This window comes from Streptomyces sp. GQFP (genome assembly GCF_021545335.1).
Taxonomy (GTDB): Bacteria; Actinomycetota; Actinomycetes; order Streptomycetales; family Streptomycetaceae; genus Streptomyces.
In genome coordinates this window covers 5722946-5949515 of the sequence record NZ_CP089312.1, presented here as the reverse complement: position 1 = coordinate 5949515, position 226570 = coordinate 5722946, and the positions used below count along the sequence as shown (strand labels likewise).

217 protein-coding genes and 5 pseudogenes are annotated in these 226570 nt (G+C 70.0%); 99 read left to right on the top strand and 123 right to left on the bottom strand.

Going from position 1 to position 226570, the window contains the following annotated elements:
• Window positions 1-287: 287 nt before the first annotated feature.
• Entirely contained in the window at window positions 288-1316 is a 1029-nt protein-coding gene (locus LUX31_RS26690; RefSeq protein ID WP_235477771.1) for an NAD-dependent epimerase/dehydratase family protein, read from the bottom strand.
• Between the two features lie 48 nt (window positions 1317-1364).
• On the opposite strand from LUX31_RS26690, the gene LUX31_RS26685 reads away from it, so the two are divergent.
• Both LUX31_RS26685 and LUX31_RS26680 read left to right on the top strand, forming a co-directional pair.
• Window positions 1365-1808 (top strand): NUDIX hydrolase, encoded by a 444-nt coding sequence (locus LUX31_RS26685; protein ID WP_235477769.1) that lies wholly within the window; start codon window positions 1365-1367, stop codon window positions 1806-1808.
• Between the two features lie 42 nt (window positions 1809-1850).
• Complete coding sequence (locus LUX31_RS26680; protein ID WP_235477767.1) at window positions 1851-2294, top strand: NUDIX hydrolase; 444 nt, start codon at window positions 1851-1853, stop codon at window positions 2292-2294.
• A gap of 64 nt (window positions 2295-2358) precedes the next feature.
• Here LUX31_RS26680 and LUX31_RS26675 read toward each other — a convergent pair whose 3' ends face one another.
• The gene (locus LUX31_RS26675; RefSeq protein ID WP_235480064.1) at window positions 2359-3117 is read right to left on the bottom strand and encodes an SDR family NAD(P)-dependent oxidoreductase; all 759 of its coding nucleotides are present in this window, start codon (window positions 3115-3117) and stop codon (window positions 2359-2361) included.
• 125 nt (window positions 3118-3242) lie between these two features.
• On the opposite strand from LUX31_RS26675, the gene LUX31_RS26670 reads away from it, so the two are divergent.
• From LUX31_RS26670 to LUX31_RS26655, 4 genes are all read left to right on the top strand, one after another.
• Window positions 3243-3851 carry a TetR/AcrR family transcriptional regulator gene (locus tag LUX31_RS26670; RefSeq protein ID WP_235477761.1) on the top strand — a complete coding sequence of 203 codons (609 nt, stop codon included), beginning with the start codon at window positions 3243-3245 and terminating at the stop codon, window positions 3849-3851.
• Between the two features lie 72 nt (window positions 3852-3923).
• Complete coding sequence (locus LUX31_RS26665) at window positions 3924-5063, top strand: ABC transporter substrate-binding protein (protein WP_235480063.1); 1140 nt, start codon at window positions 3924-3926, stop codon at window positions 5061-5063.
• Between the two features lie 52 nt (window positions 5064-5115).
• Entirely contained in the window at window positions 5116-5550 is a 435-nt protein-coding gene (locus LUX31_RS26660) for a VOC family protein (RefSeq protein WP_235477760.1), read from the top strand.
• A 434-nt stretch (window positions 5551-5984) separates the two neighbouring features.
• Complete coding sequence (locus tag LUX31_RS26655; protein ID WP_235480062.1) at window positions 5985-7703, top strand: ATP-binding cassette domain-containing protein; 1719 nt, start codon at window positions 5985-5987, stop codon at window positions 7701-7703.
• Between the two features lie 288 nt (window positions 7704-7991).
• Here LUX31_RS26655 and LUX31_RS26650 read toward each other — a convergent pair whose 3' ends face one another.
• Complete coding sequence (locus tag LUX31_RS26650) at window positions 7992-9371, bottom strand: IS1380 family transposase (protein WP_235477757.1); 1380 nt, start codon at window positions 9369-9371, stop codon at window positions 7992-7994.
• 427 nt (window positions 9372-9798) lie between these two features.
• Window positions 9799-10886, bottom strand: a protein-coding gene (locus LUX31_RS37975) for an IS630 family transposase (RefSeq protein WP_443046074.1) whose coding sequence is annotated in 2 segments (ribosomal slippage) — window positions 9799-10416 and window positions 10419-10886 — 1086 coding nt in all. Because the reading frame shifts where the segments join, the coding sequence is not laid out codon by codon here.
• Between the two features lie 246 nt (window positions 10887-11132).
• Between LUX31_RS37975 and LUX31_RS26635 the strand changes: the two genes are divergently transcribed.
• Window positions 11133-11462: a hypothetical protein gene (locus LUX31_RS26635; protein ID WP_235477751.1), complete on the top strand. Its 330-nt coding sequence runs from the start codon at window positions 11133-11135 to the stop codon at window positions 11460-11462.
• On the opposite strand, the gene LUX31_RS26630 is transcribed toward LUX31_RS26635, so the two are convergent.
• From LUX31_RS26630 to LUX31_RS26620, 3 genes are read right to left on the bottom strand one after another with little or no spacing between them, the layout of a single operon-like run.
• On the bottom strand, window positions 11459-12118 hold the full coding sequence (locus LUX31_RS26630; protein WP_235477749.1) for a hypothetical protein: 660 nt from the start codon (window positions 12116-12118) through the stop codon (window positions 11459-11461). The genes LUX31_RS26635 and LUX31_RS26630 overlap by 4 nt on opposite strands.
• 32 nt (window positions 12119-12150) lie before the next feature.
• On the bottom strand, window positions 12151-15144 hold the full coding sequence (locus tag LUX31_RS26625; protein WP_235477747.1) for a transglycosylase SLT domain-containing protein: 2994 nt from the start codon (window positions 15142-15144) through the stop codon (window positions 12151-12153).
• A gap of 9 nt (window positions 15145-15153) precedes the next feature.
• Window positions 15154-15684: a DUF2690 domain-containing protein gene (locus LUX31_RS26620; RefSeq protein ID WP_268828266.1), complete on the bottom strand. Its 531-nt coding sequence runs from the start codon at window positions 15682-15684 to the stop codon at window positions 15154-15156.
• A gap of 140 nt (window positions 15685-15824) precedes the next feature.
• On the opposite strand from LUX31_RS26620, the pseudogene LUX31_RS26615 reads away from it, so the two are divergent.
• Window positions 15825-17019, top strand: a pseudogene (locus LUX31_RS26615) (ABC transporter transmembrane domain-containing protein); the annotation flags it as partial.
• A 458-nt stretch (window positions 17020-17477) separates the two neighbouring features.
• On the opposite strand, the gene LUX31_RS26610 reads toward LUX31_RS26615, so the two are convergent.
• The 3 genes from LUX31_RS26610 to LUX31_RS26600 form a co-directional block, all read right to left on the bottom strand.
• Window positions 17478-18122 (bottom strand): nucleoside deaminase, encoded by a 645-nt coding sequence (locus tag LUX31_RS26610; RefSeq protein ID WP_235477745.1) that lies wholly within the window; start codon window positions 18120-18122, stop codon window positions 17478-17480.
• Between the two features lie 116 nt (window positions 18123-18238).
• Window positions 18239-20851, bottom strand: a complete 2613-nt coding sequence (locus LUX31_RS26605) for a bifunctional FO biosynthesis protein CofGH (protein ID WP_235477744.1) — start codon at window positions 20849-20851, stop codon at window positions 18239-18241.
• Between the two features lie 116 nt (window positions 20852-20967).
• Window positions 20968-21813: an LLM class F420-dependent oxidoreductase gene (locus tag LUX31_RS26600; protein ID WP_235477741.1), complete on the bottom strand. Its 846-nt coding sequence runs from the start codon at window positions 21811-21813 to the stop codon at window positions 20968-20970.
• Window positions 21814-22057: 244 nt separating this feature from the next.
• Here LUX31_RS26600 and LUX31_RS26595 point away from each other — a divergent pair, with 244 nt between their 5' ends.
• Window positions 22058-23587, top strand: a complete 1530-nt coding sequence (locus LUX31_RS26595) for a CehA/McbA family metallohydrolase (RefSeq protein ID WP_235477740.1) — start codon at window positions 22058-22060, stop codon at window positions 23585-23587.
• Window positions 23588-23602: 15 nt separating this feature from the next.
• Here LUX31_RS26595 and LUX31_RS26590 read toward each other — a convergent pair whose 3' ends face one another.
• A complete protein-coding gene (locus LUX31_RS26590) occupies window positions 23603-24625 on the bottom strand; it encodes an LAETG motif-containing sortase-dependent surface protein (protein ID WP_235477737.1) in 1023 nt (340 codons plus the stop codon).
• Window positions 24626-24769: 144 nt separating this feature from the next.
• On the bottom strand, window positions 24770-25588 hold the full coding sequence (locus LUX31_RS26585) for an endonuclease/exonuclease/phosphatase family protein (RefSeq protein ID WP_235477735.1): 819 nt from the start codon (window positions 25586-25588) through the stop codon (window positions 24770-24772).
• Window positions 25589-25690: 102 nt separating this feature from the next.
• Between LUX31_RS26585 and LUX31_RS26580 the strand changes: the two genes are divergently transcribed.
• Window positions 25691-26086 (top strand): nitroreductase family deazaflavin-dependent oxidoreductase, encoded by a 396-nt coding sequence (locus LUX31_RS26580; protein WP_235477732.1) that lies wholly within the window; start codon window positions 25691-25693, stop codon window positions 26084-26086.
• 152 nt (window positions 26087-26238) lie between these two features.
• On the opposite strand, the gene LUX31_RS26575 is transcribed toward LUX31_RS26580, so the two are convergent.
• Together LUX31_RS26575 and LUX31_RS26570 are read right to left on the bottom strand one after the other, a co-directional pair.
• Window positions 26239-26649, bottom strand: coding sequence for a type II toxin-antitoxin system VapC family toxin (locus tag LUX31_RS26575; RefSeq protein WP_235477730.1), 411 nt, complete (start codon window positions 26647-26649; stop codon window positions 26239-26241).
• Window positions 26646-26921, bottom strand: coding sequence for a hypothetical protein (locus tag LUX31_RS26570; RefSeq protein WP_235477728.1), 276 nt, complete (start codon window positions 26919-26921; stop codon window positions 26646-26648). Before LUX31_RS26570 ends, LUX31_RS26575 begins: the two co-directional genes overlap by 4 nt.
• Window positions 26922-27082: 161 nt before the next feature.
• Between LUX31_RS26570 and LUX31_RS26565 the strand changes: the two genes are divergently transcribed.
• The gene (locus LUX31_RS26565) at window positions 27083-27397 is read left to right on the top strand and encodes a MazG-like family protein (protein WP_235477726.1); all 315 of its coding nucleotides are present in this window, start codon (window positions 27083-27085) and stop codon (window positions 27395-27397) included.
• 63 nt (window positions 27398-27460) lie between these two features.
• Here the strand turns inward: LUX31_RS26565 and LUX31_RS26560 are convergent, their stop codons facing one another.
• The 3 genes from LUX31_RS26560 to LUX31_RS26550 all read right to left on the bottom strand — a co-directional run bounded on the left by LUX31_RS26560 (window position 27461) and on the right by LUX31_RS26550 (window position 28535).
• Window positions 27461-27742 carry a hypothetical protein gene (locus LUX31_RS26560; RefSeq protein WP_235477724.1) on the bottom strand — a complete coding sequence of 94 codons (282 nt, stop codon included), beginning with the start codon at window positions 27740-27742 and terminating at the stop codon, window positions 27461-27463.
• The gene (locus LUX31_RS26555) at window positions 27739-28014 is read right to left on the bottom strand and encodes a hypothetical protein (protein WP_235477723.1); all 276 of its coding nucleotides are present in this window, start codon (window positions 28012-28014) and stop codon (window positions 27739-27741) included. Before LUX31_RS26555 ends, LUX31_RS26560 begins: the two co-directional genes overlap by 4 nt.
• Window positions 28015-28088: 74 nt before the next feature.
• Window positions 28089-28535 carry an ATP-binding protein gene (locus LUX31_RS26550; protein ID WP_235477721.1) on the bottom strand — a complete coding sequence of 149 codons (447 nt, stop codon included), beginning with the start codon at window positions 28533-28535 and terminating at the stop codon, window positions 28089-28091.
• Window positions 28536-28740: 205 nt separating this feature from the next.
• On the opposite strand from LUX31_RS26550, the gene LUX31_RS26545 reads away from it, so the two are divergent.
• Window positions 28741-29595: a helix-turn-helix domain-containing protein gene (locus tag LUX31_RS26545; RefSeq protein ID WP_235477719.1), complete on the top strand. Its 855-nt coding sequence runs from the start codon at window positions 28741-28743 to the stop codon at window positions 29593-29595.
• A 10-nt stretch (window positions 29596-29605) separates the two neighbouring features.
• Window positions 29606-29782 (top strand): DUF397 domain-containing protein, encoded by a 177-nt coding sequence (locus LUX31_RS26540; protein ID WP_235477717.1) that lies wholly within the window; start codon window positions 29606-29608, stop codon window positions 29780-29782.
• On the opposite strand, the gene LUX31_RS26535 is transcribed toward LUX31_RS26540, so the two are convergent.
• Complete coding sequence (locus tag LUX31_RS26535) at window positions 29772-31319, bottom strand: PucR family transcriptional regulator (RefSeq protein ID WP_235477716.1); 1548 nt, start codon at window positions 31317-31319, stop codon at window positions 29772-29774. The two genes, LUX31_RS26540 and LUX31_RS26535, sit on opposite strands and share 11 nt — an antisense overlap.
• Window positions 31320-31538: 219 nt before the next feature.
• On the opposite strand from LUX31_RS26535, the gene LUX31_RS26530 reads away from it, so the two are divergent.
• From LUX31_RS26530 to LUX31_RS26515, 4 genes are all read left to right on the top strand, one after another.
• Window positions 31539-33002: a sodium:solute symporter gene (locus LUX31_RS26530; RefSeq protein ID WP_235477715.1), complete on the top strand. Its 1464-nt coding sequence runs from the start codon at window positions 31539-31541 to the stop codon at window positions 33000-33002.
• Between the two features lie 72 nt (window positions 33003-33074).
• A complete protein-coding gene (locus LUX31_RS26525; protein ID WP_235477714.1) occupies window positions 33075-33866 on the top strand; it encodes a class II aldolase/adducin family protein in 792 nt (263 codons plus the stop codon).
• Window positions 33867-33917: 51 nt separating this feature from the next.
• Window positions 33918-34148 (top strand): hypothetical protein, encoded by a 231-nt coding sequence (locus LUX31_RS26520; RefSeq protein ID WP_235477713.1) that lies wholly within the window; start codon window positions 33918-33920, stop codon window positions 34146-34148.
• Window positions 34145-34444: a type II toxin-antitoxin system PemK/MazF family toxin gene (locus LUX31_RS26515; RefSeq protein ID WP_235477712.1), complete on the top strand. Its 300-nt coding sequence runs from the start codon at window positions 34145-34147 to the stop codon at window positions 34442-34444. The genes LUX31_RS26520 and LUX31_RS26515 overlap by 4 nt, the downstream gene beginning before the upstream one ends.
• A 63-nt stretch (window positions 34445-34507) precedes the next feature.
• Here LUX31_RS26515 and LUX31_RS26510 read toward each other — a convergent pair whose 3' ends face one another.
• Window positions 34508-35245: an ANTAR domain-containing protein gene (locus LUX31_RS26510; RefSeq protein ID WP_235477711.1), complete on the bottom strand. Its 738-nt coding sequence runs from the start codon at window positions 35243-35245 to the stop codon at window positions 34508-34510.
• 287 nt (window positions 35246-35532) lie between these two features.
• Between LUX31_RS26510 and LUX31_RS26505 the strand changes: the two genes are divergently transcribed.
• Together LUX31_RS26505 and LUX31_RS26500 are read left to right on the top strand one after the other, a co-directional pair.
• Entirely contained in the window at window positions 35533-35880 is a 348-nt protein-coding gene (locus tag LUX31_RS26505; RefSeq protein ID WP_235477707.1) for an STAS domain-containing protein, read from the top strand.
• The gene (locus LUX31_RS26500) at window positions 35877-36833 is read left to right on the top strand and encodes an anti-sigma factor RsbA family regulatory protein (RefSeq protein WP_235477705.1); all 957 of its coding nucleotides are present in this window, start codon (window positions 35877-35879) and stop codon (window positions 36831-36833) included. The genes LUX31_RS26505 and LUX31_RS26500 overlap by 4 nt, the downstream gene beginning before the upstream one ends.
• Window positions 36834-37170: 337 nt before the next feature.
• Here the strand turns inward: LUX31_RS26500 and LUX31_RS26495 are convergent, their stop codons facing one another.
• Window positions 37171-41043, bottom strand: a complete 3873-nt coding sequence (locus tag LUX31_RS26495; RefSeq protein ID WP_235480060.1) for an nSTAND1 domain-containing NTPase — start codon at window positions 41041-41043, stop codon at window positions 37171-37173.
• A gap of 166 nt (window positions 41044-41209) precedes the next feature.
• Between LUX31_RS26495 and LUX31_RS26490 the strand changes: the two genes are divergently transcribed.
• On the top strand, window positions 41210-41644 hold the full coding sequence (locus LUX31_RS26490; RefSeq protein WP_235477704.1) for a hypothetical protein: 435 nt from the start codon (window positions 41210-41212) through the stop codon (window positions 41642-41644).
• 65 nt (window positions 41645-41709) lie between these two features.
• Here the strand turns inward: LUX31_RS26490 and LUX31_RS26485 are convergent, their stop codons facing one another.
• From LUX31_RS26485 to LUX31_RS26465, 5 genes are all read right to left on the bottom strand, one after another.
• Entirely contained in the window at window positions 41710-42807 is a 1098-nt protein-coding gene (locus LUX31_RS26485; protein WP_235477702.1) for a hypothetical protein, read from the bottom strand.
• Window positions 42808-42933: 126 nt separating this feature from the next.
• Complete coding sequence (locus tag LUX31_RS26480) at window positions 42934-44385, bottom strand: aldehyde dehydrogenase family protein (RefSeq protein WP_235477700.1); 1452 nt, start codon at window positions 44383-44385, stop codon at window positions 42934-42936.
• The gene (locus tag LUX31_RS26475; RefSeq protein WP_235477698.1) at window positions 44382-46115 is read right to left on the bottom strand and encodes an N-acyl-D-amino-acid deacylase family protein; all 1734 of its coding nucleotides are present in this window, start codon (window positions 46113-46115) and stop codon (window positions 44382-44384) included. The genes LUX31_RS26480 and LUX31_RS26475 overlap by 4 nt, the downstream gene beginning before the upstream one ends.
• 97 nt (window positions 46116-46212) lie before the next feature.
• The gene (locus LUX31_RS26470) at window positions 46213-47331 is read right to left on the bottom strand and encodes an LLM class flavin-dependent oxidoreductase (RefSeq protein WP_235477697.1); all 1119 of its coding nucleotides are present in this window, start codon (window positions 47329-47331) and stop codon (window positions 46213-46215) included.
• Between the two features lie 133 nt (window positions 47332-47464).
• Window positions 47465-48241 carry an SDR family NAD(P)-dependent oxidoreductase gene (locus tag LUX31_RS26465; protein WP_235477695.1) on the bottom strand — a complete coding sequence of 259 codons (777 nt, stop codon included), beginning with the start codon at window positions 48239-48241 and terminating at the stop codon, window positions 47465-47467.
• Window positions 48242-48462: 221 nt separating this feature from the next.
• Here LUX31_RS26465 and LUX31_RS26460 point away from each other — a divergent pair, with 221 nt between their 5' ends.
• Window positions 48463-49203, top strand: coding sequence for a hypothetical protein (locus LUX31_RS26460; protein WP_235477688.1), 741 nt, complete (start codon window positions 48463-48465; stop codon window positions 49201-49203).
• 113 nt (window positions 49204-49316) lie between these two features.
• Entirely contained in the window at window positions 49317-50108 is a 792-nt protein-coding gene (locus LUX31_RS26455; RefSeq protein WP_235477687.1) for a hypothetical protein, read from the top strand.
• 60 nt (window positions 50109-50168) lie between these two features.
• Here the strand turns inward: LUX31_RS26455 and LUX31_RS26450 are convergent, their stop codons facing one another.
• Window positions 50169-50885: a helix-turn-helix transcriptional regulator gene (locus LUX31_RS26450; RefSeq protein WP_235477678.1), complete on the bottom strand. Its 717-nt coding sequence runs from the start codon at window positions 50883-50885 to the stop codon at window positions 50169-50171.
• A 125-nt stretch (window positions 50886-51010) separates the two neighbouring features.
• The gene (locus LUX31_RS26445; RefSeq protein ID WP_235477677.1) at window positions 51011-51988 is read right to left on the bottom strand and encodes an LLM class F420-dependent oxidoreductase; all 978 of its coding nucleotides are present in this window, start codon (window positions 51986-51988) and stop codon (window positions 51011-51013) included.
• Window positions 51989-52249: 261 nt separating this feature from the next.
• On the opposite strand from LUX31_RS26445, the gene LUX31_RS26440 reads away from it, so the two are divergent.
• Together LUX31_RS26440 and LUX31_RS26435 are read left to right on the top strand one after the other, a co-directional pair.
• Window positions 52250-52963 (top strand): hypothetical protein, encoded by a 714-nt coding sequence (locus LUX31_RS26440; RefSeq protein WP_235477676.1) that lies wholly within the window; start codon window positions 52250-52252, stop codon window positions 52961-52963.
• 95 nt (window positions 52964-53058) lie between these two features.
• Window positions 53059-53979 (top strand): transporter substrate-binding domain-containing protein, encoded by a 921-nt coding sequence (locus tag LUX31_RS26435; protein WP_235477674.1) that lies wholly within the window; start codon window positions 53059-53061, stop codon window positions 53977-53979.
• A gap of 20 nt (window positions 53980-53999) precedes the next feature.
• Here the strand turns inward: LUX31_RS26435 and LUX31_RS26430 are convergent, their stop codons facing one another.
• The 4 genes from LUX31_RS26430 to LUX31_RS26415 all read right to left on the bottom strand — a co-directional run bounded on the left by LUX31_RS26430 (window position 54000) and on the right by LUX31_RS26415 (window position 59361).
• The gene (locus LUX31_RS26430) at window positions 54000-56297 is read right to left on the bottom strand and encodes a hypothetical protein (protein ID WP_235477673.1); all 2298 of its coding nucleotides are present in this window, start codon (window positions 56295-56297) and stop codon (window positions 54000-54002) included.
• Window positions 56298-57140, bottom strand: a complete 843-nt coding sequence (locus tag LUX31_RS26425; protein ID WP_235477667.1) for a hypothetical protein — start codon at window positions 57138-57140, stop codon at window positions 56298-56300.
• A gap of 2 nt (window positions 57141-57142) precedes the next feature.
• Window positions 57143-57985 (bottom strand): vWA domain-containing protein, encoded by an 843-nt coding sequence (locus LUX31_RS26420; RefSeq protein ID WP_235477665.1) that lies wholly within the window; start codon window positions 57983-57985, stop codon window positions 57143-57145.
• 116 nt (window positions 57986-58101) lie between these two features.
• The gene (locus tag LUX31_RS26415) at window positions 58102-59361 is read right to left on the bottom strand and encodes an amidohydrolase family protein (RefSeq protein ID WP_235477657.1); all 1260 of its coding nucleotides are present in this window, start codon (window positions 59359-59361) and stop codon (window positions 58102-58104) included.
• A gap of 200 nt (window positions 59362-59561) precedes the next feature.
• Between LUX31_RS26415 and LUX31_RS26410 the strand changes: the two genes are divergently transcribed.
• Together LUX31_RS26410 and LUX31_RS26405 are read left to right on the top strand one after the other, a co-directional pair.
• Complete coding sequence (locus LUX31_RS26410) at window positions 59562-62573, top strand: AfsR/SARP family transcriptional regulator (RefSeq protein WP_235477655.1); 3012 nt, start codon at window positions 59562-59564, stop codon at window positions 62571-62573.
• Window positions 62574-62794: 221 nt separating this feature from the next.
• Window positions 62795-62995 carry a hypothetical protein gene (locus LUX31_RS26405; RefSeq protein ID WP_235480208.1) on the top strand — a complete coding sequence of 67 codons (201 nt, stop codon included), beginning with the start codon at window positions 62795-62797 and terminating at the stop codon, window positions 62993-62995.
• A gap of 375 nt (window positions 62996-63370) precedes the next feature.
• Here the strand turns inward: LUX31_RS26405 and LUX31_RS37715 are convergent.
• Window positions 63371-63610: pseudogene (locus LUX31_RS37715) on the bottom strand (ATP-binding protein); the annotation flags it as partial.
• 68 nt (window positions 63611-63678) lie between these two features.
• Window positions 63679-63906, bottom strand: coding sequence for a hypothetical protein (locus tag LUX31_RS26395; protein WP_235477654.1), 228 nt, complete (start codon window positions 63904-63906; stop codon window positions 63679-63681).
• Window positions 63907-64037: 131 nt separating this feature from the next.
• On the opposite strand from LUX31_RS26395, the gene LUX31_RS26390 reads away from it, so the two are divergent.
• Together LUX31_RS26390 and LUX31_RS26385 are read left to right on the top strand one after the other, a co-directional pair.
• Window positions 64038-64889, top strand: a complete 852-nt coding sequence (locus tag LUX31_RS26390; protein ID WP_235477652.1) for a helix-turn-helix domain-containing protein — start codon at window positions 64038-64040, stop codon at window positions 64887-64889.
• Window positions 64870-65076, top strand: coding sequence for a DUF397 domain-containing protein (locus tag LUX31_RS26385; protein ID WP_235477651.1), 207 nt, complete (start codon window positions 64870-64872; stop codon window positions 65074-65076). Before LUX31_RS26390 ends, LUX31_RS26385 begins: the two co-directional genes overlap by 20 nt.
• Here LUX31_RS26385 and LUX31_RS26380 read toward each other — a convergent pair.
• The gene (locus LUX31_RS26380; protein ID WP_235477649.1) at window positions 65057-65878 is read right to left on the bottom strand and encodes a helix-turn-helix domain-containing protein; all 822 of its coding nucleotides are present in this window, start codon (window positions 65876-65878) and stop codon (window positions 65057-65059) included. The two genes, LUX31_RS26385 and LUX31_RS26380, sit on opposite strands and share 20 nt — an antisense overlap.
• Entirely contained in the window at window positions 65875-66672 is a 798-nt protein-coding gene (locus LUX31_RS26375) for a peptidoglycan-binding protein (RefSeq protein ID WP_235477647.1), read from the bottom strand. The genes LUX31_RS26380 and LUX31_RS26375 overlap by 4 nt, the downstream gene beginning before the upstream one ends.
• A gap of 313 nt (window positions 66673-66985) precedes the next feature.
• On the opposite strand from LUX31_RS26375, the gene LUX31_RS26370 reads away from it, so the two are divergent.
• Complete coding sequence (locus tag LUX31_RS26370) at window positions 66986-67453, top strand: peptidoglycan-binding domain-containing protein (protein ID WP_235477645.1); 468 nt, start codon at window positions 66986-66988, stop codon at window positions 67451-67453.
• A 202-nt stretch (window positions 67454-67655) separates the two neighbouring features.
• On the top strand, window positions 67656-67856 hold the full coding sequence (locus LUX31_RS26365; protein WP_235477640.1) for a peptidoglycan-binding domain-containing protein: 201 nt from the start codon (window positions 67656-67658) through the stop codon (window positions 67854-67856).
• 152 nt (window positions 67857-68008) lie between these two features.
• On the opposite strand, the gene LUX31_RS26360 is transcribed toward LUX31_RS26365, so the two are convergent.
• The 7 genes from LUX31_RS26360 to LUX31_RS26330 all read right to left on the bottom strand — a co-directional run bounded on the left by LUX31_RS26360 (window position 68009) and on the right by LUX31_RS26330 (window position 72880).
• Window positions 68009-68608: a DinB family protein gene (locus LUX31_RS26360; protein WP_235480059.1), complete on the bottom strand. Its 600-nt coding sequence runs from the start codon at window positions 68606-68608 to the stop codon at window positions 68009-68011.
• 159 nt (window positions 68609-68767) lie between these two features.
• Window positions 68768-69019 carry a hypothetical protein gene (locus tag LUX31_RS26355; protein ID WP_235477639.1) on the bottom strand — a complete coding sequence of 84 codons (252 nt, stop codon included), beginning with the start codon at window positions 69017-69019 and terminating at the stop codon, window positions 68768-68770.
• 56 nt (window positions 69020-69075) lie between these two features.
• Window positions 69076-69543, bottom strand: a complete 468-nt coding sequence (locus LUX31_RS26350; RefSeq protein WP_235477638.1) for a PIN domain-containing protein — start codon at window positions 69541-69543, stop codon at window positions 69076-69078.
• Window positions 69536-69820 (bottom strand): type II toxin-antitoxin system Phd/YefM family antitoxin, encoded by a 285-nt coding sequence (locus LUX31_RS26345; protein WP_235477636.1) that lies wholly within the window; start codon window positions 69818-69820, stop codon window positions 69536-69538. Before LUX31_RS26345 ends, LUX31_RS26350 begins: the two co-directional genes overlap by 8 nt.
• 459 nt (window positions 69821-70279) lie before the next feature.
• Window positions 70280-70498: a hypothetical protein gene (locus LUX31_RS26340; protein ID WP_235477633.1), complete on the bottom strand. Its 219-nt coding sequence runs from the start codon at window positions 70496-70498 to the stop codon at window positions 70280-70282.
• A 47-nt stretch (window positions 70499-70545) separates the two neighbouring features.
• The gene (locus LUX31_RS26335) at window positions 70546-71220 is read right to left on the bottom strand and encodes a 2-phosphosulfolactate phosphatase (protein WP_235480058.1); all 675 of its coding nucleotides are present in this window, start codon (window positions 71218-71220) and stop codon (window positions 70546-70548) included.
• 52 nt (window positions 71221-71272) lie between these two features.
• A complete protein-coding gene (locus LUX31_RS26330; protein ID WP_235477630.1) occupies window positions 71273-72880 on the bottom strand; it encodes a FadD3 family acyl-CoA ligase in 1608 nt (535 codons plus the stop codon).
• 114 nt (window positions 72881-72994) lie between these two features.
• On the opposite strand from LUX31_RS26330, the gene LUX31_RS26325 reads away from it, so the two are divergent.
• The 14 genes from LUX31_RS26325 (at window position 72995) to LUX31_RS26260 (ending at window position 84327) form a co-directional block, all read left to right on the top strand.
• Entirely contained in the window at window positions 72995-74152 is a 1158-nt protein-coding gene (locus tag LUX31_RS26325) for a lipid-transfer protein (RefSeq protein WP_235477629.1), read from the top strand.
• 41 nt (window positions 74153-74193) lie between these two features.
• The gene (locus LUX31_RS26320; RefSeq protein WP_235477626.1) at window positions 74194-74610 is read left to right on the top strand and encodes a Zn-ribbon domain-containing OB-fold protein; all 417 of its coding nucleotides are present in this window, start codon (window positions 74194-74196) and stop codon (window positions 74608-74610) included.
• Complete coding sequence (locus LUX31_RS26315) at window positions 74607-75401, top strand: enoyl-CoA hydratase/isomerase family protein (protein WP_235477625.1); 795 nt, start codon at window positions 74607-74609, stop codon at window positions 75399-75401. The genes LUX31_RS26320 and LUX31_RS26315 overlap by 4 nt, the downstream gene beginning before the upstream one ends.
• 53 nt (window positions 75402-75454) lie before the next feature.
• Window positions 75455-76414, top strand: coding sequence for an alpha/beta fold hydrolase (locus LUX31_RS26310; protein WP_235480057.1), 960 nt, complete (start codon window positions 75455-75457; stop codon window positions 76412-76414).
• A 292-nt stretch (window positions 76415-76706) separates the two neighbouring features.
• Window positions 76707-77057 carry a CU044_2847 family protein gene (locus LUX31_RS26305; protein ID WP_235477623.1) on the top strand — a complete coding sequence of 117 codons (351 nt, stop codon included), beginning with the start codon at window positions 76707-76709 and terminating at the stop codon, window positions 77055-77057.
• Window positions 77047-78504 carry a trypsin-like peptidase domain-containing protein gene (locus LUX31_RS26300; RefSeq protein ID WP_235477621.1) on the top strand — a complete coding sequence of 486 codons (1458 nt, stop codon included), beginning with the start codon at window positions 77047-77049 and terminating at the stop codon, window positions 78502-78504. Before LUX31_RS26305 ends, LUX31_RS26300 begins: the two co-directional genes overlap by 11 nt.
• Window positions 78501-79376 carry a hypothetical protein gene (locus tag LUX31_RS26295; protein WP_235477616.1) on the top strand — a complete coding sequence of 292 codons (876 nt, stop codon included), beginning with the start codon at window positions 78501-78503 and terminating at the stop codon, window positions 79374-79376. The genes LUX31_RS26300 and LUX31_RS26295 overlap by 4 nt, the downstream gene beginning before the upstream one ends.
• Window positions 79373-79831, top strand: a complete 459-nt coding sequence (locus tag LUX31_RS26290; RefSeq protein ID WP_235477608.1) for a hypothetical protein — start codon at window positions 79373-79375, stop codon at window positions 79829-79831. Before LUX31_RS26295 ends, LUX31_RS26290 begins: the two co-directional genes overlap by 4 nt.
• Window positions 79828-80877, top strand: coding sequence for a hypothetical protein (locus LUX31_RS26285; protein WP_235477604.1), 1050 nt, complete (start codon window positions 79828-79830; stop codon window positions 80875-80877). The genes LUX31_RS26290 and LUX31_RS26285 overlap by 4 nt, the downstream gene beginning before the upstream one ends.
• Before the next feature lie 207 nt (window positions 80878-81084).
• Window positions 81085-81468 carry a Tat pathway signal sequence domain protein gene (locus LUX31_RS26280; RefSeq protein ID WP_235480056.1) on the top strand — a complete coding sequence of 128 codons (384 nt, stop codon included), beginning with the start codon at window positions 81085-81087 and terminating at the stop codon, window positions 81466-81468.
• On the top strand, window positions 81465-82109 hold the full coding sequence (locus LUX31_RS26275; protein ID WP_235477603.1) for a class F sortase: 645 nt from the start codon (window positions 81465-81467) through the stop codon (window positions 82107-82109). The genes LUX31_RS26280 and LUX31_RS26275 overlap by 4 nt, the downstream gene beginning before the upstream one ends.
• A 134-nt stretch (window positions 82110-82243) precedes the next feature.
• The gene (locus tag LUX31_RS26270; protein ID WP_235477602.1) at window positions 82244-82735 is read left to right on the top strand and encodes an RNA polymerase sigma factor; all 492 of its coding nucleotides are present in this window, start codon (window positions 82244-82246) and stop codon (window positions 82733-82735) included.
• Window positions 82719-83261 (top strand): hypothetical protein, encoded by a 543-nt coding sequence (locus LUX31_RS26265; RefSeq protein ID WP_235477601.1) that lies wholly within the window; start codon window positions 82719-82721, stop codon window positions 83259-83261. Before LUX31_RS26270 ends, LUX31_RS26265 begins: the two co-directional genes overlap by 17 nt.
• A gap of 79 nt (window positions 83262-83340) precedes the next feature.
• On the top strand, window positions 83341-84327 hold the full coding sequence (locus LUX31_RS26260) for a helix-turn-helix domain-containing protein (RefSeq protein ID WP_235477600.1): 987 nt from the start codon (window positions 83341-83343) through the stop codon (window positions 84325-84327).
• A 150-nt stretch (window positions 84328-84477) separates the two neighbouring features.
• On the opposite strand, the gene LUX31_RS26255 is transcribed toward LUX31_RS26260, so the two are convergent.
• Window positions 84478-86739, bottom strand: a complete 2262-nt coding sequence (locus tag LUX31_RS26255) for a spherulation-specific family 4 protein (RefSeq protein WP_235477599.1) — start codon at window positions 86737-86739, stop codon at window positions 84478-84480.
• Between the two features lie 579 nt (window positions 86740-87318).
• Between LUX31_RS26255 and LUX31_RS26245 the strand changes: the two genes are divergently transcribed.
• Window positions 87319-87810 (top strand): tautomerase family protein, encoded by a 492-nt coding sequence (locus LUX31_RS26245; protein ID WP_235477598.1) that lies wholly within the window; start codon window positions 87319-87321, stop codon window positions 87808-87810.
• Between the two features lie 39 nt (window positions 87811-87849).
• On the opposite strand, the gene LUX31_RS26240 is transcribed toward LUX31_RS26245, so the two are convergent.
• Window positions 87850-88482 carry an NADAR family protein gene (locus LUX31_RS26240; protein WP_235480055.1) on the bottom strand — a complete coding sequence of 211 codons (633 nt, stop codon included), beginning with the start codon at window positions 88480-88482 and terminating at the stop codon, window positions 87850-87852.
• 40 nt (window positions 88483-88522) lie between these two features.
• On the opposite strand from LUX31_RS26240, the gene LUX31_RS26235 reads away from it, so the two are divergent.
• Entirely contained in the window at window positions 88523-89650 is a 1128-nt protein-coding gene (locus LUX31_RS26235) for an AAA family ATPase (protein WP_235477597.1), read from the top strand.
• A gap of 11 nt (window positions 89651-89661) precedes the next feature.
• The gene (locus LUX31_RS26230) at window positions 89662-90342 is read left to right on the top strand and encodes a DUF4276 family protein (RefSeq protein ID WP_235477596.1); all 681 of its coding nucleotides are present in this window, start codon (window positions 89662-89664) and stop codon (window positions 90340-90342) included.
• Window positions 90343-90659: 317 nt separating this feature from the next.
• Here the strand turns inward: LUX31_RS26230 and LUX31_RS26225 are convergent, their stop codons facing one another.
• Together LUX31_RS26225 and LUX31_RS26220 are read right to left on the bottom strand one after the other, a co-directional pair.
• On the bottom strand, window positions 90660-91013 hold the full coding sequence (locus LUX31_RS26225) for a hypothetical protein (protein WP_235477595.1): 354 nt from the start codon (window positions 91011-91013) through the stop codon (window positions 90660-90662).
• 134 nt (window positions 91014-91147) lie between these two features.
• On the bottom strand, window positions 91148-91825 hold the full coding sequence (locus LUX31_RS26220; RefSeq protein ID WP_235477594.1) for a TetR/AcrR family transcriptional regulator: 678 nt from the start codon (window positions 91823-91825) through the stop codon (window positions 91148-91150).
• A gap of 130 nt (window positions 91826-91955) precedes the next feature.
• Here LUX31_RS26220 and LUX31_RS26215 point away from each other — a divergent pair, with 130 nt between their 5' ends.
• A complete protein-coding gene (locus LUX31_RS26215; RefSeq protein ID WP_235477593.1) occupies window positions 91956-93119 on the top strand; it encodes an FAD-dependent oxidoreductase in 1164 nt (387 codons plus the stop codon).
• 35 nt (window positions 93120-93154) lie between these two features.
• Here the strand turns inward: LUX31_RS26215 and LUX31_RS26210 are convergent, their stop codons facing one another.
• Window positions 93155-94003 carry a PIG-L family deacetylase gene (locus tag LUX31_RS26210; RefSeq protein ID WP_235477592.1) on the bottom strand — a complete coding sequence of 283 codons (849 nt, stop codon included), beginning with the start codon at window positions 94001-94003 and terminating at the stop codon, window positions 93155-93157.
• Window positions 94004-94444: 441 nt separating this feature from the next.
• On the opposite strand from LUX31_RS26210, the gene LUX31_RS26205 reads away from it, so the two are divergent.
• Window positions 94445-97573: an ATP-binding protein gene (locus LUX31_RS26205; RefSeq protein WP_235477589.1), complete on the top strand. Its 3129-nt coding sequence runs from the start codon at window positions 94445-94447 to the stop codon at window positions 97571-97573.
• On the opposite strand, the gene LUX31_RS26200 is transcribed toward LUX31_RS26205, so the two are convergent.
• The 4 genes from LUX31_RS26200 to LUX31_RS26185 all read right to left on the bottom strand — a co-directional run bounded on the left by LUX31_RS26200 (window position 97554) and on the right by LUX31_RS26185 (window position 102875).
• Window positions 97554-98348, bottom strand: coding sequence for an ABC transporter permease (locus LUX31_RS26200; RefSeq protein ID WP_235477588.1), 795 nt, complete (start codon window positions 98346-98348; stop codon window positions 97554-97556). The two genes, LUX31_RS26205 and LUX31_RS26200, sit on opposite strands and share 20 nt — an antisense overlap.
• Entirely contained in the window at window positions 98345-99319 is a 975-nt protein-coding gene (locus LUX31_RS26195) for an ATP-binding cassette domain-containing protein (RefSeq protein WP_235477587.1), read from the bottom strand. Before LUX31_RS26195 ends, LUX31_RS26200 begins: the two co-directional genes overlap by 4 nt.
• 222 nt (window positions 99320-99541) lie before the next feature.
• Window positions 99542-101923, bottom strand: a complete 2382-nt coding sequence (locus tag LUX31_RS26190; RefSeq protein WP_235477585.1) for an outer membrane protein assembly factor BamB family protein — start codon at window positions 101921-101923, stop codon at window positions 99542-99544.
• 232 nt (window positions 101924-102155) lie between these two features.
• Entirely contained in the window at window positions 102156-102875 is a 720-nt protein-coding gene (locus tag LUX31_RS26185; RefSeq protein WP_235477584.1) for a VOC family protein, read from the bottom strand.
• 202 nt (window positions 102876-103077) lie between these two features.
• On the opposite strand from LUX31_RS26185, the gene LUX31_RS26180 reads away from it, so the two are divergent.
• A complete protein-coding gene (locus LUX31_RS26180) occupies window positions 103078-103725 on the top strand; it encodes a TetR family transcriptional regulator (protein ID WP_105972865.1) in 648 nt (215 codons plus the stop codon).
• A 132-nt stretch (window positions 103726-103857) separates the two neighbouring features.
• On the opposite strand, the gene LUX31_RS26175 is transcribed toward LUX31_RS26180, so the two are convergent.
• Window positions 103858-104346, bottom strand: a complete 489-nt coding sequence (locus LUX31_RS26175; protein ID WP_235477581.1) for a nitroreductase family deazaflavin-dependent oxidoreductase — start codon at window positions 104344-104346, stop codon at window positions 103858-103860.
• Window positions 104346-105641 carry an acyl-CoA dehydrogenase family protein gene (locus tag LUX31_RS26170; RefSeq protein ID WP_235477577.1) on the bottom strand — a complete coding sequence of 432 codons (1296 nt, stop codon included), beginning with the start codon at window positions 105639-105641 and terminating at the stop codon, window positions 104346-104348. Before LUX31_RS26170 ends, LUX31_RS26175 begins: the two co-directional genes overlap by 1 nt.
• A gap of 142 nt (window positions 105642-105783) precedes the next feature.
• Between LUX31_RS26170 and LUX31_RS26165 the strand changes: the two genes are divergently transcribed.
• Window positions 105784-106956 (top strand): thiolase C-terminal domain-containing protein, encoded by a 1173-nt coding sequence (locus LUX31_RS26165; RefSeq protein WP_235477576.1) that lies wholly within the window; start codon window positions 105784-105786, stop codon window positions 106954-106956.
• Window positions 106957-106977: 21 nt separating this feature from the next.
• On the opposite strand, the gene LUX31_RS26160 is transcribed toward LUX31_RS26165, so the two are convergent.
• Together LUX31_RS26160 and LUX31_RS26155 are read right to left on the bottom strand one after the other, a co-directional pair.
• Window positions 106978-108177 (bottom strand): esterase-like activity of phytase family protein, encoded by a 1200-nt coding sequence (locus LUX31_RS26160; protein ID WP_235477564.1) that lies wholly within the window; start codon window positions 108175-108177, stop codon window positions 106978-106980.
• Window positions 108178-108267: 90 nt separating this feature from the next.
• On the bottom strand, window positions 108268-108792 hold the full coding sequence (locus LUX31_RS26155; RefSeq protein ID WP_235477561.1) for a cysteine hydrolase family protein: 525 nt from the start codon (window positions 108790-108792) through the stop codon (window positions 108268-108270).
• A 128-nt stretch (window positions 108793-108920) separates the two neighbouring features.
• Here LUX31_RS26155 and LUX31_RS26150 point away from each other — a divergent pair, with 128 nt between their 5' ends.
• On the top strand, window positions 108921-109493 hold the full coding sequence (locus LUX31_RS26150; protein WP_235477559.1) for a TetR/AcrR family transcriptional regulator: 573 nt from the start codon (window positions 108921-108923) through the stop codon (window positions 109491-109493).
• A 122-nt stretch (window positions 109494-109615) separates the two neighbouring features.
• On the opposite strand, the gene LUX31_RS26145 is transcribed toward LUX31_RS26150, so the two are convergent.
• Window positions 109616-110026, bottom strand: a complete 411-nt coding sequence (locus LUX31_RS26145) for a Fur family transcriptional regulator (RefSeq protein WP_235480054.1) — start codon at window positions 110024-110026, stop codon at window positions 109616-109618.
• Window positions 110027-110313: 287 nt separating this feature from the next.
• Between LUX31_RS26145 and katG the strand changes: the two genes are divergently transcribed.
• On the top strand, window positions 110314-112536 hold the full coding sequence (katG, locus tag LUX31_RS26140) for a catalase/peroxidase HPI (protein ID WP_235477558.1): 2223 nt from the start codon (window positions 110314-110316) through the stop codon (window positions 112534-112536).
• 78 nt (window positions 112537-112614) lie between these two features.
• On the top strand, window positions 112615-113286 hold the full coding sequence (locus tag LUX31_RS26135; protein ID WP_235477553.1) for a pyridoxine/pyridoxamine 5'-phosphate oxidase: 672 nt from the start codon (window positions 112615-112617) through the stop codon (window positions 113284-113286).
• Here LUX31_RS26135 and LUX31_RS26130 read toward each other — a convergent pair.
• Together LUX31_RS26130 and LUX31_RS26125 are read right to left on the bottom strand one after the other, a co-directional pair.
• Entirely contained in the window at window positions 113264-113893 is a 630-nt protein-coding gene (locus LUX31_RS26130) for a GNAT family N-acetyltransferase (protein ID WP_235477551.1), read from the bottom strand. The two genes, LUX31_RS26135 and LUX31_RS26130, sit on opposite strands and share 23 nt — an antisense overlap.
• Window positions 113894-113897: 4 nt before the next feature.
• Window positions 113898-114338, bottom strand: a complete 441-nt coding sequence (locus tag LUX31_RS26125) for a Zn-ribbon domain-containing OB-fold protein (RefSeq protein WP_235477548.1) — start codon at window positions 114336-114338, stop codon at window positions 113898-113900.
• 189 nt (window positions 114339-114527) lie between these two features.
• On the opposite strand from LUX31_RS26125, the gene LUX31_RS26120 reads away from it, so the two are divergent.
• The 4 genes from LUX31_RS26120 (at window position 114528) to LUX31_RS26105 (ending at window position 119786) form a co-directional block, all read left to right on the top strand.
• On the top strand, window positions 114528-115706 hold the full coding sequence (locus LUX31_RS26120; RefSeq protein WP_235477546.1) for a flavin-containing monooxygenase: 1179 nt from the start codon (window positions 114528-114530) through the stop codon (window positions 115704-115706).
• A 204-nt stretch (window positions 115707-115910) separates the two neighbouring features.
• Complete coding sequence (locus LUX31_RS26115; RefSeq protein WP_235477545.1) at window positions 115911-118172, top strand: acetate--CoA ligase family protein; 2262 nt, start codon at window positions 115911-115913, stop codon at window positions 118170-118172.
• 40 nt (window positions 118173-118212) lie between these two features.
• Window positions 118213-119061 carry an enoyl-CoA hydratase/isomerase family protein gene (locus LUX31_RS26110; protein ID WP_235477543.1) on the top strand — a complete coding sequence of 283 codons (849 nt, stop codon included), beginning with the start codon at window positions 118213-118215 and terminating at the stop codon, window positions 119059-119061.
• Between the two features lie 50 nt (window positions 119062-119111).
• Window positions 119112-119786, top strand: a complete 675-nt coding sequence (locus LUX31_RS26105; RefSeq protein WP_235477542.1) for a flavin reductase family protein — start codon at window positions 119112-119114, stop codon at window positions 119784-119786.
• Here LUX31_RS26105 and LUX31_RS26100 read toward each other — a convergent pair.
• From LUX31_RS26100 to LUX31_RS26090, 3 genes are all read right to left on the bottom strand, one after another.
• A complete protein-coding gene (locus tag LUX31_RS26100) occupies window positions 119755-120819 on the bottom strand; it encodes a methyltransferase (RefSeq protein WP_235477540.1) in 1065 nt (354 codons plus the stop codon). The two genes, LUX31_RS26105 and LUX31_RS26100, sit on opposite strands and share 32 nt — an antisense overlap.
• 239 nt (window positions 120820-121058) lie before the next feature.
• Entirely contained in the window at window positions 121059-121250 is a 192-nt protein-coding gene (locus LUX31_RS26095) for a hypothetical protein (RefSeq protein WP_235477538.1), read from the bottom strand.
• Window positions 121247-121609: a hypothetical protein gene (locus tag LUX31_RS26090; protein WP_235477536.1), complete on the bottom strand. Its 363-nt coding sequence runs from the start codon at window positions 121607-121609 to the stop codon at window positions 121247-121249. Before LUX31_RS26090 ends, LUX31_RS26095 begins: the two co-directional genes overlap by 4 nt.
• A gap of 218 nt (window positions 121610-121827) precedes the next feature.
• Here LUX31_RS26090 and LUX31_RS26085 point away from each other — a divergent pair, with 218 nt between their 5' ends.
• From LUX31_RS26085 to LUX31_RS26075, 3 genes are all read left to right on the top strand, one after another.
• The gene (locus LUX31_RS26085) at window positions 121828-122601 is read left to right on the top strand and encodes a GntR family transcriptional regulator (RefSeq protein ID WP_235477534.1); all 774 of its coding nucleotides are present in this window, start codon (window positions 121828-121830) and stop codon (window positions 122599-122601) included.
• A 25-nt stretch (window positions 122602-122626) separates the two neighbouring features.
• Window positions 122627-123172 (top strand): GNAT family N-acetyltransferase, encoded by a 546-nt coding sequence (locus LUX31_RS26080; protein WP_235477532.1) that lies wholly within the window; start codon window positions 122627-122629, stop codon window positions 123170-123172.
• A gap of 122 nt (window positions 123173-123294) precedes the next feature.
• Window positions 123295-124041 carry a nucleotidyltransferase domain-containing protein gene (locus LUX31_RS26075; RefSeq protein ID WP_235477531.1) on the top strand — a complete coding sequence of 249 codons (747 nt, stop codon included), beginning with the start codon at window positions 123295-123297 and terminating at the stop codon, window positions 124039-124041.
• 30 nt (window positions 124042-124071) lie between these two features.
• Here the strand turns inward: LUX31_RS26075 and LUX31_RS26070 are convergent, their stop codons facing one another.
• Window positions 124072-125406 carry an MFS transporter gene (locus tag LUX31_RS26070; protein ID WP_235477528.1) on the bottom strand — a complete coding sequence of 445 codons (1335 nt, stop codon included), beginning with the start codon at window positions 125404-125406 and terminating at the stop codon, window positions 124072-124074.
• A gap of 71 nt (window positions 125407-125477) precedes the next feature.
• On the opposite strand from LUX31_RS26070, the gene LUX31_RS26065 reads away from it, so the two are divergent.
• A complete protein-coding gene (locus tag LUX31_RS26065; protein WP_235477526.1) occupies window positions 125478-126554 on the top strand; it encodes a GlxA family transcriptional regulator in 1077 nt (358 codons plus the stop codon).
• On the opposite strand, the gene LUX31_RS26060 is transcribed toward LUX31_RS26065, so the two are convergent.
• From LUX31_RS26060 to LUX31_RS26045, 4 genes are all read right to left on the bottom strand, one after another.
• On the bottom strand, window positions 126453-127784 hold the full coding sequence (locus tag LUX31_RS26060; protein ID WP_235477522.1) for an MFS transporter: 1332 nt from the start codon (window positions 127782-127784) through the stop codon (window positions 126453-126455). The genes LUX31_RS26065 and LUX31_RS26060 overlap by 102 nt on opposite strands.
• A gap of 140 nt (window positions 127785-127924) precedes the next feature.
• On the bottom strand, window positions 127925-128974 hold the full coding sequence (locus tag LUX31_RS26055) for a Zn-dependent alcohol dehydrogenase (RefSeq protein ID WP_235477521.1): 1050 nt from the start codon (window positions 128972-128974) through the stop codon (window positions 127925-127927).
• Window positions 128974-130155 carry an acyl-CoA dehydrogenase family protein gene (locus tag LUX31_RS26050; RefSeq protein WP_235480053.1) on the bottom strand — a complete coding sequence of 394 codons (1182 nt, stop codon included), beginning with the start codon at window positions 130153-130155 and terminating at the stop codon, window positions 128974-128976. Before LUX31_RS26050 ends, LUX31_RS26055 begins: the two co-directional genes overlap by 1 nt.
• A gap of 106 nt (window positions 130156-130261) precedes the next feature.
• The gene (locus tag LUX31_RS26045; RefSeq protein ID WP_235477520.1) at window positions 130262-131176 is read right to left on the bottom strand and encodes an SDR family oxidoreductase; all 915 of its coding nucleotides are present in this window, start codon (window positions 131174-131176) and stop codon (window positions 130262-130264) included.
• A gap of 88 nt (window positions 131177-131264) precedes the next feature.
• On the opposite strand from LUX31_RS26045, the gene LUX31_RS26040 reads away from it, so the two are divergent.
• Complete coding sequence (locus LUX31_RS26040) at window positions 131265-132200, top strand: cyclase family protein (protein WP_235477518.1); 936 nt, start codon at window positions 131265-131267, stop codon at window positions 132198-132200.
• Between the two features lie 375 nt (window positions 132201-132575).
• On the opposite strand, the gene LUX31_RS26035 is transcribed toward LUX31_RS26040, so the two are convergent.
• The 4 genes from LUX31_RS26035 to LUX31_RS26020 all read right to left on the bottom strand — a co-directional run bounded on the left by LUX31_RS26035 (window position 132576) and on the right by LUX31_RS26020 (window position 136904).
• On the bottom strand, window positions 132576-133133 hold the full coding sequence (locus tag LUX31_RS26035; protein WP_235477516.1) for an ATP-binding protein: 558 nt from the start codon (window positions 133131-133133) through the stop codon (window positions 132576-132578).
• A gap of 536 nt (window positions 133134-133669) precedes the next feature.
• Window positions 133670-134572, bottom strand: coding sequence for an acyl-CoA dehydrogenase family protein (locus tag LUX31_RS26030; RefSeq protein WP_235477514.1), 903 nt, complete (start codon window positions 134570-134572; stop codon window positions 133670-133672).
• Between the two features lie 8 nt (window positions 134573-134580).
• Window positions 134581-135711 carry an acyl-CoA dehydrogenase family protein gene (locus LUX31_RS26025; protein WP_235477506.1) on the bottom strand — a complete coding sequence of 377 codons (1131 nt, stop codon included), beginning with the start codon at window positions 135709-135711 and terminating at the stop codon, window positions 134581-134583.
• On the bottom strand, window positions 135711-136904 hold the full coding sequence (locus LUX31_RS26020; RefSeq protein ID WP_235477504.1) for an amidohydrolase family protein: 1194 nt from the start codon (window positions 136902-136904) through the stop codon (window positions 135711-135713). The genes LUX31_RS26025 and LUX31_RS26020 overlap by 1 nt, the downstream gene beginning before the upstream one ends.
• 169 nt (window positions 136905-137073) lie before the next feature.
• Between LUX31_RS26020 and LUX31_RS26015 the strand changes: the two genes are divergently transcribed.
• A complete protein-coding gene (locus LUX31_RS26015) occupies window positions 137074-138621 on the top strand; it encodes a class I adenylate-forming enzyme family protein (RefSeq protein WP_235477502.1) in 1548 nt (515 codons plus the stop codon).
• Here LUX31_RS26015 and LUX31_RS26010 read toward each other — a convergent pair.
• Window positions 138573-139112: an EF-hand domain-containing protein gene (locus tag LUX31_RS26010; protein WP_235477497.1), complete on the bottom strand. Its 540-nt coding sequence runs from the start codon at window positions 139110-139112 to the stop codon at window positions 138573-138575. The two genes, LUX31_RS26015 and LUX31_RS26010, sit on opposite strands and share 49 nt — an antisense overlap.
• Before the next feature lie 211 nt (window positions 139113-139323).
• Window positions 139324-139725 (bottom strand): STAS domain-containing protein, encoded by a 402-nt coding sequence (locus tag LUX31_RS26005; RefSeq protein WP_235477494.1) that lies wholly within the window; start codon window positions 139723-139725, stop codon window positions 139324-139326.
• A 388-nt stretch (window positions 139726-140113) separates the two neighbouring features.
• On the opposite strand from LUX31_RS26005, the gene LUX31_RS26000 reads away from it, so the two are divergent.
• Together LUX31_RS26000 and LUX31_RS25995 are read left to right on the top strand one after the other, a co-directional pair.
• Window positions 140114-140716 (top strand): sigma-70 family RNA polymerase sigma factor, encoded by a 603-nt coding sequence (locus LUX31_RS26000; protein WP_235477491.1) that lies wholly within the window; start codon window positions 140114-140116, stop codon window positions 140714-140716.
• The gene (locus tag LUX31_RS25995) at window positions 140713-142035 is read left to right on the top strand and encodes a zf-HC2 domain-containing protein (protein ID WP_235477490.1); all 1323 of its coding nucleotides are present in this window, start codon (window positions 140713-140715) and stop codon (window positions 142033-142035) included. Before LUX31_RS26000 ends, LUX31_RS25995 begins: the two co-directional genes overlap by 4 nt.
• Window positions 142036-142129: 94 nt before the next feature.
• On the opposite strand, the gene LUX31_RS25990 is transcribed toward LUX31_RS25995, so the two are convergent.
• The 5 genes and pseudogenes from LUX31_RS25990 to LUX31_RS25970 form a co-directional block, all read right to left on the bottom strand.
• Window positions 142130-143386, bottom strand: a complete 1257-nt coding sequence (locus LUX31_RS25990) for a glycoside hydrolase family 16 protein (protein WP_235477489.1) — start codon at window positions 143384-143386, stop codon at window positions 142130-142132.
• Between the two features lie 217 nt (window positions 143387-143603).
• Window positions 143604-143852: a hypothetical protein gene (locus tag LUX31_RS25985; RefSeq protein WP_235477488.1), complete on the bottom strand. Its 249-nt coding sequence runs from the start codon at window positions 143850-143852 to the stop codon at window positions 143604-143606.
• On the bottom strand, window positions 143849-144064 hold the full coding sequence (locus tag LUX31_RS25980) for a hypothetical protein (RefSeq protein ID WP_235477487.1): 216 nt from the start codon (window positions 144062-144064) through the stop codon (window positions 143849-143851). Before LUX31_RS25980 ends, LUX31_RS25985 begins: the two co-directional genes overlap by 4 nt.
• A gap of 210 nt (window positions 144065-144274) precedes the next feature.
• Window positions 144275-144670 (bottom strand): annotated as a pseudogene (locus LUX31_RS25975) (NUDIX hydrolase); the annotation flags it as partial.
• Between the two features lie 169 nt (window positions 144671-144839).
• Window positions 144840-145960 (bottom strand): annotated as a pseudogene (locus tag LUX31_RS25970) (adenosylhomocysteinase).
• 246 nt (window positions 145961-146206) lie between these two features.
• On the opposite strand from LUX31_RS25970, the gene LUX31_RS25965 reads away from it, so the two are divergent.
• Window positions 146207-147013 (top strand): GntR family transcriptional regulator, encoded by an 807-nt coding sequence (locus tag LUX31_RS25965; RefSeq protein WP_235477485.1) that lies wholly within the window; start codon window positions 146207-146209, stop codon window positions 147011-147013.
• Entirely contained in the window at window positions 147010-147678 is a 669-nt protein-coding gene (locus LUX31_RS25960; protein WP_235477482.1) for a YdcF family protein, read from the top strand. The genes LUX31_RS25965 and LUX31_RS25960 overlap by 4 nt, the downstream gene beginning before the upstream one ends.
• A gap of 65 nt (window positions 147679-147743) precedes the next feature.
• Here the strand turns inward: LUX31_RS25960 and LUX31_RS25955 are convergent, their stop codons facing one another.
• The 5 genes from LUX31_RS25955 to LUX31_RS25935 form a co-directional block, all read right to left on the bottom strand.
• On the bottom strand, window positions 147744-148307 hold the full coding sequence (locus LUX31_RS25955; protein ID WP_235477480.1) for a dihydrofolate reductase family protein: 564 nt from the start codon (window positions 148305-148307) through the stop codon (window positions 147744-147746).
• A gap of 57 nt (window positions 148308-148364) precedes the next feature.
• Window positions 148365-148949, bottom strand: coding sequence for a dihydrofolate reductase family protein (locus LUX31_RS25950; protein ID WP_235477477.1), 585 nt, complete (start codon window positions 148947-148949; stop codon window positions 148365-148367).
• A gap of 73 nt (window positions 148950-149022) precedes the next feature.
• Window positions 149023-149976: an endonuclease/exonuclease/phosphatase family protein gene (locus tag LUX31_RS25945; RefSeq protein WP_443046073.1), complete on the bottom strand. Its 954-nt coding sequence runs from the start codon at window positions 149974-149976 to the stop codon at window positions 149023-149025.
• A 94-nt stretch (window positions 149977-150070) separates the two neighbouring features.
• Window positions 150071-150976, bottom strand: a complete 906-nt coding sequence (gene purU / locus LUX31_RS25940; RefSeq protein ID WP_235477475.1) for a formyltetrahydrofolate deformylase — start codon at window positions 150974-150976, stop codon at window positions 150071-150073.
• A 67-nt stretch (window positions 150977-151043) separates the two neighbouring features.
• Window positions 151044-151544, bottom strand: coding sequence for an SCO4402 family protein (locus tag LUX31_RS25935; RefSeq protein WP_235477467.1), 501 nt, complete (start codon window positions 151542-151544; stop codon window positions 151044-151046).
• Window positions 151545-151661: 117 nt separating this feature from the next.
• Here LUX31_RS25935 and LUX31_RS25930 point away from each other — a divergent pair, with 117 nt between their 5' ends.
• Entirely contained in the window at window positions 151662-152966 is a 1305-nt protein-coding gene (locus LUX31_RS25930) for an ABC transporter substrate-binding protein (protein WP_235480051.1), read from the top strand.
• A 42-nt stretch (window positions 152967-153008) separates the two neighbouring features.
• On the opposite strand, the gene LUX31_RS25925 is transcribed toward LUX31_RS25930, so the two are convergent.
• Window positions 153009-155108: a hypothetical protein gene (locus tag LUX31_RS25925; RefSeq protein ID WP_235477464.1), complete on the bottom strand. Its 2100-nt coding sequence runs from the start codon at window positions 155106-155108 to the stop codon at window positions 153009-153011.
• Window positions 155109-155260: 152 nt separating this feature from the next.
• Window positions 155261-156646 carry a transcriptional regulator gene (locus LUX31_RS25920; protein WP_235477461.1) on the bottom strand — a complete coding sequence of 462 codons (1386 nt, stop codon included), beginning with the start codon at window positions 156644-156646 and terminating at the stop codon, window positions 155261-155263.
• Window positions 156647-156952: 306 nt separating this feature from the next.
• On the opposite strand from LUX31_RS25920, the gene LUX31_RS25915 reads away from it, so the two are divergent.
• The 5 genes from LUX31_RS25915 to LUX31_RS25895 all read left to right on the top strand — a co-directional run bounded on the left by LUX31_RS25915 (window position 156953) and on the right by LUX31_RS25895 (window position 161497).
• Window positions 156953-157606, top strand: a complete 654-nt coding sequence (locus LUX31_RS25915) for a bifunctional DNA primase/polymerase (RefSeq protein ID WP_235477456.1) — start codon at window positions 156953-156955, stop codon at window positions 157604-157606.
• Window positions 157607-157728: 122 nt separating this feature from the next.
• Entirely contained in the window at window positions 157729-158505 is a 777-nt protein-coding gene (locus LUX31_RS25910) for an ABC transporter ATP-binding protein (protein WP_235477454.1), read from the top strand.
• Window positions 158502-160136, top strand: a complete 1635-nt coding sequence (locus LUX31_RS25905; RefSeq protein WP_235477453.1) for a transporter — start codon at window positions 158502-158504, stop codon at window positions 160134-160136. The genes LUX31_RS25910 and LUX31_RS25905 overlap by 4 nt, the downstream gene beginning before the upstream one ends.
• A gap of 84 nt (window positions 160137-160220) precedes the next feature.
• Window positions 160221-161033: a hypothetical protein gene (locus LUX31_RS25900; protein ID WP_235477450.1), complete on the top strand. Its 813-nt coding sequence runs from the start codon at window positions 160221-160223 to the stop codon at window positions 161031-161033.
• Between the two features lie 5 nt (window positions 161034-161038).
• Window positions 161039-161497 carry a hypothetical protein gene (locus LUX31_RS25895; RefSeq protein ID WP_235477448.1) on the top strand — a complete coding sequence of 153 codons (459 nt, stop codon included), beginning with the start codon at window positions 161039-161041 and terminating at the stop codon, window positions 161495-161497.
• A gap of 294 nt (window positions 161498-161791) precedes the next feature.
• On the opposite strand, the gene LUX31_RS25890 is transcribed toward LUX31_RS25895, so the two are convergent.
• Together LUX31_RS25890 and LUX31_RS25885 are read right to left on the bottom strand one after the other, a co-directional pair.
• Entirely contained in the window at window positions 161792-162700 is a 909-nt protein-coding gene (locus LUX31_RS25890; protein ID WP_235477447.1) for an alpha/beta fold hydrolase, read from the bottom strand.
• A gap of 543 nt (window positions 162701-163243) precedes the next feature.
• Window positions 163244-163936, bottom strand: a complete 693-nt coding sequence (locus LUX31_RS25885; RefSeq protein WP_235477446.1) for a metal-dependent transcriptional regulator — start codon at window positions 163934-163936, stop codon at window positions 163244-163246.
• 271 nt (window positions 163937-164207) lie between these two features.
• Between LUX31_RS25885 and LUX31_RS25880 the strand changes: the two genes are divergently transcribed.
• Window positions 164208-164975: an SIS domain-containing protein gene (locus LUX31_RS25880; protein WP_235477444.1), complete on the top strand. Its 768-nt coding sequence runs from the start codon at window positions 164208-164210 to the stop codon at window positions 164973-164975.
• 116 nt (window positions 164976-165091) lie between these two features.
• On the opposite strand, the gene LUX31_RS25875 is transcribed toward LUX31_RS25880, so the two are convergent.
• Window positions 165092-166570 (bottom strand): PAS domain-containing protein, encoded by a 1479-nt coding sequence (locus LUX31_RS25875; RefSeq protein WP_235477443.1) that lies wholly within the window; start codon window positions 166568-166570, stop codon window positions 165092-165094.
• A 208-nt stretch (window positions 166571-166778) separates the two neighbouring features.
• On the bottom strand, window positions 166779-167258 hold the full coding sequence (locus tag LUX31_RS25870) for a GNAT family N-acetyltransferase (protein WP_235477442.1): 480 nt from the start codon (window positions 167256-167258) through the stop codon (window positions 166779-166781).
• 68 nt (window positions 167259-167326) lie between these two features.
• Between LUX31_RS25870 and LUX31_RS25865 the strand changes: the two genes are divergently transcribed.
• On the top strand, window positions 167327-167767 hold the full coding sequence (locus LUX31_RS25865) for a GNAT family N-acetyltransferase (RefSeq protein WP_235477441.1): 441 nt from the start codon (window positions 167327-167329) through the stop codon (window positions 167765-167767).
• 23 nt (window positions 167768-167790) lie between these two features.
• Window positions 167791-168360, top strand: coding sequence for a YrhB domain-containing protein (locus LUX31_RS25860; protein ID WP_235480050.1), 570 nt, complete (start codon window positions 167791-167793; stop codon window positions 168358-168360).
• Here the strand turns inward: LUX31_RS25860 and LUX31_RS25855 are convergent.
• On the bottom strand, window positions 168350-168757 hold the full coding sequence (locus LUX31_RS25855) for a RidA family protein (protein ID WP_235477438.1): 408 nt from the start codon (window positions 168755-168757) through the stop codon (window positions 168350-168352). The two genes, LUX31_RS25860 and LUX31_RS25855, sit on opposite strands and share 11 nt — an antisense overlap.
• A 102-nt stretch (window positions 168758-168859) precedes the next feature.
• Here LUX31_RS25855 and LUX31_RS25850 point away from each other — a divergent pair, with 102 nt between their 5' ends.
• Entirely contained in the window at window positions 168860-169240 is a 381-nt protein-coding gene (locus tag LUX31_RS25850; RefSeq protein ID WP_235477435.1) for a winged helix-turn-helix transcriptional regulator, read from the top strand.
• A 60-nt stretch (window positions 169241-169300) separates the two neighbouring features.
• Here the strand turns inward: LUX31_RS25850 and LUX31_RS25845 are convergent, their stop codons facing one another.
• Window positions 169301-169711 carry a hypothetical protein gene (locus LUX31_RS25845; RefSeq protein ID WP_235477434.1) on the bottom strand — a complete coding sequence of 137 codons (411 nt, stop codon included), beginning with the start codon at window positions 169709-169711 and terminating at the stop codon, window positions 169301-169303.
• Window positions 169712-169991: 280 nt separating this feature from the next.
• On the opposite strand from LUX31_RS25845, the gene iscB reads away from it, so the two are divergent.
• Entirely contained in the window at window positions 169992-171101 is a 1110-nt protein-coding gene (gene iscB, locus LUX31_RS25840; RefSeq protein ID WP_328285695.1) for an RNA-guided endonuclease IscB, read from the top strand.
• A gap of 812 nt (window positions 171102-171913) precedes the next feature.
• Entirely contained in the window at window positions 171914-172420 is a 507-nt protein-coding gene (locus LUX31_RS25835; protein WP_235477430.1) for a hypothetical protein, read from the top strand.
• Window position 172421: 1 nt separating this feature from the next.
• On the opposite strand, the gene LUX31_RS25830 is transcribed toward LUX31_RS25835, so the two are convergent.
• Window positions 172422-173042: a lipoprotein gene (locus LUX31_RS25830; protein ID WP_235477428.1), complete on the bottom strand. Its 621-nt coding sequence runs from the start codon at window positions 173040-173042 to the stop codon at window positions 172422-172424.
• A 58-nt stretch (window positions 173043-173100) separates the two neighbouring features.
• The gene (locus LUX31_RS25825; protein ID WP_235477426.1) at window positions 173101-174201 is read right to left on the bottom strand and encodes a citrate synthase 2; all 1101 of its coding nucleotides are present in this window, start codon (window positions 174199-174201) and stop codon (window positions 173101-173103) included.
• Between the two features lie 214 nt (window positions 174202-174415).
• On the opposite strand from LUX31_RS25825, the gene pdxH reads away from it, so the two are divergent.
• Entirely contained in the window at window positions 174416-175123 is a 708-nt protein-coding gene (gene pdxH, locus LUX31_RS25820; protein ID WP_235477424.1) for a pyridoxamine 5'-phosphate oxidase, read from the top strand.
• Window positions 175124-175146: 23 nt separating this feature from the next.
• Here pdxH and LUX31_RS25815 read toward each other — a convergent pair whose 3' ends face one another.
• From LUX31_RS25815 to LUX31_RS25780, 8 genes are all read right to left on the bottom strand, one after another.
• A complete protein-coding gene (locus LUX31_RS25815; protein WP_235477422.1) occupies window positions 175147-175749 on the bottom strand; it encodes a TetR/AcrR family transcriptional regulator in 603 nt (200 codons plus the stop codon).
• Window positions 175737-176471, bottom strand: coding sequence for an enoyl-CoA hydratase family protein (locus tag LUX31_RS25810; RefSeq protein WP_235477421.1), 735 nt, complete (start codon window positions 176469-176471; stop codon window positions 175737-175739). Before LUX31_RS25810 ends, LUX31_RS25815 begins: the two co-directional genes overlap by 13 nt.
• Window positions 176468-178039, bottom strand: a complete 1572-nt coding sequence (locus tag LUX31_RS25805) for a 4-coumarate--CoA ligase family protein (RefSeq protein WP_235477420.1) — start codon at window positions 178037-178039, stop codon at window positions 176468-176470. Before LUX31_RS25805 ends, LUX31_RS25810 begins: the two co-directional genes overlap by 4 nt.
• 36 nt (window positions 178040-178075) lie before the next feature.
• Complete coding sequence (locus LUX31_RS25800; protein WP_235477418.1) at window positions 178076-179239, bottom strand: acyl-CoA dehydrogenase family protein; 1164 nt, start codon at window positions 179237-179239, stop codon at window positions 178076-178078.
• A gap of 133 nt (window positions 179240-179372) precedes the next feature.
• A complete protein-coding gene (locus LUX31_RS25795; protein WP_235477417.1) occupies window positions 179373-181220 on the bottom strand; it encodes an acetyl/propionyl/methylcrotonyl-CoA carboxylase subunit alpha in 1848 nt (615 codons plus the stop codon).
• 8 nt (window positions 181221-181228) lie between these two features.
• The gene (locus tag LUX31_RS25790) at window positions 181229-182827 is read right to left on the bottom strand and encodes an acyl-CoA carboxylase subunit beta (RefSeq protein WP_235477415.1); all 1599 of its coding nucleotides are present in this window, start codon (window positions 182825-182827) and stop codon (window positions 181229-181231) included.
• On the bottom strand, window positions 182824-184521 hold the full coding sequence (locus tag LUX31_RS25785) for an acyclic terpene utilization AtuA family protein (RefSeq protein WP_268828203.1): 1698 nt from the start codon (window positions 184519-184521) through the stop codon (window positions 182824-182826). Before LUX31_RS25785 ends, LUX31_RS25790 begins: the two co-directional genes overlap by 4 nt.
• Window positions 184518-185324, bottom strand: coding sequence for a TIGR03084 family metal-binding protein (locus LUX31_RS25780; RefSeq protein WP_235477413.1), 807 nt, complete (start codon window positions 185322-185324; stop codon window positions 184518-184520). The genes LUX31_RS25785 and LUX31_RS25780 overlap by 4 nt, the downstream gene beginning before the upstream one ends.
• Before the next feature lie 179 nt (window positions 185325-185503).
• Here LUX31_RS25780 and LUX31_RS25775 point away from each other — a divergent pair, with 179 nt between their 5' ends.
• Both LUX31_RS25775 and LUX31_RS25770 read left to right on the top strand, forming a co-directional pair.
• Window positions 185504-186622, top strand: coding sequence for a DUF4037 domain-containing protein (locus tag LUX31_RS25775; RefSeq protein WP_235477412.1), 1119 nt, complete (start codon window positions 185504-185506; stop codon window positions 186620-186622).
• A gap of 37 nt (window positions 186623-186659) precedes the next feature.
• Window positions 186660-187487, top strand: coding sequence for a class I SAM-dependent DNA methyltransferase (locus LUX31_RS25770; protein ID WP_443046003.1), 828 nt, complete (start codon window positions 186660-186662; stop codon window positions 187485-187487).
• A 17-nt stretch (window positions 187488-187504) separates the two neighbouring features.
• Here LUX31_RS25770 and LUX31_RS25765 read toward each other — a convergent pair whose 3' ends face one another.
• Both LUX31_RS25765 and LUX31_RS25760 read right to left on the bottom strand, forming a co-directional pair.
• Entirely contained in the window at window positions 187505-187981 is a 477-nt protein-coding gene (locus LUX31_RS25765; protein ID WP_235477411.1) for a hypothetical protein, read from the bottom strand.
• A gap of 41 nt (window positions 187982-188022) precedes the next feature.
• Complete coding sequence (locus LUX31_RS25760; protein WP_235477410.1) at window positions 188023-188673, bottom strand: TetR/AcrR family transcriptional regulator; 651 nt, start codon at window positions 188671-188673, stop codon at window positions 188023-188025.
• A 180-nt stretch (window positions 188674-188853) separates the two neighbouring features.
• Here LUX31_RS25760 and LUX31_RS25755 point away from each other — a divergent pair, with 180 nt between their 5' ends.
• A complete protein-coding gene (locus LUX31_RS25755; protein WP_235477409.1) occupies window positions 188854-189312 on the top strand; it encodes a TIGR03618 family F420-dependent PPOX class oxidoreductase in 459 nt (152 codons plus the stop codon).
• A gap of 29 nt (window positions 189313-189341) precedes the next feature.
• Here the strand turns inward: LUX31_RS25755 and LUX31_RS25750 are convergent, their stop codons facing one another.
• On the bottom strand, window positions 189342-190403 hold the full coding sequence (locus tag LUX31_RS25750; RefSeq protein WP_235477408.1) for an EamA family transporter: 1062 nt from the start codon (window positions 190401-190403) through the stop codon (window positions 189342-189344).
• A gap of 161 nt (window positions 190404-190564) precedes the next feature.
• Complete coding sequence (locus LUX31_RS25745; RefSeq protein WP_235477407.1) at window positions 190565-190825, bottom strand: GntR family transcriptional regulator; 261 nt, start codon at window positions 190823-190825, stop codon at window positions 190565-190567.
• Window positions 190826-190985: 160 nt separating this feature from the next.
• On the opposite strand from LUX31_RS25745, the gene LUX31_RS25740 reads away from it, so the two are divergent.
• Together LUX31_RS25740 and LUX31_RS25735 are read left to right on the top strand one after the other, a co-directional pair.
• Window positions 190986-191297, top strand: a complete 312-nt coding sequence (locus LUX31_RS25740) for a hypothetical protein (protein ID WP_235480047.1) — start codon at window positions 190986-190988, stop codon at window positions 191295-191297.
• Window positions 191297-191593, top strand: coding sequence for a hypothetical protein (locus LUX31_RS25735; protein WP_235477406.1), 297 nt, complete (start codon window positions 191297-191299; stop codon window positions 191591-191593). Before LUX31_RS25740 ends, LUX31_RS25735 begins: the two co-directional genes overlap by 1 nt.
• 81 nt (window positions 191594-191674) lie before the next feature.
• Here the strand turns inward: LUX31_RS25735 and LUX31_RS25730 are convergent, their stop codons facing one another.
• Together LUX31_RS25730 and LUX31_RS25725 are read right to left on the bottom strand one after the other, a co-directional pair.
• Complete coding sequence (locus LUX31_RS25730) at window positions 191675-192469, bottom strand: metallophosphoesterase family protein (RefSeq protein ID WP_235477405.1); 795 nt, start codon at window positions 192467-192469, stop codon at window positions 191675-191677.
• A complete protein-coding gene (locus LUX31_RS25725) occupies window positions 192466-195297 on the bottom strand; it encodes an FAD-binding and (Fe-S)-binding domain-containing protein (protein ID WP_235477404.1) in 2832 nt (943 codons plus the stop codon). The genes LUX31_RS25730 and LUX31_RS25725 overlap by 4 nt, the downstream gene beginning before the upstream one ends.
• Before the next feature lie 229 nt (window positions 195298-195526).
• On the opposite strand from LUX31_RS25725, the gene LUX31_RS25720 reads away from it, so the two are divergent.
• The 7 genes from LUX31_RS25720 (at window position 195527) to serC (ending at window position 205918) form a co-directional block, all read left to right on the top strand.
• The gene (locus tag LUX31_RS25720) at window positions 195527-197752 is read left to right on the top strand and encodes an ATP-binding protein (RefSeq protein ID WP_235477403.1); all 2226 of its coding nucleotides are present in this window, start codon (window positions 195527-195529) and stop codon (window positions 197750-197752) included.
• Window positions 197752-198222, top strand: coding sequence for a roadblock/LC7 domain-containing protein (locus tag LUX31_RS25715; RefSeq protein ID WP_235477398.1), 471 nt, complete (start codon window positions 197752-197754; stop codon window positions 198220-198222). The genes LUX31_RS25720 and LUX31_RS25715 overlap by 1 nt, the downstream gene beginning before the upstream one ends.
• Window positions 198219-198587: a DUF742 domain-containing protein gene (locus LUX31_RS25710; protein WP_235477397.1), complete on the top strand. Its 369-nt coding sequence runs from the start codon at window positions 198219-198221 to the stop codon at window positions 198585-198587. Before LUX31_RS25715 ends, LUX31_RS25710 begins: the two co-directional genes overlap by 4 nt.
• Window positions 198588-198753: 166 nt before the next feature.
• The gene (locus tag LUX31_RS25705; protein ID WP_443046072.1) at window positions 198754-199341 is read left to right on the top strand and encodes a GTP-binding protein; all 588 of its coding nucleotides are present in this window, start codon (window positions 198754-198756) and stop codon (window positions 199339-199341) included.
• Window positions 199338-200558: a cytochrome P450 gene (locus LUX31_RS25700; RefSeq protein ID WP_235477395.1), complete on the top strand. Its 1221-nt coding sequence runs from the start codon at window positions 199338-199340 to the stop codon at window positions 200556-200558. Before LUX31_RS25705 ends, LUX31_RS25700 begins: the two co-directional genes overlap by 4 nt.
• A 473-nt stretch (window positions 200559-201031) precedes the next feature.
• Window positions 201032-204637 (top strand): NACHT domain-containing protein, encoded by a 3606-nt coding sequence (locus LUX31_RS25695; protein ID WP_235477393.1) that lies wholly within the window; start codon window positions 201032-201034, stop codon window positions 204635-204637.
• A gap of 162 nt (window positions 204638-204799) precedes the next feature.
• Entirely contained in the window at window positions 204800-205918 is a 1119-nt protein-coding gene (gene serC / locus LUX31_RS25690; protein WP_235477385.1) for a phosphoserine transaminase, read from the top strand.
• Window positions 205919-205965: 47 nt separating this feature from the next.
• Here the strand turns inward: serC and LUX31_RS25685 are convergent, their stop codons facing one another.
• Complete coding sequence (locus LUX31_RS25685; RefSeq protein WP_235477384.1) at window positions 205966-206142, bottom strand: hypothetical protein; 177 nt, start codon at window positions 206140-206142, stop codon at window positions 205966-205968.
• Between the two features lie 272 nt (window positions 206143-206414).
• A complete protein-coding gene (locus LUX31_RS25680; protein ID WP_235477382.1) occupies window positions 206415-206822 on the bottom strand; it encodes an ATP-binding protein in 408 nt (135 codons plus the stop codon).
• Between the two features lie 202 nt (window positions 206823-207024).
• Between LUX31_RS25680 and LUX31_RS25675 the strand changes: the two genes are divergently transcribed.
• Complete coding sequence (locus tag LUX31_RS25675; protein ID WP_235477380.1) at window positions 207025-207909, top strand: helix-turn-helix domain-containing protein; 885 nt, start codon at window positions 207025-207027, stop codon at window positions 207907-207909.
• Window positions 207910-207915: 6 nt separating this feature from the next.
• Window positions 207916-208146, top strand: a complete 231-nt coding sequence (locus LUX31_RS25670; protein ID WP_235477379.1) for a DUF397 domain-containing protein — start codon at window positions 207916-207918, stop codon at window positions 208144-208146.
• On the opposite strand, the gene LUX31_RS37540 is transcribed toward LUX31_RS25670, so the two are convergent.
• The 3 genes and pseudogenes from LUX31_RS37540 to LUX31_RS25660 form a co-directional block, all read right to left on the bottom strand.
• Window positions 208133-208528, bottom strand: coding sequence for a hypothetical protein (locus LUX31_RS37540; protein ID WP_268828202.1), 396 nt, complete (start codon window positions 208526-208528; stop codon window positions 208133-208135). The two genes, LUX31_RS25670 and LUX31_RS37540, sit on opposite strands and share 14 nt — an antisense overlap.
• Complete coding sequence (locus LUX31_RS37535) at window positions 208459-209202, bottom strand: adenosine deaminase family protein (RefSeq protein WP_268828201.1); 744 nt, start codon at window positions 209200-209202, stop codon at window positions 208459-208461. The genes LUX31_RS37540 and LUX31_RS37535 overlap by 70 nt, the downstream gene beginning before the upstream one ends.
• A gap of 20 nt (window positions 209203-209222) precedes the next feature.
• Window positions 209223-209456, bottom strand: a pseudogene (locus LUX31_RS25660) (cellulose binding domain-containing protein); the annotation flags it as partial.
• Window positions 209457-210251: 795 nt separating this feature from the next.
• Between LUX31_RS25660 and LUX31_RS25655 the strand changes: the two are divergent.
• Window positions 210252-210662, top strand: coding sequence for a hypothetical protein (locus LUX31_RS25655; protein ID WP_235477377.1), 411 nt, complete (start codon window positions 210252-210254; stop codon window positions 210660-210662).
• A 29-nt stretch (window positions 210663-210691) separates the two neighbouring features.
• Here the strand turns inward: LUX31_RS25655 and LUX31_RS25650 are convergent, their stop codons facing one another.
• The 3 genes from LUX31_RS25650 to LUX31_RS25640 all read right to left on the bottom strand — a co-directional run bounded on the left by LUX31_RS25650 (window position 210692) and on the right by LUX31_RS25640 (window position 212983).
• Complete coding sequence (locus tag LUX31_RS25650; RefSeq protein WP_235477376.1) at window positions 210692-210940, bottom strand: hypothetical protein; 249 nt, start codon at window positions 210938-210940, stop codon at window positions 210692-210694.
• Between the two features lie 208 nt (window positions 210941-211148).
• Window positions 211149-211994: an ABC transporter permease gene (locus tag LUX31_RS25645; protein ID WP_235480045.1), complete on the bottom strand. Its 846-nt coding sequence runs from the start codon at window positions 211992-211994 to the stop codon at window positions 211149-211151.
• Window positions 211995-211999: 5 nt separating this feature from the next.
• Window positions 212000-212983, bottom strand: coding sequence for an ATP-binding cassette domain-containing protein (locus tag LUX31_RS25640; protein WP_235477374.1), 984 nt, complete (start codon window positions 212981-212983; stop codon window positions 212000-212002).
• A 124-nt stretch (window positions 212984-213107) separates the two neighbouring features.
• On the opposite strand from LUX31_RS25640, the gene LUX31_RS25635 reads away from it, so the two are divergent.
• Window positions 213108-213881, top strand: coding sequence for a TetR/AcrR family transcriptional regulator (locus LUX31_RS25635; RefSeq protein ID WP_235477373.1), 774 nt, complete (start codon window positions 213108-213110; stop codon window positions 213879-213881).
• Window positions 213882-213912: 31 nt separating this feature from the next.
• Window positions 213913-214362 carry a PPOX class F420-dependent oxidoreductase gene (locus tag LUX31_RS25630; protein WP_235477368.1) on the top strand — a complete coding sequence of 150 codons (450 nt, stop codon included), beginning with the start codon at window positions 213913-213915 and terminating at the stop codon, window positions 214360-214362.
• A 62-nt stretch (window positions 214363-214424) separates the two neighbouring features.
• Here the strand turns inward: LUX31_RS25630 and LUX31_RS25625 are convergent, their stop codons facing one another.
• From LUX31_RS25625 to LUX31_RS25595, 7 genes are all read right to left on the bottom strand, one after another.
• Complete coding sequence (locus LUX31_RS25625) at window positions 214425-215642, bottom strand: ABC transporter permease (protein ID WP_235477366.1); 1218 nt, start codon at window positions 215640-215642, stop codon at window positions 214425-214427.
• Window positions 215639-216337: an ABC transporter ATP-binding protein gene (locus LUX31_RS25620; protein WP_235477365.1), complete on the bottom strand. Its 699-nt coding sequence runs from the start codon at window positions 216335-216337 to the stop codon at window positions 215639-215641. Before LUX31_RS25620 ends, LUX31_RS25625 begins: the two co-directional genes overlap by 4 nt.
• A complete protein-coding gene (locus LUX31_RS25615; protein ID WP_235477364.1) occupies window positions 216334-217506 on the bottom strand; it encodes a peptidoglycan-binding protein in 1173 nt (390 codons plus the stop codon). The genes LUX31_RS25620 and LUX31_RS25615 overlap by 4 nt, the downstream gene beginning before the upstream one ends.
• Window positions 217503-218111 (bottom strand): hypothetical protein, encoded by a 609-nt coding sequence (locus LUX31_RS25610; protein ID WP_235477363.1) that lies wholly within the window; start codon window positions 218109-218111, stop codon window positions 217503-217505. Before LUX31_RS25610 ends, LUX31_RS25615 begins: the two co-directional genes overlap by 4 nt.
• A 61-nt stretch (window positions 218112-218172) precedes the next feature.
• Complete coding sequence (locus LUX31_RS25605; protein ID WP_235477362.1) at window positions 218173-219783, bottom strand: sensor histidine kinase; 1611 nt, start codon at window positions 219781-219783, stop codon at window positions 218173-218175.
• 26 nt (window positions 219784-219809) lie between these two features.
• Window positions 219810-220505, bottom strand: a complete 696-nt coding sequence (locus tag LUX31_RS25600; protein ID WP_235477361.1) for a response regulator transcription factor — start codon at window positions 220503-220505, stop codon at window positions 219810-219812.
• A 94-nt stretch (window positions 220506-220599) separates the two neighbouring features.
• Window positions 220600-221580 carry a WD40 repeat domain-containing protein gene (locus LUX31_RS25595; RefSeq protein WP_235477360.1) on the bottom strand — a complete coding sequence of 327 codons (981 nt, stop codon included), beginning with the start codon at window positions 221578-221580 and terminating at the stop codon, window positions 220600-220602.
• A 189-nt stretch (window positions 221581-221769) separates the two neighbouring features.
• On the opposite strand from LUX31_RS25595, the gene LUX31_RS25590 reads away from it, so the two are divergent.
• On the top strand, window positions 221770-222453 hold the full coding sequence (locus tag LUX31_RS25590; protein WP_235477358.1) for a GDSL-type esterase/lipase family protein: 684 nt from the start codon (window positions 221770-221772) through the stop codon (window positions 222451-222453).
• 34 nt (window positions 222454-222487) lie between these two features.
• Here LUX31_RS25590 and LUX31_RS25585 read toward each other — a convergent pair whose 3' ends face one another.
• Window positions 222488-224569, bottom strand: coding sequence for a M36 family metallopeptidase (locus tag LUX31_RS25585; protein ID WP_235477352.1), 2082 nt, complete (start codon window positions 224567-224569; stop codon window positions 222488-222490).
• 58 nt (window positions 224570-224627) lie between these two features.
• The gene (locus LUX31_RS25580; RefSeq protein WP_235477351.1) at window positions 224628-226322 is read right to left on the bottom strand and encodes a M28 family metallopeptidase; all 1695 of its coding nucleotides are present in this window, start codon (window positions 226320-226322) and stop codon (window positions 224628-224630) included.
• Window positions 226323-226570: the final 248 nt, after the last annotated feature.

The window sequence follows — 226570 nt, the reverse complement described above, 5'->3', positions numbered from 1 at the left end:
GACGCGGGGAGCAGCGATGCGCTGGTACCGGGGCAGGCCAGGCAGCGGGACCATCCCTGCGCCTGCGGGGATAGTCCCGCTGTCGCGAAGCCGTAGCCCGACCCGGTCCTGGTCGCCGCACCCGCACCGAACCCTCCTACCACCCACCGGAGTTCAAGCCCCAACGATCACAATCGGAGAGCGAGAGGCATCTGACCCTTCAGTCGCCGAGCACCGCCTCCCGCGCAGCCCAGCACCAACTCGGCGCAGCAGCCGGGGCGGTAGCGGCTCTGGAGGGCTGAGCCCTCTCAGTTGGTCGAGGAGGGCAGGGCCGCGAGGATCTTGGCCTCTTTCTCGGGGGCGAGGCCGTGTTCGGCCCAGCGCGGGTGGTCCACCGGTCGGCCGTCGCCTCGCAGCCATGTCCACGTGTCCGCAATCGTCTCGGTGAGCGGGCGGCACCGCAGTCCGGCCGCCACGGCGCGGCCGGCGTTCACCGACCACACGCCCGTGTGCGTACGCCAGAGAGGCAGCTCGGTCCATTGCCGCACCTCATGCTCGGCGAGTACTTCCGGCTCCGCCCACACCGGGTGGGCGTCCGCTTCCGTGACGGTGAAGCAGGCGTGCAAGAAGTCACCGAAGGTGATCCCCTCCGGGTGGGCCACGTTGTAAGCGCCGCTCGTAACTGCGGCTGCCTGGTCCACGGCGAACGCCGCGACATCGCGTACGTCGACCGGTTGGATGAGCCGGTCGCCCGGAGCAGGCACCAGAACCGGTCCGCCGCGATGGGCACGGTTCAGCCACCACGGCAGCCGACCCACGTACTCACCGGGCCCGAGAATGACTCCTGGCCGTAGGAACACCGCCCGGCCGTCAAAGGCCTCGGCAACCGCCCGCTCCCCACCGGCCTTCTGAAACCCGTACTTGGTGGGCGAACCGTCCGCGCCGGTGTAGCCGAAGGAGGCGTCAGCGTCCGACGGGCACTCCAGTACGTCGGACGCCTCCGTCAGCGTGCGGTGCGGCCAACCCGCATACACCGACACGGTGGAGACATGCACCCACCTGGACGTCGCTTCACGCAGAGCCTGTGCGGCCAAACGCACGTCACGCGGCGGCAGTTCGGAACTCGACGTATCGATCACGGCGTCCCAAGGGCCTTCGTCGGCAAGCCGGTGGAGGTCCGCCCCTACCGTCCGGTCCCCACGAACCGGCCGTGCCCCTGGCACGTCCTGCCCCGACCGGCCACGGTTGAACGTCGTCACGTCCCAGCCGCGCCGCAGCGCCTCCTCGACGATGCCCTTACCCAGGAACCACGTACCGCCCAAGACCAGAACCCTCATACCCAAGATCCTGCCTTCTGTCGGAGTGGGCCGCTACGCTCCCGGGCCATGACCGCCCCATCCCGGCCGGAGGCTGTGCGCGACGCCTCCGTGATCGTGGCCCGAGCCGCTGACGGCACGGTCGCCGTCCTCGCCGCCGAGTTCCCCCGGCACGGCGGCGAGTACGTGTTCCTCCCCGGGGGACGCAGAGAGCCCGGCGAGACGCCGGAGGAGTGCGCGCGGCGCGAGTTGCGCGAGGAGGCCGGCGTCACCGCCCGGACCTGGCGGTCCCTCGGCTCGTACGCCATCACCCTGAACTCCGCCGCCCGCATCCACCTCTTCCTCGCCGGAGGTCTCACCTGCGGCCCGCAGCAACTCACGCCCAGCGAAGCGGACTTCAAGCTCATGTGGTGGCCGATGCCCGACGCGATCCGGGCCGCCACCGAGGGACGCTTTCTGCTGCAAGGGGGCCCACTGGCACTGCTGCTGGCCCAGCAGGCCACCGCAGCCTGACAGGAACGAATCCCCGCCTGACAGGAACAAATCCCCGGAGCCATGAGCGAACACCCCGCACAACCCACCATCGACACCCACGTCATCCTCCGCGACGGCGACATGATCCTCATGTCGCAGCGCGGCAGCCCCTACGGCCGCTTCCGATGGCACATGCCCTCGGGCAAGCTCGACAAGGGCGAGCCCTTGAGTGCGGGAGCTGCCCGGGAGTTGTTCGAGGAGACGGGCGTGACCGTCGACCCCGCCCGCCTTCGCCTCGTACACGTCGTGCATCACCATCAGGGCGGGGAGGGCGAGCGGATCGGCTTCTTCTTCGAGGCCACGGAGTGGGAGGGAGCGCCCCGCAACCGGGAACCCGAGAAGTGTCTCGCCCTCGAATGGTTCAGCGTGCACGAACTGCCCGACGACATCATCGAGTATCCCGAAGCCGGCCTGCTCGGCTACCTGAACGGCGTCAACCGCCTTACCGAGCACGGCTGGGGGTAGGTGTCGGGGCAGGAGGCTCCGCTCCCGGGCCATGGCTGAGACATCGGCGGACGCCGCCCGCAGGTCAGATCTGGTTCTCGCCGCCGTCGACGTACAGGTTGGCCCCGAGGACGTAGCTGCTCTGCTCGGAGGCCAGGAAGGCCACCACCGCGGCGACTTCCTCCGGTCGCCCCATCCGGCCCATCGCCACGCCTGCGGCGAGACTCACCTTGGCGTCGGCCGCCTTCTCCTCGCCGAAGACGGTCGTGATTCCGGGGGTGTCGACCGGGCCCGGTGAGACCGCGTTGACCCGGATGCCGCGGCCCTTGAGTTCATTGGCCCAGGTCCGCGCGTACGACCGGACAGCGGCCTTGGACGCCGCGTACGCACCGAACGCCTCCGTGCCGTTGTCGGCGGCGGTGGAGGCGTTCAGGATCACCGAGGCGCCGTCGTTGAGCAGTGGCAGTGCCTTCTGCACGGTGAACAGGGTGCCCCGCACGTTGACCCCGAAGATCTGGTCGACGTGGTCCTCGGTGGTCTGTTCCAGACTCGCGAACGAGAAGCTCGCCGCGTTCGCGAAGACCACGTCCAGCCCCCGGCCCCGGGCGCGGACCGCGTCGTACAGCCGATCCAGGTCCGCCAGGTCCGAGATGTCACCCGCCACCGCGGTGGCCCGTCCCGAGCCGATGGCCGCGATGGCCGCGACGGCCGCGTCCAGCTCGGTCTTGCGCCGACCGGTGACGAACACGTGCGCACCCTCGGCCGCCAGCCGTAAGGCGGTGGCCAGGCCGATCCCGGTGCCGCCACCGGTGACTACGGCGGTCTTGCCCTCAAGCTGTCCCATGCTGCCCATACCAATGACCTCCACAAAGTTCAGTACCGATCGGTACCGATTGCCGACGAATGAGACCGTAGCACCTCCGGGCCGACTTTCGCACCGACCAGTACAGAAGAGGTAGGATCGACCGCATGGAGAACCAGCCGAAGGCGCCGATCGGCCGACCCAGGGGCTTCGACGCCGACGAGGCCCTCGAACGCGCCGTGCACGTCTTCTGGGAACAGGGCTACGAAGGCGCCAGCCTCACCGACCTCACCAACGCCATGGGCATCACCCGCACCAGCATGTACGCGGCCTTCGGCAACAAGGAGGAGCTGTTCCGCAAGGCGCTGGACCGCTACACCGAGGGCCCCGCCTCGTACGCGGCCCGAGCCCTGCGGGAGGTGACCGCCCGGCAGGTGGCAACGGCCTTCCTGGACGGCTCCGTCCGGGCCAGCACCCGCCCCGGCTGCCCCACCGGGTGCCTCGGCGTCCAAGGCGCCCTCGCGGTCGGCGAACCGGGACGCGGCGCCCGCGACACCCTCAGCGCCTGGCGCGACGAGGCCGTCTCCTGTCTCGGGCACCGGTTCCAACAAGCCGTCGACGAAGGCGACCTGCCCCCGGACACCGATCCCGGACTGCTCGCCCGTTACCTCATGACCGTGGCGAACGGCATCGCCGTCCAAGCCGCCGGCGGCGCCACTCGCGACGACCTCCAGCGGGTGGCCGACATGGCCCTGCGGAACTGGCCGCCCGCCTGAACCACCAGGACCCACACCCATCGGCAGATAACCGGTTGCCTGTTGGCGATGGTGGTCGATGCAATGACCGGCATGGTCACCCCGGCTCGTCCGAACGCGCCCTCAGCCGCCGCAGAGCGGACCGACGGATCACCCGTCCGTATCGGCGCTCTCGCTCCACTGACCCGACCCGGCTGGGTCGAGGCCGGTCAACACCTGCTCTCCGGGCTGGAGTTGGGCGTTCGCGACGTCAACGACTCCGGCGGTGTCGGCGGCAGACCGCTCGAGTTGGTGGTCCGGGACACCGCCGCCGATCCGCAGCGGGCCACCGCTGCCGTGGACGAGCTGACCCGACTCGGCGTCGCCGCCCTCGCCGGCGAGTACCACAGCGTCGTCGCCCGCGCCGCTGCCGAGCGGTCCGACGCCCTCGGCCTGCCGTACCTCTGCTCCTCGGCCGTACTCGACGCGCTCACCGAACAGCCGACGGACTGGGTCGCGCGGCTCTCCCCGCCGCAGTTCCGCGGCTGGCAGGTCAACGCGGACTTCCTTCTCTGCGCGGGGCATCGCCGTATCGCCGTGGCGGTCCAGCCGAGTGTGTACTGGGCATCCGGGACGCGCATCCTGCGGGACCACCTCGCTCCACGCGGCGGCAGCGTCGTCGAAATCGACATGAGCGCGCTCACGCCCGCGGACATGTGCGACGAACTGCTCCGCAGTCGTACGACAGCCCTTCTGCTGCTCGTCGGGCACCCGGAGCCCGCCGTGCCGATCGTCCAGGCCGTCCGCCGCGACCAGCGTCTCGCCGGGATCCTGATCGGTGCCCCGGCCGGGCAGCCGGAGTTCACCGAATGGGCGGCGCTGCTGGGCGAGGACGGCGCCGGGGTGCCGTTCCTGCGCTATCTGCCCGAGACCCTCACCCCACTCGGGGCACGAGTCGAGAAGGTCCTGCGCGAACGGCTGGGCTCCGCTCCCTCCTTCGTCGCCTTCGAGGGGTACGACACCGTCATCGTCCTCGCCGAACTGTTCCGTTCTCACGGCACGGGCCGACCGGCACTCCCTGCCGTAGCGTCCTGGGCGAGCGTCGCGGTCGAGGGCACCCGTGGGCGGATCCAGTTCTCCCGTACGCCGGGCAGCAGCGTGTGGCAGTGGGACCGGCCGCCCGTCCAGGTCGTCGATCGAGAGCCGGCCAAGCCCGATGAACCCGCTCGCTTTCGGATCCTGCATGCCGGGTGAGACAGCCAGGCACTACACCGAATCCCCTGAACCCCCTTGTTAAGGTGCGCCGATGTCATCGATCAGGAAGATCCAAGTCACCTTCGACTGCGCGGAGCCCGAGCGCGTCGCCCGCTTCTGGTGCGAGGTGCTGGGGTACGTCGTCCCGCCGGCCCCGGAGGGGTTCGCGACTTGGGCCGATTACGAGCACTCCCTGCCTCCCGAGCGGCAGGGTGCGGGGTACGTCTGCAGTGATCCCACGGGCGTCGGCCCGCGACTGTATTTCCAGCGCGTCCCCGAGGGCAAGGTCGTCAAGAACCGGGTGCATCTCGACGTGCGGGTCGGCACCGGGCTCGTCGGTGCAGAGCGGCTCGCCGCACTCGAAGCCGAGTGTGCGCGGCTGATCCCCCTCGGGGCGACACGTGAGCGGCTGCTGGTCGCCGACGAGTACAACGAGTCGTGCCTCGTGATGCTCGACGTCGAGGGCAACGAGTTCTGCCTCGACTGAGACCCGCCTGGGCCGCCTGGCCCGCCTGGCCCGCCTGGCCCCTCTGGCCCCCCTGCCCCACACACATCGACCCCGGCGTTTCGGCCATCCCCGGACCCGGGGTCGATCCGTGTCCCCCAAGGGTCGATGCATCGTCCACTCGGCGTGCGTCGCGCGATCGTACGGAATCCGCTCCGTCTCAAATACGTGTGTTCGATATCGCGGCTGCTTTCGTTGACCCGTGCGTCGTCAGTTCGTCTCGTTCACAACGACCGTGCAGGGGAGTGCAGTTGACATCCGTTGACGAGGACGCCAAAAACATCCGAACCGAGATTCCCCCACCGCCACCCGCAGAGATCGTCTACAGCGGCGAGCACTCGATCAACCCGCTGGGCAACGTGTCCTTCCGACAGCTGTGCGCCAAGTTGCCGTCCGTGCTGCGGGGCATCGCGCGGATGGCCTGGCAGCTCGACCGGACCGCCGTGGTCCTGCTCCTGGCCTGCCAGGTGGTCACCGGCGTGGCCGCGGCGGTCCTGCTGGCCGCCACCGGTCGTGCCATGCAGCCGATCCTGGGCGCCGGCTCCGTTTCGGACCGGCTCCACCAGGCCGTGCCCGCCCTGCTCGTGGTGGCGGGTGCCGCCGCCTGCGGAAGGGTCGCCGGCGCTGTGGCCTCGTACGCCGACCGGAGGATCACACCGCCGCTCACGACGCGCGCCGACACCGCCCTGGTCGAGGCGGTCTGCCGGGTCGAGGCCGCCGCGTACGCGCAGGACGGCTTCGCCGACCGGCAGGAAGCGGCGGAGATGGGGGTGGTGCGTACGCACGTCATGGTCAATGACGCCCAGCGGTTCATGTCGGCCCTGATCAGGATGGTCGCGGCCAGCGGAGTGCTGTCGGTGCTGCATCCGCTGCTGGTGCCGCTGCTCGTCCTGGCCGTGCTGCCCGCGGGCGTCGGCGCCGTGCTCTCCGCCCGCGTCGACTACGAGATGCACTACGCGAACGTCGCCGACCGCAACGTCCGTCACATGATGCGCTGGTGGGCCACGACACCCAAGCACGGTGACGAGGTCCGCGCCAACGGCATGACCGGCTACCTGCTGTTCTGGTACCGCGCGCTGTCCGAACGTATCGACCGACGGCTACGGGCCGTCGCCCCGCGCACCCTGGGCATCGCGCTGGTGTCCTCCCTGGTCGGCGGGCTCTTCCTCGTGCTGACCTGGGCGGCGCTCGCCTGGCTGGCCGTGACGGGGCGGATCGACCTCGCTGTCGCCGCCCTGGCCGTCGTCGCCGTGCAGACCACCCTGGCCGCGCTGTCCCAGGTCGTCGTCAACGGCGCCGCCCTCTTCCACACCAGCCTCTACCTGACCGACATGCAGGCCTTCCTCGACGACGCGGCCCAACGCGCCCCTCAGCGCGGTGAGTTGGGCGTCAGCCTCCCGGTCGAGGAGATCCGTCTCGACGAGGCGGTGTACCAGTACCCGGGCAAGGAGCGCCCCGCCGTCGACGGGGTGTCGCTCACCTTCCGCCGGGGCGAGATCGTCGGCGAGAACGGCTCGGGCAAGTCGACCCTGCTCCGCCTGATCACCGGGATCTACCTGGCCGACAAGGGGAAGGTGACCTGGAACGGGGCGGATCTGGCAGGGGTGGACCAGGATGCGGTGTGGGCGTGCACCGGACTCGTCCCGCAGCTCTTCGCGCAGTGGCCGTTGCGCGTACGGGAGAACGTGACCCTCGGCCAGCCCCGCTCCGAGGACGACGCTCCCGTGTGGGAGGCCGTCGACGCCGTGGGCATGCGCGAAGCCGTCGAGGATCTCCCGAACGGGATGGAGACCCTGCTCGCCCGCGAGGTGTTCGGCGGCGCCGAGCTGTCCGGCGGTCAGTGGCAGCGGCTGGCCTGCTCACGGGCCCTGTACCGCCTGCCGCAACTCCTGATCCTGGACGAACCGACCTCGCAGATGGACCCGCGCGGTGAGCACAAGATCTTCGAGGAGATCAAACGTGTCGCCGCCGACCGCATCACAATCGTCGTGACCCACCAGCTGGAGAACACGAAGATCGCCGACCGCGTGGTCGTGATGGAACACGGACGAGTGACCGAACAGGGCGAGTACGAGGATCTCGTCCACGCCGACGGTCTCTTCGCGGAACTCCTGCGCCTCGCCAAGGACCGGTAGGCCTCACCGAGAAACGTGTAGGTTCCGCATTCCGATGGACACTGCCCATGTGAAGTGGACAGCGATTGGGCACTTTCGCCATTCGGTGGGCACTGACTGCGGTCAGTACTCAGGTTGAACTCGTAGCCTCGATCTTTCGTGACGGTCCGCCGACGGAGTCGGCGGACCGTTTCGCTTTCGGTGGCTGAGGATGGGCAGGCCGACAGCCCGAGTGTCGTGTCGGGTGGGCGCCGGGTTCCACTTTCCCGGTGTGGTGGTGCGGATCGTTGGGGTGGTCGGTGTGGCTGGTCAGCCGGGGCTCGGCAAGGCATTGAGCCGGTCGATTGCCCGGGTGATCTCGTCGGTCCAGGGCCATCGCGCAGTGAAGCGGAGCCAGCGGCGGCGGCCGGTGCTCACGAGCTGGGCGGCGGCGCAGAACAGCCTCAGACGGAGCTTCTTGGGTTCCCAGCGGCGGGCCTCGCCGGTCAGCGCGAGCATCGGCATCCAGGCGAGGAGGTCGAGTGCGAGGGAGACGATCTCCAGCCAGATCCGGTTCTGTGCGGTGTCGTGCAGGGGCAGGTTGCGCAGGCCGGTGGCGCGGGCGCCTCGGATGCGGTCCTCACAGCGGGCCCGGCGGCGGTGACGCAGTTCGAGGTCGGCGAGCTGGCCGTCTCTTGTGTTGGTCGCGAAGCAGGTCAGCCGCAGCCCGTCAAGGTCGGTGAAGCGCAACTGGGCGCCGGGGTGCGGCCGTTCCTTGCGGACGACCAGCCGCATCCCCTTCGGCCACGTGTTCAGGTCGGGCATGTCGGTGATCTCCGCGACCCAGGTGCCGGGCCGCTCGGTGCCGCCCGCGTCATAGGCCGGTGTCCACGCCTTCTTCGGAATCTTCAGGACAGACTGGTGGAGGGCGTCGGTGATGGTCATTCCGACGGAATACGACAGCCACCGGCCGGGCCTGGAGAGCCAGTCGAGGAAGGCGTGGGTGCCGCCGGCGGAGTCGGTGCGGATCAACGTCTGCCGGCCCCGCCGTAGGTGTCGGGGCAGTTGAGCCAGGGCGAGCCGGGTGGTTTCGATGTGATCGGTGGCGGTGTTGGAGCCTGCGTTGCCGGGCCGCAGCAGGGCAGCCACTGGCTCTCCGGACCCGGCTGGGCCGTGGTCGACGAACGCCACCAGCGGGTGATGGCCGAAGGTCTTCTTCCAGGTCGGGGTGGCATCCTGCTTCTCAGAGTGCGCCAGGACCAGTACGCCGTCGATGTCCACGGTCACCTGGCCGTCGGCGGCCGGACTGTCCGCACCGGCCAACTCCCAGACCCGCGACCGTACTTCTGCCCGCGCCGACCGGATCGCGGTGAGTGTCTTCGGCCCGGCTGCGGCGAGAGCGTCGACGAGACGGGAGACCGTCGGATCGGAGGCCACCGGGCCGAACACGTCAGGCTCGGCCCGCATCATGCCGATGTCGGCCAGGCAGTCGCCGCCGAGCGCGACGGCCAGGGCCACATCCAGCAGGATCTTGCCCGGATCATGCACCGTTCGCGGCTTGCGCCACGGCGCCATTGCCGCCGATACCGCGGTGGCCAGACCGGACGTGCGGACCGTCTCGACCAGCAGCACCGCCCCGGCCTGAGAGACCGTCCCGCGGCCACCGCCCTCGACGCGGACACACGGGTACAACCCGATACGCTTACTCACCTGGAAAGTGCCTCCGACGGGCGCGGGAACGAGGGCCTAGACAATCCTCATTCTCGCAGGTCAGGGGCATTTTCCGCTCTTCTGACCAGCCGTCGGACAACGTGCTCAGGTGACTCCGCGAGGTTGGCTACGCGGATTCCATCACGCGATGGTGATGAGGCAAACGACCCTGACCGCACCCCGGGTCCCGTTCTTTACCGTGCGGGCGACCTCATCACTGCGAGCATAGACGGACACGCGACGGCGATCGGGGAGTGCTCAGGGCAAGATCGTACGCCCGCTTCACCTGAGGGGTGCTTCTCTCCTCGCACCCAACCGGACGCTCGACAAGTGCCGATGCCGCTGGTCAGGAGTACTTCTCCCAGCTGTGATCAAGTCGCGGACCGCCCAGTTCGTGAAAGCCCGAGGGTAGTGTCTGCCCGAGCGATCACCAGGGTTCGATGATCAGGCCGGTCCCGGAGAGGCAGCCGTCGATCAGGTGGGGTCTGAACTGGATCTTCTTCAGCTTGCGTTTGACGATGCGGACGAGGCCGCTGAGGTCGGGGGCGACGAAGTTGGCGATGGCGCGTTTGAGGAGCGACCACACGCCTTCGGCGGGGTTCAACTCCGGTGCGTAGGACGGCATCTGGAAGATCCGTAACCAGTCCGCGTGTTCCTCGGCGAAGGCGACGAGTTCCTTGGCGAGGTGGACGTTGAGGTTGTCCCAGCACCACACCAGTGGGGCGTGGAGCTGCTGGTGGGCGGTGATGATCAGGTCGCGGTACTCGTGCCAGGCGAACGTCTTCGGCTCGCCCTTGCGGCCGTGGTGGACGTGCAGCCGGTAGAAGAAGTGCGGGCGGCTGCCGGGCCGGTAGCAGACGGCACCGGCGATGTTGACCCGGCCGTTTCCCCGACCTCGCACCCGCACCACCGGGCGTGCTCCGCGCAGTGCCCAGGTACGGCCTTTCGGAGGCCTCAGCCCCTGGCCTGCCTCGTCCTCGAAGCAGATATAGGCGCCCAGGTTGGCCGCTGTCCTTTTAACCGCGGCCACACCTCGTCCTTCCACATCTCGATGGCCGCCTCGTCGCGCTCGATCGCGTGGCGCACCGAGACCTGGCAGGACCAGCCGTGCCGTTTCAGCAGTTTGGCCACCCCCTGGATCGTGTAGCCCTTGTGGAACAACCTGCCGATCAGCGTCTTGATCCGGCCCAGCGTCCACCGCTGGTCGTCACTGAAGCCGTGGGCCAGCGGCCCCCGCTTCAGCTCCGCCTCCAGCCGGTCCCACTCCCGCACCGACAGCCGCTCGCGCGACACTGGCCCCTTCGACTTCAGCGCGGCGATCCCGCCCTCGCGCCACACCTTGCGCCACCGCCGCACCGTCCGCTCCGTGACCCGCAGATCCGCCGCGATCAGCATGGCCTCATCACCACGCTCGAACCGCTGAGCCGCCTCCAGCCTCAGCTGTTCCCGCTTCTCCTGCTCGGCGGGCGTATACCCGCCCCGACGATCCGGTCGCTGATGCGTGGGCGGCGGCAGCCCAGCGGATGGGTCGGCACGTAGGCCGATCGCGCAGGCAGCAGGGCGGCGAATTGGCCCCAGAGTGGTTCGGTCAGCCATGGGTAACCTGCGACCTCACCCACAAGACCAAGACTGCGCATCGTCGCCCGACCCCAGCGCTGCGCACAAAGCCCGGATTCTGACGTTTCTGCAGGAGCCAGTGCCAACGAACTCGCGGAACCTACAATAGAATGCGCCTCCGGCAATCTACGCAGAAGAGGAACCGTGAAGAAGGCGCGCATATGTCTCGTATTCACGTGCATTCTCCTGGCCGCCGCATGTGGGGGAAGTGGCACGGCCGTCGACACGTCTCAACTGTCAGACCAGGAGAAGGAATGGGTCGAGTATTCCTACGCCCACGAGAAGAACGACGAGACGAAACGGGCATGGGAAGAACTGTCCGCCGAAGGCGTCAAGTCCTACCTTGAGCGGCAGCTCCCCACTCTGTGCGGGGACACTGCCTCACTCATGAAGAGCCTCAAGGAAGCCGGCTATGAAGCGGGCGAAGCCCAGGACTACAAGGAGAAGGTCGACGACCTCCTCTGCTCGCCCTAGGCCACCGCACCTCCAAGGATCCGCAGCGAGTACTTGTCGTAGGCCCGGTGCAGAACCATCACCACCGGTCCCGAGACGAGCACCCCGCTCACCACGTACTCCTTCTTGTTTCCCGTCGCGGCGACTCTCTTCTCATACAGGGAATCGGTCTCCCTTTTCGCCTGTTTCAGCCACGAAGAGGCCTTTTCGTGGTCGACTCCCGTCGCATCGAGTGCGGTGCAGGCAGCGAGGAAGCCATCGGATTGATCCGATTCATCCGTGCCGGTTCTGCACAGCAGCGACGACAGGTTCTCGCCATCGACATATCCGGCGGAGATCGTCATCCCGTTCTCGCCGCGCCCGTTGACATAGGTTCTGTTCTTTCCGTCGGGCATCTCCTGCTCGACGGGCTTGTCCAGCTTGAGCTTCCAGTCTTTCGAGAGGCCGGCGAGGAATTCCTCGCCGGTGTATCCGGCGGCCATGGTGTCCGCCGCCCCGAAGGTGGGCCGCTTGTCGCTGGTCACCGCGTGTTTCGGCAGATCGGCGGCGCGCGGCACGATCCGTGTCTTCGACGGCACCGGGCTCGGCGCCGCTGACTTCGTCAGGTCGGGCGCCGCCGTATCGGAGTCGTTGCGGGTGCAGGAGACGGCTCCCGCCGTGCCGATGACGAGAGTCATCAGGACGGCGGGAACGCGGAGGGCTGGGCGCATCACGCTCCACCGTCGACCAGGGCGCACGGGCCGGGTTCGGCGGTGCTGTACGGAACGAAGGCGATCGCGTCGAACACCACGTTGTCGTCTCCGGTGCCGGCGTCGTGGAGGTTGTCCGCCTCGATATAGCCGCCCTTCCAGAAGGAGAACGTGCCCATCTCGAACCAGGTCTCCTGGCCGTTGCTGCGGGTCGCCTGATTGACCCGGCAGTAGTCGGCCTCCGCGCCGAACGCGTTGTCGCCCGGGATGAAGCGGTACCGGACGGTCGCCTCCGCGCCGTGGCTGGGCAGGTGGAGGTAGACCTTGTAGCGCTGACCGCCGAACGTGTCCCCGGAGGGGAGGTCGGACTGGTTGACCTGCCAGCGGCCGGTGATCTTGTGGAAGTAGTCGGTGTCGGGGTAGTTGTGCGTGAAGTAGACGTGGTGGTCGTACCCGGCGCCGAGCTGGTGCAGGTCGATGGGGGCGATGTAGGGGGTGGCGCGGTAGGTGTAGTCGTCCCTCTCCATGGTGATGTTGTCACCGGTCTGGAGGGTGAACTTGCCGTCGTCGGCGCCCTCGAAGTCCCCGCATCCATAGGTGTCTTCGTGCTCGCCGAGGTCGTCGACGATGATCGCGTTGGTGTAGACGCTCGGGTGGTCGATGCACGGGCCGTGGCCGTACTTGCTCTCAAGGGCGGGCTCCGACGAGCCGAGCGTGTATCTCAGCGCCTCCGTACTGGAGTTGGCGCTGCTCTGCGAGCCGATCCAGCTCACGCTGCCGCTCCAGTAGCACGCCGAGTCCCAGCTCGGGCACGGGTCGGCCGCGTCCGGGTCGCACGCGTTGGACGAGTCGCAGAACGCGTCGAGCGGGGCGGCCGTGACGACGTTGAACGGCATGGTCGGCTTGACGTACGAGGCCACGCCGTCCCAGGTCATCTGCGGGACTTCCGCCCAGCCCAGGATCTTCTCCTGGTAGGTCCAGTCGCCGGGGTGGGAGGCGTCGTCGTAGCTGTCGCGCAGGAACGGCTGCCGGTCGGCCGGGTAGTTGGGCTTGATCGGGTTGTTGAAGTAGCCCAGGCCCACCGAACCGGAGGTGTAGACGCCGGAGTTGTAGCCCCACAGCGCCATGTACCAGTTCTCGATGTAGTCCGGGCTGCCGTTGTTCGCATTCATGCCCAGGGCCTTGAGCTGGTTCCACTTCTCGGCCAGGATGCTCAGCCCGGCTGCGATGTTCGCCGCGTAGTCGGTGGTGACGGCGCCGGCGTGCAGGGTGTCGAGCTGCTCGCCGTGGAGTTCGGACATGCCGGTCGTCACCTGGGCGATGCCGTAACCGCAGTCGGCGCTGCCCCGCCTGGGGTAGTCGTGGATGCCGTTGAGGTTGCCGTACCAGTCGGACTTGGTGACGTTGCCCGAGTCGCCGTTCACGGAGTGCCAGGACGCCTGCTTGAAGTTGGACTCCTGGGCGAGGATACCGAGCATGACCTGGGCGGGAATCTCACCTCCGCCGGTCAGACCCGGCTTGGGGAACAGGCCCTGCGGGGTGTAGGCGCCCAGGCCCGTGTCGTGCCAGTCCGCCGGGCGGGACACCGTCAGCTCTCCGTGCACGGCCTGGTCGACCGCCCACTCCACCTGGTTCGCACTGGCCTGGAGGGCCTGGCGCTTGGGGTCATTGCGCTTGACGATGCAGGGGGTTTCCATGTCCGCGAGCTTGCCGACGACCTGCGCACCGTCTCCGGACAGGCACTGTGATTCCGGGCCGCCCTCACCGCAGGTGAGCGGGTCGTCGTCATCGCCTGTGGCCGCGGCGAACGCGGCCGGGTCCAGCGACAGCGAGGAGTCCGCCTGCGGCCGCTCGCGGTCGGCGTCCACGAGGGTGCTGGCCTTCGCCCCGGTCTTGACCGCCGTAGCCTTGACGGTCAGGGATCCGACGCCCTCGTTCGACGGCGAGCCGAGGGTGCTGGTGACGCCCTTCATCTGCTCGGAGAACACCGAGTTGGTCACCAGGTGGCCCTGGCGGGAGATGCCGACGACACGGCCGTCCACCGGGTGCTTGGCGAGCCCCGGCGCCTTGCTGGTGTCGATGTCCGCCACGTCGCCGACGACCGCGTCGCCGTCGGCCAGCGGGAGGAGTTTGACGTCCCCCTTCGGGGCGCGGCCGAGTTCGGTGAAGTCCCCGCCGTCGTAACGGGAGATGACGCTGCTGTCGCCGTCGACGGTGCCGATGTCGACGGTGCCGTTCTTGGAGGCGGTCAGCGCGAACATCGGGCCCGGTACCGCGGCGAGCTTGCGGGCGGAGAGCTTCTTGCCGTTGGTCTTCAGGTCGACGAGGTTGCCGCCGAGGACGCCGACGGTGCCCTTCTGGGTGGGCGTGACGTGGGTCAGGTAGCCGTCGACGGTACGGCGGGAGGTCACCGTTCCGGTGGGCGCGTCGACCGAGATCACGGTCGTGTCGCCGACGGAGGTGTCGGTGGCCGAGCTGGAGGCGAACGCCACCTCGTCGCCCGTTCCGCAACCCGGTGTGAAGTAGGCCAGTTGGACCCGGTCGGGAACCTCGGTGACCTTGCCGTCGGAGAGCCGGATCACCGCGGCGAAGGCACCGTTGTCATACGCTCCGGGCTGGTTGGACCAGACCGACGGGGCGTAGACGGCCGCCGCGTAGTTCCCTGATCCGGTGGTGCAGACGTAGCCCGTCCAGGGGCCGACCTCGGACAGGTCCGTACGGTTGAGGCGGGCGATCTCGTAGAAGGAGAACCCGTCGCTCTCCTTCGCCGCGAGGATGTGCAGTCCCTCGGCGTCGCCGGTGGCCTGGACGATCGCGTCCGATGACGAGGCGTAGCCCGATCCGAGCTCCTTGCCGGGTGCGGAGAACATGCGGGGTGCCGTGCCGTCAGCGGCGGCCGTCTGCACCGGGGTGTCCGGGGAAGCCAGCGGGAGTAGCGCGGCGGAGGCCGCCAGCACGCTCAGGGCTATCAGCGGATTCGTGGAGAAGAATCTCCGGAGACGTCTTCTGCGCATCTTCTCCCCCTACAGCCAGTCGGTGCACGAGCCGTGCACGGTCGGGAGGCTCGCGTCGTTGTTGTTGACGATGTACCTCAGCGGCATGGGGTCGTACTGCGCGTCGACGTCGTTCCAACACGCCTTCGCCGACGTCTTCTTCCAGTTCTGCATCTTGGTGTAGGCGCCTGCCACGCCGTCGGCGAGAAGGCCCGTCGTGTCGGCTTGCTGGACGCCGCCTTCGGGATCACGTGTCGTCCACAGCGTCCCGTACACATAGTCGGGCGACGTGTCGAGATCGCGTGAGATCTTCGCCCACACCCCCTGGCACATGTACGACCACATCAGCCGTATCACGACCGACCCGTCCGGCTCGGTGACCTGCTGAAGAAGCTCGGCGTCGTCGTCACACCCCATTTCGATGGGGTCCTTGCCCGAACAGGTGGCTCGGAAGCAGCCGACCGCGGCTGCCGGGGATGCCTGAATTCCTTGGAACGCTCCGGCCAGCAGCGTCAGTGCGACCGCTGCCGGCCCCCATCTGCGTATGCCGTGCACACACATCACCTCCGTGTTGTCCGATACATGACATATCAATACATGGCAAATTCGATTGCGCCGTTCATGAGCCACCCATCAAGTTCCCGCAGGAACGCACAAACTGGTGGCGAGTTCACCAAGTCGTCTACGCAGGGGGACAACAGGTGATCGACGCGTACGAGGATCCCGGCACGCCCGACAGCCGTGGCGGCCGGCGGTATCTGTGGTGGCTGGTGCGATGTCAGCTGGGCCGGTCCGCCGCCGAGGCGGTGCTGGCCAGCGTGTGGATGGTACTGCTGGCCGCGACGCCGTGCCTGATGGCGAAGGCGATCGACGAGGGCCTGGAGCCGGGAGACTTCCCGGTCCTCGCGGGATGGTCGGCCACGCTCTTCGCGGTGGGGGCGTTCAACGCGTGGCTGAGCATCATGCGGCACCGCACGATGACCCGGGGGCGGATGGACGCCAACTTCCGCACGGTCACGGTGGTCGTCGGGCACGCGGTGCGGCTGGGTGCCGCGCTGTCGCGGCGCGCGGGGCCGGGGAGGTCGTCACGATCGGGGTGGGCGACGTGCAGACGATCAGCCAGGCCCTGACCGTGGTCGGGCCCGGGGTGGGCGCGGTCATCGCCTATCTGGCGGTCGCGGCCCTGCTGGTGTCGGTCTCGCCGCTCATCGCCGCCGTGGTGCTGCTCGGGATCCCGACGATCGTCATGCTCGTCGGCCCGCTCCTCACCCGGCTCCAGGGCACCGAGACGGAGTAGCGGGAACGCCAGGGCGCGCTCACCGCCCGCATCGCCGACCTCGCGGGCGGGCTGCGCGTCCTCAACGGCCTCGGCGGCAAAGGCCTGTTCGCCAACGCCTTCCACCGGGACTCGCAGCGCCTGCGGGCGCAGGGCTACCGCGTGGGCGCGGTGACCAAATGGGTCCAGGCCCTCGGCGTCGGCCTACCCACACTGTTCCTCGCCGTGGTGACCTGGCTCGCGGCCCGGCTGACCGCCCAAGGGGACATCACCATAGGCGAGTTGGTGTCGGTCTACGGCTATGTCGCGGTCCTGGTGGGCCCGGTGGCCTTCTGGGTCGAGTGCGGCTACCAGCTCAGCCGGGGCGTGGTGGCGGCGCGGAGGGTCGTACGCTTCCTGCGCCTGGCACCACTGGAAGACACCGGCACCCGGGACGCCCCCGCCGAACCGTCGGTACTCCACGACCCCGAGTCGGGGGTACGAGTGCTGCCGGGCCGCCTGACGGCACTGGCCGGCGCAAGCCCCGCAGACACGGCGACGGTGATCGACCGCCTGGGCAGATACACCCCGTCGACGGCGACGTGGGGCGGGTCCCGCTGGACGAGATCGCGTTGACGCGTCAGGCGGCCATCTTCTTCTTGAAGCGGATACCCCTCATGACATCTCCATCCATCGATCACCGGTAGTGGGGGGATCTTCACAGACAGGCGGATGTCATGACCATGAAGTGACGTGATCGAGACCTGCCCGGGTTCGTCACGTGGGGCCGAGGGCTCGGAGGGGTGACCGAAGTGCCAGGTTCTGCATTCCGGCTCTCCGGTCGCTGCCGCCCCGCCTCCGGCGCGAACCACTGCACGGCCTATTCGATGGGCAAGCGTCATCACCCTGGGTAACCTGCGACCTCACCCACAAGACCAAGATTGCGCATCGTCGCCCGACCCCAGCGCTGCGCACAAAGCCCGGATTCTGGCGTTTCTGCAGGAGCCAGTGCCAACGAACTCGCGGAACCTACAGAACGGTAGACCTCACCGAGAAACGGTAGGAGGAACGGTTCCCGCCCTCGGCCGGACCATGGTCATCAGGACACGTTCGCCGAGGGCGCGGCCAGAAGTTGCTCGCGCAGGCGCTGCGCCTCCTCGAACAGGGCGTTCGTGCGGTTGGCCAGCACTCCGCCCAGCAGCAGTTCCGGGGTGTAGAGGGACCGCGCGGCGGCGGCCACCTCCCTTGCGGTCAGGGCGATCTGGCTGATGTCGGTGCGGCGGATCTCGTCGATCGAGCTGGCCCAGACGACGCGCCGTAGATCCGCCCACGCCATCGCGCTCATGCACATCGAGCAGGGTTCGCCAGTGGTGTAGAGGGTGGTGTCGGCCCAGCCCTGGTTGCCGTTCCGGCGTACGTAGTCGTTCATGGCGACCACCTCGCCGTGGAACATCGGGTTGTCCGCCCCGGTGTTGACCCCGCTCCCCAGCACCTCGCCGCTGCGCGTGCCGACGATCACCGCGCCGAACGGCCAATAGGCGTTCTTCCGGGCCTGCTCGATGGCCAGCCGCATGTACCGCTCATGCGTGAACCGCTCATCCGTGCGGACCTGGCTCTCCGGAACCTCGGAGCGCGGAACCTCAGAGCGCGGAACCTCGGGGCGCGGAAGCGCGAACGGCACCGCGGCCGCCCCCGCCGCCGCACTCCCCCACCGACCCAGGAACCGACGCCTGCTCGAGTCCACACGCTTCTCCTCGCCTGATGCCGATGATGCCGATGATGTCGACCGCGTCGCACGGCAGCCGAGTCATCACAGTCATCCCAGACGGTCCCCCGTCGCGCCCGGATTCACACGCCCCCTCACTCCAACACAGGCAACAGCTCCGGCAGATGCCCGTCCGAAACAGCCGCCGCCTGCTGCCGTTCCTCCGAGACCTCCCCGTAGAGGGTGGTCCGGGGCCGGGCCGGGCGTCCCGCCGCCTCGGCCACCGCGATCAGATCCTTGACCGACTTGTACGAGCCGTACGACGACCCCGCCATCCGCGAAATCGTCTCCTCCATCAGCGTGCCGCCCAGGTCGTTCGCGCCCGAGCGGAGCATCTCCGCCGCGCCCTCGGTACCCAACTTCACCCAGCTGGTCTGGATGTTGGGGATGTGCGTGTGCAGGAGGAGGCGGGCCATGGCGATGACCGCCCGGTTGTCGCGCATCGTCGGGCCGGGGCGGGCGATGCCGGCCAGGTACACCGGCGCGTTGGTGTGGATGAAGGGGAGCGTCACGAACTCCGTGAAGCCGCCCGTCTGTTGCTGGATACGGGCCAGCGTGCGGAAGTGGCCGAGCCAGTGGCGGGGCTGGTCCACGTGGCCGTACATCATCGTCGAGGACGAGCGGATGCCCAGCTCGTGAGCCGTCGTGACGACCTCGATCCACGTCGCCGTCGGCAGCTTGCCCTTCGTCAGGACCCAGCGGACCTCGTCGTCGAGGATCTCCGCCGCCGTGCCGGGGATCGTGTCGAGGCCCGCTTCCTTCGCGGCCGTCAGCCACTCGCGGATCGACATCCCGGTGCGGGTCGCGCCGTTCACCACCTCCATCGGCGAGAAGGCGTGTACGTGCATCCCGGGCACCTTCTCCTTCACCGCGCGCGCGATGTCGAAGTACGCCGTACCCGGCAGGTCGGGGTGGATGCCGCCCTGCATACAGACCTCAACTGCCCCGACATCCCAGGCCTGTTGGGCGCGGTCCGCCACCTGGTCCAGCGACAGCGTGTACGCGTCGGCGTCCGTGCGGCGCTGGGCGAAGGCGCAGAAACGGCAGCCGGTGTAACAGACGTTGGTGAAGTTGATGTTCCGCGTGACGATGTAGGTGACGTCGTCCCCGACCGCCGACTTCCGTACGTCGTCGGCGACTTGGCACAGAGCGTCCAGCGCAGGGCCGTCCGCGTGGAAGAGCGCCAGCGCCTCGTCGTCCGTCAGGCGCGTGGGGTCGTCGGCCGCCGTCGCCAGCGCCGACCGTACGTCCGTGTCGATGCGCTCCGGGACCATCCCGGGCGCCGCCGCCTCCCGCAGGGCGCCCCAGTCGCCGTACACCTCGTCGAAGTCGTCGCGCCGGTCGGACGTACGGCCGTCGGTGTCGATCGTGGAGTGCAGATCCGTACGGCCCGACGCCACGAACACCTCCTCCGGCTCCTGCCACGGGTGCCCCTCGACGACCGCGTCCTCGCACGCGAGGCCCGACTCCGGGTCGGCCAGTGCCCGTACGTGCGGGAGGAGGCGCGGGTCCAGCCACGGCTCGCCCCGCTGCACGAACTCCGGGTACACGCAGAGGCGTTCGCGCAGTTCGAAGCCAACTGCCGCCGATTTGGCGGCCAGTTCCTCGATCTGGGGCCACGGGCGTTCCGGGTTGACGTGGTCGATGGTGAGCGGGGAGACCCCGCCCCAGTCGTCGATACCGGCGGCGATCAGGCGCTCGTACTCGGAGTCGACCAGGTTGGGCGGAGCCTGCAAGCACGCGCTGGGGCCCAGCAACAGCCTCGCCACCGCCACCGTCGCGACCAGCTCGTCCAGTTCCGCGTCCGGCATTCCGCGCATCGCGGTGTCCGGCTTGGCGCGGAAGTTCTGGATGATCAGTTCCTGGATGGAGTGGTATGCGCGGGACACGCGGCGCAGGGCGAAGAGCGACTCCGCTCGCTCCTCGTACGTCTCTCCGATGCCGATCAGGATCCCCGAAGTGAAGGGGACGGAGGACCGGCCCGCGTCCTCCAACACCCGTAGCCGTACGGCGGGTTCCTTGTCCGGGGAGCCGTAGTGCGGGCCTCCCGGCTCGGACCAGAGGCGGGTGGCCGTCGTCTCCAGCATCATGCCCATGCTCGGGGCGACGGGCTTCAGACGCTGGAAGTCGGTCCAGGACATCACCCCGGGGTTGAGGTGGGGCAGCAGGCCCGTCTCCTCCAGGATGCGGATCGAGATGGCGCGGACGTACGCGATCGTGTCGTCGTAGCCGTGCGCGTCGAGCCACTCGCGTGCCTCGGGCCAGCGGTCCTCGGGCTTGTCGCCGAGGGTGATCAGCGCTTCCTTGCAGCCGAGGGCGGCGCCGCGGCGGGCCACGTCCAGGACCTCGTCGGGGGACATGAACATGCCGTGTCCGGCCCGGCGGAGCTTGCCGGGCACGGTCACGAAGGTGCAGTAGTGGCACTTGTCACGGCAGAGGCGGGTGAGGGGGATGAAGACGCTCTTCGAGTACGTGATGACGCCGGGGCGGCCCGCCGCCTCCAGGCCGGCGTTCCGGACGCGGGCCGCGGACGCCGTGAGGTCGTCGAGGGCCTCGCCGCGGGCCTGGAGCAGCACGGCCGCCTCGCCGACGTCGAGGGCGACGCCGTCACGGGCGCGTTTCAGGGCGCGACGCATGGAGTTCTCGGTCGGGCCGGTGGCGCCGGGGCGCTCGGTGGGGCCGGTTCCGGAGGTCTCGGGAGTCGTCATCCTTCGAGCATACGATCGATGTGATCAGGTCTTACAGGGACCGCCCTGTCCGTTCGGGCGGCCGAACGTTACAGGGCGGCACTGGCGAGACCACGTAGACCTATAGCCCTACAGCCCTACAGATAGTCCGCGTACCCGTCCAGCAGGCTCAGCGCCTCCGCCTCACCGACCGGCGGCAGCTGCACCACGGCCTCCTCGATCCCGAGGTCGGCGTAGTGCGCGAGCTTGCCCGGGGTGGGCTGGATGGCGTACGGGACGACCTGGAGGGCGGCCGGGTCGCGGCCCGCGTCCGCCCACACCGACCGCAGCACGGGCAGCGACTCGGTCAGGCCGCGCCCGCCGATCGGCAGCCAGCCGTCGGCGTACTCGCTGATGTGCGCGAACAGTTTCGGCCCCGCCGTGCCGCCGATCAGGGTGCGGGGGCCGACGACCGGCCCGCGCGGCTTCTGCACCGGCTTGGGATACGCCGTACTCGCCCGCACACTCCCGAACTCGCCCTCGTACGCGGTCGGTTCGTCCGACCACAGGGCGCGCATCAGCGCCATCCGGTCGCGGATCAGCGCGCGCCGCGTACGCCACTCGACACCATGGTCGGCGGCTTCCTCTACGTTCCAGCCGTAGCCGAGGCCGAGGGTGAAACGGCCGCCGGAGAGGTGGTCGAGGGTCGCGATCTGCTTGGCGAGGTCGATCGGGTCGTGCTGGGCGACGAGCGTGATGCCCGTGCCGAGGGCGAGCCGCTCGGTGACGGCGGCGGCCTGGCCGAGCGCGACGAAGGGGTCGAGCGTACGGCCGTACTCGGGCGGCAGGTCGCCGCCCGCCGGGTACGGGGTGGTCCGCTCGACCGGGATGTGCGTGTGCTCGGGCAGGTACAGCCCGGCGAACCCGCGCTGTTCCAGCTCACGGGCGAGGCGGGTCGGGGTGATCGTCTCGTCGGTGAGGAAGATCGTGACGGCTAGGCGCATATCCATATCTGTACCGGGCGGCACGCCGTCTGTCCATACCGACCAGTCGGCATTGCCCGGCGACGGGGGTTCGGGACGGCTGTGCGCCGCGCGCTCGAAAGACGGCGATATCCGAGCGATACCCCTGTCTTGTACGGGCGTTCACCCCGGGCCACGAGAGTGGCTATGAAGGTGCTACACGCCACCACTGCGTCACCCACGTCACATCGCCCACGTCATACCCCGACACTCTGGGAGCAGCAGCATGTGCGAAGACGACCACGGATCCGGACTCGGCAGACGCGCCCTCTTCGTGACGGGAGCCGCCGCCGCGCTTACGTTGGGAAGCGTGACCTTCTCCGATGGCAACCCGGCGGCCGCGACCCCCGGCACCGAGACGAAGACGGTACGGGGCACGCTGCCCACCGGCTCCCCCGACTTCGTCTATCTCCCCGTCGAAATCCCTGAGGGCGTACGGGAGTTGAAGGTCGCGTACAGCTACGACCGCCCGTCCGTCCCGGCCGGCACCGCGGGCAACGCGCTCGACATCGGTGTCTTCGACCAGCGCGGCACGGAGCTGGGCGGCAAGGGCTTCCGGGGCTGGTCGGGCGGGGCGCGCACGGAGTTCTTCGTCCGCGCGGACGACGCCACCCCCGGCTACATCCCCGGCCCGGTGAAGGCCGGCACCTGGCACATCGCGCTGGGCCCCTACACGGTCTCCCCTCAGGGCCTCTCGTACGAGATCACCATCACGCTGGCCTACGGCGAGCCCGGCGAGGTCGTCGACCCGGTGTACCCGCCCGAGCGGGCGAAGGGGCGGGGCCGGGCCTGGTACCGGGGCGACTGCCACCTGCACTCCTGGTACTCGGACGGCCGCCGTACCCCGGCGGAACTCGCGGCTCTCGCCCGGGCGGCGGGCCTGGACTTCATCAACTCCTCGGAGCACAACACGCAGTCGGCACACGCCCATTGGGCCGACGAGGCGGGTGACGACCTCCTCATCATGCTGGGCGAGGAGGTGACGACCCGCAACGGTCACGTCGTCGCGCTCGGCATCGACCCGGGCACCTTCGTGGACTGGCGCTACCGGGCCCGCGACAACCGCTTCGGCAAGTACGCGCGCCAGATCCGGAAGGCGGGCGGCCTGGTCGTCCCGGCCCACCCGCACGCCACCTGCGTCGGCTGCAACTGGAAGTTCGGCTTCAACGACGCGGACGCGGTGGAGGTGTGGAACGGCTCCTACTCGCCCGAGGACGAGGTCGCGCTGGCGGACTGGGACGGCATGCTGGTCGCCTCTGTACGGGAGGGCGCGGGCGGCCGGGACTGGATTCCGGCCATGGGCAACAGCGACGCCCACCGCGACCCCGACCCGGTGGGCGTCCCCCAGACGGTGGTCCTGGCCGACGACCTGACCCGGGAGGCGATCCAGGAGGGCCTGAAGGCAGGACGCTCCTACGTAGCCGAGTCCAAGTCGGTCAACCTCGCCCTTACGGCGTCCGGTCCGAAGGGCGAACACGCGGACATCGGGGGCCGGTTGAAGGTCGCGAAGGACGCCCCGGTGACGGTCCGCCTGGAGGTGTCCGGCGCCCCGCGCTGCACGGTCCGCTTCGTGACGGACCAGGGCGTGCTGTTCACCAGCGCGGTCCTGCCCGTCTCGGGCGAGGGGGTCGTGGAGTGGCGTACGACGGCTCAGTACGCGGCGTACGTCCGGGCGGAGGTGCGGCACGAGGCCGTACTGGCACCTCTGCCCGGGGCGTTGGCGGCGTTCACGAACCCGATCTTCCTGGGCCGGTAGCAGGGTCGGGTTCGGTCAGGAAGCCTCGGTGCCGGACCTGCGACGCCGTACGACGTACACGGCACCGGCGCCGAGACCCACGGCCACGGCGCCGACGCCCGCGATCACCGGGAGGGCGGAGGAGGAGCCGGTGTGGGCGAGGTCGCCGGTGGGGGTGGGGTCGGGGGTGACCGGTGAGGTGGTGCCGGTCTGGGGGGTGGGGGTGTTGCCGCCGGTTCCGGTGGTCGGCGTGGAGGTGGGCGCGGAGGTGGCTCCGCCGTCGCCGTTCCCGGTGTCCGTGCCGGGCTTGTGGATGGTGAAGAGCCACTTGTCCCCGTACGAGCACACACCCTGGCCGCCGCCGGCCCGGGCCTGTAGATCGCCGGACCCGATGTTCTCGTGTTCGAGCTCGGGAAAGCGGCCGTAGGGGATGTTCTTGCCGACCTGTACACGCATGGCGATCTTCGTCGTCTTGTGCGGGGCCACGTCGTAGGTGCCGAGCAGCAGGCCGCCGATCTGCACCTCGTTCCACCAGACACCCTTCCAGGTACGGGACTTGGCGTCCCACTCCTGGAGATCGAAGTACTCCAGCACCTCCTTCTGTTGTTCCGGGTCGGGCGCGTTGTCGAGCGCCCATCTCCGCAACTGGACTTCGACGCCCTTGAGAGCGACGTCGGAGCGGTTCTCCAGCTTGAACGTGATATTGCGCCAAACGCTGTCCGCGACGAGCTTGTTGGTCTCGGCGGAAATGGCGGTTTTCAGGATCTTGTCGTCCTTGCCCGGCTCGCTGGGGCATTCCTGCCCCCCATCGGCGGGCGGCTCGGACACGGACAGGGAGGCGGGCACCGACGGTGAGGCACTCGCCGAGGACGACGCGGACTCCGATCCGGACGGGGACGGCGACGCGGACTCACTCGACGCCGGCGCCGAGGCCGACGGACTCGGCGAATCCGTGGCGTACGCGGCGGTCGTCGCGACCGTCCCCGACAGCAGCGCCGCAGGGATCAGCGCGGCGGCTACCACCGCGGCAGGGCGCGCCAAGGCACGGCGGGATCTCATGAAGTGGCCCCCGGTGAAAGGAAGTTGGCAGCGTGAAGCGCACGTTCTCGCGCACGTTCTCGCGCAAGTTCTACTGACACCGGTGTGACCGCTGTGGCGGCCCGATGGTTGTGCCGGGAGGTCGAGCCCGGCACAACTCACGGCTCAGGCGGACGCCAGATCCGCCACCACCGCCGCGTGATCGGACGGCCAGATGCCCTCCACGGCCCCGTGCCCGGCCCGCTCCACCTTGCGCACATGCCCGAGCCCGCCCCGCCCCGGAGGCCCGACGAAGACGTAGTCGATCCGCACGCTGGGCCCGAACCCGGCGGCGACGTACGGGTTGGCGGCGTCCCAGGTAGCGGCGGGGGCCGCCGGATCGGCCAGTTCCCAGGCGTCGAGAAAGACCTGCCCCGGAACAGCCGGGGCCGTCTTGTAACCACCGAACAGCCGGATCTCGTCGGAGTCGGGCCAGGCGTTGAAGTCGCCGGTGATGACGGGCGGGAAGGCGGTGCCGTCACGCCGTTTCGCCACGAACTCCGCGAGGGCGGTGACCTGTTGGCAGCGGACCGCCGAGGCGTGGGACGCGGAGGTGAGGTGGGTGGTGAAGAAGGGCACGTGATGGCCGGGGGCGGCGAGGCGCGCGTAGAGCGCAAGCCGTCCGTCGTCCAACTCCTCCGGCGCCGGCAACCTCATCGCCTCGCTCTCGACGACGGGCCAGCGACTCAGCACCGCGTTCCCGACGTCGACCTTCGCGCCCCCGATACGCCGCTGCCAGCGCTCGGGGGCACCGGAAGGAGCCCAGGTCCAGTGCAGACCGAGCTCATCTGCAAGCCAGGCGGCAAGATTCTCCCCGCCACATTCCCAGACCTCCTGCAGCCCGACGACATCCGGCCGCAGATCCCGTAACACGGACAGAATCGCCTTCTGCCGCGCCTCCCAGGGCCCGAACCGCCACCACAGGTTCCAGGTCACCACGCGCATACTCGCCACCGCCCACCCATCTCACCCAGCTCTTGCCCCTCTGGGAGACCATTCAAGAGCACGCGACAGCAGCGGCACGAGAGCAGGAGGCACAAGACCAATATGTCCCGCTTCACAGAGTTCAGATTCAAGGCCGCCATCACCTTCCAGCGCCGCATCGGCAACCCCGTCACCCGCCGCCTCCCCTTCCAGACCCTCCTGGAGACCACGGGCCGCACGTCCGGGCTCCCCCGCATCACCCCGCTGGGAGGCCGCCGCATCGGCAACGAGTTCTGGCTGGTCTCGGAGTTCGGCGAGAAGTCCCAGTACGTACGCAACATCAAGGCGAACCCGAAGGTGCGGGTGCGGGTCGGGGGGCGGTGGCATTCGGGTACGGCACATCTGCTGCCGGACGACGATCCGCTCGCCCGGCTGCGGACCCTGCCGAAGGTCAACAGCACGGGCGTACGGACGATGGGGACGAATCTGCTGACGGTACGGGTGGATCTGGAGGGCTGAACCTACGTCGGCCGCACTCCGCCCGCAGGAAGGGCGCGGCCGTCCACGACCACTACCGCAACCACCCCCTGCTTTTTCGCAGGTAATCGGCAGTTATGTGCTCCGCTGGCGTCCGTACTTGTTGCCGTCAGGAGTACAGACCGCTGGTCGGGCTACGGCAGGAGTGTCAACGCGGGGACGTGGGCGGGCTTGACGACGCTGAAGTGCCGCCGGTCGAGGGTGGCTACCCGGTCCACGCCGAAGCGCTCGGCCACCGCGATGACCGAGGCGTCGACCCCGCCGAGCGGGAAGTCGGCGTACTGGAGGACCAGCTCACCCATGCGCGTCAGGTCGGTGGGAGTGAGGTGGACCAGCTCGAATGTTCCCCGTGCGACCTCGGCGAGGAACGCCGCTTCGACCTGGGGCCAACGCTCCAGCAGCCAGCAGACCTCGGTCAAGACCGGGCTGGGCAGCAGACGGCGGCCGGTCAGCGACGTCAGCAGTGAGGCGCACTCCGGGTGACGCCGGTCGGCCGCGTTGAGCGCCGCGGCCAGGGGTCCGGTGTCCAGGACCGTGGCGATCACTCCGAGTCGCCGAAGCGCTCGCGCATCCGCTCTCGGATGTAGTCGTCGTGCCGTTCAGCCAGATCCTCTGGGCCGTTCACGCTGCCGATCAGAGCCAGCAGCCCGGCCGGGACCGACTCCTCGTCCTCGTTCGCGTCGACTGCCGACAGTGACTGGGCAACCTGGGACAGTTCCTCGTCCTGGTTGACGAGCAGGCGCAGGCGTCGCACCTGGGTCGGGGAGAGGCGGTCCACCAGGTGGTGCATGTCCTCGTAGTCGAATGCAGCGGTCACGCCAGCAGTCTAGGACGGCCCTGCGGCCCTGGACAGCTGGATCGGCAGAGGTTCACCCCCCACTGGCGTGCGGGCAGTCGCCCGAGGATTGCTGAGCGGCCTCGGTCAGCGCTCTTTTCTGACCCGAACTCCTATACGCACAACCCCGTTTAGAGAACCTGATGGATGCACACACCTGGGACCTCGTCGACCGGCTCCGAGACTGGCTCGACGCCGAGAGCCCGGTGACAGGCGACATCGCGACGGCCATGCGCGTCCTCAAGATCGGCGAGGAGTTCGGCGAGGTCGCCGAAGCCCTGCACGGAGTGATGGGGACGAACCCCAGGAAGGGTGAAAGCCATACGTGGCAGGACGTCCAGGAAGAACTCTGCGACGTCGCGATCACCACCCTGATCGCGCTCGCGACGCTCACCCCGGACGCGCAGAAGGTGTTCGAGGCCAAGCTCCAGCGCATCGCCGACCGCTCGCTCACCTGACCTCAGGACCGGCCACCACTGGTGGCCTGCGCAGCCGCCGAGGGTCCGACCCTTCCGGGGTACTCAGTCCACCACCTGTGGATCCCGGAAGTAGAAGACGACGGTCACCCCCATGCCCGGCGTGTGCGTGTACACGACGGTGATCGCCTCCGCCGAGTCGCGAGCGAGGGGTGTCGTGTACGTGTACTCCACGGAAGGAGGGCGCCAGCCCGGAATCTCGCGGCCGGCCGCCGGGTCCCGCCCGATCACCGCGAGCGCGTCCCGTACGACTTCCCGCTCCCCCTCCGTCAGGTCGCCGAACACCTTCCTCGCGGGTTCGGCCTCCTCCAAGGGAACCTCGTTCACGTACCGCCGCCCCCGCCGCGAGCTTCCTCAAGGGCCGTCATGATCTCCGGCGAGTTCCTGATCCGAACCCGGTGGCGGTAGGCCCTGATCACGGCGGCGAGACCCTTGAAGTCATTGGTCGGGGAAGCCCCGATGGCAGCCGCCAGCTCCTCCTCGAACCGCTCCCGGTCCCCCGGGAAGCCGTAACGGCTGAGCGCACTGCGCAGGTCGTCCACGGTCCGGATCTGTGGGAGCGGCATCTCTCCCCAGGCATGCTCGGGCTGTGCGCTCATGATCTGCTCCTGATGAACGGGCGTGGCTCCACTTCTCAGTATGGCGCCGCTCACGGAAGGCCGACAGGGCGTGATCACCCGGTCACCTCCGTCGGTCCGCAGTCGGCCCACAGCATCTTCCCGCCCTTCGACGCCCCCAGCTCCCGCAGCACCGACACCCCCCACGAGTCCGCACACGCCCGTACGAGATGCAGCCCGCGTCCGCCTTCGGAGTCGTCCGGGGGTACGGCGGCGGGGGCGCCGCCCTCGCGGAAGCCGGGCGGGACCCGGGGATCCGTGTCCCACACCGCGACCCGGAGCCGGTCGGGTTCCGTGGCGAGGAGGCGGAGCATGTACGGGCCCCTGGTGTGGAGTTGGGCGTTGGTGAGCAGTTCGGAGGCGAGGAGTTCTGCGGTGGGGGTGAGGTGGGTGAGGTCGTGGGCGGCCAGGACTGTGCGCAGGGTCGCGCGGGCGATGCCCGGTGCGCGGGGATCGTGCGGGAGCTGGAGGGCGTAGGCCCAGGACGGCGATACGGTGGCCATCGGAAGTCTCCGATCACGCAGGGGAGTTGGATGGTGTTGCCCAGTGACCGTGGCCGCTCCGTCGAGCGGGGTGCTTCTGGGCGGGGGCGCCTAGAGATGAAGATAGGGGTTCCGCAAAGGTGCTTTGCTGGATTCCGAAGGATCTCAGCTCTTTATCCCTCATGTGGGTGACGGACCCCTTCAGCGCGCGCGGCAAGGAGACGACATGACGACACGGCCCACTCAGACGGCCCGACGTGTCCGGCTCGCGACGGAGCTGCGCAAACTCCGGGAGCGGGCGGGGATGACCGCGACGGAGACAGCGCCACTGCTGGGCACCAGTTCCGGTCAACTCAGCAATGTGGAGTCCGCCCGATTCGGAGTGAGCCCCGACCGCGTCCGCGCGATGGCCCGCCTCTACTCGTGCACGGACCAGGCCTACATCGACGCCCTCGCCAGCATGGCCGGCGAGAGGACTCGGGGCTGGTGGTGGGAGTCGTACCGCGAAGTGCTGCCGTCGGGGTTGCTCGCCCTCGCTGAACTGGAGCACCACGCAACCGCCCTGCGCACCGCCTTCACCTCACACATCCCCGGAATGCTCCAGACCGCCGAGCACGCCCGCGAGATCTTCCGGCACGTGATCCCGGCACCCACCCCGCCCGAGGTCGAGCACCGGGTCTCGTACCGCGTCAAACGGCAGGACGTCGTATACCGGGCCGACCCGAATCCGTACAGCACCGTCATCCATGAGGCCGCCCTGCACATGAGGGTCGGCGGCCGTGATGTGGCTCGCGCGCAGCTCCGGCATCTGCTCGACATGAGCGAGCGGGATCACATCACCCTGCGGGTGCTGCCGTTCGACGTCGGCGCGTTCCCCGGGTCGGGACAGTCCATCAACTACCTGTGCGGGCCCGTACCGCAGCTGGACACGGTCCAACTCGACCAGTTCCACGGCCCCATGCTGCTGGATGCCGAGGCCCATCTGGAGAAGTACCGGCGCCTCCTGGACACTGTCGAGGCTGTCGCCCTCGGCCCGGAGAAGTCCCGGGACCTGATCCTTGCCATCGCCCAGAACCTGTAGAGGAGCCCTCATGTCCCAGCACGTCTGGACGAAGTCGTCCCACTGCCAGGAAGGCGAGGCCTGCGTCCACATATCCGTCACCGCCGAAACGGTCCTCCTCTCCGATTCAGCGACCCCCTCCCCCACATCCATCCTCACCACCACCCACCCCGCCTTCGCCGCCCTCATCCGCATGCTCAGGAAGTAGCGTCAGGCTCCAACCACTGCAGCGCGAACCACAGTTCCATCCGTACGCCGGGATCCTGGAGGTCGACTCCCAGCGCCTCGCCCACCCTGGCCAAGCGGTGCCGCACCGTGTTGCGGTGGACCTGGAGACTCGCGGCCGTGCGGTCCCAGCTGCCGTGGAGGGTCAGCCAGGTGTGGAGGGTGTCCAGGAGGACCTGGGCGCCCGGGGTGCCCGCCTCGGCGAGTGGGGCGAAGCGGGTGCGGGCCAGGTCGCGGGCGTCGGCCGGGGGGACCAGGGCGTGGACCGTCAGCGGGTCCTCCGTGTGGACGGCGGCCGGTAGCTGCGCGGCCAGCGCGCGTTGTAGGGCTCGTTCCGCCTGGCGGTCGGCCTGGGGGAGGTTCGAGGCGGATACGGGCGTGCTGAAACCCAACGTCCAGCCCAGTTCCGCCACTTGGGCGGGAGCCTCGGGGCGAGCGTCCGGTTCGCCGGGGATCAGGGCCTTCAGGTCGGAGCCGTCCACGTACAAGTACGGGGTGCCCAAGGCCGTTCCCAGGGTGGCTAGTTGGGCCGGGTCCTCGCCCGGGGAGACCGAGCGTGCGTGGCGGCCGTGGACCACTGTCCAGTGGCCGGCATCGAGGGCGGGGGCTACCTCCGCCGGGGTCGCTCCCAGCATCAGCCGTACCAGCGCGCCCGCGCCTCGGGTGTCGGTGCCCAGGGCGTGCCGGGGGCTCGTCAGCAGGGCCAGCAGGACTGTCGCCGTGCTGGTGATCTGGCGGTGGACCGGGGTCGGGGCCGTGGTGGTGGCCTGGCCGAGGGCGAGGGTCGTAGTGGTGGCGGTGCCGTCGGGGCCTGGCAGGGTGTGGACCGTCAGGTGGGTTCCGGTCCGGTGGTCGGCCGCCGCGGATCGGGCGGCGCCGCGTGTGCGTACGGCCAGGTCGCGCAGGCGTTCCGGGGTGGGGGACGCCGGTCGGGGGCCCGCGCTGAAGAGTTCGCTGCCGTGGGCGTCGTAGAGGACCGCCCAGGCGCCGGCGTGCGCGGCGAGCCGGTCGAGGACGGCCCGTAGCGCGTCCGGCCTGGCCGCTGCCGTGGCCAGCGCCGACTGCGCCCGGGAGATCTCCCGCAGTTCGCGGGTGCGGACCTCGGCGATCGCCGTGTACGTGGCCTGACCGACCGCCACGAACGGGGTGGACGGCGGGATGCGCAGGAGTGGGAGGCCGTGGCGGTCGCAGGCGGCGACCAGGTCGGGCGGCACCTCCTCGTACACGGGGGCCACGCCGAATCCGAGCGCGCTCACGCCGGTGGCGGCGACCTGTCGTACGTACGTGTCGATGCCGTCGGCGTCGCGAGGCAGCCGTACACCCGCGGTGAGGAGCAGCTCGCCGACCACCAGATACGGTGCCGGGTTCTCGATCTCCGTCGTGCCGACCGTACTCACGCGACGGTCCTCGGCGGGGCCCGCGATCTGGCGCAGGCCCAGGGCGGGATCGGCGAGCAGTGCGCTCAGCGGTACGGACGGCTGTTCGGACGGCCGTTCGGACGACCGTTCGGGCTCGGTCATCAGGAGACGTCCTCTCTCGCGCGAGTGACGGAATCATCCAATGGAATTCTCCATATTGGATGAATCCGCCACTTCGGCACCAGTACCGCCCGCCGCTATCGTCGTGCCACCTACAGGGCACCACCCCCGCCTTTGCCCCCCGCATCCCCCTTTTCCGGCCCGGCCCGCACCCGGTCGCCGACATCCCCTCCCCTCTCCCCTCGTTCCCCGGAGGATCTGATGACCGTCGACTACCTCGTCATGGCCGCATACCTGCTCGGCATCGTCGGTGTCGGCTGGTGGGGCAAGAAACGTGCCGCCTCCAAGAGCGACTTCCTCGTCGCCGGCCGGCGGCTGGGCCCGCTCATGTACACCGGGACGATGGCCGCCGTCGTTCTCGGCGGCGCCTCCACCATCGGTGGCGTACGGCTCGGCTACACGTACGGGATATCCGGCGCCGCCATGGTCTTCGCCATCGGGCTCGGGCTGCTGGCCCTGAGCGTGTTCTTCTCCGCCCGTATCGCGCGCCTCAAGGTCTACACCGTCGCCGAGATGCTCTCCCTGCGCTACGGCGACACCGCCGCCGTGATCTCCGGCGTCGTGATGTGGATCTACACGCTCATGCTGGTCGTGACCTCCACGATCGCGTACGCCAGTGTCTTCGACGTCCTGTTCGACGTGCCGAGCTGGGTCGCGGTGCTCATCGGCGGGACGATCGTCGTCGGCTACTCGGCGCTCGGCGGGATGTGGTCCATCACGCTCACCGACATGGTGCAGTTCGTGGTCAAGAGCCTCGGGGTGCTCGTCCTGCTGCTGCCCATCGCCGTGGTCAAGGCGGGAGGATTCTCCGCCATGGCCGACAAGCTGCCGGACGGCTTCCTCTCCCCGACCTCCATCGGCGGCCAGACCATCTTCACCTTCGTCCTGATCTACACCTTCGGCATGCTCATCGGGCAGGACATCTGGCAGCGGGTCTTCACCGCCCGCTCGGACAGGGTCGCCGCCTGGGGCGGTACGGTCGCCGGCGTCTACTGCCTGGTCTACGCCCTGGCCGGAGCCGTCATCGGCATGGCCACCAAGACCCTCTACCCGAGCCTCGCCGCCGCCGACCAGGCGTTCGCCACGATCGTCCAGCACGCCCTGCCCACCGGGGTCAGGGGCCTGGTCCTGGCCGCCGCGCTCTCCGCGATGATGTCCACGGCGAGCGGCGCGCTGATCGCCTCCGCGACCGTCGCCAACAACGACATCTGGGCGCGGCTGAGCCGACGTACGAGCTCCGGTACGACGGGTTCGGAGGACGGCGACGAGATCAGTGCCAACCGGCTCGCCATCGTCGTCCTCGGGGTGGCCGCCATGGCCATCGCCTGTGTCCTCGGCGATGTCATCGAAGCCCTCACCGTCGCCTACAACCTGCTCGTCGGCGGGCTGCTCGTGCCCATCCTCGGCGGGCTGCTCTGGAAGCGCGGGAACCTCCAGGGTGCGATGGCCTCGATGATCGCGGGCGGTACGACGGTCATCGCCTTCATGGTGACCGACGGGCTCCTCGCCAACGAGCCGATCTACTACGGCCTGTTGGCCGGCCTCGTCGCCTACGTGGCCGTCAGCCTCCTGACCGAGCCGACCGAGGAAGCCGTCGTCGAGGCATGGCACCGCCGCCTGGCGGGCGAACCGGCCCCGGCCGCACCGGAGTTGAGCGTGGCTTGACCGGCCGGTACCGGAAGCCCCCCCCTTGAACCACCCGCACCCGCACGTGCCGCACCTCAGCGAAAGGTCCCCATGTCCGGCCCCGCCGTCTCCCCGGTCTCCCCGGTCTCCCCGGTCTCCCCGGAAGAACTGCGCCTGCGCCGCGAACTCGCCGCGGTCTACCGCCTCGTGGCGCACTTCCGGATGACCGACCTGATCTTCACGCACATCTCCGTCCGGCTCCCCGGCCCGGAGCAGCACTTCCTCATCAACCCGTACGGCCTCCTCTTCGAGGAGATCACCGCGTCGAACCTCGTCCGGATCGACCTGGACGGCCACCCCGTCGGCGAGAGCCCCCACCCGGTCAACCCCGCCGGCTTCGTCATCCACAGCGCGATCCACGCGGCCCGGTCCGACGCCCACTGTGTCCTGCACACCCACACCAGGGCGGGCTGCGCCGTCGCGGCCCAGGAGCACGGGCTGCTCCCCCTGAACCAGATCTCCATGGAGTTCTACGGCAGGCTCGGCTACCACGACTACGAGGGCGTCGCCCTGAACCTGGCCGAACAGAAGCGCCTGGTCGCCGACCTCGGCGGCCACCCGGCGATGATCCTGCGCAACCACGGCCTGCTCACGGTCGGCGAGACCCCGGCCCAGGCGTTCCTGCGCATGTACTACCTGGACAAGGCCTGCGAGATCCAGACCACGGCCACCGCGTCCGGCACCCCGCTCGTCATCCCCAGCCCCGACATCTGCGAACTCACCGCCCGCCAGCTCACGGGCGAGGACGACAGCTCGGACCTCCAGGACGACCAGGCGTACGCCCTGGCCTGGTCGGCCCTGCTCCGGCTGGTGGAGCGCATCGCCCCCGACTACACGGACTGACCCGGGGTCGAGGACATGATGGGGACACATGACGTTGCGTATGATGCCCATATGACGGTGAACATGACGATGAGCCTGCCCGACGAAGTGGCCGCCTTCGTGAAGGCCAAGGGGAACGCCTCCGCGTACACCGCCCGGATACTGCGTCGCGAGATGCTCGCCGAGGAACTGGCGAAGTCCGCGCGAGTGCGGGCCGAGGCCGGAATCGTGACCACTGCCGCGGAGCCCGCCGAAACCGAGGACGCCACCTTGGAGCGCTGGGCGCGGGTGGCGGGCCGATGAAGCGTGGGCACGTCTACCAGCTCACTCTCGCCGGCCGCCCCGCACACGTCCTGGTGATCTCCTCCGACGCCCTGAACGCGCAGAACAAGACCGCCACCTGCGCACTGATCTACCCGCAGCAGGTACGCGAGGCGACACTCGTCGACATTCCTGTCAGCGTTCCCTCCTCGGGCACCATCGTGCTGGGCGAGTTCCGCACCCTGTCCGGCGCGCGCTTCACCGAGGACCTGGGGAAGGTGGACGAGCGGGTCATGGAAGCCGTCGAAATCGGACTGCGCGCCATCTTCGGCCTGTAGCAGCGGACGGCCTGCCCTTTTCCGGCGGTCTTTCCAACGGCTTTCCAACGGCCTTTCCAACGGTCAGGACACGCGCCGCTGCTGCCGATCCACCGCGTCCCGCAGTGCCGTGCGTACGGGCTCCGTGGGAGCGGGGCCGCCGGTGCTCACCGTCACGAGGGCCTCGGCGACGTCGCGGAGTTTGGTGTTCGCGTGCTGGGAGGCGTCGCGCAGGGTGTCCCAGGCCTGGTCGGCGGTGCAGGACTCGACGGCCATGAGGATCCCTCGGGCCTGGTCGATGACCGGGCGGGACGCCATGGCCTGCTCCAGTTGCTGAACCTGCTCCTGGAGCCTCTCCACCTGTTCCGCCCGCTCCGCGGCCACCGCCGACAGCCCCTGGTCGGAGCGCAGGGAGGCGAGCAGTCGGCCCGTGTCCGGGGGCGGTTGATCGGAGGCGGGCCCCGCGGGGTCGGATTCGGTCGCCGGGACCGACAGGCCGGTGATCTCCAGGATGCGGCGGGGCTGGCCGGTCCAGTTGACGGTCCGCAGGGAGATGCCGGCGAGGCCGCTGTAGTCCTCCAGGCGTTCCAGGAACTGCAGCCCGGCGGTGTCCATGAAGGTGACCTCGGCCATGTCCAGGACCAGCCCGTCCGTCCCGCCGGGGAGCTTGCCCAGGACGGGGTCGAGCACCGTGGTGCAGCCGTGGACGATCTCCCCGCTCGGTACCAGGACCGCGGTGCTGCCACGCGTCTCGGTACGGATCGTCAACGGCCCCTCGGCGCCGGACAGTAAGAAGGGACTGGTAGCGGTCGGGGCAGACATGTACTCACCTCGGGTCTCGATCCAGATGCGCTGTCGGGGTCCGCACCTTCCTGCACTGCGCGGCTCTGGCGTTGCCCGCGGCCGTCGTGCTCTGGCTCCTGCCCCGTCCGATACGACCTACTCCGGATCCGGTGTGGAGACACGGGGCCGGTCTTCCTGTCCGTGCCTGCCCGAGCGTCGCCGACACGGCAGCGTAATACTGGGGTGGGAGCGACGGCGGGATATGGGAGAGCCAACCGGCATACGGGGGTGGGTGCGTGGACAGTTTGCGGCAGGTGAATGCCTCGGTGCCGGAACCGGAACCGGCTCCGGCCGAGAGCGCGTTACTGCTGTGCCCGTTGCCGGACCGAGCGGGGTGGCGGGCGGTCGGTGAGGTCACCTCGGCCACATGTCCGGCCTGGGAGCAGGCGTTGGGGCAGTCGACCCTTCGTACCGAGATCGTGTGGCACCTGGAGATGTCCGCCGTGACCTTCGTCGATGTCGCCGGTGTCTCGGCCCTCGCCATGACCGCTCAGGACCTTCCGGACCTGCCGGCCGGGCGGCGCATCGTGGTCGAACGGCCGCCTGCCACACTGCGAAGGCTGCTGGAAATGTTCTGGCCGGAGCTGTCCGTGATCGAGGTGGTGACGCGATGACCGCCCCGCGGACCCCCGAGCCGGCCACCGAGCCGTTCGTGCATCCCGCCCTGTTCTACCGGGGCGAGGAGGAGTACCTGGACGGCACGGTGCCGTTCATCCGCGAGGGACTGAAGGCGGGCCTGCCGGTGGCGGTCGCCGTGCCCGGGCGGCAGTTGGCCCTGCTCAGGGAGGGCCTGGACGGGGATGCCGCGTCCGTGTACTTCGTCGACATGACCGAGGCGGGCCGCAACCCGGGCCGGATCATCCCGAGGGTGCTGCGCGCGTTCGCCGACGCCCACCCCCGGACCCACGTACGGATCATCGGGGAGCCGATCTGGCCCGGCCGCAGCAGCGTCGAGTACCCGGCGTGCGTGCAGCACGAGGCGCTGATCAACCTGGCCTTCCAGGGCCGGGACGTGACCATCCTCTGCCCGTACGACGCCGAGCACCTCGACGAGAAGGTGCTCACCGACGCTTACGCCACCCACCCGGTGATCGTCTCCGGCGGAAGCGGAACTTGGCGGCCCAGTCCCTCGTACGCGCCCGGGGAGGTCATCGCCCACTACAACCGGCCGTTCCCGGCGGCTCCCGCGTCGGCCGAGCCCCAGTTGTTCGGCGTCGACGAGCTGCCGGCCGTCAGGCACCACGCCGTCGCGCGGGCGGCGCGGCTGGGCCTGTCCGGCGTACGACTGGACGATCTCGCCCTGGCCGTGGCCGAGTTGACCACCAACAGCGTGGTGCACGGCGGCGGCTCAGGCAGCCTGCGGATCTGGGCCGAGGACGGCCAGGTGGTGTGCGAGGTCCGCGACCGGGGCCGGCTGACCGATCCGCTCGCCGGGCGCCGCCCCGCCGCCCGGGACCAGCGGGGCGGACGCGGCCTGCTGCTGGTGCACACCGTCACGGACCTGGTCCGGACCCACACCGGCTCCGACGGTACGGCCGTCCGCGTCCACCTCCGCATCGGCCGCTAGCCGGACGCTCGACGCCGTATCCCCGCCGAAGGTTGCGCGGGGCGCTGTTGCGGACATCACGGGTGAATTTGACCAATCGTTCCTCGTCGTCGTCCGGTGCTCGGCGCCTCGCTCACCGCCTGTCCGCTCGCCTGCCTCACCGGATGCGGCGCGGCCCCATGACAGCGGCCGAACGTCTCGGTGGTCCGGCTGCCGGATCGCACCTGGCCGCCGGAAACGACGTACGGCTGTTACAGGGATGCGGAACGCGTGGTCGTACGGGCTTCGGCCGGCGACGGACACCTTTCGGCGGACCCGCACCGCGGGAGAGGCAAGGTGGCGCAGAGCCCTGAGTGGCTCAGTCGCACGGCTTTCGGTAGTCGAAGTCCGGGAGCCGGCGTCGCCAGCCCTCGCGGGTGAGCGGTGCGCCGGATGTCGCGCAGGTCCGGGCCGCCGCGGCTGTCGCGTCCGCCGACCACAGGCGCACCACGCTGCCGCTCGCGGTCAGGACGCGCCGCCCGCCCTCCGTCGGCGCGGCCCCGGTGAAACTCTCGCCGGGGGCGCGCAGGGTCACCCGTACGACGGGACGGTGCGGATCGATCACGTTCCACAGGGCGGCGGTGCCGTCCTCGGCGGCGCTGAGCAGCGTGCGTCCGTCGGCGGCGAAGGTCACGCGGGTGACATAGCGGGTGTGCCGGCGCGGTGGCTCCGGCAGTTTCCGCGGCTCGCGCAGCGGTCGGCGCGGGTCGACACGCCACAGCTGGACCGCCCCGTCCTGCCCGCCGGACGCGAGCAGCCCGCTCCGCGGCCCGGCGAACGCCACTGCCGTCACGATCCCTTCGTGGGCGGGCAGTTCGTGCAAGGGGACCTCACGCATCGGCAGTCGGCGCGTGGGGTGTCCATCGCGGCCAGCGGGGTGTCCGTCGCCGTCCCACACCCGCACCTTTCCGTCGCTCTCCGCCGTGGCGACCAGCCGGCCGCCGAGGCCGAAGGCGACATCGCTCACGCCTGCCGTGGAGGGCGTGGTCAGGTCGGCCCGCCGTAGCAGGGTGGCGTCGGGCCGGACGTCCCACAGGAAGGTGTGGTCGTCGTAGCTCGCGCTGGCCAGACGGGTGCCGTGCGGTGCGAAGGCGAGCGCGGTGACGTCCTCGTCATGGGCTTCAAGCCTGTCCAGCAAACGGGGACGGGTCGGCCGGGTCACGTCCCACAGCAGTACCCGCCCGTCGGCCGTGCCCGTGGCCAGCCGCCGTCCGGCCGGGTCGAAGGCCACCGCCGACACCCCACCCGCGTGCTCCAGTCGCCCTGCCTGCTTCGGGCGTTCGGGAACGGAGACATCCCACAGCCGGGCCGTGCCGTCGGTGGACGCGGTCGCGGCGAAGCCCCGTCCGTCGTGCGTGGCCACGTCGGTGACAGCGCCGGTGTGCCCCAGAAGGACGGGCAACGGAAACCGCCATGCGTGGGCCGTGCCGCCCGCGTCGGCTCCGGTGAACAACGTGGCCCCGTCCGGCGACCAGGCCAGCGACTGCAACGGCGTCGGATGCTCCAGCGTGAGCAGTACGGTTCCTGTCAGCGGGTCCCGCAGCAGCAGCGCTCCGCCGCTCGCCGCCTCGGCGAGGAGGGAGCCGTCCGGGCTGTAGGCCATCCCGGCGGCGAAGTTACCGGCATGCTCCCCCTCGGTCCGGGTCCGGCAGACACCGCGCCGGTCCAGCGCGCACATCCACAGGGAGCCGTCGTCGAGACCGATGGCGAGCCGACGGCCGTCCGGCGCCAGCGCGGCCTCGGTCACCCGACGCCCGGGGAACGACACCGTGTCCGCGTGGGCGTACCGGCCGTCCGCCCGCCGCGCCCACACCACCGCCGCGCCCGCCCCGTCCGTCCCGTCCCCGGTGGCGATCAGGGAACCCTCGCGGCTGACCGACACGGAGACCAGGTTCTTCCGTCCCGCGTCGAGCCCTGGCAGCGGGGCCGGCCGGGCCGGGTCGCTCAGATCCCATCGCCGCAGCACGCCGTCGGCACAGGCCACCGCCACGGTCCGGCCGTCGCGGGCGACCCGTACGTCGCGCCCGCCGCCCACCGCCCACAGCAGCGGGCCGGGGGTCGGCCGCAGGGAGCCGTGCGTACGCCAGACCCGGATCTCCCGGCTGTCCGCGATCACAAGGGCCCGCCCGCCATCGCCATCGGCCTCACCCGCACCGGCGAACGCCATCCCGTACACCACGCGCGGTGGCCGGAACCTCAGCTGAGCCTCGACACGCGCCCGCGTCCGGGTCAGGGGCTGCCGCCAGATGCGTACGAGACCTTCGCGTGTGCCCAGTGCCACCGTCCCGCCGGGGCCGAACGCGATCGCCGACACCTTGTCGCCGTTGCCCCGCAGCGGGACGGGATACGGCAGCCCGGAGTTGCCGCTCACGGCGTCCCGCGCCTGCGGCGCCCCGGGATCCTCTCGGTACGCGGCGACGGCGAGCGTCGCGGCCAGCGCCGGGTCGGCGGAGCGGAGCGCGCCCGCACCCTCCGCCAACGCGACGGCCCGCGCGGCCCGTTGCCCACGGTCGGCGGCCTTCCCCTCCCGGACCGCCACCGCGCGCTGGTCGACGGCGACCACGGCGACGAGTACGACCACCACCACGAGCCCGATCAGGGCGGCCAGGGCCCGCCGCAGGCGCCGCAGTCCGCGTCTCGCCTCCCGGTCGCTCGCCGCGAGGAAGGCCTGCTCCCGCTCGTCCGCCCGTCCCGGGTGATCGGCGGCCCACTGGGCGGCGACGCTCAACACGGCGCCCTGCCACAGGAGTTCGGACCGCCGTCCATGCCGTTCCCAGGCCTCGGCTGCCTCCGTGAGCCGTTGCCGGGTGCGCAGTCCCGCCCGGTCGGCGTCGATCCAACCGGCCAGCCGTGGCCAGGCCCGCAGCAGGGCCTCGTGGGTGATCTCCACCCGTGCGCTGTCCACGGTGAGCAGCCGGGCCCGGGTGAACGCCTCCAGCGCCGGCCCGGCCTCCTCCCCCAGCGCGGAGCGCTCGACACACCGCCGGCTGTCCCCGCCCTCCTCCCCCACCTGCACCATGCGCAGGATCAACTCCCGGGCGGCGGCCCGGTCTTCGGGACGCAGATCGAGATACGTGCGCTCGGCGGTGGTCGCGACCGCACCCCGGATTCCGCCCGTGCGTCGATAGCCCTCGACGGTGAGCCGACGGCCGGTGCGCTGCTGCCAGGTCGCGAGCAGGGCGTGCGAGAGCAGGGGCAGGGCGCCCGGGTCGTAGCCGTGTCCGCCCGGGTCGAGGTCGTGCAGCAGTACGGCGAGCAGGCCGGGCTCCAGTTCGGTGCCCGCCAGTGCCGCAGGGCGCTCGACCGTCTCCGCGAGTTCGCTGCGGCTCATCGCACCGAGCGCCAGGGGCCGCCGTTGCAGGGCCCGCACCAGCCCCGGGTGGGTGAGGCAGCGGTCGAAGAAGTCCGCGCGCACGGCCAGGACGGCCAGCGGCAGCGCACACAGCACATCGAGATACGCGGCGCGCTCGGTCTCGTCCTCGCACAGGGTGAACACCTCTTCCAACTGGTCGACGACCAGCAGGACATGCTCGGTCCCGGGTGGTACGGACCCGGCCCGGACGCGTTCGGTGAGTGTTCGTACGTCCGTCGTCCCGAGCGGCTCGGTCAGCGCGCGGACGAGGGCGTCCACCGGGCGGGCGGTGGGCGTCACGACGACACACCGCCACCGCCCGTCCGACGCACCGGGGGACACCAGGGGATCGCCCGGCGGCGCGGGCAGTTCGCCCCGCGCGACCGCCGGCAGCAGCCCCGCCCGCAGCAGCGACGACTTGCCCGAACCCGACGCACCGAACACGACGACGGGCCCGCCGCCACGCACGGCCGACGCCACCCGGTCCACCAGGTCGGTGGTGGCCGCCGTACGGCCGAAGAACCAGCGCGTGTCCCCGACCCCGAAGTGGGCGAGCCCACGGTACGGGCAGGGCGTCGCGCGCTGGCCGGGCAGCGCGGCGGGTGTCTCGCACAGCGTCCGCAGTTCGCCATCGGCGTCGAGAGCGATGTCGATGGCGACCGCCATGGCGAGATGAGCGCGCTTGCGGCCGTGCTCGACGTTCGAGAGATGCCCCTTGCTGTACTTCGTCAGCCGCGCCAACTCCGCCAGTGACACTCCGCGCTCGTTCCGAATCCGCCGCAGGGCCTTGCCGAAGGCCTCGCCCCCCGTCTTCTCCTCCACCGCGTTCCCCCAGGTCATCACGTGTATTCCGGTACCCCGGAAAGTGGGATACGGGCCGCTCCTAGCGTGCACCGCAGCGGCTGGGCAGTGTGGTGTCAGCGGGCCGGATCAGCACTTTGAGTGACGGTCTTCTGCGGCCCGCGAGACGGCGACCGATCCATCCGACAGAAACGGAGACTTCAGCATGCGTACGACAACCCCCGGAAGGTTCAAGGCGGCGGCCCTGTTCGCGGCGGCGACGCTGGCGGCGCTCACGGCGGCGACCGCCCCGGCGCCGGCGCTGGCCGAGGCCCCGGCGGCACCGGCCGCGGCACGCAAGGCCTGTGCGAACGTGGGCGGCGAGAAGAGCGGAGCCAGGGCCGTCACGGCCACCTTCCACAACCGCTCGGTGACCGTGAAGGCCACCGTGAGCGACCACCAGACCGGCTCGACACGGCTGCATGTGAAGGCCATCCAGGGCAGCAACGTCACCGACTACCAGACCAGCGTCTGGGTCAACGACGACGACCGCAAGGTCTCGATGAACCTGGCCGCGGACTCTCCCGGCGGAGCGTCCGCCATCGAGTACTGGACCGAGTCGACGTACGGCACCAGCGGCCACCGCGTCTGCACCCGCTGACCCGGCCGACAGGCCCGGCCGTACGTGCCTTCCAGGCACGTACGGCCGGGCCGTCCCCGCACCGCCTACACCCAGTCGGTCATCCGGAACACGCCCAACATGTCCTGCTCACGGTGGGCCTTTGTGTTGCTGCCCGGGTAGAACGACGTCTCCACACCGACCCAGCCACGGAACTTCCCGTTGTCGTCCAGCACTTGCAGCATCGGCTTCACATGGGAGTTGCCCGAGTGACAGGTCTGTCCGTGTTCCATCGCCAGGCAGGAGCACCAGTGCCAGAGGGTGTCCCGTCGGTCGTGGGCACCGATCCGGGCGAGGTAGTACTGGATGGTGATGTCGATCTTGCGGTCACCGTCCCAGCCGTGGTGCGGACAGCCCGTCCCACCGCAGACGTTCCGCGAACCGGCCGCCTCCCGCAGGGTCATGCAGTAGCTCGGGTTGTCGCACCGGGTGAACTTGGAGTGCGAGAACACCGATCCCGACGCCCTGGGCGAATGATGCGCCGCCGGCCCCTTGTTGCGCCACGACATCCCCTCCAGACGGATCTCCCCGTCGTGCTGCCGCACACTGTCCATCGCCCGCCTGCTGCTGAGTTCGGCCTTGCTGCCGTAGCCGTAACCCGCGTTCGCCCGGGTCGAGTACAGCTGGTCGAGCCGTGTCAGCGTGGGCCTGCTCAGCACCTCCCACTGCTCGGTCCACGCACTCGCCCCGACGCTCCACTTGATCCACAGAACCCGGGCGGCCCTGCCGTGCACGGTCTGGTCCCGCAGCTCGTAGACGCCGGACCGCTTGTCCGTGGCCCCGTCCCGGAATCCGGCCACCGTCTTGACCGGGCAGTTCCGGCGTGCGGCCGTGTCCCACACGCCTCCGGGAGCGCACTTGACGTCCGGAGTGACCCCGGCGTTCACCCGCTCACTCGGCCGGCTCTGCCGCCACAGGCGCATCTCGGCCCGTACGGTCGAGTCCGCGGCGTTGAATCTGTACGTTCCCAGCCGCATCCAGCTGTCCCGGATCCCGGGTTTGAGGTGGGCGGTGGCGACGACGAAGTTCGCTCTGCCGCCGGGCAGTTCGGCCTCGGCCCGGCTGCTGCCCCGACTGGGGGAGGCCGCCGCGGGCAGGGCCGCCACGACGAGTACGGCGGCGAGAAGGTTACGAAGGGTACGCATCACCCCGTCGACGGTGGTCCATCACCCCCGTGCCCGGCGGGTAGACACGGGGTACGTCACCCGGCGCCCCGAAGTACCCGCACGGCTCACCTCGCGCGGACGCGCCCCCGGCACTCCCCTCCACGCTCACCCCGCCCAGACCACCGCCTGCACCTCCCCGTACGCGTGCAGCGCGTACGACCCCACATCGCGCCCCACCCCGCTCCGCTTGAACCCCCCGAACGGCGCCTCCATGTTCCGCCCGACGGTGTTCACACCCACGCCCCCGGCCCGCAGCCGCCGCGCGACGCGAAACGCACGTGCCACATCCCCCGACCAGACGTAGTCGATGAGCCCGTACTCACTGTCGTTCGCCAGCGCGACGCCCTCCTCCTCGTCGTCGAAGGGGATGACCGTCACCACCGGCCCGAAGATCTCCTCACGGGCCACCCGCATGTCGTTCGTGCAGTCGGCCAGCAGCGTCGGGGCCACATAGAACCCCCGGTCGCGCGAAGGCCGTTCACCGCCCGCGACGACCACCGCGCCCTCTTTCCGGCCCAGTTCGACATACGCCTCGACCCGGTCCCGATGCGCGGCCGAGATCACCGGCCCGACCACCGTGCCCGCCGCACGCGGGTCACCCACCTTCAACTGACCGGCGTAGGCCGCCAGTTGCTCCACGACCTGCCCGTACACGCCCCGCTGCGCGAGCACCCGCGTAGGCGCCGTACAGATCTGGCCGCTGTAGAACGAGAACGTCGTGCCGATGCCCAAGACTGCGGACCTGACATCCGCGTCGTCGAAGACGAGTGCCGCGCCCTTCCCGCCCAGCTCCATCAACTGGCGTTTCATACCACGCCCGCACACCTCGGCGATCCGCTGCCCGACTGCCGTCGACCCGGTGAAGCTGACCATGTCGACGTCCGGCGAGTCCACGACCGCCTCGCCGACCCCGACGCCCCGCCCACTGATCACGTTCACGACACCCGGCGGCGCACCCGCCGCCTCCAGCGCCTCCGCCATCCGGTACACCGACAGCGGGTCCTGCGGCGCGGGCTTCACGATCACCGTGTTGCCCATCGCCAGCGCGGGCGCGATCTTGCCTGCCGGGTTGGCCCAGGGGTTGTTGTACGAGGTGATGCAGGTGACCACGCCCACCGGCTGGCGTACGGCCAGCGCGCCCATCACCGCCGCCTTGCCGAACGGTCCCCCCTCGTTGACCTGCGGTGGGATCGCCCACTCGGCCGGCTCCACCTTCGCGTACCGGCGGAACCGGGCCGCGCCCACGCCCACCTGCATCCCGCGCGCGGTCGCGGTCGTGGCGCCGGTCTCCGCCTGGGCGAGGGCGGCGTACGGCGCCAGGTGGCTCTGGATGATGTCCGCCGCCCGCCCCAGTACCGCCGCCCGCTCCTCCGCCGGCATCCGGGACCACGGCTCGAAGGCCTCGCGAGCCGCCGCGGCGGCGGCGTGCGCCTGATCCCGCGAGGCCTCCGGCGCCAACCCGACGACTTCCTCCGTCGCCGGGTCGATCACCTCGTAGTGCCCGTCGGCCGGTTCCACCCACGAGCCCCCGACGAACAGCCGCTGTCCGTCGGTCACTTGGTACTCACCGTGGCCGTGTCCCGCCCGGAGCGGAGCACCTTGCCCGGCACCGCACCCGTGACCGCGTCCCCACGGATCGCCTCAACCCCGTTGACCCACACGGCGGTTATCCCGATCGCCTTCGAGTCGAGACGCGGACTGTCGCCCGGCAGGTCGTGCACCAGGGTGGCCTTGCCGGCGTCGACGCGCTCCGGGTCGAAGAGGACCAGGTCCGCATGGAAGCCCTCCTCGATACGTCCCCTCTCACGCAGGCCGAACAGCCGCGCCGGCTCGTCGGTCAGCATCTGCACCGCCCGCTCCAGCGGCACGAGTTGCCGCCCTCGCAGACAGTCGCCGAGGAACCGGGTCGTGTACGGGGCCCCGCACATGCGGTCCAGGTGCGCACCCGCGTCGGAGCCGCCGAGGAGCACGTCCTCGTGCCGCCAGGTCTCGGCGCGCAGCGCCCAGGACGCCGGGTCGTTGTCGGTCGGCATGGGCCACAGGACCGTACGGAGTTCGTCGGCCACACAGATCTCGACGAGGCAGGAGAAGGGGTCCAGGCCGCGTTCGGCGGCGATGTCCTGCACGACCCGGCCGGTGAGGCCCTCGTTCGCCGCGCTGTAGGTGTCCCCGATGACATACCGCCCGAAGTCCGTCAGCCGCCGGAAAACCCCGGCCTCCTCGCTCTGCGCCCGCCGGACCATCTCCGCCCGTACGGCAGGGTCCCCGAGTTGGGCGATCCGCTCGGGAACCGGGAGCCCCAGCACCGGCCCCCACCCGGGGATCAGGTTCAGCGCGCAGAAGGTGCCGAGGGACATGTTCATCGGCGTGAGGATGGGCATCGTGAGGGCGACGACCCGGCCACCCGCCTTACGGGCACGCTCACTTGCCTCCAGCTGGCGGGGTACGCGGGCCGGTACGGCCGAGTCGATCGTGAGCACGTTCCAGTTCAGCGGACGTCCGGCGACCGCGCTCATCTCGACGAACAGATCGATCTCGTCGTCACTGAACTGGTCGAGGCACCCGGCGACGATCGCCTCGATCTGCGTACCCTCGTGCTCGCCAACCGCCCTGGACAGCGCGATGAGTTCGGCGGGCAGCGCGTGCCGGGACGCCACCGGCTTGCCGTCCCCGTCGGAGTGCGTGGACGACTGCGTGGTGGAGAACCCCCAGGCACCGGCGTCCATGGCCTCATGGAACAGCCGCAACATATCGGCGAGTTGAGCCTCAGTGGGCTGCCCACCCACCGCATCGGCTCCCATCACATACCGCCGCAGCGCACAATGCCCCACCATGAACCCGGCGTTGACCGCGATCCGCCCTTCGAGAGCATCCAGATACTCCCCGAAACCACTCCAACTCCAGGGCGCCCCCTCCTCCAACGCCACCAACGACATCCCCTCGACCTTGGACATCATCCGCCGCGTGTAGTCGGCGTCGTCGGGGCGGGACGGGTTCAGGGGCGCAAGGGTGAAGCCACAGTTACCGGCGGCAACGGTGGTCACCCCATGATTCAGGGAGGGCGTGGCATACGGATCCCAGAAGAGCTGAGCATCGTAGTGCGTATGCGGATCGACGAACCCGGGCGCCAACACCAACCCGGCGGCATCTTCGACGGTCCTGGCGTCCTCGGTGACCTGGGGCCCGATGACCGCGATGCGACCATCCCGCAGCCCCACATCAGCGACGTAGGCAGGGCGACCGGTCCCGTCAACGACGGTAACCCCTCGGATCAGATGATCAAGCAAGGCTGCACTCCTCTCTTACCTGCGCTGGACGCGCCCGATAGGGGCGCGGGGAACTGCGCGAACAACCCCCACGCACCCGCACCCGCCAACGAGCCCCTCAAGCCACCCCTCGGAACCGCGAAGTCCGATGCACAGGATCCGTATCAATCTTCGGAATCACGTGCTCCCCAACCAGCCTGATCGTCTGGAGCGTGTCCTCCCGAGAGATCCCAATAGGCATCCCAAAACTCAACTGGTCGGCGCCAGCCTGCTCCCACCGCTTGCACTGCGTCAGCACCTCATCCGGATCCCCACAGATCAACAACTCCTCGGCGATGAGCAGTTCGATGATCTCCTCGTTGAACTCCGGCAACGTCTCCGGCCACACAGGGAACCCCTCGGGACGAGGAAACGTGTCGTGGTACCGGAACAGCAGCGACTGCAGATAGTGCAGCCCACCGCCGGCGGCAATCCGCACCGCCTCCGCGTGCGTGGGCGCGCACACCGCCGTCGACGTCACCATCACGTTGTCGTTGACGAACTCCCCGACCGGCTCGGCGTCCACGATCGCCGTCTTGTACTGATCCAGCACCCACTCCATGTCGGAGACCTTCTGCACGCTGAAGCCGAGCACGCCCAGCCCCTTGCGCGCGGCCATGCCGTACGAGGGCGGCGAGCCGGCGGCGTACCACATCGCGGGGTGCGAGGGCCCGTACGGCTTGGGGAGGATCTTGCGCGGCGGCAGCGCCCAGTGCTTGCCCTGGAAGCCGACGTACTCGTCCTGCATCCACATCTTGGGGAACTCGGCGATCGTCTCCTCCCAGAGTTCCTTCGTGTGGTTCATGTCCGTGATGCCGGGCATGAAGCCGAGGATCTCGTGGGAGCCGGCGCCCCGGCCGGTGCCGAACTCGAAGCGATTGCCGGTGAGATGGTCGAGCATGGCGACCTTCTCGGCCACCTTCACCGGGTGGTTGACCGGGGCGAGCGGGTTGAAGATGCCGGAACCGAGGTGGATGCGCTCGGTGGCGTGGGCGAGGTAGCCGAGGTAGACGTCGCTGGCGGAGAGGTGCGAGTACTCCTCCAGGAAGTGGTGTTCGGTCACCCAGGCGTACTTGAAGCCCGACTTGTCGGCCTCGATGACGTACTCGGTCTCCTCCAGCAGCGCCTTGTGCTCCGCGAGCGGATCGGTCTCGGCCCGCTTGCCCACGTATCCCTGTACAAAGAGCCCGAATTCCAAGGAGGTTCACCGTCCCCAGTAACCGTTCCCGACGTATCTGACGTAGCGTCAGATTTGTTAGGACGACTGTTCCACCGGCCCATGTGACCGTCAATAGCTGACGGTCAGTCAGCTAGGGGTGGATGGGGGACGGTCAGACGACGGAGACGCCCGCGAGCCACCCCCCGTCGATCACGAACGGCTGCCCGGTGATGTACGAGGAGTCCTCCGAGGTGAGGAACAGCGCGAGCCGCGCCACCTCCTCGGGTCGCCCGATCCGCCCCAGCGGCACGAGCTTGCGGTACAGCTTGTCCAGGCCCCGCGAGGCACCCTCGGCGTCCGCGGCCGGGTCCAGTACGGCCGGGTTGGACATCGCGGTGTCGATCGCGCCGGGGCACATGGCGTTGACCCGTATCTTCCGGCGCGCGAGCTCCAGCGCGGCGACCCGGGTGAGCCCGACGATGGCGTGCTTGCTCGCCGCGTACGCCCCGACCGTCGCCATCCCGGTCACCCCGGTGTACGAGGCGGTGTTGACGATCGTGCCGCCGCCGGCGTCGGCGATGCGCGGCGCGACCGTCTTCACGCCGAGGAAGCAGCCGACCTGGTTGACCTGCACGACCTGCATGAACTCGTCGAGGGGGGTGTCGAGAAGGGTGTTGAAGCGGAGGATGCCGGCGTTGTTGACCAGCCCGTCGATCCGGCCGTACGCCTTCTCGGCGGCGGCGACCGCGGCCTGCCAGCCCGCCTCCTCGCGCACGTCGAGATGGACGTACAGCGCGCCCAACTCCTTGGCCAGCGCCTCCCCTTGATCGTCGAGCACATCCGCCACGACCACCCGCGCACCCTCCGCGACGAAGAGCCGCGCCTCCTGCTCCCCCTGGCCGCGTGCCGCGCCGGTGACGAGTACGACCCGTCCGTCGAGCTTGCCCATGCGGAACCCCTTTCGCAGGCGGGCATCGTATCGCCGTATCTGACGATGCGTCAGACCTGATGAACGCATGTGCCGTGTGTCTTGTGTGCGGGAGCACACACCAAGTAACTGGGGAGTAGGGATATTTGACCCTGTCGCGGGCTCACAGGTCACGCCAATAATCCTTCACGACCGGGTAAAGCAATCACCAAGTACCTCAAGTAACCCCAGGACGGAGCGGCATGGCCAAGAGGCGACTGAAGAACAAGAAGGTACGGCTCGTGGCGATCGGGTCGGCGCTCGCGACCGGTGGCGTGATCATCACCCTCCTTCCGTCGGCGAACGCGGCCGAGGAGAAGACACCCGAGCAGATCATCACGCTGTGCAACAGGGCCAAGGTACTCAACGGTAAACAGCAGTCCATCAACGACTTTGGTGGCCACCCGATCGCCGGCCCGAATTTCGAGTCTGACAACTGCGATTTCGTCGAGACGAATTTCGAGACCTTCGACGGCCCCACGGAGAAGGCCTCGATCGACTTCCCCAACTGCGAACCGAACGCCACCGAACCGGCGAAGGTTTCCATCACATGGAAATCCACCGTGGCCCAGGGCTCGGGCAAGTACACCGCGACCCAACAGGGCGCCGGCGGCGGACTCTTCGGATTTCTGAGCGGGGCCTGGCTCAAGCACAAGGGGACGACCGACATGACCGTGAAGTCGGTGACCGCCGGCGACACGGAGAACCGGGAGGTTCCGGTCGGCAAGGTCATGCACCTGGAGTTCACGCCGAAAATGCAGCGCATGACCGGCGAATGGCGGGTGCGGATCGACGCCAACCCCGGAAGCTTCGCCGTGAACCCCTCCCCGGAGCAGAACTTCGTCGCGTCGGAACTCGTCGAAGGGCCCGCGATCCTGCCGGGCGCCGCCGGGGCGGCGGGCATCGCGGACGGCGTGATCAAGCCGGTCCTGACCGACTGCTGACGACGCCTTCCCATGTCCCGCGCTTCCCCCCACAGCTCCCCCGACCTCACCCGACCCCTCCTCCCACCTGCACCGACACCCTCAACTCCCCCTTCCCCGCAAGGAGACGCACGATGACACGCACCGGCCGCAAGGGACATCACCGGAGCAAGAAGAAGCGCATCGTCATGGCCATGGCCCCGCTCGTGGTCGTCGCGGTGGCCGTTCCGCTGATGAACCAGGCGGGTGCCGCCACCCCCTCCGAGGTGACCAAGGACTGCGCGGAGAACTCCAACAAGCTGGACAACTGCGAGTTCGTCGACGTCCAGTTCAGGAACAACAGCCTGGGCCCGAACCTGCGCGTTTCCACGCCCACCGACAACTGCGGTTCCACGAGCGCCCTCTCGAAGAGCTTCAGTGTGTCCGCGTCGGTGACGAGGTCCATCACACTGGAGGACGGTTTCACCGCTTCCGCCGATTCGAAGCTGGGGAACTCCTTCTTCGAGATCGGCGCCAAGTTCAACACGACGGAGATCAACCTCAAGCGGGACGACACCGGAACCGGATTCGACTTCTCCCGGACCGACACCGTGAAACCCAACCACATCGGTTTCTTCATGTGGTCGGAGAAACGGACCGACGTGAGCGGATTCCTCAGGGCCACGTACAAGGAGGAGCAGGACGGCCAGAAGGTGTTCTTCTCGCCGAGCGAGGGCGGCGCGAGCGTGCACGTCTTCTATCCGCAACTCCTGAAGAACGGCACCCCGGACGGCCGCCTCTGGCTGCGCAACGTCGAGTGCGGAACTCCCCAGGCGAACGGAATCCTGAACTCGGAGAACAGCGTCAGGGCGGAACCCGGATTCGGCGAGGGCGGCGAGAACGTCACGGACGTCGAAATCCCGCTGTCGGAGATTCCGGCGCCGTAGCGAAACCCGAGAGGGAATCGGCAGCCCACAGGGCGACCCCGACTGTTCTCACATGTGTTCTCACATGCGAACAGCCGGGGTCGCCCCCAGCCATCGCAGCACCGCGTCCGTACTCCCCCGGGCGTCCAGCTTGGCGTAGATGTTGCTGAGGTTGTTGCGGACGGTCTTCTCGCTCAGCCGCAGCCGCAGCCCGATCTCCTGGGCGCCCAGGCCGGTCGACAGCAGCTCCATGATCTGCCGCTCGCGCGGCGAGAGCAGGTTCCGCAGCCGTTCCATCGCGTCCCCGGCGACGGCCGCGACACCGGACCCGGCCCCGGCCCCGGATGCCTTCTGGACGCCCTCCCGCAGGGCCGCGCACGCGACCGGCGAGAGGTAGGTGTGCCCGACCGTGGCCGCCATGACCGCCGAGGCGAGCATGCAGATGCAGTAGTCGCCCTCGACCAGATAGCCGGCCCCGCCCCGGAACACCTCGATCACGGTCTCGGTGTCCCGCCGGGGACTGACGACGATCACCGGCACGCTCACGGCCCCCATGGCACTCAGCAGCACCGGAAACGCGCTCGCCGGCTCCTCGCAGCGCAGGACGACGACGTCCACGGCGCCCTCCTCCCGCAGCTCGCGATAGGGCGGCGTCACGTGCAACGCCCGTCCCACGTACGGGTCTTCGGGGTCCGGCCAGCCCTGGTGCGGCCACTCCCCCTCGGCGCAGGCGAGGGCGACGGACAGCCTGGACGGGGACGAGGGCGACGAGTGCTCGACTAACCGGGAAGTGCGCACCGTGCATGTCCTTTCGCCGGAACCATGACGTACGTACGTGTGTGCGTTCATACGTACGCGGCCCCGCAGGGACATGTTCAAAGATTCAAAGAAAACCGGTCAGGCTGTCAGACAGGTGGTCGCTTTCAGCCACCCACCAGCAGCGGAGCCACGTCCGCCCCGAACTCGCCCATCTGGTCGGTGAGTTCGGCAAGACTCCGACTCCGAAAACGCACCTGGATCTGGTGGACACCCATCGCTCCGTACGCCCGCAGCGACTCGGCGAGTACCTCCGGCGTCCCGCTGATCGTCCGCCGCCCGACATCCCACCCGGGCTCACCGACGTACAGCGGCTCGGTGATGGCCCCGATGCTGAACGGCCCCTGCAGACCGGCCTCTTCGCGCATCCGCCGAATCCGGCCGATCTGCTCCCGGAGCCGGTCACGCGGATCGCCCTGCGGCAGCCAGCCGTCGCCCTTGAGCGCGGCACGCCGTACGGCGGCGGGCGACGACCCACCGACCCACAGGGGCACGCGCTCCTGAGCCGGCCGCGGCCGCTGCCCCAGCCCCTCGAAGTCGAACAACTTCCCATGATGCTCAGGGAATTCATCCGCCCCCAGCGCGGCCCGCAAGGCGTCGATCGTCTCGTCGAGCACGGCACCCCGCCGATCGAAGTCGACCCCCAGCACCTCGAACTCCTCCTGCACGTGACCTGCCCCGACCCCGAGGATCAGACGCCCGCCGGAGAGGTGGTCGAGGGTGGCGTACTGCTTGGCGGTGAGAAGGGGGTGACGCAGACCCACGACAGCCACATGGCTGAGCAGCCGGACGCGCTCGGTGACGGCGGCGAGGTGGGCGAGGGTGGCGACGGGGTCGTACCAGACGGTGCTCATCGCGGGGGCGAGGCGGCGCGGGATGGCGACGTGATCGCAGGTCGCGAGGTAGGCGAAACCGGAGGTGTCGGCAGTGCGGGCGATGGTGAGGAGGTCGGCGGGGCCGGCCGAGGCCTCCCAGGGTTCGGTGTAGAGGGTGGACTGGGACTGGATGGGGAGTTGCATGCCGTAGCGGAGGTGTGCGGTGGGGGCCACAGGAAGGGCACCTTCCCTGATCTGACGGTTCGTCATGTACGAACGCCGACATCATGGTCGGTGCTGACGCCTCATCAGACAAGGGGTGGTATTGCTCTCCACCCAGAGATGTCGCGCGGGACGAATCAAGGGAAAAGGACGATCGACTGCGCACTTCGCTCCGAAAATATCCGCTTTTTGTTCATCTTCATCTGGATTCAGGATAGTTATCCTGCTCCATCGCAGGTAACGGCTATTGTCCGCATACGTTTCTGACTTATTCGTCCTACAGAGTGCGGCCCTCGCGGAGAACAAGCCATGATCACACGGCGTCCAGGCTCACCCCGGCACATCGCCAGCCGCACCCCGCACCCGGCGACGGAACAGACGGCGCCCGATCCCTCGCCCAGCCCGCCGCCGCCCTGGTTGCTGCTCGTGCTGGCCTTCGCCGCAGCGACCCTGCTGGCCACCTCCTCGTATCTCTGGGTCGACTGGGGCACACCGGAGGAACGCACGCAGTACGGCACCGTCAGCCTCACGGTCGCCGGAGTGCTGCTGGGCATGCTGGTGAACGTCTTTCTGCAGCTGCCGGTGAAGTCCCTCACCGCCCACATCCTCGCCCTCGCCCTCATGTGCACCGCCGGTGGACTCGTCATCGCCTACATCAAGAACCACCAGCCCATCGACGTGACCGACAAGGTCGTCCTCGGCGAAAGGGGACAGACCGTCGAGGTCCACCCCGACGACGTCTTCGACCTCTCCGTGCCGCTGCCGGAGGAGCGAGACCGCTTGGAGCTGACCCTCAGCGGGAGGGATCTCGATCCGGGGAACGGCTCGGACTGCCTGCCCGGCAGCAAGCTGCACCTCACCGGGGACGGCCTTCCCAGGGACGGGAAGTCCGTCCGGCTCGGCAAGGTCACGAAGGTATCGATCAGCCAGGTGCACGGCACCGTACGGCTCGAAGCCAAACTGACGGCCGATCCCGAGTGCCGCATCCTCATCAATCCGAGTCACGCGGTCATCGACTCCTGACGGGCCCGCGCACGCCACCCGTCCATCCGCCCACTGTGCCCGTTCCCCTCCGTACGCACCCGGTCCGAATCTCGCCACCAAAGGATCCGCCACCCATGCGCCTCGTCACACGTCTGCGCCTTGCCGCCGTGTCCTTCGCCGTGCTCGCCACCGCGTCCTGCTTCGGCCGGGTCGACGACCCCGGCGCGGCGACGCCGTCGGCTCCCGCACCGTCGAACGCCACGTCGACCGCCGCATCGGGCCGGGGCGGTCCGGCCTTCCCCAAGAATGTCGACATCGGTGTCAAGATCGATCAGCCCGGCTTCAGCCAGCTCAACACATCGGCGCACGAGTACTCCGGCTTCGAGCCCGAACTGGCCAAATACCTCGGCAAGCACCTCGGCTTCGCCCCGAACCTCGAAGGTGTGACGTCGAAGAAACGCGAGGAGTGGCTTATCAGCGGCGTCGTCCAGCTCGTGATCGCGACCTACACCATCACGGCGGAGCGGCTGAAGGAGGTCGACTTCGTGGGGCCCTATCTGCAGACCCGGCAGGGCCTGTTGGTACGTGCCGACGACACGGAGATCAAGACCCGGGCGGACACAGCGGGACAGCAGATCTGCACGGTGAGCGGCTCCACGTCGGATCCCGCGATGGGTAATCCGTTCAAGGATGCCGAGTTCTCCTACGAACAGGACTACAAGGCCTGCGTCAAGCAACTCCGGGACGGCAACGTCGACGCCGTCTGGACGGACCGGGTCATCCTCTACGGATTCACCAAGGCCTACGACGACGTCCGCGTCGTGGACAAGATCAAGGTGGGCAAGATCCAGCGGTACGGCATCGGCCTGCCCAAGCATCAGAAGGCACAGTGCGAACGACTGGCCGAGCAACTGCAGAAGTTCCTGGACGACGAGTGGCTCTCCAACTTCGAGGATCGCTTCCCGAACATCGTCGACGCCGAGCCGAACACCTACGAACCGTCGTACAAGCCCGCCGACGGAGATGTCGACACCTACACGGTGTGTACGCCCTAGGGTGGCGGAGCTACCCGGGATCACCGCCCGACAACCAAGAACCGCACATACCTCCCCGCCCCCAAAACCCCCCGAGCCTCCCTCCGAGCCCCCGCCAACTCCCCCACCACCCGCGCCCGTTCCACCTCCGCCCCCGCCAACTGCTTCTGGCGTTGGAGGAGTTCCGCCCGTTTGCGCTGGGTGTCCATGGCTCGCTGCTGGCGTTGGGTGGTGAGGCGGGCTCGTTCGTCGGTGATGCGGCGTTGCAGGGCGGACTTCTTCTGCTGGGACTCCGCCTCGGCCTGTTTGATCTCCGCCCTGTGGGTTCGGCGGAGCGTGGCGATGTCCGTCTTGATCTGGGCCTTCGTCGTCGCGGGCACCGTCGTCGGTGCGGTCGCCCTGGCCCGGCGTTCCAGGCCCTGACGCCAGTCGCTCAGCGCCGTGGCACGGGCCTCGCCGATGCCGGGCACCCGTACCCGCTGGCCGCCGGGACGCACCAGGAACACGACGGACGGGTTGTACGAGAAGTCCACGCCGATGAAGTCCGCGGCTGAACGGATGCCCGCGTCCTGGAGCGCCCGGACCATCTTGGCGCCCATGTTGCTGAGCGACAGCGCCTCCTGGATCGGCGTCCGACGCAGCCTGTCCTGGATGTGCGCCCTGATCGCGGGCTCCAGCGCCTTGTCGAGCAGCCGCCGCTCCTTCGCCGCCAGCCCGGCCAGCTGCTGCTGCGCCTGGTCCGTACGCCGGTTCAGGTCCATGGTGATACGGGACTGGCCGTCGCGCAGCTCGATCTGCAGGGCCTGGATGCGCTGGTCGGAGGCCGTGTTGTCCTTGGCGAGGGCCTCGTCGAGGGCCCGGATCTCCTTCTCCAGGCGCTCGTACGCGCTCGCCGGGTCGGCCAGCTCACGGGAGCGGCGTTTCAGTTCGCGTACGCGCTTCCGCGCCGCCCGGTACTCGGGGCGCCGACGTCGGCCGAGCCCCACCAGCGCGGCGGAGGTGAGCAGGGCCACGCCCTGTGCCGCGGGCAGGACGTCCACGGGCTGGGCGGCGGCGAGGACCAGCGCACCCGGGGTGGAGGTGCTGAGCAGCGCGCCGACGGCCGCGAACAGGTCACCGGCGCCGCGCCCGGCGAAGCCGGCCCGTCCCCCGGCTCCGGCGGCGGGCTGCTGGGCCGGCGTCGGGGTGGCCACGCGGCCCACCATCCACGCCGGGACCCCGGAAGCGGGAGTCGGCGTCGCGGACGCAGGCGGCGTCCAGGACGTGACCGTGGGGCGGCTGCCATTCAGGCCGGCCCCATGCCCATGCCCATTCGCACTCGCCCCCGGCCCCGTCCGTTGGCCCGGTATCCGCACCGCGTCCGCCGTCAGCGGGGGCAGGGCCGACGCCGACTTGCCGAGGAAGCTCTTGACCCGGCTCGCCATGTCCCGTACCCGCCGGTCCGGGTGGGTCAGCAGGACCGGCCAGGCCAAGGACGTCGCCGGTTCCTTGAAGTCCGCCTCGGAGAGGATCAGGAACTCGCCGTGTCTGTCGTGGAGTTGGGTCCACAGGCCGGGGTCGGTGGCCACGGCGAGCAGGGCCAGTTCGATGGTCCAGGCGGAGAAGCGGTCCATGGCGGGGCCGAAGTCGGCGGCCGTACGGGTGGGCGACTGGTAGTTGCGGTGGCCGTTCTCGGTCGCCTGTTCGCCGCGCAGGGCGGGGACGTACATGCCGTCGTAGTCGACGAGGCGGAAGGTGCCGTCGGCGGCCACGAGGAGGTTGCCGTGCTGGAGGTCGCCGTGGGCGATGCCGTGTTTCTCCAGGTCGGCGGTCATGGCCAGGAAGCGGTCGGCGAGGGCGTGCAGGGCGGCCGGGTCGTGGAGGTTGCGTTCGATCCAGCTGATGAGTCCGGTGCCCTGTATCCAGGTCATCTTGACCGCCGGGTACCACTCCCGCCCGACCAGGACGCCCTGTTCGAGGAAGTCGAACCCGACCGGCCACGGCTGGGACAGGCCGCCCGCGCCGATGCCGCCAAGGCCGCTGAGCGCCGCGCTGATGGCGGCGTAGCGCTTGCCGAGCGTCGGGCTGTCCCGGGTGAAGCACTTGAGCGCGTACCGCTGTCCGCTCCTCGCGGTGACGGAGAAGACGCTGGCGAAGTTCCCGGAGATCGCCTTCGGGCCCAGTACCGGGCTCTGTTGGACCGTGCCGTGCTTCAAGTCGGGGTCGCTGAAGCACAGTTCGGGGTGTTGCAGGGCCTCCGCGTAGTTCGCTCCCGTCGGGAACTTCCGGGCCGAGCCGGTTCCGGGGACGGGAACAGGTCCGGGTACGGGTCCGGGGGCACCGCCGGGGGGCACCGCCACCTACGCCTCCGCTCCCACCCTCGCGCGGACGAGCGTCACGTCGTCGTTGCGCATCCGGGCGCGCGCCCGCTGGTCGTCCACCCACTCGGCGAAGTCCTGCTGGTCGAAGTGCGCGAAGGCCGGGAGGGCGGCCGTGGACGCGCTCGCCAGCAGCCAGGCCGCCAACGCGTCCGTCGCGAGCAGGAGTTCGTCGCCGGGCAGCAGTTCGCCCCAGGCCACCCGCATCCGTTCCGCGACCAGTTCCACGTCGTGGTTGCGGCTGCCGAGCAGTTGGGGAGTGATCCCGAACTCCTCGACCGTACTCAGCGGGAAGGACTCCAGGAGACGTCCGTTCCGCAGTTGGAAGAGGCAGCTGTCGCCGAGCGCGAACGCGTACCAGAACCAGCGGGTCGTGCCGTCCTCCAGGACCGTGGCCCGGATCTCGGCGCCCAACACCGTGGCGAACGCGCCCTTCTCCAGGCCGGGTTGCTCGTACCAGGCGATGGGCCTGCCCTGGGCGGCGCGCTCGGCCTGGTAGCGGGTGAGGAAGGCGTCCCAGTGCAGTGCGGAGCGGTCCATCAAGTCCCGTACGAACGTGGGCAGTTCCTGCCACCAGTCACCGGCGAGGCGCATCGACTCGACGGTGTCCTGGACCAGGAGCCCGGCCCAGTCGCGGGCCAGCAGGCTCTCCGAGGCGCCGTCGGACACCGAGGCGTACAGCGACGCGACGGCCCGTCCGGCGCCGTCGACACCCGGCTCGCCGGACTGCCAGCAGTACGCGGCGTCCTCGTACTCCTGGGCGCTGCTGCCCGACTTCTGCGTCCACCACCACTGCGCCCGCGGCAGCGCCGGGATGTCCCCCATGGTCAGCGCAGCTCCGTCGCACGGGTGCCGATGTCGAGGAACTCCACGATCGAGACGATGTCGGCGTTGTAGACGAAGCCCCGGGTGGTCTCGCCGACGCGGTGGCCCTGCGAGGCGGCGTACGAACGCATGTGGCTGGGCAGGACGCTGGACATCTGGAACAGCAACTTCGCGTACGTGTCCGGCAGTTGGTCTTCGCTGTCCGGGAAGGTGATGGGGGCGCCGCCGGTGCCGGAGACGTGCAGGTTGAAGAGGAGGACCGGGCCGTCGGCGGTGGCGTGCGAGGCGAGGCCGATGGCCGCGCTGGTCGGGTCGCCGTCGGTGGACTCGCCGTCGGTGAGGTTGAGGACGATGGGCGGGAAGCCGCTGGGGTGGGTGTCGACCCAGTTCCTGACCAGGGTGTCCGCGTAGCCGAGGGCGCGGGTCATGGGCGTACCGCCGTTGGTGACCGGGTCCATCCACACCGGGAACTGCACGGACGTCTCGACCAGCCCGCCGGCGCCGTCCGGCACCTTCTTCGTACGGCTCTCCACCCGCGCCGGGTTGTTGGCGACCTCGCTCAGCGGAACGAGGTCGCGCCCTGCGAGGACACCCTGGTAGGCGGAGCCGACGTGGTTGTGGCCGTAGCCGATGACGGCGACGTGGAAGTAGTCGCGTACGCCTTCCTCCTTGGCGCACTTGACCGACAGCTCCGTCAACAGCCGGTTGATGGCGCCCGCCACCACCTCGGCCCGTGGCTGTGTCGTCTCACCGCTCTCCATCGGGTCGCTCATGGAGGCGGACTGGTCCACCAGGAAGATGAAGCAGCCCGGGTTCGTCCGGCTGATCTCTGCGGTGTACGGCAACGGACGCCCCCGTGTTTCCCTGGTCAACGCGTGCACAGTCAACGCATGCGCACAAGTCGGTTACTTGTCCCCCAAAGAGAATTCACGGTACCGGACACCCTGCCCCTGTCATGCGGCTACGCGGAATTCCCGGCGCTGCCCGGATCCCACAGCCCGTCCGGCGTCAGCCCCAGCAGCTCGATCGCGTTGCCTCGTACGATCCGCTCCACGACCTCGGGGTCCAGATGCCCCATCTGCCGCTCGCCGACCTCCCTGGAGCCGGGCCAAGTGGAGTCGGAGTGGGGGTAGTCGGTCTCGTAGAGGACGTTGCCGACGCCGATCGAGTCGAGGTTCTTCAGCCCGAAGGCGTCGTCGAAGAAGCAGCCGTAGACGTGCTCGGCGAACAGTTCGGACGGCGGCCGGTGGACCTTGTCGGCGACTCCGCCCCAGCCCCGGTTCTCCTCCCAGACCACGTCCGCGCGCTCCAGGATGTACGGGATCCAGCCGATCTGGCCCTCCGCGTACATGATCCTCAGCTGCGGGAAGCGTTCGAACTTGCCGCTCATCAGCCAGTCGACCATCGAGAAGCAGCAGTTGGCGAAGGTGATGGTGGAGCCGACGGCGGGCGGGGCGTCGGCGGACGTGGACGGCATCCGGCTGGACGAGCCGATGTGCATCGCGATGACCGTGCCCGTCTCGGCGCAGGCCGCGAGGAAGGGGTCCCATTCGTCGCCGTGGACCGAGGGCAGCCCGAGGTGTGGCGGGATCTCGGAGAAGGCGACCGCGCGGACACCCCGGGCCGCGTTGCGCCGGACCTCGGCCGCCGCCAACTCGGCGTCCCACAGCGGGATCAGGGTGAGCGGGATGAGCCTGCCCCGCGCCTGCGGGCCGCACCACTCCTCCACCATCCAGTCGTTGTACGCGCGTACGCCGAGCAGTCCGAGTTCGTGGTCCTTGGCCTCGGTGAAGGTCTGGCCGCAGAAGCGCGGGAAGGTGGGGAAGCAGACGGCGGACTGGACGTGGTTGATGTCCATGTCGGCCAGTCGCTGCGGGACGTCGTACGAACCGGGACGCATCTGCTCGTACGTGATGACTTCGAGCTTGATCTCGTCGCGGTCGTAGCCGACGGCGGTGTCGAGGCGGGTGAGGGGGCGGTGCAGGTTCTCGTAGATCCACCAGTCGCCGATCGGCCCGTCGTCGCCGGGCTGCCCCATGACGGGCTTGAACCGGCCGCCCAGGAAGGACATTTCCTTCAGGGGCGCGCGGACTATGCGCGGGCCGATGTCCAGGTACTTCTTCGGGAGCCGGTCCTGCCAGACGCCCGGGGGCTCCACGGTGTGGTCGTCCACCGAGATGATCTTCGGAAAGGTGCTCGTCGTCTCCGCAGTCGTCTTCATACCAGGCACGGTAGCGCTGATCTGACGAACCGTCAGCTGACTGGCCACCCGTCCCTTTCTGTTGGACCCTGTGCGAAGACAGTGTGAGAACTCTGTGGTACCTCGTGCGCCGAGCTGTGATCGCTGTCTCGACAGCTGACGCATAGGCCAGGGACAAGGCAAACTGCTCTCCTGGTCATGAAGTTCGGCAGGGAGCGGCGATGGGTGACGTACCGGCTGTACCGCGGGTGCCGGCACAGCGGGATCCCAGGGACACTCCGGTGAACCCCTCGGCGGGTTCCCCAACGGCACTGCGCTTCAGCGTGCTCGGGCCGGTACGGGCCTGGCGCGACGAGGAACAGCTGCCCACCGGTTCCCCGCAGCAACGGGCGCTGCTGGCCGCGCTGCTGCTGCGCGAGGGCCGGACGGCCACGGCGGCCGAGCTGATCGACGCCCTGTGGGGCGAGGAGTCGCCGTCGCAGGCGCTGGCGGCGGTACGGACGTACGCCTCGCGGCTGCGGAAGATCCTGGGCTCCGGCGTGCTGCTGAGCGAGTCCACCGGATACGCCATCCGTTCGCTGCCCGAGGGCGCGCTCGATCTGGCGGTGGCGCAGGACCTCGCCACGGAGGCGGAGAAGGCGAAGAACTCCGGGGACCTGTGCCATGCCCGGGACGTCCTGAACAAGGTCCTCGACCTGTGGGACGGGGAGCCGCTGGCGGGCGTGCCGGGCCCCTACGCGGACGCGCAGCGCGTGCGGTTGGAGGAGTGGCGGCTCCAACTCCTCGAATCCCGCCTCGACATGGACCTGGAGCAGGGCTGCCACGCCGAGTCCATCAGCGAGTTGACCGCCCTGACGGCGGCGCATCCCCTCCGTGAGCGGCTGCGCGAACTGCTGATGCTGGCCCTGTACCGCAGCGGCCGGCAGGCCGAGGCGCTGGCGGTGTACGCGGACACGCGCAGGCTCCTCGCGGACGAGCTGGGCGTCGATCCGCGCCCCGGCCTCAAGGAGTTGCAGCGACGCATCCTCAAGGCGGACCCGAGCCTCGCCGAACCCTCCGCCCCGCTCGCGCCCGAGCCCGCCCCGGCCCCTGTACGTCCCGCCCAACTCCCGGCGACGGTCTCGGACTTCACGGGCCGCGCCGCGTTCGTCTCCGAGCTGAGCAAGGTCCTGTCGTCCGCGTCCTCCGCGTCGCCGACGCAGGGCCGGGTGATGGCGGTGTCGGCGCTGGCGGGTATCGGCGGCGTGGGCAAGACGACCCTGGCGGTGCATGTGGCCCACCAGGCCCGTGCCGCCTTCCCCGACGGGCAGTTGTACATCGACCTCCAGGGCGCCGGAACGCAGGCGGCGGAACCGGAGACGGTCCTGGGCGCCTTCCTGCGCGCCCTCGGCACGGCCGACTCGGCGATCCCGGACTCGCTGGAGGAGCGCGCGGCCCTGTACCGCTCGCTGCTGGACGGCCGCCGGGTCCTGGTCCTGCTGGACAACGCCCGCGACGCGGCCCAGGTACGTCCGCTGCTGCCGGGCACGGAGGGCTGCGCGGCCCTGGTCACCTCCCGGGTACGGATGGTGGACCTGGCCGGCGCCCATCTCGTCGACCTGGACGTCATGTCCCCTGAGGAAGCACTCCAGTTGTTCACGCGGATCGTGGGCGAGGAGCGGGTCGCGGCCGAGCGCAAGGCCGCCCTGGACGTGGTGGCGGCCTGCGGTTTCCTGCCGCTGGCGATCAGGATCGCGGCGTCCCGGCTGGCGGCGCGCCGGACCTGGACGGTGTCGGTCCTGGCGGAGAAGCTGGCGGACGAGCGCCGCCGCCTGGACGAACTCCAGGCCGGCGACCTCGCCGTGAAGGCGACCTTCGAGCTGGGCTACGGCGCCCTGGACCGCCAACAGGCCCGCGCCTTCCGCCTGTTGGGCCTGGCCGACGGCCCCGACATCTCGCTCGCGGCGGCGGCGGCCGTACTGGGCCTGCCCGTCGAGGAGGCGGAGGAGATCCTGGAGTCCCTGGTGGACACCTCACTCCTGGAGTCGGCGGCGCCGGGCCGCTACCGCTACCACGACCTCGTACGCCTCTACGCGCGTGCCTGCGCCGAACGCGACGAACACCCGCCGGGCGAACAGGAGTCGGCGATGTCGCGGCTCCTCGACTTCTACCTGGCGACGGTGGCGGCGACGTACCGCATCCAGCGCCCGGAGGACAAGCTGGTCGACCACCTGGAGCACGCGGAGTACCCGGGCCTGACGTTCGCCGACCGGCACGCGGCGCAGGACTGGGTGCACGCGGAGGCGGTGTGCGTGCTGGCCTGCGTACGGCAGTCCGCGAGCCGGCCGCACGCGCTGCGCCGCGCCGCCGATGTCCTGTGGGTGGCGGTGGAGTTGGCCGAGTCGGGCACCAACTCCCGGGAGTACGAGGCGGTGGCGGCGATCGTGCGGGACGCGGCCCGGGCGGCGGACTCCCCGCGCACCGAGGCGCGCGCCCTCACCACCCTGGCCTTCGTGCACCACGTCTCCGGGAGCGACTTCGACTCGGCCGTCCAGGAGTCGGAGCGGGCAACGGAGTTGGCGCTCGCGGCGGACGACCAGTACACCGCGTGCTGGTCGTCCAACATCAGCGGCATCGTCGCGCTCTACCAGAGCCGGCACGACGCGGGCGAGGCCCACTTCACCCGCGCCATCGAGAACTACCGCGCCTGCGCGGACCGCCCCGGCGAGGCCAGCGCCCTGTGCAACCTGTCCCGCATCCACCTCGCCACCGGCCGCACCGACAGCGCGGTCGCCCTGGCCGAGCGGGGCACGGCGATGTACGACGCGATGGGCCACACGGTACGTGGCGCCAACGGCCGTTACGCGCTGGGCCTGGCGCTGACCCAGAGCGGCCGGTTGACGGAGGCCGCCGACCATCTCGACGAAGCCCTACGGGTGTTCAGGGACAGCCGACAGCGCCTGTGGGAGGGCATGACCCTGTTCCGCCTGGCCGAGGTGGATCTCGCGGCGGCCCGGTCGGCACACGCGGCGACCAACGCCGAGCAGGCGCTGACGGTACTGCGCGGCATCGGCGGGGAGTGGCGCCGCGGAAACGTCCTCACGGTCCTGGGCCGGGCCCTGCACGGCATAGGTCAGCTGGACCGCGCCCAGGTGTGCTGGAAGGACGCGCTCGGCATCTTCGAGTCGCTGGGAGCGCCGGAGGGGGACGCGGTACGGGAGCTGCTGGGGCAGCCGACGCGTACGAACCGCTGAAGGTTGCCTGGACAAACCCGACTGTGAGCGGCGTTCATCGTTCGTTTATCGCGGTCCGGCAGTCTCGTCCCTGTCGAGCCGTCGCGTCGGGGGGCAGGCGGAACGACAGGGGGGCCGGACCTCTTAAGGTGAACCGGCCCTGGGCCCGTCCCACGATCCACGGGGGAATCGAGGGGCGGGCCCGTCCAGTCCACCGGTCACCATTCAGGGGAGACAGCAAGATGAGCGACGAGAACACGACGGACGACGTCCACGCGACGACGGAGCCGGCGACCGTGACGACGCTGGGCGACGTACACGCGACGACCGAACCGGCCAAGGAGACGAAGGCCACGGCGACGATCCTGGGCGACGTCCACGCCACGACGGAACCGGCCACGGCCACGACGGACGACGTCCACGCGACGGACGAGACGGCCTGAGCCACCGGCTCCGGGCTCCAACAGACGTACACCTGCACGGGGAACGACCGCGGCGGCGCGGAGGGGGAGCCGTCGCGGTCGTGGTGTTTGCGGGGCGGTCACCTGTCCGGCGGTACGAAGGCCCGGTGCGCGGTTCCCGGCCCCGCGCTCGGCGAAGACACGGCCGGCTTCCCGCCGTTCCCTCTCTGCCGCGGCCAACTCCTCCTCAGTGACCGGACCGCCCTTCTCCTCCATCCACGCCACCAGCTCCCCCAGCCGCTCCTGTTCCCGTCGGCGCTCCATGGCCTGCGGAACACCGGCGCCGGCCAGCTCACACCACACAGTCTTGCCCACGGCGTCCACCTCCACGCCCCACCGCACCGCCAACGCCCCGAGCAACGCCAGCCCGCGCCCCGACTCGTCGGCTCCTGTCGCGCTGAGCAGCACCGGAAGGGCTCGCGGGTCGGGATCACCCACCTCCACCCGAATACGAGCGCCGTCCACACAGCCCACCCGCACGGAAACGGGCGTCCCCTCCCCCATGTGCCGGATGACGTTTCCGACCAGCTCGGTGACGCACAACTGAACGTCTCCGCACACCTGTTCGCAAGCTTCGTCCCCGAACCACTCCCGCACCGCGCCCCGAAGCTCGGGCACGGCCTTGGCGACGGCCAGCAGTTCGGCACCGAAGTGCGTCGCCGCGTTCACTGCCCGGCCGCGTTCCGCAGCACGGCGGCCAGCTTCCGCGCGGTGTCCACGTTGCAGCCGCCCAGCGCGACCAGCCCCCTCGGCGTCCGGTAACTCCCCGCGAAACTCACCAGATCGATCCTCAGGGACGGCAGGGTGATCCCGTGCTCGCGGAGGGCCTCGCGGAGTTCCTCGACGCAAACGGTGACGTCGTAGACGGTGGGTTCGGACTGCGTGGGCTCCATGGAGGGACCTTCCTGTTCAGCAGGCACTCATGCGCGTTCTGTGACGATTCCCTCACAGAGTGACGTGACGGTGCGTACCGTGGAAGGGCTTCGGATTGCGCAGCGCAACTGGAAAGAGGCGGTGGTGAGTTGTGCCCTCCCGTAAGGACCCCGACGCGTCCGCGAACGTCCCGTCCTTCTACGGCGCCGAGTTGCGCTACCTGAGGGAACAGGCGGGCCTGACACTGGAACAACTGGCCGAGGGAAGCTGGCGCGGCATCTCCCTACTGAGCCAGATCGAGCGCGGCGAACGCAGGATGCCGGAGGATCTGGCCCGCCATGTCGACGCGAAGCTCGGCACGGACGGCTTTTTCATGCGGCGCTGTGAAGACGTGAGCAGGGCGAAGCGGTCGGGGCATGCGGAGTACTTCGCGGATGTCGTCGAGATGGAGAAGAGTGCGGAGTCGATCGAGGAGTGGGCGCCCGCGCTCATCCCCGGACTGCTCCAGACACGGCCGTACGCAGAGGCAGTCATCCACACGTCGTTGCCCTGGTTGCCGCCCGACACCGTCGAGAGCCAGGTACGGGCCCGCCTGGAGCGCGCAGACATCTGGGAGCGCGAGGTGCGCCCGGCGTTCTGGGCGATCCTGCACCAGTCGCTGATCAGCAAACCGCTTCTACCGCCGGAGGCGATGGCGGAACAACTGGAGCACATCGCGCAGGTGATCCGCTCCACGCAGGGCGTTCTGCAACTCCTCCCGGAAACCACCACCGCCCACCCGCTCATGATGGGCATGATCAAGGCCATGACCTTCCCGGACGCGCCGCCCTTGATCTACACGGAAGGTCTCCACAGCGGCCAACTCATCGACTATCCAGCTCTCGTGAAGAACTACCGCAGGTCGTACGATCTGCTCAGGGCGACGGCACTTCCACCAGAGACGTCCCTGGCCATGGTCGAGCAAGCGGCAGAGGACTACCGAAATGGCAAGCGGAAAGAGTGACTTGAGCACCGCAGAGTGGCGCAAGAGCAGCTACAGCAACGGAAGCGGCGGAGACTGCGTCGAGGTGTCCTCCGCCCCCGGCGTCGTCCCCGTACGCGACTCCAAGACCGCCGCCCCGCACAACGGCCCCGTACTCCTCTTCCGGGCCGGGGCCTGGGCAGCGTTCCTCACCGGGGTGAAGGGCTGACGCGGGCCTCGACGCACTCCCGTTCGCCGTCGGCCGATGCCGGCCGGAAGCAGGCCCGGACGGTGCTGCCGGGACGGACTTCGGCCATCTTGGTGTAGACGAAGGTTGCCGCGTCGTCCTTGTTCCTGATGCGCGCGCCGTAGGTCGGGCCGCCTGCCGTGACGTCGACCCGGTCGCCGATCTCGGTCCCCCAGGTCCGGGCCCAGCTCGCACCGCACTTCTTGCTGTGGCGCACCTCGATGTAGGCGCCCGTGGCCGTGCGGTGCGAGGCGAGGGTGTCGGGGCCGATACCGCAGATCAGGAGCATCGGGTCCCGGCCCTCGCAGGCGGCTCCGTGGCATTGGGGAGCGAAGGAGAACGGGACGGAGTCCGGTGGCGACTCGGCCTCCTGAGCCTCCGAGTCCGGCAGCAGGAGGAACAGCAGGACCGCGACACCACCGACGATCACGGTGTACGCCGACGCCAGCAGCACCAGGAGCCTGCTCCCGACGAGTCGCCGCCGCCCGGTCCCGGCGGGCGGCGGCGACTCGTCCGTGGGAGGGGCGAGTGCGGGGGCCTCCGCGCGTCCGCTCCAGTGCGACTCGGCGATCTCCCACAGGGCCAGCAGCCGCCCGTCCGGTTCGTTCGCGAGCCGGCACAGTTCCCGTACGGCCTGGCGAGGAGGCAGGCTCTTGCCGTTGAGGTAACGCTCCCACGAGGACTTGCTGTACGCCGTCCGCTCCGCCAGCGCCGCCAGGCTCAGCCCCGCACCGGCCCGCAGCTCCCGCAGCGCCGCGACCAGCCGAGTGTGATCCGCGGTCACTTGGCCGCCGCCTTCCGCAGGGCGTGCCAGGTGCGCGTGCCGATGACCCCGTCCACGACCAGCCCGCTCTTCTTCTGCATGCGCTCGACCGCTCGCCGCGTCTTCGGGCCGAAGACGCCGTCGATCTCCCCCGGCGCGGTGCCCGCCCGGTCCAACAGGCACTGCGCCTCGGCCACTTCGAGCCCCACGTGGGTGTTGGACAGGGGTATCTCCGTGGTCCGGCTCAGGCCCGCGTACCAGCGGCCGTCACGCTGCTCCAGCCGGCAGGTGTAGATGACCGGCACCAGGGACGCCGACACAGTGGCCGGGGCCGACGGGAGAGCATCGCTGCGGTCGCGCGCGAGCTGGGCACGGGCCTCGGTGAGCTGCACGGCCAGCACGAGTGCCGCGGTCACGGACAGCACCGAGACCACGGCTCCCGCCGTGACCGCGACGCGCAGCTGACGCCGGTACGGCTGCTGCTCCGTGGGGGTGTGTGCAGGTGTCGCGGCGAGGTCCTCGGGCGCGTCGGTGGTGACCATCGGTCCCTCCGCCCAGCGTTGGGCGGCGATCTCGTGCATCAGCAGCAGCCGGGCCGGATCGCCACCGCCGATGCGGGCCATCGCCTCGACGGCCTCCCGGGGCGGCAGAGACCTGCCGTTCAGATACCGCTGCCACGACTTCGCGCTGTACCCGGTCCTCGCGGTCAGTTGACGCGTACTCAGTTCGCTGCGGTCCTTCAGTCCGCGCAGTCGCACGATCAACTGGTGGACGTGTGGATGCAGTTCGGCGGGCAGTTGCTTCCAGCGCGACACGCTTTCCCCCACTCGCGTTGGGGGCCTCGGTCCCGGCCCCCGTGACCCGGTCTCATTCTGCACCAGCCGTCACGGGGGCCCCGCCCTGCCGCAACCCCGCCCTGGCGCGGAATCAGCTCATCCCCCCTCTCGTCGCAGTCCCGCCGCAGGGACTCGGCGGACGGCATCTCAGCAGGTCAGCGCGCGGGACGTCTCGGGACGAGGCCACTTCCGCGTCACCTGTGGCCGAACATCTCGCCGAACCCGCAGTCTCGTTGCGGAGCCGGCCGCTGCGGTCGGCTTCTTCAACCGCACGTCAATCGAGGGGAACAACATGCGAGCTCTCACGAAGGCACTCGTCAGTGCCACCGCCGCGATCGGGATCGCCGCCGGCGGCCTGGCCACCGCGGGCACGGCCATGGCGGCTCCCGCGTCGGCCCAGCAGCAGGCGGCGAGCGGTGAGGTCGGCACGCTCGCGGTGGTCAACCTGGGGCTGAACACCGCCCGAGCCAAGCACTGGCAGTGCTACCTGCGCAACCTGGGTTACAAGCCCGGCACGATCGACGGACAGCTGGGCACGGACAGCTGGAAGGCGGCGCAGCGACTGTTCAGGGCCCTCGGCTATTACGACGATTCCATCGACGGAATCGTCGGACCCAACACGATCACGGGCCTGCAGCAATTCCTGAACTGGATCGGCGACTACAACGGCGGCAACTACAACCTTGCCGTCGACGGGGTGGCCGGACCGGCGACCAAGGGCGCGTTCTGGGACTTCAACGGCCCGAACTTCTGCGCCTGAGCGAACGCCCCGGCCCGTCCTCCCCCGCCTGGAGGAGGACGGGCCGCGTGCCGCGGCTCGACTCCACTCACCATCACGCACGGAAAGTGATACCTGCAACACGTACAAGAACGTCAGCGGGCACAAGGTTCCCGCCTACGGGCAGCCGACTCCCAGCCTGACCTGCAACCTCGTCCTCAACACCAGCAACTCCAACGAGGCCGTGGAGGTCCTCCAGACCAGCCTGAACAACTGCCACAACTTCGACCTTGCCGTCGACGGCTACTACGGCGAAAAGACCTTCCTCGCCGTCAGATCCATCCAGGCGGCCTACCTCGGGGAGGCCCACGCCGACGGCTACTACGGCCCTCAGACCCGAGAAGTCATGAAGCACTGGGGCCTCAGCGGCTGCGGCAGGATCTGACCCAGCCCGGCGATATTCCGTCACACCCTGGGACCCGCGAGGAGGGGCCGACTCCAACGAGCCGGCCCCTCCTTGGCGTGGGCCTCAGCAGCGCCGGGGACCGGCGCGACGGCTTCCGCTCCTGTACGCCCCCCGCGCCCCCCGCCTCCCCGTCAGGTGGCCACCCGCCCGTCGAGCGTCTCCCGCAGGATGTCCGCGTGCCCGGCGTGCTGGGCGGTCTCGGCGATGACGTGCACGAGTACCCGGCGCACACTCCATTCCGCCCCGGGCTCGTGCCAGGGCGCCACCGGCAGCGGATGCGTCGCCGACAGGTCGGGTACGGCGGCCACGATCTCCTCGCTCCGGGCGGCGACCCGCTCGTAGCGCTCACGAATCCCGGCCAGCGTCTCGCCGGGCAGCATCCGGAAGTTGTTCTGGTGGTCGATCGCCCACTGCGGGAACTCGCGCGCGGTACCGGCCGCCATGTCCGCCCAGGTGACACCGTCGGGCAGGTCGTAACTCATCGCCGAGGGGCCTTCGAGTACGAAGCGCAGCCAGCCTTCCTCGATGGCCGCGACGTGCTTGACCAGACCGCCCAGACACAGCGCGCTGACCGTCGGCCGCTCACCGGCCTGCTCGTCGCTGAGCCCGTTCGTCGTGTTGGTGAGGGTGGATCGGGCGGTCGCGAGCTGGGCCAGCAGGTCGACGCGCTCGCTGTCGAGGGCGGAGGGGGGCGTGGTCGTGGCGGCGGCGGTGGCAGACGTGGCGGTCACGGTGATCGGATCCTTCTGGTCGGTCTCGTTGTTCGGCACGGGACGACAGTCGCAGGGAATTAGGACAGATACTGACCGCTTCCCGGCGCGACATCGGCGCCATGCCAAAAACCTCAGCGCGACTGCGAGCGGCCTGAGGCAGGCACGCACGGTGCGCCGTCACCCAGCCCAGGACGTGAGCGACTCGGCCACGTCACGGACCGTGGCAGCTGTCCTGGGGCCCCTTTGCGCCCCCTCGGTCTCGTCCAGAAGATCGCCGTACTCACCGCCGTACTCACCGCCGTACTCGCCGAGCGCTTCCTGCGCGGCGGCCATGAATCGGGCGCGCACCGGCTCGTTGCCACTCGGGATGAGCTGCTCGACGTACTCGCTGACCGGTATCCGCCGCGTCGCCGCCGCCTGGCGGGCCATCAGCTCACCGCCCCATTCCGGGCCGACGCCTGGGCAGCGCCCCGCAACGGGGCCTCTCAGAGATCGTCCGGCAGCAACCGGAACGCCGCCTCCCCCGTGAGCGGGCGCATCATGCGGAAGTGGCGGTCCGTGGTGAAAACGTCGGCGGTCTGGAACGCGGCGGCCAGCACCACGTTCATGGCATCCGCGAGGCCCACGCCCTTGCCGCCACCGGCGTCCTCATAGCCCCGCATCACCGCCATCGCGCCACGTAGGTGCGGCACGGAGTCAGGGATCCCGAATCGACGGGCCTCCACCTGGCCTGCGACGAAATCGAGAGCGTTCATGGACGCCCGGGGTCCTACGCGCTCCGTGAGCAGGTAGTCGAGTTCGGTGAGGACCATGGGAGAGACGACGAGGTGCCCCACTCGGGCAAGAGCCGCCCGGTGCGCGGCATGACGCGGGTCCTTCGGCGTGAACAGGCGGTACAGCGCGTTCGTGTCGGCGATGGCGACCGGAATCGCGGGTTCGGATGCTTCAGCCATCAACCGCACCCATCCCCCGCAGAGTCTCGCCGATCTCGTCGTCGCCCAGTACCGGTCCCCCCAGATCAGGGATGTCCAGCAAGCCCATGGGGTCGGTCCGGAAGGCGTACACCGGCCGCCCGGTACGAATCCCGTCGCGTACGCCATGGGGAACGATGTCCCCTATCGGCACGCCGTCCTTGGTGATGGTGACGGTCTCGCCCGCCGCGACGCGGGCCATGACCCGCGAGGTCTGCTGATTGAGTTCTCGGAGCGGCACTTCGCTGCGACCATCCATGCACACAAGCGTACTACGCGTTCTACACCCTGGTATGCGATCGAGATCGCAAGGATCCCGGCCACCGCCACACAGCTCCGTGCCGCCGAGTACACGGCGCAGACCGTCGACCGTGACGAACCCGCCTGGCGTGACCCCCCGGACGAAACGCATGTCACCGGCGGCCCCACACCCGCGCCTCCCGCGTTCGTCGCACAGGTCGAGAAGCGAGCCGACGACATCGCACGGGGGGCCGAGGCACTTCACCTGGACAGCACCCGGATTCAGGGCGCAGGCGAGGGCGTGCAGACCGCCTACGTCCCAGGCGGAATGTTCCTGTACCCGACCATCGTTCGCCACGAGTGCGTGTACATCCTCCAAGTGTTCAGGAGGGTGTGAACGGCACGGGCGAGGCGCGTTCGCCGGATACGCGTAGGCGGGCGTGGTCGTCGAACTGCAGTCAGTGCGCGACGCCGCGCATCAGTCCCTCCAAGTCGCCTCGATCTCGTCGAAGAGATCGGCGAACTCATCGAGCGTCTGCTGCGCGGTGGCCATGAAGAGGGCACGCAGATGCTCGTTGTCGTTCCGGATGAGCTGCTCGACGTACTCGTTGACCGGTATACGCCTGGTCTCCGCCGCCTGCCGAGCCATCTCGGCGATGTCGCCGTCCAGTCGGATGTTGATCTGCGTCTTGGCCATAGAGGGAGGATGCCAGCTGATACCCATCACGCTGACCCCATCAGCGATCAGACGGTCCACGGACGCAGGACCATGAGCGACTCCTCCAAGCCCGCCACCATGGCAAAGGGAAACCGGTCCAGCTCAAGACAGAGCGCGACATCATCAGGATGGACGCCTTGGCGCACCCCCTCCGTCAGCTCGGCGGCGGCGCGTGAATCGGCGGCGCGGCGGAGGAACCCGGCAGCATCCGCCCCGCCCCCATCGGCCCTGCCGGCGATGTATTCAGCGCACGCCAGATCTTCCTCGGCCCGCCCGTCCTCACCCGTGACCACGAACGTGACGCTGTCGCACTCGCGTGCCCGCAGGAGCCGAGCCGTCGCCTCCGCCACCACGAAGCCGGCGCACAGCACCAGTGACGCCTCCTTGACCGCGAGGGCGCCGACCGTGCCCGCCGTGGTCTTCTGCACAACGGTCCGTCCGCCAAGGTCAGTTGACCGCAGCAGGCCCGGCGAGTTGACCATCTCGAACCCTGGCGCGGGCGGCCCGTCCTTGAGCGCCGCCCAGTCAGGATGGCGAGCCTTGAGCGCCAGGGCGTCGTCCAGCGACTCGGCGAGAACGATCTTTTCCGCCCCTTGCGCAAAGGCCCAGGCTGCCACGGTGAAAGCACGCATGACGTCGACCACGACGGCCACGGAGGGGACTTCGGTCAGTTCAGCGATGCCGAGGAAATGAGCGTCCATTCCGATCATGGTCGCGCATACCCGACCCGAAGCATCCGCCAGGTGACACGCATCACGTCGACGCCGCCGCTCCCGGAATGCCCGCCCCCCGCAACTCCCCCTTGACCACCTTCCCACTCGCGTTCCGAGGCAGCCCGCTCACGAACTCCACCACCCTCGGCACCTTGTAATTGGCCATCTCCCGCCGAGCCCAGGCGATCAGGTCGTCCCCCGTCAGACTCACCCCCGGCCGCCGCACCACATACGCCTTTCCGACCTCCCCCAACCGCCCGTCCGGTACGCCGATCACCGCCACGTCCGCCACATCCGGGTGCAGGCCGAGGAGTTGCTCGATCTCCGCCGGGTAGGCGTTGAAGCCGCCGACGATGAACATGTCCTTCAACCGGTCGGTGATCCGCAGGTTGCCGTCGCCGTCCAGGACGCCCACGTCCCCCGTCCTCAACCACCCCTCCCCCGTGACCACTTCAGCCGTACTCTCCGCGTCCTCGAAGTACCCCCGCATGACGTTGAAGCCCCGCACCAGCACCTCCCCGGGCTCACCGACCGGCGCTTCCACCCGCACCTCGGCCCCCGGCACCGCCCGCCCGGACGTCGACGCGATCACCTCCGCCGCATCCCCCCGGCGGCACATCGTCACGATCCCGCTCGCCTCCGAAAGCCCGTACGCCGTCAGAACGGTGGCCACTCCCAGCTCTGTACGCAACCGTTCCACCAGCCGCAACGGCACCACCGCCGCCCCCGTCACCACCAGCCGCAGCGACGACAGGTCGTACGCCGACCGGGACGGGTGATCCAACAACGACTGCAACAGTGTCGGTGGGCCGGGCAGCACCGACACCCGCTCCGCCGCCACGTTCGCCAGGACCGTGTCCACGTTGAACACCGGCTGCGGAATCACCGTCGCGCCCCGCATCAGACACGCCAACACCCCTGCCTTGTAGCCGAAGGTGTGGAAGAACGGGTTCACGACGAGATAGCGGTCCCCCTCCCGCAGGCCCGCCAACTCGCTCCAGATCTCGTACGCCCGCAGCGACTGCGCATGCGTGATCACGGCCCCCTTCGGCCGCCCCGTCGTCCCCGACGTGAAGACGATGTCCGAGGGATCCGAACCCCGGACACCCTCCGCCCGCGCCCGGACGACCTCCGCCCCCACCCCGTCCCCGCCCGCCAAAAAGTCCTTCCACGTACGGAATTCAGCGGGCGCGTCCTCCCCCAGCACCACCACGTCCGTCAGCTCCGGCAGCCCCGGCAACGGGCCCTCCCCCTCACCTTGCCCCGCCGCCCTCCGCAGCGACGCCACGTACGACGTGCCCAGGAACGTCCCCGTCACGAACAGCAACTTCGCCCGGCTGCGCGCCAGTACGTACGCGGCCTCCGTCCCCTTGAAGCGGGTGTTCAGCGGTACGAGCACCGCGCCCGCCGAGACCGCGCCCAGCGCGGACACCATCCAGTCAAGGGAGTTGGGTGCCCAGATCGCCACCCGGTCGCCGGCCTCCACCCCGCCCGCGACGCACGCCGCCGCCGCGTGCTCCACCCGCGCGCCCAACTCCGCGTACGAGACCCGCGTACGTCCGTCCACGACCGCCTCGGCGTCGCCGTACCGCTCCGCCGCCGCCAGGACCAGCCCCGGAATGCTGCCCCACTCCAAGTCACCGCGCACCGTCGGCCTCCCCACAACATCCCGCACACAAGAGCTGACTGACCGTCAGATTAGCTGTAACCTGACGCTCTGTCAGCAGCCAGCAGGGCCTCGCGCGGAGGTGCATGCACAGCCATGGCAATTACCGCCGGGATCAAGGACGCCACCGCCATCGCCGGGATCGGACAGACCCCCTTCGCCCGCCAACTCCCCGAGAACGAGCGGACGTTGGCATGCCGTGCGATCCTCGCCGCGCTCGACGACGCGGGCATCGCCCCCGCCGAGGTCGACGCCCTCGCCTCCTACACGATGGAGGAGACCGACGAGGTCGAGGTCGCCAAGGCACTCGGCCTCGGTGACCTCACCTTCTTCTCCAAGGTCGGCTACGGCGGCGGCGGTTCCTGCGCCACCGTCGCCCATCTCGCCGCCGCCATCGCCTCCGGCCAGGCCACGGTCGGCGTCGCCTGGCGCTCTCGGAAGAGGGGGTCAGGGCCGCGTCCGTGGCGGAACACGACCGCCCAACTCCCCACCCCGGCCCAGTGGACCCGCCCCTTCGGACTCCTCCGGCCCTCCGACGAGATCGCCATGCTCACCCGCCGCCACATGCACGAGTACGGCACGACCCGCGACCACCTCTTCAACGTCGCCCTCGCCTGCCGCAACCGGGCCAATCAGAACCCGGCCGCGATCATGTACGACCGTCCGCTCACCCGCGAGATGTACATGACCTCCCGCTGGATCAGCGAACCCCTGTGCTTGTTCGACAACTGCCTGGAGACCGACGGGGCGTTGGCCGTCGTGATCGTCTCCGCCGAGCGGGCTCGTGACTGCCGACGCGCCCCCGTCTACATCCACTCCGCCGCCCAGGGGCTGCCCGCCCAGCACCACGGGATGGTCAACTACTGGAACGACGACCCGCTGACCGGCCCGGCCTGGACAGCCGCCCGACACCTCTGGAAACACGCCGACTTCACCCCGGACGACGTCCAAGTCGCCCAGATCTACGACGCGTTCACCGCCCTCATCCCGCTCTCCCTGGAGGGCTACGGCTTCTGCGGACGCGGCGAGGGCGGCGCCTTCACCGAGGGCGGCGCCCTGGAGATCGGCGGCCGACTGCCGATGAACACCGGCGGGGGCGGCCTCAGCGAGGCATACGTCCATGGCTTCAACCTCATCACCGAGGGCGTACGGCAACTGCGCGGCACGAGTACCGCCCAGGTCCCCGGGGCCACCACCTGCCTGGTCACCGCAGGCGAGGGCGTCCCCACATCCGCCCTTCTGTTGAGAAGTTGAGAGCTGAGAGCTGAGAAGTTGAGAGCCCGAGGAGTTGAGAGATGCTGACCCCTGTCGTCGACGAAGACGGCGCCCCCTTCTGGGAGTACGCCGCCCAGGGCGAACTCCGCGTCCAGACCTGCGCCGACTGCGCCGAACCCCGCTTCCCGCCCCGCCCCTGCTGCCCCCACTGCCAGTCCTTCGCGAGCGAGTGGCGCCAGGTCAGCGGACGCGGACGGATCTGGTCGTACGTCGTCCCGCATCCGCCGCTCCTCCCGGACTACGCCGAGCTGGCCCCGTACAACGTGATCGTGGTCGAACTGGCGGACGCTCCGCGCATCCGACTCGTCGGCAATCTGGTCACGGGCCCCGACGCACCCCTCAACTCCCTTCCCCCCGACCGGATTCGCATCGGGGCGCGGGTACAGGTCGTCTTCTCCTCGGCCGGGCTTCCGCAGTGGATCCTGGAGCGCCCGTGAGCAACCCTGAAACGCCCGTGAGCGGCCTGAACCTGTCGACCGACAAGGACACCGGGGTCGCCGTCCTCACCCTCGACCGGCCGCGGAAGCTCAACGCCATCGACCTCGCCACCGCCGCCGAACTGGCGGCCACCTGGCGGGAGTTGCGCTTCGACGACACCGTACGGGCGATCGTCCTCACCGGAGCAGGCGGGCGCGCCTTCTGCACCGGGCTCGACCGCACCGCGACCGTCCCGCAGCCCAACTCCCCCTATATGGTGGACGATCCGCTGGAGAGGATCGGGCCGAAGGCCAACGACCTCTGGAAGCCGGTGATCGCGGCGGTGAACGGTATGGCGTGCGGCGGCGCCTTCTATCTCCTCACGGAGTCGGAGTTCGTCGTCGCCGACCCGGCCGCGACCTTCTTCGACCCGCACACCACGTACGGCATGGTCAGCGCGTACGAGACGATGGGCATGGCGCAGCGGATGCCGTACGGGGAGATCGCGCGGATGGCGCTGATGGGAACGGCGGAGCGGGTGTCGGCGGCGCGGGCGTACGAGATCGGCCTGGTCAGTGAAGTGACGGCGCCCGGTGGGGTGTTGGAGGCCGCGGTGGAGTGCGCCCGGGTCATCGCGTCGTATCCGCCGGAGGGGGTGCAGGGGACGGTCCGGGCGGTGTGGGCGGCGAAGGAGGCGGCCCGTGCGCACGCCCTCGCCTATGCCCCGCACCTGGTGCGACTGGGCAACCTCCCGGGGGACCGGCAGGCGGAACTCTTCGCCGCCAGGACCCCGGATTTCCGGTTGCGATAGCAATGCTTACCCTTTGCATCATGGGTGGAGACAGCACAGTGGTTGAGCACCGCATGGTGGACGTGAACGGCATCCAGCTGCACATCGCGGAGGCCGGCGAGGGCCCGCTGGTCGTCCTGCTGCACGGTTTCCCCGAGTCCTGGCACTCCTGGCGCCACCAGTTCGGCCCGCTGGCCGCCGCCGGTTTCCGGGTCGTCGCCCCCGACCAGCGCGGATACGGCGGCAGCGACCGCCCCGAGGACGTGTCCTCGTACAGCATCCTGCACCTGGTCGGGGACGTGGTCGGGCTGATCCACGCGCTCGGCGAGGAGACGGCGTACGTCGTCGGGCACGACTGGGGCGCGCCCGTCGCCTGGCACACCGCGCTGCTGCGGCCGGACATCGTGCGCGGGGTGGCGGGCCTGAGCGTGCCGCCGCCGTTCCGGGGCGACCGGCGGCCCCTGGGGGTGATGGAGGCGATGTTCGGGGGCCGTTTCTACTGGAACTACATCAACCGCCCCGGGGTCGCCGACGCCGAACTGGCCCGCGACCCGCGCACCACCCTCCGCAAGACCCTGTACTCCTTCTCCGGCGACAGCCCCGACTCGGGCACCGGCAAGCAGCCGCTGATCGAGCCCGGCCAGGGCTGGCTGGACACGATGCCCGACCCGGAGCAACTCCCGGCCTGGCTCACGGAGAAGGACCTCGACCACCTCACCGACAGCTTCGCGGGCACCTTCACCGGCGCCCTCAACTGGTACCGCAACATCGACCGCAACTGGGAACTGACGGCCGCCTGGCACGAGGCGGTGGTCAGTACGCCCGCGCTGTACGTGTACGGCGACAAGGACCTGGTGCCGGCGTTCCCGGGCACACCCCAACTCATCGAACAACTCCCGGAGTTGATGCCGAACCTGCGGCGCCCGCCGGTGGTCCTTGAGGGCTGCGGCCACTGGACGCAGCAGGAGCGGCCGGAGGAGGTCAACGCGGAACTGGTGCCGTTCCTGACGGAGTTGCGGAACGCCGCCGACTAGGAGTTCTCCTACGGGTCACCTGACGGCCGGTTCGACGCATGGCCACATGCCTCCGGAACCGCCACCACCGGCTGCGAGGCCCGCAGGCGCATGGACGACACCATGCCGAACGTCTACCGCGCCCATCAAACGGCCCGGCCACGACACCGATGGTCGCGTTAAGTGACAGTTTGATACCGGATCAGTATTCACCGGGCCGGACCGGGAGCGATCACCCTACTGTGACGGCGCACGTAGCGGGCCGGACACCTGAGCATCGCCGGCCCACTGCCCATGGGGAGGGGTAATGGTCGTGCCGGTCGACGATCACGAGCGGGGCGCCGGCGACGGCCCGACCGTGCTGGTGCAGGTGGCCTCGCTGGACGGCAACCGCCAGATCAGGTCCAACACAGCCCTGCCCGAGGCACTTTCGGGCAGGGTAGACGACATCCGCGCCGCGATGCGGGTGGGCGGGGAGTCCGTACTCGCGGGCGCCGACGCGCTGCCCGCCGACGAGAAGTGGCGACTGAGCGAGCTGAGCGCCAAGTTCGGCATCACGCTGACCGCCGAGGCCGGAGTGATCGTGTCGAAGGCGACTGCCGGCTGCACCTTCGAGGTCACGCTCACCTTCCAGCGCACGGACCCGGCCGCCGATGGCGCCTGACCGCCCCTTCGGCCGCGTCGTGAACACGGTCGCGGGAGGCCTCCTCGACGTGGGCGGGGGTGTGCTGATCACACGTCGTACCGTGCTCACGGCCCGGCACGTGGTGCACGGACTGGCAGCCGAGCGCATCCGGTTCCGGACGGGCGGCGCGGACCTCGCCGTGACAGCCGTCCAGGAGGCGACCGGTCACGACATCGCGCTGCTCACCCTGGCCGAGGACCGGGAGGGCACGGTCGCGGCCCTGTCCACCGCCGCCCAGGGCGAGCGCTGGGCCGTCCCGCTGCCCAATCAGACGGCCGGTGCCCATCTCTCGGGCGTGCTCAGCGCGTCAGGGCGTACCGACTTCACCGACCAGTACGGGAACCACGGGCGCGTCCACCAACTGCGGGTCGACGAGGGCCTCAAGAACTTCCGCGGCTACTCCGGCAGCGCCGTCACGATCCCCGGCCGGGGCGACGTCGTGGTCGGCATCCTCATCGAGCAGCAGGAGGAGGACCTCGACCGTGGCCCGGAGTCCGGCGGGCGGGCGGCCAGCAACGTGCTGTACGCCGTCCCCGTAGAAGACGCCCTGGCCGCGCTCGGCCTGAACGGGACCGTCCTCCGGCAGAACCCGCTGGGTGGTACGTCTCACGACGTGTTCGCCATGGCGCACCGGGAGTACCGCCTGCTCACCGAAGCCGCCGCCGAGGACGACCTGCTGCCCGAGGGTGCGGCCCTGCCCCCGCTGGACCGCTTCGCCGAGGCAGCCGACGGACTCGCGCAGACCCTGGAGGCGATGTACGGCTACGGCTGGCACCCCGCCGTAGTCCTGACGCCGACGCTGACCCTCGACGAGTGGACCCGGCTGCTGGGCCGCTACCGGGCAACAGGGCCAGGACCCGGCTTCGGCGGTGTGGGACTGTCCCGGCGGATGTCGTTCGGCCTCCCGGCCGGGGTCGTACCGCTCCAGGACACCGGTTCCGGCCGTGCGGGCATCGACGCGCCCCGGCGGCCGTGGGGCCTGTCGGTGGTCAACGACTCGCTCGCCCCGGCGCTGCCCGGAGTCCTGGCGCTCCACACCGAAATCCTCGGCCCGTCCGTCCGCGCGACCGCCCGGCTGCTGGCGGGCCTTCCCGGGCTGCACAACCGGGAGCTCGACCCGGGCGAGGCGGTCCGGGCCGCCTCTCCGACGATGGGCGTCTACCTGTCGCTCCAGTGGCGCCGCCTCCACCAGGCCGGGGAGCCCCTCGACCTGGGCAGCAGGACGCTGCTGCGGGACATCATCCCCAACCGCTTCGTCGGCCGCAGCAGCGGCTATGGGTGCTGGGACGACGGTGTGCGCTATCAGGAGACCAACCACATGAACGACCGTTACTACGTGCCCAGTTGCGTCGTCATAGGGCGCGGCGACCGGAAGCTCGGGCTGAGGCACGTGCGGCCCACGGTGTCCCGGATCGTCGCGTGGTGAGCCCCGCGTCCGGCTCGCCGGACCCGGCCGACCCGGCCGACCCGGCCGACCCGGCGCTCCGGCCCGGCCCACCGGATGCGACCGCTCCGACGGTCCCGCCCAGCCGTACGGACCCGACCGCCCCGCCTCGTCCCGGACCTCCCTCCCGAACCGCGTTCGCGGAGTCGGCGAGGCGGCTGACCGTCCGGTGGGGGCGCCGGTACTCCGAAAAGGCCCGCAAGCGCGCCTTCCTGAAGCTCGGGCCCACCGGCGTGTGGCGCGCCGGCGCGGCCCTGGCCGCCTGCGGCGCGGTCCTGCTGCTGGTGACCGCCGCGCACCTCGACCGGTCCCGGCTGGACCGGTCGGCCGTCGCCCACCAGCGCGGCGACAGCACGACCGGCATCGAGGTGACGGTTCCCCGGAAGGGGTGGTACGTGCTGTGGGAGGAGACCTCAGCGGGGGCACCCCGCCCGCCCGCGGCGAAGCCCGGCACCACCGTGCGAGCCAGGGCCGTAAAGGGGCCCGGAACCGGTCTCTTCACCACCTCGGACGACCCCGCCTATCTGGTGCGGCTGAACGGCCGACAGACGGTCGGGACGGCGATCGCCGCCGTGATCATCGACCCCGGCACCTACCGGATCACCGTGCTGCGCGGCAAGGGCGCCTCGGCCGGACACGGACGGCTGGCCTTCGGCCCACAGCCACCGGACGAGGGCCTGAGCATCGGCACTGGATCGACCGGCCGAGCACCCCTGGTGACCGCGACGGCCGCCGCCGTCCTGTTCGCCGTGGCCCTGCTGGCCTTCCTCATCGGGGAGACGGGCCGTCGCCTGGCCGCCCGTCGCTTCGCGAGGGCCCTCGGCCACAACGCCGCGCAGGGAGGCACCTGGTGAACGGATTCCCGCCCCCGCCCGACCCGGATCCGGGCACCAACGGAACAACCGATACCGCTGACACCACCGGCGCCACACGCACCGCCGACACCAGTGACGGCACACCCGGCCTCAAGGAGTACGCCGTCCTGGCCCTGCTGGTCGCCATCGCGCTGACCGCCCTCGCCGCCACCGTGCTCGCCGTCGTGCGCGGGGCCGACACCGCCACCCGCGACGCGTTCACCACGGCGCTGATCCCGGCCCGTGACGACAGCCCGGCCCGTGTCGTGCTCGGTGTCGCCACGCTGCTCACACTGGTGACCGGCGGTCTCCTGCTGGCAGGTGGCCGGTTCCGGCTGGCGGGACTGCGCCGGGCCCATCGCGCCTTCACGGTGCTGGCCGTGCTCAGCGTGCCTGCCGTCTTCTGGGTGACGGTGGACGCCGCCGGCGCCCTGGTGTTCAGGACCGCGTCGTGACGGCCCCCGACTCCGCCGCCCCTGTGCCGCAGGGCCCGCTCCCGACCACGCCCGGGCAGCAGGGCCCCACCGCCTCGCCCGGCGGCGTACCGGCTCCGGATCCGGCTCCGGGCGCACGGCCGTCGGAGCCGCGCGGCCTGCCGAAACGTCTCCTGGACCGGGCCGCCCGCCCGAGCCGGTCCCGTCTGACGGGCTCGGCCACGCTGCTGTCCGCCGCGCTCCTGGCCGCCGGGTCGGCGCTGCCCTGGGTCGCGGGGCCGGACGCCGACACCGTCCGCTACGGCTACCACGAGACGGAACTCGGTGACCTCGCCCTCGGATCACGCCTCGGCACGGCAGGCGGTGACGGCTGGATCACGCTGCTTCTGGGACTCGCCGTGGTGGTGCCCGGCCTGCTGTACCTCGTCGGACGCAGCCGCTCCCGGCAGCGTGCGGTCCTGCTGGGAGCGGGCGTACTGGCGACCGGCTGGGCCGCCGTCGACCTCGCGGAACTCGGCACGGTCGCGGGAGCCGACGGCACCCTGCCCCGTCTCGATCCGGGGCCGGGCCTGTATCTCGTGGCGGCGGGGGCCGTCCTGCTGCTGCTCACCGGTCTGACCGCCCCCCGCTCCCGCCAGCAGGATGTCCTCGCCGAGTCGGCCCGCACGCTGGCGCTCTGGCGGACCGGCTCCTACCAGGACGCCCTCAACCGTCAGCAGCGCCTCGTGGTGAAGGCCGCCGACGTCTGGCAGGGCGGCCATCCGCAGGTTCTCGTCGAGTGGGTCCGTCTGCTGGTGATGTACCGACGGCTGGGTTTCCACACCAACGCCGAGGACGCGCTGCGCAATGTCGTCGCCACGGCGGGCGTGCTGGTCCTGGCCTCCGACGATCTACGGGCGGACACCCGGCCCTCCCTCGCGCTCGCCTCCCAACTCCTGCGTGTCGTCCGCACCTTGGATCCGCAGTCGGTGCAGGAGGCGCTGGGGGCGGTGCTCCGGGGTCTCTCCTCCGGAACGGGGGGCCGGCAATCGCTCGCGCAGGAACTCCGGAGGGTGCTCGGCGCCTGACCCGGTGACCTCACCGGCACCCGAGCAGTCCGCGTCACACGCCCCCAACCCGCAAGCCCTGACGCAAGGGCAACGGCATCGACCCCAAGCTCCCCTCCGGCGACTTTGCCAGCTCTTTACAACCTGTTCCCGGGCCGCCTCGTCTCTTCGCACGATCCGTCACTTCCCGGCGGACCGACGAAAGAGAGCGAACCCATGCGCCGTACCGTGCGCCGTACTGTCCTCAGCGCCGTGGCACTCGCGGCCTCCGCCGTACTCGCGGGCACCGCGCCCGCGTTCGCCGACGAGACCGCGACCCCGGTCCCCAGCACCGCGCCGTCCGAGGGCACCGAGGCCCCGACCGCCGAGCCGACCCAGGTACCGGCCGACGAAGCCAGCCCGGTGCCCAGCGAGGCGCCCACCACCGACCCCAACCAGGAGCCGGCCCAGGTCGCCGAGGTGCCGAGCGGCGCCCCCGACACCGGCGTGACGCCGGCCTCGTCGGACTCCGGCACGCCGGGCACGCTGATCGGCGGGGGCGTCGCCGCCGCGTTCGCCCTGGGTGGCGCGGCCGTGTTCGTCGTACGCCGTCGGCAGGCGACCGGGGCGTGACCGTCCTCTCCAGGCGCGCCTTCGGGACAGCGGCCACGGCGGCCGCGGCCACGCTGCTCGTGGGCTGTTCCTCCGGCGGCGAAGGCGTACGGACGTCCGGGACCGCGCAACCCGGTACCGCCGCGCCGCCGTCGGCCTCGCCCTCCACGAACACCTCCGCCAAGTCGGCGCGGGCGGTGGGCCGTTCGGCCCCGGTCCGGCTGCGGATCCCCGCCATCGGGGTCGACACCCCGGTCATGCGGCTGGGCCTGGCCCCGGACCGCACCCTGCAGGTGCCGCCGGTCACCGAGCACGACCAGGCGGGCTGGTACGAGCAGTCGCCGACGCCGGGGCAGACCGGCCCGTCGGTGATCCTCGGGCATGTCACGGTCGGCTCGTACGGGGACGGTGTCTTCCACGACCTCGGGCGGCTGCGCCGGGGCGAGAAGATCGTGGCGCGTCTGGAGAACGGCACGGAGACGGAGTTCACGGTGACGTCCCTGCGGACGGTCGCCAAGGCCGAGTTCCCGGCGGACGACGTCTACGGGAACGTGGACCGCCCCGAGCTTCGGCTCATCACCTGCGGCGGGCCGCGGGACGAGAACGGCTACCTCGACAACGTGATCGTCTTCGCCGCGCTGACGTCGTCGACGAGCCCGTGACCGTATCCGCGCGGAAAACAGGACGGCGGGCCGGCGGAACGTACGCCGCCGAACCGCCGTCCTCCCCCACGAGAGCGACGAGAGCCACGAGTACGACGCCGGTGGCAACAGGTCTGACAGCACCATGGAGAGCGTTGAAACGGTCCCGCGACAAGGCAGCGTCCGAGCTGTTCGCCGCCCTCTACCCGCGCCTGGCCGGCTGGGTCCGCCGGCTCGTCGACGACGACGAGACGGCCCACGAGATCGCCTCGGAGGCGTTCACGCGCCTGTGGGCGCGCTGGACGTCGGTGGAGGAGCCGCGCGGCTTCCTCTATGTGACGGCGGCCAACATCGTCCGGGACCACTGGCGCAAGATGGAACGCGAGCGCAAGGCGATGCGCCACGTGACCACGGAAGCCGCCCTGCTCACGCACACCGACCCGGCGGACCCGTCCATCCGCATGCTGGTCCAGTCGCTGCCGGAACGACTCCGCGTCCCGATCCTCCTGCACTACTACGCTGACATGCCGATCCGGGACGTGTCCGCGCTGACCGGACGCAAGGAAGGAACCATCAAGGCCGACCTCCACGCGGCCCGAGAACTGCTCCGCGCCCACCTGAGGAAAAGCCTTGACCACACGCTTTGACGACGAAGAAGACCCGGAATTCGGACCGTTCGACCCGACCCGCCCCGAGCACGACCCGGACGACCCCCTCCTGGTCCTCCTCGGCCCCACCCCCGCCTACCTGGGCGCACCGCCGGGCCGCTTCGAGGAGATCCGCCGCACCGCGACCCGCCGCCGCAGGACCCGTACGGCAGCCGCGGTGGGCGCGGCCTGCGCCATCGCCGCGCTCATCGCGCTCCCTCTCAACCTGACGACGGGGGAGTCCCCCCGCTCCCCCACGATCCCCATGGCCCCACCTGCCCCTTCCGTCCCGGCAACACCCCCCGCCACCGACGCCACCACCGCCCCGACACAGACGCCGTCGCCCTCCGTCCCGAATACCCCCGAATCCGCCACACCTGTCCCCTCCGAGGCGTCCCTCGCCCCGCCCGAGCAGGCACCGACGACGACTCCGGACGCCGCGACAGAGGCGAGCCCGGCGGACGACGCTCCGACGCCGAGCGAGGACGGGGCGGTCCCCGTGGCGAGCGCCACAGTGGAGCCGTAGCCCCCGGGAGTCGCCAACTCGGCCGTCCAGGGGCGAGGATGACGACGGAAGCGCACGGTGGGGGATCGGGGGAGCCGGGGTGATCGGAACGGTGTTCCGCAGCGAGGACGTACCCGCGGCGGACAGATTCGACTACTGGCGGGAACTGATCGCCCGTACGCGCTCGAACGATTTCATCAGCACCCACTCCGCCGAATTCTGGGGAGAGTTACGGCTGTTGGAGCTGGGCCCGGCGACGGTGATGAAGGTGTCGTTCCTGCCGACAAGGTTCCGGCGAAGCACGCGCATGGTGCGCCAGAGCGACCGAGAGCTGTACCACCTCACCCTGATGCTGGACGGCGGAATGGCGCTGGACCACGCGGGCCGGACCACCGAGTTCGGCCCCCATGACCTGCACCTGGCCGACAGCTCACGCCCGTACGACTTCCGCCCGGCGAACGACCGCGAACGCAGGGTCGTCAGAGGCATAGGCCTGGACATCCCGAAAGCCCTGCTGCCTCTCCCCCCGCACCGGGTACGGGAGTTGCTGAACCGGCGCCTGTCGGGCCAGGAGGGAATCGGCGCCCTGCTCTCCGACCACCTCACCGGCCTGCACCGCCACGCCGACACCCTCCAGCCCGCCGACGCACCCCGCCTGGGCAAGGCCGTACTGGACCTCCTGACGGCCTGGCTCGCCCAACTCCTGGACGCGGACGCCGCCTTACCGCCGGAGACCCGCCAACAGGCCCTGACGGAACGCATCCGCGCGTTCGTCCAACAGAACCTGCACGACCCGGAGTTGACGCCGACGGCGATAGCGGCGGCCCACAACATCTCGCTGAGCTACCTGCACCGCGTCTTCCGGCAACAGACGGAGGGCGAGACGGTCGCGGCCTGGATCCGCCGCCGGCGCCTGGAGAACGCCCACCGCGACCTGGCGAACGGCTCGCTGCGCCGCACGCCCGTCCACACGATCGCCGCCCGCTGGGGCTATCCGCGCCCGTCCGACTTCACGCGGGCGTTCCGGGCCGCGTACGGGATGTCGCCCACGGAACACCGGCTCCGGGCGCTGGCGGAGCAGGAGTAGAGCGTTCGTTCACGGCAGCGGTCCGGCCCGGTCCCCGCCGAGGTGCTCGGGGCCGGGGCAGGTACAGGTCACCCCGGCCCCGGTGGATGCCGGATGCCGGGGTGACCAGGGCGTCGCCCGTCCGCGTCGACGCCGGTGGGTCAGGTCAGCTCACTTGGCTGTGTAGATGTTGGTCAGGGCGCTGTAGCCCTCGCCCTGGAAGCTGACGTAGTCGGACGAGCCGGCGATGTCGGCCGCGTTGACCGTCCAGGAGTAGGTGTAGCCGTTGACGGTCGGTGGCGTGTAGGCGATCGGGCTCCACGACCACTCCCCGACCTGGGTGCCGGCGTACGACAGCAGAGTCGAGTTCTCGATGACCCAGTGGCCGCAGAACGGGTCGCCCGGCGTGGTGATCCACCAGCAGGTCACACCGCTGCCGGACGGGCTGACGAAGAGACGGTGGAAGGAGTACGGGGCGAGGAAGTCCGCCGAGTAGGTGACCGAACCGCCCGAGTGGGTGACCTTGGGGTTGATGATGGTCTTTCCGCCGGGCAGGGACAGGGTCGTCGCCGTGACGGAGTTGGATGTCGCGGAGACCGCGCCGTAGTAGTTCTGGGCGACCACGTCCAGCGTGTAGGTGTTGCCGCCGGGGTCGAGGCCGCCGATCGTCGTCGTGTGGAAGTTGCCCGGCAGCGAGGCCACGGTCTCACCGTTGAGGCGGACGAAGTACCGGGCGATCTGGGTGGACGACTTCTGCCAGGCGAGGGAGACCGAGGTGTAGTCGACCTTGCTCACGGTCAGGTTGGTGGCGGGTTGCATCGGGGGACCCTGGGTGTCCGAGAAGGGAGCCACCGGCGCGACGACCGGGGAGCCGCCGGAGACCGCGTTCTGGTGAGCGGCCCAGTAGTCCCCGGACGGCAGTGTGTCGTAGGGGTTGGGCAGTACGTCGTCGGTGATCTGGAGATAGCCCGCGCCGCGATCCTTGGCCGTGGCCGCCACTCGGGTGACCTCGGAGGCCGGCACGCCGTAGATGATGTGCCAGATCTTCGACGAGTTCTGCGGCGTCCAGTCCAACTCCTTGTAGTTCAGCGCGGAGTTGGCGTTGTTGCCGTAGTAGGCCGCGTAGTCGCTCTCGTACGTCATGAGGACGTCGGCGGTGTCCTCGTAGCACTGCGGCACGACCGTGCCCGGGTTGAGGACCGTCATCGCCCCGGGGTGCCGGGTCTTCGCGTACCGGTTGAGCTCCTCGTAGTAGTTCGCGTAGTCGTTGTCGACCCCACACACGTTGTAGCCCTCGTCGAAGAAGATCCCGCCGATCGAGTCGCCGTAGAGCCTGTACCAGGTGTCGACGTCCTGCTCGATCTGCGCGATCCAGTCGTCCATGTCGTCCGAACCGAGCCGGGTCGTCGTGCCCGTCAGGCCCAGATAGCCGGTGGGTACGTAGCCCAGGACCTTCTTGCCCGACGCGCGGCCCCGGTCGATGACGCCGGCCCAGGTGCTGTTGCGTTTCGAGTCGGGCCCGTTGAGGACGTTCGCGACCAGCACGCCCACCTTGTCCGAGCGTGCGCCGATCAGCCGGTCCCATGCCGCCGGGTCGGCCCCGGGGTGGATGTACGACGCGATCGCGCCGATCTGGCTGTCCTCGACACTCCAGTGCCTGATCTCCTCGGAGAGAAGATCCTCCAGCTCGATCATGGCGTCCGAGGTGTCGCTCGCGGCGCCGCCGAACGCGGACCCGAAGCGGCTGGCGAGCCACGGCACCTTCTCCCCCAGCCAGATGCCGAGCTTTCTGAAGGCGGGGGGAAGGTATTCCTTGGCGAACCCGACGAAATACCTCTCCCAGAGATATCCCAGGGCCATTCCGACGAACGCGCCGATGATCATGTCGCGAATCGACGCGGGGCTGCCCAGATCCGAAGGAGGGAGCGCATGCGTGATGAGGGCCGTCATAAAGCCTGCCACGGCACCGCCCGCGGGAGTGCAGACCAGCGGGATGACCGCGACGCCCGCTCCGCTGACCGTCAGACCCGCGATGCAGACGATCCTGAACCCGAGCCCCGCCAGACCGCCGGCGACCAACGCGCCGAACTTCTCCCACCACCCGGTGGTCGCCTGTATCTCCGAGCCCGGGACGACGATCTCCATGCCGGCGCCGTCGTCGGTCAGTTCCAGCGTGCCGTCGAAGTCCACCCAGTACGAGTCGTCGTACCCGCTCGCGCTCGCCGGGTTGTCGATCATCGCCTGCCGGAACGAGGCGCTCAGAGAGCCGGCCTCGTCGATCTCCTCCTGCATCTCGGGCACGGCCTGCCGCATGACCTCGGGGTCGACGCCGAGCTCCGCGGCGGTGATCCCGAGCGTGAAGTCCTCACTGTCCGCCGCCTGCACGGGCGTGGCGGTGACGCCCACGCCCGTGACCAACGCCAAGGACAGCACTACGACGAGCGTGCGACCCCAGCGGAGAAATCCGCCGATTCCATATTTTCTTCGCACCGACTTGCCTCCCTTTCGAAAAAAGCGCGCAATTCAATGAACGGCCGACCAACGGAAAATGAACCATTCCCGCCCTTTTGTCATTACATTAAACAGGCCAACAAAAGAAGAAGTCAACGAAATCCGAGCCCATCCAATATCAGGCCCCTTTTCTCTTTTCCGCGAACACGGGGGCAATAAAAAGCCGGAAGGGCAATGGAGTCTGCCCTTCCGGCGCTTGTCCAGGTGCCGGCGGTGCCGTAGGCCGTGGTCATGCCGCCGACGGCCTGGAGTCCGCGGTCGGCGGTCGCGGCCGTTCTGGGCACGCGCTGCCCGTGCAAGCCAGCTGTCGGTGGACAGCCGTTTGCCGTCGGTGATATTAACGATGCGCCGACGCCGGTCCGATGCGTCTTCCCGCCGCTCCAGGACGCCCTTCCGGCTCAGCTCACCGACCATGAGGCTGACGGTGGTCGGGGCGCGAGCGCGAGCGACTGGAGTTCCTCGGGCACCCGGATCCGCTTCGCGCGCCCGACCGTGCGAGGCATGAGCAGCAGCAACGCTCTGATCGCCTCGTCGACTCCCGGCTCGGGTCCGTCCCGGCCTGTCCTGGTAGCGAGCCATACGAACGGAGCTGTGATGCCGCACTTCGAGGTACGGATCCACGAAGAGGAACTCGACGGAAAGGTCGAGCCGAAACTCGTCCTCGCCCTCACGGAGGCGCTGGTCAAGGTGTACGGGGAGCGAGCACGCCCCATGGCGGTCGTCGAACTGTTCGGCATCCCGCGCGACCGCTGGGGCATCGGCGGCGTACCCGCCACGGTGAACGCACCGATCGTCTCGCTGAACCTGCGTGAAGCGGCGTTGAACCTGCCGGGGATCGACAACGCTCCCTCGCGGCTGATCGCGTCTGTCACAGATGCCGTGGTCGAGGTCTTCGGCGAATCCGTCCGACAGCAGGTGACCGTGTACGTCGTCGGCGTGCCCGCGGGCCGCTCCGGCGTCGGCGGCGAGGTCGATCCGCCCCCGGTCGGCTGAGCGGACGGGGCGCCACAAGCGCGGGCGGTCTCGCGGGTGTCACCCGGCGGGCGACCGCTGCGCGACGAGTTCGGACCGGGTCAACTCCAGCGGTCGGCCCATCCAGTTCCGTCCGCGATGGTCCGAGGCGTCTCGCCAGAAGGGGGAGTCCGACGAGCCGGTGTAGCTGATGGTGGCGTCGCCGGTGGAGACGAGGATCTCGGCGAGTTCGGCGTGCTGGGTGGACTTCGCCCTGAGCAGGCCGGTCATGACGGCGAGCCGCACACGGGACCAATCCGCCCGCCTCGGCGCCCGTCCTCCCAGGTCATGCGCTTCCCGGGCCGTGGGGGCATCCGCTGTCCGCCTTCGATCGGAGGCATCGGCCGCAGACAGGGACCAGTACCCGTGGAGCACCGAGGAATAGGTCTCACCGGCGAATTCGACGGACACCGGGAACTCGTTGCGGCGCGATGATGTTCGGTCGGACTGAGCTGATACCCGCCGAACAGCCTCCCAGCAACGTTCCCCGGCGGTTGGACGACCGCTCAACTCATCGATGAGATCAGCGACTTCCCCGAGAAACCCTTCAGGAGTCAGCGGTTCACCACGCCGGGAGAGCCACTTGGAGGGTTCAGCGGCGACCGGCGAGACTTCGGGCTTGGTCGGCGAGAGCGTTCCGGATGTCGGCAGCATCGTCAGTGTCCGACCCCGATAGGTCGATACATTGATGCCCATGTCACGCAGGGTTCGACGCATCACCGTCAGCGGCTACAAGTCGATCGACCAGGTCGAGCTGGCCCTGAGCCCGGTCACCGTGCTCGTCGGCCCCAACGGCGCGGGCAAAACCAACTTCATCGAGGCCGTCGAACTGCTCGGACGCATCGCCGATGGCGAGCTGGGCTTGGAGGTCGGGCTGCGTGGCGGAGCCGTGGCCCTGCTGCACGACGTGGCCAAGGGATCCGCAGGGATCGGGCTGCGCGTGGAGGCCGACAACAGCGATGCCGTGAACACCTACAAGGCCACGCTGGTTCCCTCGCACCGGGGAGAACTGGTCTTCGGCCGGGAGGCGGTGGAGTTCCACGACAAGGCGCGCGATGAGCAGCCGCTGAAGCAGGAGATCGGCCGGGGCCACCGCGAGTCGAAACTCGCCGAGGTCGCGGAAGACGGACCGGTCGGAGCCGGCGGCGTGGCCCGTCACACGCTCGAGATACTGCGGGGCTGCCGCGTCTATCACTTCCATGACACGACCCCGGGTGCCCCGGTGAAGCAGCCGGGCTACGCCTCCGACACGGAGGTCCTGCACCCGGACGCACGCAACCTCGCCGCGTTCCTGCGACGCATGGGCGAGGAGCATCCGGCGGAGTACCAGCAGATCGTGCGCACGGTCCGGTCTGTCGCACCCTTCTTCCGCGACTTCCTCCTCACCGAGGACGCGGCCGCACGGGTGCCACTCCGGTGGAGGCAGGTCGGGTCCGACACGGTCTTTCCCGCCGACGCGCTGTCCGACGGCACCCTGCGCTTCATCTGTCTGGCCGTGCTCCTGCTCCAGCCACAACCGCCGGCACTGCTCGTGCTCGACGAACCCGAGCTGGGCCTGCACCCCTTCGCGATCACCGTTCTGGCCGAGCTGTTCCGGTCGGCCTCCACCCACAGCCAGATTCTCGCCGCCACCCAGTCCGTCACCCTGGTCGACCAGTTCGGGCTCGACGAACTCGTCGTCGCCGAGCGCGTGGACGGTTCGACGCGACTGCATCGGCCCGACCCCGAGGCACTGGCGGCCTGGCTCGACAGCTACTCGCTCGGTGATCTGTGGCTGAAGAACCTGCTGGGTGGTCGTCCCCGGCCCGAGCGGGAACGGTGAGGTCGGGGCGAATGCGTCAGGTTCACGTGCTGGTGGAAGGCGCGACGGAGGAGCGCCTGGTGCAGCAGGTCCTCCAGCCGGAACTGTTCGAGCGGGATGTCTGGGTCACGCCGGTCGTGCTCAAGACCCGGCGGGCCGCGGGCCGGCCGCACGACAAAGGCGGGGTGAGCAGGTGGCCCAGGATCGAGCACGACATCCGGGCGCTGCTGCGGAATTCGGCCGTCGACACGGTGACCACGATGCTCGACCTGTACGGGCTGCCCTCCGACACACCCGGGCTCTCCGACGCCCCGGCCGGTGACGCGTACGCCCGTGTCAGTCATGTCGAGGAGGCGATGGCACGAATCGTCGATGACCCGCGATTCCTGCCGTTCCTCGCCCTCCATGAGACGGAGGCCTGGGTACTCGCCGCCGCGAACGAGCTTGCCGAGCTGATCGAGTCGCCCAGGGTGGCCGACGTACTGCTGTCCCATGTCACTGCGGCGGGCGGCCCCGAACTGGTCAACAACGGTCCCGACACGGCGCCGTCGAAGCGGATCCTGAGGGCCCACCCCGCCTATCGCAAGGTCGTGGACGGCCCGGACGCGATCGAGCTCCTCGGCCTGGACGCCTTGCGCGCCACCTGTCCTCACCTCGACACCTGGCTGAAACGCCTGGACTCCGGCCCCGCCAGCCGGGCCCGCCCCACCTGACTCTTTTTCCCCCCGGCACACACAGCCTGGCGGAAGTTCACGAGGCCGATGGCGGGAAGGGCGTTGCCAAAGAGTCAGCCGAACCAGCCCACCTGTACGACCACGATCCGCTAACCACGGATATCCGTCAGGTACGTGAGCATGAGCAGCCCCTGCTCTCGGTCCGCACGCCGGGCCCCGGACCGGTGTAGGCCGCCCCCTCCAGAAAGACCATGGACTCGCGTACGGCAACCTCGTTGGCCAGCCGATCCGTCTCGGCTCGTGCCGCCTCCGGGAGGCCGTCCAGCAAGTCGCCCTGGAACAGCTCCCAGTGCCAGTCAGCTACCGGCGACCTCACGGTGAGCCGCCTGCACGATCTCGCCGGCCTCCTGGATCGCCCGCTCCCGTACGTCAGGGTCAGCGCTGCTGATCGCCTGCTCGGCGGCGTGCAGCCTGCGCGCCATCTCCGGGTGTCTCTCGATCTCCACGACGACACCCCACTGCCGGTAGAACATACGGATCGGTACGACGCTGTCCTCGTCGCCCGCGCGCACGAATGCCTTCTGCAGGTCCTCGAAGAACTCGGGCAGCCGGGACGGAGCGACGGTGGCCACCGCCTGCCGCAGGTCGGGCAGCGTCAGCTCGGGCCGGGGGATGAGCGGGCCGTCCCCGTCCGCGTACGGCATGGTCATCGGCCGCCCCTTCCACTCGTCGAGGCGCGTTCCGGCACGTGCCCACGCTAACGCCATTCCCGTCACTTCTCGGCTCCGATGAGCGGAACCGCATCACACGGGGTGCCGACGAGCCCCCACCGCCTAGACCAAGTTCACGACCGCGCAGTGATCCCCGCCAGGATCAGATCGATCCCCGCCACGAACTCCTCCCGGTCGTCGTGATCGCGTAGCTGCTCCGCGACGTTCCGGGTGAACGCGTACTCCTCGGAGTCCAGGTTCGCCCAGGCCGCCGAGACCCCCGCCAGGAACTCCTCGCGGGTCGTGCCCGGCTGGTGGTCGCGGGCGTTGGCCGCGTTCTGGCCGCCCACGCCGAGGACGTAGTTCAGCAGCGTGGACGCGGCCGTGAACTGGGCCGCGTGGGGCACCCCGAGCGCCTCGACCTGGCGTCCGAGGTGCTCGAAGACCCGCAGCAGCGGTGTCTGCGCGGGGGCGCGGGCGAGTTGCGTGCCGATCCACGGGTGGGCGTCGATCGCGTCGAACACGCCGAGCGCGAGGGCACGTACCGCCTCCTGCGGGGTCGCGCCGGCGGTGACGACGGCGGTCATGGTGTCGGTGACGACCGCGTCGGTGGCGGCCCCCAGCAACTCGTCCCTGCCCGTGACGTGCCAGTAGATCGCACCCGGCCCCGTGGAAAGCCGCCGGGCCAGTGCGCGGAACGTCAGTCCACCCTCGCCCTCCGCGTCGAGAAGCTCGATCGCCGCCTCGACGATGCGCTCCCGGGAGAGCGGCTCCCTTCGTCGCTCCGAACGACGTGCTCCGCTTTCAGCCATGCGTTCATCCTGACATACCCCCTGGAACGGCGTTCCAGCTTGACATCTCTGGAACGGCGTTCCAGGCTGGTGTCAATCCATGGAACGCCGTTCCATGGATTCCGCGCCCACCCCGCCACCAGGAGTCACCATGACCACCACGACCCCCACCCACATCCCCACCCCCACCCCCACCCCCCACGCCACGATCATCGGCGCCGGACTCGGCGGCCTGACCCTCGCCCGGGTCCTCCACGTCAACGGCATACCGGCCACCGTCTACGAGGCCGAGGCATCCCCGACCGCCCGCACCCAAGGCGGGCTGCTCGACATCCACGAGCACGACGGGCAGCTCGCCCTCAAGGCCGCCGGGCTGTTCGACGGGTTCCGCGGGCTCATCCTGGAGGGCCGTCAGGCCTCACGGATCCTCGGCCGGGACGGAACCGTCCTGTTCGAGGACGCCGACGACGGTACGGGTGGCCGCCCCGAGGTGCAGCGCGGCGAGCTGCGGCAACTGCTGCTCGACTCGCTCCCGGCCGGCACCGTCCGGTGGGGGCACAAGGTCAGCGGTGCCCAGACCCTGTCCGACGGCCGCCACGAGGTGACCTTCGCCGACGGGACCACCCTCGACACCGGCCTGCTCGTCGGCGCGGACGGCGCCTGGTCCCGGGTCCGGCCGCTGCTCTCCGACGCGGCACCCTCGTACCTCGGGATGTCGTACGTCGAGACCTACCTGTTCGACGCCGACACCCGGCACCCCGCCGGCGCGAAGGCGGTCGGCAGCGGATCGCTGTTCGCACCCGTGCCGGGGCAGGGGATCGGGGCTCACCGCGAGCGCGGCGGGACCATCCACGCGTACGCGATGCTCTCCAGGCCGCAGGAGTGGTTCGCCGGGATCGACTTCACCGACCCCGCCGCCGCGCGGACTCGGATCGCACAGGAGTTCGACGACTGGGCGCCGGAGCTCACCGCGCTGATCACCGACGGCGAGACCGCGCCGGTCTGGCGCCCCCTCAACGTCCTGCCCGTCGGACACCGCTGGGACCGGGTGCCGGGTGTGACTCTGCTCGGCGACGCCGCCCACGTCTCGATCCCGGCCGGCGAGGGCGCCAACATGGCCATGTACGACGGCGCCGAACTCGGCAGGCTCATCGCCGCCCACCCCGACGACATCGAGACCGCCCTCGCCGAGTACGAGCAGGCCATGTTCCCCCGCAGCGCCGAAGCCGCCACCGAAGGCGTCCGAATCCACGAGGTGCTCTACGGCGACAACGCCCCCCACAGCCTGGTCGGCATGTTCAACGGACACGCGTAGCCGCACATCAGCGCGCCCAGGGCCTGTCCGGCCGATCAGCGCAGTCCGGCGAAGAGATCGTTCTCGGGTATCGCCGTACCGGTGGCGTCCTGGACACGTACGAAGGTCTCCACGCCCATCAACTCGCCGAACCTCTCCTTGCCCATCCTGAGGAAGAAGATGTTCTCGCCCTGGCTGGCGTGCACGGCCAGCGCGTCGAACTTCTGACCGCTGAACGCGACGGTGTCCACCCACGTGGTGATCTCGTCGTCGGGAAGGCCGATCTCGGCCATCGCGGCGGCCTCGGCGGGGTCCGGCTCCGGCATGTCCTCGTCGAACTCGCGCATGACCTCGCCGAACCGCTGCATCAGCGAGCGGGGCATCGTCGTCCAGTACACCTTCGGCGTCAGCGGGGTCTTCTCCAGTGCGGTCATCTCCAGCGCCGCCATCGTGATGCGGTGGGCCTGGATGTGGTCGGGGTGGCCGTAGAAGCCGTTCTCGTCGTAGGTGACGACCACATCGGGTCGGTAGTGCCGCATGAGTTCCGCGAGTCGGGCCGCGCCTTCCTCCACGGGCGTCTGCCAGAAGGATCCGGGGGCGTCGTTGCTCGGCCAGCCCACCATCCCGGAGTCGGCATAGCCCAGCAGCTCCAGATCGCTGATCTTCAGGACGTCACAGCTCGCCTCGAGTTCTTGCTGGCGCATCAAGGCGATCGCCGCCGGATCGTGCCCGGGGTCACCCGGCTTGACGCCGCCCGGTCCGTCGCCGCAACCGCCGTCGGTACACGTCACGAGAACCGTGCGGATGCCTTCCGCCGCGTACCGCGCGAGGACCCCTCCGGTTCCGGTGGCCTCGTCGTCGGGGTGGGCGTGCACTGCCATGAGCGTCAAGGGCCGGTCAGTCATGAAAACAGTCCTCCTGCAGAAGTACGTCCGTCGCGGTGCGAGGAGCGCGGCGGGCGTACCGCGATCCCGGGGGCCGGATCCGGGTGGGGCGGACGACCTTACGGTCTCCGCGCCCCGCCCCTGCGGCGCCGGCCCCTCGGTCGGTGCAACCGCGTCGACCGGACCGCCTGTTCCCGGCGGGGCCACGGACTCGGGCGAGGGCGGCGCCCAGCAGGGGGAAGAAGGCGACGACGAACCGGGCCGGGCCGCACGGAACGCAGGCCGACGAACCGAACCGGGCCGGGCCGGGCCGGCCCGGTTCGGCCCGGTTCGGCCCGGTTCGGGCCGCATGCAACGCGGGCCGACGAGCCGGGCCGCACGGAACGCGACTGCCGCCCCCGCAACGGGAGTTCGGCCCTCAGCAGGAGTCCCCGCACCCACCCCCTTGGCTAATCTGCAGGGATGACCATCGCCCTGACCCTCCTCCCGCGCGTCGCCCATCGCGGGCAGGAGGTCACCGCACCTCGGCTGCGCGCCCTGCTCGCCCTCCTCGCGGGCGACCCGCGCACCGGCTGCAGCACCGAGCGGCTGGTCGCGGGGCTGTGGCCGGACGAGTTGCCGGAGCGGCCCGGCAAGGCGCTCCAGGTGCTCGTGTCCCGGGCGCGGGCCCAGCTCGGCGCCGACCTCCTCGCCAGCACGCCGACCGGATACCGGCTCGCCCTCCCCGAGGATCAGGTCGACAGTTCCGCCCTGCTCCTGCACGCCGCCGCCAGTGCTGACCGGGCCCGGGCCGGGGATCACGCCGGGTCGCTGGCCGCCGCCGAGGCCGGGCTCGCGCTCTGGGAGGGCACCCCCGATCCCGATGGCGGGGACGACGACCCCGTGGCCGCCCTGCGCGCCGAGCGCGCCCCCGTCCACCGCGCCCTCGTCCGCGCCCGGGCCCTCGCGCTCGGCCGGCTCGGGCGGCACTCGGAGGCCGCCGGGCCGCTGGCCGCCGTAGCCACCGGGCATCCGCACGACGAGGAGGTGCTCGCCGAGTTGCTGCGCGGCGAGGCCGCGACGGCCGGGCCGTCCGCCGCGCTGACCCGGTACGAGGCGTACCGGCGCGAGCTGCGCGACACGCTCGGTACGGATCCGGGAGCCCAACTCAAGTCCGTACAGCGGGAGTTGCTGAACGGCGAGGCGCCCGTGGTCCGGCACGGGGTGCCGCACGAACCCAATCCGCTGCTCGGGCGGGACGACGACATCGCCGAGGTGGAGCGGCTGCTGCGCGACTCGCGTGCCGTCACCGTCGCCGGGCCCGGTGGCCTCGGCAAGACCCGGCTCGCGCACGCCGTCAGCCGCCGGGCCGAGCACCGGGTCGTCCACTTCGTGGCACTCGCCGGTGTCTCCATCGACGAGGAAGTAGGCGCGGAAGTGGCCTCCGCGCTCGGCGCGGGCGAGAAGCGGCCCGGTGCCATGGGCGGCCACGACCCGGTGCCCGGCATCCTCGGCGTGCTCGGCCCCGGGCCCGCCCTGCTCGTCCTCGACAACTGCGAGCAGGTCGTCGCCGGTGCCGCGAGCCTCGTACACGCCCTGGTCTCGTCCTCCCGGGAGCTGCGCGTGCTCGTCACCAGCCGCGCGCCCCTCGGGCTGACGTCCGAGGCCGTGTACGCACTGCCCGAACTCCAACTCGCCACCTCCGTCGAGCTGTTCACCCAGCGGGCGCGGGCCGCCCGGCCCGGTGTGGAGCTGCCGCCGGACGCGGTGGCCGGGCTCTGCCGGCACCTCGACGGGCTGCCGCTCGCCGTGGAACTGGCCGCCGCGCGCGTACGGGTGCTGTCGGTGCCGGAGATAGCCCGCCGCCTCGGCGACCGGTTCGCGCTGTTGAGGGGCGGGGCCAGGGACGCGCCGGAGCGCCACCGCACCCTGCACGCGGTCGTGGACTGGAGCTGGAACCTCCTCGACGAGGAGGCCAGGGCGGCGCTTCGCACCCTGTCCGTCTTTCCCGGCGGCTTCTCCGGCGAGGCGGCCGAGCACGTCCTCGGCGACGACGCACTGCCGCTGCTGGAGCAACTGGCCGGTCAGTCGCTGCTCACCGTCGCCGAGACCCCGGCCGGTGTGCGCTTCCGCATGCTGGAGACCGTACGGGAGTTCAGCGCGGCCCGGCGCGCGGAGGCGGGCGAGGACGCGACCGCCGTCGGCCAATTCCTCGTCTGGGCGCGGGACTTCGGGGTCACGTACCACGACTGGTTCTTCGGCTCGGGGCCCCTGACCGCATGGGAGCGGGTCAGGGCCGAGCAGGACAACCTCGTGGCGGCCCTGCGGCACGCCCTGGCCCGTACGGACGGCGCCGCCATCGCCGCCCTCACCGCGGTCCTCGCTGCCCTGTGGTCCACCGGCTCCAACTACCCCCGCCTCACCGCCCTCGCCGCGGACACCGGCCCGCCGCTGTCGCACTACCGCCCCGAGCCCGAGTACGTCGAAGTCGCCCGCGCCGCAGCCGTGTTGTGCACGGCGAGCCTGTTCATGGGCTACGGCCCACGCGCCGAACGCCACCTCGTCACCCTCCGGCGGCTGCCCCCGGCCCCGCCGGACACCCTGGTGCGCGCCATCGCGATCGTGCTGGGCGCGGTCCCCGACATGCGGCCTCCGGACTACGACGTGCTGCGCAGACTCTGCGCCAGCGAGCAGCCGCTGCTGGCCGGCATCGCCGAGTGCGTCGCCACGTACGTCTGGGAGTCGGAGCACGACATCGACCGCGCGCTCGCCTCGGCCCGCCGGATCATCGCCGCGCTGGCACCGGCCGACAATCCGTTCCTGCAGGTCCTGGGCCATGCCCGGCTGGGCGAGCTGTGCCTGAAGACGGAGCAGGGCGAGGCCGCGTACGAGCATCTCAAGGCGGCACTCGACGTACTGCCTCGGCTCGGCGACGAGCAGGACTCCATCGGCGTCCGCAGCGGCCTCGTCCTCGCCTGTCTGCAGCGCGGCGACCCCGACGAGGCCGAGTACTGGCTGCGGCTGACGGAGGGTCACCAGCCCTCGCAGCAGGACGACTTGCACAGTCCCGGCCTCGGCGGGCGCGCCGAGATCGCGCTCTCCCGTGGGCTGACGGAGGTCGGGCTCGGCCTGTGGCGCAGTGCCGTGGAGGGGATGGCGGAGGCCGGTCCGATGTACGACGGCGATCCCTTCCTCGACCGGTGGGTGCTGCAGATCCAGTCGGCGGCGGTGACGGCGCACGCGCACGTCGGCCGGCTCGAACCCGTCGCGGAACTGGTCCACCGGCTGCGACAGGGCTTGCGGACACTGCTCTCCGGCCCGTCCCCCGCGCCCATGGAACTGCCCCTGTACGGAACGGTGTTGCACGCCCTCGGCATGGCGGATCTGGCGTACGGCGACCCCGCCGCCGTACGGATGATCGCGCTGGCCGAACGCCTTGGGGTGCTGCGCGACTACCAGCCGACGATGTCGGCGGACCGGGCCCGGCGGGCGGCCGAGAACGCCGACGGGGCGGCGTACGCCGACGCGGTGTCGGAGTACGCCGCCCTGGGGCGGGACGGGTTGCGGGAGGCTGCCCGCGCTGTCATGACGGTTACTTCGGGTCGCGGTTGAACTGTGCCGTCGACCAGCGGTAGCCGAGGACGGACAGGCCGACGCACCAGGCGATCGCGAGCCAGCCGTTGTTGCCGATCTCGGTGCCGAGGAGCAGACCGCGCAGGGTCTCGATGGCGGGCGTGAAGGGCTGGTACTCGGCGATCGGCTGGAACCAGCCCGGCATGGTGTCGGCCGGGATGAAGGCGCTGGAGATGAGCGGGAGCAGGATCAGCGGCATCGCCATGTTGCTGGCCGCCTCGGGGTTCGGGCTGGCCATGCCCATGCCGACCGCGATCCAGGTGAGGGCGAGGGAGAACAGGGCGAGCAGTCCGAGCGCCGCCAGCCACTCCAGGGCCGTCGCGTCCGTGGAGCGGAACCCCATGGCCACGGCGACGGCACTGACCAGGACCAGGCTGGCCATGATCTGCAGCACGCTGCCCACGACGTGCCCGACGAGCAGGGAGCCCCGGTAGATGGCCATCGTGCGGAAGCGGGCGATGAGGCCCTGGGTCATGTCCATGGAGACGGCGATCGCGGCCCCGATCACGGTGGAGCCGATGGTCATCATCAGCAGGCCCGGGACGATGTAGGCGATGTAGTCGGAGCGGTCGGCGCCGCTGCCGCCGATGCCCGCGCTCATCACGTCGCCGAAGACGTAGACGAAGAGCAGGAGCAGCATGATCGGCGTGAGCAGCAGGTTCAGGGTCATCGACGGGTAGCGGAGGGCGTGCAGCAGGTTGCGGCGCAGCATCGTGTTCGAGTCGCGCACGGCGAGGGCGAGGGCACTACTCATCGGACGTCCTCCTTGTTGGAGTGGGCGGGGGTGCTGGTGGGACCGGTCAGGGCGAAGAACACGTCGTCCAGGTCCGGGGTGTGCACGGTCAGTTCGTCCGCCTCGACCCCGGCGGTGTCGAGCCAGTCGAGGATGGAGCGCAGTTCGCGCTGGCTGCCGTCGCTGGGGATCTGGAGGGCGAGTGCCTCGTCGTCCCGGGTGACTTCGCGCAGGGCGGCTGCGGCCGAGCGGTAGGCGTCGGGGTCGGTGAAGCGGAGGCGGACGTGGCCGCCGGGGATGAGCCGCTTCAGCTCCTCGGCGGTGCCCTCGGCGGCGATCTTGCCGTCGTTCAACACCGCGATGCGGTCGGCGAGTTCGTCGGCTTCTTCGAGGTACTGGGTGGTGAGGAAGACGGTGACGCCGTCGGCGACGAGCCCGCGGATGATCTGCCACATGTTGTGGCGGGAGCGGGGGTCGAGGCCGGTGGTGGGTTCGTCGAGGAAGATGATCCGGGGGTTGCCGACGAGGGTCATGGCGAGGTCGAGGCGGCGTTTCATGCCGCCGGAGTAGGTGGAGGCGGGCTTGGTCGCGGCTTCCGTCAGATCGAACCGCTCCAGCAGCTCGGCGGCGGCCTTCCGCCCTTCCTGCTTGGGCAGGTGGTGGAGGTCGGCCATGAGGAGCATGTTCTCCTCGCCGGTGATCAGGCCGTCGACGGCGGAGAACTGGCCGGTGACGCCGATCGCGGCGCGGACCGCGTGGGGGTGGGTGGCGAGGTCGTGGCCGCCGACGTGCAGGTCGCCTGCGTCGGCGGTGATAAGGGTGGAGAGGATCTTGACGGCGGTGGTCTTGCCTGCGCCGTTCGGGCCGAGCAGGGAGAAGACGGTACCGGCGGGCACCGACAGGTCGATGCCGTCGAGGACGGTCTTGTCCCCGTAGGCCTTGCGCAGCCCCTGGGCCGCGATGGCGGGTGAGTGCGATGTCGTCGAGGTCATGCCGAGGAGATTGCGGCAGGGCGCATTCAGCTCGGTTTCACCGTGGTTTCAGCGTCCCATCCTCGGGGGCTCCGCCCCCGAACCCCCTTGTCCTCAAACGCCGGACGGGCTGACAAACCAGCCCGTCCGGCGTTTGAGGACGAGGCCGTTCAGGCCGAAAGGGGGGCTGGGGGCGCAGCCCCCAGGGATGGGTATGGGTAGGGGCGGCGGGGGCGAGGAAAGTCAGCCCGTCCGCGCCGTCCCCGTGCCCTTCTCCGCGTCCAGGGCGTACACGCACCGGTCCTTGCTGCACGCGTACACCACGCCGTCCTTCACCACCGGCGCCCCGGTGATCTCACCGCCGGTCGCCAGCTTCCACCTCAACCGGCCGTCGTCCGCCTTCAGGGTGTACAGGAGATGGTCCGTCGAGCCGAAGTGGATACGGCCCTCCGCGACCGCCGGCGCGCCGACGATGTCCCCGCCCGCCTGGAAGCGCCACTTGGGGGTGCCGGTGACCGCGTCCAGCGTGTACAGGCCCTTTCCGCTGCCCACGTGGACATGGCCCGCCGCCACCAGCACCGGCTCGATCGACGCCCGCGACTCCGTCGCGATCCGCCACCTGTCCCGCCCGTCCGTCGCGTCGAGGGCGTACACCGTGCCGAGGTAGTCGGCGAGGTACACGCCGCCGCCCGTGACCGCCGGGCCCGGGGCGAAGGTCGGCGGGGAGAGGAACACCGCCGGGGCCTCGAAGTGCCAGCGGACATGGCCACCGGAGACGTCGATCGCCAGGACCCGGGTGCCCGCGGAGACGTACACCTGGCCGTCGGGGCCCGCGGCCAGCCGTACCGGGACTCCCCCGCAGGAGGTGGCGTCGCCGATCGGGTAGGACCAGCGCTCGTCACCCGTACGGGCCTCCAGGGCGCGCAGCCGGCCTTCCATCCACACGAACACCGTGCCCTCGTGGACCTGGGGTCCGGCCTCCGGGGACTCGAAGTCCGTCTGGGCGCCGGTGTGCTCCCACAGCTTCTGGCCGGTCGCCGCGTCCCAGCCCTGGACGCCGCCACCGCGCGTACCGGTGACGACCGTGCCTCGGTCGGCCTTGAGGGAGTACACCCAGGCGTCCGTGGACAACCGCCACAGGTCCATGCCCTCGCGGGCGTCGAGAGCGAACAGGGTCGGGCCGTCGGAGGCGTGGATACGGCCGTCCGCGACCGCCATCGACCAGGCGACGTCCCGCGTCTTGAAGCGCCGGCGGCCCGTCATCACGTCCAGGGCGTGCACCTCGAAGGAGGTGACGTAGACCAGGTCGCCCGCGACGGCCGGGGTGCCCCAGACGTCGTTCGACATACGGAACCGCCAGGGGCGCCAGCCCGCCGGGGACTCCGGGGGCAGCGGCGGCGCGGCCGGCACGGGGTTCGGGTCGGCGCCGTTGACCCCGGGACGCGGGCGCGACCAGGAGGCGACCAGACCTGCCTCCGGCGGTGGCGCCTGTACGGCGGCGGCGCGCACGTCGGAGACGCGCGGACCGGGGCCGATGGGCACGGGGGCGCCTGCGAGGCGTACGGGGCCGGTGTCCGGCGCTCCGGTGGGTACGGGGGCCGGCATCGGGCCGGGTACGAGGCCCGGGCCGGGGCGGGGATCGAAGGGCGGCGGGTCGTGGGACGGCGGCGGCGGGATCGCCGGCCTGCCGCCGCTGCGGCCACCGGACGCCTGCGGCTTCGCGGCCGGGCGTCCGCCGCGGCGCGTCTCGATGAGGGTCACCGCCCGCTCGGGCAGCCACGCGGACGCCGTACCGCTGTCGTCGGAGCCGGAGCCGTAGAGGTGGGGGGCCAGCTGGGCCTGGAGGTCGGCCGGGTTGGGGCGGCCCGTGGCCTCCATCTGCATACAGGACTCGATGAGGGGCCGCAGTTCGTCCGGCAGGCCTTCGAGGTCCGGGCCCTCCCGGAGCAGCATGAAGACCGTCTCGACCGGGTTGGCGCCATGGAAGGGGGCGTGGCCGGTGGCCGCGAAGACCAGCATCGAGCCGAGCGAGAACACGTCGCTCGCGCCGGTCACGCTCCGCGAGTCCTTCGCCTGCTCGGGGGACATGTAAGCGGGCGTACCGACGGCGACGTTCGTCATCGTCAAACGCGTGTTCGACACACCGGAGGCGATACCGAAGTCGATGACCCGGGGGCCGTCCTCCACCACCAGCACGTTGGACGGCTTGAGGTCCCGGTGGACGAGCCCGGCGCCGTGGATGGACTGCAGCGCCTCCGCGACCCCCGCCGCGAGCCAGCGCACCGCCTGGGCCGGCATCGGCCCGCACTCGTTCACTATCTCCTCGAGGGAGGGCGCGGGGACGTACGCGGTGGCCAGCCAGGGCACGGCGGCCCGCGGATCGGCGTCGACGACGGCGGCCGTGTAGAAGCCGGAGACGGCCCGCGCCGCCTCCACCTCACGCGTGAAGCGGACCCGGAACAGCTGGTCCTCGGCCAGTTCCGTACGGACCGTCTTGATCGCCACGCGCCGCCCGGAGGCCGAGCGCGCGAGATAGACCAGCCCCATGCCGCCGGCACCCAGCCGTCCCAGCACCTCGAACGGCCCGATCCGCCGCGGATCGTGCTGCGTCAGCTGATCCACCACTTGCCTGCCACCTCCCCGTACGAGCCGCGTCACCTACATATGTACGCGACCCCGTGCAGCGTCTCACCACCGCCACCGCCTTGGCGGCACGCACCCCGATTCTTCCTGGCCGGGGCACAGGTTGCGAACTCGGGTCCGAAACGGGGTGTCTCCACCTAAGATGGTGCAAAACATGCCCTCACGGGGGCGCTCCCGAACCGGCTCACGCCCTCCCGTACCCGCTCCCAGCGGCTCATTTCCGGAGCAGTGCGAACGACGCTCCCTGATTGTCCGTGACGACCGCCACATTCCCGTACGAAGTGTCGAAGGGCGTCGACTGGACGCGACCGCCGAGCCGGTTCACCGTCCCGAGGGCCTCTTCCATGTCCTCGACGGCGAAATGGACGAGGAAATGCGGCGGCATCTCGGCCGGGAACACCTCCGACACGGCGGCCCGGCCGAAGTCGGGGGCCGCGTCCGGGCCGAAGAGGGCCTCGTGGAAGAGGTTGCCGTAGAAGGTGTTCACGACGTCGGTGTCCCGGGCGTACAGCTCGGCCCAGGCGAAGGTGCGGGGCTCATGGCTACGGCCGAATCCGGGGTGCGTACCGGCCTGCCAGAGGCCGAAGACGGCACCGTCGGGGTCGGTGACCAGTGCCGTCGCGCCCAGGTCCCCCACGGGAACCGGCGCGGTGATCACCTGTCCGCCGGCCGCGCGGATCCGGGCGACGAGGGCATGGGCGTCCGGGGTGGCGAAGTACACCGTCCAGACGGTGGGCATACGGCCGTCCGTCTTGTGGGCGAGGGCGGCGACGGGCTCGCCGTCGCACAGGGCCTGCACCAGACCGTCCTTCTCCTCGAAGGTCCACCCGAAAAGCTCACCGTAGAAACGCTTGCCCGCCTCGACGTCGGGCAGCTGGGCGTCCACCCAGCAGGGGACGCCCTCTGTGCGGGCGGATGCCCTGTTTTCGGCCATACAGTCAAGTTAACGGTCCTTCACGCATCCCGCAGGGCAGCAACAGGAGCAGCACGGCAGCAGCAAAGGATCAGGCGCCGGACCAGGCACAGCCGCCTCTCACCAGCCCTCCCACCGCCCTCTCAGCGCTCACAGATCACCATTGCACCCCATTTGCAGTCGGCCGAATCGCGCTCCGATCACCCCTCGGTAAGCTGACGGCATGACAGGACAAGTGCGTACCGTCGACGGCCGTGTGGCCGGCCGGCGTGGGCAGGCGACCCGGCAGAAGCTGCTCGACTGCCTCAGCGAGATGCTCAGCTCCTCCCCTTACCGGGACGTCAAAGTCATCGATGTCGCCCGGAAGGCGGGGACTTCGCCCGCGACCTTCTACCAGTACTTCCCGGACGTCGAAGGCGCCGTCCTGGAGATCGCCGAGCAAATGGCCACGGAGGGCGCCGGGTTGACCGAGCTGCTCGCCGGGCGGTCATGGGTCGGCAAGGCCGGCTGGCAGACCGCCCAGGAACTCGTCGACGGGTTCCTGGAGTTCTGGCGCAGGAACGACGCGATCCTCCGGGTCGTCGATCTGGGCGCCGCCGAGGGCGACAAGCGGTTCTACAAGATCCGCATGAAGATCCTCAACTCCGTGAACAACTCCCTTACGGACACGGTCACCGAGCTACAGGCCAAGGGCAAGGTCGACAAGGACGTCAACCCCGCCGCGATGGCCGGCTCCCTCGTCGCGATGCTCGCGGCGGTGGCCTCGCACCAGAGAGGCTTCCAGACCTGGGGTGTGAAACAGGCCGAACTGAAGCCGAACCTGGCCCTGTTGGTCCACCTGGGCGTGACCGGCAAGAAGCCGACGAAATAGCCGACGCGTCCCCTTACTCCAGGTTCCGCAGGCCCTGCCGGGCCCAAGTCCTGTCACGCAGGCGGTGGTTCACTCCGGTTCCGGCCGGTGGGCCACCGCCTGTCGCGCATCTCCGGTCGTGGGTACGGGTGTTCAGCGCCGTACGATCCTGAAGATCCGTATCTCCCGCTCGACCCGCGCCTGATAGGTCGCGTACGGCGGCCAGAACGCGAGCAGTGCCTTCCAGGCGGCGGCCCGTTCCTCTCCGGCCAGCAGTTGGGCCGTGACCGGGATGTCCTCTCCTTTCCAGCTGACCTCGGCGTCGGGGTGGGCGAGGAGGTTGGCGGTCCAGGCGGGGTGGCCTGTGCGGCCGAAGTTGGAGCCGATGAGCAGCCAGCTGTCGCCTCCGTCGCCTTCCGGCATGCAGGCGAGCGGGGTGCGTCGTGGCAGCCCGCTCTTCGCCCCGCGCACGGTGAGCACGACGCCGGGCAGCAGCTGCGCGCTGAGCAGCACCTTGCCCCGGGTGAGGCGGTGAACGGCTCGGTCCAGGGCGGGGACGACGTGTGGGGCGATCCGGGCGAAGGCGGGGGCTGAGGAGACCCTCTGGACCGCCTTCACGACCCTCGCGGCTCGCACTGGCATCAGACGGTCACCTCTCCTGCGTCGGACTCGTCGAAGAGCCGAGCCGCCTCGGCCGCGTGTGCGCGGAGCCGGTGCACCGGGCCGAACAGCAGCTCGTCGCCTGCGGCGCGCTTGAAGTACAGCTGGGCTTCGTGTTCCCAGGTGAAGCCGATGCCGCCGTGGAGTTGGATGCCTTCGGCGGCGGCGGTGCGGAGGGATTCGATTGCCTGGGCGAGGGCGAGTCCGCCGACTCGGTCAGTGTTCTGGGCCGATGCCCAGGCTGCGTAGTAGGCGGCTGAGCGGGCTGCCTGGACCTGGACGTAGACGTCGGCCAGGCGGTGCTTGAGGGCTTGGAAGGAGCCGATCGGCCTTCCGAACTGCTCGCGGGTTAGGGCGTGTTCGACCGTCAGTTCCAGGATGCGGGTGGCTGCGCCGGCTGCCTCGGCGGCCAGGACGGTGGCGGCTATGTCTCCGACTCGGGGCAAGTGCTGTGCTGGGTGGGTAGTTGCCTGTCCGCGGGGCGGTGGGGGCTGGTCGCGCAGTTCCCCGCGCCCCTGAAGGGGCGCGTCTGCGGGGGCGCTCGGAGAGCCGGGGACGTCGGCCTCCTCCCCCAGCAACTCTGCTGCTACGTCCCGTAGTTCGAGGCGCCCTCGCGGCCTGGTGGGGTCCAGGGAGGTCTGGCGGGTGCGGACCAGGCCGGGGGTGTCACCCGGGACCAGGAAGAGGAGCGTGCGGGAGCGGGCGTAGCCGCCTGTGTGGGCCGGGATCAGGAGGAGGTCGGCGCTGTGGGCGTCCAGGACCTGGGTTACCTGGCCGAACAGGCGCCAGCCGTCCGCCCGTTGGGTCGCCTGCACGCCCCCTGCGCGCCCTCCGCCCGCCCAGTCCCGGCGAGGCTCGCCAGTGAGGGAGAGGACGGTGGCGAGGGCCGTGCCGGGGACGGCGAGAGTCGCGGTGAGGGCGCCGGAGGCGATGCGTGGGAGGAGGTCGGCGCGTTGGGTCTCGGTGCCCAGGGCTGTGATGAGGGGGGCTGACAGTACGGCGGTCGCGAGGAGAGGGGATGGGGCCAGGCAGCGGCCCAATTCCTCCGCCGCGAGGGCGAGTTCCGTCGTCGTACTGCCGTCGATGCCGCCGTACCTCTCGGGGAGCCCGAGAGCGGGCAGGCCCAAGTCCTCGGCCAGGGCGGTCCAGAGGGTGGGGTCGTGGCCGGCCGGGGTGTCGACGGCGGACCGTACGTCACCGGGTGAGCAGCGCTTGCGGAGCAGCTCGCGGAGGGCGCGGCGGATGTGGTCCTGCTCGGGGGTGAAACGGGCGTCCATGACCAGTCCCCCTGGGTTCGTTCTCCCGCTTGCTTCCTTTTGTCTGACGGTCCGTCATATTAGAGCGGACGCCCTCTGCCGCACAGAGCCAGAGCTGATATACCGTCAGATTCATGGTGAGTCGACGACAGATGGGCAGACGGTGAGCCGGAAGGTCGCGATCGTCGGGGTGGCCCTGTCGGACTGCGGCCGGGTGGACGACGTAACCCCTTACGCACTGCACGCGCAGGCGGCACGGCGGGCGCTGGCGGACTCGGGGCTCGGCCGGGAGGTGGTGGACGGTTTCGCGTCCGCAGGGCTCGGCACGCTGGCGCCCGCCGAGGTCGCCGAATACCTTGGCCTGCGCCCCACTTGGGTCGATTCCACCTCCGTCGGCGGTTCGACCTGGGAGGTCATGGCGGCACACGCGGTGGACGCGATCGCCGCCGGCCACGCCAACGCCGTGCTGCTGGTGTACGGGTCGACGGCCCGCGCAGATGTGAAAGCCGGCCTACGGACGGGGAACCTCTCCTTCGGTGCGCGCGGGCCCCTGCAGTTCGAGGTCCCCTACGGCCACACGCTCATCGCCAAGTACGCGATGGCCGCCCGCCGCCATATGCACCAATACGGCACGACCATCGAGCAGTTGGCGTCGGTCGCGGTCCAGGCGAGGGCCAACGCGGCGCTGAACCCGGAGGCGATGTTCCGGACACCGATCACGGTCGACGAGGTGCTCGACGGCCCGATGATCGCGGACCCCTTCACCAAGCTCCACTGCTGTCTGCGCTCCGACGGGGGCGCGGCGGTGCTGCTGGTGGCGGAGGAGTATGTGCGGGACTGCCGTACGCGGCCCGTGTGGGTCCTCGGGACGGGCGAGCACGTCTCGCACGTCAGCATGTCGGAGTGGGCCGACTTCACGGTGTCCCCGGCGGCGGTGAGCGGGCGGATCGCCTTCGAGCGGGCGGGAGTTCGGCCGGAGGAGATGGACTTCGCGGAGATCTATGACGCGTTCACCTATATGACGTTGGTGGCGCTGGAGGATCTCGGGTTCTGCGGGAAGGGCGAGGGCGGCCCGTTCGTGGAGGCCGCGAAGGGGCGGCTGAAGGTGGCGGGCGGTGAGCTGCCGGTCAACACGGACGGGGGCGGGCTGTCGGCCCAACACCCGGGAATGCGGGGGCTGTTCCTGCTGGTGGAAGCCGTAGGGCAGCTACGGGGTGACGTGGGCGAGGCGCGGCAAGTACGTGCCGGGGACGGGCAGTTGCCGCGCCTCGCGGTGGCGTCCGGGACGGGCGGATGGTTCTGCTCGTCGGGGACGGTGGTGCTGGGAGCCGACTGACGGCTCAGCGTCGGCCGTCTGTCAGACGAACGCGCGCCAGTCCGCGTGCAGTCGGTCGGAGAGGCGGATGGTGATGAACTCGTTGTTGTCCGCCTTGCCCGCCGTACGGCCGGACGAGAAGGGGAAGTTGTTGTCGTTCAGGACGGCGAGGGTGCGGTCGTCGAGCAGGACGACGTCCTCGATCGTCTGGAACGGGAAGGTGAAGGTCTCGTCGAAGCCGCCGAGCTTCTTCGGGTTCGCGATGTTCATCAGGTCGGCGACGAGCGTCTTGTCCATCAGGCCGTCGCCGTTCCGGTCCCGGTTGTCGGCGAGGTAGATGCGCTTGAACTTGGCGGTGGCGCCTTGGCCGCCGTCCCGCTCGATGATCAGGAAGCGGTGCTTGTCGACGGCGATGGCGTCGCCGATCGCGTTGGCCGGCGATTCGAGGCGGTAGGTCCAGTGCGTGCCGGTGTACTTCCGCTTCCGCAGATCGAACTCGTTGAGGCGCAGGTCACCGGGGGTGTCACCGGTGACGGTGCCTTCGAGGAGCGGGTAGAGGTGCCGTCCGTCGACGGACCGGACCATGCCCTCGAAGCCCTTGCTGCCGCCGAGGGTGGGCGTCTCGCCGTTCAGGTAAGGGTTCTCGGGGGCCTTGACGCCCGCCAGCGACACGGGCTCGTCGAGCAGCCGCCCCTTCTTGTCGAAGTGCAGCAGGAACGGCCCGAATTCATCGCCCAGCCAGTACGTGCCGTCGTACGCCTTCACGATCGACTCGACGTCGAAGTCGGCGCCGGTGAGGATCCGGTCGGCGCGGGTGAGGGCGAACGGGACGCGGTGGTACGGGTCGCTGAGGTTGAAGCCGCCGAGGACGGTGACCTTCCCGGTGCGGGTGTCCGGCTTGACGTGGTGGACGCGCAGCAGGAAGTCGGCGCTGTTCGCCTTTCCGCCGTAGCCGTTGTCGGACAGCACGTCGTACGTGCCGTCGTGCCGGTTGACGATGCCGCTGAAGCCCTGGACGGGCTGGCCTGCGAAGGGGGCAGCGATGCCGTTGAACGGGCCCGCGCCGATGGCGGACCCGGACGGCTCGCTGTTCGGGACGAAGGTCTCGGCGGGGAGGGAGGCGAAGCCGGTGAGGGTGGCCTGGCCGTACGTCGTGGGCGTTCTCTCGCCCTCGGCGGAGGCGGGCGCCGCGAGCCCCGCGGTCAGCGCGGCGGCGCTGAGCATGATCAGAAGTCTTCTCATGGCCCGCACGGTAGGGACACCTGATGACGCGCGGCCCAACGGCAAGCGACGTTCCGGCCAGTCACACCACTCACGCTACGACGGTCACGGTCACGGACGCAGTTCGGGAATCTCGGCAGCCGACAGGACATCGGCGACGCGCCACAGCCCGACCCAGCTCTTCGGGGCGACCGACTCGTCGAGCAGCAGGGCGTTGACCTGCGGGTCGGGGTCGTCGCAGGCGTCGGCGACGACGGTGACCTTGAGACCGGTGTCGACCGCCCACCTGGTCGTGGACAGCACGGTCCCGGAGGTGGCGACCCCCGCGACGACGATCCGCCCGACCCCGGCGGCCTCCAGCCGCTCCCGGAGATCGGTGCTGGCGAAGGCGCTGAAACCGGTCTTGGTCAGCACGGTCTCGCCCTCGGCGGGGGCCAGGAGCGGGTGGACCTGTTCCTGCATGCCCTGCGGGACGACATGGAAGACGGGCAGTCCGGCCGTACGGGCGGCGGCGAGGGCGTTTGCGGCACGGTCGGCGACGGAGGGGTCGTGACTGAAGTTGTCGACGATGTACGTGACGTAGTCGAGGGCGAGGAACGCGGTGCCGGGGGTGCCGGGGGTGGTGGGGGTGGCCACGGGGTTCTCCTTGTTGGCGGGAGCGGGGCTAAAATCGGAGAGCACGCCCCGGTTAGCTGCCCACACCGTACCGGAGACATCGCCCCGCTTAAAGGGCGTACAGAATTCACGACGAGGGAGACCCGTAGATGCCGCCAGAGAACCGGCCCCTGCGCGCCGACGCCCGCCGCAACCGGGACCGGCTGCTGGAGGTGGCGCGGGAAGCGTTCGCCGCCGACGGACTCTCGGTCTCACTGGACGAGATCGCGCGCCGGGCGGGCGTGGGGCCGGGCACGCTGTACCGCCACTTCCCGACCAAGGAGGGCCTGTTCGAGGCGGTGGTCCACGAGCGGCTCGACCCGCTCCTCAGCGAGGCTCACGCCCTGCGCGACGCGGACGACCCGGGCGCGGCACTGTTCACGGTCCTGGACCGGCTGGTGACGGACGCGGTGACGAAGGCGGATCTGATCGACGCCATCGCCCACGCGGGCGCCGAGGTCCAGGCAACGGTCGACGCGACCTCCGCCGACCTCCACCGCACACTCGGCCACCTGCTGACCCGAGCCCAGTCCGCCGGCACGATCCGCACCGACATCACCATCACAGACCTGATGGCCCTCGTATCGGGCATCCTGCTGGCCCTACGCCACAGGGCGAACGCGGGCGCGAACCCGAGACTGGCACTGGCGGTGCTGTGCGACGGATTGAGGGCGGGGGCGTAACCGGGCCTGGCGACGGTGGCCAGGGTTGACCAGCGCCCCGATGGGGCCGCAGGCCCCCATAGGGGCGCGGGGAACTGCGCGACCAGCCACAACGGCGCCGCGCCCGGCCTCAAACAGAAGCCCTACGAACAGGCCCCGCACAGCCCCCGATACGTCACCTCGACCTGGGACACCGTAAAGCCGAAGCGTTCCTCCGCCGGAAGGTCCGCCAGCGGGTTCCCAGTCGGGTGGACGTCCCGGATCATCCCGCAGTTGGAGCAGATCAGGTGCTGATGAGGATGGTGCGCGTTCGGGTCATACCGCTTCGCCCGCCCATCCGTGGCCACCTCTATGACCTCCCCCAGGGACACCAGCTCACCCAGGGTGTTGTAGACGGTCGCCCGAGAAATCTCGGGCAACCGCTGAGCCGCACGCGCGTGCACCTCGTCAGCCGTCAGATGGACGTGCTCGCCGTCGAGGACCTCCGCAACGACACGCCGCTGGGAAGTCATCCGCCAGCCGCGTCCACGCAGTCGCTCCAGCAGGTCGCTCATATCGTTCACCTATTCAGGTTCGGTGGAATACACGGATTTTACCAGTGGACGTCCGGGTTCCGATAGGATATGGATTTGTCACACTTCTTGACTTGGACCTTGTCCATTGTAGGATCGCTTACGGCGATGGCCAAGGGACAGGAAGAGCCTCCAGTACGGCAGGAGACAGCAGCGACGTGACGGCGTGTGTGACCTCCTCCACGTGCCCGACCGTCCCCCCACCCCCCAGTTCCTGAGCACGCAGTTCGTCAGCACCACCGAGATCTGCCCCGTCCGGAAGGATTCCCATGTCTGAGAACCATGACGCGATCGTCACCGACGCGAAAACCGAGGGCACGGGTGGCTGCCCGGTCGCGCACACGCGCGCCCCGCACCCGACCCAGGGCGGCGGCAACCGCCAGTGGTGGCCCGAGTCGCTGAACCTGAAGATCCTCGCGAAGAACCCCGCGGTCTCCAACCCGCTGGGCGAGGAGTTCGACTACGCGGCCGCGTTCCAGACCCTCGACCTCCCCGCCGTGAAGCAGGACATCGCGGCGGTGCTGACGGACTCCAAGGACTGGTGGCCGGCCGACTTCGGGCACTACGGCCCGTTCATGATCCGGATGGCCTGGCACAGCGCGGGCACCTACCGCATCAGCGACGGCCGCGGTGGCGGCGGCGCCGGTCAGCAGCGCTTCGCCCCCCTGAACAGCTGGCCGGACAACGGCAACCTCGACAAGGCCCGCCGTCTGCTGTGGCCGGTCAAGAAGAAGTACGGCCAGAACCTCTCCTGGGCCGACCTCATGATCCTCGCGGGCAACGTGGCCCTGGAGTCGATGGGCTTCGAGACCTTCGGCTTCGGCGGCGGCCGCGCGGACGTCTGGGAGCCCGACGAGGACGTGTACTGGGGTCCCGAGAAGGTCTGGCTCGACGACGAGCGCTACACCGGCGACCGTGAGCTGGAGGAGCCCCTCGGCGCCGTCCAGATGGGCCTGATCTACGTCAACCCCGAGGGCCCCAACGGCAACCCGGACCCGATCGCCGCGGCCCGCGACATCCGCGAGACGTTCCGCCGTATGGCGATGAACGACGAGGAGACCGTCGCCCTCATCGCCGGTGGCCACACCTTCGGCAAGACCCACGGAGCGGGCCCGGCGGACGCCGTCGGCGACGACCCCGAGGCCGCGCCGATCGAGCAGCAGGGCTTCGGCTGGAAGAGCACGTACGGCACCGGCAAGGGCGGCGACGCGATCACCAGTGGCCTGGAGGTCACCTGGACCGCCACGCCGGCCCAGTGGAGCAACGGGTTCTTCAAGAACCTCTTCGAGTACGAGTACGAGCTGACACAGAGCCCGGCCGGAGCCAACCAGTGGGTGGCGAAGAACGCCGAGGCGATCATCCCCGACGCGCACGACGCGTCGAAGTCGAAGCTCCCGATGATGCTGACGACCGACCTCTCGCTGCGCTTCGACCCGGCGTACGCGGAGATCTCCCGTCGCTTCTACGAGAACCCGGACCAGTTCGCGGACGCCTTCGCCCGCGCCTGGTTCAAGCTGACCCACCGTGACCTGGGCCCGGTCGTCCGCTACCTCGGCCCCGAGGTCCCGTCCGAGACGCTGCTGTGGCAGGACCCGCTCCCCGCGGTCACGCACGAGCTGGTCGACGCCGCCGACGTCTCCGCCCTCAAGGCGCAGATCCTCGCCACCGGCCTCACGGTCTCCCAGCTGGTCTCCACCGCCTGGGCCTCGGCGTCCTCCTTCCGTGGCAGCGACAAGCGCGGCGGCGCCAACGGTGCCCGGATCCGCCTCCAGCCGCAGGCCGGCTGGGAGGTCAACAACCCGGACGAGCTCGCCACGGTGCTGCGCACCCTGGAAGGCGTCCAGGAGGCCTTCAACGCGGCGCAGTCCGGCGGCAAGCAGATCTCGATCGCCGACGTGATCGTCCTCGCGGGCGCCGCGGGCGTCGAGAAGGCGGCCAAGGACGCCGGTTACGACATCGAGGTCCCGTTCACCCCGGGCCGCGCCGACGCGACGCAGGAGCAGACGGACGTCGAGTCCTTCGCCGCTCTGGAGCCGACCGCCGACGGGTTCCGCAACTACCTCGGCAAGGGCAACCGCCTCCCCGCCGAGTACCTGCTGCTGGACAAGGCGAACCTGCTCAACCTGAGCGCCCCCGAGCTGACCGTCCTCGTCGGCGGCCTGCGCGTCCTCGGCGCGAACTACCAGGGCTCCTCGCACGGCGTCTTCACCGACACCCCCGGCAAGCTGACGAACGACTTCTTCGTCAACCTGCTGGAGCTGGGTACGGAGTGGAAGGCGACGTCCGAGGACCAGAACACCTTCGAGGGCCGCGACGAGTCCGGCCAGGTCAAGTGGACCGGCACCCGTGCCGACCTGGTCTTCGGCTCCAACTCGGAGCTGCGCGCGGTCGCGGAGGTCTACGGCAGCGACGACGCCAAGGAGAAGTTCGTCAAGGACTTCGTCAAGGCGTGGGTCAAGGTGTCGAACGCGGACCGCTTCGACCTCGTCTGATCAGTCGGTTCGTTGAACGATGACGTCCGGGTCGGCCCTCATGGGTCGGCCCGGACGTTTTCGTCGATACTCGTCCCCATGTCACTGCACGAGCTGCTCAAAACCTTGCGGGTATGGTCCCCCGAGGTCACAGCCCTGCCCGCCTTCACTCCGGAGACGGCACCCGCCGACCCCCTCCCCCTCTTCACCACCTGGTTCGCGGAGGCGGTGGCCGCCGGGCAGCCCGAGCCGCACACCATGTCCCTGGCGACGTCGGACCCGGACGGCCTGCCCGACGTACGGACCGTGATGCTGCACGGCGCGGACACCGACGGCTGGTCCTTCGCCTCGCACTCCGGGAGCGCCAAGGGCCGGCAGCTGGCGACACGCCCGTACGCGGCGCTCCACTTCTACTGGCCGACGCTGGGCCGCCAGATCCGGCTGCGGGGGCCCGTGGAGTCCGCCCCCTCCTCCGAAGCCCAGGCCGACCTGCACGCCCGCTCGACGGGAGCGCTGGCCGCCGCGCTGACCGGCCGCCAGAGCGAAGTGCTGGGCTCGCTGGACGAGTTGGCGAGTGTGTCGCAGGCGGCCTGGGAACGGGCGCAGCGCGAACCGGACGCCCCTTCCCCGACCTGGACCCTGTACCGACTGCGCCCGGACGAGGCCGAGTTCTTCCAGGGCGAGGCCCAGCGACGGCACGTACGGCTCAAGTACCGCCGTACGGAGGCGGGTTCGGACGCGGGTTGGCTCAGGGAGCTGTTGTGGCCGTAGGCAGGGCGGCTTCCGGGTCCTGGGCGATGCGCCCGTGCAGATGGACGTCCCGGAACACGTCCTGCCGCCCCTCCTCGAACATCGCGCCCCGCAGTGTCCCCTCGTAGCGGAATCCGCAGTGCTCGGCGACGCGGCAGGAGGCGTCGTGGCCCAGGGCGTGGCCGAGTTCCAGGCGGTTGAGGCCGAGGGTGTCGAAGGCCCAGCGGGCGCCGAGGGCGAGTGCGCGGGTGGCGACGCGCCTGCCGCGGGCCTCGGGGAGGACCCAGTAGCCGACGCGGGCGAGGCGGATGAAGGGGTCGATGTCGTTGACGCCCAGGTGGCCGAGTATCGAGCCGCTGACGGCGTCCGTGACACAGAAGGACACCCGGGTGCCGTCGACCGCGGTCCCGGAACGCGTGCCGAGGGAGTCCCGGGCGCTGTCGAGGTCGGTGACCGGCTTCATGGGGGTGTTCCAGCGCCTGAAGTCCGGGTCGGTCAGCCCGCGCAGCCACGCGTCGACGTCGGTGTCGGAGTCCGCGCGCCACTGCCGCAGCCGCAGTCCGTGACCGAGCAGCTCGGGAAACTCGGGGATCGGGCGGGTGAGGGACCGCTCATGGATATGGGCCATCACCCTATTGAAGCCGTACGGCTGTACGACTCCCACCCCGGGGACGGAACACGGGCACACCGTCCCGAAAAGCGACCTCCAGCCCCATCCCGACCCACAACTCACCTTCGGTGGCGTCCACCACCTCGGTCATCATCCGCGGCCCCTCGTCGAGATCGACGACGGCGGCGACGTACGGCGTCCGCTCCCCGAAGGGCGGCAGATCATTGCGATGGACGACGGACCAGGTGTAGAGCGTGGCCAGCCCGCTCGCACCCTCCCACACCACGTCCTCGCTCCAGCAGAACGGGCAGAACTCCCGGGGGTAGTGATGCGCCCGCCCACACCCACCACACCGCCGCACGAGCAACCGCCCGTCGGCCGCCGCGTCCCAGTAGACGCGCGTGAAGGCATCGACGTCGGGGATGTCGTACCGATCCGTGCCCATGCCCATGCCCATGCCCATGCCCACAGCTCCCTGCCGACTGCCCGAATCTGACGGTACATCAGATCGAGTATGGCCTCACCGCGCTCACACAACCAGGCCCCCTATGCCACTCGACCCACCCACTCCTCCCGCAGTCGTGATCAATCCGCAACCAATTCCGAGCTTGACCGAGACCCAACAAGTGATCAGGTGAATACGCTCAGGCCCATGACCGACTCCTCGACAGCACCTTCGACCTCGTCTTCTACGCCTCCCGTGTACGTCATCGGCGGCGGACCCGGTGGTCTCGCCGTCGCGTACGCACTGCGGGCCCAGGGCGTGCGAGCCGTGGTGCTGGAGCGGGGCGAGCGGGTCGGGACGTCCTGGCGGCGGCACTACGACCGACTGCACCTGCACACCACCCGACGCCTGTCCTCCCTCCCGGGCCTGCCGATGCCGCGTTCGTTCGGCCGATGGGTGTCACGGGACGACGTCGTGCGCTACCTCGACAAGTACGCCGAGTACCACGAGCTGGAGGTCGTCACCGGCGTCGAGGTGTCCCGGGTCGAGCAGACCGCCGACGGCACCGGCTGGCTGCTGCACGCCACCGGCGGACGCGAGCTGACCGGCAGCGCGGTCGTCATCGCCACCGGGACCAACCACACCCCTCGGATCCCCGAGTGGCCCGGGCGCGACGCCTACCGCGGCGACCTGCTCCACGCCGCCCAGTACCGCAACCCCGCGCCTTACGCCGGCCGTGACGTCCTCGTCGTCGGCATCGGCAACACCGGCGCCGAGATCGCCGTCGACCTGGTGGAGGGCGGGGCCTCGCGCGTGCGACTGGCGGTCCGTACGGCTCCGCACATCGTGCGGCGGTCCACGGCCGGCTGGGCGGCCCAGTTCACGGGCATCCTCGTACGACGGCTGCCGGTACGGCTCGTCGACAAGCTCGCCGGCCCGCTGGCCAAGGTGACCGTGCCCGACCTGTCCGCCCACGGGCTGCCCCGCCCGGACACCGGCCTGTACTCGCGCGTCAACGCGGGCTCGATCCCCGTCCAGGACGTCGGCCTCATCGACGCCGTCCGCAAGGGGCAGGTCCAGATCGTCACCGCGGTGGAGGGCTTCGAGGACGGCAAGGTCGTCCTCGCCGACGGCGAGCACCTCGAACCGGACGCAATCATCGCGGCCACGGGCTACCTCCGCAGCCTCGATGGCCTCGTCGGCCACCTCGACGTACTCGACGAGCGCGGCAAGCCTGTCGTGCACGGGCCGCACTCCCCGAAGAACGCGCCCGGGCTCTACTTCACCGGCTTCACCAACCCCATCAGCGGGATGTTCCGGGAAATGGCGATCGACGCGGCACGCATCGCCAAGGCGGTGGCGCGGCAGGCCGCCGTACGCGGCTGACCGAGCACGGAGTCCGAGCACCGCCGACCAAGTTCGGCTGACGGAGGACAGCCGACCGAGTGCGGCTGACCGAGGACGGCCGGCCGGCACGCCGCCGGGGCCCTTCCTCAGCTTCTGCGTGCACAGCGGTTCCTGACGCAGTGTCAGTTCAGTAACCTGACACTGCGTCAGTTAATTGGCTGTCACACAGGATCGGGTGGACCGATGCTTGGATCAACCCACGGCACCCTCACCACCGACTCCCGCCGGGCCCGGGTCATCGCCTGCGGCGAGCAGCCCTCGCCGGTCGTGCACGGCAGGCCCGCCGACGTCGACGATCTCGACGTCGGCGGCCGGCCGCTGTACGCCGGCGTGCCCGATCTCGACCGCTTCTTCCGGCCCGAGTCCCTGGCGGTGGTCGGTGCCTCGGACGCCGAGGGGCGGCCGAACACCGGTATCACCCGCCAGTTGCTGGCGTGGGCCGAGCGGGTCGGCGCCCGGCTGCACCCGGTGCACCCGACCCGCGAGGCCGTCTTCGGCATACCCTGCTTCCCTTCCGTCGCGGACCTGCCCGAGCAGGTCGATCTCGCCGTACTCCTGGTCGCCGATCCCCTTCCCGTGGTGGGGCAACTCGCCGAGGCCAAGGTGAAGTTCGCCGTCGCCTTCGCGTCGGGGTTCGCGGAGACGGGCGAGGCGGGTGCCGAGGCACAGGCCCGTCTCGCCGCCGCCGTCCGCCGCTCCGGTCTCCGCCTCCTCGGTCCGAACACCAACCTCAACGCCTTCGAGCACTTCCGCGAGGACCTCGACGGCCCGGCGATCGCCCTGATCACCCAGTCCGGCCACCAGGGCCGCCCCGTCTTCGCCCTCCAGGAACTCGGCATCCGCCTCTCCCACTGGGCCCCCACCGGCAACGAGGCCGATCTGGAGACCGCCGACTTCATCTCGTACTTCTCCGAACAGCCCGAGGTGGGCGCCATCGCCTGCTACGTCGAGGGCCTGAAGGACGGCCGCTCCTTTCTCCTGGCCGCCGACCGGGCCGCCCGGCGCGGAGTACCGGTCGTCGCCGTCAAGGTGGGCCGCACCGAGACCGGCGCCCGCACCGCCGCCTCCCACACCGGCAAACTGACCGGCGCCGACACGGTGGTGGACGCGGCGATGCGGCAGTACGGGGTGATCCGCGTCGACGGACTCGACCAACTCCAGGACACCTCAGCCCTGTTGGCCCGGGCCCGCCCCCCGCTCGCCGACGGGGTCGCCGTCTATTCGATCTCGGGCGGCACGGGCGCGCACTTCGCGGACCTGGCGACGGAGGCCGGCCTGCACCTGCCGACGCTCTCCGCCGCCAAGCAGACCGAGCTGCACCAGTGGATACCCGACTACCTGAACGTGGCCAACCCCGTCGACAGCGGCGGGCATCCGGTCGGCGACTGGCGCGGCCGGAAGATCATCGACGCGATCCTCGCCGACCCCGAGGTGGGCGTCCTGGTCTGTCCGATCACCGGCCCCTTCCCCCCGATGAGCGACAAGCTCGCGCGAGACCTCGTGGAGGCGGCCGAGCAGACGGACAAGCTGGTGTGCGTGATCTGGGGGTCGCCGGTCGGCACGGAGTCGGCGTACCGCGAGACCCTGCTCGGCTCCTCCCGCGTGGCCACCTTCCGCACCTTCGCGAACTGCGTGACAGCGGTGCGGGCCCACCTCGACCACGCCCGCTTCATCGCCTCCTACCGCTCCCCCTTCGACGAGGCCCCGCGCACCCCCTCGCCCAGCTTCCGCAAGGCGCGGGCGCTGATGCGACCCGGCCAGGCGCTGAGCGAGCACGCGGCCAAGCTGCTGCTGCGCGCGTACGGCATCCGCGTACCGCGCGAGCAGTTGGTGACCAGCGCGGCGGCGGCCGTCCGGGCGGCGGGGCTGGTGGGCTACCCGGTGGTGATGAAAGCGTCGGGCGGCCAGATCGCCCACAAGACAGAGCTCGGCCTGGTGAAGATCGGGCTGACCTCGGCCAGCCAGGTCCGCGACGCCTACCGCGAGCTGACCGACATCGCCCGCTACGAGGGCGTGGACCTGGACGGCGTACTCGTGTGCCAGATGGTCGAGCGGGGCGTCGAGATGGTCGTCGGCGTCACGCACGACGAGTTGTTCGGCCCGACGGTGACGGTAGGACTCGGCGGCGTCCTCGTCGAGGTCCTGCGGGACACCGCCGTACGCGTGCCGCCCTTCGGCGACGACCAGGCACGGGACATGCTGACCGAGCTGCGCGGGCGGGCCCTGCTGGACGGGGTCCGGGGGCGCCCCCCGGCCGACCTGGACGCGCTCGTCGAGGTCGTCATGCGGGTGCAGCGCATGGCGCTGGAACTCGGGGACGAGCTGGCGGAGCTGGACATCAACCCGCTGATGGTGCTGCCCAGGGGACAGGGCGCGGTGGCGCTGGACGCACTGGCGGTGTGCGGCCCGGGACCGGACCCGGACGCCGACCAGCCACTGTCCTAGCGACCACCCTGCCCACCGTAGGAAACGGAGCAGCACCCACATGACTTCCTCCCCCGAAGAATCCAGCACACCGGAAATATCCGCTGTGTCAGCTGATTCATTGATACTGCACACCACTGACAATCAGGTCTCGTGGATCACCCTCAACCGCCCCGAAACCCTCAACGCCATCACCCCTGACCAGCGGGAACACCTGATCCAACTTTTCTCGGACGCCTCCGCCGACCCCGCCGTACGAGCGGTCGTCCTGACCGGCACGGGCAGAGGCTTCTGCACGGGCGCGGACCTGCGAGGAGGCGGCGGCGGACAGCCGACCGGCGAACGGATCGCCGGTGATGTGGCGCGAGTCATCCGCCAGGGCGCCCAGCGCCTGATCTCAGCGATCCTGGACTGCGAGAAGCCGGTGATAGCGGCGGTGAACGGCACGGCGGCGGGCCTGGGCGCCCACTTGGCGCTCGCCTGCGACTTGGTGCTGGCGGCCGAACAGGCCCGGTTCATAGAGGTGTTCGTACGCCGGGGCCTGGTCCCCGACGGCGGCGGCGCATACCTTCTCCCCCGCCTGATCGGCCCACAGCGCGCGAAGGAGCTGATGTTCTTCGGCGACGCACTGACCGCCCCGGACGCCGAACGTCTGGGCCTGGTCAACCGGGTCGTACCGGCCGAGGACCTCCACAAGACGGCCCGCGAATGGGCGGAACGCCTGGCCGCAGGCCCGACCCGAACCCTCGCCCTCACCAAGCAGCTGATCAACGCCTCCCTCGACAGCGACCGCGCGTCGGCCTTCGCGGCCGAAGCCGCCGCCCAGGAGATCAACATGGGGACGGCGGACGCGGCGGAAGGCGTCGCAAGCTTCGTGGAACGCCGAGCCCCTCGCTACAACGGCAGCTGACTCCCCTACAGGGCTTCACTTCTGACGATCCGTCAGTTCCAATGGAACGTATGTTGGGACAAGCGGGAATGGCGGCGGCTGCCGTCCGTTATCTCAGATCGGCCGGCGCACCTACGACGGCACCCACGGTCGCGGCCCCCGTAGAAGCGCTGCCCCGGCCGGACTTACGGGCGGTCGGCGACGACGAGCGAGCGCCGGTCCCCCCGGCCGAATTCCGGCGCGTACTGGGCAACTTCGCGACCGGCGTCACCGTCATCACCGCCCCGCCCGCCGAAGGCGAGACCGCCCCTGCCGGCTTCGCCTGCCAGTCCTTCGCCGCCCTCTCTCTCGACCCACCCCTGGTCGTCTTCATGGTCGGCCGTACGTCGAGGACTTGGCCGCTGATCGCCCGCGCGGGCGTCTTCTGCGTCAACGTACTGGGCGCCGAGCAGGGCGAGTTGTGCCGCGGTTTCGCGAGGAGCGGCACGGACAAGTTCGCGGGCGTCGACCACGAGCCGACGCCCGTCTCAGGCTCCCCCCGCCTCGCGGGCGCCGCCGCCTGGATCGACTGCACGATCCAGGCGGTGCACACGGGGGGCGATCACTTGATCGTCGTGGGGCGGGTGGAGGCGCTGGGGACGGGCGACGATGGGGACCCCCCGCTGCTGTTCCATCGCGGACGGTTCACCCGACTCGAGGACGACCAGGCCCACCTCAGGCAGCCGCCAGCCTCCACAGCGACGTGACTTCCGCGGCACGGGCCGCGTGGAGGGGGTCGGTGCGGTCCTTCGCCCGAGGATGACACGGCCGGGTGTCGACCCGGTCCACCACCCTCAATCCCGCCGCCCCTATAGCGTCCAGCAGCTCGTTCCTGGTCCGTAGTCCCAGGTGTTCGGCCAGGTCGGACAGGACGAGCCAACCCTCGCCGCCCGGTTCCAGACGATCGGCCAGCCCCGCCAGGAAGCCGTTCAACATGCCGCCGTCCGCGTCATAGACGCCCAGTTCCAGGTCGGAGACGGGCCGCGAGGGAATCCAGGGCGGGTTGCAGACGACGAGCCCGGCACGGCCACCCGGATAGAGCGTGGGACCCTCGACCCGAACGCGGTTGCCGAGGCCCAGCCGGGCAACGTTGTCCCGCGCGCAGACCAGAGCACGCGCCCCGATGTCGGTCGCGACGACCCGCTCGACACCCCGTCGGGCCAGGACCGCGGCGAGCACCCCGGTCCCGGTCCCCAGGTCGAAGGCGTTGCAGGCCGTACGGAACGCGGGCAGGGGCGCCCGCGCGACCAGATCGACGTACTCACCCCGCACCGGGGAGAACACCCCGTAGTGGGGGTGGATGCGGGCGCCGAGGGCAGGCACCTCCACCCCCTTCTCCCGCCACTGCCGCGCCCCGATGACGCCCAGCAGCTCCCGGAGGGGAACCACCGAAGGGCCTTCCGACGGACCGTAGGCGTCCACACAGGCCCGGCGTACGTCGGGGGCTCGGCGCAACGCCAGCGAGTAGTCCTCCTCCAGCCGGGCCAGGACCCGCCCGAGCACCCGGGCGCGGTGGACACGGGACCGGCGGTACGCCCAGAACATATCCGCCGGGGTGGTTCCTGCCCGAAGCGGCTTCCGATCGATGCGGCGTCCCATCGCCGCCAGCAGCTGACGTCCGTTGTGGAAGTCGCCCTGCCACAGCAGGGCGTTGCCTTCGCAGGCCAGCCGGTAGGCGGTGTCGGCACGCGTGCGGTCGTCAATGACGACGGTGCTCTCGGTCCATCGATTCGTGGACACGACGTAGTACTCCTCGTGATCGAACGTGCGGGGGCACGAAGAGCGCTTCGACGAGGAGGAGAGCGGACAGCAGGGTCGCGCGGGCGTCCGAGTAGATGTAGATAGGGACAGCCGGTACGGCCGGTTACCGCTCCCGCGTCGAAGCGCGAGAGGAGACGTCGCCAAGAACCGCACCGAGCACGCCGGTTGCACCGAGAGTCACGGGGGAGCCTTTCCGAGCGGGTGAGTTCGGCTTCAGCCTACTTGGACGCGCGCACCCCCGACTGCCTCCGACGGCACGAGCACCGGCGGCGCGGCACGAGCAGGATGCCCCTTCCGTGCGGCAGCGGTACGTCCTCGATCTGACGGCACCGGGTGTGCATGTCCGCGTAGTCGGGCTCGCGCCCCACGGGGCACTCGACGGACAGAGCAGGTGCGGTGGCTGAACTCACGGGCACCCACCACCGCGGACTTCCTGCCCGCCGGTCCCGAACTCGCCCTCAGGCTCGGGCAGTCGGGCCCCTCGGCTGTCGGCGACGCGGAGCACGTCACCGAGTACCTGCGTAACGGCCCGAAGCGTGCGCCGCAGGGTGCCCTCCCCGGCCTTGAGGTCGTCCAGGACTGCCCTCGCACCCCCAAGTACGTCTGCTCCGTCGCGGAGTTGGTCCGCCTCGATCTCGTCCGCGAGCCGGGACAACCTGCCGGGGCTTTCACCCGTGGACAGGAAACAAGGCTTGCCGGTGTCGGTCTCCCAGGGCAGCAGCCGTAGTCCGACGGGAGGCGTGGAGCAGGTGTTTCGGTCGTACGTCACGGGCTCACCCCGGCGGGGTGGGCCGACGTCGGCATCGCGTGCATCATGGGGGTCCCTTCCGAGGGAACCGGGGCGGTGTGTCTGCTTGGCGGTAGGGCACCGCCCCGGCATCGTCCGACCGGCCAACCACGACCGACGGTTACTGGCTCAAGCCAGTTTTGCCACAGACGCCCACCCTCGTCAAGCAACTGGCTCAAGCCAGTTGTTATGCTGCGGTCATGACGACGCCCGGCTCCTCCCCGAACCCACCGCCGAGCAGGCGCATCGCGGAAGAACTGCGAGCCGCCATCGAGGCCGGGCATCTCGCGCCCGGCGACAAGCTGCCGTCCGAACGCGCCCTCGCCCAGCAGTACGGTGCCGCCCGCAACACGGCCCGCGAGGCAATCCGACTCCTCGCCGAGGAAGGGCTGGTGACGGCCCGTCACGGAAGCGGCGTCTTCGTACGCAAGCCGCGACGGCTCCTCCGTTTCGGCAGCGACCGCTACTCCCGCGCGCACCGCGAGACCGGCCTCACGCCCTTCCGGCTCGAAGCGAAACGCCAGGGCAAGGAGGCCCGTATCGACGTCGTGGGCATCACCCGGGGCCGCCCACCCCAGGACGTCGCCGAGCGCCTCGGCGTCCCGGCCGACGACGAAAGCGTGCTGCACCGGGAGAACCACTACTTCGCCGACGACGAGCCCGTCCAGATCGTGTCGACGTACCTCCGCTGGACCGAGGCACAGGGCACACCGCTCACCCGGCCCGACACCGGCAAGGACGGGATCTACGGCCGGCTCGAAGAACTCGGCCACGTCATGACCCGCGTACGGGACGAGATCACGGCGCGCATGCCGACACCGGCCGAAGCAGGCGTCCTCGCCCTGCCCTCCGGCGTCCCCGTCATCGAGGTCCTGCACACGAGCCTGGACCAGGAGGGCGCGCCGTTCGAGGTGTCCCGCTACGTGCACCGAGCGGACCGCACCGGCCTGCTCTACGAACTGCCCGTCGAGTAGCCGCCGAACCCAGCAGGAGCCCGACATGTACAGCATCATCGCCATCCGCCCCTACGAGGACACGGACCTCCCGGGCGCGGCAGCGGCCCTGACCGACGTCCACGCCACCGACGGCTACCCGGTCGAGGGCGTCGCCCACCCGGAGGCATGGCTGCGCTCGGACGACGTACTCGCCTCCTGGGTCGCCGAGGCCGACGGGCGGATCGTGGGCCACGTGGCGGTGATGCACCCGCGCGGCGAGGACGCCGTAACCCTGTGGGCGGGCCAGAGCGGGGACGACGAACAGCACATCGCGGTGCTGGCCCGCCTGTTCGTCGTCAGGGACGCACGGAAACTGGCCCTGGGCGAGCGGCTCGTCCGAACCGCCACGCACTACGCGCTGCGCCACAACCGACGCCTCGTCCTGGACGTCATGACCAAGGACACGGCCGCCATCCGCCTCTACGAGCGTCTCGGCTGGCGCAGAACCGGCGAGGCCACTCACCGGTACGGCAACGGGCAGCAGATCCAGGCCATCTGTTACGCGGCTCCGCCGCAGGCTCGGTTCGCGCCCCTTGACCACAGAGGCTGAAGCCCTGTACCCGTCCATCGCACTCCCGGTCCCGTCACGGTTCGTCATAGTCAGGCCGTGGGCAGGCCGTGGGCAGGGAAAACCCGGTCGCTGTTGATCAGGGACCCTGGAACCATTTCGTCATGAACACGGATCCCGTCGACCAAGCGCGACGTCTCGCCCAGGGCCGTTTCCCCGATGCGCTCGCCGTGATCCTTGCCGGGTCGACGGCTGCCGGGCGGGCCACTCCCCGCAGTGACTTGGACATAGCGGTCCTCGTCGAAGACGGTGGCGAGACCTGCCGGGAGACGATTCGGTTCGAGGGACGCGTCGTGGAGCTCTTCGTCCACACCCGTGCCGGTCTCGCAGAGCTCTTCGCGGCGGACGTCGCTGCACGTCGTGCGGTCCTGATCAGCATGTATGCCGCCGGGATCGTCCTGGTCGACAGGAATGGCGAGGCCGGGCGGGCGCGTGCCCTGGCCGAAGCGGAACTCCGAAAGGGGCCGCCGACGCTGGAACCTGAGACGGTCGAGACGAAGAGGTACGGGCTGACGGACGCGCTGGACGATCTCGCTGACGCGGGCGACCGCATGGAGCGGCTGGCAGTGGCCGGGTTCGTTCTCGACACAGCGGCCGACCTGCTCTGCGACCACCACCACGCCTGGATCGGTCGCGGGAAGTGGTTGCCGCGACGCCTTCTGGAGGCGGACGCGGAGCGTGGGGCCGCCCTGCTGGAAGGGCACCTGCACCTGTGCGAGTCGGGAGACCCCGAGCGCCTGATCGACGCAGCCATGGAGATCCTCGACCTGGTCGGCGGGCCTCTTCGAGAGGGCTACCGCCGGACCTGGCATGGCGTCGTTGCACCGGTTGCCGCTGCTCCCGGACGTTGACGGGGTGTCGCGGTCCCCCGCCGGAATCCCTCAGGCCAGGGCTCCCACCACCCCGGCCGACCCACGCCGCCGTATCACCAACGCCATCAACGCCGCCGCCGCACACAACGCCCCCGACGCATACCAAACAACGTCGTACGACCCGAAGACATCCCGCGCCATCCCCCCGAGGAACGCCACCAACGCCGCCCCCACCTGGTGGGAGGCGAGAACCCAGCCGAAGACGATCGCGCTGTCGTCGCCGTAGTGCTCGCGGCACAGGGCGATGGTGGGCGGGACCGTGGCGACCCAGTCGAGGCCGTAGAAGACGATGAAGAAGATCATCGGAGGGTGGATCGAGGGCGCCAGCAGCATCGGGAGGAAGAGGAGCGAGACGCCGCGCAGCGCGTAGTACACCGCCAGTAGGCGGCGCGGTTCGTAGCGGTCGGTGAACCAGCCGGAGGCTATCGTGCCGACCACGTCGAAGACCCCGATGACCGCCAGCAGGGAGGCGGCTGCCGTTATCGGCATGCCGTGGTCGTGGGCCGCCGGTACGAAGTGGGTCTGGATCAGGCCGTTCGTCGAGGCCCCGCAGATCGCGAAGGTGCCCGCCAGGAGCCAGAACGGGCCCGTGCGCATCGCCGAGAGGAGGACCTTCACCGTGCGGCGCGCCGCGCCCTGCACCGGGGCCGGCTTTGGTACGAACTCCCGCGCCCCGTACGGCTTCAAGCCCACGTCCGCCGGATGGTCGCGCAGCAGCAGCCAGACGAAGGGGATGACCGTCAGAGCCGCCAGGGACACCGTGACCGCCGCCGGGCGCCAGTCGTACGTCTCGATGATCCACGACAGCAGCGGCAGGAAGATCAGCTGGCCGGAGGCCGAGGCGGCCGTGAGGATGCCCGTCACCAGGCCCCGGCGCTCGGTGAACCAGCGGTTGGTGACCGTCGCCGTGAAGGCCAGCGCCATCGAACCGGCGCCCAGACCGACCAACATGCCCCAGCACAGCATCAGTTGCCAGGCCGCCGTCATCCACACGGTCAGGCCCGAGCCCAGCGCGATGACCGCGAGGGCGACCGCTACGACCCGCCGGATGCCGAACCGGTCCATCAGAGCGGCGGCGAACGGCGCCGTCAGCCCGTACAGCGCCAGGTTGATGGAGACGGCGGCCCCGATCGTGCCGCGCGACCAGTCGAACTCCTGGTGCAGCGGGTCGATGAGCAGGCCGGGCAGGGAGCGGAAGGCGGCGGCGCCGATGATCGTCACGAAGGCGACGGCGGCGACGAACCACGCCCTGTGGATGCGGAGACGCGGCGCTCGGCCGGGCTTTCGGAGATCACTGGCGGAATCAGCTGTACCGGCGGCGTCGGATGTCTCTGTCGTCGTCACGCCGTCAAGCTTCCGACCTGCGGACTCCCCGAACGAGTGGCCGGAGAGACAGCATTCGTTAGGATCGGGCCATGGCTATCGCCCCCATCGCCCCCATCACCTCCATCACCTCCCCCCGCCCGCAAGGGGACGCGGACTTCCGGCCCCACCGCGTCGTCGTCCTCGCCCTCGACGGTCTGCTCCCCTTCGAGTTGGGCATCCCGCACCGCATCTTCGGTCGCCCCAAGGACACCCTCGGCCGGTACCTGTACGAGGTCGTGACCTGCTCGATCCGCCCGCCGGGCCCCGTCGAGACCGACGCCGACTTCGCCATCCAGGTCGCCCACGGCCCGGAGGCCCTGGCCACCGCCGACACGGTGATCGTCCCGGCGTCGTACCAAATCGGCCCGGTCTTCGAGGAGGGCGTGCTGACCGACGAACTGGCCGCCGCCCTCGCCCACATCCGGCCCGGCACCCGGCTCGCCTCCATCTGCACCGGCGTGTACGTCCTCGCCGCCGCCGGTCACCTCGACGGCCGCCCGGCCACCACGCACTGGGCCGACGCCGAGCACTTCCAGCGGACCTTCCCGAAGATCGAGGTCGACGCGGACGTCCTGTTCATCGACGACGGCGACGTCCTGACCTCGGCCGGCGTCGCGGCCGGGCTCGACCTGTGCCTGCACATGGTGCGCCGCGACCACGGCGCCGCCGTCGCCAACGACGTGGCCCGCCGTACGGTCGTACCACCGCACCGCGACGGCGGGCAGGCCCAGTACATCCAACGCCCGGTACCGGCACCCCAGTTGGCCACCACGACTGCCGCCCGCGCCTGGGCCCTTGGCCGCCTCCACGAACCGCTCCAGCTGCGCGACATGGCCGAGCAGGAGTCGATGTCGGTACGGACGTTCACGCGCCGGTTCCGTGAGGAGGTCGGCGTCAGCCCCGGCCAGTGGCTCACCCAGCAGCGTGTGGAACGGGCCCGACACCTCCTGGAGTCCACCGACCTGTCCGTCGACCAGGTGGCCCGGGACGCGGGCTTCGGCACGGCCCAGTCGATGCGGCAGCACCTACAAGCGATCCTCAGCGTCACGCCGACCGCGTATCGCCGTACCTTCCGGTCCGGGGGCGTGGGGGCGGACGGGAGCGACCGGATCGGTGTCATGCGCTGAACCCGGCGCCGAACGGTCAGCCGGACGGTCACCGGAGCGCGTCTCGCCCCACCACCCGACGGCCGTCAGCACCAGCGTCAGGGCCACGCCTGCCAGGACGGCCGTGGACGGTGCCGTCACCTGGAGGAGGGCGCCCGCGAGCGAGCCCGCCGCCGCGTAACCCGCGCTGGCAGCCGCGTACATGACCGAGTACCCCGCGGCCAGCGCACTCGCCGGAAGCGCCTCGCGCAGGGACAGGTTGCGGGTGACCAGCGCGCCCGACTGGAGCATGCCGCCCAGGGCCAGCGCGGCGGCGACCCCGGCCGTGTGCGGTATCAGCGCGGCGGCGGTCACGCAGACCGACATACCGCCGATCAGCACCACGCTCCGGGTGCGCAGCCGTCCCGGCCAGGACCGGACGCCGTAGAGGAAGGCACCCAGCCCCGCGCCCACCGCCAGTCCCGTCAGTATCGGGCCGGACCAGCCGACGCCGATGCCGCGCTGTTCGAGAAGCGCGGGCAGGACGAGTTCGGCCAGGCCGAGCAGGGTGAGCCCGGCCGCACCCGTGACGTACACGGGCCAGGCGGCGACCAGGAGCCCGAGCAGCGAAGGCCCCCTCCCCCTCCCCCGCCCCTTCCCCTTCCCCTTGCCCTTGCCCTCCGTCCGGTGTTCGTCCGGCGCCGCCCAGCCCGCCGGAAGCAGCCACAGGCCCACGATCGACGACGCCATCAGGGCAGCGGCGAGGAGCAGCGGGACGCGCGGTGCCACGCCCAGCGCGAGGCCGGTGACGGCGGCCGGGGAGACGGCCCATATGCCCGAGTTCAGCATGGACTCGGTGGACAGCGCCTGCGTCACGGCACGCGCCGGGACCAGGGTCGTGAGCATCGCGCGCAGCCCGCCGGCGACCGCGGCCGGAGCGCCACCGGCCAGGAACGCGAACGCGGCGAGGACCACGGGATGCGCCCCCGGCAACACCCCGAGCCCCACGAATCCGGCGGTCCCGGCCGCGAGTGCCACGGCAAGCTGAGGACGGGCCCGGTCGGGACGCAGCCGCAGGCCGACGACCGGAGCGCCGATCATCTCCCCGATCACGAACGCGGCGGCGAGCGCCGCACCCAGCGCATAGCCACCCGGGCGTTCGCGCACCAGGAACACCAGAGCCAGCGGAGCCATGGCCACCGGCACACGCGCGCCAACAGAGGTGCAGGCCCAGATCAGGATCTGCTTCGAGGCGACGTCGCGATAGCTCATGGGCCGAAGGTAGAGGTCGGGACCGACAACGCCCCAGGGGATTTCCGGCGCCTGTGGACAACTCCTGGCATGCCCCACTCAGAAAGCGATCCCGACACCCAAGGAGTCATCCCCCGAGTCAGCAGGTGATCCCCCGCGCCTCAGAACGTCAGCACCCCCCGAGCCACCCGCCCCGCCTCCGCGTCCCCCACCGCCTTCTCGAAGTCCTCGACCGGATACGTCTCGGTCACCAACTCGTCGAGCAGCAGCCGCCCTTCGCGGTACAGCTCGGCGTACAGCGCGATGTCCCGCTGGGGCCGCGAGGACCCGTACCGGCAGCCCAGGATCGACTTGTCCAGGTACATCGACGAGACGAGGAAGGACGCCTCGGCGGTGGCGGGCGGTACGCCGAGCAGCACCGCCTGCCCGTGCCGGTCGAGCAGATCGATGGCCTGCCGGACCAGCTCCACCCGCCCCACGCACTCGAACACATGGTCGACACCCGGCGGCAGAACCTCCCGTACCCCCTCCGTGGACGTCAGGAAGTCGGTCGCGCCGAACCGCCGAGCCACCTCCTCCTTGGCCGGATTCGCGTCCACGGCGACGATCCGCAGGGCCCCAGCGATCCGCGCGCCCTGCAGAACGTTCAGCCCGACCCCACCCGTACCGATCACCACCACACTGTCCCCGCGGTCCACCTTGGCCCGGTTGAGCACGGCACCCACCCCGGTCAGCACCCCGCACCCGATGAGCGCGGCGGAGGTCATGGGAATGTCCTTCGGGATACGCACCGCCTGCACGGCCTTCACCACCGTCCGTTCCGCGAAGGCGGAGTTGGACGCGAACTGGAACACCGGCCGCCCGCCCCGGCTGAACGGCCGCCCGGGCCGCCCGATCGCCTGCCGGCACATGGTCGGCCGCCCCCGGTCGCACTCCGCGCACGCACCGCAGTTGGCGAGCGTCGACAGGGCCACGTGGTCCCCGGATACGACATGCGTGACCCCGTCCCCAACGGCCTCCACCACCCCCGCCCCCTCGTGCCCGAGCACGACAGGAACGGGAAAGGGGATGGTCCCGTCCACGACGGAGAGATCGCTGTGGCACAACCCGGCAGCCGCAACCGCGACCAGCACCTCCCCGGCCCCCGGCCCCCGCACCTCCAGATCGTCGACGACCTGGACCTGCTTCCCGTCGAACAGCACCCCGCGCATCAGCCAACCCCCTTGATTCCCTTGGATTCCCTGGATTCCCTGGATTCCCTGGGCAGACCGAGCACGCGCTCGGCGATGATCGTGCGCTGGATCTGATCGGAGCCGCCGTAGATCGTGTCGGCCCGGGAGAACATGAACAGGTGCTGCGCGGCGTCGAGTTCGTACGGCGCCCCAGCCGACCAGTCCACCGGCCCCACCCCACCAGCCGCCCCCCGCACCAGCATCGCCAGCTCCCCCAGCCGCTGATGCCACCCGCCCCACAACAGCTTGGCCACGCTCGCCGCGCCGCCGACATCCGCCGAACCCCCCAACGTCCGCAGGGCGTTCCACCGCATCACCCGCAACTCGGCCCACTGCCGCACGAGTCGCTCCCGTACGACGGGATCCGCCACCGCGCCACTGTCGACGGCGGCCCGCACAACGCGCCCCAACTCCCCGGCGAACCCGATCTGTTGGGCCAGTGTCGACACCCCCCGCTCGAACCCGAGCAGACTCATGGCGACGCCCCAGCCACCCCCCTCGCCCCCGACAACATGCTCCGCCCGCGCACACGCCCCGTCGAAGAAGACCTCGTTGAACTCACTGGTCCCGGTCATCTGCCGAATGGGCCGAACCTCGATCCGCCCCGGCTGATCCATGGGTACGAGCAGAAACGAAAGCCCGTGATGCCGACTCGACCCCGCCTCCGTACGGGCGAGCACGAAGCACCAATCGGCCTCATGGGCAAGGGAAGTCCAGATCTTCTGACCGGTGATCCGATACGTCCCGTCAGCGGCACGCTCGGCCTTCGTACTCACCCCGGCAAGGTCAGACCCCGCCCCAGGCTCGCTGTACCCCTGACACCACAGCTCCTCACCGGCGGCGATCGGCGGCAGAAACCGCGCCCGCTGCTCCTCGGTCCCATGCGCGAGAAGCGTGGGCGCGAGCAGATTCTCCCCAATGTGCCCGGACCGCACAGGCGCCCCAGACCGCGCGTATTCCTCAGCCCAGACAACCTGTTGGGTCAACCCAAGACTGCGATTCCCATACCCACCCTCCCCCCAGGAAAGCCCAATCCACCCGGCCTTCCCCAACACCCGTTCCCAGGCCCGCCGATCACCGGCCTCATCAACATGCGCACAGAGCCACCCCCGAGCTTCCCGACGGAACTCCTCATCAATGGCACTGAACCCAAACTCCACGAGGCTCCCCTCCAAACGCCGGACGCCGACACCCACCCAGGGGCGCGGGGAACTGCGCGATCAGCCACAACGCACCCGCACCCGCCAAACCACACGCACCCCCGAGCTACTGGGCGTTGGGCCGAGCCCCTTCCCGCGCCGCCTTCTCCATCCGCTCCAACTGCAAAAGCATCGGCATCGGATCCGCCCCCACAGACCCCGGCAAAAACTCCGCAATCCGCTCCGGCGTCCACCCGCCGGAGGCGTACGCCGCCCGCAACTCCCGAGGCTGCGCCCAAACCGCGATCTTCGGCCCAGCAACCGTGTACACCTGCCCAGTGATCCCCTGCTCCGCCGCGCGATCGGACAGCAGATAAACCACCAACGCAGCCACATCCTCCGGCTCCCCGATCTCCGCCAACTCCATAGGAACGTTGGCCGACATCCGCGTACGAGCAACCGGCGCAACCGCGTTCGCACTCACCCCGTACTTGTGCAAGCCAAGCGCAGCGCTCCGCACCAGCGAGATGATCCCGCCCTTGGCCGCGCTGTAGTTGGCCTGCGACACCGACCCCTGATGGTTGCCGCTGGTGAACCCGATCAGCGTCCCCGCCCGCTGCTGCCGCATCACCGCCGACGCCGCCCGGAACACCGTGAACGTGCCCTTGAGATGCGTGGCGACGACCGGATCCCACTCCTCCTCGGACATGTTGAACAGCATCCGCTCGCGCAGGATCCCGGCGACGCAGACCACACCGTCCAGTCGCCCGTACGACGACACCGCGACGTCAACGACCCGCTGACCGCCCGCCATCGTGGACACATCGTCGGCCACCGCGACGGCTTCCCCGCCCGCCGCCTCGATCTCCTTGACGACGCCCTCGGCGACCTCGCTGGCCGGGGACGCGCCGTCCATCGACACCCCGTAGTCGTTGACGACGACCCGCGCCCCCTCCGCCGCCGCACCCAACGCCACCGCCCGGCCGATCCCCCGCCCCGCGCCGGTCACGGCGATCACCTTGCCTGCCAAGAAGTTCCCCATGCCGACCCCTTCCCGCGGTTTCTGACGGACCGTTAGATTTTATGACCCGTCAGATATCCGGAGGCAAGCCCCGGGAGGGACCGGACTCATGTCATTGCCGGCCGAGTTCCACGCCATCGCCAAACGCGTGAACAACTGGGGGCGTTGGGGGGAAGCCGACGAGCTCGGCACCCTCAACCTCATCACCGACCAGGTCGTCCGAGAGGCCGCCGCGACCGTCCGTACCGGACACCGAATCCCCCTCGCCCTCCCTCTACAGCAGGACGGCGTCCAGACCGGGGCGATTCCGGGCCGGCTGAACCCCGTACACGCGATGATCCAGATCAACCAGGAGCTGTTCGGGCCACCGGGCTCCGGAACAGTCGCGACCAGCGACGACATCGTGACCCTGGGGCTCCAGGCGGGCACCCACTGGGATGCCCTCGCCCACGCCTCCCACTCGGGGAAGCTCTACAACGGCCGCCCGGCGAGCAGCATCACCGCCCATTCCGGCGCCGAGTTCGCCGGCGCCGACAAGGCGCCGCATGTCGTCTCGCGCGGGGTGCTGCTGGACGTGGCCCGCGCGCGGGGTGTCGACCGGCTCGACGGGGGGCACGCGGTCACCCCGGAGGACCTGGACGCGGCGGAGGAACTCGCCGGAACACGCGTACGAGCCGGTGACATCGTGCTCGTACGGACCGGGCAGATGCAGGTGTACCTGGCCGGCGACAAGCACGGGTACACGTACCCCTCGCCCGGACTGTCGATCCGTACGCCGGAGTGGTTCCACGCGCGGGACGTCTCGGCGGTCGCGAACGACACACTCACCTTTGAGATATTTCCGCCGGAGTCGGAGGATCTCTGGATGCCCGTACACGCGCTCGACCTGGTGGAGATGGGGATGCCACAGGGCCAGAACTGGAATCTCGAAAAGTTGTCCACAGCCTGTGGACAAGAGAACCGCTATGAGTTCCTGCTGTCGGCGACCCCAGAACCGTTCACGGGTGCCACGGGCAGCCCCGTCGCACCCGTAGCGATCCTCTAGCCCCCGCTGGCCGGCCGGCGGCGCGCCACTGCCCACCCCAAGTACGGCATCGCGCGCCGCCACCCGCCTTCGGCGTTCCCACCCCGCCCCCTTGCCCCTGAGGAGGCTGACGCCGAATCGCGATCCGCACTCGCCGAGGGCCCCCGTCACCGAAACCCTCGCCGTCCCCTCACGGCGAATCGCACTGAACACAAGCGTGTTCAAGTGGTCACGTCACGTCAACACCCGTTCGGGGATTTATCGCTTACGCCCTTTTTGCGACAACCGCGCACAGGGGCACACCCCGGCGCACCCCACCACACCCGGCCGGAAAACCGGGCATTTCTGCACCGATGCCCCGCCGAGCGCCGCATCAACAGGCCACGGACGCAGACGTCACACGGCTTCGTACGCCGCCATGCCCCCGTACGCGGAAGCGGTGACCGAAGTCGAAGCCGAAGCCGAAGTCCTAGTCACGGACGTGACTGAAGCCGTGGCCGCCACCGCGCTGCCACTGCCACCCCCATGCGGCGCCGGGGGAGCCGGACATCGGTCCAGCTCGCACCAGATGCGCTTGCCGACGCCCTCGGGACTCCACCCCCAGCGGTCGGCGAGCCCGTCGACCAGTTCCAGGCCGCGCCCGTTGGTCTCGTCGCCGTCGGCGTGCCGGGGCGCGGGCGGACAGGGGCTCAGGTCGGCGACCTCCAGCCGGACGAACCCGCCGGCCACCACCCCCTGTGGCGCGCCCTGGAAGGACAGCCGCAGCACGGCCGGACACCCGGTGTGCACCACCGCGTTGGTGACCAGCTCGGAGACAAGGAGGATCAGGGTCTCGGCCAGCGGCTCGTCGTCCGCGACCCCGGACCCGGCAAGCCGTGACCGCGCCCATCTCCGGGCCCGCCCCACCTCCGTGGGGTCGGGCCGGATCTCCAGCTGCACTTGAAGCACCTGCACCGCTCACACCATCCGAACCGGCGGACACATCGCCCCGCGCCGCACGAGGGCCACGATCGTAGCCATTTTCTGCATGCCCAGAACAACGGTTGGGCCAACGGCCAGATCAGGGATCACGGAACGTGAGTCCCTTACGAGAAAGCATGGTTGACGTACAGTCACCCCAACAAGCGCTTCGGGCATATTCCAACGCGAAGGAGTACGCCTGCGGCATACTGTGCGACGCTCGTCACGGGAAGTCGAACAAGCGGGCGCGGAACTCCGACCCGCCCCGCGAGCGGCGCGCACTGCCGGATCCGGGGCCGCCTCAGGGGCAACACCGTGATGGCTCGACCTCGGAACCGCTCGCATCTCACAGACGGTACCGGAGCGAACACACGACTCCGGGCCGTGACGAGTCCCGCGAAGGACACAACCCGGTATCGACGCTCAGTAACTGCCGCACACCTTCATCACACTTCCATTACGCCACGATCCATGACATGAATCCGGCCACCGTCGACCGACCCCAGCTCCGGCCCGGGTTCCGGGTCCCGTCACGACGCCTCGGCCAGTAACTCAGCGGCGAGCAACTCCTCACACTCCGTCACCGAACCGGGTCGCCGGGCCCGTGTCCAGGCCCGTTTCAGATACAGATGGACGTCCGATTCCCAGGTGAAGCCCATCCCTCCGTGTACCTGGAGGCAGTCGCGGGCTCCGCGCACGGCGGCCTCGTCGGCCAGCAGCCGCGCCGCCGCGATGTCCGCCGGTGTGGCAGTGACTGCGGCCGCGTACACCGCCGCCCGCGCCACCTCGACCCGCACCAGCATCCCGGCACACAGATGCTGCACCGCCTGGAAGGCCCCGATCGGCCGCCCGAACTGCTCACGGGTCCGAGCATGTTGCACGGCCAGCTCGCACACCCGAGCGGCGCTACCGAGCTGCTCGGCGGCGGTGAGGAGAGAGGTCAGGAGTACGTCCGTACCGCCACCGGCCGACGGGGAGTCCGGATCGGCGGCGACCCGGTGCAGCGGCGTGAGCGGATCCACCGACCGCACAGGTACCGCCCCTCCGGCATCCCCCTGTACGACATCGGCCGCCGCCAGCCACTCCACCACCCCGCCCCCGTCGACGACGGTCACGACCGTCTCCCCCGTCGCCGCGCCCGGCACGACGCCCGCCGCGAGATGGGTGGCGATCAGCGGCCCGGGCAAGAGCACGCGCCCCGCCTCCTCGAACGCCAACACCGCCTCGGGCAGCGCGAGTCCGACCCCGCCCGCCGCCTCCGGCAACCGCAGCGAGAAGAACCCGGCCTCCCCCAACTCCCGCCACAGCTCCCGGTCGAGGTCAGGTGCGCTTTCCGTGGCCGCCCTGAGCCGCTCGCGCCCGAAGCGCCCCGCCAGCAGCCCCCGTACGCCCTCCCGCAACGCCCGCTGATCTTCGGTGAGTTGGAACCGCATGTGCGAGGTCACCGCCCTTTCGGCAGCCCGAGAACGCGTTCGGCAAGGATGTTGTGCTGGATCTGGGAGGTGCCGGCGGCGATGGTGTAGGAGAGGGAGGACAACCGGTCGAGCACCCAGGGCCGTTCGAGATCGAGCGCCGCCCAGTCCCCCAGGACCTCCGCCGCCGCCTCGTACAACTCCTGCCGGGCGTGCGAGTACCGCAGCTTGAACACCGACCCGCCGACCCCGGGCACTCCCTCGCGCGCCTCGCTGACGTTCCACTGGGTCAGCCGCCACAGCGCCCGGAACTCGGCGTTCAGCCGCCCGAGTTGCCGCCGCAGTACGGGATCCTCCCAGCGCCCGTTCTCCCGTGCCGCCAGGGCGAGTTCACCCAGCACGCGACGGCAGGCGACCACATCCCCCACGAACGCCGTACCGCGCTCGAAGGACAGCGTCACCATGGTCACGCGCCAGCCGTCGTTCTCCTCGCCGACCCGGTTGGCGACGGGCACCCGGACCTCGTCGAGGAAGACCTCGGCGAACTCGTTCGACCCGGCGAGCGTGCGCAGCGGCCGTACGGTGATGCCCGGCGCGTCCATGGGCATGGCGAGCCAGGTGATACCGCGGTGCTTGGGCGCGTCGGGGTCGGTGCGCACCAACAGCTCGCACCAGTCGGCGACTTCGGCGTGCGAGGTCCAGATCTTGGAGCCGCTCACCACATAGTCGTCGCCGTCGCGCCACGCACGCGTGCGCAGCGCCGCGAGGTCCGAACCGGCGTCCGGCTCGCTGAACCCCTGGCACCAGAGCTCCTCACCGCGCAGCACGGCAGGCAGCCAACGCGCCTTCTGCTCCTCGCTCCCCTCGGCGGCGACGGTCGGCCCGGCGTGCAGCAACCCGACGAAGTTGGCGCCCACATAGGGCGCGCCGGCCTTCTCGGTCTCCTCCAGGAAGATCATCCGTACGGCGGGGTCGGCGCCCCAGTGGACCTCGCCGTACCCGGCGTCGTACAGCGTCCGCTGCCAGCCGAGGTCGTACGCGCGCCGTCCGGGCCAGTCGTCGGGCGAGGGCTTCGCGGGGACGGAGGGGAGCGCCTTCGCCAGCCACTCCCTCAACCGCGCCCGGAATTCCGCCTCTTGGGGGGTGTCGGAGAGGTCCACTACTTGTCCAGGTCGAGGCCGAGCATACGGATCGCGTTGCCGCGCATCAGCTTGTAGACGGTCTCGTCGTCGAGACCCTTCACATGGTCGAGGGCAACTTCCTTCGTGTGCGGGAAGGTTGAGTCGACGTGCGGGTAGTCGGTCTCGAAGGTGGCGTTGTCCCGGCCGACGACGTCGATCGAGGCGACGCCGTGCTTGTCACGGAAGAAGCAGCAGAAGATCTGCCGGTAGTAGTACGTCGACGGCGGCTCCGGGATCAGATCCCTGACCCCGCCCCACGCCCGGTGCTCCTCCCACACGTCGTCGGCGCGCTCCAGGGCGTACGGGATCCAGCCCATCTGCCCTTCGCTGTAGGCGAGTTTGAGCGCCGGGAACTTCACCAGCACACCGCTGAACAGGAAGTCCATCATCGACGCCATCGCGTTGTTGAAGCTCAGCGAGGCCTGTACGGCGGGTGGGGCGTCCGGGGAGGCGGCGGGCATCTGGCTGCTGCTGCCGATGTGCATGTTGACGACCGTCCCGGTCTCCTCGCACACCGCGAAGAAGGGGTCCCAGTAGCCGGAGTGGATCGACGGCAGCCCGAGGTGGGTCGGGATCTCCGAGAACGTCACGGCCCGTACCCCGCGTTCGGCGTTGCGCCGGATCTCCGCGACCGCCAACTCGACGTCCCACAGCGGGATCAGGCACAGCGGGATGAGCCGGCCGCCGCTGTCGCCGCACCACTCCTCCACCATCCAGTCGTTGTAGGCGCGCACGCAGGCCAGCGCGACCTCCTTGTCCTGGGCCTCGGCGAAGGTCTGCCCGCAGAAGCGGGGGAAGGTGGGGAAGCAGAGGGAGCCCTCGACGTGGTTGAGGTCCATGTCGGCGAGGCGGGCCTTGGGGTCCCAGCAGCCGCGGCGCATCTGTTCGCGGGTGATGCCGTCGAGGGTCATCTCGTCCCGGGAGAAGCCGACGGCCGCGATGATCCGCTTGTACGGGAACTGCAGGTCCTCGTACTGCCACCAGTCGGTGACCGGGCCCTCGGGGTCGGTCGTGATGCGGTATTTGCCGCCCACGTAGGCGAGTTCGCCGATTCCGGCGGTGAAGGGCTTCGGTCCCTTGTCGCGGTACTTGGCCGGCAGCCAGGTCTCGAAGAGGTGCGCGGGTTCGATCACGTGGTCGTCGACGCTGATGATGCGGGGCAGTTCGGTCATGGGTCCCCTCCGCCTGGCCAGTTGCCGGTGATTATCTGACGGACAATCATCTGACGGACCGTCAGCTACAAGCACCCCTAGAAGGTTAGTCCCGCTCCTATGGACCGACAAGGCATGAAGCCCTACGCTCCCCGCACGATCTGACTACTCGTCAGCTACTGGGGGCCATGTGAACGTCGTCGACACCGCACACGCCCTGGGTTCGGCCCGTACCCTCTGGGAACTGGTGGCCCGCCGCGCCGAACTCACCCCCGACCGGCCCGTCCTGCTCCAGGACGACCGCTCCCTCACCTTCGGCGAACTCCGCACCCGCTCCGAGCGGGTGGCGGCGGGCCTGTACGGCATGGGCGTACGCCCCGGCACGGTCGTCGCCTGGCAGCTGCCCACCCGTATCGAGACCGCCCTGCTCTCCTTCGCGCTCACCCGCCTCGGCGCCGTCCAGTCTCCGGTCATCCCCTTCTACCGGGACCGCGAAGTCGGCTTCGCGCTAAGGGAGTCGAAGGCGGAGTTCTTCGCGGTACCGGGCGTGTGGCGCGGCTTCGACCACACGGAGATGGCGCGGCGGCTCGGCGCGAAGGGGATCTTCCAGGCGTACGGGAGTGCCGAACTGCCGGACGGGGACCCGGCGTTGCTGCCGCCCCCGCCCGCCGACGGCACCTCCGTCCGCTGGATCTACTGGACCTCGGGAACGACCTCCGACCCCAAGGGCGTGCTCCACACGGACCGTTCACTCATCGCGGGCGGCTCCTGCCTCGCGCACGCGCTGCGGCTCAGCGAGTCCGACGTCGGCTCGATGGCCTTCCCGTACGCCCATATCGGAGGCCCCGACTACACGGTGATGCTGCTGCTGTACGGGTTCCCGGCGGTGATGTTCGAGCAGTTCGCGCTGCCGGACGCGCTGGAGGGGTACCGCAAGCACGGGGTGACGGTGGCCGGCGGGTCCACTGCCTTCTACTCCATGTTCCTCGCCGAGCAGCGCAAGCAGCCCGGGGTTCCGGTGATCCCGTCCCTGCGGCTGCTGGCGGGTGGCGGGGCGCCGAAGCCGCCGGAGGTCTACCACTCCGTCGTACGCGAGATGGGCGTGCAGCTCACGCACGGGTACGGGATGACCGAGGTGCCGATGATCACCATGGGGGCGCCGGACGACACGGTCGAGAACCTGGCGACGACGGAGGGGCGTCCGCCGGAGGGGATGGAGATCCGGGTGGTGGACGGCGAGGTGCGGCTGCGCGGGGAGGCCGTGTGCCGGGGGTACCTGGACCCCGCGCAGACCGCTGAGGCGTTCGACGCGGACGGCTTTCTGCGCACCGGTGACCTCGGATTCCTCACCGGGAGCGGGCACTTGGTGCTCACCGGGCGGCTCAAGGACGTCATCATCCGCAAGGGCGAGAACATCTCGGCGAAGGAGATCGAGGATCTGCTGCACACGCATCCGGGGGTGGGTGACGTGGCGGTGATCGGGCTGCCGGACGCGGAGCGCGGGGAGTTGGTGTGCACGGTCGTGGAACGAGCCGCGGAGGAGGGGGAGTTGACGCTGGCCGCGCTGACCGCGTATCTGCGGTCGGAAGGGCTGTCCGTGCACAAGCTGCCGGAGCGGCTGGAGGTGGTGGACGCCCTTCCGCGCAACGAGACCCTGCGGAAGGTGCTCAAGTACAAGCTGCGTGAACGCTACGCGGAGCCCTCGGCGCCCGTGTCCGAGTCGGGGACGGTGAAGTAGCGGGCGAACGCGTCGACGATCTCCGTCTCGGCGATCCGGCCGTCCGCGTCGGTGTCCAGGGTCGCGGCGGCCATGGCGGCGATGTCCTCGGGCACGCCGAGCGCCCTGAGGACGCGCACGGCGTCCCCGACGGTGGCCGCGCCGTCGCCGTCCAGGTCCGCGACGGCCAGGGCCGCGTGCAGGAACGGGCGGGCGATCTCGGCGAACCGGGCGGGGTTGTCGCGCAGCCGCTTCACGGCGCCGTTCACGAACTCGTCGCGGGTGATCCGCTGGTCGCCGTCCCGGTCCGCTATCCCCGCCATGCCCTGCCAGAATGCCTCGGCACCGCCGTAGAGTGCCTGGCCCTTGTCGGACCGGGCGGGGGTGCCGAACTCGGCGAGCAGCGCCTTGGCCGCCACGCTGAAGTCCTCGCGGTCGATGTAGCCGTTGCCGTCCTGGTCGAAGGTGGCGAACCGGGCTGCGATCTTCCGCCCGTACTCGGAGCTGACCATGTCTGTCGGGCCTGCCTTACGTCTGCGTTCTGCGGCTGCGACCTGCAGCCGCGTCGAGAGTCTTTCCCGCACGGAGCGTACGACGCGCAGGTGACATCCGGGACACGAAAACGACGCCTGTGCCAAGACTGGGGAAATTCCGCGACAACGGCGTCACGCGCGCGGGGCGCACGGAGGCAGGTCACGCGCGCGTGGGGCACATGGAGGTGGATCACACGTGGGTGGGCGCGGTGAGCGGGGCCGCCGTCTCGTCGGCGGCCGTGGTGAGGTCCGCGTAGACATCGAAGAGACGGCGGACGCCCAGCGCGCCGAGCACCCGGTTGACGTGGTGGGCGTGGGCGCTGTCCGCGATGCCCTGCGCGGGCAGGATCAGGCGCAGCCGCCCCTGGCAGGACCGCAGCAGCCGACGGGTGGCGATGAGAACACCGACCCCGCTGGAGTCGCAGAAGACGACCTCGGAGAGGTCGAGGACGATTCGGCGACGGCCGTCGGCCACCGCCGCGTGCACCCGCTGGCGCAGCTCCGGCGAGGTGACCAGGTCCATCTCTCCGGACACCTGAAGCACGGTCCAGCCGCCGCGCTCGCCGTCGGTCACTTTGAACGCCACCATCACGCCTCTCGTTCAACTCGTCCGACTTCGCGCGACAGATCCGTGTGCCAGATCCGTGCGACAGAAACGGAAGCCTTTCCTACGCTTCCTGTCGACGCGGCTGCCCAGCAGCAGTGCCACCAAACACCGCACATCTACTCGGCCAAGATCGCAAGAGACTTGCAAGCGGTTTGCAAGGGGCTTGTTTCGGTCACGCGCGATCCTGTTCGATCGAAATAGACGCTTATTACGTCAGTCTCGGTCGATCTCCGTCGGTTCTCTACCATCCAGAGCTCCTCGGAGGGCGCACAATGCCGCAAAGCGGAGTGGGCTGTCGGAGGGGCCGACTACATTCGAGGAGAGGGTGGGCAACCGCCGGACCTGGACAGTTTTTAGGGGGTGAGGGGACCGCATGGCGAAGAGGGACACACCGCCCCGCTGGGACCGCAAGATGCAGCAGCGGCTCGCGCGCGGGGAGGCCGCCGCACTCGGTGAGCTGTACGACCGGTTCGCCTCGCTCGTGCACGGCCTCGCCCACCGTGTCCTGGCCGACGAACAGGCCGCCGACCGCATCACCCACGAGGTCTTCGCCCACGTCTGGCAGCACCCCGACGCGTACGACCCCAAACAGGGCCCCCTGCGTTCCTGGGTGGCCACCCTGACCCACAGCCTCGCGGTTAAGCGCCTGCGCCAGACGGAGACAGCAGCACTGACCAACCCAGAGGCAACAGCCACCACCGGCTCGACGAGTTCCCTGGAGGAACTGGAACGCCGGGTCCGCCGGGCCTCCGTCGCCGCCCGCGCGGACTACATCGTCACGTCCATGCCGGCCCCGCTGCGCGCCGCCCTGGAGCTGGCGTACTTCGACCGCCGCGACTACCGCCAGACCGCTGTCGACCTGGGCGTCACGGAGGCCGAGGCCCGCCGCCGCCTCCGCCTGGGCCTCCAACTCCTGTCCACGGCCCACGACACCGGCACACCGGGGGCACCCCCCGAATACGGGGGTGCGGTGTGAGCGGCGCGGGCCACGAGGACGGGGACTGGAAGGGGTACGAGGGGCAGGGCCCCCAAGGCCCCCAAGGCCCCGACAACGACAAGGAACGGGACGCGAGCGCCGGCCCGCCCCGCATACCGACACCACGCTCCTCGGTGGAGGACACGGGCCACCCCCTGCCTGCCGTCCCCTCAGGACCCCCAGGACCCCCCGTACCCCTGATCCTGGAACACGACGTACTGAGGTCGCTGCTGGGGGCGTGGGCGCTGGCGGCGTGCGCACCGGAGGAGACGCTGGCGGTGGAGGACCACCTCGGGGAGTGCGGAGCCTGCGCGGACGAGGCAAGGCGCCTGCGAGAGGCGGTCGAACTGCTCCAACGCCCCGAGCCCCTCGACCTGGACCCGACCCTGCGCACCCGAGTCCTGGAAGGCTGCCTGGACCGGCGCCCGCCACGCATCCCGGTCCCGGAGTGGGCGACTCCGTACGACGCGGAGACCGCCCGCCTGGACGCCCTGCTCCAGGACTTCGGCGACGCGGAGTGGCACGCGCCCGTACGCCTGCGCTGGTTCGAGGGCGACGAGCAGACGACGCGCCGGACGACGGTCGCCGGGGTCATCGCGCATCTGCTGAGCGTGGACGGCCTGGTGGCGGTGGCACTGGGCCTGGACGACCCGGTGACGGGCGACCAGAAGACCCCGATGCCCCCGACTCCGGCGGGCCGCACGGAGGCGTACTGGCGGGCGTCGTACTTCCCCCCGACCCGTTCGGTCCGGATGCCATGGCGGGCGCAGAGCCACGGAATCATCCGGACGGTCTCCTTCGCGGGCGGCGGCGCGGGCAAGCTGCCGGTGCCGTACGGCGACTTCGAACTGCCGCTGCACGACGCGATGCTGGACCGCGCCTTCGAGTGCTGGGTCCACGCGGGCGACATCGCGGAAGCGGTGGACTACCCCTACGACCCTCCGGCCCCCCGCTACCTCCACGGCATGATCGACCTGGCGGCCCGCATGCTCCCGGAGGCCCTGGCAGCCCGCCGCCAAGCAGGCCTGGCGACCCCGAGCCGAACGACCCGCCACCTGGTCCCGGCGGGCGAACCCGGCCGCAGCCTCCGCCTGGAGATCGAGGGCTCCGGCGGCGGCGAATGGCTCATCCCCCTGGACTCCCCGGCCGCCCTCCCCTCAGCCGCCCACGAGGTCGCCCATGTGGCCCTGGACGGCGTGGAGTTCTGCCAACTGGCAGCGGGCCACGTGTCCCCGGAGGAAGCGGCGGCGGGACAGAACGGCGACAGGGAGGCGATCAGGGATGTGCTGTTCGCGGCGGCTTCGCTGAGTCGGATGTAGGGGACGCCGTCGCCCTGGTCAGGTGTGGTGGTTGGTGGTCGCGTGAGGTGGCTCGACGACGCCGACTCCGTTGCGGGCTGTCTTCAGGTCTGGGTCAGCCGATCGTCCACTTCTGGTTCGCGCCGCCCGAGCAGGTCCAGATCTGCAGCCGGGTGCCGTTGGCGGAGTTGTTGCCGGTCACGTCCAGGCATTTGTCGGCCTGCGGATTGACGATGTCGTTCGCCGAGCTGACGGCCCACCGCTGGGCGGCGGAACCGTTGCAGTCGTAGAGCTGGGTCGTGGTGCCGTCCGCGGTGGCGCCGCCGGTCACGTCCAGGCACTTGCCGAGCGCGCGGATCGTGCCGTCGGATCCCACGGTCCACTGCTGGGCGGCGGAGCCGTTGCAGTCGTAGAGCTGTACGGGGGTTCCGTTGGCGGAGTTCGCCCCGGTGACGTCCGCGCACTTGCCGGCCAGGCCCTTGATCGCCACGCCGGTGGCCGTGTCGCCGGTGGTCACCGACACCGAGTCCACCACCAGCTGGGCCGGGAAGGCCGTGGAGCTGTTGGGGTCGCCGGACCAGTAGCCGCCGACCGCGAGGTTGAGGATCAGGAAGAACGGCTTGTTGAAGGCCCAGGTGTTCCCGCCCACGTCGGCGGGCGTGCGCGTCTGATAGACGACGCCGTCGACCGACCACTTGATCGAGTTGGGCGCCCAGTCGACGGCGAAGGTGTGGAAGGCGTCCGCGAAGGCCTGGCCGTTCGAGAGCGTGTAGCCGGCGCCTATGCCGGCCGAGCCGGAGTAGCCGGGACCGTGGAGGGTGCCGTGGATCGTGGAGGGCTCGAAGCCGACGTTCTCCATGACGTCGATCTCACCCGAGTTGGGCCAGCCGACCGAGCCGATGTCGGTGCCGAGCATCCAGAACGCGGGCCACATGCCTTGCCCACGCGGGACCTTCATCCGGGCCTCGACATGGCCGTACTGCGCGCTGAACTTCCCTGAGGTGTTCATCCGGGCCGAGGTGTACTGACAAGTCCCGTACCAGCACTGGTAGTTGGCAGGGTTCTCCTTCTTGGCCGTGATCACCAGGTGGCCCTGGCCGTCCAGGGCCGCGTTGTTGGTACCGGACGTGTAGTACTGGCGCTCATGGTTGTTGACGTTGTCGCCGGTCTCCAGCGACCACTTCGAGGAGTTGACGGCACTGCCGACGGCACCGTCGAAGGTGTCGGAGAACGTCACCGCGGCGGCGGAGACATCCGATGGGTCCGCTGGATCCGCCGGAGCCGCATGCGCGGCGCCGGTCGCGGCGGACGCGACCAACACGGCGGACAAGGCGGCGAACAGGCATCTGCGAAGCAGGCGTGGGGAAGCCACGTCGCGGTCCTTCCATACGGCGGCCGAGCACACAGGTGAGCCGACCGGGGTGGGGGGTGAAGGCGTCGCCTGTTGATTTAAGGAGTGGGACAAGGCCGAGTCAATGCTTTGGTACGGACCAATTGCTGCAACCGAAAACCTCGGACGACCGGATTCCGATCCCCCGTACAAAGGTGTTCAGGGCCCCACGCTCAAGAGGTCGCCCTGTTCGGGCTGTTCAGATTCTCGTGGTGGTCGCACAGGGCCACGACGGAGCGGGCGAGCCGCTTGACGCGCTCGAACTCACCGGCCAGGCCCGCCCGTTCGATCTAATCAGCCGCCACAGGTCGCGGTGGAAGGCGTGCCCGAAGTGCTGCACGGTCTCGTACCGCGGCAACGCCGGTTCACCGAGAAACCGGACCGCCGTATCGCGCATCGCCGTGGTCTGTTCGACGTCCAGGATTTCGACCGACCGCTTCACCGTCATACCGCCGGACCCCCGTGCCGAAGCGTGTGCGCCAACCGCAGGGCCACGTCAGCGCGTACACGCCCGAGTTCCACGAGGCCGAGGGCGGGTGAGGCCGCGTCGACACCGAGAGACGGGAGCACGATGCCGAGCTGGTCGAGCGCCGCTCTCAGGGACTCCACGGCTGTGAGGGGATCGATGTCTTGCGAGCAGCGGCGTGGCGCATGCGCCACGCACTATGGGGATCCGGGCCCAGCCACAACTGCCCCGCTCGTGCGGACTCGTCCTCCACCGACTGGTGACGACCCCGTTCCAGCGTGGCGATCACCTTCCTGTGATGACCGAACGACAACCAGCGGCTGAACGTCTGAACGTGCACTCGTCGGCCGTCGGCCAGATCGCTCAGCGACCAGTACCGGGGTCCTGATCAGGGATTCCGCGACCTAGGGGTGTACGGCGGCTGCCATCACCCGGGAGCGCAGGGGCTCGGTCGTCAGCATGTCCGCGAACTGCCACGAGTAGTTCGTGACCTCTTCTTCCTGCAGCTCGACCGCGTCTGCGGTGGTTCGGAACAGGTACCGGAAGTCGAAGTGCAGGTGCTCCGGTTCATCCTTGGCGTCGTTGGCCGGGATCATGTGCACGTCGACATGAAGGGGCATGTCGTCGGCCGATTCGACCTGATCGCGACTGATGCCGGTCTCCTCGGCCAACTCGCGTAGAGCAGCGTCACGCAGGCTCTCGTCGTCGGCCTCGATGTGACCGCCGGGCAGCAACCACTTGCGCAGCGCTCGGTGTTCGATGGTGAGAACACGGCCGTCGGGGCGGACCAGGGCGGCGCCAGCGGTAACGTGTCCGCGAAACTCCTTGCGCGATGCGACCGCGTCGCCCGCCTGCTCGACGACCTTGCACAGGGTCGAAAGGGCGTCTTCCTCGCCGGGGTGGTCGGCGAGGTAAGTATCGACGGTGTCGCGCACATGCTGCGCGGTGATCGGCATGAGGCTGGTTCTCCTAGCGGTTGAAGTAGTTGAGCCAGGTTCCGGCGATGGTCGCGCGGTCCTCGGCGTCGACCTCATGCATACCGGGTCCGAGGTCCCCGTGAGCGAGGTTTCGGATGCCCGCGAGTATCTCGGCCTGCACGAGGTAGAGAACGGGCCCACGCTGGCACCGTGCAGGAAGTTGACGGCGTTGCCACCGTTGAGCAGGTAGAAGTAGTGGCCGGTCGTCTGGTATCGGGTGATGTGCTCCCCGCTCGGGGTCCGCTGGTACACGTCGGGAAGGCCGGCGAGGTCGAGTTCGTCCTCGCTGCTCGTGACCGTGGCGACGTAGGCACCATTCCGCAGAGCCGAGAAGTCCTCGCCCCGTAAGGACACAGCCCCCGTCGCGCAGAGAATCAGACCCGCCCCGTGCAGGGCCGTGTCGCGGTCCCTGGTGACAGTGAAGCCCTGCGAGAGAGCCTGTGTGCGGCGGACGGGGTCGATGTCGTGCACGGTGACCTGTACACCCTTGGCGTGCAGCAGCCGGGCGATGCTCGACCCGAGTTTGCCGAACCCGATCACGAGGGCCGGTCGGCCGTGCAGGATGTCACCACGGCTCCGCATGAGTGCCTCGGTCGAGAACACCACCGACTGACCCACGAGGAAGTCTTCGGGGTCCTTCAGCGGGGACCGGGCGACGGAGACCACCGGGCACGGCAGTTTCTCGGCGCCGGCATACCTCTTGTGCCCGTTCTCCGTGTCTTCGACCACCCCCAGGACGCGGCCCGAGAACCGCTCACACAGGGCATCGAGCGTCGGTGCGAAGTACCCGCCGACGTCGAGGAGGACGACAGCCTCACCGCTGGCACGCGACTCGATGTAGTCGACCGCCGTGCCGGGGTCCTCGAACAGCTCGCGCGACAGGGTGTCGCACTGGGTCGCCCTTTCGATCTCACGGCGGGCGGCTGCGTTGACCGACTTGGGCTTGGGCAGGACGGCCCGGAGGCGGGTGCTGGTGCCCACGGCCCGCGCGAACGAGGGGCGCTCGGGCAGGAGATGCGTGATCAGGAAGGCCGACGGCCTCTCCGTCGGGGCGAAGGCAGCCGCGATGCGGGCGAAGTACGAATCGAGACGTGCACGCTCGAACTGTTCCATGGGCTCACTTCCCTTGGTTGGGCGGTAAGGCTCGGGACTCCGGTGACGGCCCCTCCTCACCGAGAGGTGGTAGCCAGGCAGGGACTGAGGTGTCATGGCACGGCATTGAAGTAGCTCGAAGAGGAACCCCCTAAACTCGCTGTCCTAGGACTGTGAACCGCCTGAGGCGACTATGCATCGCAGTCCCAGTAACTGTCAACAGTCCTAGGACTGCGCTTGACTGAGAGGTATCGAAAGGAGTCCTACATGGCATCGAAGTGGCGTGAGCTGGCAGACAGGCTTGCGGAACAGATCAGGAACGGCGAGATCGAACCCGGCAAGCCATTGCCGCAGATCAGAGAGCAGGTCGAGGCCGGGGAAGGCTCCAAGTCCACCGTCCATCAGGCGTACAAGGCGCTCGAGGCGGAAGGCCTCGTGACCTCAACGCGCGGGCACGGCACGATGGTCCGCCCACGCACCCGACTCAAGCGACTCGGCATCGCGCGGTACGACAAAGTGAAGTGGCGTGACGGCGACGAAGTCGCGTTCATCGCGGACCGCGTGGCATCGGGGCGCACCTACAGGCGCAACGAGCAGACGCAGTCCGTGAGCCGCGTCCAAGCGAGCAGCCTTGTGGCGGAGGGGCTCGGCGTACACGTCGGCGCCGACGTGTACGCGCGCGCCCGGCTCGTGAAGGAGGGAACGCAGCCCACGCACACTCTGACCAGCTACTACCGGCCGGAACACGTCGAGGGAACACGCATCGTCGACCCGACTCCGGGGCCCGCCGGCCCTGGCGGCGGATACCGCGTCCTGTACGACGCGGGATACGAGGTCGACCACATGAAGGAGGCACTGTTCGCCCGCATCCCGACCGCAGACGAGACGAAGCTCCTACAGCTCCCCGTCGGCGAACCCGTGGTCGAACTTCACCGGACCACGTACACGGCGGATGGCACGGTGGTTGAGTTCGCGGTCGGTATCCACGCAGCGTCACGCTTTGCGTGGGAGTACGAGTTCAAGGTGCCCGACTCCGCCAACGACAACGGCAGCGAAAAGGAAGGCTCGGCGTGATCTCCGTACGAGATTGGGAAGACACCCAACTCCTGTGGGACTACCAGCAGATGCACCACGAACCGCGCCCGTGCTCGGTGGGCATCGGTCTCGGTAGTCACGATTTGGGAGTCGCGGACACCACCGTCGACCTGTACCGGCGCGGCATGATGCCCCTGATCGTCTTCACCGGGGCGACCAGTCGGACCACCGAGGGGCGCATGCCGCGCGGTGAAGCCGAGCACTACCGGGATCGCGCTCTCGAACTGGGTGTGCCGGCGGGCGTGATCCTCGTTGAGCCCCACGCTCGCAACACGGGTCAGAACATCACGCTGTCGCGCGCCCTACTCGAAGAACGCGGAGCCGACGTGTCGTCCGTACTGCTCGTCAGCAAGCCGTATGAGGAGCGTCGGGTGTACGCCACCGCCCGTAAGCTCTGGCCGGAAACCGAGTTCGTCAGTGCGTCGACCGCCATGACGCTCCCTGACTATGTCGGCTCCATCCAGGACGCACGCCTTGTGATCGACATGCTGGTCGGTTCACTGCAACGGCTGCTGATCTACCCAGCCCAGGGGTTCATGATCACGCAAGATGTACCGACCAAGGTAATTCGCGCATATGAGCGACTGGCCTCCCGTGGCTTCACGAGCCGACTCGTCCCTGAAGCCGCAGGGAGCACCTCCTGAGCAGGACGATTACAAAGTCGTGATGGCCGAGGGTCGTTCTCCCCACTGCCCGGCAGACAAGCCGGCTACCGCACCACCCGGTGCCGGAGATAAACGACCTTCGAGTTGTAAGTGCGCGTCTCGACCAGTTCGAGGTCCACCCGGCGCTCGTTCCGGGGGAAGTACGGAATGCCGCCGCCGATCAGGACCGGGTAGACCATGGTCCGGTACTCGTCGATCAGGCCTGCCGCGGACGCCTCGGCGGCGAGGGTCGCCCCGCCGATCGCGATCTCGCCCTCCCCCGGCTCGGCCCGCAACCGCTCGATCTCCTCCGCGAGGCCGCCCGAGAGCAGGCGGGCGTTTCCCTGCACCTCCGACAGCGTGGTCGAGAACACCACCTTCGGGAGCGGGTTCCAGAGCCCGGCCCACTCAAGCTCTGCCTCGCCGAGCGAAGGATCCTGGTCGGCGTTCTCCCAGTACAGCATCGTCTCGTACAGCCGTCGTCCCATAATGTGGACGTCGACGTCTCGGATCTCGTCGATCCAGAAGCGGAAGACGTCCGGGGCGGGCACCGTCCAGTCGATGCCGCCATCCGGGTCGACGATGTAGCCGTCAAGGGAAACGCTCATCGAATAGGTCACGCTGCGCATCAGAAGTCCTCCTCGGTAACTGGTTCGACAGTACGGTCGATGGTCGTTGACACAACCTCACTGAGCCAGATGCAGGGCAGGCCGGTAGACCAGTTCCTGGATGTGGCCGTCGAGCGTCCGGCTCTCGATCAGTTCGAGGTCGAAGTCGGCCGCGCCCTGGAAGATCGGGTCCAGGCCGGTCCGACCGGTGATCACCGGGAACAGCGTCACCTGGACGCGGTCCACCAGGCCCGCGGCCATCAGCGCCCGGTTCATCGACAGGCTGCCGTGTGAGCGCAACGGCACCTCGGACTCCTCCTTGAGCCGGGCTACGACGTCCACGGCATCCCCGCTCACGACGGTCGCGTCCGGCCAGTCGAGGGGTTCTTGCAGCGTGGTCGACACCACCGTCGCGGGGAGGTTCACCATCCGGGTGACCCAGGGGTCACGTACCTCGGACTCCTCGGTGCTTGCCGCCAGCATCCCCACGAACGCCCGATACGTATTGGCCCCGAAGACCATCCGCTGCTCCCCGCCGTACAGGGCGAGACGGTGGTCGAGCAGCTCGGGGCCCTGCTTGCCCCAGTAGCCGGTCCAGTCGCCGCCGGCGGCGCCGAAGCCGTCGAGGCTGGAGAAGACGTCGAAGGTGTAGGTCGCGGTCATGATGTTCTCCTCAAGCGCGCATAGCGTGTCGGAGATACAGACTGGCGCCCACCGTGAAACTCATCGCCGACCGTCAGGCGAGTCTGATGCCTGCGGCAATCGGCAGGTGGTCGCTTCCCGTGGCCGGCAGGGTGCGTACGTCGGTGACCGTCGCCGCACGCGCCATTACGTGGTCGATCCGGGAGACGGGGAACACCTCGGGCCAGCTGAACGCAAACCTCCCTGTCGACGACTCCATCCGCGACGTGACCGGGTCCAGTCCTCGATCGTCCAGCGTGCCGTTGAAGTCGCCCAGCAGGATCACCTTCGCCGTCTTCTCCGCGGCGAGGGCCTTGCCCAGCAGTCCCGCGCTCTCGTCCCGGTAGTCGGACGCGAAGCCCGTCGGCCCTATGCGGACCGAGGGCAGATGAGCCACGTATACGGCGATCTCGCCCCACGGCGTGCGTGCGCCCGCCCGCAGTCCGCGGTCCCAGCCCTCCCCGATCCCCTTCGGCCTGATGTCCAGCAGTCGTACGTCCGTCAGCGGGTACTTCGACCAGAGGCCGACCGTGCCTTCGACCGCGTGGTGGGGGTAGGCGGGGGCCAGGGTCTTCTCGTAGAGCGGCAGCGCGGACGGTGTCAGCTCCTCCAGCGCGATCAGCTCCGGGCCGGCCTCCATCAGCGCTTTCGCCGTGGCCGCCGGATCGGGGTTCTCGTCGCTGACGTTGTGCTGGATCGCCGTGATGTCAGCCTCCTCACCCGCCCGAGGGAAGAGGAGCCCGCCGAAGAGGTACGTCCAGACGACCGCCGGGAGCAACAGGGCCACCAGCGCCGTGGTCGAGCGGCGCAGCAGGGCCAGGAGCAGGAGCACGGGAACGGCAAGGCCCAGCCAAGGCAGGAACGCCTCCAGCAGGCTGCCCAGGTTGCCGACGGTGTTGGGTACGGCCGCGTGGAACGTCAGCAGGGCAGCGGTCAGTACGGCCAGCGACGCGAGCACCCGTCCGCGTGTCCAGGGCGACCGGCCCTTGGCGTCCTTGCCCCACCGCAACCACCGCAACCACCGCAACCGCCGCAACCACTGCGACCACTGCGACCACTGCGAGCACTCCGATCGCCGCAACCGCCGTAACCACCGCACCGGTTTACGCGAACACCACCGTCCGCCGCCCGTTGAGCAGGATCCGCCGCTCCGCATGCCATTTCACCGCCCGGGCCAGTGCCTGGCACTCCACATCGCGGCCGATGGCCACCAACTGGTCGGGCGTGACGTCGTGGGCGACCCGCTCGACCTCCTGCTCGATGATCGGGCCCTCGTCCAGGTCGGCGGTGACGTAGTGCGCCGTCGCACCGATCAGCTTCACGCCCCGCGCGTGTGCCTGGTGGTACGGCTTCGCGCCCTTGAAGCTCGGGAGGAAGGAGTGGTGGATGTTGATGATCCGGCCGTTCAGGTGCTTGCACAGGTCGTCCGACAGGACCTGCATGTAGCGGGCCAGGACGACCAGCTCCACGTTCTCCGTGCGTACGAGGTCCAGCAGGCGCGCTTCCGCCTCCGCCTTCGTGTCCTTGGTCACCGGGATGTGGACGAAGGGGACGTCGTACGAGGCGACCAGTTCGGTGAAGTCCGTGTGGTTGGAGACGACCGCCGCGATGTCCACCGGCAGCGCGCCGATACGGGCGCGGAAGAGGAGGTCGTTCAGGCAGTGGCCGAACTTGCTGACCATCAGGACGACCCGCATACGGTCCTCGGCGCGGTGGATCTGCCACTCCATGTGGAAGGCGTCACCGATCGCCGCGAAGCTCGCCCGCAGCTTCTCCACCGACACCGGCGCCTCCGCCGAGAAGTGGACGCGCATGAAGAACAGTCCCGTGTCGTGGTCGCCGAACTGCTGGCTGTCCTCGATGTTGCAGCCGGTCATGAAGAGATAGCTCGACACGGCGTGCACGATGCCCTGCTTGTCGGGGCAGGAGAGGGTGAGGACGTACTGCTCTGCGGACTTCGTACCGGGCTTCTCGGCGGGGGCCGTCGCCTGGCTGGACTGCTCGTTCATGCCGGACAGGGTCCCATATCCGCCCCGACCGGCCGACTCCCGTCCGCCACGCGGAACGTACGACTACTCACGCCGAACGCGTCAGTATCCGCAGTACCTCCAGCGTGCGCGGCGGGGTGTCCGGTTCCTCGCCGTCGCTCGTCGCCAGGCGTACGTGGGCGTCCCGGGCCGCCTGGACCGCCTCCGGCCAGCCGGCGTGGTCGAGGTAGGCCGAGACGGGGGCGTCCGGGCCGACCTGGTGCATGATCCGCAGGACGCGGAGCACGGCGGTGTCGACGAGGGCGGCCTCCTGGGAGTCCCGGAAGATCGTGCCGACGTATTTCTCGGCGGACCAGCTGTCCAGCCAGGTGTCCTCGACCAGGCGGTACACGGCGTCGGTGACGTCCCCGTATCCGTCGACGCCGGCCAGCCAGACGTCTCGCTGGAACACCGGGTCGGAGAGCATGTGCAGCGCGGAGCGCACATTGCTGCGCCAGCGCCACCACGGCATGTCGTTGAGTGGCATGCCGCCCATGGTGGAGGAGCGACGGCCGCGACGGGAAGAGTCTTCCGAACCTTGCACGGTCACCGATCGTACGTTCCCTGTGAAAAAGAGAACAACAGCCCCCGTAATTCACCTCGGCGTCACCGGATATTGACCACGGGTCACACCTGGGTTGGCTGTGTGGCGGAATCGTGCATGTCTATGACCGGCAGGCGACGCCCCCGCAGCACCTTCCGTACCACCCTCCGTACCCCCTTCAGAATGAGCGCGCTGGCCGTGTGCGCGGCCCTGGCCGCCGGCTGCGGGGTCATCCCGGGCACCTCGGACGACTCCGGGAGCGGCGACATCACCGTCATGACCTGGGCGCCGGAGGGCACCAACGCGACCAACAAGCCCGGCATGCCGGCCATGGCGCAGGCGTACGCCCGCTGGATCAACTCCAAGGGCGGTCTGAACGGGCGCAAGCTCAAGGTCCTGACCTGCAACGACCACAACGACCGGGTGGCCGCCGCGAAGTGCGCCCGGCGGGCCGCCGACGAGGACGTCGTCGCGGTCGTCGGCTCCTACAGCCAGTTCGGCGACGACTTCCTGGGCCCGCTGGCCTCCGCCGGAATCCCGTACATAGGCGGCTACGGCGTCACCAACGACGAGTTCACCAACCCGATGTCCTACCCGGTCAACGGCGGCTCGCCCGCCCTCCTGGCCGGCCTCGGCAAGGAACTCGCCGCCGTCTGCGGTCCCGTCGCGCTGATACGCCCCGACACCATCGCCGGCGACCAGCTGCCGCAGCTCCTCGACTCCGGTCTGAAGGCCGGCGGGCACGCCCAGTCGCTGGACCAGCTGGCCGCCGAGGACGCCACCGAGTACGGGTCTCAGACGAAGCTCGCCCTCGAACGTACGACGGACACCGAGGACGAGAGTGAGGACGAGAAGGAGGGGTGTGTGGTGCCGGCGCTCGGGGACCGGACCAACACCTTCATGGACTCCTTCCGGCGCGACCGCGAGGACTACCCGGACGTGCGCACCGCCGCCGTGCTCGGCAGCGTCGACCAGACCGTGATCAACGCGAACGGCGGCAAGTCCGGCCCGTACGAGGACTCGTACATCACCGGCTGGTACCCGGTGGCCAGTGACGCCCGCTGGGACGACATGAAGAAGGTCATCAGCGAAGAGGCGTTCGACGACAACCGCATCGACCCTCAGGACGCGGGTGTGCAGACCACCTGGATCGCGTACACCGTCCTGAGGACGGTCGTCGAGTCACTGGACGGCGAGGTCTCCTCGACCACCGTCCGGCGGGCCCTCGACGACGGCCTCCAGGTCACCACCGGCGGCCTCACCCCGACGCTGCGCTGGCGCTTCGAGGACCTGCTGTCGGTGGTCGGCTTCCCGCGCCTGGTCAACGCGCAGGTGACCCTCCAGGTCGTCCGCGACGGCCGGCTCGTCGCCGCCCGCAAGGGCTTCATCAACACGACGAAGCTCCTGGAGAGCGCGGCGGACGGCTGACCAGCCCGCATCGCGGCCGCCGCCGCGCCCCCGGCAGGGCGGCTAGAGCTGGGTGGACTGGCGTTCCGTCAGGCCGTACGACTTCGCGATCGCGTTCCACAGCTCGGCCGCCTTGGCCTTCTGCGTGGTGGCGATCCCGCTCTGCCGGTTGCCGTTCTGGGTCTGGCCCGTCGTACGGGCCTGGCCCTTCTTGCAGCCGTTCTTGGCGGCCACCTGGTCGGCCCAGGCCGCGTAGTGGTTGTCGGCCGACTGGGACGCCTGCCACGCCTTGGTGAGGGCGGCGGTCAGCGCGGCGTGGTTCGGGAGCTTGTCGACGGGGAGCGCCGCGAGCCGGGTGACCAGCTCGCCGCGCTGCTGGGCCGCGTCGCGCAGGTCCGTGGCCGCCTGGCCGAGGTTGGTGCAGGACTTGACGTCCGCCACGGCCTTGATCACCGCGTCACGGCTGTTGTTGCTGGTGGCGAGCAGCTTGTCCAGCTCGACGGCCTGCGCCTGGGCCGGGTCGGCGGCCGGTGACCCGGACTCCTCCGGTGCGGCCGAGGTCGCCGCGACGGTCTTGTTGCCCGCGTCGTCGTCACTGTCCCCGCCCCCGCCCCCGCTGCTCAGCAGGGCACCGGCCCCGACGCCGAGCACGGCGATCCCGATCCCGAGGGCCGCGATGACGGGCACCCGCGAACGTCTGCCCCCACCTCGCCCATCGTGTCGGTCGTCCAGGTCGTGGGGCGCGTGGGGCGCGTGGGGCGCGGCATTCGGGAAGCCGTACGAGGGCTGCTGGGCGTAGGCCGGGGGGCCGGGCTGCTGGGGCTGGATGCGGGGCAACTGCTGGGTGGCGCCGGCCGGTTCGTCGGCTCCCTGGCCACCCGGGCCGCCACGGAAGAGGTTGTCGAAGGCGGAGGGCGGCTGACGGTCGTCGGGGGCGCCGTACGGCCCTCCGGGCACCGGCGGGATGTACTGCGTGGCCTCGGCGTCCGGATGGGCGGGGGCCGCCTGCGGCACCCGGCCCAGGAACGTGGTCGCCTCGGCGTTCGTCTCGGGCGGCAGCGCGCCGGGTCCCACGGGCGGCAGGAACTGCGTCGCCGCCTCGTTGACATGCGCGGGAGCGGGTGAGGGTGCGGGTGCGGGGGTGTGCGCCGCGACCGGCGGGAGGTACTGGGTGGCCTGGTCGACGACCGGGCCGGAGGTGCCGGGAACGGGCGGTATGTACTGCGTCGCGCCCTCGTCGACGGGCGGCAGCGGTGCACCGGGCGCGGCGGCGTACGGGACGGCCGCACCGCCCTCCGGGGGCAGCGGGGCGGACGGGGCGCCGCCGTACGGCCCGTACGGGTTAGCGTGCTGACCCTGGCCGTACGACTGCTGCTGGTGCTGCTGCTCCTGGTGCTGCGGCATGGGGGTGCCCCCGGCCGCGGGCGGCAGCGGCGCGGACCCGGCGCCCTGCGGGGCGTGCGGTACGGGGAGGGGGGCGCCCGGGGTCGGCTGGGCGCCGTAACCGGGCTGCTGGTGCCAATCCCCGGTCGCCCTCGGGTCGTTGTTCCACGCCGGTGCCGACGAGGCCTGCTGCTCGGGCTGTTGCTGCGGCTGCTGCGGCTGCTGCGCTTGCAGCTGAGGCTGGGGCTGGCTCTGGGGCTGGGGCTGGAACTGCCCCTGGGTGCCCCACTGTTGGTGCTGCTGGGCGTCGGGCGCCGCCGGCCAGCCCTCGGCCGCCGGAGACTGTCCCTGCCCCTGTGCCTGACCTTGCGCCTGGCCCTGCGCCTGGCCTTGGGCCTGGGGCTGCCCTTGGTACCGACCCTGAGGCTGACCCTGGTTCTGACCCTCGTACGGGCCCTGAGTCTGGCCCTGAGTCTGGCCCTGAGTCTGGCCCTCGTACAGGCCCTGGTTCTGGCCCTGAGATTGACCCTCGTACGGGCCCTGATGCCGACCCTGGCCTTGCCCCTGGGGCTGGTTCATGTCCGGGCCCCACGGCTGGCCCCAGGCCTGACCGCCGGTCGGGGTCGGCGGGGGCGGGGGCGGCGCCTGTGCGGGGACGGGCCGGGCGGCGCTTCCCCCCGTCATGCCCGGCAGCAGCGGTTCGCCGCCGTCGGAGGGCAGCACGATGCCTTCGCGCGCCACGCGCGGCGAGGGCTCCTCGCCCTGTCCACTCTGCGTCACCGGGACTCCAACTAATGGGGGACCTTCGGAATCGTCGGTTAACGCTACCGGGTCCCCGGAATCCCTTTCCACGCAGCACAGGACCAGACCACTGCCCCACCAGCAACTCAGCCTCCGGCTGTGTCTCCCATCACGCTCCCATCACGCTCCCGTCACGCCGCCGCACGCAGATCCATCCGTGCCCCGAACTCCCGGACCACCGGTTCGTCGCGGTACGGCTCCAGGCGCAGCTGCAGGTCCTCCAGATACTCGGCGCCCCGGTTGGAGCGCAGGGTGCCCAGGAGTTCCACCGCGCGCAGACCCGTGTGACAGGCCTCCTCGACCTCGCGCTGCTGGACCTGCGCCGAGGCCAGCAGCACCAGGCCGATGGCCCGGCGCCGCGCCCGCGTCTCGGGGTGGCCGTCCAGCGACTCCTGCGCGCACCGCGCCGCCGCCTCGGCCTGGCCGAGGTCCCGGTGGCAGTGCGCCAACTCGTCGGCCAGGTAGGCCGCGTCGAAGTGCGCGATCCACGCGGGGTCGTCCCCGGACTCCGGATCGGCCGCCTCCAGGGCGTTCACCGCGCGCCCGGACGCCAGTTGGGCCGACCGCGCGTCGCCCATCAACGCGTGCCCGCGGGCCTCCGCCGCGTAGAACATGGCCTCCGCGCGCGGGGTGACCCTCCCACGCGCCCCCTCCTGCGCCGCCCGCGCCAACTGCGCGATCTCCCGCGGGTTTCCGAGCTGCGCGGCGAGATGGCTCATGGACGCGGCGAGTACGTACCCTCCGTACCCTCTGTCCCCGGCCGCCTGGGCGAGGCGGAGCGCCTGAATGTAGTAGCGCTGGGCGAGCCCGGGCTGGCCGGTGTCGACGGCCATGTACCCGGCGAGTTCGGTCAACCGGGCGACGGCGGCGAAGAGATCACGCCCCACCGCCTCCCGGTACGAGCCCGCCAGCAGCCCGGAGACGACACTGTTGAGGTAGTGCACGACGACCGGACGCACATGCCCGCTGCCGTACTGGTGGTCGAGATCCGTGAGCGCCTGGGTCATCGCGCGCACCGCCGCCACGTCCGACGGGCCCACGCGCGGCCCCGCCTGGCGCGCCACCTGGGAGTCCGGGGACGAGATCAGCCAGTCACGGCTGGGTTCGACAAGCGCGGACGCGGCTACGGACGAACCGGAGAGGAAGTCCCGGCGGCCCACGTCACTGCGCCACAGCTCACACACCTGCTCGATGGCGCCGAGGACGGTCGGGGAGAACTGGAGCCCGACGCCCGAGGCGAGGTTCTTGCCGTTGGCCATGCCGATCTCGTCGATCGTGACCGTACGGCCCAGTTTGCGGCCGAGGGCCTCGGCGATGATCGCGGGCGCCCGGCCCCGCGGCTGCTGTCCGCGCAGCCAACGGGCCACGGACGTCTTGTCGTACCGCAGATCGTGGCCGTGCTCGGCGCCGCACATGTTGACCCGGCGGGCCAGCCCGGCGTTCGAGCAGCCCGCTTCCTGGATGAGCGCCTGCAACCGTTCGTTCGGCTGCCGCGCGACGAGAGGCCTTGCGGCCATGGCGTACCCCCTGTGGCTGCGGTGCCCTGCCCACGCACCGAGTTGACGTGTCTTCCGTGCCCGGATCCAGCGAATGAATCCGGCCTTGAAGATCAATGCCCCGCAGGCATGCCGAAAATGCGAAGCATGTGAGGATTGCCGGGGTAAAGGCGGATGCCCAGCCCCTCACCTGCCTACCCAGGCCCGCCGCGGATCCTCCCGCGCGCCCCCGTACATGCATCCATGCGCCCCAGATGCGGAATCGATGCTCCTCCCCCGCGCATGTGACATGCGTAACTCATGATTCCCACTAGAGTTGAGTTCATCGTGGAAGAGACCATCGCGGGCCCTGATGCTGCCCAAATCCCCAAGCAACGCGGCGAATCCCTCTTGGAAACCGCCGTCCGTTACGCCGAAGAGCGCCACTGGGACGTGTTTCCCGGTACGTGGCTGGAAGCAGTCGACGGGGTGCAGCGCTGCTCCTGCGGCGACGCCGCGTGCGCGCTGCCCGGCGCACACCCGACACGGCCCGACTGGATCACGCAGGCCACGGGCAGTGCGACTGTCGCGCGCCGGCTGTGGACCGAGCAGCCGACGGCGTCGATCCTGCTGCCGACCGGCCACACGTTCGACGCGATCGATGTGCCTGAGACTGCCGGGTTCCTCGCGCTGGCGCGCATGGAGCGGATGGAACTGACGCTGGGACCGGTGACGTTGACGCCGGATCGGCGGATGCGGTTCTTTGTGTTGCCGGGGGCTTCGGTGAAGGTGCCTGATCTGGTGCGCAAGTTGGGGTGGGCGCCGGCGTCTCTTGATCTGGTCGCGTTGGGGGAGGGGGCGTATGTGGCCGCTCCGCCTACTCGGTACGGGTCTCGGGGGGCTGTGCAGTGGGCCTGCCGGCCTACGCCTGCGAATCGGTGGCTGCCGGATGCGGAGGAGTTGATCTCGCCGCTTGCTTACGCTTGCGGGCGGGATCGGTAACTTCGCGGTTCGGGGTACCTGGTTGCGGTTGTGTGGCGACTACCGGCCGGTGGGGGCTGGTCGCGCAGTTCCCCGCGCCCCTAAAAACCTCCATCGCACCGTAAAAACCATATGGTGACCGCATGGTCGATGGTGCTGCCGTGCGCGTGCAGGGGCTCTGGAAGCGGTTTGGGCAGCAGGTTGCTGTTGCCGGGATTGATCTGGAGTTGCCTGCGGGGAAGTTCGTGGGGCTTGTCGGGCCCAACGGGGCCGGGAAGACCACGACTCTCTCCATGGTGACCGGGCTGCTGCGGCCCGATCAGGGCACCGTGGAGGTCGTGGGGCACGACGTGTGGCGGGACCCCGTCGAGGTGAAGGCGCGGATCGGGGTGCTACCCGAAGGGCTTCGGCTCTTCGAGCGGCTGTCCGGGCGTGAACTCCTCGCCTACTCGGGGCGGTTGCGCGGTCTGCCCGGTTCCGAGGTCGACAAGCGGGCCGCCCAGTTGCTCGACGTCCTCGACCTGGCCGGCGCGCAGCACAAGCTCGTCGTCGACTACTCGACCGGTATGCGCAAGAAGATCGGCCTCGCCGCCGCTCTCCTCCACAATCCCGAAGTCCTGTTCCTCGACGAGCCGTTCGAGGGCGTGGACCCCGTGTCGGCGCAGATCATCCGGGGTGTGCTGGAGCGTTACACGGCCTCCGGCGCCACCGTCGTCTTCTCCTCCCATGTGATGGAGCTGGTCGAGTCGCTGTGCGACTGGGTCGCGGTGATGGCGGCGGGGCGCATCCGGGCGCACGGGTCGCTGGCCGAGGTACGGGGCGACTCGCCCTCCCTCCAGCACGCGTTCCTAGAACTCGTCGGCGCGGGCGGGCGCGACCACGGGTCCCACCTCGACTGGCTGGGCGGCGGCGCCCGGTGAGTACGGCGGGGAGTACCGCGGGGAGTACGGCGGGGAGTACGGCGGAGTCCCTCACACCTGTCGTCGTACGGCTCAAGCTGTCGCTGCTGCGCAACGGGCTGCGGCAGTCGACCGGGCGGCGGGCCGCGTACATCTCCTCCGTCGTCGTCGTGCTGCTGCTCGCCGCGCTCCAGTTCCTCGGGCTGATCGCCCTGCGCGGCAACGCGTACGCCGCGTCCGTCACCGTCCTCCTGCTCTCGGTGATGGCGCTCGGCTGGGCCGTCATGCCGCTGTTCTTCCCCAGCGGCGACGAGACCCTCGACCCGACCCGGCTGGTGATGCTGCCGCTGCGCCCCCAGCCGCTGGTCCGAGCCCTGCTCGCCGCCTCGCTCGTCGGGATAGGGCCGCTGTTCACGCTGTCACTGCTCGTCGGCTCGGCGATCGCCGTGGCACGCGGCGGGGCTGCGTACGTCGTGTCGCTCGTCGCCGTCCCGCTCGCGCTGCTCGTCTGCGTGGCGCTCGCGCGGGCCGTCGCCGCCGCCAACATCCGGCTGCTCAGCAGCCGCAAGGGCCGCGATCTCGCCGTACTCAGCGGGCTGGTCATCGCGATCGGGGCGCAGGTCGTCAACTTCGGTGCACAGCAGCTCAATTCGGCCGGGTTCGGGCAACTCGACCCGGCCGCCGAGGTGTTGGCGTGGGTGCCACCCGCTTCGGCGATCGGGGCGGTGGACTCGGCGAGCGAAGGGTCGTACGGGATCGCGGTCGCCCAACTCGCGCTCAGTGTTGGTGCGTTGGTGGCGCTGCTAGGGGCCTGGTCGCGAACCCTCACCCGGCTGATGACCTCCCCCGACGGGTCCACTCTGCAGGCCGCCGAGCCGTCCGGTGCGCGGGAGCGGGGTTCCGGCGGGCTGGGGCGGCTGCTGCCGGGCGGGCGTACCGGGACCGTCATGGAGCGGAGTCTGCGGTACGCGTGGCGCGACCCCAAGACCAAGGCCGCGTGGGTGACTTCGCTGGCGATCGGGCTGATCGTGCCGGTGTTCAACGCCTTGCAGGGCACCGGGTCGATCTACTTCGCGTGCTTCGCGGCCGGGATGCTCGGCATCCAGATGTACAACCAGTTCGGCCAGGACACCTCCGCCTTCTGGATGGTCGCGATGACCATCTCGTCCACCCGGGACGCGTACGTCGAACTGCGCGGCCGGGCACTGGCGTTGCTGCTGATCAGCCTGCCGTACGCCACCCTCGTGGTCGTCCTCACCACCGCGCTGCTCGACGACTGGGCGACGCTGCCGGAGGCGCTCGGGCTGTCCCTCGCCCTGCTCGGGGCGATGCTGGCGGCCGGGGCCTGGTCGTCGGCCCGGTTCCCGTACTCCATCCCGCAGGAGGGGTACAAGAACGTCGCCCCCGGGCAGTCCGGGCTCGCCACGGTCTCCATCTTCGGCGGCATGGTCGGGGCCGCCCTGCTGTGCGCCCCCGTCATCGCCCTCACCATCTGGCTGAACGTCGACTCCGGCGGCGACCGCTGGACCTGGCTACTCCTCCCGGTCGGCGTCGGCTACGGCGCCCTGCTCACCCTCCTCGGCCTGCGCCTCGCCGCCCCACGCACGGCGGGACGGCTGCCGGAGATCCTGGCGGCGGTCAGCAGAGGCTGAACTTGCCTACGGCATAGGGGGTTTGGGCCGCCGATCGCGGGGAGGGAGGGAGTGAACGGAAGCGAGTAAGGGGGGAGCCTGCGCATGACCAAATGGTTCGGCAGATCCAAGTCCAGGGGCAACGACAAGGCCGGGGACGCGGCGGAGTCCGAGCACCTCGAACCTCTCGGTGTCTCCGACGACCTGCGACTGGCGTACGGCCGTACCGGCGACCCGAAGCTGCTGCGCGGCTCGATGCAGGCCGCCGAACTGGCCGTGGAGGTCTACCCGGTCGCCGACTTCCGCCACGCCGCCGCCCTCTCCTCACTGTGCATGCTGCACCGGCTGAGCTGGGAACGCGACCGTGACGCCCCCGATCTGATCAAGGCCATCGACTACGGCCGTCAGGCCGTCGACAAGTCCCCGCCCGGCGACCCGGAACTCTCCCGGCACAGGTCCTCCCTGGCCACCGCGCTCCAGGAGGCCTACGACAGGACGAAGGACGAGGAGTCCATCGACGAGGCGATCGCCCTGTACCGCGGCTGCCTGGACATCATGCCGGTGCGCGCCGCCGGGCAGAACGAGGAGCGGGTCGCGCAGGAGTCCAACCTCGCCAACGCCCTCCTCCGCAAAGGGCGCGTCCTCAACGACGGCGCCATCCTGAACGAGGCCGCCGGACACGCCCGCGCCGCACTGCGCGACACCCCGGACGACCATCCGATGCATCCGTTCCGCCTCGTCGATCTCGGCGGCGCGCTCCTCGGGCTCGTCCAGACCGGTCACCCGGAACACATGGCCGCGGCGGAGGACATGTACACGCGCGGACTGCGGGAGCTTCCGGAGCGCCACCCCGCACGCCCGGGCGTGGAACAGACGCTCACCGTCATCAAGGGCATGCGCAGACAGTTCGAGGTCTGACCGCGATGCCGGACGGGTCCGTCGCCGAACTGACGCTGCTCGTCGAAGACTTCGCCGGGCCGGACCACTGGCGGTGGGCGCTGGTGGCGCCGGACGACGAGATCCTCGCCCGGCACGAGGTCCGCCTGGACCCGACCGGCCCCCTGTACGAGGCCTTCCACTTGCCCGGGGCCGGAAAGACCGCGTGCGCACGGGAGTTGGTCGCGACGCACGCGCACGCCTTCGAGCGGACCGTCTGGTTCACGGCGCCCCAGGAACAGGACCACCACCAGTACGAGGAGGCAGTGCTCGCCTGCCTGCATCTCCTGGAGACGGCCGACGGGTCGGCGACGGAGTTCATGGCCGCCGTCTCCGCGTGGCTGGAGCGGGAGCGCGTACTGCTGGTCGATCAGCCTTCCAGGAGGCCCGCCGCTGGTGCGTGCTGGCGATGGCCCTGGTGGCAACGGGGGCGGTGGCGTTCCTGACAGTGACGGGCGGGGACGGCTGAGCCCGTCCCGACGGGCGGAGACGGCTGAGCCCGTCCCGACGGGCGGGGACGGCTGAGCCCGTCCCGACGGGCGGGGACGGCTGAGCCCGTCCCGACGGGCGGGGACGGCTGAGCCCGTCCCGACGGGCGGGGACGGCTGAGCCCGTCCCGACGGGCGGGGACGGCTGAGCCCGTTTGTGGGTGGCGCGAAGCGCCCCCACAAGGGGCGCGGGGAACTGCGCGACCGGCCCCCACCGGCCCGCGGACAAAGAACCGCCCGCCAAGCGGAGCGCTAGCGCGCCAGCACGCCGTCCAAGAACGGCTCGATCGCCGCGCGCCACGCATCCGGCTGGTCGTAGTGCACGATATGCCCCGCATCAGCCACCTCCGCATACTCCCCCCGAGGCAGCACCCGAACCATCTCCTGCGCCTCCGCCCGCCCCAACTCCCCATCCAGCCCCCGCACCACAAGCGCCGGGCACTGAACCTGCGTCAACTCCTCCCAGTGCGCGTCGAACACCCACGTCTCCCGGGACTTGAGCATCTGCTCCGGCTCGAAAACAGGACGCCAGCCGTCGGCGGACTCCTGCATCACCTCGGCGTAGAACTCCCCACGCGACGGAGTCGGCCGCTCCACCCAGGGATCGTCCTCGCCGAACCACTTGCGTACGTCGGCGAGGGTGGCGAACGGCACCGGCCAGGCCTTGAACCAGTTCTCCCACTCCCGCTGAGAGGCCCCGCCGAGCGCCGAGGCCCGCATGTCGCAGACGACCAGGGCCCGCACCAGGTCGGGACGTTTCGCCGCGAGCTGCCAAGCCGTCAGGGCGCCCATGGCGTGCCCGATGAGGACGACCGGGCCGAGGCCGAGCTGCTCGATCGCCGCCTCCGCGTCCTCGACGTACGCATCACGGGTGTAGATGTCACCGGGCGGATGGTCACTCTGGCCGTGGCCGCGCTGGTCCAGCGCGACGGCCCGATGCCGCTCACCCAGCCAGCGGGCGGCGGACGCCCAGTGCGAGGCACGGCCCATGAGCCCGTGCAGTAACAGCACACCGGGGGCTCGCTCGGGCTCTCCCACCCGGGCCTGGCCCCCTCCGGCCTCTCCCGTATCTCCGGCATCTCCGGTCTTGGGAGGGTCGGCGAACTCCCAGGCGGCAAGACGCACGCCACCTGCTCCGGTCACGTCGATACGCCGCGCCACAGTTCCTGGCACCCCCCTAGCTATCGAAGTTTCCTCTGCCTGGTTCCTCTACCGCCACAGATTATCGAATGACTATTCGAAAATGCGGTCTCCGGCCGCAACACCCCTCGTTCGAGTGACCACGCTCCAGGAATGATCCGCGTGGCCGCGGGGAGATCTTCTGCGGGAGGCGGACCGCTCGGGGAAAGCGGTCCGTAGGGGATGACCCTGGGAGCTCGGGGCTCCGGGTCAGCACAGGGGAGGACAGGCCCCGGCGCCACTTGGCGCCGGGGCCCTCTTCACGTCCGCGGCACATCCTCACGCTCCCCCTCCCCGGCCGGGCGGCACCGCTGCCGCGCCCGGCCAAGAGCCCTCAAGTCATATGCCTCTCGCGACAGCGTGGCACGCGAAGCGTCCGAGCGCTGCGATTCCGCACACTGAATCTTGGATTGACGCCCCGGAGCGGCACGGACCCCGGGACGCGGCAAGTTCCCCCTCGGCCACAGCAGTTTCGATCACAGAAGTCGATCGCGAAAGTTGCTCGCAGGAACGACGGCGCCCGGATCAGCGCTTCGCCACGAACACGTGCGAGGCCACCTCCGCCTCCAGCTCGGCCGCCTCGCCGCCGCTGCCGACCAGCACCCCACCGGCCGCCTCCGTCACGCTCACCACCGAACCGGGCTGCACACCCGCCCGGCGCAGCGTGTACATCAGCTGCGCGTCCGTCTGGATGGGCTCGCCGATCCGGCGTACGACGACCGTCTTGCCGTCGACACCCGGGTCGAGGTCGGCCAGCGAGACCATGCCCTCGTCCAGGAAGGGGTCCGCGCCGTCCTTCTCGCCCAGCTCCTCCAGGCCCGGGATCGGGTTGCCGTACGGCGACTCCGTGGGGTGGCGCAGCAGTTCGAGCACGCGGCGCTCCACGGCCTCGCTCATCACGTGCTCCCAGCGACACGCCTCCGCGTGGACCTGCTCCCACTCCAGGCCGATCACATCGACGAGCAGGCACTCCGCGAGGCGGTGCTTGCGCATGACACGGGTGGCGAGGCGGCGGCCCTCGTCGGTCAGCTCCAGATGCCGGTCGCTGGCGACCGCGACCAGACCGTCGCGCTCCATCCGGGCCACGGTCTGGCTGACCGTCGGGCCGCTCTGGTCCAGCCGCTCGGCGATCCGGGCGCGCATGGGGACCACACCTTCCTCCTCCAGCTCGAGGATGGTGCGGAGATACATCTCCGTCGTATCGATCAGTCCGGACATTCGTGCCCCTTGATGAGATGTGCCGGAGGCTCGACGGCTCCGGCGCGTGCGCTGGCCCTGGCTTCAATTCTGACGCATACCACTGACAACCGTGCCGTCGCGGTGAAACCACACGGTTACGGATACCCGTGGCCGGGTAGACAGTGCGTTTCACCGAGGGTACGGGGAGGACCGTGGTAGCGGTGATTGACAGGGAAGTGGTCCAGACCTCACCGTGATCGGCGGTACGGACCAATACGCCGATCCCCCGTCTCCTCAAGGAGTTTCCCCGATGAGCGACAGCAAGCCCGCCGGACAACTGGCCGGACAGTTCCTCGACGCCGCGATCGGCCTGCTGCGGCGGGTGCGCGACGAGGAGGCGGAGGCCGTGACGGCCGCCGGCACGCTCATCGCCGACACCGTGGCCGCCGGGGGCCGCCTGTTCGCCTTCGGCGCCGGGCACTCCTCGCTCGCCGCGCAGGACGTCGTCTACCGCGCGGGCGGCCTCGCCCTGATGAACCTGCTGGCCGTACCCGGCGTCGTCGGCGTCGACGTCATGCCGGCCACGCTGGGCTCCGCCCTGGAGCGCGTCGAGGGCCTGGCCACGACCGTCCTGGACACCTCACCGCTGCGCGAGGGCGACGTACTCGTGATCATCTCCCTCTCGGGCCGCAACACCCTCCCGGTGGAGATGGCGCTGCACGCGCGTTCCCTCGGCGTGCGGGTCATCGGCGTGACCTCGGTGGCGTACGCGACGGAGACGACGCCCCGCAACGCCTCGGGCACGTTCCTCAAGGACCACTGCGACGTCGTACTGGACTCGAAGATCGCCCCCGGCGACGCCGTACTCACCCTGGAGTCCGTCCCCGCGCCCTTCGCCCCTGCCTCGACGGTCGTCACGTCGGCGGTGCTCCAGTCGGTCATGGCGACGGCGGCGGGCATCCTGGCGGACCGGGGCATCGAGCCCCCGCTGCTGCGCTCCGGCAACGTGGACGGCGGCCACGACTGGAACGCCCGCATCCTGAAGCAGTACGGCGACCGGATCTTCTACGAGCGCTGAGCGCTCCGCGGGGTGGGCGGGGTCGGCGGGTCAGCGGTCGGTCGTCGGCTGACCCGCTGCCGGTCACCCGCTGCCGGTCACCGACTGTCGGCTACTTGCCGTCGGCTTGCTGTCAGCTACTTGCCGAGGCCGGCCAGGTCCAGGGCAGCCGCTATCCGTACGGCCACGTCCTCCGCGTACACGGCGTCCGTACGTTCGAACTGGGTCCGTCCGCCGCCGCGCAGGAACGTCACGACGCCCAGGGTGCGTCCCCGGCTGCGCAGCACCGCGCACAGCGCGTGGACCGTGTCCGGCGGCCAGCGGCGCTGTACGGCCCACGCGCGGGCCTGCTCGACGCCGTACGACCCGGCGCTCGCCCGCACCGATCCGGCCCGCTCCACGCACTGCACGGCGGGGTGCGCGTCGCCGTAGCGCACCGGCAGTCCGGCATGCCCGGCGAGGACGCTGGGCCCGGGCGCCCCGGAGGGCGTGGCGGCGGCACGGACCAGTCGTACGGGACCCTCGACGTCACCCGCCGAGCCGTCACCCGCCGAGCTGTCGCCTGCCGAGCCATCGCCCGCCATACCTCCGATGACGGCGATCCGGTCGATGAGGGCGTGGTCGGCGAAGCCGGCGAGGGCGAAGTCCAGGTGGACGGTCGCGGCCTCGGCGGGGTCCTCGCACTCGGCGGCGGCCCGCGCGGCGCGGTGCAGCTGGTTGGTACGGAACCGCAGCTGGGCCGCCTCCTGCTCGATCGTCTTGGCCTCGGTGATGTCCTGGAACAGCCACCCCACCCCGAGCGGAACCGGTTCTTCGGTGAGCGGCGAGGCCAGCCGCAGGAACCCGCTCCGCCAGCAGCGCCGCTTCTCGCCCTCGGGCGTCCGGACGGTCACCCACATCTCGGCGGGCGCGGGCGGCGCGCCCTCGGCGAGGACGTGCGTCAGCGCGCTCTCCAGCTCCTCGACCCCCTGCGCGAGCAGCTCGCCGAGAGGCCGCCCAAGGACGGCCGTACGCCCGATGCCGAGCGCGCGGGCGGCATGCGAGTTGACGACGGCGGGCCGCAGGTCGACATCGACGAGCACGACCCCCCAACTGGCATCCTCGAGAAGGGCCTCACTCAACGCGATCGACCGCTCAAGGTCTATCTGCGCGTGCACCTCGCTGAAGGCGCAGTACAGCCCGGCGGGCTTGCCGTCGGGCCCGCGCACGGCGGCGGACTGCGTCCGCACGAGCACGCGCCCCCCGTCTTTGGTCAGCAGCGCGAACTCATGCACCTGACGCCCAGGGGCGTGCATCGCGGACAGCAGCCGCCCCTCGATGTCCTCGGCGTCGGCGCTGCGCACGGCCCATCCGGCGAACCCGTGCCGCCCGACGGCCTCCTCCGCGGTCCAGCCGAGAATCCGCTCGGCCTCCCGGTTCCAGTGCGTGACGACGCCGTCGGCGTCAAAGGCGCACAGGGCGGCATCCATGCCGTCGAGAAGGGCCGCGAGCAGGTCGGACCCACCACCGTCGGAACCCACCGGGCCGTCCGAACCCACCGGGCTGTCCGGGCCGTCCCTCTCGGGCTCGTCCGGTCCCAGCTCGTCGGTGGTCCCACTACGCCGGGAAGCACTCACCTGGACCCCCTGCAGGCTGCGTCCGCACGTACTGCGCGACGGTTCGCTCACTCACCATCATTCAACTCGAACGTGACGCAGCACACATCGAGTTCCCCCAAGATTGATGGAAATCGTTGTACGGCGGAAATTCGCCGTAGTCCGGGAACAAGCCCCTCTTGCCCCTCCCGCCCCCGGACCAAACCGACCATCCGGAATGTCCGCGCCTTCAGGTTCCCGCGCCGGGGAGCCGGGGCAGCCGCAGATCGACCCAGAGGTCGCTCTCCCCGTCCACCACATACCGCTCGACCTCCACGAACCCGCGCTTGAGCGCGAAGGACAGCCCGTCGTGGTTGGCGGCGAGTACGACGGTCTCGATCACCCCGGCCCCGAGTTCCCGCGCGAGCGCGAGCCCTCTCACGTACATCTCCGTCCCGAACCCGCGCCGCCGAAAACCGGGCAGCACGCGCGCGATGACGGTGGCGACGGCCGGATCGCTGTCCCCGGCGGGCGGCCGAACGGTGGAACATCCGACGAGAGCGTCCCCGAGATACGCGACTGCCAGCCGGTTGCGCCGACTGCGCTCGCGTACGTCGTCGAGGGGCATGGCGGCGGGCGGGACGATCAGGTTGTGGACGTACTGCCAGTCGCGAAGGGCGACCGCGCTGGCGTCACCGCCACTCACGGAGACGATACGAAGATCAGACACGGCGCCAGAAAATCGCACACCGCGGGCACCCGTCAACGCTCCGCGTCCCGCGCGGTAGCGTGCCGATCATGGCGGACTGGGACATACGACCGGCGTCGGCATCGGACATCGAGCCGATAGCGGAACTGCGGGCAGTGGTGATGCGGCCGGATCTGGAACGACTCGGCCGGTACGACGACCACCGCGTCCGGCAGCGCTTCCGGGACGGATTCGACGCGGCCCACACCTGGGTGATCGAGGTGACCGACGAGTTCGCGGGCTGCGTGGCCCTGCGCCCGGCGGAGGACGCCCACTGGCTGGAGCACTTCTATCTGGCCCCACGCTTCCAGGGAACGGGCATCGGCTCGGGCGTCCTGAGTGAGCTGCTGGGGCGCTGCGACGGCGAGGGTGCCCTGGTCCGGTTGAACGTGCTCCAGGGGAGCCCGGCGCGACGGCTGTACGAGCGGCATGGGTTCGTGGTGGAGGGCGAGGATGCGGTAGACGTGTTCATGATGCGCGAGCGGACATGACGGGCGATGAGGACGGCTCGCGCGTGATCGGGCGCGAGGCGGCGGTGCGCATCGTCGAGGAGGAGCTGGAACGCGAGCGTCAGAAGTGGTCGGCGCTAGGCGTGGACCCGGTACGCGTGGTTGTGGCGCGTGTCGAGGAGCACGAGCTGGTGTGGCTCGTGTACTGCCAGTCCGAGGAGTTCGTACGCACCGGGAACCCGGGCTCCATGCTGATCGGCGACGGCCCGTACCTCGTGGACCGCGTCGACGGAGGGCTGCACACGATCGGGGTTCTCTCCGCGAAGGGCGGGGAATGGGAGGCTGAGTACCGCGTACGCATCCGAGGCCTGGCCGTCCGTACGGCCGTTGACGATCTGCACGACGAGATCCGCGAACTCGCCGCCGCACGCGGGCGCGTGCACGCGGTACGCGCCCTGCGGCGGAGGCTGCCGGTGCTGTCCCCGGCGCGGGCCCTCACGTACGTGACCGGATTGCTGGAGAGCAGCTCCGCACCGGCCGACCTTGTGGCCGTAGCCGTCGAGCAACTCGTCGTGCCCATCAACCCGGTGCTCGGCGTGAGGACGATCCGCCCGGGCAGGCCCATCAGTCGATGACCGCGGTGGCCTCGATCTCGACCAGGTGGTCGCGGATGTCGAGTGCTGCCACGCCGATCATCGTGACCGGAGGTACCGGGGTGACCCCCAACTTCTTGGCCGCCCGGGAGACGCCCTCCAGGAGCGTGGGCATCTTGTCGGGGTTCCAGTCGACGACGTAGAAGTTCAGCTTCGCCACGTCGTCGAAGGAGGCGCCGGCCACGGCAAGGGCGGTGCCGACATTGACGTAGCACTGCTCGACCTGCGCGGCGAGGTCGCCTTCGCCGACCGTGACGCCGTCGGCGTCCCAGGAGACCTGCCCGGAGACGAAGACCAGCTTTGATCCGGTCGCGACCGACACCTGCCGGTAGACGTCGATCTTGGGCAGTTCTTCGGGGTTAAGCAGGGTGATGGCCATATGACCAGTCCGCCTTCCATCGCTCTCTTGTGGTTACTCAGGAACCGTAGGAGAGTGAACGCTGACATGGAAGAACGCACTTTTCAGTGACTGGGGAACCAGATGGTGACCAAGCAGTTCAGCGGCTCACCCGAGGACGCGGACCTGCGGCGCGCGGACTCGCTGGCACGCGAGATCTTCTCCGACGTGGCCAACAAGTGGGCGCTGCTGATCATCGAGACCCTCGGTGAACGCACCCTCCGCTTCAGCGAGTTGCGGAACGAGGTCGAGGGCGTCAGCCACAAAATGCTCACGCAGAACCTGCGGATGCTGGAGCGCAACGGTTTGGCCGAGCGGAAGGTGTATCCCACGGTGCCGCCTCGGGTTGAGTACACGCTGACGGAGGCGGGGCAGGGGCTGCGGGCTACGGTCGATGGGATGTGCGAGTGGACGCATCAGTATCTGGGGCATATCGAGGGGGCTCGGCGGCGGTTCGACGTCTAAGCCTGTTGTGAAAGTGCTGTTCAGCGCGCCTCGGGAGCGTCCGAGGCCGTGGTCGTCCCGTCACAGATCTTGGCCTTCGGTCTCCCCGGCCGGGAACACCGGGTTCCCGTCCTCGCCCGTGAACGGCGGACAGGACGGAATGTGCTCCAACGCCCGCCAGACGGCATGGGCAGCAGCGAACTTCACATCACCTGGACCGGTGTCCGCCGAGGCTGTGACGATCTCGGTGATCTCTACCAGAAAGCTGCGCGCGCCGTCCGGCAATTCCCTCAGCGCGTACCAGGCGCCGACTCGTGCTTCCACCGCGGCACCCGCGTCCCCCGCGCCATCGACAACTGCCGAGCGACGCCAAGCGAATACGTCCGCGCAGACCACGACCCCGGCACTCGCCGCTGGAGTCAGGCGCACGCTGACCTCGGCGAATCGCGCCCAACGGTTCGTCTGACGCCGCAGCCGATGACTCCCGTCCATGGCGCAAGTCTCGCGCACCGCAAAGGCATCATCCACATCTGTTACAGCAGGCCTTAGCAGCAAGATCCGTACATGTTCGAAGAATCGAGCAATTTCGCATGAATTGGCGATTAAGGAGGTCTTCGATCCGCTACGTGACCTCGGCCAACTAGCTTGATCGACAAACGCTGAAAGGAGGTCACTCGCTCCCCGGCCAGGCCGGAGTCCGTCTCACGCAAAGGGCGGGCACAGAGTGACCAGCCCCAGTCATCGCGATCCGAAGGATCAGGGAGGTGCTCCGATGACTACGTTTTCCGCAGGCGAGAAGACCCGCCAGGCTGTGCTTCCTCAGCAGCCTGCTCTGGAATCCGTGAGAGCAGACACCCCTGGGAGCAGGGACGAAACGGCTCACGGACATCGCGCCACTGCGCGCGGCACCGGCGGAGAACATGGGCGAGGGGAGATCGACGGGAGCGGCACCAGCCCCCGTCGGCGTCACGCCGGGAACGCCGTCACGACGGCGCGAGCGGCAGAGAACGGGAGCGGTGACGCTCCCACGCACAACCAGACGTACGAAGGCGGAGTCGGCGCGAGCAGAGTCTTCATCCTCTCCAAGGACGGGCAGCCCCTTATGCCGTGTCACCCCGCCCGGGCCCGCGAGCTTCTGCACAAGAGGCGAGCCGTGGTTGTCCGACAGGCGCCCTTCACCATCCGGCTGAGGGACCGCACGCTCGCCGAGTCGGCAGTCGAAGGCGTGCAGTTGCGCATTGACCCCGGCTCCAAGGGCACAGGCATCGCGCTCACCGACGAGAAGAAGGAGCCTGACGAACGCGGCACCATCGTCGTCGTAAGACGCGGGCTGGTCTCGGTCGAACTCCAGCACCGTGGCGACCAGATCCACATGTGCATGCAGCAACGTGCCGGGTACCGGCACAGACGACGCTCGGCCAACTGCCGTTACCGAGCATCCCGCTCCAACAACCGGGCCCACCCTGCAGGATGGCTGCCGCCTTCCGTTCGTCACCGCGTCGACACTGTCCACTCCCTCGCGCAGCGCCTGTGCCGGTACGCGCCGGTCACCGAGATCCATGTGGAACGCGTCGCGTTCGACACCCACTCCATGAGCGCGGGCAGACCTCTGGCCGGGGCCGAGTACGAACAAGGAACGCTCGCTGGGACCGATGCCCGCTCCTACCTGCACACCAAGTGGAACAGCGCCTGCGCCTACTGCGACGCCACCGGCGTTCCGCTGAACATCGATCACCTCCGGCCCCGCAGCCGAGGGGGCTCAAGCCGTATCGCCAACCTCGTCATCGCCTGCGTCCCCTGCAACCAGACCAAGGGCAGCAAGTCCGACTCGCGAAGATCCTCCAGCAAGTCAGAACACCGCTCCACGACGCCGCCGCCATGAACGCGATCGGCCAACGACTCACAGAAGTTCTGAACACCTTGGGCAGGCCCATGCACACCTGGTCCGGTGCAGAGACCAAGGAGACTCGCAGCATCGCGGGGCTGGCCAAGACCCACACCCTGGATGCCCTGTGCATCGGCCCTCTCGACCACGAGAGCGGGCATGCGATCGTACGATTCCCCAGGCAGGTCCTCGCCACCAAGGCCACCGGGCGCGGCTCCTATGCCCGCACCACCCCGGACCGTTTCGGATTCCCCCGCCTCCGAAGATCCCGCGCCAAACAGCACTTCGGCTACGTGACCGGGGATCTCGTGCGGGCCACCGTGGCAAGTGGACAGGCACTTGGACGGGCCGCGTCTCTGTCCGCGCCATGGGACAACACAGCCTCACGACTCCGAGGGGTCGGTTCAGCGTCTCTCACCGATATCTACGGCTCCTACAACGGGGCGACGGGTACGGCTACGTCCTCCGGCCGGAGGCAGCGCTGCCAACTCCTCGAAAAACCGGTTGAGCGGTGGCCTGCTCCTACCTAGGCTGAGGCGCACACGAGGATAGGAGGTGATCGGGTACATGAGTGAAACCCGGACGCGTGAGGTGGCTGCGGGCTAGCGGCCTGCCACCACACCCTGTGCGGTGCCGGACCAGCGTGAGCTAGTGACACGCAGCCGGCCCAAACCAACGCAGTCACCCGACCCGCGAACTCGCCGGTACGTCCGGCCGGCCCTTCCTTCGGAGGGACCGAGTTCGCGGGTCGCCTGCTTTCCGGCCTCTGGAACCAGGGGCGACCCCTGGTGTGACGGAGGATGGTGCCCGTGCACGCTCTCTTCCAAGCCCCCGAACCCCGTCGCGTCTCGCCGGGCGAGTACCCCGTGTGGGACCAGGCTCTCGCCCTTCTCAACCGGGATCTGGCGGTGACGCTTCCCGAGCAGGAACCCCTGCAGCTACTGGCCCTGCCGCCCTACGACGCGGACGAGCCGGAGCACGTCTACGTCGCTCTGGCCAACGGGGAGTGGCACGGCAATTACCTGGATCCGGACTGGGCGGACGGCCCTGCCGCCGCGCTGTCGATCGTCGCCGATGCCGCTCAGGACACCGTCACCGAGCGGCTGTGGCAGGCGTGGCCCCTGTGTGCCGAGCACGGCCTGGGCATGCATGTGAGGGATGCGGATGGGCAGCTCTCCTGGTGGTGCGCTGGAGAACGGCTGCGTCGCGGCCCGGCCCATGTCCGAGCAGCCGTGGGTGCGCTCGACACCCTCGTCCGCCCGCGTCGCCCCAATCGCAAGCGCAAGCGGGCGAACCCCAAGAAGGACAAGCTTTAGATCAGGCGTGAGCCTTCAGAGTTCCCCTGGCCAGTTCGTACGCCGGAAGCATCGCCTCGTGTTCCTCGGTGTCCAGGCCTCCGAGGTGCACGACGACCGGGCCGTCCTCGGTTGTGACCGCGAGGGCTCGTTCCTTCTTCGGGGTCTCCACGAACTCGTCCGAGTAGACGTACTCCACCTCTGCGCCCGTGAGGCCGTTCGCCTTGAACTCGCTGTACTTCGCCTTGCTCGCGCCCTTCTCGGCGATCACGAAGGCCTCCAGGGCGGTGCGGGCGTCGTTGTTGCCCGGGGTGCCGGTCCAGACGCGGAGGTAGCCGATGTGGCCGGCCGGCTTGGCGTCCACCTCGCAGGCAAGGGAGACCAGGCCCTGGCTCAGGGGTGCGTCGACGGCTTCCGCGGTCCACTCCTCCGCGATGTCGAACGTGACGGGGAGTTCGCACGCCGAGTCGGCGGCTCCTAGGCTGCCGCCGCTCTTGGCGGTGGTTCCGTCCGCCGGTGTCGCCGAAGCCTTCGCTTTCGGCTTCGCGCCGTCGTCCGGTGTTTCCGAACAGCCCGCCAGTACGCCTATCAGCAGCGTCGCCTGAATCAGTCCGCGCCGCCTGTACCCCGCCCCGACCAGCATGTGCTGTGTCTCCCCTCACTTGAGCGGGACACGCTATCGGAGCGGGTGGCGGTGGGCTTCAGCGGGCGATGTCCCCGTACCCCTCGATCTCCCGAGGATCCCGCGTCCCCGGGCCGATGTAGCGGGCCGACGGACGTACGAGCCTGCCTGTGCGCTTCTGTTCCAGGATGTGGGCCGACCAGCCGGCTGTGCGGGCGCAGGTGAACATGGACGTGAACATGTGGGCCGGGACCTCGGCGAAGTCCAGGACGATCGCCGCCCAGAACTCGACGTTCGTCGCCAGGACGCGGTCCGGGCGGCGGGCGTGGAGTTCGGCGAGGGCTGCCTTCTCCAGGGCCTCCGCCACCTCGAAGCGTGGGGCACCCAGGTCGCGGGCCGTACGGCGGAGCACGCGCGCGCGTGGGTCCTCGGCGCGGTAGACGCGGTGGCCGAAGCCCATCAGGCGTTCGCCCTTGTCCAGGGCCTGCTTCACGTAGGCGTCCGCGTCGCCCGTGCGTTCGATCTCCTCGATCATGCCCAGGACTCGGGACGGGGCGCCTCCGTGCAGGGGGCCGCTCATCGCTCCTACGGCTCCCGAGAGGGCCGCCGCCACGTCCGCGCCCGTCGACGCGATCACCCTCGCGGTGAATGTCGATGCGTTCATGCCGTGCTCGGCCGCGCTCGTCCAGTACGCGTCCACCGCCGCCACGTGCTTCGGGTCCGGTTCGCCCCGCCAGCGGATCATGAAGCGCTCGACGACCGACTGCGCCTTGTCGATCTCGCGCTGCGGGACCATCGCGTGGCCCTGTCCGCGCGCCGACTGAGCGACGTACGACAGGGCCATTACGGCCGCCCTCGCCAGGTCGTCGCGGGCCGTCTGTTCGTCGATGTCCAGGAGGGGGCGCAGGCCCCAGACCGGGGCCAGCATCGCCAGCGCCGACTGCACGTCCACCCGGATGTCGCCCGAGTGGACCGGGATCGGGAACGGTTCCGCCGGGGGCAGGCCGGGGTTGAAGGCGCCGTCGACGAGCAGGCCCCAGACGTTGCCGAAGGAGACATGGCCGACCAGGTCCTCGATGTCGACGCCCCGGTACCGGAGTGCGCCGCCCTCCTTGTCCGGTTCGGCGATCTCCGTCTCGAACGCGACTACTCCCTCAAGTCCGGGTACGAAGTCGGACATCAGGCGGCTCCTCTTGATGTGTGCGACAGGGGTTCAGGTGCGCGTGCGACAGCTGCGTCAGATTTTGCGGCAGCTGTTCCGAACGATGTACGGCCGTGTGGCCAAGGTGCGCGATTGAAGGTGCGCGATTGTTTGCACGATATCCCCGAGTGCCACCTTTGGGGAGTCCCTGCGGCACTCAGTGCCATGTGTGGTCGCTCAATGCCGCTCAGTTATGTCGTCAATACGGCAGGATGACCATGTGACCGATCGCCATGACCCCCGGGACGCCGCCCCTCTCGATCCCGCCGCCATGCGCAAGCAGTACCGCGCCGACGGCCTCTCCGAGACCGAGCTGGCCGACGGGCCCATGGAGCAGTTCGCGCGCTGGTTCCGGCAGGCCGCCGCGGATGCCGGGCTCCTCGAACCCAACGCCATGGTCGTCTCCACTGCCGACTCCGACGGGCGGCCCTCCTCCCGTACCGTGCTGCTGAAGCAGTACGACGAGCAGGGCTTCGTCTTCTTCACCAACTACGGCTCCCGCAAGGGGAGCGACCTCGCCGCCAATCCGTACGTCTCGCTGCTCTTTTCCTGGCTGCCTCTTGCCCGCCAGGTCGTCGTGACCGGCGTCGCGCGTCGCACCGGGCGGGACGAGACCGCCGCCTACTTCCGTACCCGGCCACACGGCTCCCAGCTCGGTGCCTGGGCCAGCGAGCAGTCCTCGGTGATCCTCTCCCGGGACGAACTCGACTCCTCGTACGCGGAGTTGGCCGCCCGGTACCCGGAGGGCGAGCAGGTGCCCGTACCGCCGAACTGGGGCGGGTTCCGGGTGGCCCCGGAGACCGTGGAGTTCTGGCAGGGGCGCGAGAACCGGCTCCACGACCGGCTGCGGTACGTCGCCGAGGCCGACGGGGGCTGGCGCGTCGAGCGCCTCAGTCCCTGATCAGCGACAACGAATAAGGAAGGTCAGTCCAGGGACGCGTCCAGCAGCTTCGCCCACTGTGCCACCACCCGGTCCCGTCGCCCCCTGTCGTCCGTGAGCAGGTTCGCCAGGCCCAGGCCCCGGGACATGTCCAGCAGGCCCTGGACCGTCTCCCGTACGCCCGGACGGGACTCGTCCGCCCGCAGCAGGTCGACCGCGATGCGGTGTGTCTCGCGGCCCACCCGGGCCTCCAACTCCGTGACGCGCGGGCGTAGTTGCTCCTCGTTCGAGGCGGCCACCCAGAGGTGGAGGGCGGCGCGGAAGAGGGGGCCGGTGTAGAGGTCGACCAGGGCCGCGACCACCGCGCGGCGGTCGGCGGCGCCCTCGGGGAAGAGGGCGCGCAGGGCGGTGGAGCGTTCCTCGGCGACGTACTCGACGGCGGCCGTGAACAGGTCCTCGCGGGTACGGAAGTGGTGCTGGGCTGCGCCCCGGGAGACGCCGGCGCGTTCCGCTACGACCGAGACCGTGGAGCCCGTCCAGCCGTGTTCGGCGAGGCAGGACACGGCGGCTTCGAGGAGCCGCTGTCGGGTGGCGCGGCTGCGGTCCTGTTTGGGCTCACGTGCTGATTCGCGTGTCACAACTTCCATACCGGGTCCCGTCGTTCGAGGAAGGCGGTCATCCCCTCGCGGGCCTCGGCGGAGGCGAACAGCCGTGCCGACAGGGCGGTCAGCTCGGCGGTGTCCCGGTCGAAGATCTCCAGCACCTTAGCCGTGAGCAGCCGCTTGGTCTCCGCCAGGGCGCCCGGCGCCGACCGGCGCAGCCCGTCGAGGATCGGTTCCAGGGCCGCGTCGACGTCCTCGGCCGCCTCCGTGAGCAGGCCCGTACGAGCGGCCTCTACGGCGTCGAAGCGGTCGCCGGTGAGGTAGTGGCGGGCGGCCGCGCGGGGGTCGAGGCGGGGCAGGAGGGGCATGGAGATGACCGCGGGGGCCACTCCGATCCGTACCTCCGTGAAGGCGAAGGAGGCCGCCGGGCTGGCGATCGCCAGGTCGCACGTGCCCAGGAGGCCGAGGCCGCCCGCCCGTACGTGGCCGGTCACCCGGGCGATCACCGGTTTCGGCAGCTCCAGCAGCTGCCGGAGCAGGCCGACGAAGGCCGCCGGGTCGGGCGGCTGCTTCAGGTCCGCGCCCGCGCAGAACGTGCTCCCGGTGTGGGTGAGGACGACCGCGCGTACGGCCGGGTCCTTGCCGCAGTCCGTGAGTGCGTCCGCGAGGTCGCGTACGAGGTACGCGGACAGGGCGTTGCGGGTCGCGGGCGCGTCCAGGGTGAGGGTGGCGATGCCCCGCGCGCGCGTGTCGACGACCAGGGTCATGTCTTCTCCCTGAGTTGCCTGCGAAGGATCTTGCCCGAGGCCGCCCTCGGCACGCCGTCGATGAAGGTGACCTGGCGGACGCGTTTGTACGGGGCGACGCGCTCGGCGACGTACATCATCACCTCTCCTTCGGAGAGGTGAGTGGCGGACGGCTGGCGGACCACGTACGCGTGCGGGACCTCGTTGTTGTCGGCGTTGTAGACGCCGATAACGGCCGCGTCTGCGACGCCCGGGTGGGTGAGGAGGAGGGCTTCGAGTTCGGCGGGGGCCACCTGGAAGCCCTTGTACTTGATGAGTTCCTTGACGCGGTCCAGGACGAACAGCCAGCCGTCGGCGTCGACGCGGCCGACGTCGCCGGTGTGCAGCCAGCCGTCCTCGTCGATCATCGCGGCCGTCGCGTCGGGGTTGCCGAGGTAGCCCTTCATCACCTGGGGGCCGCGGATGACGATCTCGCCTGCCTCGTCGGCGTCGGCGTCGCGGTCGGGGTCGTCGAGGGACAGGATGCGTATCTCGGTGCTCGGGAGGAGCCTGCCGACCGTGCCGGGCGGGGCGGTGCTCATGTCGTCGAGGGGGACGATGTGGGTGCCCGGGGACAGTTCCGTCATGCCGTACGCCTGGCCGACGGGCGGCAGGCCGAGCCGGGTGGAGCAGGCGGCGGCGAGGGCCGCGTCGAGTGGGGCGGCGGAGCTGAGGACGTACTCCAGGGAGGAGAGGTCGTACTGCTCCACGGCCGGGTGCTTGGCTAGGGCCAGGACGATCGGCGGGGCCACGAAGAGGCCGGTGATGCGGTGTTTCTCGATGGCGGCGAGGAACGTGTCGAGGTCGAAGCGGGGCAGGACGACCACGGTGGCGCCGTGTCCCAGGGGCATGTTCATCAGGGCGGTCAGGCCGTATATGTGAAAGAACGGCAACACTGCCAGGATCCGGTCGCCGGGGCCGATGCGCACGGTGGACGCGAGCTGGGCGAGGTTGGTGGCGACGGACCGGTGGGTGAGCATCACGCCCTTGGGGATGCCGGTCGTCCCGGAGGAGTACGGGAGGACCGCCACATCCTCGGCCGGGTCGATGTCGATCTCCGGTTCGGGCGCGGTCGAGCCGAGCATGTCGATGACCGAGCGGTGTCCGGGCGGTGCGGTGTCGCAGACGAAGATCTCCCGTACGCCGCCCGCCCGTTCGGCCGCTTCCCGGGCTGTCTCCAGGAGCGGGGAGACGGTGACGATCCAGTTGGCGGCCGAGTCGCGCAGCTGCCTGGCGAACTCCTCGGCGGTGGCCAGCGGATGCACGGTCGTGACGGCGGCACCGGCGCGCGTGGCGGCGTAGAAGGCGGTCGGGAAGGCGATCGTGTTCGGGCTGTGCAGGGCGAGGACATCGCCCTTGCGGACGCCCGCCTCGGTGAGTCCGGCGGCTATCCGCCGGTGGAAACGGTCGAGTTGGTCGTACGTGAGGGTGGTGCCGTCGACGCCGTCGACGAGGGCGGGCGCTTCGCCGAACTCGGCGGCTCGGCCCAACACCGCTTCGTGGATGGGGAGTTCTACGGGGTCGACGTCTGCGTACTCGCTGCGGAACATGGTTGGTTCCTCCTCGCCTGTACGGCTGCACGGCTCTCAGTACGACTTGGGCAGGCCCAGGGTCTGATGTGAGACGTAGTTGAGAATCATCTCCCGGCTCACTGGAGCAATACGAGCCACGCGGGCGACAGTTATCAACGAGGCGAGCCCGAATTCCCGGGTGAGGCCGTTGCCGCCGAGGGTGTGCACGGCCTGGTCGACCGCTTTGACGCAGGCCTCTCCCGCCGCGTACTTGGCCATGTTGGCCGCCTCGCCCGCGCCGACGTCGTCACCGGCGTCGTAGAGGGCTGCCGCCTTCTGCATCATCAGGCGGGCCAGTTCGAGTTCGATGTGCGCCTGGGCGAGGGGGTGCGCGACGGCCTGGTGGGCGCCGATCGGTTCCTTCCAGACGGTGCGCTCCTTGGCGTACCGGACGGCCGCGTCGAGCGCGTACCGGCCGATGCCGATGGCGAACGCGGCGGTCATGATGCGTTCCGGGTTGAGGCCGGCGAAGAGCTGGAGGAGGCCGGCGTCCTCGTCCCCGACGAGCGCGTCGGCGGGCAGCCGTACGTCGTCGAGGGTCAACTCGAACTGCTTCTCCGGGGATTCGAGGTCCATGTCGATCTGGCGCCGGGTGAAGCCTTCGGCGTCGCGCGGGACGATGAAGAGGCAGGGCTTGAGTCGGCCGGTGCGGGAGTCTTCGGTGCGGCCGACTATGAGGACGGCGTCCGCGATGTCGACGCCCGAGATGAACACCTTGCGGCCGGTCAGGAGCCAGTCGCCGGTGTCCGGGTCGCGGCGGGCTGTGGTGGTGATGCGGTGGCTGTTGGAGCCGGCGTCGGGTTCGGTGATGCCGAAGGCCATCGTGCGGGTGCCGTCGGCGATTCCGGGGAGCCAGGTCTGCTTTTGGGGTTCTGTGCCGAAGCGGGCGATTACTGTGCCGCAGATGGCCGGGGAGACGACGAGCATGAGGAGGGGGCAGCCCGCGGCGCCCAACTCCTCCAGGACTATGGAGAGTTCGGCTATGCCGCCGCCTCCGCCGCCGTATGCCTCCGGCAGGTTGGCGCCCAGGTAGCCGAGTTTGGCTGCGTCTTGCCAGAGTTCGGTGGGGTGGCGGTTTTCTTTGGTGACTGTCGTCAGGTATTCGCGGCCGTAGTGGGTGCCCAGGGTGGCTACTGCGGTGCGTAGGGCTTTGTGTTCTTCGGATTCGATCGCGGTCATGAAGGGTCCTAAGGGGGAGGGGGTTCTGTTGTGTGGTGGGTGCGGGTGCGTTGTGGCTGGTCGCGCCCCGCGGCGGAGCCGCAGATCAGACACAGCCCCGCGCCCCTAGCGGGCGCGGCTTCGCCGGCGCCCGCTAGGAGACCACCGCTAGCAGCGTGCCGACCTCTACCTGTTGCCCTTCGACTACGTGAAGTGCTGTGAGCGTGCCCGTTGTTGGGGCTGTGATCTTGTGTTCCATCTTCATTGCCTCCAGCCAGAGGAGGGGGTCTCCGGCCTTTACCGGCGTCCCTGTGGTCAGGCCCTCCGCCACTCTCACCACCGTTCCTGGCATCGGGGCCAGTAGGGAGCCGGGGGCGTGTTGGGGGGTTGGGTCGGGGAAGCGGGGTAGGGGGGTGAGGGTTGTGATGTTGACGTCGATCTGGTCTGCGTACCTCGTGACCTCGAACTTCCTTCTTACGCCTGCCACTTCCAGGACGACCAGGCTCGCGTCGGCGTGGACTACCCGTACCCCCTCCGCCGTCAGGCCCTCTCGGGTGTGGTGGTAGGTCACCTCGTGTTCCTTGCCGTCCGGCGTCGCGTACCGCTTCCGCTGCGGTTGGGCGGGTACGTTGCGCCAGCCGCCGAAGCGGGAGCGGCCATGGGCGTCGGAGAGGGCTGCTGCCAAGGGGGCGTGGGGGTCCGGGGTCTGTTCGGTCAGGTGGGGCAAGTGTCGGTCGTAGAAGGCCGTGTTCATGGTGGCCGTCGTGAACTCGGTGTGGCGGAGGGAGCGGACCAGGAGGTCGCGGTTGGTGATCGGGCCATGGATCGTCGTCCGTTCCAGGGCGCCCGCCAGCTTGCGGATGGCCTCCGCGCGCGTGGGGGCGTGTACGACGGCCTTGGCGAGCATCGGGTCGTAGTGGACGGGGATCGTGTCGCCGTCGGCGTAGCCGGTGTCGAGGCGTACGCCTTCCGCCTGTACGGCCAGGCGGTGCAGGGTGCCGGTCTGCGGGGTCCAGTCCGCCGCCGGGTTCTCGGCATACAGGCGGGCCTCGATCGCGTGGCCGCGCGCGTGGGGAGGGTCGGCGGCGAGGGGGATGCCTTCCGCGACGCATATCTGGAGGGCCACGAGGTCGATGCCGAACACCGCCTCCGTGACCGGGTGTTCGACCTGGAGGCGGGTGTTCATCTCCAGGAAGTGGGCCTTGCCGGTCCCTTCCTCCACCAGGAACTCGACCGTGCCCGCGCCCGTGTAGTCGACGGCTCTGGCCGCTCGTACCGCCAACTCGTGGAGTTCGTGCGTGAGTTCCTGCGGGATGCCCGGTGCCGGGGACTCCTCGATGACCTTCTGGTGGCGGCGTTGGAGGGAGCAGTCGCGGGTGCCGAGCGCCCACACCGTGCCGTGGGTGTCGGCCAGGATCTGGACCTCGATGTGCCGGCCGCCTTCGACGTACGGCTCCACGAAGACCTCGCCGTCGCCGAAGGCGCTCTGGGCTTCGGCTCTGGCCGCCTCCAACTCCCTTGGGAGGTCCGCCAGTTCGCGTACCACGCGCATGCCTCGGCCACCGCCTCCCGCCGCCGCCTTCACCAGCACCGGCAGGTCGGTCTCCGTGACGTCCGTCAGCGGCTTCAGCCCCATCAGCTGCTTGGCGCGCGTCTTGGACGCCATAGCCTCGATCGCGGCCGGCGGCGGGCCGATCCAGACGAGCCCCGCGTCGAGTACGGCCTGTGCGAAGCCCGCGTTCTCGGACAGGAAGCCGTATCCGGGGTGCACGGCGTCCGCGCCCGCCGCCAGCGCCGCCTGCACGATCAGGTCGCCGCGCAGATACGTGTCCGCGGGGGCCGCACCCGGCAGCCGTACCGCCGCGTCGGCCACGCGCGCGTGGAGGGCGTTCTCGTCGGCGTCGGAGTGCACGGCGACCGTGCGGATGCCCAGCTCACGGCAGGTGCGGAAGACACGGCAGGCGATCTCGCCGCGGTTGGCCACGAGGACTGTCGAAATCACTGTTTGCCTCACATCCGGAAGACGCCGAAGCCACCGCGCGCACCCTCGAAGGGCGCCGTGTGGATGGCGGACAGGCACAGGCCTAGGACGGTGCGGGTGTCGCGCGGGTCGATGACGCCGTCGTCGTACAGCCGCCCGGAGAGGAACATGGGGAGCGACTCCGACTCGATCTGCTGTTCCACCATCGCGCGCAACTCGGCGTCCGCGTCCTCGTCGTACGGCTGGCCCTTCGCCGTCGCGGACTGCCGGGCCACGATCGAGAGCACGCCCGCCAGTTGCTGCGGGCCCATCACCGCCGACTTGGCGCTGGGCCAGGCGAAGAGGAAGCGGGGGTCGTAGGCACGCCCGCACATGCCGTAGTGGCCGGCGCCGTACGAGGCCCCCATGAGGACCGAAAGGTGGGGGACTCGGCTGTTGCTGACCGCGTTGATCATCATCGCGCCGTGCTTGATGATGCCGCCCTGCTCGTACTCCTTGCCGACCATGTAGCCGGTGGTGTTGTGGAGGAAGAGGAGCGGGATGTCGCACTGGTTGGCCAACTGGATGAACTGGGCCGCCTTTTGGGACTCCTCGCTGAAGAGGACGCCTTGCGCGTTGGCGAGGATGCCGACCGGGTAGCCGTGCAGCGCCGCCCAGCCGGTGACGAGGCTGGTCCCGTACAGGGGCTTGAACTCGTCGAAGTCGGAGGCGTCGACGATACGGGCGATGACCTCGCGGGGGTCGAAGGGGGTCCGGAGGTCCCCCGGGACGATCCCCAGCAGCTCGTCCGGGTCGTACTTCGGAGGCTCCGCCGGGGCCGGATCGGCGTACGCCTTGCGGTGGTTGAGGCGGGCCACGACGCGGCGGGCCTGGCGCAGGGCGTCGTGCTCGTCGAGGGCGAAGTAGTCCGCGAGGCCCGACACGCGCGCGTGCATCTCGGCGCCGCCGAGCGACTCGTCGTCGCTCTCCTCGCCGGTGGCCATCTTGACGAGGGGCGGCCCGCCGAGGAACACCTTGGCGCGCTCCTTGACCATGATCACGTGATCGGACATGCCGGGGATGTACGCGCCTCCGGCGGTGGAGTTGCCGAACACGACCGCGACCGTGGGGATTCCGGCGGCGGAGAGCCGCGTGAGGTCGCGGAAGACGGCCCCGCCGGGGATGAAGATCTCCTTCTGGGACGGGAGATCCGCGCCGCCGGATTCGACGAGGCTGATGCACGGCAGCCGGTTGGCGAGCGCGATGTCGTTGGCGCGCAGGGCCTTCTTCAGGCTCCAGGGGTTGCTGGCACCGCCGCGCACGGTCGGGTCGTTGGCCGTGATCAGGCACTCCACGCCCTCGACGACCCCGATACCGGTGACGAGGGAGGCACCGACCGCGTACTCGCTCCCCCAGGCCGCGAGGGGCGACAGCTCCAGGAAGGGGGTGTCGGGGTCGAGGAGCAGCTCGATGCGTTCGCGGGCGAGCAACTTGCCGCGCTTGCGGTGCCGTTCGACGTACTTGGGCCCGCCCCCGGCCACCGCCTTCGCGTGCTCGGCGTCCAGGTCGGCGAGCTTGGCGAGCATGGACTCGCGGTGCGAGGTGTGGTCGGAAGTGGCCAGGTCGAGCGCCGAGTTCAGGACCGTCACAGGAGGGCCTCCGGTATGTCTGTGTGCCGGGAGCGCAGCCATTCGCCGAGCGCCTTGGCCTGCGGATCGAAGCGGTGCTGCGCGGCGACGCCCTCACCGAGGATGCCCTCGACGGTGAAGTTGAGGGCGCGGAGGTGCGGGAGGGGGTGTCGTACGACGGTCAAGTCGGCTGTCTCCGGGAGCAGTTCGCGGAAGAGGGTGGTGGTGAGGGTGTGGGCGAGCCAGGCCCATGCTTCGTCCGTGCGGGCCCAGACACCGACGTTGGCGTTGCCGCCCTTGTCGCCGCTGCGGGCGCCGGCGAGCAGGCCGAGGGGGGCGCGGCGGGTCGGGCCGGGAGGCAGGGAGGTGGGCAGGAGCGGTTCCGGTAGTTCGCGTTCGCGCAGTACGAGGGTGTCCTGCGGCGGGGGTACGGGGATCCGGCGGCCGTCGGCCAGGACGGCCACGTGGTCGACCTCGTCCTGCGGGACATGAGCGGCCTCGAAGACGCCGTACGGGGAGCCCTTGCCGGGTGGGGTCAGGACATGGAAGCCGGGGTAGCTGGCGAGGGCGAGTTCCACGGCTGCGCCGCTCAACGCCCGTCCGACGGCGGCCTGTTCGGGGTCGCGTACGACGAGCCGGAGCAGGGCGCTGGCGGTCTCCTCGGTGGGGGCGTCGGGGTGGTCGGTGCGGGCGAGGGTCCAACTGACCTCGGTGGGGCGGGACTTGGCTGTGTCCAGGGCGGATTCCATCTGGTCGCAGACCAGCGCGGCCTTGTCCTCGATGTCGAGGCCGGTCAGGACGAACGAGACCTCGTTGCGGAAACCGCCGAGTCGGTTGAGGCCCAACTTGAGGGTGGGCGGGGGCGCTTCGCCGCGTACGCCGTGGATACGTACCCGGTCGGGGCCCTCCTGGACGAGCCGCACGGTGTCGAGGCGGGCGGTGACGTCGGGGCCGGCGTACCGGGCTCCCTGTGTCTCGTACAGGAGTTGGGCGGTCACCGTGCCGACGTCGACGAGGCCACCGGTGCCGGGGTGCTTGGTGATGACGGCGGTGCCGTCCTCGTGGATCTCGGCGAGGGGGAAGCCGGGGCGTCGGAGGTCTCCGGGAGCCTCGGTGAAGAACGCGTAGTTGCCGCCGGTGGCCTGGGTCCCGCACTCCAGCACATGCCCGGCGACGACGGCGCCCGCGAGCTGGTCGTGGTCCTGCGGCCCCCAGCCGAAGTGGGCGGCGGCAGGCCCGGTGACCAGCGCCGCGTCCGTCACGCGCCCGGTGACGACGACGTCGGCGCCCTGCCGCAGGCACTCGGCGATACCGAAGCCGCCGAGGTAGGCGTGGGCGGCGAGGCTGCCGGGGTGGGCGGCGGTGAGATCGTCGCCCTCGACGTGGGCGACGCGGACGGGGATGCCGAGCCGGCCGGCCAACTCCCGTACGCGACCGGCGAGTCCGGCCGGATTCAGTCCACCGGCGTTGCTGACGATCTTCACCCCGCGCTCGTGCGCCAGCCCGAGGCACTCCTCCAACTGCCGCAGGAACGTGCGGGCGTACCCGGCCGTCGGGTCCTTGAGGCGGTCGCGGCCGAGGATGAGCATGGTCAGCTCGGCGAGGTAGTCGCCGGTGAGGACGTCGAGTTCGCCGCCGGTGAGCATCTCGCGCATGGCGTCGAAACGGTCGCCGTAGAAGCCGGAGGCGTTGCCTATCCGGAGGGGGGCGGTCACCGCGTACTCCCCTTCGGTGCACGTCCGTTGCCCGGTGGGCCCGCGAAGGCCTGGGCGATGTCGAGCCACTGGTCGGCGTCGGCCCCTTCGGTGTGGAGGTCGAGGTCGGCGCGGTGGGCGCGTTGGGTGACGAGGAGGCAGAAGTCGAGGGCGGGGCCGGTGACTTGGCCGGCCGCCTGCTTCGGGTCCTCCGGGCCGTACGTCCACAACTCCCCTGCGGGTCCGACGAGTTCTACGCGGAACTCGTCGAACGGCGGGGTCAGCCTCTGCACGCCGAACGCGAAGTCGCGGGTGCGGACACCGAGTCGGACGATGTGCCGGAGGCGGGCGGTGGGGGCGATCCGGGGCACGTCCAGGGCGTCGGCCACGTCCAGGCCGTGGGCCCAGGTCTCCATCAGGCGGGCGGTCGCCATGGAGGCGGTGGACATCGGCGGCCCGTACCAGGGGAACCGCGCCCCGTCGGGTGCCGCACGCAGGGCGTCCGCGAGGGCCTCGCGCCCGGCCCGCCAGTCCGCGAGCAACTGCGCGGGCGGCTTCCGGGCCCCCTCCTCGGCGCCGTTGTCCACGAAGTCCCCGGGCGAGATCAGCGCCTTCTCCACCTCCTGGTTGAAGGCGGCCCGGTCGGTCAGGGCCAGCACGGAGGAGTGGTCGGTCCAGGCGAGGTGCGCGATCTGGTGGGCGACGGTCCAGCCGGGGGCAGGGCTGTCGAGGGCCCACTGCTCGCTGCCCAACTCGGCGACCAGCCGGTCGAGTTGGGCGCCCTCCTCGCACAGATCATCGATCACGGCCGACGGGTCGGACACGGGCGCTTCCTTTCGGGCACGACGGCGTGCCGGGCGTTGCGGCGTGGTGCGGCGTGGTGCGGTCCGCGCCCGCAGCATGGCAGCGACACCAGAAACAAGCAAGCGCGCTTGCATGAGAGTGGGGTGCTGCCGTGCGGGGCACAGCTATCGGGTACTGCCGCGTGGGGCACAGTGATCGCATGACCGCACCTGATCCTGAGTTCCTGCCCGGACTCGAGTTGTCACGGATCTTCTATACGGAGGCCGTGCGGCCGATTCTCGATCGGGAACACCCGGGGCTCGCGTACGCGGCCGCCCGGGTCGGTACCGGGTCCGAGGTCCTGGGTTTCGACAGCCCGAGGTCGGCGGATCACGAGTGGGGGCCACGGCTCGACCTCTTCCTCCCGGCGGACGCCGTCGCCGCTCACGGGGCCGGACTGCGCCGGCTCCTGAGCGAGCAGCTGCCCAAGCAGGTACGGGGCTGGCCGACGCACTTCCGGCCGGGCACTCCGGAAGACCCGGTGGGTGTCATGGAGTTGACCGACGGGCCGGTGAACCACCGGGTCTCCGTGAGTGATGTCGACGGCTGGCTCGGCTCTCAACTCGGCGTGGGCGTAGGCGTAGTAGGCGTAGGCGTAGGCACCGGGGCTTTGGGGCCGACAACCGCCGAGTGGCTCGCCCTGCCCCAGCAGAAGCTCGCCGAGGTGACCGGCGGTGCCGTCTTCCACGACGGGCCCGGAACCCTCACGGCCGCGCGGCGGCAACTGGCGTGGTACCCGGACGAGTTGTGGCGGTATCTGCTGGCCTGCCAGTGGCAACGGGTGTCCCAGGAGGAGGCGTTCGTCGGGCGCTGCGCGGAGGTCGGTGACGAACTCGGCTCGGCCGTGGTGGCCGGCCGGCTCGTGCGGGACCTGATGCGGCTGTGTCTGCTGCTGGGGCGGCGGTATGCGCCGTACGGGAAATGGCTGGGGAGTGCCTTCGGTCAACTGCCGGTGGCAGAACGGCTGTTGCCCGTGCTCCAAGGAGCGGTCACGGCGGCGGAGTACGCGTCCCGGGAGCGGCACCTGTGCGACGCGTACGAGATCGTGGGCGCGCTGCAGAACCGTACGGGCCTCGCGGAGCCGGTGGATCCGACGCGGCGGGCGTACCACAGCCGACCGTTCCAGGTGCTGCACGCGGAGCGGTTCGCCCAGGCGCTCGTACGGACGATCACCGATCCCGAGCTGCGGGCCCTGCCGCTGACCGGAAGCGTGGACCAGTGGGCGGACAACACCGACTTCCTTGTCCGGCACAGGGAAATTCCGGCACAGGGAAATTGAGGTGCGGCGCCGCTGACCCCCGCAGTACGGTCCGCCGGTGACTTCCTCAGACGCCGGAACCACCCAAGCCCGAGCCGAAGACGACCACGAAGACGACCACGAAGACGGCTACTTCGGCGAATCGGTGGCCGCGAAGTACGACGACCCCGCCGATGCCATGTTCGCCCCCGCCACCGTCGAGCCGACGGCCGATTTCCTGGCCGGACTGGCCGAGTCGACCGGGCCTGCCGGTGAAGGGCGGGCCCTCGAACTCGCGATCGGGACGGGACGCATCGCCGTGCCCTTGGCGCGGCGCGGAGTCGAGGTGCACGGGATCGACATGTCCCGGGCGATGGTGGCGCGGATGCGGGCCAAGCCGGGCGGGGACGCGATCGGGGTGACGTACGGGGACTTCTCGGCGACGCGGGCCGGGACGACCGACGGGGAGTTCTCCGTCGCGTACCTCGTCTACAACACGATCATGAACCTGACCTCGCAGGAGGCGCAGGTGGCGTGTTTCCGCAATGTCGCGGCGCAGTTGGCGCCCGGCGGGACCTTCGTCGTCGAGGTCAACGTGCCCAAGCTGCGGAATCTGCCGCCCGGGCAGAACGTCGTGCCGTACCACACGAGCCCGACGCGCTGGGCCTTCGACGTGTACGACGTCGCCACGCAGAACACCAGCTCGAACTACGTGGAGGTGGTGGACGGCCGGGGATCCTATCGGTCCATCCCCTTCCGGTACGTCTGGCCGTCCGAGCTGGACCTGATGGCCCAACTGGCCGGGATGCGGCTGCGCGAGCGGTGGGAGGGGTGGACGCGGGAGCCGTTCACGAGCGAGAGCACGAAGCACGTGTCGGTGTGGGAGAAGCCGGCCGCCACCGGCTGAGGTCCCGGGCCACCCGTTCAGTCGCCCGAGTAGCCGAAGATACCCAGGTGGGTCGGCTCGTCGCCGGTGTACAGGACGACGTACAGGCCCGTCCATCGCATACGGCACTCGTCGATCAGGGTCTCCTCGGAGCGCGTATGGCCGCCCATCGCCTCGTACGCCTCCGCGAGCCGCGCCTGGAACTGCTCGGGGGTCGGGCGGTCGGTGCCGAAGTGGTGGACCGTGCGGTCGGGTGCCAGGGGACGCAGGGTCCCGTAGTCCTTGGCTCTGCGTTTGGAAGGGGGCTTGGCCGTGTGGACGACGCGCTCGATGTCGAGGATCGAGTGGGTGCCCTCCTCCTCCATGAACTCCTCGTCCGCGTACAGGTCTTCGAGCGTCTCGTACGTGTCGTCGTTGCCGTACTCCTCCTGGAACACCTGCGCGTGCAGGTTCTCCAGCGCCCGTTCGACACTGCCGTCGAACGAAGTGACGTAGTCCCAGCCGCTCGCACCCATCGCGCGCCCCTCTCCTCCATGCCCTCCTTGTGAGGACGGCGTCAACCTAGAGGACGGCACTGACAACCGGCCCACGCCTCCAGGGCGAGGGCCGAGTTCATGGACGAGCAGGACAGGCGCAGGAGTTCGGGGAGTTCGCCCGGGGTGCAGTCGGGGAGCCATTCGTCCAGGGTGCAGCGCCAGGTGGCCACGAAGAACTCGATGACGAGCCGTAGTTCGAGGTGGTTCTGGCCGTCGAACCGGCGGGCGATCTCGGACTGGACCTCGGCGCAGTGGCGCAGCGCGTACCCGTCGAGTGCCGGTGAGTCGGCGACCAGCCGGAGTGTGAGCGGGAAGCGGCGGTACCAGTCCTCGTCCATGCGCTCCAGTGTGGTCAGCATGGCGCGGAGCAGGATGTCGACCAGCGGCCCGGACTTCTCTGTACCGCCGTCGTCCAGGACCTCCAGGTAGACGGCCCAGAGCTGCTTGGCAGCCGTGAACGCAACGTCCTCCTTGGAGCGGAAGTTGCGGAAGAAGGTCCGCCGGGACACCTCCACCTGATCGAGCAGCGCGTCCAACGGAGTGCTGTCGAATCCACGTTCGCCGAAGAGCGTGACGGCTGTGTCGGCCAGCGCCTGGCGCGTGCGCAGCTTCTTGCGTTCCCGCAGGGTGACGGGCTCTTCGGGGGCGTCAGGAGCGGTCGAGGTGGTCATCGACAGCCACCTCACCAAGTGTGCCGAGATCGAGCGTTTACTCCAATAGAGCAAACGCCACACTGTGGCACTTTGCTTCAGGCTCCCAGCGCCCAGGCAGTGGTCGAGGGGACGACGACCACGCTACGGCGGGCGAGGCGCCGTGGAATGCGAGGCACATCATGGTCAGTTACCCCCTTCATGACCCAACGCCCCGCACCCCGCACCCTGTCCGACGAGGCACTCTCCGACCTCCTCACCAAGCAGCAGTTCGGCACCCTGGCCACCAACAAACGCAGTGGTCATCCCCACCTGACGACCATGGTCTACAGCTGGGACCCCGACACCCGAACCGTCCGCTTCTCCACCACGGCGGACCGCGTCAAGGTCAAACACCTGCGACGCGACCCGCGTGCGGCGCTGCATGTGCCGGGCGGCGATGTGTGGTCGTTCGCTGTCGCGGAGGGCGAGGCGGAGGCGTCCGAGGTCACGACGGTCCCGGGCGACGCGATCGGGCGGGAACTGCTGGCGATGATCCCGGCGGCGGCCAAGCCGGAGGACGAGCAGGCGTTTCTGGAGGAGCAGGTGGCTGAGCGCAGACTGGTGATCCGCTTGCAGACTCACCGGCTGTACGGAACGGCACTGGACATCGAGGCGTAGGACGGCGCGACGCCCCCTCAGGCGTAGGCCTAAGCCTCCAACTCCAGCGGCTGCTTGGGAACTTGCGGCGGCAGAGCGTCCCCGTCAACAACCCCGACCGGGGCGTTCTTCCGCCCCACCTGCGTCCGTACGGCCCCCATGCTCGCCACGATGACGAGGGAGATGGCGAGGGACTCGGGGGCGGAGAGGGTCTGGTGCAGGATCAGGAAACCGGCGAGCGCGGCCACGGCGGGCTCCAGGCTCATCAGGACCGCGAAGGTGGAGGAAGGCAGGCGCCGCAGGGCGAGGAGTTCGAGGGTGTACGGCAACACGGACGACAGCACGCCCACGCCCGCACCCAGCGCCACGGTGGTCGGGTCGAGCAGCTTCCCGCCCGACTCGACGATGCCCAGGGGCAGAAACGCCACCGCGGCGACGACCATGGCGAGCGCGAGCCCGTCGGCCTGCGGGAACCGTCGTCCCGTACGGGAACTGAGGATGATGTACGCCGCCCACATGGCACCGGCGCCGAGGGCGAAGGCGACCCCTACGGGATCGAGGGTGTCGAAGCCGCCTCCGCCGAGCAGGAACACACCGGCGAGGGCAAGCCCGGCCCAGGCGAGATTGAGCGCACGCCGGGAGGCGACGACGGACAGCACCAGCGGCCCGAGCACCTCCAGGGTGACGGCGGGCCCGAGCGGAATCCGGCCGATGGCCTGGTAGAACAGCCCGTTCATGGCGGCCATGGTGAGCCCGAAGAGCAGGACCACTCCCCAGTCGCCGCGCGAGTACCCGCGTACCTTGGGCCGGCAGACCAGCATCATGATCAGGGCGGCGGCGACCAGCCGTAGCGTCACGATGCCAAAGGCCCCTGCCCGGGGCAGCAGGGTCACGGCGAGCGCCCCACCGAACTGCACGGATATCCCCCCGGACAACACGAGCCCGACGGCCCCGAGGGTCCCCCACCCCTTGCGCGCCCCTCGATGCCGCCCCCGAGAGCCCCCGGGGGCCGGCTCGACGAGAGCAGGCAGATTAGCGGAAGGCAGAGCCGAGCCGGACACAACCGGCCCGACCACGGCGGCCCACGAGGGCAGACGCTCAGCACTGGGCATCTTCACAGGGCCTTCCCAGGATTAACGCGCGATCTCCGTACAACGCGATGCACTTTACCGTCCAGAGTAATGGACCAGGAAGAGCATACGAACCTGCGTGCAACCGACGCGCCCCGGGCTGCGCTCGGGCGCCTCTGAGCCCGTCGACCCAGGGTTGCCGATCAGTGGGCGGACGGCTGCTCCGAGGGCGCGGCGGGCTGATGGGCGACGAACGAGCCCAGGCCGGGTTCGGTATAGGTCAGCCCCTCCCGGCGCAGCCCTTGGAGCACTTTCTGTGCCGTTGCGCCCGCGATGCCGAACTCTGCGGTGATCTGAATGACGGACGGAACACGGCTTCGCGGCGGATAGGTCCCGTCCTCGATGCGCTTACGAAGGACTTCGGCGACCTGGCGCCAGCGGGGGATATCGGGAGCGAACTGCATCACTACACCACCATGCGCATGCTGAGGACACTAGTGCGAGCCGTGATACACCTAGTACGCCTAGTACTCCATGGGTAAAGTGAGCGCGAAAGACCCCGGCAACGGATTCCGGCCGCCCCGGGGCATGGCCACCAGCATTTCCCGACAGGAGCTGATGACAGTGACCGACCTTATCGACCGCCTCATCACTTGGGTGGGCCTCCTGCTCACCCCACGCGGCACGCACCGCCCCACACCCCCGCCCACCCTCCTCACCCCCACCACTCCACCCCCAGCCCGAGCCACCCTCCCCACCCACCGCAGCCCCTACGGCCCGGACGCCAACGCCCCGCTCGACGGCACCGCCACCAGGTCCGTACGTCCGTACCTCACCGCTCATGAACAACGGCTGCGGCGACGGGAGTCGGCGATGGCCACCCTCGGGCTGGACATGCCCGGCCCGTACTGGATCCACGGGATGGAGGTCGCCTGATGGAGGTGGAACCCGAGTCGCCGTACGGGCCCCGCCTGTTGCCCTGGACCGGGCAGGAGGGCAAGCCCTGCTACCTGATCACCGACGAGCACGGCGGGCCCGTGTCCCGTCTGGCCGACGCGACGGAGTCCGTCCAGCTCGGTATGGGCGCCGAACTCCTCGCCCACGCCCGCGAGCTGCTCCCGGGCACCCCACGCGGCGAACTCCGCTTCCTCGCCGAGCGGTTGACGGAGGCTCTGCGCGACGCGCTTCGGGTGGCCGAGAGCCGGGGGCAGCGTTTGAACCGGCTGAACTGAACCGGGCGAGAGGTGAGGTGAAGGGAGGGAGCCGCGAGTGTCCGGGCCCCTCCCTTCACCTCACCTCACCTCACCTCCCGCTCAGGCTTCAGCCGCTTCGACGCGCAGCGCCGTTTCTCTCCCGTCACGCCGCCCGAACGCCTCCAGCGCCTCCGCGTCCGTCGCCCGGGCGTGTAGGAAGTGGTCGGCCCAGTCGGCGATCTCCGGGTACGCGCACTCCGCGACGAGGCGGGTGATCGCGGCCGGGATGTCGTACCGCGTCACGCGCAGGTCGGTGCCGGGGCCGAGCAGGCACCAGTGGGCGCCCGGGCGGCCGTACGGCATACCGATGCTGCCGGGGTTCACGACGAGGCGGCCGTGAGCCAGGCGGATGTACGGCATGTGGGTGTGGCCGCAGACCACCGTGCGGACCGTCTCGGGAACGTCTGCGAAGACCTCCGTCCAGCGGTCGAGGCGGGAGTCGACCAGGACGACCTCCTCGTCGTCGCGGGGAGTGGCATGGCAGAAGAGGACGTCGCCGAGTCCTCGGACGGGGAGCGTGAGGGACGTGGGCAGGGCTGCGAGGAACTCGACCTGTTCGTCCGTGAGCCGGTCGGCGGCGAACGGGGCGATCGGGTCCGGGATCGACATCCGCTTCCCTCGTCGGTACTCGACCAGCTCCCGGTCCGCGTTCCCGGCGATCCACAACACCCGGTCGCCCTGCCCTTGGAGAAGGGCGAGAACCTCGGCGGGTTGAGGCCCCGCTGTGATGTCCCCCGTGAGCACGATGCGCTCCGCGGCGGTCACCTCCGGCTCGGCGAGCACCGCTTCCAGGGCTGGGAGCACCCCGTGGATGTCGGAGAGGACAGCCACCCGCTTCAGTTCGGTGCTGCTCATGCTTCGTCCCCCTCCAGTCCCTCGGCCAGCACCTCCGCCAGATGCCGTCCCCGTACTCCCGCCAACTGCTGAAGCTGCGTCCGGCACGAGAAGCCGTCCGCCAGGATCACCGTGTCAGAGGTCGCCTCCCGCACCGCCGGCAGCAGTTGTTCCTCCGCGCAGGCCACCGACACCTCGAAGTGGCCTTTCTCGAAACCGAAGTTACCCGCCAACCCGCAGCAGCCGCCCGACAGTTCGCCTGTCAGGCCCGCGGCCTCGCGCAGGCGGCGGTCCGGCTCGTCGCCCAGGACCGCGTGCTGATGGCAGTGGGTCTGGCCCGTTGCCGGGCGGTTCACGCGCGGCGGGGTCCAGTCGGGGGCGTGGTGTTCCAAAGTCTCCGCGAAAGTGCGGACCGTGTCCGCGAGGCGTCGTGCTCGGGGGTCGTCCGGCAGCAGTTCCGGCAGGTCCGTGCGGAGGGCCGCCGCGCAGCTCGGTTCCAACACGACCACTGAGGTGCCCGTGTCCAGGACCGGTTCCATCACATCCAGCGTGCGGCGCAATACCTTGCGGGCCCGGTCCAGTTGGCCCGTCGAGACGTACGTCAGGCCGCAGCAGACCCGGGGCCCTCCAGTCGGCGGCAGGTTCACCCCCAGGCCCGCCGACTCCAGTACCCGTACCGCCGCACGCCCCACCGACGGCGTCAAGTGCTCCGTGAACGTGTCGGGCCAGAGGACGACGCCTCCCGGGCCCCGCTCGCCGTACCGCGCAGCCCCCTCCCTCCGCCACCACCTGCTGAACGGCTCCCCCGCCACCTCCGGAATCTCCCGCTCGGGCGCGATTCCCCCCAGCCGCTTCGCCAGTGCCGCCAACAACCCCACCCCAGCAAGGGAGTTGACCAGCCGCGCCGTGCGCGTACGCGCGACCGCCCCCAGCCAGACCGGCAGCCAGCCCATCGTGTAGTGCGCCGCCGGGCGCAGTCGGCCGGACCAGTGGTGGTGGAGGAACTCCGCCTTGTACGTGGCCATGTCGACCTCGACCGGGCAGTCCGAGCGGCAGCCCTTGCAGGAGAGGCACAGGTCCAGTGCGTCGCGGACCTCCTCCGACCGCCAGCCGTCCGTGATCACCTCGCCCGCGAGCATCTCGTGCAGCAGCCGCGCCCGCCCGCGCGTGGAGTGCGCCTCCTCGCCCGTCACCCGGAAGGACGGGCACATCACGTCCGAGCCGCCTGCGCTACCTGAACTCCCTGCCGGTGTACGGCACTTGGCTACCCCTACGCATCTGCTCACCGCCGCAGCGAAGTTCCCGCCGTCCGCCGGATAGCCGAAGGCCACGTCCACCGGCTTCCGGGGGAGGACCGCGAAGCGGAGGTTCTCGTCCAGGCGGGCCGGGCGGACCAGCATGCCGGGGTTCAGGAGGTCGTCCGGGTCCCAGAGGGCCTTCGTGCGCTCGAAGAGGGCGATCACCTCGGGGGCGTACATCTTCGGGAGGAGTTCCGCGCGGGCCTGGCCGTCGCCGTGTTCGCCCGAGAGGGAGCCTCCGTGTGCCACCACCAGGTCCGCCAGCTCCTCCGAGAAGTGGCGGAAGCGCGCCACCCCGCCGGGCGTCAGCAGGTCGAAGTCGATGCGTACGTGGATGCAGCCGTCGCCGAAGTGGCCGTACGGCGTGCCTCGGAGGTTGTGGGCCCGGAGGAGGCTCCTGAAGTCCCGTAGATACGCGCCCAGTCGGGGTGGTGGTACCGCGCAGTCCTCCCAGCCGGGCCAGGCCTCCGTGCCGTCCGGCATGCGTGTCGCCGTGCCGCTCGCGTCCTCGCGGATGCGCCACAGGGCGCGTTGGCCCGCCGGGTCGGACATCACCAGGGCGTCCGTGACGTCCGCCGCGCGCACGATCGCCTCCGCACGCGCGCGTGCCTCCGCCGGATCCGCGCCGCCCGTCTCCACGAACAGCCAGGCGCCGCCCCGGGGGAGGTCCGTGGCGGTGCGGACCAGGTCGGCGGCCATGCCCTCGACCGTCAGGGGGCCGTACGGCAGCAGGCCCGCCGCCGCTTCCGCCGCCGCGCTCTCGTCGGCGTACGCCAGCACGGCCAGCGCACGCGCGCGCGGGGCCTCCACCAGGCGTACGACCGCTTCCGTGACGATGCCCAGGGTGCCCTCCGAGCCGCAGAACGAGCGGGCGACGTCCGCGCCCTTCTCGGGGAGCAGCGCGTCCAGCGCGTACCCGGAGATGCGGCGCGGGAGGTCCGGGAAGCCCGTGCGCAAGCGGGCCAACTCGCCCTCCGCCAGCTGCCGCAGGCCCTCCGGGGCACCCGCCCAGTCCCGGCCCAGGCGGAGCCGGTCGCCCCGCGCGCGGATCACCGTCAGCTCGCGCACGCTGTCCGCGGTCGTGCCCCAGGCGACCGAGTGCGCGCCGCAGGAGTTGTTGCCGATCATGCCGCCGAGCGTGCAGCGGCCGTGGGTCGACGGGTCGGGGCCGAAACGCAGCCCGTGTGGGGCGGCGGCCTCCTGGAGGCGGTCGAGGACCAGGCCCGGCTGAACCACCGCCGTGTGTTCCTCGTGGTTGAGGGAGAGGAGTTGGTTCATGTGCCGGGTGAAGTCCAGCACCACCCCTGTTCCTGTCGCCTGGCCCGCGATCGACGTGCCCCCGCCGCGCGCCACGACCGGCACGCCGTGCGCCCGGCAGACGGCCAGCGCCGCCGCCACGTCGTCCGCGTCACGCGGGGCGACCACGCCCAGCGGGACGCGCCGGTAGTTCGACGCGTCCATGGTGACCAGCGCCCGGGACGTGGTGTCGAAACCGACCTCGCCCCGGACGGCCCCGCGCAGTTCCGCCTCCAGCGGCCGAAGATCCGTCATGCCCCCAGCATGCATCCCACCACTGACAGTGACCGTCCCGACGGCCAGGGAAACGTGCACAGTTTGTGGGAACCAAACCGGAACACCGCAAATTCGATCACTAACTCCCCTATAGTGACGGCGAGTTGAACACCATCAGTCACTCCTCGCTCACAAATCGATCACGCAGATCACACAGATTGCACAGATCACACAGGCACCCAGGAACGAACCGACCTAGGACCGCTTGATGACCGCGCCCCGACAGTCCGGCGAACGCCCCGCCTACCGCGCCCTCCTGCCCGCCCCGCTGCTCACCGCCGCACTCGCCGCGCTCGCGGTGGCCGGCGCGGTCGCCCGGGCGCCGGACGAGGTGCGCGTCCCGCTCGCCCTGGGCGGGGCCTGCGCGGCGCTGCTGCTGTGCGCGGCCGTCGCCGTGGCCGCCCGCGGCATCCACTCCACCCGGCTGCTGCGCGAACAGCTCGCGGGCGTCATCGACGACGCCGGCCGCCTGCTGCACGACCGGTCCCGCCTCACCGAGGAGCTGAACCACGTACGGGCCGGCCTCACCGCCGACCTGGAACGGGAACGCTCGCGCGTGTCCGCCGATCTCGCCCGCGAACGCGCCCGCCTCACCGAGGCCTCCACCCAGGAGCTCACCCGCCTCCAGCAGGAGAAGGCGTACGAGATCACCCTGCTCACCGAGGACAACGCCCGGCTGACCGAGGAGCTGCGCCGGGCCCACCAGGAGCGCGCGGCGATCCTCGCGGCCACCGCCAACGCGGCCGGCCGTATGCAGGCGCTGGCCACCGGCACCCTCGCCGACCTGCGCGCCATGGAGGACCGTCACTCGGACGACGACGTCGTCGCCGACCTCCTCCACCTCGACCACCGCACCGCCCAGGCGGGTCGGCTCGCCGACTCGATCGCCGTCCTCTCGGGCGCCCGCTCGGGCCGCCGCTGGGCCCGCCCGATCGTCATGGAGTCGATCCTGCGCGGCGCCATGGGCCGCATCAGCGGGTACCAGCGCGTGCGCGTGCACTCCGCCAGCTCCGCCGCCGTCGCCGGACACGCCGCCGAGGGTGTCATGCACGCGCTCGCCGAACTCCTCGACAACGCCGCGAACTTCTCGCCGCCGACCGCCGAGGTCCACGTGTACGTGGAGGAGGTCCCCTCCGGGGTCATCGTGTCCGTCGAGGACAGCGGCCTGGTCATGAGCGAGGTACAGCTGCGCCGCGCCGAACGGGCCGTCTCCGGCGAGACCGGGGAGCCCGGGGACCAAGCCGAACCGGGGACACGCGGGGACGGCGGGCAGCGCGGCAATGGCAACGGGCGGAAGGGCAGGAACGCCGACGCCATCGGCCTCGGCGGCCTCACCGGGACCCGCCTCGGCCTCTCCGTCGTCGGCCGACTGGCCCGCAAGTACGGCCTCAAGGTCTCCTTCCGCCCCTCGGCACGCGGCGGCACCGGCGTCCTGGTGCTCATCCCGCAGGACATCCTGGCCGGGGGCGCGGTGACCGCCGAGCCGCTGCCGATGCCGACACCGCCCACGCGCGCGGCACAGCCGGTACCGGAGACTCCCGCGGCCCCGGTGCCCACGCCCGGCGAACCCTGGGAGGCACGTTCCAAGGAGCAGGAGGAGGAGCGGCAGCAGCAGGAGGAACAGCGTCGCGTGTCGTACGCCGAAGAGGCCCACCCGGAATGGCCGTACCCGGAGACGTCGTACGCGGAGGGCTCCTACGCGGAGACGTCCTACGCGGAGGGGTCGTACACGGAGGGGTCGTACACGGAGGCGGCGTACGCGGACAGCCCCTCCACGCCGGAGCCGTACGTGGAGCAGCCGCGCGAGGACCAGTCGTACGGGACGGATCCGTCGTACGGGGCCGACGCCTCGTACGGGACCGACCCCTCGTACGGAGGCGACCAGCCGTACGGAGACGAGCCGTACGCGGACCAGTCCCGCGCGGACCAGTCGTACGCCGCCGCCCGCGCCGCCGTCAGTGACCTGGACCCGGACCCCGTACCCACCCACGAGTCCCCCGGCCATCACGCACCGGAGCACCCGGAGAGCACCACCTCGGAGGAACCCCCCGCCGTGCTGCCGAAGCGGCGCCGGGGCCGTACCCTCGCCGAGGCCGAGCGCGCCCGGGGAGCGGCACGGGCCGACGAGTCGAGGTGGTCCGTCCCGCTCGCGCCCGACCCCGATCCCGAGGACACGCGCGCGCGGGTGGCACGTTTCGGGAGTTTCCGGCAGGCCGTGCGAGGCGCCCTGCCGGACCAGGCGGCCCTCCAGGGCAGCACGAACCCGGAACAGACCCCCGAACCCACGTCGACTTCGACATCGACTTCAACATCGACTTCGACCTCGACATCCCCCTCCGCCACCACCCTCACGAACACACCCGCACCCCCGACGGAAGCCGCACCCTCACGTCCCATCTCCCCCAGCTCCCACCCGGAAGGCGACCTCACCTGATGACCGGCACCGGCACTGGCCTCGGCCCGACGACCGCCGACGAGAAGCTGTCCTGGCTCATCGAGGGCCTGCTGGAGCGCACCCCGGGTGCCCGGCACGCGCTCGTGCTGTCCCGGGACGGCCTGAAGCTGTGCCGTACGCCGGAGCTGTCCGTCGACCAGGCGGACCAGCTCGCCGCGATCGCCGCCGGGATCCAGTCGCTGTCGCACGGCGCGTCCGTGGAGTTCGGGGACGGCAGCGGAGGGGTGCGTACGGCGATGACGGAGTTCTACGGAGGGGTGCTGTTCATCGTCGAGGCGGGTCAGGGCGCGCACCTCGCCGTGGTCACCGCCGAGGACGCGGACGCCGGGCTCGTCGGCCACAACATGAGCGAACTCGTCGAGCAGCTCGGGGACCACCTGCGCGCCCAGCCCCGAACGAACCAGCCCGGAACGAACCAGCTCCGGACAGCTCAGCCCCGTACGGCATGAACCGAACAGCGGGACAGGGCAACCGCCCGGGGAGAGACGATTCTCCGGACCGCCTCTACACCCTCACCGGAGGGCGCAGCCGCTCCGCGTCCGACAGTCCGTTCGACCTGGTGACGCTGGTCGTCGCCGAGTGCGACCCGGCGCCCGGGATGCAGTCGGAGCACGCGGCGATCCTGCGGCTCACCGAGCGTCCCATGGCGGTGGTGGAGGTCGCCGCGATGCTGCGGCTGCCGGTGGGCATCACGCGGGTCCTGCTTGCCGACCTGCTCGCCATGGGCCGTGTCAGCGCCCGTCATCCGCTCCGGACAGCCGTCACCGACCTCGACATCCTTGAGCAGGTGCTCGTTGGACTCCGAAACCTCTGACTCCGCAACTTCTGGCTCCGCAACCCCTGGCTCCACGACCCCTGGCTCCACGACCCCTGGCTCCACGACCCCTGGCTCCACGACCGCTGACTCCGCACCCCCACCCCCACCCCCTGCTCCCGACGCACGTCCGCCCCTTCGCGCCTCCGCCGACAACGGGCTGAAGATCGTGGTCGTCGGGGGCTTCGGGGCCGGCAAGACGACGCTCGTCCGTTCGGTCAGCGAGATACGTCCGCTCAGTACCGAGGAGACGATGACGCGGGCCGGCGAGGCCCTCGACGACGTCAGCGCGGTGCGCGACAAGAACGCGACGACCGTCGCCTTCGACTTCGGGCGCATCACGCTCGACGCGCACAACGTGCTGTACCTGTTCGGCGCGCCGGGCCAGGAACGCTTCTGGTTCCTCTGGGACCGGCTGTTCGCGGGCGCGCTCGGCGCGGTCGTCCTCGTCGACACGCGCCGCCTCGACGACTCCTGGTACGCCATCGACCGCCTCGAACAGCACGGCACCCCCTTCGTCGTGGCCCGCAACGACTTCGGCGGCCCCGACTTCGCCCCGGGGGCCATCCGCGAGGCGCTCGACCTCGATCCCGACGTACCGCTGGTCAACTGCGATGCCCGCGCCCGGAGTTCGAGCAAGGGGGTACTGATCGCCCTCGTGGAACACGCGAAACACCGCTACCAGAACTCACGCCCGGGCCCGCGTTCGTACGATGGTCAAGTGCCCGTACGACCAGAGGAGTTGCCCCGGTGAGTGCCCATGTCCCGCTCGACGGCCCCCGGTTCAGGAACGAGCCCGGCCGGCTGTACCGGGAGATGCGGAGCGAGCACGGTCCGGTGACACCGGTGCTGCTCGACGGGGACGTACCGGCGTGGCTGGTGCTCGGCTATCGCGAGCTGCACCAAGTCACCGGCGATCCCGTGCTGTTCAGCCGGGACTCGGAGCTGTGGAACCAGTGGGAGAGGATCCCCGCGGACTGGCCGCACCTGCCGATGATCGACCGTGGCCAGCCGTCGATCCTCTACACGGTCGGTGAACGCCACCGTGAGCGGGCCGCGATGATCGGCAGCGCGCTGGAAGGAGCTGACCCGGTCGAACTGCGGGCGTACACCGAGCAGTTCGCGGACGAGCTGATCGACTCGATCTGTGCCCGGGGCGAGGCGGACCTCGTCAAGGAGTACGCGATGCGGTTGCCCGTACGGGTCATGGCGCGGCTGTTCGGCTTCACCGACGAGGAGGCGTCGGGGCTGGTCGGCGCGGCGAACGACATGGTCGACGGGCAGGAGGCCGGGTCGGCGGGCCAGCGTCATCTGGTCATGGCGATGGGCCAGTTGCTGGCGTCCCGCAGGATTCGCCCCGCCGATGATGTCGTCTCGCGTCTGCTCGCGAACCCGTACGGCTTCACGGACGAGGAGATCGCCCACGACCTGATGATCATGATCGTGGCGGGGAACGAGCCGACTGCGGGCTGGATGGGCAACTCGTTGCGGCTGATGCTCACGGATGAGCGGTTCGCGGCGTCTCTGTTCGGGGGGCGCAGCAGTGTCGCCGAGGCGATGAACGAGGTGTTGTGGGAGGACGCGCCCGTGCAGACCATGCCGGGTCGGTGGGCGTCCCGTGACACCCGCCTCGGCGGGCGGCACATCCGTACGGGCGATCTGCTTCTCCTCGGCCTCCAGGGCGCCAACTCCGATCCTCAGGTCCGTACGGACGGCTCGGCTCTCACCGGGGGCAACAACGCGCACTTCTCCTTCGGGCATGGGGAGCACCGGTGCCCGTTCCCGGCGCAGGAGGTCGCGGAGGTCATCGCCCGCACCGGCATCGAGGTCGTCCTGGACCGCCTTCCGGACATCGACCTGGCGGTCCCGGCGGAGACGCTGACGCGGCGGCCGTCGCCGTGGCTGCGGGGGCTGGCGGAGCTGCCGGTGCGGTTCACTCCTACGCTGGCGGTGGGGGTCGTGCCGACGTAGGTAGCTTTTCCTCGCCCCCGCCGCCCCTACCCGTCCCATCCCATCCCTGGGGGCTGCGCCCCCAGACCCCCGCTGTCGCGCTGAACGCGCTCGTCCTCAAACGCCGGACGGGCTGAGTGGGGGTGCGCGTCGGCGTTCGAGGACAACCGCGCTCAGCCCGCCCTTTTCCCCGCCACTTCTGCACCCACCCACCCGCCCCTGCCACTTCCGCAGCACAGGCGGTGCCTCTTCAGCACCGGCCGGGGCATTTCAGCCCGTCCGGCGTTTGAGGACGAGGCCGTTCAGGCCGAAAGGGGGGTCTGGGGGCGCAGCCCCCAGGGATGGGAACGGGTAAGGGCGGCGGGGGCGAATCCAAGTGGCGAGGCCAGGCAGGGGCTGGTGAACTGGATGCAGGGATCCCTCCACCTCTACACCCCGTACCCGGAAGCGTCGGCCCCCGGCCGATCCCGGCGGAGCCGACGGAGTGGTGGTCAATGGGATACGCACTCCACCAGCGCAAGGTCAAGATCGTCGCAGGCCCGGCGGAGGGAGGCCCCCTGCGGGAACTGTGGGCGCACAGCCGGCGCCCGTTCGTCGCCGTCTTCTGGCACCTCCGCAGCCGGTGGCTGATCCACCGAGGCGTCACGCACGCCAGACGGTGGTGGAATCCGCCGGGGACAACCGTGCTGGTCGCGGTGGTGGCCCTGTTGACCCTGGCGCTGCTCGCGTGGACGTTCGTCGCGGTGCTGGACCTCATCGGGAAGAAGTGGTTGGTAAATGACTTCGGACCGCAGGCGCTGTGCCAGGAGGAGGGCGGCAAGCCCAGCAACAACGCCGCCGCATGCGACGCGGTCACCGGCGTGGCAATGCCAGTACTACTCGTCGCCGCCTCAACCCTCCTGTTCCTGTCCTGGCGGCTGTGGCAGGTCCGCCGGTTCTGCACGTATCAGGCGAGGCACGAACCCAGCCGCCTGGTGCAGACGGCGGGCAGTCTGATGGATGAGGTGGTCGGACGCGACCAGCTCTGCAACGCCATCATGAAGAACCTGGGCGACAAGCACGTCCGACGGCCTCATGTCGTCGTCGGGGGCGTCGGTGTCGGCAAGACGGCGTTGCTGGTCCGGCTCGCCCAGAAACTCGCGGCCGTGGGGGCCGTACCCATCCCGATACGGCTGCGCGACGTCCAGGGTGAGACGCCGCTGGACTTCGACGAAATGGCGCTCGCGCGTTTCCGCGACATCGTGCGGTCGAAGGTACGGTCCGACGGCGAGATCGACCGGATCTGGAGATGGCTTCGGCAGCGGGCCGACCGGATCGTGGTCCTCGCGGACGGTCTGGAAGAGGCGTTCAGCGAGAACGGCATGAGCGGCCGCCGCGACAACCTGATCCGGGACGCGATACGCAGGGCCGGCCAGGAGGGCCTGCCGTTGGTCATCGCCTCGCGGCCGCACGAACCGCTGCGTGCGATGCAGGCGGCCGTCTCGGAACTGGAGCCGCTGAGCAACGAGGCGGCGTTGTGCTACATCGCCCGCAGCGGCAGCTGGCGCTCCGATCCGACCCTGCTCGACCGGATCGTGGAAGCCGCCAACATGGCGGAATCCCCGATTTACCTGAAGATCGCCAAGGATCTGCACAGCAAGGACCTGCTGGAACCGTTGTGGACCGGGGGCGGGAATCCGGACCTTCAGCTCCATGACAGCTGGCAGTTGCGGGCGGAACTCATGGAGACGTGGATCCACGCGCTGGTCGACGGGGACGTCCACCCCGAACTCCCCATCGACCACGACACGAGGCTGGCGGTCGTGGAGTACATCTCCGCGCTCGCGTGTATCGGCCTGGCCTCGGACAGCGCCGACGTCAAGCTCGGGGCACTCACATCGGACGTACCGTGGAACGAGCGCGCCGCGCGGAAACTGGACGACCGGCTGGCGGATCTGCGGTGGTCGCCGAAGGAGTACGCCCACCAGCCCGGCGCCCGTGAGCAGGGTGAGGCACACCCCTGCGAGGGAACACCGGGCGGCGCCGACTGGTGGATAGGCCCCAGGGTGGATGTCCGAATCGCCGCGACATGGGGCACCCGGATGGGTCTGGTCCACGAGGACGGTGACAAGGTCCGCTTTCAGCACAGCATCGTGCAGGCCTATCTCGGATCCCGCTTCCTGGACAGGATGTTCGAAAACGCGACGGCCGACAGCCCGCCGGAACACATCGTCGGCGCTCTGCGGCGGGGCGGACGGGAACTCCTCATCGCGCTCACGTTGTACTCCCGGTCGCAGAACGGAAAGTGCGTCTGCGGGGACTCCCCGGCGCACAAGCGGGCCTGCCCCGTGGACACGATGTGCGAGCTGTTGAAGAAGCAGGCCAAAAACCTGCTGACGGACGCGGAACGCGCGCTGAGGGTGGCCGGACAGCTCCCGGCGACCGGTAACGGCGAGCCCGACGAGCGTGGCGGTCCGCGGCTGAGGGCGCTGGAGATCTACGGCGCCGCCGTGGAGATCGACAGCGTCCGGACCGCCCCGAGACAGCACGAACTCATCTCGGAGATCTCGAAGGACTGGAACCGTCTCAGCCAGAACGAGGACCCCACCAGGCTCCGCGAGGCGAAGCTCGCCCTGGTGAAGCAGTGCGGAACGGCGGTACGCCGGGTGGCCGCCGCCCAGAGCCGCAACCCCGAGTACGAGCATCCGGCGTACCCGCCATACAGCGTCCTGTTCGGGATCGGCCGCAAGGAAACGGACCGCCGGGTGCGCGAGGCGCTCGTCAAGGAGATAGGAGCGGGTGGCGAACCGGCGTACCAGGCACTGTGCGACAGACTCTCCGCGGCTTGTACAGCGCTCGTGACCCAACGCGGGTGCAACGGCCAGGAGATGAAGCCTTCCTCCGAGGAGGCGGACAGGAACGACCGCGGGTCGCAGCGAGACCTGGACGAGGAGAGGGAACGGAAGGAACGCAGGTACGCCGAGGAGGAGGCCTTGGCGGAGAAGGGGAAGTGGGCCTGCAACACCATGCGCGCCTGGCTCCTCCCGCTGCTCGTCGACTCCTCCATGATGTCCCGCCACCTCGCCAGCCCTCGCGACGACCTGGAGAACTGGGTCCGGGTGGCGACCGCGGAGACTACCGGGGAGACGACCAAATCCAAGATCCGTCAGGACGGCCCCGGCGCCCCCATCAGCCTGGGAGTGGCGCTGGCCCTGGGATTCAAGTACGCCGCCAACCGACGGCCCGGCTCCCGGCCCAACCAGAAGGCCCGCGAGTTCCTCGTCAAACAGGCCCAGGAACTGCTGAACCAGAGCACGTTCTGGTACACGCGCCTGACGCTGCTGCACGCCCTGACCCTGTGGAGCCTGCCCGACGACGTCAACGCGGACCAGCCGATACGCGGCCACGGGGCGGACCCCGGGGCCCAGGTGAAGGAGTGGCTGTCGCTCGGCGACAAGAACCGGGCGGAGCACCCCCTGGTGGAGGCGGCCTCGAAGCTGGCGGTACGCGCTCTGCAGACCCGGCGGCCCGAACGGTTCCTGTGGATCGACGAGGCTGCCCTGGCCTCCTGCATCGGCACCGAGGTCGGGCTGCCCGGGGAGCAACGGGCCCACAACCTGTGGATCCCGCCGTCCACCGGGTGGAGCAGCCTGGACCCCACGGCACAGCAGCTGCTGGCGGACGTACTGCTGCTGATGGTGCTCGGCGAGCGCTCGCACCGACCGAAGGACCTGTTCCGCATCCTGGAGCGCTGTACCCGCGAGCCGGCCCAGATGCCGTCCTGCCTGCGCAAGGACCGCACCCGGCTGAACCCCGTCCGGGGGGCGGAACGCGCGGCGCAGCCCGGGTCCAGCTGCACGGACGAGTGCCGGATGAAGATGTGCCCCTACCCGGCCAAGGTGGAGAGCCTGCGGATGGAGTTCAGCGAGGTCTTCTGCCTGCACCAGCGCGACCTGCTGAAGAAGTGGCAGCCCTGGGCGTGGGCCTCCCTCCGCTTCCGCCGCGAGGCCCCCTGGCAGCGCAAGGTGCCCGTCGCCGGCATGCGCCGCTTCTGGGACCAGATGAGCGACCGGGCGCGGGACATCGACCCCGACGACACGGACAGCGCCCGTACGGATTGACCCGCCGCCTGTTCCAACGGGCCCCGCCCGGTCCGACGGCCCGCCGCCTCGTCCGACTGCCCCCGTCTCATCCGACTGCCCCCCGCCTCGTCCGACTGCCCCCCGTCTCATCCGACGGACGACGTTTCACCCACGTTTCGCGGAGCCGATAGGCTCGCGCCCGTGGCTGACATCCAGATCCCCGCTGACATCAAGCCCGCCGACGGACGCTTCGGCGCGGGCCCCTCCAAGGTGCGGACGGAGGCGCTGGACGCCCTCGCCGCGACCGGCAGTTCCCTCCTCGGTACCTCTCACCGCCAGGCCCCGGTCAAGAACCTGGTCGGCAAGGTGCGCGAGGGCATCCGGGACCTGCTCTCCCTCCCCGAGGGCTACGAGGTGATCCTCGGCAACGGCGGCTCGACCGCGTTCTGGGACGTCGCGACGCACGGCCTGATCGAGAACAAGTCGCAGCACCTCACCTTCGGTGAGTTCAGCTCGAAGTTCGCGAAGGCAGCCAAGCTCGCCCCCTGGCTCGCCGACCCGACCGTCATCTCCTCCGACCCGGGCACCCACCCGGACCCGGAGGCCGAGGCGGGCGTCGACGTCTACGCGTACACGCACAACGAGACGTCCACCGGTGTCGCCGCGCCGATCAAGCGCGTAGCGGGTGCCGACGCGGGCTCCCTCGTCCTCGTGGACGCCACGTCCGGCGCCGGCGGTCTGCCCGTCGACATCGCCGAGACCGACGTCTACTACTTCGCCCCGCAGAAGTCCTTCGCGGCGGACGGCGGCCTCTGGCTCGCCGCGTTCTCCCCGGCCGCGATCGAGCGCGCCGAGCGCATCCACGCGAGCGGACGCCACATCCCGGAGTTCTTCTCGCTCCCCACGGCGATCGACAACTCCCGCAAGAACCAGACGTACAACACCCCGGCCCTCGCCACCCTGTTCCTCCTCAACGAGCAGCTGGAGTGGATCAACGGCCAGGGCGGCCTGGACTGGGCGGTCCGCCGCACCGCCACTTCCGCCCGCACCCTGTACGGCTGGGCCGAGGACTCCAAGCACGCGACGCCGTTCGTCACCGACCCGGCCAAGCGCTCGCAGGTCATCGGCACGATCGACTTCACGGACGAGATCGACGCGGCCACCATCGCCAAGGTCCTGCGCGCCAACGGCATCGTCGACACGGAGCCCTACCGCAAGCTCGGCCGCAACCAGCTCCGCGTGGCGATGTTCCCGGCGGTCGACCCGGCGGACGTCGAGGCGCTGACGAAGTGCATCGACTACGTGATCGAGAAGCTCTGACCTTCTCTCGTACGACCTTGTACGACGATGGGGGCGCCCGGTGCTGGTCACCGGGCGCCCCCATCGTCGTAGCCGCGGGCCATGCGGCGCCGGAAGGACCGCTCATGTTCGCCGCGCCCTTCTTCCGCCATGTGCACCGTTATGTAGAGCCGCACCATGGCGCCTACGCCCTCAAGCCGTTCGGTGCGTGCTGCCACCCCCTCGTGGAACGAGGGGGTGGCCACAGACTCCCAGCACGACTCGGAGGCGAGGAGTGGCAAGCCTCGTCCGCTATTCGCTCGTTGGCGCTCCGAACACCTCCACCAGCGGTACCAACGTGCCCTTTCAGGGCTGAGCAGGAGCCCCACGTACGGGTCCGGCTGCCTGGGTGCTCGGTCGACGTCGAGCACCTGCGCCCTGCACCTGCCCCGCTGCGGCGGACGCGGACGCATGGTACAAACAACGCCCAGGACCAGGGCAACGCACACGACCGCACCCCCCGAACCGACAAGCAGTGTCACTGTTCGAGCCTCTTCTCAGCCCACACGGTTTTTCCGATGACTCCTGGGTTCACACCCCAGGCATCCGACAGGGCGTCGACCAGCACGAGACCCCTGCCGCCGGTGTCCTGGCCGGTCCCACACAGGTGCGGCTTCTTGTCGCTCTGGGTGTCCCGCACCTCGACGCGGATGACGTCGCCCGTCCTTTCGATGGCCATGCGGACCTGTCGACCAGATGTGCCGGGTACGCGCCCATGGGTCACGGCATTGGTCATCAACTCGCTGACCATGAGCACCATGTCGTCCACGAAGTCCTGAGCCTCGGGCAGGCCGCAGGAGGCGAGGAAGTTCCGACAGTCAGTGCGGGCACGTCCGACAGAGCGGTTGGTGGTGGGGTAGTTGCGTTGTGCGATCACTTCGGGCATGCGGGCATCCCCCTCTGAGGGCACGGCAGGACGGAGGGTGAGCGCTCGACCACGGAGCACTCGATTGCAATCCTGCATCCCTCCAGCGGGGGGTGCAACCCTGCAACCCATCCTCAACTCGTTCGGGTGGTTGCCGAGTTGCCTGCCGAACAGGCCTCCGGCACGCTGCTATCGCTGGTCGAACCAAGAAAGGAGGCGCCACGTGGCGACGCGCCGGATACTGCAGCCGACTGCACGCCAAGTGCGGCTCGGGTCCATCCTCCGAGGACTGCGCGAGGAGGGTGCTCACGGCAGCCAGGACTCAGTGGCAAGCGAACTCGGCTGGTCCGAGTCCAAGTTGTCTCGTATCGAGTCCGGACGTCTGGGTATCAGTCTCGAAGACCTGGACGTGCTTCTCGGCCGATACGGCGTCAAGGATCAGGGCCTGCGCACATACGTGGCCGACCTGCGCAGGCGGGGCAATGTCCGCGGCTGGGAAACCGACATCCGCTCAGTCGTGAGCGCCATGCATGCCGACTACATCGGTTACGAGTCAGACGCATCGGACACGTACAACGCCCAAACAACCCTGATTCCAGGACTGTTGCAGACGCATGACTATGCGGCGGCCGTGTTCAGTCAGCACGCTCCTGAAATGAGCGAAGAAGTTAAGAACGAGCGGCTCGCCATCCGGGACAGACGACGACAGGCATTCGATCGACCGAACCCTTTGGTCTTCTGGGGCGTCATCTCGGAGTCTGCATTCCGGCACGCCGTCGGCGGACCCGACGTGATGGCAGCTCAACTCGAACACCTGCTGACCCTGGCCAAGGAACACCCAGGCACGATCAACATTCACGTACTGCCGGAGTCGTCAGAATCTCACGCCGTCCTGTTCGGCCCGTTCGTCATCCTCTCATTTCCAGAGCAATGGGAGCCCGACGTTGTTTATCTGGAGGGACTGACCGGAACTCGGTTCCTGGAGGAGCCTGAAGAAGTCCGGGCTTACAGTAGACTTTTCAACCGGCTCATGATGTCGGAATCCCTCAGAGGGGCCGATTCATTGAAGCTCATAGAAAGTCACCTCAAAAATTACCGCAAAGGATAAGTCGGTATGTCGCATCGAATAATCCCGGACGCATCCGCGCTGGGTGTTGCGTGGCAGAAGTCATCCGCCTCCGGGGCCGATGGCGACTGCGTCGAGTTCGCCGCCTACGCGGATGCCATCGCCATCCGACACAGCAAGGCCCCCAGCGGCCCCGCCCTCCTCTTCACCCACTCCGAGATGGAAGCCATGCTCACGGGTGCCAAGGCCGGAGAGTTCGACCACTTCACGCAGGGCTAAACACTGACCCACAATCCAGCCAGTCTCCGATGAGCGTGACCGCGTCATCCACTATTGCGCGCGGGGCGCCAGAGGATACGACCGAGGTGCGGGCTATCGCGGCGAGTTGGGAGTCGGTGAGGGCGAAGACCGCGCAAGCTGTTTCGTACTCCTCCAGTAGGCCTGGGCCGAACAGCAGAGGGTCGTCGGCGTTGAGGGTGCACCGCACACCGGCCGGCAGCAGCCGCGGCAGGGGGTGGCCGGACAGGGACGCCACGACGCCGAGAGCGACGTTGGAGGTGGGGCAGACGTCGAGGACCACGCCTTCCGCAGTCAGGCGGGCGACGAGAGCCGGGTCCTCGACCGCCCGTACACCGTGGGCGATCCGCCGCGCGCCCAGCACGTCGAGTGCGGCCCTACGCCGACCGGACCGGCGAGTTCCCCTGCGTGCGGGGCCGAAATGAGCCCCGCATCATGGGCGACGGCAAACGCCTCGGCGAACGGTTCCGGCCCGTATCGGGCCTCGTCTCCGGACAGACCGAAGGAGACCACCCCCTTGTCCGCCCGCCGGACCGCGAGGCGGGGGGCCGCGACGGCCTCCGAAGGGTCCGCGTTGCGCCGGGCGTACACCAGGACGCCGAAGCCGACACCCAGCCGGGCAGCGGTACGGCGACCCTCGTCGATCACCGCGTCCAGCAGGTCGAGCACGGCGTCCGGATCGTCCTTGTAAGTCAGGGGGTTCACGTGTGGCTCGATCCATACCACTCCGTCTACGGCGGCATCCTCGACCACTTCGCGCACCAGCCTCAGAAGGTTCTCCCTCGGGCCCTCGCACACCAGCCGCGCAGCGACGCGATACAAGGACATGAAGTCCTCGAGCGACTTGAAGTCGCGTAAGCCGAACAGTTGTTGTCCGCCGTGCTCGCCCGACAGTTCCGCGAGCGTGGCGGGACGCATCGCGCCCTCCAGATGGAGATGCAGATGGGCTTTCGGCAGGAGGGCCAGGTTTCGCATGGGTTCATCACTCTGCATACGCAGATGGGGGCGCCCGGCGAACACCAGACGCCCCTTCCTCATGCCCTCGTCCCCTCAGTCCTCGTGACCGCCTGTGAACCGCCCCAGGTCCACGTCACCTGCCAGGACTTGAGCGCCACCGTCCCCGTATTGGTCACCTTGACCTCGGCGTTGAACCCTCCGCCCAAGTCGCTGCTGACCGTGTAGGAGGCGGCGCAGGCCGCTGTACTACCGCCGCCACCCCCTCCCCCGCCGTTCCCGGGAAACCCGGGCGTCTTCAGGCTCGCCAGATACCTGTCCTTCACCGTGTCCACGGTCACCCTGACACGTGCCGAGTAGGCGAGAGAGAAGGGGGAATTGAGTGAGGCGGAATGAGTGGGAGACGGCGGCGGGCTCGCGTGTGTGGGTCGAGTCGGACCAGCACGGAGAGTTCATCCGGTGCCAGGGATGCCGACGGCCGATCCTGATCACGGGTGCGGGCCCGGCGGGATTCGCCGCTCGGGATCACGCGAAAACCTGCCGTAGGTAGGGGCGGCGAAGCCTGGAACGGGCCTGGGCCGGCTCCCGGAGAGAGGCCGACTCAGGACCCCTGACGGCGGAAAGTCACAGGTCACGTGCGTGATGACCTCACGCGTGCACGGATATGGGCCACGACGAGACCGGCATTCGCGCGTGAGGTTGTCACGCTTGGGCGGGGTCCGGGGGTGCGCTGTAGCGCCCCTGGTAGCACCGGCCAGATGACTGCACTTGAATGTTTTTTGCGAGTAGATACGCGAGAGCGATTGATAATATTCACTACAGATAAGAATATGTCGCAAATTCCCACCCATTTGACGCAGGCGATCTCCGCGCTTCACACTCTGGGCAGGTTGTTTTCGGTCACGTCGACTGCCCTGTTGTAGCCGATCATGGCCTGTCGTCTCCGGTCCGGACCCGGCGGGAACGTCTCGTCGCGGAGCGCCCGACAGCCATCGCCGGTACCGGCGCCGTGAGCTCCAACAGAGCCACCGGCAAAGGCGATCAGGACCATGACTTGGGTGTTCCGTTTGCCTGATCGGCTACACCCATGGCGGGACACCATCGCTGTTTCTTAAAGAGAGGTAAATTTCACTGTGGCTCAAAACAGTTTGGGTGAAGGGTTCTGGGAGCGGCTGGCGGCCCGGGGGGTTGGTCGCCGCATGGTCCAGGTGGCCCAGCTTGTCCTCGCGTGCTGTTCTACGGCTCTGATCGCCTACTGGACGCAGAATTACCCCGAGGAGGTTCTTAATGTTATCGGGTACGTCGGTCCTTTGGCACTCCTGGGCTGCTTCGCCGGGATGTACGAGGACGGGAAGGCCAAAAGGGGTGAGAAGCAGAAATCACTAAGGGAACAGAGCGAAAATAAGCAGTTGAGGGGCTCGACGGAAGGCCGCGTCGGCTTCGTCCCGCAGCAGGCTGCGTATGCACAAAATGAGTATGCGTCGACTATGTATGCGCCAGGAAATGGGGCATCGACACAGGCCGGACATTGGGATTCGGAATAGCCAAACCCGGTAGCAAGGGTAGGCAGAATTCACCCTGGCAACACGCTTGTACGTGTTGCCAGGCACCCGCAGCTGGGTGACGTGAGGCCGGCGCCGGTGACCGCGGCCAGCAGATGGGCGGCCGGGATCTCGACATGCCGCGAGCCTCGGGCGCTCTTGCCGTCCACCGCGACGGTCTCGACCCCGGCCGGATCCGCGCCGAGCAGGTCGGCAAGCCCGCCGCGGCAGGCGGCGTTAAGCACCCGGCGAACGGTCGCCGTGCTCGGAGGGACGCGCACGTTAAAGACTGTCGCAGTGCGGGCGCCGAGCCAGGCAAGCGTGAAACATGTCGCTCGTTCCCTTCGGGGAGGCGCGGCCCCGGAACATGTGGGAGCGCTCCCACGGACCGCGCACCTCCAGGAAACTGACATACCATCACCACGTCAAGACGTACGGCACATACGACGCCACCGGCTCACCGGCTCACCGGCTCACCGGCTCACCGGCTCACCGACTGAGCCTCTTGAACCTCCGCACCGCCAACGGCAGGAACACCACCGTCAGGATCAGCGGCCACACCCCCGCCATCAGCAGCGCGTGCCGCTCCACCCACGAGTTCCCGGTCACCCCCGGCGCCCCGAACAGCTCGCGGGCGGCCGAGGCCGTGGACGAGATCGGGTTCCAGAGGGCGACCTGGCCCAGCCAGTCGGGCATCAGCTGGGGCGACACATAGATGCTGGAGACCATCGTCACCGGGAAGACCACCGCGAACAGCCCGCCCGCCTGTTCGGGGCTGGGCACGACCAGGCCGAGCCAGATCCCCACCCAGATCAGCGCGAACCGCAGCCACAGCAGCAGCCCGAAGGCCTGCACGAAGCCGAGTCCGCCGTCCGGCCGCCAGCCCATGCCGTACGCGGTGACCATCATGATCCCCAGCTCGGCGCAGGCCACGATCAGGTCCGTTCCCCCGCGCCCGGCGACCACCGCCGAAGGGGCCATCGGCATGGAGCGGAACCGGTCGATGACGCCCTTGCTGGAGTCGTAGACGACGACCGTCGCCGTGGTGACGAACCCGAGGGCCATCGTCATCACGAACATCCCGGGCATCAGGAACTTCTTGTAGTCCCCGCCGCCCGGTACCTGGATCGCGTTGCCGAAGACATAGCCGTACAGCAGCACGGACAGGATCGGGAAGCCCAACTGCCAGAGGATGCTGATGGGTTGACGCTTGTAGTGGGTGAGGCCTCGGCGTACGACGTTCCAGCAGTCGGCGAGCGTCCAGTACAGCCGGCCATGGCTCCGGCCCCCGCGACGGGCCCCGCGACGGCCACCGCCCGTACGGGGTGCCTCCACCGCGCTCACGCGGCCGTCTCCTCTGCACCCTCTACGTCCGCTGTCTCCTCCGTACGGCGGCCGGTGAGCCGCAGGAACACGTCGTCGAGGCTCGGTCGGCGCAGCCCGATGTCCTCCACCGGGACCCTCAAGTCCTGGAGCGTGCGGGCCACATGGGTGAGCGCGGCCACCCGGTCGGTCACCGGTGCGTGGACGCGCAGGCCGTCCAGATCGACCTCCGGTTCGCTGTCCGCGACCTGGGCAACTGCCCGTACCACCCAGGGAATTCGGTCCCGCTGCCCGACGACGACCTCGATACGGTCGCCGCCGACGCGCCGCTTCAGCCCGTCGGGGGTGTCGTCGGCGATCGCGCGCCCCTGGTCGATGACGGTGACGCGGGAGGCGAGCCGGTCGGCCTCCTCCAGGTACTGCGTGGTGAGCAGTACGGTCGTGCCGTCGGCCACCAACGCCCGTACGGCGTCCCAGACTTCACCCCGGCCGCGCGGGTCGAGCCCGGTGGTCGGCTCGTCGAGGAAGAGGACGGCGGGGGCGAGGATCATCGAGGCGGCGAGGTCGAGGCGGCGGCGCATGCCGCCGCTGTAGCCCTTGACGCCCTTGTCGGCGGCGGCCACCAGGCCGAAGCGTTCCAGGAGTTCGGCAGCGCGCGACCGTGCCCGCTTCCCGCCGAGGTGGAAGAGCCGGCCGAACATCTCCAGGTTCTGCCGGCCGGTGAGGATCTCGTCCAGCGCCGCGTACTGCCCGGTGAGCCCGATCCGGGAGCGGACCTCGCGCGGCTGCGTGGCCACGTCGAGTCCGGCCACCGTCGCCTGTCCGCCGTCCAGCCGGAGCAGCGTGGCCAGGATGCGTACGGCGGTGGTCTTGCCGGCGCCGTTGGGGCCGAGCAGTCCGTGCACCGTGCCCTGGCGGACGAGCAGGTCGAACCCGTCGAGGGCGCGTTTCTCGCCGTACCGCTTCTCCAGGCCCTCCGCCCGCACCACACAGTCGTCCATGACGCCCTCCCGGTCTTCCCGCGCCCACCCCTGCCCTCTCGAACTGGGTACACCGTACTCGTTTTCGCGTACGACGTACCCAGTTCGTGTGCGACCGATGCGCGCGGGGTTCTAAGCTCGGCGTATGACGAGCGGCAGCGGTGGTGACGGCGGCGGTACGGAGACCAGCGGCAGTGGTGACATCGCGCGCACCCTCGAACTGCTGTGGGCGACCGGACCCCGTCCCAGCCGTGGCCCCAAGCCGGGTCTGACCCTCGACGGGATCGTCGAGGCGGCCGTGCGCATCGCGGACACCGAGGGCGTGCAGGCGCTGTCGATGCGCCGCGTCGCCACCGAACTCGGCACCGGCGCCATGTCGTTGTACCGGTACGTCCCCGGCAAGGCCGAGCTGCTCGACCTGATGCTGGACCGCGTCCAGCGCCCGGCCCCGGAGGAGCTGGGCGACGGCGACTGGCGCGCCACCCTCGAAGCCATGGCGCGCTCCACCCTCGCCCACTACCGCCGCCACCCCTGGCTGCTCCAGGTCAACCAGTCCCGCCCGGTCCTCGGGCCCAGCTCACTCGACGGCCTGGAGAGCGTGCTCGCGCGCATCAAACCGATGGGGCTGACCGATCCCGAGCTGGTCTCGGCGGTGGTGATGGTCGACGGGTACGTCGTCGGGGCGGCCCGTGCCCAGGTCCACCAGCAGGAGGCCGAGCGCCGCACGGGCCTGACGGACCAGGAGTTCTGGCGGGCCCAACTCCCGGTCCTGGAAAGGGCCATGGCCTCCGGCCGCTACCCCGTCCTCGCCACCCTCTCCGAGGACACCTTCGCCCCCGGCTTCGACCACTTCGAGTTCGGTCTGCAGCGCATCCTGGACGGCCTGGAGGTCTGGGTCGAACGGCGCACGCGAGGGTGACAAACCGGGCGTCCGGTGCATGGATGGAGGTATGAGCACTCCGACTCCGACAGGCCCCAGCCCGAGCCCCAGCCCCAGTCCTCGGCTCACCCCTTTCGTCAAGCAGTGGGCCGTCCTGCTCACCAGCCACAAGAAGGACGGCAGCGGCGTCGGCACCCCGGTCAACATCGCCGTCGAAGGCGACCACGCCTACTTCCGTACGCCCGGCAGCGCCTGGAAGACCAAACGCCTGCGCAACAACCCGGAGGTGGAGATCGCCCCCTCCACCCTGCGCGGCGCCCCGACCGGCCCCGAGATCCACGCCCGCGCCCGGCTGCTCGACCACGACAGCCCGGAGGACCGGCACGCGGCGAAGCTGCTGCGCCGCAAATACCCGGTCACCCACGGCGTCCTGGTCCCCCTCGCCCACAAGGTGATGGGGACACCGACGCTCCACTACGAGCTGCGGGTACGGGAGATCGGGCAGGTACGCGAGGAGTGACGCGCCGAGGGCCCCCAGTGGCGGTGCCCGGGGGACCCTCAACCTCATTCATGGCTGTCCCGTCACGCCGACGCCAGTGCCTCCGTCGGCGGCAGCCGGGCCGCCCGGACCGCCGGGTAGAAGCCCGCGAGGCCGCCGATGACGAGCGTCGCGGCGATACCGCCGGCCATCGCCCACGCGGGTACGACGGCGGGCCAGCCCTGGTAGGAGGCGTAGCCGCCGGTGACACCGATGCCGAGCAGCAGCCCGCCGAGCCCGCCCAGCGCCGACAGCAGCAGCGACTCGCACAGGAACTGCGTACGGATCTGCCCCTTGGTCGCGCCCATGGAGCGACGCAGCCCGATCTCGGAGCGGCGCTCCAGGACCGAGATGACCATGGTGTTGGCGACACCGACCCCGCCGACCAGCAGGGCGACCGCGCCGAGCCCGAGCAGCAGCCCGGCGAGGGTCTCGTCGGTGGCCTCCTTGGCGGCGATCGCGTCGGAGGGCCGGGAGACCTGGACGGCGGACGGGTCCTCGGGGTTGGCGGTGGCGCCCAGCACGGACTGGACGTCGGCGACGGAGCCCTGCGCGGCCCTCGTGTACACGGTGGTCGCGTATCCGTCGAAGCCGAGCAGTTCCTCGGCGGCGGGCCAGCCGACCAGGGCCGCCGAGTCCATCGCGGGCACCAACTCGTTGGACGCCAGGAGTCCGACCACTGTGAACCACCTGCCGCCCAACCAGACTTGGACCTCCGCTCCCGTGTCGTGCACGCCGAGTTGCTCTGCGGCTGCCGATCCCAGCACCACCGCCGGATAGCGGGCGTTGGCCGCGTTCAGCCACCGTCCCTCGGCGACCTCGGCCCCGACGGTCGCGGGCAGTCCCGTACGGGCCGCGTAGACGCCGATGCCGCCGCTGCGCTCGATGGGCACATGGTCGTTGCGGTACACCTTGGCGTCGGTCAGCCCGACCGCCGAGACGGACTCGACGGGGCCGATCCGGCCGACCATGTCCTCGGCTGCGTCGGGGAGATGGGCCTCGCCCCCGCCGAAGGACTGCCCCGGCTGCACGGTCAGCAGGTTGGTGCCGAGCGCGTCGAGCTTCCGGTTCAGCTCCTCCTGGCTGGACGTCGAGATCCCGACCACGCCGATCATCGCCGCGATGCCGATGGCGATGCCGAGCGCGGAGAGGAACACCCGCATGGGGCGGGAGTGCAGCCCTGATCCGGCGACGCGGATCACGTCGACGGGGCGGAGGCGCGCGGGCCGGGGCGGGCGGACTGGAACAAGGGTGACGGTCATGCGCGTACCGCCTCCTCGGGGTGCCGGTCCGCGTCGTGTTCGATGTGGCCGTCCCTGACCCGCACCTCACGCGGCAGGGAAGCCGCGATGTCCCGGTCGTGGGTGATGACGACGACCGTCGTGCCGGCCCGGTTCAGATCGCGCAGCAGTTGCATGACGACCCCCCCGGAGCGGGAGTCGAGGGCGCCGGTCGGTTCGTCGGCCAGGAGCAGCGGCGGGTCTCCGGCGACCGCGCGGGCGATGGCGACGCGCTGCTTCTCACCGCCGGAGAGCTGGTGCGGCTCGTGGTCGAGACGATGCCCGAGGCCGACCCGGATCAGTGCCCGCCGGGCGAGCAGTCTGCGCTCGGAACGCGACCGGCCGCCGTACAGCAGCCCCTCGGCGACGCAGTCCAACGCCGGTACGCCGGGCGCCAGATGGAACTGCTGGAACACGAACCCGATGGTCCGGGCGCGCAGCGCGGACAGCTCGCGGTCGCTGAGCCGCGCCACCTCGTGACCGTCGATGCGCACGGTCCCGGAGGTCGGCCGGTCCAAAGTCCCCATGATGTTCAGGAGGGTTGACTTGCCGGAGCCCGACGGCCCCACGACGGCGAGGAGTTCACCCCGCTGGACCACCAGCCCGGCACCGCGCAGGGCGGCCACCTCGCCGTACGACTTCGTCACGCCCGCCAACTCGATTACCGGGTGCGTCACTTGGGCACCCCGACCTTCAGGCCCTCCGTGACCCCGGCACCCGAGATCTCGACCATGCCACCGGCGAACAGCCCGGTGTCCACGGCGAGATACTCGCTCCCGGTGGCGGTGACCTGCTCCACCGCGTACCCGCCCTCGCGCAGCGCGACCAGTGCCTCGACCGGCACGGCGAGGACGTTCTTCCGGGTCTCCGCCTCGAAGTCGACGTCGACGGGGGCGGCCTGGTAACGCCCCAGCTTCTGCTGGTCGTTGACGGTCAGCGTGACCGGCACGGTGGGTTCGGCGGCGGCCCCGGAGGACTGGCCGTCATCCGTCCCGGCGGCTGCGGTGACAGCCGTGCCGACCTCGGTGACCTCGGCCTCGACGGTACTGCCGTCGGGCAGTTTCACCGTCGCCTTCGTGTCGTCGCCGGACACCAAGTCCTCGTCCTTGACGTCGAGTTCGACGGTCACGGTCCGTACGGTGCCGGTCCAGGTGAGGACCGTACCGCCGCCCTGCCCGCCCAGGGTGCCCTGCACCTCGGCGACCCGCCGCGCGCCCGGCGCGACCACCGCGTCCCCGGCGCCGACCGTGCCGGTCTCCTCCTTCCCGAGGTCCTCCTGCCAGTCCCGTACGGCGTCGGCGGTGCCCTCCGTGTACGTGTCGTCCACGGTGAACCCGGTGTAACCGAGGGCGGCGAGGTTCTTCTCCAGCACCTCGACGTCCCGGCCCTCGGCGTCGACGTCGAGGGTGCGGTAGAGCGGGGTGGCCCCGTACAGCAGGGGCACCTCCTGCTCGTTCAGCCGGTACACGGGCTGCCCGCGCTTCACGGTGTCCCCGGCACTCGGCAGCCAGGTCAACACGCCCTGCCCGGCGGCCTGTACGGGGGTGGGGTCGCCGTAGCCGAGGGTGCCGTCCAGGGTGTCGGTGCGCGTGAGGTCGGTGCGCTGGACGGTCGCGGTCTTCACGGGCCCGGAGGCCGCGCCCGACTCCGTACCCTCCGTGTCGCTCCCGCCGAAGGCGCCGGTCGCGGCGGCCACGGCGACGGCGGTGACGCCGAGGGAGGCGAGGAGCGCGAGGGCGACCCGGAGGGGCCGGCGCCGGACGCCCGTTCGGGCGGCGCCCACCTCGCTCATCCCGTCGGGGGCCACAGTCACCGTGTTCTCGACGTCCTCGATCAGGTCGCTCACTGCGACTCCTCCCCGCCGCCGAAGCCGAGTTGGCCTCGGCACGCCTCCAGGGCGGTGTCGAAGTCGGGGTCGCCCGTGGGCACCGACTCCGGGGTGAAGCCGTCCGGTCCGGGGTCGTCCATGTCGACGCCGTTGTCGCGCATGCACTGCGCGAACTCCTTCTGCTGCTCGGTGTCCGGCGCCTGGGTCGCCTGGTCCTGGAGGGACTGCGGCGCCTTGTCCTGGCACGCCTGGAAGGCCTTCATCAGCGTGTCGCGGTCGGCGTCGGCGGTGGCGAGTGCCTGGAGGTTCAGCTCGCCGGTCACCGGATCGGGGTCCTCGACCTCCAGCCCCTCCCCACGCAGACAGTCCACGAACTCCTGCGCCTGCTCGACCTCGCTCTTGTCGGAGGCGGCGGCTGTCTCCCCACCCGAGCCCCCACTACCGCTACCGCTCCCGCTCTCGCTCCCGCTCTCACTCTCGGCCACCGAAGCGATATCGGGCCCGTCGTCCCCGCCCCCGCCGCAGCCGGCCAGCAGCCCGGCCGCGAGCAGTACGGCGGCGGTCGCGGCCGGTATCCGGCGCGTCAACCTCCTGCGCATCCTCGCCTCTTCTCGTCGCGTCACGGGGTGTTCCATGACGAGAAGAAGGCTGGCGGCGCAGCGTCAGGGGACCCTGCGCCGAACCTCAAAGCGAGCTGGTAATCCGCGCCGGAACCGTCGCGCCCACCCGCTCCAACGGCAGCAGCACCCGGAACACCGCACCCGCAGTCCCTCCCGCCGTCCCGCTCGCGGCGAGATCGACGCGCCCTCCGTGCGCCCCCGCGAGCGCCGCCACGATCGACAGCCCGAGCCCGCTCCCGGCGGTCTCCGCGCTGCCCCGCGCCCGTGCCCCGTCCACCCGGTAGAGCCGCTCGAAGACGTACGGGGCATGCTCGGCCGGCACCCCGTCCCCGCTGTCGGCCACCTCGACGAGCCCGACGGGCACCCCAGGCGGCAACGGCTCCCCGGCGGCGGCCGCGACGGGCCCAAGGTCGACGGGCCGTACGACATCGACCCGAACACTGATCCGCGCGTCCGGAGACGTATGCCGGTCGGCGTTGGACAGCAGGTTCCCGAGCACCTGCCGCAGCCGCAGCGCGTCCCCGGGCACCACCACGGGCCGCATCGCCCCCACCAGCCGTACGTCCCGTCCGGGCGAGCGGGCGTGCAGATCCCGTACGACATCGGCGGCCAGCTCCAGCAGGTCCACCGGCCGTCGCTCCAGCTCGCGCCGCTCGTCGAGCCGGGCGAGCAGCAGCAGGTCCTCGACCAGGACGCCCATCCGGGCCGCCTCGGCCTCGATCCTGCGCAGCGCGTCCGTACGGTCGCCGCCGCGCCGGCTGAGTTCGGCGAAGCCCCGGATGGAGGTGAGCGGGGTGCGCAGTTCGTGGGAGGCGTCGGCGAGGAAGCGGCGCAGGCGTCGTTCGGAGGCGGTGCGGGCGGCGATCTCGTGTTCCAGCCGGGCGAGCATGGCGTTCATGGCGCCGCCGAGCCGCCCGGGTTCGGTGTGCGGGTCGGTGCCCTCGACGCGGCGCCGGAAGTCCCCGGCGGCGATGGCGTCGGCGGTGGCCTCCATCCGGGTCAGGGGGCGCAGCCCGGCCCGTACGACGAGGGCGGCGACGCCCGCGAGCCCGGCGAGTACGACGACGGTGACCAACGCGTCGATGAGCAGCAGCCGTTCGGTGGTCTCCTCGACGTCGGCGAGCGAGACGGCGGTGACGACGAGCATCCCGCCGCCTCCGCCTCCGGCGTCAACTCCCGTCCCCTGTACGGCGACCCGCCAGTCGGCGCCGGACTCCCCCGGCACGGTGAACACGTCACCGGCACGGTCGGTGAGCGTGTCCCGGTCGGGCATCCGGGGCCCGGGCCCTTGAGGATCGCTGGGGATGCCGACAACCCCACCCCCGCCGCCCGCCACCTCACCCCCGTACACATACATCCGGAAGTCCCCGCCGAACCGCTCGGCGAGGAAGGCGACGATGGTCTCCTCGTCCTGGCCGCCCCGGCCGGTCTGGGCCAAGTCCAGCCGTTTGGCGACGAGTTGCTGGGCCATCGCCGTGTCGATGGGGCCGCCGCCGGTCACGTCGAGGTTCTTGTCGACCCGGTCGATGAGGTAGTTCTCCAGCAGCACCAGCCCGACGGCGTTGGCGGCGACCAGCGCGAGCAGAGCCAGTCCGGTCGCGGCGAAGGCGAGCCGCGCACGCAGGGACCAGTGCCTCAGCTGACGCAACTGACGCAACTGACGCAACTGACGCAAGTGCCTCAACCGGAGCCCTGGCCTGGTCACTTGGGCGCCCGGAACACGTACCCGACCCCGCGCAGGGTGTGGATGAGGGGCGCGGCCCCGGCCGAGTCGATCTTCTTGCGCAGGTAGTAGACGTAGCTCTCGACGATCCGGGTGTCGCCGCCGAAGTCGTACCCCCAGACCCGCTCCAGGATCTGGGTCTTGCTGACGACCCGCCCCGCGTTCTCCAGCAGATAGCAGAGCATACGGAACTCGGTTGCCGACAGCTCCAGTTCACGTCCGTCGCGCCGTACGGTGTGCGCGGCGGCGTCGAGTTCGACCCCGGCGCAGCGCAGTACGGGGTCGGGCGTGGGCTCGTCCCGCCGGGTGCGCCGGAGGATGGCCCGCACGCGCAGCACGACCTCTTCGAGGCTGAACGGCTTGGTGACGTAGTCGTCGCCGCCGACCGACAGCCCCTCGACGCGGTCCCGCACGGTGTCGCGGGCGGTGAGGAACAGTACGGGCACCTCCCGCCCGTCGTGCCGGAGCATACGGGCGACCTCGTAACCGTCCATGTCGGGCAGCATCACGTCGAGGACGACGAGGTCGGGGGGCGCCGAGAGCACGGCGTTGAGCGCCTCGACCCCGCCGGCGGCGACGGTCACGTCGAAGCCGACGAGGCGGAAGGTCTCGGACAGCAGATCGCGGATGTTCTGCTCGTCGTCGACGACGAGGAGCCGGGGTGAACTGGTCACCCCCCAGACCTACCGGGGCCACCTCAAAGGAACCTGAGAACTCCCTGTGGAAACCCTTGAACAACCTGTGCCGCGAACGCGAATCGGCTGCCGCCTACGCCGCAGGCTTCCGCCGAAGCCGCTTGATCCCGAAGTAGCCGAGGAAGAGCACGGCGACGGCGATGGCCCCGTTCTTGACGTTCCCGTCGGAGCCGCCGTCCCCGTCCGAAGCCGAACTCCCGCTCGCCGAGGGCGATTCGGGGTTGCCGGAAGCATCGTACGAAGGCGCGTCCTCGGCCTCGACCCCGCTCTCGGCGCCCTCGCTGCCGTACATGATCTTCGACCCGTCACGGCTGTACGTGACCGACTCCCCCTGCCCCTGCAGGGGCACGTCGAGCTGGCCCTCCCGCTTGAGCTTTCCGCCGTTCCAGGCGTAGGAGACACCGCCGAAGTAGCCGCGTACGGCCAACTGCTGTCCGTCGGGCGAGAAGGCGGCGTCGGTGGCCCACATGTCGACGGCGGCGACGGGCCGGAAGACGTTGGTGCCGGAGGAGGAGAGCTTGGCCGGGCCCGCGTACAGATGCCCGCCGTCCTCCTGCTTGTCGATGATGTAGACGCGCCCGGTCTTGGGATGCACGACGAGGGACTCGGCGTCGCGGGAGCCGTCCGAGTACTTCACGACGTACTGCGTGGCACGGATCGTCTGGTCCTTGAGGACCTTGGGCTCGGTGAGCTGATAAACCCACACATAATCCCAGGTCACGCCGTCGTTGTCGCCGATGTCGCCGACGTAGATCTGGTTGTTCGGGCCGATGGAGATGGCCTCGATGTCACGCGGGGTGCCGACGCCGGTCATGGTGATCGTGGCGACGGTCTGCCCGGTCGCGCTGTCGACCGCGTACAGATAGGCGCCGTCGTCACTGTCGTTGTGGGTCCAGTAGACGCCGGGGTGCAGCCGGGAGGCGGCCAGACCGCTGGACTCGGTGATCCGCGGGTCCTTGATGGTGAAGTCCTTGTCACCATCGGCAGCGGAGGCGGGTGCGGCGAGCACCCCGACGAGTAGGCCCCCGGCGAGGAGGGCGAGCGATCGGCGCATGCCCTCAAGCGTGCCATCCCGGCGTTCGATTCGAGGCCCATGACGCCTGCCCACGCCCGCCCACCCCTGCCCACTGACACCCAACTGACCACAAGCTGACGCAGACCTGACACCGGCCTGACACCGGGTGGCCGGGCTCACACACCACACCCGCCCCACAGCCCTCCCCCGATCCCGCATCATGAGCGGATGCTCAGGTTGATGCCCGTAGGCGACTCCATGACCATCGGCAGCGCCGGCGAACACACCTGGCGCTACCGGCTGTGGCAGCACCTGCGGGAGACCTACGGCGGCCCGTTCCGGATCGTCGGCCCGCGCGAGACGCTGTACGACAAGGCGACGGACACCTCCGACTCGTACGAGTACGCCGACCCGGAGTTCCCCCGCGCCCATCTGGCGGGCTGGGGCGAGGGCTGGCAGCACATGACCCCGCTGATCGCGGACGCGGTACGCGCCCACAAGCCGGACGTGCTCCTGGTCTCCCTGGGCTTGATCGACCTGGGCTTCTACACGGACGCGGAACAGACGGCGGAGAACGCCCGCCTCTTCGTGGCCGAGGCACGACGGTCCAACCCGCGCATCGCCATCGCCCTGCTCCCGGTGATCCCGAACGTCCGCGCGGAGACGGACCCGCCCTTCGCCGCCCAGGTCGTCCGCTTCAACGAACTCCTGGCGAAGACGGCGGCCGACCTGGACGAACCCCGCTCCCCCCTGCTCCTGACGTCGCCCCCGCCCTCGTACGACATCCACCAGGACACGTACGACGGCACGCATCCCAACGCGAGCGGCGAGCACAAGATCGCGGGGGCGTTCGCGGACTCGCTGTACGAGGCGTGGGATCTGGGGGAGCGGTACGGGGCAGGAGAGAACTGACCGGCCCCGGTCCATCCGTTAGTCCGTTAGTCCGTTAGTCCGTGCTCCCGGGCGGGGGCAGTTGGGTGCCGCCCTGGCAGCCGTCGTAGGACGCGTTCGGGCAGAAGGCGTCGAAGCCCATTCCGTATCGGGCGAAGGCTTCCCAGGCGGCGTGCCTGACCGCCTCGTACTCGTCGCTGGTCAGCCGGCCGCCCTCCATCCCCTTGAAGGCCCGCAGGATCGCGTCGCGCGCGCCGAGGAACGACGGGTTCTTCGGGGTGAGTTTCAGACCGTCGACGACCGCCTGCCAGGTCAGCCGGTAGCCCCGTTCCTTGCTGTCCAGCGCGGCGGTGACCCGGCGGGTCAGCTCCAGGAGCGCCGCACACCAGATCTCGCCGACGTCGTGCTCCTCCCGGTAACTGAGGTCGGCGTTGCCGGCACCCTCGACCTGGCCTCGCCTCTTGCCGATGTCCCCGAAGGTGCCCGGGTAGTCCGCGTCGTAGGGCCGCTGCCGGATGCCGCCAGGTTTGGCGACCACCCAGTCGCCGACGACGACGTGCTCCTTCTCGCGGCCGAAGTTGATGATCGTCAGGGCGAAGTAGTCGCTCCAGCCCTCGCCCATGGAGATCGACTGGTCCTCCGAGAGGCCGTTCGCGTCGAACAGGCCGCCCACAAGACGGTTCGTCACGCCGTGGACGTACTCGTGGATGACGACGTCGAAGGCGTTGGCCGTGTGCCGGCCGGTCCCCGTGACCAGCCCCATGTTCATCACGGCCGCGAGTCCGTCGGCCCTGGTGGCCATGTTGGCCGTGCCCGGCACCGCGCCCGGGTGCGCACGGGCGAGGACCGCGTCCGCTCCCTTCCCGTGGCCCGGTCTGTTCACGGACTGGAAGTTCCCGTTCTTCTCCGTGAAGCCGAGCATCATGAAGAAGTCGTGCGCGTAGTTGCAGAAGTAGAAGATGTTGGTGACGAGCTGCTCGGGCGTGTCCGCGTCGGCGTTGAACACCGCGTCGCCCGCCGCGTCGAGCGGAACCTTGAACGGCTGCAGGTTCCTGCCGTTCACGGCGCGCACGTTGTTGCCGTCGGTGGACAGCGTTCCGTTGTCGGCCACCGTCCACTCCAGGGGGAACCCGTCGGGCAGTTCGGGCCGCACCTCGGGCGTCACCTGGACGGGATAGGCGTCCAGCGACAGCGGGAAGGCGACGACCTCGCCGAAGGGGGTGTCGACCGGGTTCTCCCTGATGACCAGTCCGCCCACGACATGGCTGCTCGTGTCGTAGAAGTAGAGGAGTTCGGGCGCGTCCTTGTCCGCGGTCCGTTCGTCGGCCTCGACGAAGGCGTGGTACTGGACGGTGAAGTTCGGCCGGGTGAACGCGAAGAACCAGGTGAGGCGGATGTCACCGCCCATGTAGAGGTACACGAGCCGAGCGGGAATGGCCTCCTCGAAGGCTCCCCCGGCGAAGGTCATCGGCTGGTCGGCCTGCGACTGCGCCGACAGGCGTCCGAGACCGTAGGAGATGTCGAGGCGCGGGAGTTCGCTGTCCCCGAAGGGCCCCTGGAGGGTCACCGGCTCGGCGGCCTTCTCGGCGGCCACCCGCAGGGCCACCTCGGCCGGAACCGCGGGCCTCGCCGAGACACCCGTCGGCACACTCACCGTGTCGCCGACGACCCGGTCGACCGTGCCGTCCGGGTGCAGCCACACCTTCGGCTGCATCCCCCACACCTCGATACCGTTGTGCTTCTGCTGGAGGCTGACGACGCGCATGCCGTCGCTCGTCCTGGTCACCGTCGGATCGGCCTCGAACTCGACGGGCTCACCGGCCGCGAATCCGATCGCCTCCGAGACCGAGGCGACGTACTCCTTGGCCTTGGCGAGATACCCGGCGTCGCGGGTGTCCTCCGTGGGCTGCCCGCCGGCCTCGATGCTCGCGATGTCGGCGTCGGTGAAGCCCGGGGCGCCGTCCACGCGCAGTTCGGTCAGATGCCCGGTGAAGCGGTTCACCTTGCCGGGCTCGGCGGTGAGGGTGTGGTCGACCTCGGCCGCCACCCGGTCGGTCTCGTCGAGGAAGGAGGCGGCGCCGACGCTGCTGGCGAGGTGGTCGTAGCCGGTGTCCCTTCTGTCGATCGTCCTGGTCATGGCTTCCGCTCCTTGCCTTCGAGGACATGAATGGGGACGGGGGAGGTGGGGGTCGGGGTCAGAGACCCGCGAGCGTCAGGGCCGCCGTGGTCACCCCGCGCGCGATAGACGCCGCGTAGTCCGTGTTGTGGTCCCGGTCGTCGAGGGTGTCGCCCGGCTTGTGGTACTGCTGGGTGCCGGTGGCGGGCGCGGTGTCGTCGAAGAAGTTCTCGCACACGGCGACGGCGGCCCAGCCTCGTTCGTGGAAGCTCGCGTGGTCGCTGCGGCCGGCGGCCGGGTCGTCGGCCCCCGTGAGCCGCTGCGTCGTGAGGCCGGGCTCGACCTCCCCCATGGCCGTCGCGACGAGGTCGCCGAGCGTTTCCGAAGCGCCCACCGCGGGGCCGGGAACAGCGGAACCCGCGTGGATCTCGACCGGCCGCGCCCCGTTCGCCCCGCCGCTCCCGCCGCGCTGGAAGCCCGCGATCATGTCCATCTGGAGGACGCCCGCGATGCTGTCCCCCGCCGCTGCCGCCGCACGTGCGTAGACCTTGCTGCCGACGAGCCCCTGCTCCTCGGCGTTGAAGAGCACGAACCGCACGGTCCGCGTCGGCTTCCTGTCGCTCTTGACGATCGCGCTCAGGCATTCGGCCGCCGCCATGACCGCCGCCACACCGCTCCCGTCGTCGTCGGCGCCCGGCGCGGGGTCGATGGCCGGGTCGTACGGGCGCCGGCGACCGTTCTCGTCGACGTACTCGCCCTGGTCGGCCGTCGAATCGAGGTGTGCCGTGACGAGTACGGCGCCGTCCGACCCCTCGACGGGGAACTCGGCCTCGACATTGGAGAGCCGGTGGCCCCGCCAGGTGAACCGGTGGAGCCTGACCGCGAAGCCGAGGTCGTCGAGCCGTCGGGCGAGTACGTCGGCCACGACCGGGTTGTCGTCGCTCGCCGCGTCACGGCTGCGGACCTTCCACGGCCCGTCGTCGACCAGCGGGGCGGCGCCCGAGACACGGGCGACATGGGCGCGGATGACATCCGGGGTGACGGCCGCGCGTACCGAGGCGACCGTCGCGGCGGAGGGCGCACCGGCGAGTCCGGCGGCCGGCGCGAGTCCCCGGGCCCTCTGGACGAGCCCCTCGGCATCCGGCTCGCCCGGGCGGGACAACAGCGCCGGGTCGGGCAGCAGCCGCTCGGTGTGGCCGGGCTTCGCGCCCTCGATGTGCACCTGCTCGACGGGGACACCGGCCGCGGCGGCGACGTAGACACCGCCCGGGGCAGGCCCGAGCGACACGACCGTCCGCTCGTCCCGCAGGCCCCGCCCCGGCCCCCCGGCCCGCCCCGTCCCGGCGAGTTCGCTCGCCACGAAGTCGAACGCGGCCGAGGCCCGCAGGTCCGCCTCCACCCGCGCCCGCCCTTCGGCCGAGGTGTCCGCGAGGGGCGCGGCGGGCAGGACCGGGCGGTCGTCCCGTACGAGGAAGGCCGCCGTCTCCTCCACCTGGTCCTGGAGGCGGACCGTGAAACCGCCCTGTTCGAGCGCCTCCACGCCCCGCACGGTCGTCATGGCGAGGACGAGCCCGCCGTCGGCGACATGCACCGGAACGACCTCGGCGCCGCCCGCCACCGCCTCCAGATCGGCCAGGCTCCGTCCCTCCGGCAGCTCGATCCTCGCCCAGAAGACGGGCCGGCCCTCGACGGCCGCACGCGCGAAGACCGGATGGGCCGCCGCACGCAGACCGGCCTCGCGGGCGACCGCACGCTCATCCGCGTCCTCACCCACGAAGACACAGTCGTCGGCCGCGACACCCGCGCCCGCGCGTCGTCGAAGATCCCGCGCGCGGTCTTCGGACCCCAGTGGATGAGGCCGTCTTCGGTGAAGCGGCCCGCGAAGGCCTCGTCCAGCGCGGCCTTCGCACGGACCCGGGCGGCCGCTCCCTCACCCGGATTCGACACGATGCCCCTGCGCACCCCCGCGAGCGCGTCGAGCACCTCGAAGACACGGGGCCGCGGCCGCAGAGTCAATGAACC

Bases quoted from the DNA above. Each gene is read 5' to 3' on its own strand.
- LUX31_RS26690 (WP_235477771.1), bottom strand. From the start codon at position 1,316: ATGAGGGTTCTGGTCTTGGGCGGTACGTGGTTCCTGGGTAAGGGCATC.
- LUX31_RS26685 (WP_235477769.1), top strand. From the start codon at position 1,365: ATGACCGCCCCATCCCGGCCGGAGGCTGTGCGCGACGCCTCCGTGATC.
- LUX31_RS26680 (WP_235477767.1), top strand. From the start codon at position 1,851: ATGAGCGAACACCCCGCACAACCCACCATCGACACCCACGTCATCCTC.
- LUX31_RS26675 (WP_235480064.1), bottom strand. From the start codon at position 3,117: ATGGGACAGCTTGAGGGCAAGACCGCCGTAGTCACCGGTGGCGGCACC.
- LUX31_RS26670 (WP_235477761.1), top strand. From the start codon at position 3,243: ATGGAGAACCAGCCGAAGGCGCCGATCGGCCGACCCAGGGGCTTCGAC.
- LUX31_RS26665 (WP_235480063.1), top strand. From the start codon at position 3,924: ATGGTCACCCCGGCTCGTCCGAACGCGCCCTCAGCCGCCGCAGAGCGG.
- LUX31_RS26660 (WP_235477760.1), top strand. From the start codon at position 5,116: ATGTCATCGATCAGGAAGATCCAAGTCACCTTCGACTGCGCGGAGCCC.
- LUX31_RS26655 (WP_235480062.1), top strand. From the start codon at position 5,985: ATGGCCTGGCAGCTCGACCGGACCGCCGTGGTCCTGCTCCTGGCCTGC.
- LUX31_RS26630 (WP_235477749.1), bottom strand. From the start codon at position 12,118: ATGACTCTCGTCATCGGCACGGCGGGAGCCGTCTCCTGCACCCGCAAC.
- LUX31_RS26625 (WP_235477747.1), bottom strand. From the start codon at position 15,144: ATGCGCAGAAGACGTCTCCGGAGATTCTTCTCCACGAATCCGCTGATA.
- LUX31_RS26620 (WP_268828266.1), bottom strand. From the start codon at position 15,684: ATGTGTGTGCACGGCATACGCAGATGGGGGCCGGCAGCGGTCGCACTG.
- LUX31_RS26605 (WP_235477744.1), bottom strand. From the start codon at position 20,851: ATGACGACTCCCGAGACCTCCGGAACCGGCCCCACCGAGCGCCCCGGC.
- LUX31_RS26600 (WP_235477741.1), bottom strand. From the start codon at position 21,813: ATGCGCCTAGCCGTCACGATCTTCCTCACCGACGAGACGATCACCCCG.
- LUX31_RS26595 (WP_235477740.1), top strand. From the start codon at position 22,058: ATGTGCGAAGACGACCACGGATCCGGACTCGGCAGACGCGCCCTCTTC.
- LUX31_RS26590 (WP_235477737.1), bottom strand. From the start codon at position 24,625: ATGAGATCCCGCCGTGCCTTGGCGCGCCCTGCCGCGGTGGTAGCCGCC.
- LUX31_RS26585 (WP_235477735.1), bottom strand. From the start codon at position 25,588: ATGCGCGTGGTGACCTGGAACCTGTGGTGGCGGTTCGGGCCCTGGGAG.
- LUX31_RS26580 (WP_235477732.1), top strand. From the start codon at position 25,691: ATGTCCCGCTTCACAGAGTTCAGATTCAAGGCCGCCATCACCTTCCAG.
- LUX31_RS26565 (WP_235477726.1), top strand. From the start codon at position 27,083: ATGGATGCACACACCTGGGACCTCGTCGACCGGCTCCGAGACTGGCTC.
- LUX31_RS26555 (WP_235477723.1), bottom strand. From the start codon at position 28,014: ATGAGCGCACAGCCCGAGCATGCCTGGGGAGAGATGCCGCTCCCACAG.
- LUX31_RS26550 (WP_235477721.1), bottom strand. From the start codon at position 28,535: ATGGCCACCGTATCGCCGTCCTGGGCCTACGCCCTCCAGCTCCCGCAC.
- LUX31_RS26545 (WP_235477719.1), top strand. From the start codon at position 28,741: ATGACGACACGGCCCACTCAGACGGCCCGACGTGTCCGGCTCGCGACG.
- LUX31_RS26540 (WP_235477717.1), top strand. From the start codon at position 29,606: ATGTCCCAGCACGTCTGGACGAAGTCGTCCCACTGCCAGGAAGGCGAG.
- LUX31_RS26535 (WP_235477716.1), bottom strand. From the start codon at position 31,319: ATGACCGAGCCCGAACGGTCGTCCGAACGGCCGTCCGAACAGCCGTCC.
- LUX31_RS26530 (WP_235477715.1), top strand. From the start codon at position 31,539: ATGACCGTCGACTACCTCGTCATGGCCGCATACCTGCTCGGCATCGTC.
- LUX31_RS26525 (WP_235477714.1), top strand. From the start codon at position 33,075: ATGTCCGGCCCCGCCGTCTCCCCGGTCTCCCCGGTCTCCCCGGTCTCC.
- LUX31_RS26520 (WP_235477713.1), top strand. From the start codon at position 33,918: ATGACGGTGAACATGACGATGAGCCTGCCCGACGAAGTGGCCGCCTTC.
- LUX31_RS26515 (WP_235477712.1), top strand. From the start codon at position 34,145: ATGAAGCGTGGGCACGTCTACCAGCTCACTCTCGCCGGCCGCCCCGCA.
- LUX31_RS26510 (WP_235477711.1), bottom strand. From the start codon at position 35,245: ATGTCTGCCCCGACCGCTACCAGTCCCTTCTTACTGTCCGGCGCCGAG.
- LUX31_RS26500 (WP_235477705.1), top strand. From the start codon at position 35,877: ATGACCGCCCCGCGGACCCCCGAGCCGGCCACCGAGCCGTTCGTGCAT.
- LUX31_RS26495 (WP_235480060.1), bottom strand. From the start codon at position 41,043: ATGACCTGGGGGAACGCGGTGGAGGAGAAGACGGGGGGCGAGGCCTTC.
- LUX31_RS26490 (WP_235477704.1), top strand. From the start codon at position 41,210: ATGCGTACGACAACCCCCGGAAGGTTCAAGGCGGCGGCCCTGTTCGCG.
- LUX31_RS26485 (WP_235477702.1), bottom strand. From the start codon at position 42,807: ATGCGTACCCTTCGTAACCTTCTCGCCGCCGTACTCGTCGTGGCGGCC.
- LUX31_RS26465 (WP_235477695.1), bottom strand. From the start codon at position 48,241: ATGGGCAAGCTCGACGGACGGGTCGTACTCGTCACCGGCGCGGCACGC.
- LUX31_RS26460 (WP_235477688.1), top strand. From the start codon at position 48,463: ATGGCCAAGAGGCGACTGAAGAACAAGAAGGTACGGCTCGTGGCGATC.
- LUX31_RS26455 (WP_235477687.1), top strand. From the start codon at position 49,317: ATGACACGCACCGGCCGCAAGGGACATCACCGGAGCAAGAAGAAGCGC.
- LUX31_RS26445 (WP_235477677.1), bottom strand. From the start codon at position 51,988: ATGACGAACCGTCAGATCAGGGAAGGTGCCCTTCCTGTGGCCCCCACC.
- LUX31_RS26440 (WP_235477676.1), top strand. From the start codon at position 52,250: ATGATCACACGGCGTCCAGGCTCACCCCGGCACATCGCCAGCCGCACC.
- LUX31_RS26435 (WP_235477674.1), top strand. From the start codon at position 53,059: ATGCGCCTCGTCACACGTCTGCGCCTTGCCGCCGTGTCCTTCGCCGTG.
- LUX31_RS26425 (WP_235477667.1), bottom strand. From the start codon at position 57,140: ATGGGGGACATCCCGGCGCTGCCGCGGGCGCAGTGGTGGTGGACGCAG.
- LUX31_RS26415 (WP_235477657.1), bottom strand. From the start codon at position 59,361: ATGAAGACGACTGCGGAGACGACGAGCACCTTTCCGAAGATCATCTCG.
- LUX31_RS26410 (WP_235477655.1), top strand. From the start codon at position 59,562: ATGGGTGACGTACCGGCTGTACCGCGGGTGCCGGCACAGCGGGATCCC.
- LUX31_RS26405 (WP_235480208.1), top strand. From the start codon at position 62,795: ATGAGCGACGAGAACACGACGGACGACGTCCACGCGACGACGGAGCCG.
- LUX31_RS26395 (WP_235477654.1), bottom strand. From the start codon at position 63,906: ATGGAGCCCACGCAGTCCGAACCCACCGTCTACGACGTCACCGTTTGC.
- LUX31_RS26385 (WP_235477651.1), top strand. From the start codon at position 64,870: ATGGCAAGCGGAAAGAGTGACTTGAGCACCGCAGAGTGGCGCAAGAGC.
- LUX31_RS26370 (WP_235477645.1), top strand. From the start codon at position 66,986: ATGCGAGCTCTCACGAAGGCACTCGTCAGTGCCACCGCCGCGATCGGG.
- LUX31_RS26355 (WP_235477639.1), bottom strand. From the start codon at position 69,019: ATGGCCCGCCAGGCGGCGGCGACGCGGCGGATACCGGTCAGCGAGTAC.
- LUX31_RS26350 (WP_235477638.1), bottom strand. From the start codon at position 69,543: ATGGCTGAAGCATCCGAACCCGCGATTCCGGTCGCCATCGCCGACACG.
- LUX31_RS26345 (WP_235477636.1), bottom strand. From the start codon at position 69,820: ATGGATGGTCGCAGCGAAGTGCCGCTCCGAGAACTCAATCAGCAGACC.
- LUX31_RS26340 (WP_235477633.1), bottom strand. From the start codon at position 70,498: ATGGCCAAGACGCAGATCAACATCCGACTGGACGGCGACATCGCCGAG.
- LUX31_RS26335 (WP_235480058.1), bottom strand. From the start codon at position 71,220: ATGGACGCTCATTTCCTCGGCATCGCTGAACTGACCGAAGTCCCCTCC.
- LUX31_RS26325 (WP_235477629.1), top strand. From the start codon at position 72,995: ATGGCAATTACCGCCGGGATCAAGGACGCCACCGCCATCGCCGGGATC.
- LUX31_RS26320 (WP_235477626.1), top strand. From the start codon at position 74,194: ATGCTGACCCCTGTCGTCGACGAAGACGGCGCCCCCTTCTGGGAGTAC.
- LUX31_RS26310 (WP_235480057.1), top strand. From the start codon at position 75,455: ATGGTGGACGTGAACGGCATCCAGCTGCACATCGCGGAGGCCGGCGAG.
- LUX31_RS26300 (WP_235477621.1), top strand. From the start codon at position 77,047: ATGGCGCCTGACCGCCCCTTCGGCCGCGTCGTGAACACGGTCGCGGGA.
- LUX31_RS26245 (WP_235477598.1), top strand. From the start codon at position 87,319: ATGAGCAGCAGCAACGCTCTGATCGCCTCGTCGACTCCCGGCTCGGGT.
- LUX31_RS26240 (WP_235480055.1), bottom strand. From the start codon at position 88,482: ATGCTGCCGACATCCGGAACGCTCTCGCCGACCAAGCCCGAAGTCTCG.
- LUX31_RS26235 (WP_235477597.1), top strand. From the start codon at position 88,523: ATGTCACGCAGGGTTCGACGCATCACCGTCAGCGGCTACAAGTCGATC.
- LUX31_RS26230 (WP_235477596.1), top strand. From the start codon at position 89,662: ATGCGTCAGGTTCACGTGCTGGTGGAAGGCGCGACGGAGGAGCGCCTG.
- LUX31_RS26225 (WP_235477595.1), bottom strand. From the start codon at position 91,013: ATGACCATGCCGTACGCGGACGGGGACGGCCCGCTCATCCCCCGGCCC.
- LUX31_RS26220 (WP_235477594.1), bottom strand. From the start codon at position 91,825: ATGGCTGAAAGCGGAGCACGTCGTTCGGAGCGACGAAGGGAGCCGCTC.
- LUX31_RS26215 (WP_235477593.1), top strand. From the start codon at position 91,956: ATGACCACCACGACCCCCACCCACATCCCCACCCCCACCCCCACCCCC.
- LUX31_RS26210 (WP_235477592.1), bottom strand. From the start codon at position 94,003: ATGACTGACCGGCCCTTGACGCTCATGGCAGTGCACGCCCACCCCGAC.
- LUX31_RS26205 (WP_235477589.1), top strand. From the start codon at position 94,445: ATGACCATCGCCCTGACCCTCCTCCCGCGCGTCGCCCATCGCGGGCAG.
- LUX31_RS26200 (WP_235477588.1), bottom strand. From the start codon at position 98,348: ATGAGTAGTGCCCTCGCCCTCGCCGTGCGCGACTCGAACACGATGCTG.
- LUX31_RS26195 (WP_235477587.1), bottom strand. From the start codon at position 99,319: ATGACCTCGACGACATCGCACTCACCCGCCATCGCGGCCCAGGGGCTG.
- LUX31_RS26185 (WP_235477584.1), bottom strand. From the start codon at position 102,875: ATGGCCGAAAACAGGGCATCCGCCCGCACAGAGGGCGTCCCCTGCTGG.
- LUX31_RS26180 (WP_105972865.1), top strand. From the start codon at position 103,078: ATGACAGGACAAGTGCGTACCGTCGACGGCCGTGTGGCCGGCCGGCGT.
- LUX31_RS26175 (WP_235477581.1), bottom strand. From the start codon at position 104,346: ATGCCAGTGCGAGCCGCGAGGGTCGTGAAGGCGGTCCAGAGGGTCTCC.
- LUX31_RS26170 (WP_235477577.1), bottom strand. From the start codon at position 105,641: ATGGACGCCCGTTTCACCCCCGAGCAGGACCACATCCGCCGCGCCCTC.
- LUX31_RS26160 (WP_235477564.1), bottom strand. From the start codon at position 108,177: ATGAGAAGACTTCTGATCATGCTCAGCGCCGCCGCGCTGACCGCGGGG.
- LUX31_RS26150 (WP_235477559.1), top strand. From the start codon at position 108,921: ATGCCGCCAGAGAACCGGCCCCTGCGCGCCGACGCCCGCCGCAACCGG.
- LUX31_RS26145 (WP_235480054.1), bottom strand. From the start codon at position 110,026: ATGAGCGACCTGCTGGAGCGACTGCGTGGACGCGGCTGGCGGATGACT.
- katG (WP_235477558.1), top strand. From the start codon at position 110,314: ATGTCTGAGAACCATGACGCGATCGTCACCGACGCGAAAACCGAGGGC.
- LUX31_RS26135 (WP_235477553.1), top strand. From the start codon at position 112,615: ATGTCACTGCACGAGCTGCTCAAAACCTTGCGGGTATGGTCCCCCGAG.
- LUX31_RS26130 (WP_235477551.1), bottom strand. From the start codon at position 113,893: ATGGCCCATATCCATGAGCGGTCCCTCACCCGCCCGATCCCCGAGTTT.
- LUX31_RS26125 (WP_235477548.1), bottom strand. From the start codon at position 114,338: ATGGGCATGGGCATGGGCATGGGCACGGATCGGTACGACATCCCCGAC.
- LUX31_RS26120 (WP_235477546.1), top strand. From the start codon at position 114,528: ATGACCGACTCCTCGACAGCACCTTCGACCTCGTCTTCTACGCCTCCC.
- LUX31_RS26115 (WP_235477545.1), top strand. From the start codon at position 115,911: ATGCTTGGATCAACCCACGGCACCCTCACCACCGACTCCCGCCGGGCC.
- LUX31_RS26110 (WP_235477543.1), top strand. From the start codon at position 118,213: ATGACTTCCTCCCCCGAAGAATCCAGCACACCGGAAATATCCGCTGTG.
- LUX31_RS26105 (WP_235477542.1), top strand. From the start codon at position 119,112: ATGTTGGGACAAGCGGGAATGGCGGCGGCTGCCGTCCGTTATCTCAGA.
- LUX31_RS26085 (WP_235477534.1), top strand. From the start codon at position 121,828: ATGACGACGCCCGGCTCCTCCCCGAACCCACCGCCGAGCAGGCGCATC.
- LUX31_RS26080 (WP_235477532.1), top strand. From the start codon at position 122,627: ATGTACAGCATCATCGCCATCCGCCCCTACGAGGACACGGACCTCCCG.
- LUX31_RS26075 (WP_235477531.1), top strand. From the start codon at position 123,295: ATGAACACGGATCCCGTCGACCAAGCGCGACGTCTCGCCCAGGGCCGT.
- LUX31_RS26065 (WP_235477526.1), top strand. From the start codon at position 125,478: ATGGCTATCGCCCCCATCGCCCCCATCACCTCCATCACCTCCCCCCGC.
- LUX31_RS26060 (WP_235477522.1), bottom strand. From the start codon at position 127,784: ATGAGCTATCGCGACGTCGCCTCGAAGCAGATCCTGATCTGGGCCTGC.
- LUX31_RS26055 (WP_235477521.1), bottom strand. From the start codon at position 128,974: ATGCGCGGGGTGCTGTTCGACGGGAAGCAGGTCCAGGTCGTCGACGAT.
- LUX31_RS26045 (WP_235477520.1), bottom strand. From the start codon at position 131,176: ATGGGGAACTTCTTGGCAGGCAAGGTGATCGCCGTGACCGGCGCGGGG.
- LUX31_RS26040 (WP_235477518.1), top strand. From the start codon at position 131,265: ATGTCATTGCCGGCCGAGTTCCACGCCATCGCCAAACGCGTGAACAAC.
- LUX31_RS26030 (WP_235477514.1), bottom strand. From the start codon at position 134,572: ATGCGGTTCCAACTCACCGAAGATCAGCGGGCGTTGCGGGAGGGCGTA.
- LUX31_RS26020 (WP_235477504.1), bottom strand. From the start codon at position 136,904: ATGACCGAACTGCCCCGCATCATCAGCGTCGACGACCACGTGATCGAA.
- LUX31_RS26010 (WP_235477497.1), bottom strand. From the start codon at position 139,112: ATGGTCAGCTCCGAGTACGGGCGGAAGATCGCAGCCCGGTTCGCCACC.
- LUX31_RS26000 (WP_235477491.1), top strand. From the start codon at position 140,114: ATGGCGAAGAGGGACACACCGCCCCGCTGGGACCGCAAGATGCAGCAG.
- LUX31_RS25985 (WP_235477488.1), bottom strand. From the start codon at position 143,852: ATGACGGTGAAGCGGTCGGTCGAAATCCTGGACGTCGAACAGACCACG.
- LUX31_RS25965 (WP_235477485.1), top strand. From the start codon at position 146,207: ATGGCATCGAAGTGGCGTGAGCTGGCAGACAGGCTTGCGGAACAGATC.
- LUX31_RS25955 (WP_235477480.1), bottom strand. From the start codon at position 148,307: ATGCGCAGCGTGACCTATTCGATGAGCGTTTCCCTTGACGGCTACATC.
- LUX31_RS25950 (WP_235477477.1), bottom strand. From the start codon at position 148,949: ATGACCGCGACCTACACCTTCGACGTCTTCTCCAGCCTCGACGGCTTC.
- purU (WP_235477475.1), bottom strand. From the start codon at position 150,976: ATGAACGAGCAGTCCAGCCAGGCGACGGCCCCCGCCGAGAAGCCCGGT.
- LUX31_RS25930 (WP_235480051.1), top strand. From the start codon at position 151,662: ATGACCGGCAGGCGACGCCCCCGCAGCACCTTCCGTACCACCCTCCGT.
- LUX31_RS25920 (WP_235477461.1), bottom strand. From the start codon at position 156,646: ATGGCCGCAAGGCCTCTCGTCGCGCGGCAGCCGAACGAACGGTTGCAG.
- LUX31_RS25910 (WP_235477454.1), top strand. From the start codon at position 157,729: ATGGTCGATGGTGCTGCCGTGCGCGTGCAGGGGCTCTGGAAGCGGTTT.
- LUX31_RS25900 (WP_235477450.1), top strand. From the start codon at position 160,221: ATGACCAAATGGTTCGGCAGATCCAAGTCCAGGGGCAACGACAAGGCC.
- LUX31_RS25895 (WP_235477448.1), top strand. From the start codon at position 161,039: ATGCCGGACGGGTCCGTCGCCGAACTGACGCTGCTCGTCGAAGACTTC.
- LUX31_RS25885 (WP_235477446.1), bottom strand. From the start codon at position 163,936: ATGTCCGGACTGATCGATACGACGGAGATGTATCTCCGCACCATCCTC.
- LUX31_RS25880 (WP_235477444.1), top strand. From the start codon at position 164,208: ATGAGCGACAGCAAGCCCGCCGGACAACTGGCCGGACAGTTCCTCGAC.
- LUX31_RS25865 (WP_235477441.1), top strand. From the start codon at position 167,327: ATGGCGGACTGGGACATACGACCGGCGTCGGCATCGGACATCGAGCCG.
- LUX31_RS25855 (WP_235477438.1), bottom strand. From the start codon at position 168,757: ATGGCCATCACCCTGCTTAACCCCGAAGAACTGCCCAAGATCGACGTC.
- LUX31_RS25850 (WP_235477435.1), top strand. From the start codon at position 168,860: ATGGTGACCAAGCAGTTCAGCGGCTCACCCGAGGACGCGGACCTGCGG.
- LUX31_RS25845 (WP_235477434.1), bottom strand. From the start codon at position 169,711: ATGGACGGGAGTCATCGGCTGCGGCGTCAGACGAACCGTTGGGCGCGA.
- iscB (WP_328285695.1), top strand. From the start codon at position 169,992: ATGACTACGTTTTCCGCAGGCGAGAAGACCCGCCAGGCTGTGCTTCCT.
- LUX31_RS25830 (WP_235477428.1), bottom strand. From the start codon at position 173,042: ATGCTGGTCGGGGCGGGGTACAGGCGGCGCGGACTGATTCAGGCGACG.
- LUX31_RS25825 (WP_235477426.1), bottom strand. From the start codon at position 174,201: ATGTCCGACTTCGTACCCGGACTTGAGGGAGTAGTCGCGTTCGAGACG.
- pdxH (WP_235477424.1), top strand. From the start codon at position 174,416: ATGTCGTCAATACGGCAGGATGACCATGTGACCGATCGCCATGACCCC.
- LUX31_RS25815 (WP_235477422.1), bottom strand. From the start codon at position 175,749: ATGGAAGTTGTGACACGCGAATCAGCACGTGAGCCCAAACAGGACCGC.
- LUX31_RS25810 (WP_235477421.1), bottom strand. From the start codon at position 176,471: ATGACCCTGGTCGTCGACACGCGCGCGCGGGGCATCGCCACCCTCACC.
- LUX31_RS25805 (WP_235477420.1), bottom strand. From the start codon at position 178,039: ATGTTCCGCAGCGAGTACGCAGACGTCGACCCCGTAGAACTCCCCATC.
- LUX31_RS25800 (WP_235477418.1), bottom strand. From the start codon at position 179,239: ATGACCGCGATCGAATCCGAAGAACACAAAGCCCTACGCACCGCAGTA.
- LUX31_RS25775 (WP_235477412.1), top strand. From the start codon at position 185,504: ATGACCGCACCTGATCCTGAGTTCCTGCCCGGACTCGAGTTGTCACGG.
- LUX31_RS25765 (WP_235477411.1), bottom strand. From the start codon at position 187,981: ATGGGTGCGAGCGGCTGGGACTACGTCACTTCGTTCGACGGCAGTGTC.
- LUX31_RS25760 (WP_235477410.1), bottom strand. From the start codon at position 188,673: ATGACCACCTCGACCGCTCCTGACGCCCCCGAAGAGCCCGTCACCCTG.
- LUX31_RS25755 (WP_235477409.1), top strand. From the start codon at position 188,854: ATGACCCAACGCCCCGCACCCCGCACCCTGTCCGACGAGGCACTCTCC.
- LUX31_RS25750 (WP_235477408.1), bottom strand. From the start codon at position 190,403: ATGCCCAGTGCTGAGCGTCTGCCCTCGTGGGCCGCCGTGGTCGGGCCG.
- LUX31_RS25745 (WP_235477407.1), bottom strand. From the start codon at position 190,825: ATGCAGTTCGCTCCCGATATCCCCCGCTGGCGCCAGGTCGCCGAAGTC.
- LUX31_RS25735 (WP_235477406.1), top strand. From the start codon at position 191,297: ATGGAGGTGGAACCCGAGTCGCCGTACGGGCCCCGCCTGTTGCCCTGG.
- LUX31_RS25730 (WP_235477405.1), bottom strand. From the start codon at position 192,469: ATGAGCAGCACCGAACTGAAGCGGGTGGCTGTCCTCTCCGACATCCAC.
- LUX31_RS25725 (WP_235477404.1), bottom strand. From the start codon at position 195,297: ATGACGGATCTTCGGCCGCTGGAGGCGGAACTGCGCGGGGCCGTCCGG.
- LUX31_RS25720 (WP_235477403.1), top strand. From the start codon at position 195,527: ATGACCGCGCCCCGACAGTCCGGCGAACGCCCCGCCTACCGCGCCCTC.
- LUX31_RS25715 (WP_235477398.1), top strand. From the start codon at position 197,752: ATGACCGGCACCGGCACTGGCCTCGGCCCGACGACCGCCGACGAGAAG.
- LUX31_RS25710 (WP_235477397.1), top strand. From the start codon at position 198,219: ATGAACCGAACAGCGGGACAGGGCAACCGCCCGGGGAGAGACGATTCT.
- LUX31_RS25695 (WP_235477393.1), top strand. From the start codon at position 201,032: ATGGGATACGCACTCCACCAGCGCAAGGTCAAGATCGTCGCAGGCCCG.
- LUX31_RS25680 (WP_235477382.1), bottom strand. From the start codon at position 206,822: ATGCCCGAAGTGATCGCACAACGCAACTACCCCACCACCAACCGCTCT.
- LUX31_RS25670 (WP_235477379.1), top strand. From the start codon at position 207,916: ATGTCGCATCGAATAATCCCGGACGCATCCGCGCTGGGTGTTGCGTGG.
- LUX31_RS37535 (WP_268828201.1), bottom strand. From the start codon at position 209,202: ATGAGGAAGGGGCGTCTGGTGTTCGCCGGGCGCCCCCATCTGCGTATG.
- LUX31_RS25640 (WP_235477374.1), bottom strand. From the start codon at position 212,983: ATGGACGACTGTGTGGTGCGGGCGGAGGGCCTGGAGAAGCGGTACGGC.
- LUX31_RS25635 (WP_235477373.1), top strand. From the start codon at position 213,108: ATGACGAGCGGCAGCGGTGGTGACGGCGGCGGTACGGAGACCAGCGGC.
- LUX31_RS25630 (WP_235477368.1), top strand. From the start codon at position 213,913: ATGAGCACTCCGACTCCGACAGGCCCCAGCCCGAGCCCCAGCCCCAGT.
- LUX31_RS25625 (WP_235477366.1), bottom strand. From the start codon at position 215,642: ATGACCGTCACCCTTGTTCCAGTCCGCCCGCCCCGGCCCGCGCGCCTC.
- LUX31_RS25595 (WP_235477360.1), bottom strand. From the start codon at position 221,580: ATGCGCCGATCGCTCGCCCTCCTCGCCGGGGGCCTACTCGTCGGGGTG.
- LUX31_RS25590 (WP_235477358.1), top strand. From the start codon at position 221,770: ATGCTCAGGTTGATGCCCGTAGGCGACTCCATGACCATCGGCAGCGCC.
- LUX31_RS25585 (WP_235477352.1), bottom strand. From the start codon at position 224,569: ATGACCAGGACGATCGACAGAAGGGACACCGGCTACGACCACCTCGCC.